Here is a 219,081-nt window from a genome sequence, read left to right as displayed (position 1 = left end):
TCTCTTACTTCTACCCTGAAAGATCACAGTGACACCTCCTGATGCTCTGGATAGGCAGGTCTATTTAAATATTTTATCCTTGCCCCGTCAATCAGCCATATTTCCTCACAAACAGTTCGGGAGAGGTTAGGGGCGTTATCTGATACTGCATCAGAACACCAATCATATCTCCTCTGAGGATCTCACCATCGTATGGCGATATTATTATTGCCGAATCGACAACTCTGTCCTCCTCGACGAACCTCTGGGCTTCAAGCTCCACATCTATTGTTATCCCGTAAGCGTGCCCCCTTCCGCCCATTGGTTGAATAACTGAACCGGCTGGAATGTCTATCTTTTCGAGCAGAATTCTTTCAGGCCTGTTGGCCCGAATGGTCTTGGTTTCTGCACTTATAATTGGTTTCAGGTACCCTATGCTGCTTCTCCTGAACAGGAACGGTGTGTGTTCGAATTCGATTCTTCTAAGGCCGCTGTTCGCCCTGACCACCACATTGCCCCTGACCTTTTCGTTCAGGAATGGGACGACCTTATCGAACATCTCACCTATGGACACCGTGTACAGGTTCAGGACACCTATGACGTCTCCCTTCCTGATTTCGCCCCCTTCTGCGGGAAGGAAATACACGCCGGTAATGAGCTTTCTCTCCTCAATCCTTCTGGGCCTTCCCGGAGAGTAAACGTCGATTATAGTCCCCAGAGGATGTCGGTGACCGTATAATGGCACGGGGATTGTGTTTTTCGGTATCTCCACCGGCCTGATTTTTATCATCCTGCCGTTGCCGGGTTCAAGCGAGACATCCTCATCTGAGACGAGCATTCTCCATTCCCCGATGTGCCATCTTGAATACCAGGGTTCCTCAATGGTGACTCTCTTCCTGTAAACGAGATCTCCTTCCTTGTACACAACACTGCCCTGAATTTTTTCGAGCTTTGGTCTGGTCTCGGGTGGCTTCAGGTACTCAATTTTTTCCATGCTTCCGACATTAATTGGATAAACCTTTATGACTCCTATGATGTCGCCCGGCTCAATCTCTCCATAATCTATTCCGTAAAAGTATGCGTATCTGATTCTCCTGACTTCCTCAATTTTTCTGATTTCGTCAGTGAGAACATCAATGGTCGTTCCGTAAGCATGTCTGAAAATTGACAGTGGCGCAATGGTGCTTTTCTGAGGAAGCTCTATTTCTTTAATCCTGATGACTTCGAGCCTGTCCTTTCTCACGATTTTTGATTCATCTGCAATGATCGTTTTCCAGTAAGCGTGACCTGCGCTTTTAAAAATGGCGTTTTTGAAAGAGATTTCCTTCCGCCCAATCTCTCTGCTTTCGGGGTTTTTCAGAGTGGCGACTGAGGCTCTCATGAGAATTTCTTAACAATTAAACATTAAAAATTTTTCGTTAATGCCCCGGTAAAAGTTAATAAAGTGCAGCAGCCTGAGATGTTCCGGCAATGATGAAAGGGCCCCGCTGAATGGTGATGAGGGTCTTGAGTGCTGAGCCGCAATGAACCATAATTAACAATTTATCCGGATGGAAAAAGTTTTTAATTTGCCCGATCAGAGAATTATCATGGTCAAATCGAACCAGATAAGGCTCATGATTGGAATTTCGCTGATAGGTTTTTCCATCCTCGTGGTTTTTGCGTTCAACCAGGGCATAAGTCCGTACCTGACCGTCAGCGAAGTTGTCAGCAGAGGAACTGCTGAGAACGTGCAGGTAAATGGAACGGTAGTCCAGTACTCCCTTGTGGAGTACGAGAACGGAACAAAAACATTCAGACTGACGGATGGAAAGAATGAGATTCTGGTTGTGTACAATGGCTCGCTTCAGTATTTCCCGGGTGAGGATGTTATCCAGGCGGTTGTGAAGGGCGATTACAGGAACGGGGTCTTTTATGCAGAGGACGTCCTGATGAAATGTCCGAGCAAATATGAGGTGGATGACAGCAAACTGAAGAGGTGACGAGTCTGGATCCGGGCTACCTGCTTCTCATTCTCGCTTTTTTTGTTAGTCTCTATTCGACATACACATTTATTCTTGCGGTACGAGCAAAAGGTAAGAAGGCTGCCAGTATTGCAAGAAAAGGAGAGCAGGCAACTTATCTGTACACGTTCATTATTGTTCTTGCGTACCTGCTTTTAACATACTATTTTCTGGTAAGAGATTTCGATGTCCAGTATGTTTACTATTACTCCGACAGCCATCTGAATCTCACCTACACGATAAGTGCAGTATGGGCAGGCAGAGAAGGCTCTCTCCTCCTGTGGGCTTTTTTCCTGTCAATTCTGAATGTTGTGTTCCTGAGGGTTGAGAAAAAAGATGCCCTCTCTGCACTGGCTCTTTCAATTTCCTCTGCAACCGTATCATTTTTCGTTCTGGTTATGCTGACATTCTCCAACCCCTTCCAGAGGTTCGGTGTCAATCCGGGTGAGGGTTACGGATTGAATCCATTGCTGAGAACTCCTGAAATGGCACTTCACCCGCCCACAGTATTTCTCGGCTATGCTGCTGCAACTCTGCCATTTGCTCTTGCCGTCAGCTCTGTTTACCTCAAACAGGAAGGCTGGCACCTGAGAGCGAGATTGTGGGCTCTGGTATCCTGGATCTTTCTTTCAGTCGGGATATTCCTTGGTGCGTGGTGGGCTTACAAGACCCTCAGATGGGGTGGGTTCTGGGCATGGGACCCGGTTGAAAATGCATCTCTGCTACCGTGGCTAACAATCACTGCCCTTCTTCATGGAATAATGAGAAACAGAAGTTTCAAAAGCTGGAATTACTGGCTGGCGTACGTTTCCTTCGCCCTCGTAGTATTTGCCACATTCATCACGAGGAGCGGTATCATCGAAAGTGTGCATGCCTTTGGCGAGAATCCTGAAGGCTGGCTATACCTGATCCTGATAGCAATTGCAGGGATGGTCTCGGCGTACCTGTTTTCCACAAGAAAAGATGTTTTTCGCTCAGAACAGTATTCGACATTTTCAAGAGATTTTGCGATTTTTCTGAACATGCTCATACTAATCCTGTCCACCGCGACAGTACTGATTGGAACCGTGGCTCCAACTCTTGTTTCAGGAATCTCTGTCGGGAGAGGTTACTATGACAGGGTTGAGACCCCTCTCGCCATTCTGCTGACAGTTCTCCTCGGTGTGTGCATTTCCATAGGCTGGCGTGCCAGCAGAGAAAATACTCTCAGGCTGCTGAAGATTTCAGCCCCAGCTGGAGTGATTGTATTTGCCCTGACACAAATACTTGCGGGCATGTTTTACGTCTCTCTTGCTGCAGGTATAGGTGCATTCTCGCTCGTGAACCACCTCATGACCTTCAAACCCTCAGACCTCAGAAATGCAAGGAAGGCCGGAGGCTACATCGTCCACATAGGAATCATACTCATCGCCATCGGAGTTGCAGGGGCGTGGATGTATGATGAGGTGCATCAGAATGTGAGGGTGGGTATCCAGGATAAGGCAAAAATTGACACCAGGTTTGGAGACATCACCCTTGAGATCACGGATGCGAAGCAAATGGACTACCAAGACAGGTCCGAACTCATAATAACGCTGAACGTGTATGAAAACGGTGTTCTGAAGGGAACTGTAACCCCAACTATTACCCAGTACAACCTTCTCAGACAGGACAGGGTGATATATTCGGTGTCGATACTCTCTGACTACTTCAAGGACATCTATATTGCCATCGGGGGCATTTCCATGGACTCTGCGTTTTTTGAGGTGCATGTAATCCCGCTCGTATCTCTGGTCTGGCTGGGTTCGGTTCTCGTTATAGCGGGAGGAGTGGTTTCAGTGGTAATGAACCCGCCGAGGAGAGAATGACAAATTATTTAGGAAATTTTTTATATATTTTTATATCCAATCTCCGCCAAAAATTATATTAACGCCCCGCCCGTGCTTCAGAACATGGTAAAGGACGATTTGCTGATGATTCCGGGACCGGTCAAACTCCACGAAAGGATTATAAAGGCAATGTCCAGCCAGATGATTAGCCACAGAAGCCGGGATTTTGAGGAGGTTTTTGAATACTGCAAAAATGCAATAAAACCTCTTTTTGGAACTTCAGGCGATATTGCGATCATCAGCGGTAGCGGAACCGCCGGAATGGAGGCTGCTGTCGCATCGTTCTCGAAGGTGAGGAAAATCACCGTTGTGGATAATGGAAAGTTTGGAGAGAGATTTGCAAAGATCGGTGCAAAATACACGGAAGTTGATCACCTGAGGTTTGAGTGGGGAAATAGCATTGACCTCGAAAAGGTTGAAGAGAGCCTCGCAAACGGAAGTGAGGCCATAGCCTTTGTTCACAACGAGACCTCAACAGGTATACTCAATCCAGCGAGTGAGATAGCAAGAATAGCCAGAAAGTACAATGCTCTTGTTATCATGGATGGAATTACAAGCGTTGGTGGGGATGAGGTTAAAATGGATGAGTGGGAAATTGACGTTGCAGTGGTGGGGTCACAGAAATGCATAGGCGCACCACCTGGTCTTGCGGCAGTGGCAATAAATGAGAGGGCGTGGGAGTTCTACAGCGAATCCGTGCCATACTATCTCGACCTCAAGGCTTATGTCAAAAAGGCTGAGAGCAACCAGACACCGTACACTCCAGCCGTGCCTCTGTTCCTTGCCTTTGCTGAGGCTCTCAGAATAATTGAGGAGGAAGGGATTGAAAACAGAGTAGAAAGACACAGAAAATTTGCAAGGGCAACAAGAGTCTGGGCTGAAAGTGCTGGGCTCGAGCTTTTCCCTGCTCTGAACGAACACTCCAGCTACTCAAACACCGTGACAGCAATAAAAATGCCAGACGGTGTTGCGGACAAGGATCTGAGAGGGACTCTGAGAGAAGAGTATGGGATAACGATCTCTGGCGGACAGGAGCATCTGAAGGGCAAGATATTCAGAATCGGTCACATGGGTAATGTTACGAAAAGGGATCTGGTTGCCACGCTTTCAGCAATAGAAGACATACTTTCGAGAAAGAACGTGGTAAAGCCAGCATTGCATGCAGCAATGGAGGAACTGGGATGAAGATAGGTATTGTGGATACAACGTTTTCCAGAATAGACATGGGCAGAATAGCAATCGACGAGCTGAAAAATTACGCTGGTGTAAAATACGTACGCAGAACGGTTCCCGGGATAAAGGACATTCCGGTCGAGGCGAAAAAGCTGATCGAAGAGGAGAACTGCGACATAGTCGTAACTCTCGGCTGGGTTGGTAGGGCTGAAAAAGATGCTCTGAGCTACATTGCTCTCTCTGTGGGGAAAATTATTGCTGAGCTGATGACGAACAAACACATAATCGATGTTACAATCCACGAGGATGAGGCGGAGGACGAGAAAACTCTGTTGAGGGTGGCTGAAAACAGAGTCAGGGAACATGTGAGGAATGCTATCGACCTTGTGAGGAATCCAGAAAGGCTCACGAAGCATGCAGGGACAGGTCAGAGGCAGGGTTACGAAGATATTGGACCTATTCTGAAGTAAATCTGTGCTAAACATTTTTTATATTCTCGTTCCAGTTATCTTACAGTAATGAACGAGTGCATAATCTGCGGGAAACCCCGGCCTTCTCAAACAATCCCTGTCTGTCCCAAATGTGCGAAAAGCCATGGTGAGGTTGCTGGATCGATCCATGAAAGACTGGAAATTATCGGTGGCGGGGATTGCGAACTTTGCTCCAACCGATGCAGAATTGAGGATTCAGGCCTGTGCAACATTCGCTTTGTAAGGAATGGCAGGATAGTTTCGAGATCCACATCAATCAAAGCGGTGCTTCACGCCTATCAAGACCCACTACCCACGAACTGCTGCAACTCCTGGTTTTGCAGGGGGAGCGGGATGCGAGGTTACAACCTTGCCATCTTTTACTATGGCTGCAACTTCGACTGTCTCTATTGCCAGAACTGGCAGCACAGGTTTGTTGATGACGCTCCGGTGATATCCATTGACAAACTGCTCGAAAAGGTCATGAAAAAAGAAATAAGGTGCATCTGTCATTTCGGAGGTTCGCCTGAACCGCAGATGTCTTTTGCCCTCAAATTCAGCGAACTCGCCATAGAAAAGAGAGGCAACATCGCAATCTGCTGGGAGTGGAACGGCTCGGGAAACACAAACCTCTGCATAAGGGCGGGAGAACTCAGCAGTAAGAGCGGTGGAACGGTAAAATTCGATATTAAAGCCTGGAATGAGTCACTCCACAAGATACTAACGGGCAGGGGGAACAGACAGACTCTCAAAAACTTAGAAAGGATGTTTGAACGATATCCAGACGTCGTATCTGCAACAACATTGCTCGTGCCATATTATGTTGATTCAGAGGAGGTGGAAAGGATTGCGGAGTTCATATCGGGTCTCAGCCCGAACATACCCTACTCCCTGCTCGTGTTTCATCCGGATTACAGGCTGAATGACCTTCCCATAACTCCGAAAAATCAGGTTTTGGAATGTTACAGGGCTGCAAGGAGACATTTGAAGAACGTGAACGTTGGGAATATGCACCTGATCGACAGAGTTTGATTGTTCGGATGGAATTCCTGTCACATCTTGAGGCGTTCCAGATATACTGTGGCTGTTTCGGGTGTCTTCCCCTTCATTTTGTAGTGGTACTCCGCATACGTGAGCGGCTCGCCCTCTTTTAGGATTTCAGCCTCAACGACTTCACCGAAAAACAGGGTGTGTGTTTTGACCTCCATCATGTCTCTGACCTCCGCCTCAATGTATGCTATGCTGTGATCCCTCACAATGGGGGCTCCGGTTTTACCCCAGAAGAAGTCGATATCCTCGAATTTGTTTGAATTTCGTCCTGTATTGAACCCGAACTTCCCTATGAATTTCAGAGGCGTGTTTCTGTCAAGAACTGATACAGAGAATACCCCTGATTCCCTGACATATTCGTTTGTGAGGTTCCTGTTATTCAGGCATACTGCAACCATCACGGGTTCGGAAGTTACCTGAAATACTGTATTGGCTATCTGACCGTTTGGCACACCGTTTTTATGGCTTGAAACGATATAGAGTCCATAGCTGATTCTATATAATGCTTCAGGATTCATAAAAATAAATGGTTCTGAAAATATTAAAAATTAATCAATCAGTATGGAAGAGAGTCAATAAACGTCAATCTCTTAGATATGGGCGGGTGCGTTGAGAGGAACTCCTCAACGGGTGAGACTTTGGTTTTCTTCAGCATCTCAATGTCTCTCATTGACACGTATGGGCTTGCAACCGCATTCGTGAATGCATAGATGAACAGGGCCTTGAAACTGCTGTCACGAATTTCATCAAGTGCTCTCGGGACTCTGTGGTAGAAGGCATGTATCTTTGCAAGAGACGCCTGCATGGGCAGTTTTCCAGCAACCCTGACTCCTTCCGTGTCGGCGTAGTACTCCCTCAGCCTGCTGAATGCCAGAACGAGGATCTGAACGATGAAGCTTGCAACGACTGCAGCAATGCCTATAAGCGCTGAACCCCTGTTCCTGTCATCCCTCAGTCCCGTATGCACGAGAGCGTAGCCGAGGTAAAAGATCACGGAGGGAAGAAGTCCGAAGAGGAGCATCACTGCCGAATCCCTGTGTCTGTGGTGTCCTATTTCATGTCCCACCACTGCCATGAGTTCCTCTTTTTCGAGCATGCTGACAAGTGCATCAGACACAGCCACGAATTTCCCGGTGAGGAAGTTTCCGTAGGCAAATGCGTTGGGGGGTGATTTGACGATCATGGCCCTGTACTTTCTCCTATCCCCCAGCCTCATTGCTATCTCATCGACAAGTGCCTGAAGCTCTGGACTGGGTTTTGCCCCGTACATTGCGTTAATTATGTACGGGGAGAGAAGATACATTGCGAGATTTGCCAGCACTATGAATGCTATCAGCCCGTAAAATCCGATATAAATGCCGGAGTATACGAGAACGTAGTATATGACGGAACCACTCACTGCAAGAATGAGCACTGCCACCAGCAGCATGGACGTGTAAAGCGAGAACCTTCCAGCAAGTCTTCCTGCGAGTTTCGGGGCTATGAATGCTGCCATGAAGAACATTATCATGTAGCCCACGGTCGCCAGTATCAGGTACACCGGATCAAATATCAGGAACATGTGTATAAATGGATGTAATGAGTTTAAAATCCTTATCCCTGAGAAATCTGCCTTTTGAGTGGAGTTTCAGAGCATTTTTAAGCAAAAAATAACCGGTGCAATATGTTATGAGGATTGCCGGTGTTGATGTTGGTCTGAGAAACTCCGTATCGGCAGTCATTGAGGGTAAGAAAGCAGCGGTCTTTGGAGATTACAGAGAACTGCTCGGTATGAGCATATATGCTGTGGGTATAGATGCGCCGCTCTCGTTTCCAGAAAAAGGAAGCTTCAGAGAGTGTGAGCGGGAACTTCTGAAAATGGGCATACGCCTTTTTCCCTCAGGTGCAGATTTTTTCAGGAAGGTTGGCGAAAGAGGAATTGAAATTGCGCGAGAGTTCAGAAGGAGAGGCATTGAGGTTTACGAGGTTTACCCATACGCAACACGCATGATCCTCGATATCGCACCGGGGGCAAACAAAAGATCTAAGAACGGGCTGGATGCGATAAAAAATCGTCTGCATGACTTTCTGACATTCGATACAGATATTGCAGACCACAATCAGGCTGATGCGTTAATCTCTGCGCTGACCGTGAAACTGTATCTGGAGGGCAGGGGAAGGTTTGTGGAAGGTATTGATGGAGCAATCCTCATTCCAGAAATTAAAAAATAAAAACAGTATTTCAGATGTCAAAGCTCAGGTTGTTAAGCTCCTGAGTGGTTTTTTCAAGCTCCTGAAGTTCTGTAAGTTCTTTCAGCACGTCATCGATTGTCGTTTCAACATTACTGACGTTCGTGGCAGAGGGTGTTGCAGTTTCTGCTGGAGTGGTGGTCTTTTTCACGACCTCCTCAACACCCTTCTGGGTGCATCCGAAGATGGCTATTACAGCAACCACTGAAAGTATGATTAGCAGTCTTGCATTCATTTCGACCACCTCATGAGCTTTCATTTAAAGCCGTGCTGTTCTGCCTGAGTTCTCTAACGCTCTCGGCATATTCTTTGAACACGTCTCTGAGTTCCATCATGGAGTCTCTGAATTTTCCAATGGCCTCATGGTAAAGTTCCTTACCTTCTTTAAGCTCCTTGAATGCAGTTTCGTAGTTGTCTGAATTTATTGCGTTATCAAAGTGCTGGAGTGCAAGATTCATGCTATCCTTTGCCTCTGAAAGGGCATCGAGATATTCCTGGTAGGCCTTCTCAACCTCACCGGTGTTTGCTCCGAGCTCTTCAAGTTTGGCTATCTTGTCCTCGATTATCTGTGTTCTGTTTTCAGCCTTCTCGACAACCTCAAGGAACTTGAGTGCCACGACCTTTGAAGTAACTGCGTTAATCTTCACTCTCAGGAGCGACCACTCCTCCCTGAAAGCAAGGACGTTGTCTCTGAATTCCTGTGGAGTTGTCGAGTTGTTGAAGACCTGTTCCCATCCGTAGAGGTTTTCTTTTATCGCCTCAATGTCTCCAAGAAGTTCGGCCGTTGTGTTGTCGCTCAGATTCATTGCTATCACTCTGTTTTCAAGCTCATCAAGGTGAGCTATTGCAAATCCAACACCGTTCACCACAAACCCCTTTGCGGTGTTGAATACCTCAGGATCCTCGAGACCTCTGTGCTTCATTTTCTCGTATCTCTCCTTCTCCTCCATGTATTTCATTCTGTGTTCTTCCTTGACTTCCCTGACGTGCTCCATTCTTTCCTTCATTCTCTCTCTGTATTCTTTAATTTTCTCCATTCTCTCTTTCCATCTTTCTCTCATTTCATGCCTTTTTTCAGTCACATTTTTGTCGTGGTCGTCCTCATCATCGTGACCCATTCCCATTGCCGGACCCATTCCCATGCCGTATGTATTATTCATGTACGTTTCATTCAATGTTGGGTTCATGCTGTCGTTTGCATACGGATGCTCGTCATCGTCTTCCATCATGCCATGTGCCATGACGAAGGCCGGCATCAGTGCAACAATAAGCACCGCACCTATTGCGATATACCACCTCATACCAATCACCATACTTATGTTTCGTCTCAAAAAATATATCGATTGTTTCAGGCGTCACGGGTGAAAAGGCACCGGATATTTTACTGACCTTTACAAATCTTTACGGTACTTTATATCAATTAAATGGAAGCGCAGAATGGAGATAATGTCGGAATATTGTCATTCATCTTTTTTCGGTTTGAACTTCCCTCCGAACCCCTTGCCTATGAAATATATTTCCGAACTTCTCTTTCTCGATGCTGGAGGGGAGTGAAGTTTTTTGAATCTGAAGTGTTTTTTAAACTCTGCATAGAGCTTCGGAGTCTCCTCGCCCTGAAACATTTTGACGACAAAATTTCCACCCGGCTTGAGAAACCTCCTGGCGATGCTGAATGCAGCCTCAACAAGCTCAACAGATCTGTAATGGTCTATGTCCCAGTGTCCCGTGATCTTGGGTGATGCGTCGCTGATAACAACGTCAAATCTGTCCCTGATTTCTCTAATTTTTTCCCACGTTTCTTCGGATGTCATGTCGCCCTGGATGAATGTAACCCCCTCAATGTCTTTCATTGGACTCAGGTCAATGGCTATCACACTGGCTCCAAGTTCAGCGGCAACCTGGCTCCAGCCTCCCGGAGACGCCCCAAGGTCGAGAACCCAGTAACCGGGTTTTATCAATCCAAATTTCGCATTCATCTGCTTGAGCTTGTACGCTGCCCTGCTCCTGTAGCCCTCCTTTTTGGCTCTCCAGTAATAGTGGTCCTGGCGGTCTTCAACCCTTCTTGGCTTCATAGGTCATCACATAGACTCTCCTTTCTCTCGGCCCGTCTAACTCAACAAAAAGTATTCTCTGCCAGGTACCGAGCAAAAGCTCACCACGCACGACCGGAACTGTTATGGAGTTTCCGAGAATACCTGCCTTGATATGCGCATCTGCGTTGCTGTCTATCCGGTCATGGGAGTATCCTGCCATGTAAGGCACAAGCTCGGAGAGCTTTTTTATAAAATCGTCAAGCAGACCTCTTTCAGCCTCGTTCACGATGACTGCAGTGGTTGTGTGGGGAGTATAGACGACAACAAACCCATTTTCAAGCTGAACAGCTTTTCTCACATCATCCGTTATGTCGATGATTTCCTCCCTTTTCTGAGTGGTGATATCTATTATCATGGTACCCTCACCAGTATCTCCTTCAGGTCTTCATCGAGCCTGAAGCTTCCAAACTCAACAGTGTCTATATCCTTACGCCCAAGGATTTTAATTTTCCTCTCTTCGAAGTCGATGCCCTTTAGAATTCCAGGGGAAAGATATCTATTTCCTCTGAAAAGTCCCAGGAACAGGCCACTGAGGTCAGACGGCTTTATAATGTTTACCTCTGCAACACCGTAGAACTCCCTCAGCATCGATATGGCCTCCCTGCCAGCATCGAAGTTTTCGGAGTAAATGTTTAGAAAATCGAAACCCTTCTCGGCATATACAACATCCCCAAACGAACTCAGGAGATCGTCCTCCAGTCTGCACCCCTGAAGCATGGATGTGTTTCTGGTCATCACATCATCCACGCAAACTTCGACCTCTTCAAGATCGTTTAGCCAGTGTTCATACCTTCTCCCTCTGATTGATGCTCTCAGATCTCTGTCCCTCTTCCTGACAACAAAACTTTCGAGTGTAATAACTTCGTAACCATCTAAATAGTACGGTGGTTCGCCAAAGCAGGCAACGACATCGGGTTCGAACGTCTCTATTTTGGACAGCTTGTACTCTCTTGCCCTCCACCCCCTGACCCACCCGGTGGTATCGACAACGGCCCTACCTCTAACCTTTTTGACAAGGTGTGTGAACGCCCTCAGACACCTCGATTCAAAACCGGAAGGTGAAATCACACCCACAAAGGCTACCTCGGAAACCTCAAGGTGCTGAAGAGTGTAGATGTCCGATTTTTTAACGCCCATTCCCATTGCACCGGGATGTGCAATGTCGTTCTGTCCAACATCGGCATCTATTGCAGTTTCAATGCCCATTGTGTTCATCACGTATGCTGCGAAGCTACTTTTTCCCGAGTCTGATTCTCCGAAGAGGAAGATTCTGCCGTAATCTTTATCTGAAAATTTTTTCCAGCTTTCCGGTATCGTGCTGCCATTGACTGCAACAAAGTCTCCGGTAATTTTTACTTCAGTGTCCTCCGGAAAGTATACTGGAAGGACCTTCCCGCGCTCTACTCTGGCTTCCCTGAATTTTCCACCGAAGATGCTGGCAGAGGAAGTGCTCCTGAATTCTCCCGGTCCAAATAAAAGAATGGTGGTGTTGCCCTCAACTCTCATTTCCAGACGTTTCGACTGGTTTTATGAACACTGCTCTCATTTCCGGTTTTGCTTCGAGAATCCTCGTGAAGTTTGTATCGTGCATGAAAGCTATGTTCAAGTCTCCGTACCTGGTTACGTTGTAGTATTCCGTGACGTTGCTCTGAACGAAGAAGATGTTCTGCTTGAAGTTTATCGCCACGACCTTGTCATATCCGCCCGAATCATTCAGGGCTATGCCCTCGAAGTAGAAGTCAGCCACCTCGCCCTCGGAGCCGTTCATTCTTATGCTCCTGTTAGCAAGGTCCCCAAACAGCACCAGAGCGAATTTGTAATTCAAATCAGGAATTTTCTCAATATATGCGGTATAATTGTCCTCGACTTTCGCAACACCGGAAATTCTGTCGATGTACTTGTAAACGGCGTCGGATGTTCCCACAGCAACTGGATTTACATTCTCAGCCATCGCATACCCCCTAACGAGCTTAACTGTAACACCCATGTATTCATCCTTGCTCTCATGCCTGAAGAATACCTTGTAGTTTCCGGAATCGAGGAGATAAACGTACGGGTTGTTTCCTGGCAGAGTCTGGGGATACTCCACATAGTACATAGAATTGAGAGAGACGAGACCAATGTAATTGTATCTGAACAGAGGGTCATAGGACACCAGACTCTTGTAATAAGCATCCACCAGCTGTACGAGTCCCGGGTCTGTCAAATTGAAGTTCAGATAGATGACTCTCGATGAATCTGAAACGAGATCCAGTATCTCCTTAAATCCATTTACTTCATATTTGATTTCTCTCTCGGGCAGAGTTTTAGAGCCTTTGAAAGCATACACCAGTACAGAGCCGAGCATGATGAGTGCGAGCATCAGGGCAAGCAGTTTTGCACCTCTCGTCTCAAGCGGTTTAGCCATGCCCAAACAATCAAGAAATTGTTTTTAAAATTTTGTCTGTTGTTTTCAGAGAATGGTGTGCAGAATTCTGAATCAAGGAGTAACCGGACATCCAGTTATGCTCTGGCTTGTGCCGGTTAACAGGTTAACAAAAGGTATATTAGTTTGCAAATTAAACAATCAATCATGAATGAGGCCTATAACTACCAGCTTTTGATAAAGCATATTCTGGAGAGCGGTGTGAATTACGCGCCGAAGCAGGAGATAGTTTACAGGGATAAGGTGCGATACACCTACACTGAATTTTACGAGAGGGTTCACAGACTTGCCAGCGCACTTGAGGAGCTTGGAGTTAAAAAAGGCACTAAGGTGGCGGTTCTTGACTGGGACAGCCATCGATATCTCGAATGCTACTTCGCGATTCCAATGATGGGTGCGGTTCTTCACACGGTAAACGTGAGGCTGAGTCCTGAAGACATCCTCTACACGATGCAGCACGCAGATGATGAGGTCGTTCTCGTTTTCAAAGACTTCGTCCCCCTGATGGAGAAGCTCAGGGACAAGCTGCCGAACGTGAAGAACTACGTGATAATGACCGATGATACTGTGCCTGAAAACACCCTTACCGACATTGAGTATGAAGAAATGCTGAAAAATGCAAGCAGCGATTACGATTTCCCCGATTTTGATGAGAACACCATGGCCACTCTCAGCTACACAACCGGCACAACAGGGAGGCCAAAGGGGGTGTGGTTCACACACAGGAAGCTCGTTCTGCACACCCTTTCTGGAAGTGTGGCACTCGCTGCCTACAGATCCCCCCTGAGGCTTGTGCTGGAAAGAGAAGTATACATGCCCCTCACGCCAATGTTCCATGTGCACGCCTGGGGAGTCCCTTACATGATGTTCCTCCTCGGACACAAGCATGTGTATCCGGGAAGGTATGAGCCGGAAATGATTGTAAAGCTCGTCCTCTCAGAGGGTGTTACAATCACGCACTGCGTTCCGACCATACTCCAGATGATTGTCGACAACATCCCCGAAGGATTGAAGTTCAACGGTTGGAAGATTCTGATTGGCGGTGCGAAGCTCCCCGAGGGCCTTGCGATAAAGGCGAGGGAGAAGGGCATCATAACCATGTCAGCCTATGGCATGTCTGAAACCTGTCCTGCCTTAACCGGAGCGTTTCTGAAGCCCCACCTTCTTGACCTGCCTGAAGAGGAGAAAACGAAGATTTCCGTGAAAACCGGAATACCTTTCCCGCTTGTGTACATCAGGGTTGTTGATGAGGACATGACTGATGTGCCTGCCGACGGAAAAACGATGGGTGAGGTTGTCACCAGGGCGCCGTGGCTTACAGACACCTATCTCAAAGACGAGGAGAAAACGAAAGAACTGTGGAGGGGCGGCTGGCTACATACTGGAGACATAGCGGTGGTGGATGATGAAGGATACATAACAATCGTTGACAGACTTAAAGATGTGGTCAAGAGCGGTGGTGAGTGGATCTCCACCCTGACACTTGAGAACATTCTCAGCCTGCACCCGAAGGTTAAGGAGGCGGCGGTGATCGGCATTCCGGATGAAAAATGGGGCGAAAGGCCGCTTGCAATTGTCGTCCCCGCCGAAGGCGTAAGCGAGGAGGAGATCAAGCAATACCTAATGGAGTATGTCGAGAAGGGGACGATCACGAAGTGGGCAGTTCCTGACAGAGTTGTGTTCATGAACGAACTGCCAAAAACGAGTGTTGGCAAAATAGACAAGAAGGTCCTCAGAAAACAGTTTTCAGAAGGGGTGCAGTGAAAAGGTCTCCTGCCACTTTTATTTTTTGATTAAAATTAAATAGGGGGTAGAAAAAATTACTCTTTAACAAGCTCAATTTCGATAGTTGAAACGTTGACGATCCTTCCCTGTTCGCTCTCAAGCTCCTCAGTGTCAATTCTGATGTCGCTAACCTTCACATTGGGCATGAATCTGTTCTTGACAATCTCTGCAACATCGACAGCCCTGCTGATTGCCTTTCCTCTTGCCTTTATCACAACCTTGCTTGCGCCCTCATTGAGTTGCGTAAGGGTTGCGAGAACGTAGTTCATTACCGGCTTTGAACCCACAAACACTACTGCTTCCTCTGCCATGGCTATCACCTGGCCAGCTAAAAAGGACTCGATATTTAAAACTTATTAAGTGCAGGGGTTTCCAATACTCAACTTTCACTTTTGCAATTACAAAATGTAAATTTCATTGATAAAAAAAGAATATTTATATTTTTGCTTTTCAAGAGTGATTGTAATTGTGAGGTGGTGAGCTGTGAGTTGGAAAAAGTTAAGGAAAAACGAAAAGGGATTTACAGGGCTCGAAGCAGCAATTGTTTTAATAGCTTTTGTTACAGTGGCTGCAGTGTTCAGCTACGTTATGCTTGGAGCCGGTTTCTATACGACCCAGAAAGGAAAGCAGAGCGTTGACACGGGAGTTAAGCAAGCATCTTCAAGCATGGAGCTTGACGGCCAGTACGTTTACCTTGTGGCAAATACAACAGGCAGCAGTGGTGATGTCAAGGAGATATACTACTATATTACACTATCTGCTGGAGCAACCCCGATCGACCTTAACAACACTGTTGTTGCACTCAGGTATCAGGACTACTACCTTCAGCTGCCATACAATGCGACCACCAAATACTGGACATATCAGGGCATAGTTGATGTGGACGGAGGTACGCCAGACAACCTGCTTGAGAAGAATGAGAAATACAAGATAACGATAAACATTACAGCTTTGCAGAGTGCTGGTATGGTGACCAACCTGCCTGCAACAAACGACTACGTTACCATCGAAATGAAGCCACCAATCGGTGCACCGCTCATAGTCAACAAGCAGATTCCGCCAAGCCTGACGAGTCTTACATGGGTGTGAGGTGATCGGAATGAAGGGTAGGTTTGTTAAGGACATAAAGGGTTTTACGGGTCTTGAGGCTGCAATAACCCTGATAGCGTTCATCACAGTTGCAGCAGTGTTCAGCTACGTACTGCTTGGAGCCGGTTTCTTCTCGACCCAGAAGGGTCAGGAGGTTGTCCACACAGGTGTTCAGCAGGTATCTTCAAGTATGGAAATCGTTGGATCTGTCATAGGATATGGCAACACTACAAGTAATGAGCTTAAAGGAACTGTGTTCACAATCCAGCTTACCGCTGGTGGTCAGCCAATTGACCTGAGCAAGACAGTCATAACGATTGTCAACCCGAAGGACGGCCAGAGTGTGGAACTCAAGTATAACGCCAGCACAACATCCTCCCAGGCTGCAGCTACAGGAACACAGTACGGAGTTTACTGGGTTACAACTGTGAACACTGGTGGAGCAGACAGCTACCTTGAAGAATTTGAGAAGGCCGAAATATACATCGACCTTGAAGCTGCTGGATTCACTCTCAACCCCAACGAAGTGTTCCTGATTGAAATCAAACCACCAATGGGTGCAACGTATCCGCTCGAGCTTAAAGTACCGCCATCCATCGATCCGACAATGGTCCTGCTGCAGTGACCTACTCAAAGCTTTTATTTTTTATTTTTTGGGTTTCTTCTAAGAGGTGATAGAGAATGCAGGAAGGGATAGACGAAAGTGTGGTAGACGACATCCTAAAAACCGCAGAAGCAGACACCCCAGAGGGAAAGCTTGAGAAGCTGGAAAAAGAGGTGGACTTGATAAAAGGTTCAATCAAAAAGCTGCTTATTGATATTAGGGAGACTTTGAACAACATAGAAAATCCGTTTCAAAACCTTCAGAGCCTCGCTGAAGGTTTGGGGTATGCCGCATCTCAAGCCCCACCCCCTCAGCAAATACAGATAATACCTGGAAAACCTCTTGAGGAGCAGATGGAAGAAGAAACACAGGAAGGTGAAAAACCTGCAGAAGAAGAGGTATCTGTTGATCATGCAGGAGGTGTTAATGAGGGTATGGGGTTTAACAAATCAGTTCAGAACGGGTTCACATCTCAGGATAAACCAGAATCAGAAGAAAATATAAAAGGAGGTGAATTTATTGGAATGGAGGTAGTTCAGCCAGAGTTTGGAGCACTGGAAGGTGCAGGCAAGGATACAATCTTTGCTGACAAGAAACTTCTGAAGTACGATATTGAAGTGCTTTTTGAGATAATGGGTTGGGTAAGAGGAATGCTTGAAAAATACAACATCGAATCCCTCAAGCTCATGCTGAGGATATTTGAATCAGCAGGATATATAAAAGAAGAGACGGCAGAGTTCGTGTCGCAGATTGCGGATCTGATAGTCATGAACGATAACTTCGAAGAGATCGTCTTTGAGCTGTACAGGCTTTACAAGATTCTGTACCCTGATGACAGAACGATTGACTCCAAAGTGCTGAGCCTGATACTGGATAGAAAAATAGTGATGTAAATATGCCAAACGGGGAGGTAACCTATGAGGGAGGTGATAGAAACATACATCCTTGTAATTGCAACGGTTGTGGCTGTATCTTCCGTTAGCTTAGCAATGCTTCCAACTGTGAATGATTTAGCTCATTCTTATGTTTCTTTGAGTAACAATTTAAACGATAAAGTCAAAACCGATTTCGAAATCATATTTTCTTCAGCAAATGATACACAGGTGACAATATGGGCTAAAAACACCGGAGATGTGCCGCTGTCTTTGGATGTCATAAACATGAGTGACATATTTATAACGTCCAACACAGACAACTACCATTATTCTGTGAGCTCACAAGATGTGCAGACGAGCATAGTCAATGGAGATGGAGATTCTTACTGGGACAAAGGCGAGACACTGATGGTTACAATAAATGCTACCCTCCCTCAAAACGAATATTCGGTGGTAATGATACTGTATAATGGTGTAAAGGCCAGTGACGTTTTCTCGAGGTGATATGAGTGGGATTCCATACCATTATAGCCACATTGATAATTACTGTGTTTCTAATCTCACTTGCATACACTCTTATAGCTGGAAACACCAACTTAGCAGATACGACTCTTGAAGGCTATAAGGGAGGTGTTAAATCCGAGATTGAAAGGCTTAAAACAGATATAACGTTGATAAATGTCTCTTACGATCCTATTATCGGAGAACTGACCACTTATGTGAAGAATACCGGTACTGAAAAATTCATCAACTTCAACAAATTCGACATGTTCATTTATGGCACAACAACGAGCGGAGCCACGATTACAAGATATCTGACCGCAAATTACACAATAGTCAACGAACTGATCAACCCGAACATATTTGACCCCGGTGAAATTGCCTCTGCAAATGCGACTGTATCGCTTGATAATGGCACATACGTCTTACAGGTATGCACTCCAAATGCGATCTGTAATGTTCTGGATTTTGTTGTTGGTTGATAGGGGGTGGTGATGGATGGATATCTTTGAAGATGAAGAAAACAAGAATATTTTGACCAGTGGGAACACCGAAATAGACAAAAGGCTGGGTGGTGGGATCCCCTTAGGCTCATTGACATTAATCGAAGGTGAGAACGATACAGGTAAAAGTGTTTTATGCCAGCAATTCGCGTATGGTGGCCTCCTCAATGGACTGGAAATTGCATACTATACAACAGAAAATACCATAAAAAGCCTGCTGAGACAGATGGAATCACTCAGTCTTGACATATCGGACTTTTACGCGTTTGGATATGTCAGGATATTCCCTGTTCATATTGAAGGTATTGACTGGAGTACTGAACAGATGAGAAGGATACTCAATCTCGTAGCCAACCACATGAAAGTCATCAAAGAGAATGTCATTATTGTTGATTCATTAACGATGTTCACAACATATTCGACTGAAGATGACGTGCTTGAATTCCTGACGCGACTGAAAAACCTTGCAGACAACGGTAAAACGATATTGATCACACTACACCAGCATGCTTTTAAAGAAGATACTCTTGTTAGAATCAGGTCAGCATGTGATTGTCATCTGTTCCTCAGGAAGGAACAGGTCGGTGAAAGGTATGTGAGCGTCCTTGAAGTTGCAAAAATAAGAGGGGCTAAGAAAACTACAGGAAATATTGTAAGCTTTGAGGTTCATCCCGGATTCGGCCTTAAGATCATACCTGTGTCTGAGGCGAGGACATAAGAAAAATATATCGAGAAAACATTGTGTATTGGTTGCGAATATGACAGACAGCAAACTTGAATTCAGTTACAAGCCCAGGGAACTCAAGCAGGGTGTTGTGGCTAATTTTCCGTTTAAACCCAAGCAACTCGAAGATACACATAGCCACGAGAATCTTCAGAGCTGTGGAATCTACAGATTGCTGCCTGAAAGGATGAAAAGAGAGGTGGAGAAGAATCTCCACCTGCTGGAATACATACATATACTCCCGATAGATAAGATTGGAATACCGAGATTTGCTCCAAAACTCGACAGGAAAAAACACGGAGATATGGACAATCCAAACCTAATCTATCCAGCCGACGAGCAGATTTATATTCACATTTATCCGGATAAGAATGACGTCAGGAACTACTACATTCCAATAGAGCCGACACTGCTAACTGGTGTTGAAGACCTACTGAAACAGGTAGAGCTGAAACTTGTTGATTACATAACCGATATTGAATTTGATCCTGAAGATGAAGCTGTAAAAACCAGAATTCTGAAAGACGCTCTCAAAGAGATATGTGAGATTGTTGATAAAACTGAGCTTGCTGAATATAGTATTGCAAACGATATTCAGGGCAAGTTAAGTTTCGCACCGTCGCCAAAGATAAAACTTGGCTTCTTATCCAAACTATTCAGCAAAAATGGGTCCTCCAGAATTGACAAGATCTATGTAACAGAACAGCAATACAAGGCACTGGAATATGCACTGATAAGGGATAAAATAGGTCTCGGCGTTCTGGAGCCATACATAAGAGACAAATACATCGAAGATATCTCCTGCAGTGGCCTTGGTCCAATATTTATTGAACACAAGATCTTCAAAGGATTAAAAAGCGTAATTGAGTTTAGAGAAGAAGAGACCCTCAACAAATTTATAATAAAGCTTGCAGAGAGAATTGGCAAACCTGTTACTTACAAGGACCCAATAGTTGATGCTACACTTCCAGATGGAAGCAGAATTAACATTGTGTATGGTAATGATATCAGCAAAAATGGCAGTAACTTCACAATAAGAAAGTTTAATGAGACCCCATTCAGCGTTCTTCAGCTGATAGAGTTCGGTTCTCTTGACTACATGATTGCTGGTTACCTCTGGCTTCTAATAGGTGAAGGTATGAGTGGATTTATCTGTGGAGAAACTGCAAGTGGTAAAACCACACTACTCAATGCAATAACTGCATTTATTAGACCTGATGCCAAGGTTGTTACCATTGAGGATACCCCTGAACTGCAGGTACCTCACAGAAACTGGACGAGAGAGGTCACCAGAGGCAGTACGAGAGGTGGCACACTTGGCGAGGGAAGCGGCTCAGATGTCACAATGTTCGATTTGCTCAAAGCGGCATTAAGGCAGAGGCCAAATTACATACTCGTTGGTGAGATTAGAGGTGTTGAGGGCAACATTGCATTTCAGGCCATGCAGACTGGCCATCCTGTCATGTCCACGTTTCATGCTGCTACCGTAGAAAAACTCATCCAGAGACTTACGACTGAGCCTATAAGCGTTCCGAAAACATTTATAGATAATTTAAACTTCGTAGTTATACAGAGTGCCGTAAGAAGACCTGACGGGAAACTCGTAAGAAGGGTGCTGAGCGTAAGCGAGATAATTGGGTACAACCCACAAAAAGGTGGAGTCTCATTTATCGAAGTTTTTCAGTGGGATCCAGTAACAGACACTCATGTTTTTACCGGATTTGGTAGCTCGTATCTTTTGGAGCAGAAGATAGCCACTCGACTCGGCATTCCGCCCAATAAAAAGAAAGTGATTTATCAGGAAGTCGAAAAAAGAGCAAAAATACTGAAAAAATTGCACGAAGAAGGAGTAGTGGACTTCTACGAGTTTTTCAGAACACTGTCAAAGATACAGAAGAGCGGTTTGCTGAACATCAAGGTGTGAGGTGGATATGTATGGAATTCAAGACATCGAAGATATTCAAAACTAAAAAAAGTTTCTGGCAGAGGGAGATAAACATACCTCTGTTTGCAAATATAGCCAGGAAACTAAAGGAGATGAGTGAAGAGAAATTAATGGATAACGATCTACTTTTCACACTCACATACATGGCATCGCTATCAACTGCCAACCTGAGCAGAGACAAAATATTTGAACTTGTTGCTGAAAAGAAGGAATATAGCCCCAGCAAATATTTCAAACAAATTCGTGATCTGACTCAAAAATGGCATTACGATTATGCCACGGCTTGTGAGCTTATAGCAGAAAAAGTAAAACATAAAAGGTTGAAAGAGCTGCTTAACAGATTTTCGAATGCCATAGCATCTGGAGAACCAGATGAAGAATTTATTGAGCGAGAATGGAGGACATTCAAAACCGTGAGAAAGGACGAATACCAGAGAAGTCTTGAAAGCCTGAGAAAGTGGACCGATGCCTACGTATCTATCCTTGTGTCCACTACATTGATATCAGTTGTTATCCTGCTCTCTATCGTAATCTACAGCGTTAGCGATCCTCTATCAATGATACTCACAGCAATATTCTCAAGCCTAGCATTTTCACTTTTCGGAGTTTTTATGCTATATAAGGCGACGCCTAAAGACGCAAAAACACATAGTATGCCCATAAAATCTAAGGAACAAATGACAATCTCAAGGCTGCAAGTACTGCTCTTGCCAATTTTTCTTGCAGCGTTACTGATTTTTTCAGTCTTGCCTGCCGTATTTAATCCCGAAATGGAAATACTGGGAATTGACGCAAAAGGAATTGGCCTGATAATTTCAGGTTTCGTTTTGTTACCGCTGGGAATAATAGGCTACAGAGATGACAGGAAAATTAGTAAAAGAGATGAAGCATTCACAAGCGTAATCCGAGGCCTTGGTGCAACAATCTCTGGTGCTGGAGTTGGAATGGCTGAAGCCCTTTCAAGGCTGGACAAAAAGAATCTGGGTGAACTGAAAGACCTCGTCATGCCATTACATAAAAGATTGAGTCTCGGACTGGATCCAAAGATAAGCTGGGACAAATTTACGGGTGAGAGCGGAAGTTATCTGATAAGCAAACTTACACCAATATTCATCGATGCAACCGATATGGGTGGGGATGCGAATCTTGTTGGAGAGATTGTGGGCTCTTCAAACTTGGAAATGGTGCTCTTAAGACTTAAAAGAGACCTAATCTCTAACGGTTTTATAAACTTAGTAATCCCCCTACACGTTTCGATGGTTGGGTTGATACTCTTTATCACAAAAATACTCGAGAAATTCACAAGTCTGATTTCAAAAATGTTTGAATCTCAACTCTCGACCTTTGGAAGTGCCTCGGATATTATGAGCAAGACTGGACTGGCTGGTATGAACTTCGGACTTTTCAGTGCTGTACCCGTTGGCCTTTTTGAAATGTATGCACTCTTTGTCAGCCTCATTCTGATTCTTTCAAATGCCCTGTCAATGAAAATAGTAAAAGGAAGTGCTAATTACATGATGTACTTTTACATCAGCATTCTGATGATACTTTCGGGGATAATATTCATATTTGTACCAATAGGTGTGGACTGGGCGTTTTCGTTCCCGTCGTTGGCGGAGGCGGGTTAAAATGGTCAAAATGGTAGTGCTGGGAGGTGGGAGAATATGTGGGAAATAATTGTCGGAGTTGTATTCGCAGTTGTGGCGATCATTGTGCCACAGCTGCTATCTAAAAATAACCTGAGCTTGAGACTGCCAAATATAAAAATAAAGAAAAATATGGATGAAGAGATCAAAAAGATTGATCAGGTGTTAGAGAAAGTTGCCTCGGAAGGGATAAAGAAAGATGCGGAGTCAAATTCAGGTAGTATGGATGAGACAAATCCCATTGATGAACTCGTCGTGAAAAATGTCGAAGTGCAGGAAAATCTGCTCGAAGAAATGGAAACTGCGAGTCAGATAAACTCTCCTGAAGCGGTTTCCGATGAAGCTGAAGACCTTCCTGGATTGCCAGAGCTTGGACAGTTGGATGACCTGTCTATGGAAGATGTTGAAGAGGAGATATCCATCGTTCCTCTTGAAGAGACTGACGGAGAAGACGATGAGGAAGAAGAAGGTGAAACGAAAATAGAATTCGATGAAGAGGACGATCTAATCTCCAGTCTTGCGAAAGAAGTTCAGGTAGAAGAAGAGGAGGAGATAGATCTACTCCGAGACCTTAAAGGGAAAAAATTTGCCGCTGAGGAACTCGAATCTGAGTTGAACGAAATATTGATGAGATTAAAGTCCCTTCAGGGAGTGTCATGATGGGCAGCGATTCAGCAAGGATCAATGAACTACTTTTCAAAGCGTTTGAAATAGCAATTAATGTGTGGTTCCTCAAAGATAGAAGGGACATTTTCAAATACTTTACAAGCAAAATTTCTGAACTCGACATCTGCACGGCCGTTATTATTCTGGACGGTTCAGAAAAATATACTATGCTAAAAGAGGATGTGAGCACATGCAGATATTTAAACTTCCAGCCAAAATTCGTCAACATTGTTCCGTGTAGGAAGTGCAATGGGGATACAATGCATGATTTTTTGTTTACAATGCCCCTTTCCGAAGATACGTCAATATACATATTTATAAAAGAAGACGGAAACTTTGAAGAAGCTGTTCAAGTTTTCAGCGATCTCACGAATTTCTTGATCAAGGTTATTGAATCAATTGAGGCAAGGGAAAAGCTGGAAGGTGCTTTGAATCAGTTAAATGCCAATCTTGAATATTTTCAGTATCTTGCGGACAGGTTGAGGAACGCTCTCGCTGTCATTCTTGGTGTTGCTGAACTTGAAGATGAGATAGAATATAAACAAGCCATACGATTTATCAAGGAAAGCAGTCTAAAAATGAAAAAAGTTCTTGACGAAATGCACGAATATGAATCAAAAACTAAAAAGAATTTTGATGAGGTCTTATCTTCTTTTGAGGATTAAAAGTACAAGCGAAGCGGTTAGAAGAGCAGAGTAGAAGTTTATAACTGGATCAAATTTGTCGTAAAGGCTTAGCCATCGATAAGTGAGCATAATTGAGGAGAACACGGCTATTGCTGAGAAACTTATATCCAACGGGCTTATTTTTTGTGCATCCATTACTTTGATCAAACATAGAGCCGGATATATAATTTACTTTCCACTGTGTGCTTAGATTTTTGCAATTGCATTTTTGAAATTTCACAATGTTACTTTCGGATTTTGGATTCGCTTTCTCAAAGCAAGCTTTATTATTATCTTAAGAATTTTATCTGCCAGAGGTGGTGAGCGTGGATGATTTAGAGAAACTTCTCTCTGTTCTAAATGATGAGGAGACAGTTTCGAGACTTAAATCAATTATAGAATCCGGAACATTTGCCAAAAGGGAGAATGATTGCAACAAGGAGAAAACCGAGATTAAGAAACTGAAAAGCGAGCTTTCAGAGAAAAACAAAGAAATAGAGTCCTTAAAGAAGCAACTCTCAAGTAAAAAGGATGGCTCGGCCGTATTGATGAAAGAGATTTTCAAAAATCTTCCTGGAACAGTAATTTTTGTGGATAGAGACGGCAGAATCGCGTACGCTAACGATAATGCTGCAAGACTTGCAGGATATGAGACTGGAGAACAGTTAATCGGAAAGAAGCCGTCGGATTTTGCAGTTATCCATCCTGACTACGAGGAAGTTGGTAGGGAGATGGTCAATAAAATAAAGAACGGCGAATCAGTCGAAATTGAAGCAAAAATCATAACCAAGAATGGATTCGAGTTTTTTGCAGAGATAAAAGCTTATCCGGTATATCTCGACGGCAAATACGTGGGCTACGTTAAGTCATTCTATGACATTACTGAACTCAAACAGAAAGAAAATGAGCTTAACGACAAGAGAGAATTCGTTAAAAGGGTCTTTTTCAACCTACCTCGACCTATTTATGCCGTATTTGTAGATTCAGATGGTAAAATCAGATATGTGAATAACGAACTTGTCAGACTGGCAGGATACAATGATGCAGGTGAAATAACTGGAAAGAATATCAACGAAGTGATTGTATCAAAAGCAGAAGAGAACATTGCTGAGCGGGTGCTAAGAACAGGCAAACCTGTTTTCGAATTTGAGGATGAAATTAAAGTGGGAAATTCAAGTTTCCCAGCAGTAATCTCCTGTGTACCTGTTTTCAATCAGGACGATAAACTTGATGGTGTACTTTATACGTTCATTGACGTCACTGAAACTAAGGAGAAAGAGGAAGAAATTAAAGAGATTCTCGACAGTATACCTGTCGCTGCGTTCATGGTTGACAAGGATCACAAGCTGAGATACTGGAACAAGGCAGCGGAGAAGCTCACAGGTGTTAAAGCTGAAGAAATCGTTGGTACGGATAAACAGTGGATGCCATTTTACAAGGAGAAGCGCCCAATTCTCGCAGACCTGATTATTGACAATCCCAAGGATGCTGAGAAACACTACGACATTGTCGACAGGTCTGATATAGCAGATGAGGCCTACGTTGTTGAAACGTGGATTGATGTCAAAAATGGCGAAAGGCGCTATGTAAAGGCCACTGCAGCGCCTATCTATGACATAAACGGCAACCTTACTGCAGTCGTGGAAACTGTCGAAGATTTAACTGAAATTAAACAAACATTGTCATTCATAGAGGAGTTTGTGAAAAACATACCCTATCCCGCATATCTTCTGTTTGTAGATGAAGGGGGAATCATAAGGTACTGTAACGATGAGGTGGCAAAGCTTGCAGGATTTGAAAAAGCCGACGAAATTATTGGAAAGCACCCCAACGAGATATTCCACACTGTCGGAGGTAAGACTGTAGCAGACAAAGTAATAGAAACAAAAGAACCAATAATAAATCTCAGAGCAACCACAAGAGCAATTAACGGTGAAGAAATACCTGTGCTGGTTTCATGTGTTCCAATGTATATTGATGGCAAATTTGTCGGAGCAATAGATGTATTCATGGACGTCTCAGAGGTCAAACAGAAGGAGGAAGAGGTTAAAACGATACTCAATGCAGTTGATACTCCTGTTATAAAAGTGGACAAAGACTTTACAATCATTACTGCCAATAATGCCACTGCGAAAGTTCTTGGAACTAAGTTAGAGGATATCATTGGTAAGAAATGTTACGAGCTTTTCAAAACGGATGACTGCAACACCGAAAAATGTGCAGTACATAGAGCAATGATTACAGGGCAGTCTGTAACTGAAGAAACGATAGCAAGGCCCAATGGAAAAGAGACACCCATTATGTACACTGGTTCGCCCGTAAGAAATGAGAAGGGAGAAATAATTGGAGCTGTGGAATATGTTGTAGATCTGAGTGAAATTAAGCAGAAAGAAAAAGAAATAGAAGACATGCTCAAATACGTTAGGTCAAACCTCGAAAAACTTAGCTACGGTATCAAGGAGCTACAGTCAGGAAATCTCGACGTGAGACTTGAAAAAGAGAAGGATGATGAGTTTGGAGATGTCGTTGACACATTCAATACTCTTGCCGAAAAGATGGAAAATATAGTTGTAAAACTTGTATACGGTATGAGAAATGTCAATGAGAGACTTAACGAGACCGACGAGGCACTCACCCAGATGAATTCAGGAATGGAACAGATCAGCTCTGCCTCTCAGCAGATTGCAACCGGAAGTGAAAATCTATCCAGACTCGCAAACGAGTCGATGGTGCATCTAAAGGAATCGGAGAAAATGTTCAAGGATCTCACAGAAAAAGCTGTGGAGTTCACACACACGTCTAAGGTCGCATCGGAAAATGCACAGAAAGCGGCAGAGGTTGGTGAAAAGGCACTAAGTGCAATTGAGCAGATTGTTGCAGAAGTGGATGTTGCAGCCAATGTTGTGCAGGCTCTTGAGGAGGCAGTCATTAAAATAGGGAAAGTTACGGAGAAAATCAAGACGATTGCAGATCAGACCAACCTTCTCGCATTAAATGCAGCTATCGAGGCAGCAAGGGCCGGAGAACACGGTAGGGGATTTGCAGTCGTTGCTGATGAGGTCAGAAAATTAGCTGAGGAGAGCCGGAAGAGCACCGAAGAGATAAATGAGATCGTCTCAAAGGTCCAGGAGGAAACCAAGAAAGTCATCAATGCAACAAACGCTGTGAAAGAAGCGAGTATGGAAGGTAGCGCCAACATTACTGAAGCATTAAATAAAGCGAGGGACATAGGTAATTCCGTGATTGAGATCAGTAAAATGCTCGAAACTGTGGCAGATGCTGCTCAGAAGGGGCTGGAAAAGATAGAGCAGGTAGCTAAGAACTTCGAGGAAGTCGCTTCAACAGCTGAAGAAAATGCTGCAAGCAGTGAAGAGACCTCTGCAGCGATTGAAGAGCAGACTGCAGCAATCCAGCAGATCAACCTTGCCATGGCCAAGATAAAAGACATTGCTAATGAAACGCTGAACACGATGATTGAAACATTTAAGTCAAGCAAGGTCGCTCAGTCCAATAGCCTGTCAGATGAGAAATAGTATCTAACACCACCTAAATTTTTTATGGGTGATTGAGATGCAGGAAGTTATTAGAAGCAATGATAATGTTCAAGTAATCGTGTTCACACTCGGAGAGGAGAGATACGGTGTAGATATCTCGCAGGTCAGAGAAATCATCAAACCTTCAGAGATTACGAGGATACCAAACGCCCCCGATTTTGTAGAGGGGGTGATAAACCTACGAGGGCAGATTACAACAATAATTAACCTCAGAAAGCGTTTTAACATGGAACCGAAACCAATCGACAACAATACAAGAATTATTGTCGTAGAATACGATAATGCAGTAATTGGCATGATGGTCGACAATGTGACCGAAGTCAAGTACCTTCCAGTCTCGGAAATTGAGGAGCTTCCCCAGGTCATCACTTCCCGGAGTGAAGCAAGATTCCTGAAAGGCGTTGGAAAGCTACCAGACGGTCTTCTGATATTGATTGATCTGAATAAAGTCCTGAGCGATGAAGAATACGAGAAGTTGAAGTGACTATGCCAGGAAAAGTTCTACTCAAAACACCTGTGGAGTTGTATGAAAATGGATGGGTTCAAAAGGAGGCCGTACTATATAACGATGCGATAATGATTGATGGATTAAACATCCTATTCAGAGAGATAAAAGATGTTGAATTAACAAAATACAACGGCAAAGTTGCCATAAGGCTACAGACAAATAATAGCGAATTTTTTTTAAATTTTGGGAGTAAACAAGGCCAGATTTTTAGATTTCTCACCTTCAACTTGAAGGCGGATCGTTTTGCAGTATATTTTATTTCGCCTGCAATTCGTGGTGGGGTGATCGTGAGCGATGCAAAGTGGGAGAAAGGTTATCTTGCCATCACTGAAAATGCAATATGGTTCCTATCACCTAACAAGCAGATAAGAATTCCTTGGGATAACTTAGGGTCGGTAGGTAAAGAACTTAAGACAGTAAATAAAAAGCAACGTGCTGTGTTAAAGGTAACTCATGTGGAGAAAAATGAAGTAATTACAAGTTACGTCCTGTGTCCCGAAACCACACTGGAGTTACTTGACCAATACATTAACCAACTACTGGACAGGCAAAAGCCAAGAGAAAAGCTCTCGGAAATAGAAGAACAGATACTCACAATGGTTTATTCCGGTGTGGATTCAGCAGGTATAGAGTCAATATTGGGGATACCTACGGATGAACTGAACAGATATTATGACCGGCTAATAGAATTAGGTTTGGCAAAAGTTGTTAAAATACGAAAAGAAATAGAATTGACCCCCAAAGGGGTAAATCTCGTAAATGATGCTATGAAAAAAGTGGTGGGGTGATCTAAATGCCAAAAGTTTTGATAGTGGACGACGCAGCATTTATGAGAAAATTGCTGAGAAATATACTGTTTACGGGAGGATTTGACATAGCTGGAGAGGCCGAGAACGGAAAACAGGCTGTGGAGATGTATAGACAGTTGAAACCTGACGTAGTAACAATGGATATTGTTATGCCAGAAATGAATGGGATCGAGGCACTCAAAGAGATAAAGAGAATGGATCCAAGCGCTAAGATCGTCATGTGTACTGCAGTGGGTCAGGAACAGATGGTCAAAACAGCAATCAAACTTGGTGCTAAGGGTTATATCGTAAAGCCTTTCCAGGCTCCGAAAGTTATTGAGGAACTCAAAAGAGTGGCTGGAATATGAAAGTTTTAGTAGTCGATGATTCGGCACTGATACGGAGATCAGTTTCCGAATTGCTATCCAAAGAAAACATAGACACAATCACAGCCAAAAATGGTCTTGAAGCGGTTGAAAAAACGATCCAGCTAAAACCAGACATCATAATTTTGGATATCAACATGCCCGTTATGGATGGTTTATCAGCTTTAAAACTCATAATGGAAAAAAAGCCCACTCCCGTGATAATGTTTAGCTCATACACTAAGGAAGGCGCCAAAGAAACAATTGAAGCTCTTAAACTGGGTGCAACGGATTTTGTACCCAAGCCGGATGGGGTGGCAATAGATATATCGGAAGTGAAAGACGAACTTCTGGCCAAAGTACATGCAATTACTAAGACGCCGCCCAATTTAATAAGACTTCAAAAGCTTAAGAAAATTCGAGAGGGTGCAGTAAAGGGGAACTGGAAGGAGAAGGACAGGGACGTCGCGATTCTTATAGGATCATCAACGGGTGGGCCCAGTGCCCTTGAAATGGTTATCCCAAGGTTGCCGGATGATCTGCCAGCTCCGGTATTCGTTGTCCAGCACATGCCACCGCAATTTACAAAACAACTTGCAGACAGGCTGAACAATATATCGGATATAAGTGTAAAAGAGGCTGAAAATAACGAACGAGTGAAAGACGGAGTGGTATATGTTGCCCCCGGCGGGTACCACATGGGAGTCAAAAAGATCATGAATGTGACCAGAATAAAAATTATCGACGGTATGTTGGTAAATGCAGTAAAACCCTCAGTAGATGTGACCGCTGAATACCTTGCCGAGGTTTATGGTGAGAATACTATTGGCGTAATACTGACAGGAATGGGAGAGGACGGGGCAAGGGGGCTAAAAAGAATCAGGGAACTCGGTGGATATACTATCGCCAGCAGTGAGGACACATGTGTCGTTTTTGGAATGCCAAAAGCAGCAATCGAGATTGGTGCAATAAATGTCGTGAGACCAGTTTACGAGATTGCTGAAGAGATTGTCAGGCGTCTTGAGGTGATGGTCAATGGATGAAATAGAGCAGTTCAAGGAAGAATTCATACAGGAGACGAGAGAATACATAGATGCCATGAATCAGCAGTTCATTGAACTTGAAAAAGGAGACCTCCAGGCAGTAAACGAGATTTTCAGGCTTGCCCATACAATTAAAGGCATGGCAGGTTTTATGGGGTACAAAAGAGTTGAAGAGCTATGTCACAAGCTTGAGAACGTAATGGGGGCAGTAAGAGACGGTAAAATTGAAATAAATAGCGATATTGTAGATGTTCTTCTCTCTGCTATCGATTTGCTTGAAGTCCTCGTCGACAAAATCGAAGAGGAGGGTAACGACCACCATGACATTTCGCAGGTGGCTACTGAACTCCAGAAAATACTGAAAGAGGATGCAAAAATTGAAACCGAAAGAAACCAGAAACCTGAAATAATACACGAAGACGAAGCTAATATCCGCGTAAACATAACTTTGGCAGAAGACTGTATCATGAAGTCTGTAAGGGCCCTTTTGATTATTGAATCCCTTAAAGAGGTTGGAGAGGTCGTCGGAACAGTTCCTGACGAAGATATAATGGACAGTGAGGGATTTGATGGCAAATTTACAGTACTGATGAAGACGGACAGGATACATGATATAAATGATGTTCTCTCAAAAATCGGGGAGATTGACAAATTCGAGGTTGAGGAGATTATATCTCAAACCTCCAGATTCGAGTCGAAAAAACAAGAAGATATTTCTAATAAAACAGAAAAGAGTGATTCGTCTGTTCAAACAAAAGCAGACGTTACCCCTCATCCGAAAAAAGAAAAGAAAATAGAATTTATACGAGTAAGCATTTCTCAGCTGGACACTATCATGAACTTAGTTGGTGAACTGGTAATAAACAAGGGAAGATTGATACAGATATCCTCAGATTACGATATACCTGAGCTCAAGGAGGCAGTCTCTATTATGGACAAAATAATTTCGAACCTGCAGGACGAAGTTATGGAAATGAGAATGGAAAAAGTGGAAAGAGTTTTCAGCAAATTCCCAAGAATTGTGAGGGACCTGGCTAAAAAACTGGGTAAAAAAGTGGAGCTTATTATGGATGGGCTTGACACAGAACTCGACAGAACAGTCCTTGATCAAATTAATGATCCTCTAATACACATAGTCAGAAATTGTGTGGATCACGGCATTGAGTATCCCGACGAAAGAAAAGCATCTGGAAAAAGTGAAGTTGGAAAAATAAGGCTTTCTGCTTGGAGAGATAAGAACTATATAATTATTGAAATTGAAGACGATGGTAAGGGACTGGATACAGAAAAAATTAAGAAAAAGGCTATAGAAAAAGGCCTAATTTCACCAGATGAAGCAGAAAGGATGAGTGAAGACGACATAAAAATGCTGATATTCATGCCGGGCTTTTCTACAAAAGAAAGGGCAAGCGAAATCTCAGGAAGGGGCGTTGGCATGGACGTTGTGAAAACCACTGTAGAAAAACTTGGTGGATCTGTAAAGCTGTTTTCCGAAAAAGGCAAAGGTACAAAAATCCGAATACAGCTTCCACCTACAGTTGCCATTATAAAATCTCTCCTCATACGGGTTGGAAATGAGACATACGCGATCCCAATATCAAACGTTGTTGAAGCAATTTACGTAACGAGCGACTCGGTCAAAAATATTCACGGTTCGGAGTTTCTACTGGTAAGGGGGAAACTCGTTCCAGTATTTAGACTGAGAGACCTTTTTAAGATAAATGGTTCAAAATCTGAAAAAGAGGTTGGTATCATTGTGGAAAAAGAAAATGAGAGATATGTTTTAATCGCAGATGCCATAACAGATCAACAGGAAATAGTAATTAAGCCACTCTATGGACATTTAGCCAAGATTAGAGGATTTAACGGGGTTACAATACTGGGAGACGGAAAAGTCGTCCCAATTCTTGATGTGTCAACGCTGATTGGGGGGTGAAAATGTGTCCAAGTTTGAAAATCTGACAAATGAAGAACTTGACATTTTAAGAGAGATGGGCAATATCGGTGTTGGGAACGCATCTACTGCCTTGGCCACGATGCTTGGCAGACCGATAAACATAACGGTACCAGAGGTATATTTATTGAAGTTTTCAAATTTGGATAAAGTCATAAAACCAGATGAGATAGTGGTTGGAACTGTCGTGGGGCTTAGCACGATGGATAACGATAATTCTGGGTTTCTGTACATGATATTTCCTCAGGATTCTCCAAACAAGCTCGCCGAACTGTTGATAGGAGATTCAAGTGATGAAAGCATGGTCGAATCCACAATAATGGAAATCTCAAACATTCTCGCATCTCATTTCTGTGATGGGATTGCGAACATGCTCGATACTGTGTTAATCCCCACACCACCCAGCTATGCCAAAGATTATTCTGTTGCTGTCATTGATGCTCTCCTTGCACAGATTGCTGATAAAACTGATAACCTAATAATTTTCGAAACTGACTTGGTTGATCAGGACAATACTGTAAACATTTTCTTAATGTTGATTCCAACTGAAAAATTCTTTGAATACATAATGCAGCTATTAGAGATGGTAAAATGATCCACGAACACCTAATAGGCATAGGCGAGTTCAGAGTTGTAAAAGGGCTGGCAGTACTGAAAACCATAGGGTTAGGCTCCTGTATCGGTCTTGCACTGTACGACCCGTACAACAAGGTTGGAGGTCTGGCACATGTTATGCTTCCGAGCTCCAAAAATGGAACCGTCAAAAGCGCAAAATATGCAGACCATGCAGTGGAGATGATGCTCAGTGCAATGAAGCGACTTGGTAGCAAAGAACGCAATATTGTCGCAAAACTGGCCGGAGGAGCACAAATATTCAAACACATGAACATGAATTTGCTCAAAATAGGTGATAGAAACGTTGATGCAATAAAAAATATTCTTGAGAGTCAAGGTATAAAGATCGTTTCTGAAGACGTTGGTGGTGATGTTGGAAGATCTGTCTACTTTTATACAGATAGTGGGAAAATGCTCGTTAAATACAGCAACGGTGTAGAATTATGGATATAGCATTCAAGATGTTAATAAACTATATCTCAAAACAATCAGGCATAGACTTAAATCAGTACAGAGAGAGTTACTTAAAAAGGCGTATTGAGCTGAGAATGAAAGCTACGGGAAACAAAACGTTTGAAGAATACCTCAGTTTTCTCAGAAAAAACGGTAAAAAAGAGATTGAAGAGTTGATTAATACTATTGCCATAAATGTAACAGAATTCATGCGAGACGTAACTCCATTCAAGTTTTTCATGGATATGGTGTTGCCAGATATTGCTAACAGAAAACTCAAGGTTAAAAGTAACATGCTACGTTTTTGGAGCGCTGGATGCTCAAATGGTGAGGAGCCATACAGCATTGCAATATGCATCTATGAAGCTCTCGGCAGCGACTGGTTGTTCACAATATATGCAACAGATATTGATTTGGATTCTTTAGAAAAGGCAAAAGAAGGATATTATGACGCATCACAATTGAAAAATCTGAATAAGGCGCTCCTTTACAAATATTTCGAAAAGGAAGACGATGGATATCGGGTGAAAAGTTTTCTGAAGAAACATATCAGGTTCAAAAGACATGACCTGACCACTGATACCCCTGTGTCCAGATATCTTGATGGAATTTTTTGCCGGAATGTAATCATATATTTCAATGATTCGCAAAAATCCAAGATATTCAATGACTTCTACAACGCTCTTGTAAGCAGAGGTTACCTGATCATTGGTAAAAGTGAAACTCTACCTTCAGAGTTCAATAATAAATTTAAATGTATCAATCTAAAGGACAAAGTGTATCAGAAAATATAATACCTGCTGAAGGGCGATACCTCGAGAATACAAAAATTGTTAGTAAATTCCTTTGTTGTTGAAAAAAGGTCCATATTTCTTGTCGGAGTTGAGGATGTGATTTGTTAACCAGCTTTTCAAAAAACTGAGGACTTCCATAGTTAATGCCAGCTGTCCCTTTTCATACTTTTCCTTGAACTCACCAACTTTTGATACAAAAAGTTCATGTTCCGCCTTGTGCTTAACATACCCTGGATAGTTATGTTGTTTCATAAGTTTTTCTTCTGTTGAAAAATGAGTTATCGTGTATTCAACCATATCGTTCAGCAATTCACCCATAATTTCCTTTCCCTTTCCTTCAAGCATTGCGTCATGCAGTCTATTTATCATGGAAACAAGCTTCTTATGCTGTTCATCTATCTCCCTAATGTTGACACTGAAACTTTCATTCCACGTGATCAACGCCATGCTCGTTACCCCCGATACTTACACTATTCTGGCTCAAGTTCGAGGTCTTAAATTTTACTTTCAGACCTGAAAGTTAATTAAAATAACTTGTGTGTTACATAGTTTGCACACAATTCAGGTTCTGAACAGTAAACTTATGGCAACCACAATTAGAAGAATCATAAGGACTATCAAGATGAACACTTTTGCCATACTTTTCAAAATATGGTTCGTTTCTTTCAAGGATGCAGGCATACTTGCGTCATCTTCCGAAAGAATCTGATGATACATTATAAAAACGATACTGATTACGATGAGCGAGATAATACCCAATGTGGCCATACTTTTCATATTCTATCAGAGTTAATAACATCACACTATCCTACTTAAATTTTGCTCATGGATGAAGGCAATTGCAATATACAAAAAAACGGCACCACCACATGATTCCGCGATGTTGTGGTTGGGCACCGTACCAAAATTTGTTAAAAAGAACAATTCAATTCCCGATTAATGCCGCTAATCTCTTCAAATCTTCCAAGATTTCAATAGCACCAATTCCTACATCTGTAAGGAAGTAGTAATCACCATCCTTATCGACCATATTCAAGGACTTCAATTCCTTTAGATGTCTGCCAAGAACGCCGGGGTTTAGACGGGTTTCAAACATAATCTGCGAAAATTTTTTCTCCCCTCGTTTTAGACAGAATAGTATTTCTGGAACTCCTCTTTTTGAGATTGTTTTCAGAATCCCCTTGAAAATTTCAAGTTCTTTACTCTCAAACTGGCTTAATACCATCATTTCTTGAGGCGATATCACTGCACCAACACCCCACATCCTCATCATTATTGTTAGTCTGATATAACATAGGAAATCCTGGTATATTTACTTTTCGAAAGAAATCGAGAGATAATATATGCTCTAATGTAGATTACTTCAACTAAATGATATGACAACAAGATTCAAAGCACCAGATTAATTATCTCATAGAAGATATAAAACAATTAAAAATTAAAATATAACAAACAAAAAACAGTTCGGATAAAGCAACCATATCTATAAACACTATAGGGGGGTGCCAATAAAACTTATCGGTGGCGGCGGCATCGTTGATAAAACGATTATTCCGGCACCCCCAATTTAAATTTATGGTCGGGAGTAATAGATAAACTTTTTGGTGATTTTTCGAAAGATGGTGGGTTTGCAGAAAACCTGGACGCCGGACAGACAGTATTTATAAGTTTTAGTCATGATATGTTCTGCGTGGAGCTGAATCAACCTGTAATTGGAAAATCAGGTAATTGCGAGATTCAGGTTGATAATTCAGGCCTCTTCAGTGCTGGAGCGATTCTGAAAACCCAGGACGAATACCCACGTTTTATGAGATAAAGTAATATATCCTTCGCTCCTCTCACGATCATGAAACTCAGAGTTGCTCATACACCAGATGCAGACGATGCATTCATGTTCTATGCAATGATGGAGGGCAGGATTCCACTCGATTTCGAGGTCGAACACATTATCGAGGACATAGAGAGTCTGAACAAACGGGCGTTTCAGGAGAACATAGAGGTTACCGCTCTCTCAGTTCACGCTTACGCATACCTGAGCGACAGATACAGAATCCTTTCAGCCGGTGCAAGTGTTGGAGATGGATACGGTCCGATTGTTGTTGCAGGAGATGGCATCGAGCTTGAAGGCAGAAGGATAGCCATTCCGGGTAAATACACCTCGGCAAGTCTTTATCTGAAGCTGGCTGTAAGCGATTACGAACCGGTCGAAATGAGGTTCGACAGGATAATCGACGCCGTAAAGTCTGGAGAGGTTGATGCGGGCCTGCTGATACACGAGGGCCAGATCACCTACGAGAGACATGGCCTCGTAAAGGTGCTTGACCTGTGGGAGTGGTGGAAGGAGAAGACCTCTCTTCCAATGCCACTTGGCGTTAACGTCATCTCGAGGAAGGTTCCTGAAGAGCTGCAGAAGAAATTTCTCAAAGCGATGCAGGACAGCATAGAGTATGCCCTCAAAAACCCTGACGAGGCCACGGACTACGCCATGAAGTACTCGAGAGGGATGGACTTCGAGACCACAAAGAGGTTTGCGATGATGTACGTGAATGAGTACACGTACAAGATGCCCGAAAACGTCGTCAAGGCCATTGAGACCCTCTTCGACATGGCTGAAGAAAGAGGGATTCTGAAAAAACCACCTCTTGATATCCTCTTTTAATTTTATTTCAAATCCCTGCCGCTGAATACCGGGCCATCTGCGCAGACCCTCAATCCATTTTCGAGAACGCACGAACCGCATACCCCAATTCCGCATTTCATGTATCTTTCAAGCGAGATTTCGGCTTTATGGAGGCTATTGTTCTCATCAAGGATTTTAACCACGGCGTCAATCATCCCTTCTGGACCGCACACGTAAATTCTCTCGTACCTTTCAAAATCCTCTCCTGCCAGTGCGTCAGTTACAGTGCCCTTTTCTCCGAGAGACCCGTCCTCAGTGAGGATAACAGAATCATCGAACCTGTCCGGAAATATCATGTCTTCAGCCGTTTTACCACCGTATATCACCCTGATTTTTGCATCACATGTTCTGAGATATTCATACAGATACAGCATCGGGGCAATTCCTATCCCTCCGGCAACGATCAGGGCTTTCTTCGAAGGTGTGAACGGTCTGCCAAACGGACCCCTTATGCCCACAAGCTCACCGCCGCTGAACTCCACAAGCTTCCGTGTCGTCTCACCAACGGCCTTGACGGTTACACTGCTGCTGGAGGAAAGACTGAGGGGAATCTCCTCCATATCAAAAACGTTCAGCATTATGAACTGACCAGGATACGAGTTTAGTGGTGAAGAGAAGTAAAGCGTTGCCACTCTTCCGGAGTGGTGAACAACCTTTCGGATTCTGAGCGTGAACATAGCCTGAGGTTATGTTTCAAATTTATAAAGGCATCGTAAGTATTATCTTCCAGCAACCTGAAATTGATTCGATGCTCAAACCAACGATTGCATCTGCGTTCAGGTCGAAGGGCAAGAAAAAAATGGACAGGAAGGAACTGACATACACGCTCTCGTTCGATCTCAAGTATTTCTCGCATGAAACAAGCAAAAAGGTCGTTGATCTTGCAGAGAAAAAGGGGCTGCTCGGCGAAGAGGACGGTCTGCTGACTCCCTCTTTCAGCATCGATGACATTGACGTACCTCCCGGATTCAAACCGGATGTGAACAGAATATTCAGAAGTGAGGATGTATTTGAGAGACTGCTGGACGAAATATCCCTCAGGCTTGGAAGGGATAGGGCTGATGTGATCAGAGAAATAAACACGAGGCAGATGGAGCTTGGAAATATTCTCGATGGGGAGGTTGTTGCAGTACTCTACGCTCTGGAAAATGGTATTGACGTGAGAAACTATATAGATGAAGTGGAGGAAGAAATATTCAAAAAATGAAGGTCTCTGAAAGCGGAGCGATAAAACTGGGGAAAACACTGGTCATTGCAGACATACATCTGGGAATTCTGGGTTTTCCTGACTTCAGCATCAAAGACAAAATACTTGAAGTTGTTTTCTCGAGCAAATCCGAGAGGCTCGTTATCAATGGTGATTTCAAGCACAGCCTCGGAAAGTACGAGCTCAAACATGTGGATAAAATAATAGGCGAGATCGAAGAACACGTTTCCGAATTGTTGCTCCTCAGAGGAAATCACGATGGTCTGCTTCACGAGATTCACGAGGTCCACGATTCTGTTGAGGTCGGGAATGCCACCATCACACACGGACACAAGGAGTTTGAAGAGATGCGGGATGCGGAAACATTAATTCTCGGACATTCGCACCCTGCGGTGCTTATCAGGGACTACATCTCCGGACACAAGGAGAGAGCCTGGCTCTTCGGTGAATTAGATGGTAAAAGAATTATTGTAATGCCGGCCTTCAATGAACTGTGCAGCTCAACAGCAGTGAATGTTGAAAAGCCTGCAGGTTTCATCTTTGGTTACGTGAGGGAGTTCGATGTTTTCACGATCAGCGGGTTTTACTTCGGGAGAGTGAAAGTTTAGCCAGTCTTTCAAGCAGCGACCTTTTTTCAAAGTCGGAAAGTTCCGCCTGCCTAACTGCATCCTCCATGAACTCAATCACAGAATCGTAATCTCTTCTGTTAACCGGAAATGGTACCCCATCCTTCCCTCCGAGGGCGAAGCTGAACTTTGCCGGGTCTTTCTTGCTGTATTCTGTGTCGTAAACAAGCTCGGCTATGAGTGCAAGCGCTCTGATTGCACCTTTTCCAACGCCCTTTACCAGCAACAGGTCCTCAAACCTGTCGGGCTGGAGGCTGTATGCCTTTTCAAGAGCCTTCCAGTCCACTCTCTTTGGGACAAGCGATTCCCGGTATTTCACCATTGAGAGCATTTTCGAAAAATCAAACCTGTATGTTCCGTCATTGACGATGTCGAGGATTGTTTTTCTTGCTTCCTCGCTATTTTCGGCGGTCAAGTCCATAACGCTGTTTTCGAACCTCTGGGTAATTATTCCGGAATGCGGTTCAATGATGCTGGCATCTTTAAGGTGATATCTTCTCGCCATTCTCAGGCTCTCATTCATCCCCTGCTGGATTACAACGAAGTGTTTTCTGGTGAAGACAATGGTGTGGTGGTACAGGTCGTACCCGTCCTGCAGAGCAGCGCTGTCAAGCTTTGCTGAAAGCCTGCTCGCCCGTATAAGCTCGAATTTTTTTCTCTCACCAATTCCAAGCTCGCTGGCAAACTTTTCTATCTCCTCAACAGTTTTCAGGGCATTGCCGCCCTTTCCACCGGCGATCCTCAAATCGAATTCGTCTGTGTTGAGGACGCTTTTCAGAACACCTGTCAGGACTGTGGTTGAACCGGAGGAATTCCAGTCAAAGCCAAGCACGTTTGAAAAGCTCTGGAAGAATATTGGATCGGAAAGCCTGTTGATAACCTCCCTCTCACCATACTCCTGAATTATCAGCGTTAAAATTGGCTTTGCGAGTTTTTTCATTCTGTTCAGCAGCCAGTATGGAGCCTTCCCGTAGTGGAGAGGAAGATATATGCTGTTCACGGATTATGTTTTAAAAAAAGAGATAAAAAAGTTATTCATTGAAATATCTTTCAAGTATGCCCTTCAGAGCCATTGCGTGTCTGTGTTCGTCTCTTGATGCTTCATCCCAGATGTCGTGCACCTCGTCAAGCCCCTTTTCCTTGGCCTCAAGGGCAACCTTCCTCTTGTGGACGTTCGCCTTCATCTCTCCGTTGAGCATGTATTCCAGGCTTTCCTTCAGGGTCTCCTTTATCTTTCCATTGAGTTCAGCAAATCTGCTTGCGTGATAAGCTTCATCCATTGCGATTCTCTGAAGTATGGCTGCGATTTCAGGATATCCTTCTCTCTCGGCCTGTCTGGCCATGGCAAGATAAAGTCCAACCTCCATGCACTCTCCCATAAACTCTCTCTCAACGAACTCCTCAAAATCGGTTCCCTTTGCAATTCCAATTTTGTTTTTATTTTCACCAAACTCTACCATGTTTTATACTATATCGGTTCGATATTTAAACGTTTCGATTGAGTTAAGCAACTAACTGGATAGCCATGCCATACAATTGAGTAATAATAAGTTTAGAGATTGTTCCTGAAACTTTAAAAAACGGAATTCACCCACAGGAGAATAACGCTAAAAATCCCTAAGAGCTTCATGGACGAAACCAGCACAATTGCAACGAGGAGTCTGTGGACCCACACAGCAGCACCTTTCTTTGACGCAAACTTCACTCCGAAATACGCCCCGGCCATGCTACCCAGAGCGAGAATTGCTCCTACCGTCCATACCACCTGACCGTTGAACATGAAAACTGCAAGAGCAGGTAATGTAAGGAGCAGAGTTACAAAAACCTTGATGGCATTTGCCCTGAGAATATCCATTCCTGAAATCAGAACGAGTGCCGATATGAGGAATATCCCGACTCCGGCCTGAATGAAGCCCCCGTAAATGCCGGTCAGGAAATACACCACCGGTTCGAGAAAAGCGATTCTGTGTCTTTCTTTACCACCCTCGACCCATCTTTTGGGGTTCAGGAGCATTATGACAAGCATCAGGACCATTATCGCCCCAATTACTCTCCTCATCAGTTCTTCGTTCAGATCAACCGCAATCTGTGCGCCGAGAACAGCCCCAATCATGGCAGGAACAGCGAAGCGAACAGATGACTTTGGATCAAGAAAACCGTGGGACTGAAAACCTCTCATTCCCACAAGGCTCTGGAGGAGTATTGCGACCCTGTTTGTTCCGTTGGCAACATTTGCGGGAAGTCCAAGGAAAATCAGCAGTGGAAGGGTTATGAGCGAACCGCTACCGGCAAGCGTGTTTATGAACCCTGACAGGATTCCTGCCAGAATTGTGAGAATGTAGAAATACCACTCCAGAGTATCACCTCAGTTCAAATCATTCAGCACCGGTTTTTAGTTTTTTGAGCATCGCAACTGATAAATTCACTCAATTTCTATAAAGAACATGCATGAAACAATCGACTCCAGACACATGAACGCTCTTGACTTAAACTGCGAGTTCTTTGGGCTTTCAAGACTTCAGCTGATGGAAAATGCGGGAAAAGGCATTGCCGAGGAAATTCTCAGCAGATTCAACCATGGCAGGGTTGTTATTTTCGCCGGAACGGGAAACAACGGCGGAGATGCATTCGTTGCTGCAAGATTTCTTAAAGGCTTTGATGTCGAAATCGTCCTGGCGGGAGATGTCAAAAGCGAACTTGCAAGGAGAAATCTGTCCATTCTCGAAAAGGCTGGCATGCCCGTTAGCAGGTGGGGCAGTTATGAGTTCGAGGGTGGAGACATAATCATAGATGCCCTCCTTGGGACAGGTTTCAGGGGTAAACTGAGAGGGCCGTACAGAGCTATTATTCATAAGATAAACGAATCTGATGGGTTCAAAGTTTCTGTTGATGTTCCAAGCGGACTTGATGCAGATACCGGTGAATATGAGACAGCCGTTAGGGCGGACCTCACCGTAACATTCCACAGGGCCAAACCCGGGCTTCTCAGGGCGGGAGAACTTGCAGGAGAAGTCGTGGTTAAGGACATTGGAATCCCGGAGCTTTTCGAGAAGCTTTCAGGACCGGGAGACTTCAAACTGGCTTACAGGCGATTTGAGCATGCTCACAAGGGCATGCACGGCAGAGTTCTCGTCGTCGGTGGTTCTCCATACATCGGCGCTCCGGTTCTCTCTGCCCTTGCAGCCCTGAAGGCTGGAGCGGACATCGTAACACTCGCCGTCCCTGAAAGCATATACCCTCAGGCGGGATCATTCTCTCCGGAACTCATCGTAAGGTCAATTCCCGGAGATGAACTGTCCACAGAAAACGTTTCAGAGATTGCCAGGCTCGCTGAAAAACATGATGTTGTTGTTTTCGGCATGGGAACAGTCGATAAAGGAGATGTGGCTGAGGAGATATCGGAAAGGGTTGAAAGAATGGTGATTGACGCCGGAGGGCTGTCGCCCAGCATCCACTGCAATGCGATTCTGACGCCTCACGCCGGAGAGTTCAGAAGGGTATTTGGCAAGGAGGCCAGCGAGGTTAACGTCATTGATGCTGCTGAGAAAAGTGGCACATGCATAATTCTCAAGGGTAAAAGGGACATAATATCTGACGGAGAGAGAACGAAGTACAACGATACCGGAAATGCTGGCATGACTGTCGGAGGCACCGGCGATGTGCTTGCAGGGATAGCGGGGGCGCTTTATGCAATAAACGATGATGCCTTCACCGCTGCATGTGCCTCAGCATTTATTGCAGGCTATGCCGGAGATCTGTGCTTTGAGGAAAAGGGCTACAACTTCACGGCCCTCGACGTTATTGAAAAACTGCCTCACGCCGTAAAAAAGATAATGGAACTAAAATAGTGGCTCAAGGTCTTCTTCATCGAACAGAGAAATTGTCTTTTCTATTCTTACCTTTTCTGCCTCCTCAACCTCTTCCCTGGCCTCTGCTGCAAGTTTCTGGAGCTGTTTGACTCTCGGTATCTCAGTCACGTTCGCAAGAACAACCAGCGCTGCAACATGCTTTGTCCTCCTGGTTGGATAATCTCCTGCTCTGACTTCCACTCCGGCAATCTGCTCCTCAAGCCAGAGCTTGGCTTTTTCGAGTCCCTTTCTGTCCAGGTATTCTGGCGGACCGGCCACAAGAACCAAGGCTCTTTCTGCACTCGATATGTTGCATGGTATTGTCAATCTTCCAAGAGCAGCCTTCCTGACGAGCGTGGCGATTTTCGTCGATTTGTCCTCTTCAGCCGTGACCAGTTCGGTCTCCTTTTTCTTGAAAAGCCCGAACAATCCCGTTTTTTTCTTCTCCTGCACTGGCAGTGTTGCATAGCCTATCGAGGATATTCCCCCACCCCTGAGCGTGTTGATAACCTCAGAGCTATCAACGACCATTTCGCCAACGAGATTTTCCTCAACTGGCTCTCCTGCTCTGGCAAGAATGGCAAGCCTTCTGACGATCTCTTCATTTATCTTGGCGTAGCTTTCCTTGAGACTCAGACCCTCAAACTTCCAGGCACCATTATCGACAAGAATCAGGTTATCAACATATTTCAGGAGGGTGATCATGCTCCTTGCGGCGTTGAGTGAGTAAAGCTTACCTTCTTCAGGCGCAGGAAGCACGCCAACACAGTATACTGGCTCGGAATACATTTCAGAAAGGTATTTTGCAAGAACCGGGCTGCCACCACTACCGGTCCCACCTCCAAGTCCGGCTATGATGAGAAAAGCATCAACTTCATGCGTCCCCATCTCGTCAATCGCATTGAGGATTGTCTCGATTTCTTCCTGGGCCACTTTTGCACCAAGTTTGTTGTCTGTCCCGACACCGTGACCCTTTACTGTCGTCTGTCCTATCAGAATTCTGTTTTTCGGGGGAATATGCTTCAACCCCATCAGGTCTGTTCGTGCAGTATTTACTGCAAGAGCTTTGAGTGTATTCGTCCCTCTGAGCTTCTCGTTCTCCATGAATAGATCGAGTATTTTTCCACCAGCCTGACCAAATCCTATTGCGAAGAACCTCATGTTTAATGCACCTTCTTATCTTTTTTCTTTTCTTTAAAGACTCCCCACTGAAATATAATCTTTTTCTACTGCTCCGCATTCCTGCAGTCATTAATTATATTTTAAAAAATACATGTTAAAAATTGCATTCTCTTCAATATTTATTTTTTGGCTTCTATTATAATTTCGTCAAAAATTATATATACTAATAATGACAAATTATATACTGTACAAGAGGGGATGAATATGTCAGGAGAGTTGTTTGTTTATGTTCTGTTCGCTGGAGGATTGATTTCAGCAGGAATTCTGGTCGTTGTATCAGTGGGTGGAATAATAAAGGCGATTTCCACCATGCTTGGTGGAAAGAAAGAAACATCTAAATCTTACACAACCTCAGGGGTCTGACTGAAGTCCTCATGGTCTCATATCCTTTTAACAACTTTTTTGGGCACTTTCAGTGAGCTGAGGAGGGTCTCCTCAAACGTCTGTTTTTCTGTTCTGAACAGCAATCCTGTTGCCATCTCATCACTGACAAGTTTTACTGCTTCATCAAAACTTTCTGCCGGTTCAGCAACGTAAACGTTTTCCCGGTAGTGGTCCCAGGTGTTGTTGAACGTGATGCATGGCTGCAGGATTTCAACAAAAGCGAATCCCCTGTGCCTTATGGCGCCATACATCAGATCAGATAGCTGGCTGACATTTCCGGCAAAGCCCCTGGCAATGAATGTTGCTCCCGATACAAGGGCTATAAGTGCCGGGTTTATTGGCCATTCCGGGTTTCCGGCTGGAGTTGTTCTCGTTTTCTTTCCTCTGGGCGTTGTCGCTGTGAACTGACCGGTTGTAAGTCCGAAAACTTGGTTGTTGTGAAGAAACAGAGCAACATCAGTATTTCTCTTAGCAGCATGCACAAAATGCTCCATACCCTCGTTCAGAGCATCACCATCACCTGAAAATCCGGAAACCAGAAGTTCAGGGTTTGCCAGCTTTATGCCGGTCATCAGAGGAAGAACTCTTCCGTGAATTGTGTGGAATGTGGGTATATCGAGATAATCCGGCATTCTACCATGACAGCCTATCCCGGCAACAGAAACAATCCTGCCCCTTTCTACCCCATCACTCTCAAGTCTTTCTATAACCCTTCTGAAAGCCTTGAGGACTCCAAAATTGCCGCATCCCGGACACCATTCTATCTTGCTCTTCATACCTATCCCCCCAGAAGTTCCCTGAGTTCGTCAGGTGTGAACGGTCTTCCATCCCATTTGTTCACTTTTCTAACCTCAACACCGTGCATCTCAAGAAGTTTCGCAAGCTGTCCGGTATAGTTCTGCTCCACCACGATGGCTTGATCAAGACCGGGTTTAATGAACGGTCTGAGGTATCTCGGCACCGCTACACTGTATCCAAGTTCCTCGGCAACCTCGTAAACTGGACCAAATGTAGACCCCCATGTTACAACCGTGTCTTTACCCCTTAAAAAGAACTTCCAGGCCCTGTCACGTATGTCCTCTCTCAGCAGATTTTCTTTCAGCATCCTCTTCTCGTGCATCTGAGTTCTAACCGACGCATCGTCGGTGGTTATACCGAATTCGTCGTGTTCGTTGGAGTTTGCCTTTACAATGGCAGGAGGTATTGCGTATTTCGAGATTCCGTTTTCTGTTATTTCATACCGCCTGTATTCTCCTTCACTGCTATCCACAATTTCAATCTCTTCGATCAGATTAGTTCTCTCGATTTCAGCCGTTTTATAGCTTTCAACGAGGTTTTTATCGGTGAGCAGAATGGCTGGAATCTGGTACTTCCATGCGATGTTCATGAGCTCTGCAGACAGGTAAAAGGCATCCTCCACACTGTACGGGCATCCCACAGCCATCGGAAACTCTCCGTGAGCCGGGTGCATCGCAAAATAAAGGTCTTCCTGACCGTGGTATGTTGCCATACCGGTGGATGGTGAGGTTCTCTGCGCCTCGATCACAAGCAGGGGAATCTCTGCCATCCCGGCAAGACTTATCGATTCGGCCATGAGTGCAAAACCCCCACCACTCGTTCCGGTAGCGCTTCTTTTTCCAGCATAAGCACTTCCAATCGCCATGCCCACAGCAGCAATCTCGCTTTCAGGCTGATATGCCACGATTTCTCTCTTTTTTATGAGGTGGTGCAGAATTGGAGATGCCGGGGTCATAGGGTAGGCATAGAAATGGGTCAAACCTGCCGAAATCAACCCCTCTGCTATTGCCACCGCTCCAGACACAAGCTTTTTTCTTCTGCCTATTTTTTTGAGCTTCATTTTCGGATCGTATCTGCTTCTGTAATACTCATACGCGGCTTTTGCTATGGTGATGTCGTCCTTGGCTCTTTCTCCAAACCTGTCCGAAAATATTCCTGCAAGAATTTCGAATTCAATGTCGAGATAAGCGGTGAGGGCACCGAGCGATGCCGCATTCCTGAAAATGTTGGGTTCCTGTTCTTCTTTGATGATTTCAGTCATCGGAATGCCGATGCCCCCGCATTTGAACTTGGTATCGTAGATCAGATCTCCCCTGAGATGGGGCTTGTACAGTTCATACGCGTAATCTTCGAGACAGATCAGCAGGTCGAAGTATTTTCTGTGAGAATTTATCTCTCTGTCCGACATCCTCACAATGCTGGCGTTGTGCCCACCCCGAATTATGGACTGGTATTCCTGATACACAAAAACGCTGTAGCCAAAATGGGCAAAGAGCTCCGCCGCAAGCTCTCCTGCCTCTTTAACACCATCACCCGCAGCACCGACTATGCAAACATTCAAATCCATCGATTTAAAAAGAATTTAAACCCCAATAAAAACTTATTGGTTTTATCTACCCGGTTACCTGTCCTGTTCGGTGAGCACGGTTTCCACAATTCTTTTACCCGCCACAACCTCATCGACGCTGTGAATCACACCCCCGAGACTCTCAATCGTTTTCTTAATTTCATCAAAATCCATATCATCGCCCACTATTGTAATTTTGACGTTCTCTGTATTCTGGTCTATTTCGTAGAGGCTGAGGTTTACTCCGTCAACGAACTCAAGCTCACTGAGTATCTTTGCAAGGAGCAGATTGCTCGGTTCATGGGGTTTTAAAACATCCAGGACAAGCCTTCTTATTCCTGCCACGGAAAAATTATTATCCCGGCATTATTTAACCCTTGTGTATGATTGACCTTCATATCCATTCAACTTTCAGTGATGGTGAGCTGATACCCTCGGAAATATGCAGAAGGCTTTCGGCATTGAACTATGAGGCTTTTGCAATCACCGACCACGTTGATTTCTCGAACATGGATCATGTCGTATCCTCACTTCTGAAACTGAGAGATTTTATGGAGGATTATGAGATTAAGATGATTCCCGGAGTTGAGCTGACCCACATCCCGCCCGGACTCATTGGCAGGGCAGCCAGAATGGCCCGCGAGCTTGGAGCAGAAATCGTCATTGTGCATGGTGAAACGGTTGCAGAACCGGTAAAGGAAGGCACAAATCTTAGCGCTGTAAACGAAGAGATAGACATACTTGCCCATCCGGGACTGGTAGACGAGAGAACGTGCGAAATTGCTTCGGACAATGGAATTTATTTTGAGATTACTTCGAGAAGAGGACACAGCCTGACAAATGGTCATGTGGCAAAAATGGCGCAGAGGTATGGGGTCAAACTCGTACTGAACACGGATTCCCACTCTCCGTTCGATTTCATAACAGGGGAACAGGCGGTGAAGGTTCTAAGAGGTGCGGGAATAGAAGATATTGAAGGAGTTTTCAGAAATTCCTCAGATATTGTGCGCCTCAAGAAGTGAGATTATCTCCCTGTTTTTTGTGACATAGTTCCTTATCATGTTGACGGTCATGTAGTCCACAAGCTGAAGGAGCTTTTCCTTCGCATCACAGCTCGGGAAGGTTTTGAGCGCCTCCTTGCTCATCCCGGTAAATTTCCTGATCAGTTCCAGCACCTCGTCCACAGCATTTCTGAAGCCGACCCTCGCCTCAAGTATGACCGGAAGTGTCATGGACTCAAATTCGCTCTTCTTCTCTTCAAATATTTCCAGAAATTCGAGAAGGTCATCAACAAGCTGATAAGCGATTCCAAGATTCAGTCCGTACTGGAAGAGCCTATCTGCACCTTCAGAATCGCCTGAAACGAATTTATAAGCATTTCTTGCTGAAAAAGCAAAAAGGGATGCAGTTTTTGATTCAATACACCTGAAATAATCATCTCTGCTGAAATCACCAGTGAGACTGTAAACGTCGAGGATTTCCCCCTCGCTCATCACCATACCGGTTCTTGCAAAATTCCTGACAATTTCATGACCATACCTTGATGTAAGCTCAACAGATTTTGAAATGAGCCAGTCTCCAACGAGCATTGCCAGAGACGGGTCGTACTTAACATTCAGAGTTTCCACATTTCTCCTGACCACACCCCTATCTATGATATCATCATGGGCAAGACTTGCGGTGTGAATCAGCTCAACAGCCATTGCCATGTCAATGACATCCTCGTACTTTCCCCCCGCAAGCTTTGCACTGAGCAAAACCACAAGAGGTCTCGTCCTTTTGCCTCCTGCCCTGATAAGATGCTCTATAGCCTTTTTTACCTTGGGCAGGGTTTCGAGATTGTTTACCAACCTGTTCAGCGCGTCATTTATTACTCTGTATTCCTCCCAGCTTTCAATCATCTAACCTTCCCTCGTACTTGGATTTTATATAACTTTTCTCAGGATTTATCCCCAAGCTCATCAACAAGATATGCATAAATCAACGGCAGAGCTATCGTCGCATCCACGTATGCTGTTACAGATTTCGCATTTTCCTTCAGCTTGCACCAGCTCTTCGCCTCATCAAGTGTGGCTCCGCTAAGCCCACCCCACTGGGGCGAATCTGTGGTGATCTGGACAGCATAATCGTAGCCGTGTGCAAGCAGCATTGCCTGGAGTGTGAAATTCTTGGGTACGCCTCCTCCAACGATGACCACTCCGTATCTCTCATGCTGAAAACAGAGATCAACCATTTTCTCAACGTCTTTGATTGGATCATACACCAGCTTTCTGCCGTAAATATAGATGTGCAGACCGAGAATCGAGTCATGGAGTGTTGGGGCGAATACAGGAATTTTTTTCTCGTAAGCAACCCTCAAAAACGAATCCTTCGGAAGGTGGCTTCCGATCTCCCACAAAAGCTCATAGCTTGTGTATCTTCCATCCATCCCGGACAGTATCTGAGAAATAAATTCCTCGACTCCTTCGAATGCTTCATTCGATATGAAGACATCATAAATTCTGTTTATGTTCTCCCTGCTCAGTTCAACATCGTCAACCTCGTCGCTCCCTCTTTCATGCCTGAAACCGAGAGCCTCAGCTATTTCATGGGTAACGTTGGCTCCGGTCGTTACAAGAACGCTTGTAAAATCTTTTTCAAGGATCCCCCTGATTATTCCCCTCATTCCTGCAGGGATCATCGCTCCGGCAAGAGTGAAAAAAATGAAGCTGTTGTTTTCAATCATCTCTCTGTAGATTTCTGCAGCTTCGCCAAGTCTTCTTGCATTGTATGCAGTGTCCTTCATCTGCTTGATCAAATCCGAGGCCCTAATGCCTTCTGAAATGCTGATTTCCCTTATCATCCCTTTGCAACTCCCAGCGGTCTCAGTCTTGCTACGATTTTCGAGATACCTGCCCGATCAACGACATTCACAACATCGTCGCTGCTCTTGTATGCCTGAGGTGCCTCTTCAGCAAGCAATGCTCCGTGCGTGGCCCTGACGTAAATACCCTCCTTCATGAGGTCCGCCTTTATTCTGTCTCCTCTCAGCTTTCTTTTCGCTGCCGCTCTGCTCATGACCCTGCCACTGCCATGGCAGGTCGAGCCGAAAGTTTCATCCATGGCCTTCTCTGTCCCGACGAGAACGTAACTCGGAGTTCCCATGCTTCCGGGAATTATCACGGGCTGACCAACATCTCTGTATATTGCCGGGACTTCCTTACTGCCAGGTCCAAAGGCTCTGGTCGCACCCTTTCTGTGGACGACGACCCTGAATTTCTCCCCCTCGACCACATGGGTTTCAAACTTGGCGATGTTGTGAGCAACATCATAAACAAGGTCCATTCCGAGGTCTTCCTCACTCATGCCAAATACCTTCTGGAACGTTTCTCTCACCCAGTGGGTTATGATCTGCCTGTTTGTCCATGCGAAGTTGGCCGAAGAAGCCATACCGCCAAAGTAGTCCTCTCCCTCTCTGCTGCTTATTGGGGCACAGGCGAGCTGCCTGTCTGGCAGCTTTATCCGGTATTTCTTAACGGCCTTGTCAAGCACGGTCAGAAAATCGGTACATACCTGGTGTCCGAGGCCTCTGCTGCCTGTGTGGATCATCACGGTAACCATTCCTTCCTCCAGCCCAAACGCTCTGGCAGTTTCGTGGTCGTATATCTTGTCCACATACTGGATTTCGAGGAAATGATTACCGCTGCCGAGTGTGCCGAGCTGGCCCCTTCCTCGGTTTCTTGCTCTTTTGCTCACAACCTCTGGTTTGGCTCCATCAAGCGCTCCGTTCTCCTCACACCTGTCTGCATCCTCCTTTCTACCATACCCGTTCTCGATTGCCCATTTAACACCGTCAACAAATATCTCATCAAGCTCTCTGTCGGTAACCCTGAGCCTCCCCTCACTCCCAACTCCTGAGGGAACAGCAACAAAGAGTTCGTCAACAAGGGTCTTTATTTTCGGTTTGACGTCATCAACCTTCAGACTGGTTGTTAAAAGCCTGACACCGCAGTTTATGTCGAAACCCACTCCACCGGGGCTTACAACACCGTCTTCGGCATCAAACGCCGCAACACCACCGATTGGAAAACCATACCCCACATGAACGTCAGGCATAACCAGGGATGCGACCTGTATTCCAGGCATTGTTGCAACATTGGCCGCCTGAACCATCGCATCTCGTTCCAGCATCTCCATGAGCTTTCTGTTGATATAGAAATAAGCCGGCACCCTCATGCCAGTTTTGTATGATTTTGGCAGTTCCCACTTGTAATCCGTAATCTTTTTCAGAATGTTCTCCATGAAGAAAATGGGTCGGTGGGGGTATTAATTTATTATGCTCACCTCTCCTGCCCGACCATCTCCCTCTGCAGGAAAAACCTGAATGGAGCGGGCGCATGTGACTTTATGAGAAAACACGCAAACTGATGGGCGCCTGTCAGGCAAAAATTTTCATAAAAACCAAAAAGGAGTTAAGGCTCAGCCTTCTCTTTTGGAATTGCCTTTCTTATCTCCTCGAGGAGTTCGTCATCGCTTTTACCTTCGGGATCGATTTTCAGCGCTCTTGCCATTTCCTCAAGCTTTTCTCTTTTCTCCTTTTCCCTGTTTTCGTATTTTCCTTCCCTGAGGCTTTTCTCGAACTCCACGAGCTCAAGCTCTGCCTCTCTCTGGGCCTTCTTGAACTCGCCTGAGGCTTTACCTATGCTTCTTGCCAGCTCAGGGAGCTTATTTGCCCCGAACAGCAGCACAGCAATCAGAAGAATCAGCAACAGTTCGTTGGGTCCGACTCCACCAATCATTGTTTCACCTCACTTTCAGAACTACTCGATTCACGATTATTTATATCTTTAGGTTGCTCGAATTCAACAATATTTTTCCTGACAGACTCGGTAATGGACTTCTCTCTGACCTCATTCACCTTCTGAAGAATGGATTCATCCGGGGGGCTGAACCCGTACAGTATTTCGAGTTCAAGCCTTCTACGGGCTTTTTTGTACTCTGCATAAAGCCTGCCCATTTTCCTTGCCGCATCGACCATGTTGTCGGGGCCCAGCAGGAGCAGTGCGAGGATTATCACGAGCCCCATCTCTCCCCAGCCAAACATTCAACAAAAACTAAAAATGAAAGGCTATTAAATCTTTTTATTGATGCTCACTTTCTAAGTGCTCAAGAATCCTGTATTTCTCTTCAATCTCCAATGCGATTCTCTTAAGGCTGCTGTCAGAGAAGGTTTTGAATCTCCCCTGTATTCTGAAATACTCTTCAAGATCTCTTCTGTTAATGGCTGCCCTTTTGCTAAGCTCCGATATCCTGAGCCTTCCGTCATACTCCCAGAGAATCCATGCAAGTGTTTCAACAGCCATTCTCGCAACGTCCACAGTCATGCTGGCGTCAAATCTCCAGCCGGGAGGGCATGGCGCGTGAACATGTATAAACCGGAATCCTTCAAGTCTACCCGCCCTCCTGAATTTCCTTCTGAGGTCATTCACGTAACCCACGCTCGCAGTCGCCACGCAGCTCATGCAGAGAATGCATCGCTCATTGCCGAATTGACGACGGGCCATCCTGCCACAACCAGACCAAAATTCAGAGCTATGGAGCTCGCATTTATGGCAATCGTTCCGGGATTATTGAGTTCCTTGTCGGTGTTCACGACAACAAGCTCTGAGGCACTCACTTCAAAATCCAGCCTGTCATCAAAAACCACGAGTATGTCTGGCCGGGATATCTTTGACCTTTTTCTTATGGGCGTTTCTGACACACGCAGATGAGCCATGACCTTCGCCCCCCTTCTCTCAGCACCGAACTGGGGCATGGCCTGGGTGTAGTAGCCTTCATAAAGTCCGGCCCTCGCAAGTATTCTTGCAAAGGTTATGCCACCCTGTCCGCCCCTGCATATTACGGAAACTTCCCTCATCCAGACCCCAGTCTGACAGGATTGTTATAAATTTTACTTAATTTCACATCAGGACACAAAAATTGTTTTAAACTTATGGAAATAAATTCGGAATAGAACAATGAAATTGATTATAGTTATCGACAGGGACGATGACATTGGAAGGAAAACGGAGTTCAAAACGCCCATAGTGGGAAGAAAGGCCAGCATGGATGCGGCAATCCAGCTCGGGATTACTGACCCTGAAGACAGTGACCTGAACACGATATTCGGAGCAATAAAGATCTACGACAGGATGAAAACGGAGGGCGAGGACGTCGAGATAGCGATCATTTCTGGGGACGAGAATGTGGGCGTCATATCTGACTCGAGAATAGCGGAGCAGGTGGATTATCTCAAAAAGAAGTTCAACGCCAGCAATGTCATCCTCGTTACTGATGGAAGCGAGGACGAATTTGTAATTCCGATAATATCCTCAAGATTCAAGGTTGATGCCGTGAACAGAATAGTTGTCAAGCAGAGCAAGAGTCTCGAAAGCACGTATTACCTGATCAAAAAAATGTTTGAAGACCCAAAAATCGCAAAGGCCACGCTGTCACCACTTGGCATAATACTGCTGATATTCTCAATATTCTCTCTGCTCGGATTGAGAGATATTGGGTACGGGACTATCGTGTTCTTCATAGGGTCATACCTGCTGCTTAAGGCGTACGGTATGGATTACGCAATTGAAGACTACTTCTCGACCATAAAGAACTCCCTGCTCGAGGGGAGATTCTCATTCATCACATACATAGTTTCGCTCATACTCGTCATTGTCGGTATTATTCAGGGCCTCAACAGCGTCTGGAAGCTTCTAAACAGCCCTGTTGCGGCAGGGGCCGTTTACCTCATAACCACGTTCATCTATGGCAGTCTGTGGTGGACGATTGCAGGAGGGGTCAGCATAATAGTCGGAAGGATATTCGATGCATTCATTGAGAAGAAACCCATGAGAAGATACATATCCATGATGTTTCTCCTGTTTTCAGCCGGTCTGATTTTCTGGGGAGGTTCGGTATACATAATCTCGTCAACGGAGGCCTATGCACATCTGAGGGAGAACGCACTTTACTACTTCATGATGGCACTTTTCGGAGCTTTTGTATCCGGAATAATAGGGGTTCTGCCCATCAGGTACTATAGCTCAAAAGATTCAAATTAGACCAAGCTCTCTCTTCAGCTCACATGCCTGACATATTCTTCTGGGGGTTGGTTCTCCGCAAAGCTCGCAGCTATTCAGATCAATCTGGGGATACATCTCCCACAGACACGGGAGGAGTGTCTCAAAACTCCTCATAATCGAGAACTTCCTGCCAGGATATTTGTTTTCAAATTCGTATAGAAAATCCCTTACTGCAGCCCTCACAGGCTCTCTGCTGTACGGACATTCCTCAAGCGAGACGGGAAGATTGTGCAGCAGAGCATACACCACAATTTCCCGCTCGTAAATCTCCCTCAGGGGCTTAATTCTCATCACAAGCCCCTTCTGAACTCTGGAGGGAACAAGTCTCGCCATTCTCTCGATGTCAGATTGGAGAAAATTGAGCAGAATTGTCTGAGTCTCATCGTCAAGATTGTGGCCTGTGGCAAGTTTCGTGGCTCCAATTTCCTTCGCTTTTTTGTTCAAAAGGTACTTCCTGAAAACCCCGCAGTATGAGCATGCGTTTCTGTTCCCCTTTTTAACTATCTCATCCAGCTCAAGTCCTATTTCATCCCTGAATGATACGACATGATGCTCGATATCAAGCTCCCTGCAGAGTCTCTCGGAAATCTCAACTGTTGGGGGGCGGTAGCCCTCGATACCCTCATCAACCGTTATCGCATGAAGCTCAATGTCCCTTCTCTCACCGTAGAGAGTTTTTAAAACCTGTGCCAGCACCACACTATCCTTTCCACCGCTCAGTGCCACCGCAATTCTCTCGTTTCTTCGAACCATTCTGTATTTCCTGATGCTTCTCTTTACACGTTTCAGAAAATTTTCAACAAAGTGCTTTCTGCACAGGTGTTTTCCTGAGTGTCTCTGAAAGTACACGGCCTTCCTGTTACAGTAGGAACAGTTCACGAAAGTTGTTTATACTGGGTCTGGTTTAAATAATATGTGCAGGACCTGATTGAGCTTTACAGGGGACTTGATAGAAAGGATGAATGCATCCTCAACGCCATTTTTGACAACATGTGGGATTTTGAGTATGTCCCCGTTCATGCCATCGCCAGAGAATGTGGAATTAGCGAGGAAAAGATAGAACTCGCGTTGAAAAAACTCGGTGGGATGAGAATAACTGAAAACAAATATACTGAATACCTCGGAGCGAGCTTTACGTTCAAGGGTCTTTCGGTTTTCTCACTCAAACGGCTGGTGAATAAAAACGCAGTATCGATGCTGGGCAACATCATGGGAGAGGGAAAGGAGAGCGTTGTGTACAATGCAATGTCGGAGAGATACGGCGAGGTCGTCGTGAAGTTCCACAGAGTCGGATATCCGAGCTTCAAAAAGGTCAAGGAAAAGAGGGATTACGGAAGCCTCCATTACACAGTTCTTACAGTGAGGTCTGCAAAAAGAGAATATAATGCCCTGAAAAAGCTTTATGGATATGCCAGCGTTCCCCAGCCGGTTGCATGGGAGGGGAATGCCGTTGTTACAAGACTCATAGATGCCAAGGAACTTTTCAGGGTGAAAATATCGAATCCGGGAGATGTACTTGACATGATTCTGGAAGAGATCAAAAAAATGTATGCCCGTGGCATAATCCACGGAGATTTGAGTCAGTTCAACATTCTCGTTAATAGCGATGGTGTCTGGATAATCGATTTTCCGCAATCTGTTGACACCAAGGACCCGATGGCCCAGGAATATCTCGAACGAGACGTGAAAAACGTTCTCGATTACTTTGAGAGAACATACAGATTGAAAAAAGATTTAAAAGAGGTCATGAAATATATTAAAGACGAAACATGAAAATTATCGGGGTTGACATAATAAAAGGTTCTGCAACAGCAAAATCGAGATATGCTGCATATTTCATAAGTGATGGCTCGGAATGGAGCAAGGAGGTTTCAAAACACCGGCTTTTGAAATACATAAAGGAAATAAGGCCCGATATTGTAGCTGTCGACAACATCTTCGAACTGTTTGAGAGCAGGAGGGAGCTTGTGTCTTTCCTCAAATCCATCCCTCCATCCACTGACATCGTTCAAACTGCAGGCAAGCAGTCTCTTCCAGCTTTGGCAAAGAGATACGGGATAAGAATGGATCCGAAAAATCCGTTTGATGAGGCAAAAGCATCGGCTCTTCTTGCAAAATACGGTGTCGGAGAGATAGTTTCGGTTTTCACGGACAAGACCGTGATAAAGGTTTCGAGAAATAGGAGCCTGGGGAAAGGAGGATGGAGGCAGAACAAATACAGGAGGAAAGTTCACGACAGTGTAAGGGCTGTCTTCAGAGAGATAAAAAAGATTCTGGATGAAAAGGGGCTTGAGTATGTTGAAGAAATTAGGAGAGGATATGGGGGCATAAGCAGGGGAATTCTCATCGTCAACAGTCCCAGAGAAAACGTTCCAATCAACTCGTTCAGGCTGAGAGATGTCCAGGTCAATGTCAGTGCCGTTGAAAAGGAAAAAATCGAATTCATTCCAATGAAAAAGCACACCAGGTACACGATTGTCGGAATCGATCCCGGCACCACAGTTGGTGTTGCAGTTCTCGACCTGAACGGCCATGTCATATCTGTAAAAAGCAAAAAAGGCTGGAGCTATTCAGAGGTTACAGAGTTCATACTGTCTCACGGAAAGCCCGTCATAATCGCCACGGATAAAAAAAATGCCCCGGAATACGTTCAGAAAATGAGGGCCTCCTTTAACTGCACCCTGTACACACCAAAAGAGGACCTGCCTGTGGAAAAGAAGGTTCTCACCTCATCTTACCAGCCATTCAACGACCACGAAAGAGACGCTCTTGCCTCCGCAATCGATGCATTCAATGCATACAGAAACAAGTTCAGAAATATAGAAAAACGCATTCCTGAAGGATTCGATTTTGAAGAGATAAAGGCCGGGATCATCAAGGGAATGAGCCTTAAATCCCTTATTGAAAAGAGTGAATTCCATGAACCGTCTAAGGAGAAAACTGAACCCCGGTTTGATCTGGAAGAGATAAAGAGGAGAGACAGGCTCATTGCTGAACTTAAAGAGGAAAACAGAAGACTCAGCACTCAAATCAGAGAATTGAAAAAGGAAATTGAGAGGTTACAGGATAAAATCCACAAAATCGCCAGTGAAGAGTACAGAAAGGTAAGAGAGCTGAACCACATCAAATCGCTCGAGGGTGAAATAAAAACCCTGAAAAAGGTTATCGCCGACAAGGACAGAACAATCAGGGAGCTTGAAAGTAAAATAGAAGAGCTCAGAAGCATAAAGTATCTCGAGTTCAGAGGATGGAAGGCGATAAAAACACTGAGGAAGTTCACAAAGGAGGAGATAGAGAGGCTGATATCCACCATAGGCCTTGATGAGGGCGAGGTTGTGTACATTTCCGACGCCGGTGGTGGAGGAAAAAGTGCCGCCGAACTGCTGGTAAACAGAAGGATAAAGGCAGTGCTGTTCTCAGGCGAGATGTCCCATTACGCAAAAGAAGTTTTTGAAAGGAGCAAGATCCCAATAATTGACCTCGAGAGGCTCGAAACAAAGCAGTTTGAGGATTTCATTCTTGTGAGAGCCGACAGGCTTGATGCAGAAATCCAGAGAGCCATAGAAGAGATTGAAAAGAGGACACTGAACAGGCTTGAGGAAATGATACTCGATTACAGAAACAGGAGAAAAATGTTTTAATATTGCCAAATATAAATCCACGCCAATGGACATCACCACGATAGCCATCCTGTCTTACGCACCCGCTCTGTTCCTCCTGTGGTACGTTTACAGCAAGGATAGGATAGAGTCGGAGCCAAAAAGATATGTGGTGGCAGTTTTCCTGGCATCCTCAACAGTCTCAACGACACTCGCTCTTCTGCTGGAACAGATTACTCCCGCTATCCTCACATTCTACCTCGCACCGTTTATCGAGGAATTCACGAAGTTTCTCGCATTGCTCATCCCGTACTGGAAAAAGCAGATGGATGGAGTCATGGATGGTGTTGTATACGGTGTGGCGGCAGGACTTGGTTTTGCATCATTCGAAAACCTCATGTACGGGCTGTCCTTTGGGCAGGACGTCGCTCTCACAAGGGCTTTTCTCACACCGGTTGCACATTCAACATTCACCGCAATAACCGGAGTGGGGCTTGGACTCAAGGCTGAAGGGAAAACCTCAAGTGTTCTCCCCTATCTGATCACCGGAAGCTTTTTCCACCTGTGGTGGAATTTCTCAGCCCTCAACGGATTGTGGGTTATCCCGATGCTGATAACGAACGCCTTTGTTCTTTACAGTCTCATAAAGCTTGGAATGAAAGAAGATATCGAAAAAATCGAATATTACCTCCTGCGAAAGATTTAATATGTTTCTCAGACCTTATTTTAATTATGGCTATTGGCTTTGTCCTGATAAAGGTGATGCCGAGAAAGGAGAGAAAAGTCTATGACAGACTCCTGAAACTCCAGGAAGTCGAGGAGATATACCCTCTTTTCGGAGAATACGACCTGATTGCAAAAATCAATGTTAAGGACTTTGAGGAACTCAGCGAGGTTGTTGTGAACAACATAAGGTCGATAGAGGGTGTTATAGAGACAAAAACACTGACCGGAGCGAAGTTCTGATATGATCAGGGGATTGCAGATTATTGCGGAAAACAGGGTTGGTGTGCTTAGGGATGTTACTGCCAAGGTAGCCGAGCATGGAGGAAACATCACCTATGCCCAGAGCTTCATCATAGAATACGGAGAGTACAGAAACAAGGCTATGATCTACCTCGAAATTGAAGGAGGGGATTTTGACAGGATAATTAACGAAATCCGGGAATTTCCCACAACAGTTGAGGTTACCGAGGAGAAACCCTTTGAAAAGGTATTTGGCAAAAGGATTCTGATTTTTGGTGGGGGAGCACTGGTTTCTCAGGTAGCCCTCGGTGCGGTTACCGAGGCTGACAGACACAACCTGAGGGGTGAGCGGATCAGCGTTGATACGATGCCTCTCGTTGGCGAGGATGAGCTTGTCGATGCGGTCAGGGCTGTTTCAAGGCTCCATAGGGCAGAGGTGCTTGTGCTTGCCGGAGGACTCATGGGCGGAAGGATTGCGGACGAGGTAAAGAAGCTGAGAAAAACGGGAATCCCTGTGATCAGTCTCAACATGTTCGGTTCTGTGCCAAAAGTGAGCGACATTGTTGTGACGGACCCGGTAATGGCGGGAACGCTTGCAGTCATGCACGCATCCGAGAAAGCCCAGTTCGATATAACGAAGGTGAAGGGTAGAAAAATCTGATACATGATTTCATCAATAATTTTAAATCTGCATTTCTTCAAATACATGCTTAATGAAAAAAGGCATCTTTATCTGCCACTGCGGCACAAACATTTCTGAACGTGTCAATGTCGAACACCTCAAATCCGTTCTCGAATCTGAGGGATATCTTGTGAGAGACCACCTTTTTCTGTGCTCTCAGGATGCAAAACAGCTTATATTAAACTTCCAGGATGAGGTTGACGGATTTGTTATTGCGGCCTGCTCATCCGAAAACCATGAGAATTACTTTTCCAGTTTCATCAGAAAGCCCTTTGTGATCATCAACCTGAGAGAACAGTGTTCATGGCCACACGCAGACAGAAAACATGCCACAAAAAAGGCGGAAGACCTTATCAGAGCGGGCATAAACAAGCTACCTTACATAAAAAAACCGAAAACAGTGAAAACCAAGATGGAGGAGAGTGTAGCGGTTATCGGTGGAGGAATTGCGGGAATCACAGCATCTATCGAGCTCGCCAAACTGGGATACAGGGTGTACATAATCGAAAAGTCTCCATCCATAGGAGGAAAACTCCTGAAATTTGATAAGATATATCCTCTCAACGACTGTGCGTCATGTGTCATCTCATCCCTGATCTCTGAGGTGTCGGCAGCGGAAAACATTCAGATTCATGTTTACACCGAGGTTGAAGAGGTTAGCGGATACCCCGGCAATTTCAGGCTCAGACTGAGAAGAAAGCAGACTTATGTGGACTGGGAAAAATGCACAGGCTGCGGGAAATGCATCGACGCATGCCCGGACAGGGCAAAGGTTCCCAGCGAATTTGACGACGGTCTGACTTTCAGAAAGGCCATGTACATCTATTCTCCATTTGCATATCCAAAAAAGGCCGTTCACGATCCAGAAGCCTGTGTTAACTGCGGCAAGAAAAAGATAGGCACCAGAAGGATGCTCAGGAGTGGCAAGGAGTATCAGACACCATGCGAGAAGGCATGTCCCACTGGAGCAATAGACAGGAGTAAAAACTGGAATCCCGAAGGGGAGATTTTCGAAATCAGGGCAGGTTCCATACTGCTCGCAATGGGTTATGAGGTCATGAGCAAGAATTCATTCCCGGAGTTTCCCTCCCACCTCCCAAACGTTGTCACGGGGATACAGATGGAGAGAATCCTGTCCCCGACTGGCCCCACAGGTGGGGAACTCCTCGTTCCTGAAACCCTCAGAAAGCCCGAAGCGATCTCATTCATTTCGTGTGTTGGAAGCAGGGATGAAAGGTACCACACCTACTGCTCAAAGGTATGCTGCATGTACATGCTCAAGCAGGCAAGGCTGATAAAGGAAAGAAATCCCGAAATTGATGTGTTCATACACTACATTGATATAAGGGCTCCCGGAAGGGACCTTGAGGAATACTACACGCTCGCACGCAAGCTCGGAATAAAAATTCTCAGGGGCAGAGTTGGTAATGTGGAACCTCTGAACAACGGGAAGCTAAGAATACTCGGATTCGATTCAGACACAGGAGACCCTGTGGAATACACCGCAGATATGGTCGTTCTTGCAACGGCTGTTGAGCTTCGCGAATCCGAAAGGGATGTTGCAAGAAAAATGAAACTGGATATCGACTCCTCTGGGTTTGTGAAGGAAAAACACCCCAAGCTGCAGACATTCGAGACATCAATAGACGGAATATATCTGGCTGGGTGTGTTCAGGGACCGAAGGATGTTACCGAGACGGTCCTTCAGGCCAAATCTGCAGCCCTCTCCGTCTCCAGTTTTCTCGGCAAGGGAGAGCGAGAGATAAACATCGAGACATTCATTGATGTGGAAAAGTGTACTGGCTGTGGTATGTGCATCATTTCCTGCCCGTTCAGGGCAATAACCGCAGAGAACGACATTCCGGAGATCAATCCGATTTCCTGCAGAAACTGCGGGATCTGCTACTCAGTATGTCCGGTGAAGGCAGTGGATATGGCAACTCACGGCAAGGCAATTGAAAAGGAACTTGAGGGGTTGAAAGCATGAGAACTCTCAACCTGGATATGAAAAATCCAGGCCTCAAGGAGGAGATTGAAAATGACGGTGGATACATAACGGGCTGCATACAGTGCGGTGCCTGCATGAGCATCTGTCCTGTGGCAATTTCGGGATTCGAGTTTCCGAATAAGAGGTTGTTCAAGCTGATAATACTCGAGCTGGAAAGAGAAGTTCTCGAACACAGGTCTCCCTGGATATGCATCTCCTGTCAGAGGTGTGTCCATGTATGCCCGAGGAATGTTAATCCCCATTCCATCTATTTCGCACTCAGAAGATACCAGTCAAAGCAGTTCAGGCATCCGAGGATTTTCGAGGACATAGTGAGGAGCATCTATCAGTATGGATTCGTGATAGAACCTGATAACAGCAAAAGGAGAGAACTGAACCTGCCAGATATAAAACTCGGCAAGGAGGAACTGGACGAAATAAGAATGCTGATGGAAGATAGCAGATTGAGGATTCTTGGAATAATATGACGGGCTATGCTTTCTTTCCCGGATGCAAAGTAGCGTTCGAGATGCCGGAGCTTGAAAGAAAAATCAGAGATACGCTGAGGTATCTCAGCGTCGATGTGGTTGATGTTGGAGGTCTCTCCTGCTGTCCGGGATACGATTCAGTAATGTCCTTTGATTCCACAACGTCCCTCGCAATAACCGCCAGAAATCTGTCCATTGTGGAGGAGCAGAACCTGGACATCCTCACACCATGCAGTGAGTGCTTTTCCGTCTTCAAATATGCGATTTCAAGGCTTGAAGATGAGAAGTTGTTTTTGGACGTGAACTCAAAGCTGGCAAAAATCGGGAGGATTTATCGGGGAAAGATCAGGGTGCTTCACATCACTGACGTTTATTATGACGAAATAGTCAAGAAAAACCCGAAGACCGCAAAGCTCGGGCTTAAAGCCGGAATACACACAGGATGCCATTTGCTGTACACTGAAAAAAGTAGCGAATACCTCGAAAAAATAAAAAGGATTCTGAACAAGATCGGAGTATCTACAGAGAAGTACAGCAGAGAGGACTATTACTGTGGTAAAGGCTCTATAAGGCTTTTGAGTCCTGAATCATCTGCTGAATTCACGGAAAGACTGATTGAGAGCCTTGATGCCGAAACTGATGTCCAAGCAATCGTTGCGGCATGTCCCCACTGTTACGATCAGATTAAAACCGCCCAAGAGTCTCTTCTGGGCAGGGGAAAGATTTCGAAAAGGTACGACGTCTACCACATATCTGAACTGGTGTGGCTGGCCATGGGACCGGGTGAAAGGACATGACTGAAATAGTCGGATTTGCATGCAAATGGTGCGCTTACCGAGCAATAGACCTTGCCGGAAGACTCAAGCTGAAGTATCCTGAGTCCATAAAAATAATCCGGGTTCCCTGTTCAGGAAGAGTTGATGCGGAAACAGTAATGAAGGCATTCAGGCTGGGATTTGACGGCGTTTTTATTGCGGGGTGCCCTGAAAACGAGTGTCATTACATCAGTGGTAACTCAATAGCAAAGAGGAGGGTTAAACTGCTCAAAAAATTGCTGCACAGCCTCAACATAGAACCCGCGAGGCTGGAATTTGTTGAAATCTCCTCAACGGATGCCGTCAAATTCGCTGATTTCGCAGCTGAGTTTCACAGAAGAATTGAGGGACTCACGAGGAGGTGAAACCATCAGAGTGGCTTTTTACCTTGCATCAGGGTGCATGGGATGCGAGATGGCTGTGGTTGACTCACTGCACAGGATTTTTGACGGGTTTGAGAGCTTCGAGATTGTCTGGAGCGTCCCCATGTTCACATCGTCAAGGTACGATGAGCTTGACAGCATACCTGATGGCCACATCGATGTGACGATAATAGAAGGAGGTGTGGGAACCGGGGAAGTGAAGGACATTGTGACCAAACTGAGAAAGAAGAGCAAGAAAATCATTGCGCTTGGAACCTGTGCGGTGTTTGGTGGAGTCCCTGCTCTGGCAGCATTCCACACCGTGGATGAGATTACGGGAGAGGTTTTCAGCAAAACCCGACCGGAAAAGCAGGTTGTGCATGATGGGAAGTACATTCTGAAGCTTCCGGAGATGGAGATTCAGAAGCCGCTTGATGAGGTTGTGGGGGTGGATCACTATCTTCCGGGATGCCCACCAAAGCCTGAGGTCATTGTGGACCTTTTCAGCAATCTGAAAAATCTGAAAGAAAAGTGGATAATTTCTGGAAAATCGGTGTGTTCTTTCTGTCCCAGATCTCCTGTGAACAGTGGTGAAACACAGGCTTCTGCAAGCGATGTCGAAAGGGTTGTTTCAGAAAGTGAGGAGAATGCATGCCTGCTCTATGAGGGGGTGCTGTGCTCCGGATTCATCACCATCGGCGACTGCGGAGCAGACTGTTTGAAAATAGACGTGCCGTGCAGGGGTTGCTACGGACCTCTCCCAGATGTAGAGGATGCGGGAGGAAAAATGATTGATGTCCTGTCCATCGTGCTGACGGACGAGGCTGCTGAAGCACTCCTTTCTGAATACCGTGAGTTTGGCAAAATTTTCTACATCTACAGGCGATCGCTGCTGAAAGGTGGTGAACCATGAAAACAATCCGGATAAACCCCGTTTCCCGAATTGAGGGTCATGCCAGGATTACCGTTTTCGCTGATCGATCCAGCAGGATCGAGAAAATTTTCTTTCAGTCAACTGAATTCAGGGGATACGAGAAAATTCTCACCGGACTTCCTGCAGAAGATGCCCCGAGGATTTCATCAACAATATGCGGAATATGCCGGGCAGTTCATTTCATTGCATCACTGAAGGCCGTGGACAGCATTTACGGGGTTTCTCCTCCCGAGCTTGCTGAAAAAATAAGACAGGTGGTGCTGTATGCAAATATAATAGAGGATCACGCCGCATCACTACTGCTGCTCGCCCTTCCGGACCTCGTTAACGAAGGGGATGTGTTTGCTTCCTTCAGAAAAGTGGGAACGAGAAAAATCAAAGGCCTTCTGAACAAGAGGAGCAGTGCCGTGAAAATAATCGAGATCCTTGCAGGGAGATTTCTCCACCCTGTGGCTGCTGTACCGGGAGGGTGGGCGAAAAAACCGGATAAACACGAACTGGATGTCCTGAGCAGATACTCCACGGATCTTTTAACGCTCGGTATAGAGCTGTATGAATTATTCTCCGATTTGCTTGAACATGCTGGCAGTTTTGAGCAATTTCCGAGCAAACACATGCACTTCATGACTCTTTGCGGGGAAAAAACTGACTTTTACGGGGGAGATATCTGTGTTTTAAACAGCTCGAAAAAGGAAGTGTTCAGAGTCGAGCCGTCAAACTATGAGGATGTCGTGGCGGAGGACGAAAGAGAGTATTCCTACTCGAAAGATGCATATCTGATTTACAGAGGGGACAGGGTTGATGTGATAACAGGCGTTCTCGGCAGATTTTCTGCCGGATTTCATGAATACGACCACAGCTCAGAATTATATTCTCAGATCGAGGGAGAAATTGACCTTAACACCCTACTCCCGGAAAAGGCATACCTGCTGAGGGCCCTTGAAATTGTTTACTGTGCGGAGGCAATGAAGGACATAACTGAGAACATCGACCTTTCTGGAGAGATCGTGAACAGAGACTACAGAATCCGGAGAGAGGGCATTGGTGCCGTTGAAGCCCCCAGAGGTACGCTGATACACCACTACACAACAGATGCCAGAGGATTCATAAGAAGAGTGAACATAATCACACCAACTCAGTTCAACATCAATTCTCTCAACGTTATCCTGAACCAGCATTTCAGGGGAAGAAGAGCTGGAAAGGGGCTGGCAGAAAGCATAGAGAAGATAGTCAGAACATTTGACCCGTGCATAGCCTGTTCAACGCACTCCATAAATGGAAAGTCAGATCTCGATATTCGGATTGTAAGGCGATGACGACCGTGGTTATAGGTGTCGGCAATCCTTACGATGAAATCGATTCAATGGGGCCGAAAATAGCCGAAAGACTTGCGAAAGTTCTAAAGTCAGAATGCAGGCTCTGCCCTGCCCCAGGCTTGGAACTTGCTGAACTGATGAGGGGGTGCAGCGTTGCAATAATTGTGGATTCAACCTGCGAACTTGATTTCGGCGAAGTCAGGCTGTACGAGCCGAAAATTCCGGGCCTGAAAAAATTGATCCACAGCCTCGACATCCTTGAAACTCTGCACATCACACAGTTCATTCTTGAGGAAGCACCTCAAAAAGTAATCGTCATAGGGGTCGGCGTGAAAGATTTAAAATCTGAAGTGGATAAGGTTGATGAACTGGTCATGAAAATTGTTGACCTGCTTGAAACCGGTGGTCTACATGAAGGATGAGCCTGCAGACAAACCAGGACTTCTGTTCAAGGAAAGAGTCCTCGAAATTCTTCTGACGATTTACAGTGGTGAGAACGAGGGAAAGGAGATATACATACAGTATATCGCCAACAAAATCAACAGTCCACACAGCTACGTCTGGCTTGTCATAAAAAAACTTGAAGATGTCGGTCTTGTGGAATCCGTTCAGTCGGGAAGGGTCAGAATAATTCACCTGACCGACAAGGGGTATGAGGTTTGCAGTCACATAAAAAAGATTATTGAGCTCCTTGACAGGGGCTGAATTTTTCTGAAGCTGTTCTGCCCAAATTGTCCATTGCTCGACAATTAATTATATCGTAATATATGCATTTTTCGAAATACTTGAGAAAAATTACAGTTTTTTCAATGTAATATTTAGCGCAAAAATAGTTTTATAATTATCATTTTTCAGGCAATACAGCAATTTAAAAAGGTGATGAATGTGAGTGGGCTGAGCAGAAGAGATTTTATCAAATCAGCGGGTTTAATGGGTGCAAGTGCTGTTCTTCTTGCGAACAAGGCAGAGATCGTGCAGGCTTTTGAGACGGCAAAGAACAACGGAGTCAAACTTGTATGGATACAGGGGCAGAGCTGTACTGCATGTACGATTTCACTTCTACAGGCTGATAACCCCGACCTGTACGATGCAATCGAGGAACTTAAGGTGAACGTGGCATTCCACCAGACGGTCATGCAGCCGTTTGGCGATGAGGCAATAAAAATCCTGGAAGAAGTGGAGCCGGACATTCTCGTTCTTGAAGGAGCCATTCCCATTGGCATGAAGGAGGCCTGCCTTCTTGGAGAGAAGAACGGTCAGCCGATATACTTCGAGGACTGGGTAAAACAGCTTGTTTCAAAGACAAAGGTTGCAGTGGTTGGATTCGGTGTCTGTGCAACGTATGGTGGCATCCCAGCTGCAAAGGATGGTCTCGGTTCTTCTTACGAAAACGGAAGCGTAACCGGTGCAGTTGGATTTTATGACTTCTTCAAGAAATATGGAAAGCCATCTGTGCCTGTCGTGTTTATTCCGGGCTGTCCGGGTCATCCTGACTGGCTTATGATCGTTCTTGCAAGCATCCTTCTTGGAATTGTGCCTGAAGTTGACGAGTATTACAGGCCGAAAGCCATGTTCTCAAGGATTATCCACGACAACTGTCCGAGGAGAGGTTATTACGGAAAGGGCCAGTTCGCTGCAGACCTTACAGAAACGGATGCAAAGTATGAAACATGCCTTTACAAGGTTGGATGCAAGGCGCCGTTTGTATACGCTGCATGCGCCGAGACGAGGTGGAACAGCGGGCTTAACGTTTGCATGAACGCCGGAGCCCCGTGCATCGGGTGCATGGACCCCGGATTCCCCGACAAGATGTCCCCGTTCTACGAGGCAAGAGAAAGCACTGAAATCATGTTTGGAGTGAATCCTACCACGCTTGGTAAGGTTGCCGTGGGAGCCGCAGTGCTCGGTGTTGCCGCTCATGCTGTGAGAAGGGGAAGGAAGCATCCTGAAATCAAGGATGACGAAATTGAAAAGACTGAAAAGAAATAAGGAGGTGATTTAAGTGGAGATCACGATTGATCCGGTTACAAGACTTGAAGGTCATCATGGTGTGAAGATCAATGTTGAGGATGGTGTTGTTACCGATGCAAAAGCTCTGGCTCTGATGTTCAGAGGTTTTGAGAGAATTCTCGTCGGCAGAGACATAAGAGATGCGCCCATCATAACCCAGAGAATCTGCGGTGTCTGTCACAACGATCACAGGCTCGCAAGCCTTTTTGCAATTGAAAATGCAGCGGGTATGGCAGATGAATGGAACGTCGGAATGCCTCCAGCCGCAACTGCATTCAGAAACCTTGTCACGACCCTTCAGTATGTTTATGACCACCCAGTCTGGGTTTATGTTCTTGTCGGTCCCGATTTCAGCGATTCACCGCACAAAACCGGATTGACGAGGCTCAACCCCATCGTTGGCAAAGGTGTTAAGGAGGCTGTCTGGGCCCAGAAGGAACTTCACAAGGCAATGGCAATCATTGGAGGCAAGGTTCCGCACATGATGACTCCCGCTCCGGGTGGAATGACCCTCGAGATCGACGAAAAGATCATCACCCAGCTCGTTGGAATTGTGGCAGATGTGAAGAAGTGGGCAGTTGGTGTGGGCATAGGACAGCCTGCAGCCACAAACGCAGAATACGTCCTTGATGAGGTTCTCAAGCAGATGGAAGAGATTAAAGCAGGAAAGAGAGATGCATTTGAGCCAAAGGAGGGTATGGGTAACGCCCTCTTTGACATGGTGGCAATGATTGCTGTAGCACACGATATGGGGCTCAACGAACAGGGAGTCTGGGAAGACTCAAAAATGCTGGCATACGGGTTCCTTCCCGACCCCGAAAGCGGTGAGCTGTACTTCCCATCTGGGTTCTTCAATGGCTCAGAACTCGAAAACATGGATTACAGAAAGATTTCGGAGGATGTTACATACTCATGGTACAAGGACGAGACCCAGACGGGCTATGTTGGAACAGACCTCCCGCCTGAACCATACTACGGCAAATCAGGAGCATACACCTGGGGCAAGGCTCCGAGATACAACGGATTGCCGGCAGAGGTTGGACCCCTTCCAAGGCTCGTGGCGATGTATCTCAAAAAGAGCAAGGAGCTCGGTGATCCTCTCGGACTCAGAAAGACGTTCTGTGGAAGCGCAACCGCCTCAACCGCTCTCAGCAGGATGATCGCAAGAATTCAGGAAGAACTCATAATGATAGACTACCTGGAGAGCCTCCTTCTCCAGCTCAAGGACTATGCAGGAAAGAAGACGGCAATCGAGTATCCTGAGAACATAAGCGGAGAGGGTGTTGGACTCAGAGAGGCACCAAGAGGCGCTCTCGGTCACTGGGTTGTAGCGGAGAATGGCAAGATAAAGAGGTATCAGGCTGTGGTGCCAACAACCTGGAACGTCTCACCAAAGGACAGCAAGGGTCAGCACGGCCCGCTTGAAAGTGCCCTTATAGGCACACCCGTCAGCGACCCAGCCAATCCATGGGAGGTTGTCAGGACAATCCACAGCTTTGACCTCTGTCTGGCGTGCACGGTCCACATATTCACAAAGGAGGGCAGGAAATACAACCTGACACTCGACGCCTGCTCAATTTAATTTTTTATGAGGTGAAAGATATGGCTAAAATTTACAGATATGATGGGCTGACGAGGGCATCACACTGGGTTCACACGACTGCCATGATTCTGCTCATACTCACCGGCCTTCAGGTGTTTACCGGCTTCGGGTTTATGGACTCGTTCACTGTCCCGTTCCACGTTGCGCTGGGATGGATACTTGTTGCGGCACTCGTCATGGAGGTCCTCGGATTCCTCCTGAACCCCAGAGAGGCCCTTCTGGCAATCCCAACACCCAAGGACATTAAGAGATGGATACTCATAGCCCTCAACTTCATGGGCCTCACAGAAAAGTATCCCGCATACCACATCTACAGCAAAAAGGAAAAAGAGTACATCTCCAAGTGGCATCCGGTGCTCAAGTTCATGATCTGGGGTGACATGTTCTTTGTCATAGTCATCGCCCTCTCAGGGTTCGCTCTGTACTATCCGGCATCCAATCCTCTTGCAATAATGGCAAGATACATCGATCTCGGAACCGTGAGACTGATCCACTTCATTTCGTTCATATACTTCCTGCTGGTTCTGATTCCGCACGGATACCTGGCACTCAATCCGGTGAACAGGGGCGTCCTGAAATCCATGATATTCGGCTGGGATGAGGGCGAGGACACCGTAATTGTTGAATAACCCCAACACCCAATTTTTTTATGGTAGTCATAATCGGTGCCGGAAACCTCATTCTCGGAGACGACGGTTTTGGAATCCATGTTATTGAAAGACTGAAGAAGATGAAAGAATTCGAGAATGTGAAAATCGTGGACTCGATGACCAACTCAGCAATAATGCTCGAAGCAATGGATGGTGAGGACAAGGCGATAATAGTAGATGCCATTGATGTCGGCCAGGAAGAGGGTGTTGCAGTTTACAGATTCAATCCGAAGGAGGAGGATTTTCCATCAGACATCATGCTGAGCATGCACGACCTGCACTTCAGGGATGTGATAGCGATGGCGAGGGATGTTTACAACCTGCCCGACGAGATAGTCATTGTGGGGGTTAAACCGGAAAAGGTCGAACTCAGTCTCGACCTGAGCGAAAGCTGTTCGGGGCACATTGACGAAGTTATAGATTTCATTCGGAAAGAGCTTGGCATCAACTCCATGAGCTGAAAGGTTCCATCGTGCTGAATGGCTCGGAATTCCACCAGTCAATTTCGTCGGAACTCAGCTTTTTCCAGCCAGGGTACCTTATTGAGGAAGCGATACCCATCGCCTGTCCGGGATTCTCGAAGATTTTGGGAGGTTTGTAGTAGTATTCGTACCTCTTTAGAAACTCAGAATAGGTGCCATCGAAATCTCCTTTCTCATATTCCTCCCAGGTTACCGAAAAATTTCTGAACTTCCCATCGGGCGAATCTATTATTCCGGGAGGATTGTAGTCACCTGAACACAGAAACATGGGTTCCACAGCAACCCTGGACCCATCATCGAGCTCAACAATCACCCACATTTTATTCATGGCATCAGACCTTGCAATGTATGTTTTGAACCCGTGTCCCTCGAGATACCACTCCAGGTATGCAGACGCCTCACTCCCATCAGCGTCCCTGGTGTTGCATACCGGAAGCACTGTGCTGTTGAGAACCATACTCAGATTCCAGATGTCGTGAACTCCCGGGTCAGAATACATGCTCTCTGCAACGCCGTAATAATCGTCCGGAAGATAGGCAAGACCGCTGTAATAGTGGTAGAAAACAGCAGTAACCAGGTACAGGACCATGGCGAAAGATACATACTTCAGAACCTTTCCGATAATTCCCAGAATATCCATGAACTAATATTTGAAATAAAAGGTTAAGACTTTTACCCTTCCGGGCATTACCTCATAACCCCGGAAAGGATGTGGTCAAGATCGATTTTTTTGTGAACTGTCTCGACGAATTTATCAATGGGATCTTCATACGGCACGTATTTTCTGTTGAGGAACCTGTAGAACTCTTTTCTGACGTTTTCATTGAAAAACAGGCCATGCAGGTACGTTCCCCAGACCAGTCCGCTCTCATTCATCCCACCATCGTCTTCGAAAACAGGTCTGCCTGTCATCGTTCTCCCCATGTGAATTTCGTACCCTCTGACCGTCTCGCCAACAATGCCATCTATGATTGCAACCCTCCCGGTAATTCTCTTTTCAACCTGTCTGGTTATCTTATCATAAGCCACGAATTCTGTTACGGAGTCAATGAGGCCAAGACCCCTTGCCCTCAGGTTCTCAAGCCTGTCGATGATCTCCCTGCCGAGAATCTGGAAACCGCCGCATATACCTATGACAGGTCTGTCCCTTGCGAATTTCAGAATCTTCCTGTCCATGCCCCATCTCTTCAGTTCTCTCAGATCATGGAGAGTCTCCTTTGTTCCGGGAATTACAATGACGCTGTAGTCATCTATCTCATCCCTGAGTGAAACGAAGCTGACAAGGTCTCTAACTGGCTCAAAATCGGTGAAGTTTGACACTCTTGGCAGCCGGATTATCCCGATTTCTCCCCCTTCCTGCCATTCATCTATGCTCAGAGAATCCTCTGAAGGCAGATTGCCATAGAAGTAAGGCACTATGCCCACAACCCCTACCCCTGTAAGTTTTTCAAGCTCATCAATCCCGGAATAAAGCAGGTTTTCATAACCCCTGAACTTGTTGATTATGAACCCTCTGACAAGTGTTCTAACATCATCCGGCAGAAGAGAATACGTGCCATACAGGGATGCAAATGTCCCCCCTCTGTCTATGTCACTCACGATGTAAATATCCGGCCTGGCAATTCTCGCAATGCCGATATTGGCCATGTCTCTGTCATACAGGTTTATCTCCGCCATTCCACCTGCACCCTCAATTATGACGAAATCGTTTTCACTCTCAAGCTCCCTGTAAGCCTGTTCGACTGTTTTCATGAGGTCGGGAATTTCTCTGTAGTACTCAAGAGCGCTGACATCCTTTCTGGCTTTTCCCATGACGACAAGCTGAGATTTGAGATTGCCCTTCGGTTTGAGTAAAACAGGGTTCATTCTGACGTCAGGCTCCTTTCCGCATGCAAAAGCCTGAAACGCCTGAGCATAGGCAATTTCGTGACCATCTCCGGTGATGTAAGAATTGAGACTCATGTTCTGAGCCTTGAAAGGAGCAACCTCATAACCCATTTTTGAGAAAATTCTGCACAGTGCCGCCACGATTACAGACTTTCCGGCACTGCTCGTGGTTCCACCCACCATTATTGACGGCATACAGGTGGAGGAAACAGCAGAAGTTTAAAAAATTAGCTTATTTTGGACAGATATTTTCTCAGCTCAATGGCAATCTTACCGACTCCGTATATGAGAAAGACGTATATGAGAATTGCAAAAAACAGGTAAGAGCGGTAGTTGTACACCCTGCCCAGAAGCAGGAGTCCCATGGAGATGGAGGCGAGAACCGACATCAGATAAAAGATGTGAATCTCAAGCGGGACTATGAACAGGTCCTTGTGGTTATAGTACTTTCCAAGCACCAGGACAAAATAAACTCCTATAATCGAGGCTGTGGTTGAAAGTGTTGTGAGCAGTCCGTAAGAGATGAAGCCCAGGTGACTCGTGAGCAACCACAGGACGATGAAGTAAAGAACGACGTCAAAGAACTCTTTTTGCATCCTTGGCAAGACCCCGCTCTCCATTACAAGAACCTTGATGATGTACAGGTTTGCCGAGACCATCACTGCCCAGAATATGAATGCTGAAAGATCCATAAGAAATCTGGTGGTATTTGTCCACAGCATGTAATAAAGGAATCCTGAAATCCAGGTGAAGAGAAGCGATGCGAAAACAAATATAGACATTATGTATGACAGCCTCACCTTCGAGTCAAGTATATCTCTGGATTCATTCTGAAGCACAAGGTTCAGCGCTACACTTGACACGACCAAAAGTGATAATCCCTGAACTATGTATTCAGAGCCATTCACCACAAATAACTGAAGACTTAAAAAATAAATACCTATCGATTTAACACTGTTAATACAAACTGTCAGTCGTTCTCGATTATCTTTTTACCCCTCTCCGACGGAATAACCCTGAGCCTGGCATCCTCGAACTCTGCATTGAACACATGTCCTTCGAGAACACGGTCAAGAAAGATCGCAAGAGCCGCAACTTCACTGTGTGGCTGGTTGCCTATGGCTATGTTGTAGTCCGAAAGCTCGTAAACCTCCGGCGGCACTTTCTCCGCTCCAACGATTACCAGAATTTTATCTGCATTCCTGATCTCGTGGAGTTTATCCGGAAGGGGCAGGCCGTACATGGTCAGATGGACCTTCACTCCCTCAAAGTTCTTAATCAGGCTTTTCCATGATTCTGCACGCTCGATGAAGAATTCTCCACCCCAGCGGTCAACAACATCCCTCACGCTTTCAAAGAGCCTCGTGTCACTGGTGTCAAAGTAAATGCCTCTCGCTCCAAATGCTCTGGCTGTCAGGGCTACGTGAGTAGAGATTCTCTTATCTCTCTCCGGCCTGTGACCGAGTCTGAGAACATATACCTCCACAGGTGTCAGAATTCAAATAAGGAAAATAAATTTATCTCAGGTGAAACCTGACCGGAAAACTGAAGGTTTTCACTTTGGTGTTCTCAAACTCAACCTCTCTGAGAAAATCGAAGTCTGAAACTGACCTTTCCAGAGGTTCAATTATGCCGTAAGGTATGTCCTCTCCAAAGAGGTCTTCGATTTCCCTTTTGTTCATGTCAGACAGCCTTTCAGCAACCCGCTTTTCAATTTCATCAGCTCTTGCAAGCCTTTCCTCAAACCCAACCTCTGCAAACTCATCGAGACCAAGCCTCCTGCAAAATCTCTCCCAGAACACTGGCTCATCCAGAATCCCTATGGACACGTGGCAGCCCTTCGCCCTGTAAATTCTGTATCCGGGATTGTCGTAGAAGTCCCTGAGGTGGGGCTTGCCATTCGCAGCTCTGAAAGCGTGCAGAGGCACTGAAAACAGAGCCGAATCGTACATGTTAACATCGATATAGGCACCTCTTCCAGTCCTCATCTTCCTGATGTATGCAGACAGAATTGAAATTGCAGCCATCACGGACGAAGTGTAGTCCGAGAACTGGACATTTGGGTCTTTTGGGGTGTTCTCCGCCAGTCCTGACACCTCACAAATCCCTGCCATGGCGAGAACATTGATGTCGTGAACTGGCCTTGTTATTTCTGAGTTCTGACCAAAGCCCGTAATCGAACAGTAAATCAGTCCCTCGTTGATTTTGCTCAGGGTTTCGTAGTCAACGCCAAGCTTTTTTGCAACCCCCGGTCTGAAACCCTCGACCACAACATCGGCACCCTCAACAAGGCGGTAGAATTCGTCTCTGCCCTCTTCCGTTTTCAGGTCAATTCTGAGCAGTTCCTTCCCTGCATTTATCCCTGCAAATATTTCGGGCCGGTATCTCATGGGATCTCCTGATGGTGGTTCTATTTTCACCACCCTCGCACCCAAGTCCGAAAGAATTTTGCAGCAGAACGGACCGGGATAGTAATACGCAAGTTCGATTACGGCCATTCCCCCAAGCATGAGGGTTTCGAGGATCAATGTCCTATAAAAACCTCATTATTTTTTGTTACTCCCGGCAAACCAATCCATTCAATTAATCATCGCCAAAAGGGAAAATATTATTAACTTAACAATTACGTTAATTTTTGGTGATAAAATGACAAGAACGGTTATCGTCAGTGGTGTCAGAACTCCAATAGGGAGATTTGGAGGAGGCTTAAAAGACGTTTCTGCCGTTGAACTCGGTAGCATAGTGATAAGAGAGGCCATTGAAAGGGCCGGAATAAAGCCAGAGGACGTTGACGAGGTCATTATGGGTCATGTGGTTACAGCCGGATGCGGGCAGAACACGGCAAGGCATGCTGCGCTCAGGGCAGGTCTTCCGAATACGGCCCCTGCCTATCAGATCAACAAGGTCTGCACCTCCGGGCTCAAAGCCGTGGCTCTCGGACACCTCATGATTCAGATGGGTGAAGCTGAGATAGTCGTTGCTGGTGGCATGGAGAGCATGAGCAATGTCCCCTATGCCCTTATGAAGGCGAGATGGGGCTACAGGATGTTCAACGATACCCTTGTTGATCTCATGGTGCATGACGGTCTCTGGGACCCGATATACAACCAGCACATGGCAGAAAATACAGAAGATGTCGCAGACGAGTTTGGTGTCAGCAGAGATGAGATGGACGAATGGTCATATCACAGTCACATGAAGGCGATAAAGGCGATTGATGAGGGCAAATTCAAAGAGGAGATTATTCCCGTTACGATTAAGGAGAAAAAAGGCGAAAAAGTTGTTGATACGGACGAGAACCCGAGAAGAGATACAACTCTTGAAAAAATAAAGAGTCTTAAACCAGTTTTCAGACCGGATGGCAAGATTACTGCAGCCAACGCACCCAACACAAGTGATGGTGCAGCTGCTGTCGTTTTAATGAGCGAAGAAAAGGCGAAAGAGCTTGGAATAGAGCCAAAACTTGAGGTTCTTGCACACGGACAGGCTTCAAGAGATCCAAAGTACATCGCAACCGTTCCGGCGTATGCAGCGGAGATTGCCCTTGAGAAAGCTGGAGTTACCAAAGACGATATCGGCCTGTGGGAGATCAACGAGGCTTTTGCGGCAGTAACTCTCATTTCTGCCAAGTATCTGCTGAATATTGACCTTGACAGGGTGAATGTCAATGGTGGAGCTGTAGCTCTCGGTCATCCGATTGGGGCGACGGGGGCAAGACTTGTTGTAACGCTCATGCACGAGATGCTTAGAAGAAATGAAGAATACGGGGTGGTTACGCTCTGTGCAGGGATGGCTCAGGGTGATGCGATAGTCTTCAGGAAGTATTGAGGTGGTCGTATGGACTTCACACTGGATGAAGAACACAAAATGCTTCAGGAAGCAGTGAGAGAGTTTGCTGAAAAGGAAATAATGCCATACGGAAGGGACTACGATGAGAAAAAAGAGTATCCGATGAAGATATACAGAAAGGCCGCAAAGCTCGGCTACATCGGTGCAAGCATACCGGAGGAATACAGCGGTGCCGGAATGGATTGTCTGGCTGAGGCAATAATCAGCATGGAGTTCACAAGGGCTGACAGCAGCATAGGTTCAGCCATAGACCTTGCGGTTCTCGGTGTTCCAATGCTCCTTCACTTTGGCTCGGAGGAGCAGAAGGAAAAGTTCATGGCGAAGGTCCCGAAGGGCGATGGTATTTCGGCCATAGCCATCACCGAGCCTGACTGCGGAACCGATGTTGCCGCAATGAGGACAAGGGCGGTGAAGGATGGAGACGAATGGGTGCTGAACGGAACAAAGCAGTTCATAACCAACGGAAGCGAGGGCATTTACACGATCGTCCTTGCAAAAACCGCTCAGGTCGATCCACCTCACAGAGGCATCTCGGCATTCCTTGTCGAGCAGGACAGAGAGGGATATTCTGCAAAGAAGATAGATAAAATGGGTCTGAACTGCCATGATACTGCCGAAGTCTCGCTCAGCAACGTCAGGGTACCCGAGGAAAATCTTGTAGGCAGGGAAAACAACGGGTTCTACCAGTTAATGGCCTTTTTCAATGAAAGCAGGATTAAAATTGGCGCTCTCCACCTCGGAATGGCAATCGGAGCATACGAAAGAGCATTGCAGTATGCGAAGGAAAGGAAGAGCTTTGGAAAACCCCTGATAGAGCATCAGGCAATAGCATTCAAGCTTGCGGATATGTACAAGGACATAGAGGCTGCAAAGCTTCTCGTCTTCAAGGCTGCATGGCTCGTTGATAACGGCAAGGCTGATCCGGCTTTAAGCTCTGCAGCGAAGTTATTTGCAAGTGAGGTTGCGATAAAGGTCACCTACGAGGCTGTGCAGATCTTTGGAGGATACGGTTTCAGCAAGGAGTATGATGTGGAACGCTATTACAGAGATGCGAGGGTTGGGACGATTTATGAGGGGACGAGCGAGGCTCAGAGAATAGTCATCTCAAGAAGGCTTGCTGGAAAGATAAGAGCATGAGGTGATATTATGAACGTTGGGGATGTTAAAAAGGTTGGAGTTCTCGGCGCTGGAACCATGGGTGGGGGAATAGCCCAGGTCTGTGCGATGGCTGGTTATGAGGTGGTGCTGAGGGACATAGAAGACAGATTCCTCGAAAGGGGACTTGCAAACATAAGAAAAAGCCTTGAGAAGTTTGCAGAGAAAGGCAGGCTGAACGAGGACGTTGAAACAATAATGGGCAGGATAAAACCCACCACGAAGCTTGAGGACCTCGCAGATGTGGATGTTGTAATTGAGGCAATAATAGAGAACATGGATTTGAAAAAGGAGACGTTCAAAAAGCTTAACGAAATTGTGAAGAGAGAGGATGCGATTTTTGCATCAAACACATCCACGCTCAGCATCACAGAAATGGCGGCGGTGACGAGGAGGCCGGAGAACTTCGTGGGAATCCACTTCATGAACCCCGTTCCTGTGATGAAGGGCGTTGAGATCGTCAGGGGGTTGCTTACAAGCGACGAAACGCTTGAATTCGCGGTCGAGTTCACGAAGAAGCTCGGAAAAGAGCCTGTTGTCTGCAAAGACTCGCCCGGTTTCATCTCCAACAGAATCCTGATGCCCTGGATAAACGAGGGTATATGGGTGCTTTACGAAGGAGTTGCAACGAAGGAGGAGATAGACAGGGGAATGAGGCTGTTCACCAACGTTCCCATGGGGCCGTTAGAGCTTGCCGACCTGATTGGCCTGGACATCTGTCTTGCAGCAATCGAAACCCTGCACAGAGAGCTTGGAGACAAATACCGCCCATGCCCTCTGCTCAAACAGATGGTTCAGGCTGGGCTGCTCGGTAGAAAGACGGGCAGGGGATTCTACGACTATACCAAGTAATTTTTCTACTCTTTTTTGGCAGAAATCTATTTTTAGATATTTTGTAAGGTATTTCGATCTTTCCGATGGTTTTTTTCGATGATTAACTCCTCGTTTGGCAAGAATCACCTACCTGGGAGAGAATAAAAAAGCTATCGCAGGAACTGACAGGATTGAGATTATTATCAGAGTATACAAAGGCTCCAGAAGAAAGTCAAGATGGGTAAAAAAAACCCCAGCACTGCCAAGGAAGCTAAAAATGTTAGTAAAGTTATTATTTTTTCAGATTTATCTGATGGTAAGCTGTATTCAACTGCCATTCCCTTTAACTCTGAGTATTTCCTCATAAAGCCTCTCAACTCCCGGATGAATTATTACGTAGTATTTTCCGCTTGTGCTGATCACAACAAACCTCTCGCTGTTTTTATGCTTGAAAAGGACAGCATTTATTCCGTTATTGAGAATGTATCTTCCCATCGAGACTTCACCAGCACTCACTCCGAAGGTTCTCACCTTTAGTCTCCAGTGGTCTGAGGAGGTCAGAAACACCGTCGAGTTACTGAGATCGATAATTTCGTCAGCAGCCCAGGCTCTTATGTGGAGTTTGCTGCCTTCAAGCTCATAACCATACCAGTCCCAGCCTTTTAATGTTTCTGTAAGAGTTGGTGTAGCGTAGGCGAAAGGAAGGATCAGAGCAAAGGTCAGAATTATCATTCTGCTCCTCATAGATTTCGCCTTTACGAAGCAGAAAGCCAAGATTATGTAGAGAATAATGTTTACTGCCAGTAACAGTGGGTCAGTAAAGGTATTCAGCAAAATGTCTGCAGATGTCAGCTTATACTCTAACATCCTCCTGCAACCCCCCACTCTCCAGTAGAATATGTGTTGAGATGGAAGATTACAAATTTCCTGCTTTTTTCTCTGCCAGTAAGCATGCAATTAAAATCAACCCTTCTAAGCTCACCAGGACATCGAGTGTAAAAGCAGGTGTCATCAAGGCCATCACACATTATCCTTCAGTGCTGCGTGCTTTAATTTTTCGAAAAGCAGGATCAGAAATATCATCATGTATCCTCCTGCGAGAACTGTCCTGGGGGACATGTTCATGCTGGCTAAAAACGCAATCAACAACGCTGTTAGCCAGATTGAAAATCCGATTGATGAAAATTTCATCAGCTTTACGTCTTCCTGCTCTCCTGAAATGAGATAATGTCCGAGAACCAAAAGAAATGGGAGAGGACCGGCCATAATCCAGATGAAGATTTGGTTGAATGTGCTGATTCTTGCGATTTCTGTTCCGTTGACAGTTTCCTTTTCTGCCAAGAAAGATGTAGCGATTATGAACAGAAAGGAAATCCATAACAAGAACAGTAACAGTCCCAGAAACACTCCCAGAATATGATCTGCCCGTCTGACCATACCATCCACCACTAAAAAATTAATAAAAATTTAAGGGTTTCCAATACCAAGAGCATCCCACAAAGTGTATGCTGCGATTCTGAAATACATCGGGAGGTACTGAATGTATGGAGGCACTGGAATTACTGTCCATCCCCACTTTTTGGCATACCAGAACCAGATACTTCCCTTTTCATCAAGGAGAACATAACTCGTAGCACCGCTGAGAATTACTCCCAACACCGCTCCGGCAACAGCTCCTACCACTCCTCCCACATATGCACCAATAGCCGCTCCAGCTGCAGCAGGAGCAAGCTGCGCTATTACCTGCGATGCGGCATCTGATATATGATAATGTATCAACTGATTACCATCTATGTAAACCGTTTCCCAGGGCTCTATCTGGTAGTACGCATAGTCTGGATGAGAATACTTGACCCCGTACCCCTTTACGAATTTCACACCGTCCCACCAGTAGGAATAGGAGAGCATCCCGATGTTCGCAATGTTTTTGCTATTTTCAGACAGCAATTTCTTCGTAACGTTTGAATCCAGTGGGTTATACTTGGACTCGTACTTGTTCACGAGTCTTCCTTTGCTGTACACTTCGATAGTGTATTTACCATTGTTTTCACTCACCCTGTATTCGAATATGTATGTCCTGCCAGTTTTGAGATCCTTAATTTCTAAGTTGGCTTTTGTTAAGTTTTTGTTGCTTTTCAGACTTATTAACACATTATTTACTTCCACAATTGTTGACGTCCTTGACTTCTCTCGGAGGATCAGTTTGACATGTGTTCTCGTGACTTCTGTATTTGCCATTGCCGGACTCGCCATGCTGCTCAGTATCACCAAAACCAGCAGCAAAGCCAGTGCTCTTTTCATTTCATCACCTCAAAATCAAGTGAGAATATCGTATATTTATTAATTTCTAATCTAAAAACTTTAATTACCAACAAAACTGTTTAATCGTCAGCTAAACTTTTTAGAGACAGATTGAAAATTTTAATTCCGAAATAAAAATATACTTGGTCGACTAAAGAGAGAGTGTCAAGTTTCCTGCCCTTTTTTACCTCACTGGCTTATTGATTTACACATTTGAGGGAATGACTATCGTCCCTGCTGTTTTATTTCTAACCGGTTACCTCTATGCGTCTGGAGTCAAGGTTGGAAAACGGAAACCCAGGCTCAAGGCAGGCTATGGAATCAAAAACATCGTGGTTGGATTTTCCTGGGGCTTTGCCGTTGCTTTCTCGCTGGATGAATTTGTTTTCGGTGCCTTTGCATTCTTCCTTCTGAAACTGTTCGTCAACTCTGCCTACTTCGATTTAAAGGATGTCCGCTATGACAAAATTCTGACACTTCCCAGACTCCTTGGCAAGAGGTTTAGAGCCTTTCTGCATCTCCTGAATCTCCTCAATCATATCGTATCGTTTCTGCTCCTCCCGCATATACTGGTAGTTCTGAGCCTCTTGTTGATCCAGCTCGCATTAATGCTCGAGGAAAAATCCGGAAGAAGAATTATTGATTCTGAAGCAGTTATCTCAGTTTTTGCATATCAATTAATTCTGAATTGTTTCTGACGAATTCAAACAGATCATTTCCCCATCGCACCGCATCATCCCCTCTGCAGAGAAAATCCCGCTTGTAGTCGAAAACTCCCGTTCTGAGGTAAAACGAAATGGAGAGAATGTTCTCTGAAACAGCAAATGCGAAACGAAATTTCTTTTTTGAAACATAAAATCTAACGTTATTCAGACTTAAACCCTTCTGGAACTCCTCCGAGAACTCGGCCAGTATTTTCTTAAATACTTCCTCGCTCACGATGATTTCCAGATCAACACCTTTTTCTGCCAGTTCAAAGAAGAAGTCAACGTATTCCCTGAAAAACACGGAGGTGTAGCCTTTAACTTTAACCGCCTGAGCTAAAGCTGAGAAAAATTCACTGTGAGGTTCAAGAAACTCGCCTTCAACGTCAACAACTTCAATTGAATCAAGCTCGTACAGTCTCGAGATGAGCCAGTCGGGGATGTCGCTGATGTCAAAGTCATTTACGAGATCTCCAAAATTCTGGAGAAATTTGTTGAACCTCTGATTAACACAATACGCTCTGAGGAGAATTTCTCCTTTTGGTAAAATATACACAGTCTCCCCTTCTCGCTTTACGAGGTGCTGTTGCTCGAGTCTTTTCAGAATCTGGGAGAGGTGAGAAATAGATATTTTCAGGGACTTTTTGAGCTCCTGTCGTTTTTTCGGCCCGGCCTGTACGGTTTTTAATAATTCGATTGATCTGGATTGGTTTATTGTTGAATGTGGTAAATTGTTCATACGATTGTAGAGTTATTTAAAGAATTTTTAAAGTTTTTGAGAAAATTCTTGTATGTGTTTTCCTACAAGATATTATTAAAGTTGCGCCATCAAATCATAGTGACTAAAAAATCCGATGCATTCGGAGATCTTTTATCTTTAACAACTCTCCCAACATCTTTCCAGCAATAGGAAGAATTTTAAATTAATTAGACACCAATGCACAACGTGAAAAAACATCTGCTCCCGATAATCCTGCTACTCCTCATCCATGTTGCAAGGGCTGACGTGATTTTCCCGCTCACATTCGTGTTCATCCCCTACATACCCATCATCATTCTCCTCGAGGTGCTGGTATTTCTCGCTCTTAGAGGGAAACTTGGGCTGAAAATTAAGGTTGGCAGAGGCATTCTGGCAGTCGTCATCGCCAACATTGTCAGCTCAGCTGCAGGGCTGGTTGTTCCCGGCCCGTACAAATCTGCAATAGAGATCTGGTTCCTCTCCGCCTACGCCCTTTCCACGCTGATTGAGGGAGTCATTTACAGAGTTGGAATGGAGAGGAGTGCGGTGAAAAGTGTCCTCCTCTCGGCAATTCTTAACGCTGTCTCGTATGCTGCAGTTCTTGTAGCAATAATAACGAATATGCTCTGAAAGAGAAATGCAGAACGGAACAGATAGATCTCATGCTATCAGGTGAGATCCGTCACAGCTCCTCGCCCTGAAAGGTATTCCCTCCCTGCAGAATGCATAGCTCATGCCAAGCTCCTCACACTTTTCAGCAACCCTCGAAAGGAGTTCTTCCCGTCTTTCTCTTCTCAGGTACCAGCTCCCACCTATTTTCTCCCCCTCTGCAAAGTAGAGGTACCTGTATCGCTCCGCAATCTCCGGAAACTCCCTGGATATTCGCGCAAAAGAGTCTCGCCTCAGCTTGAGGGTGGATGCAACAACATGATCGACAAAGTCCGCCCTTTCAAGCACGTCTTCAACGTGATCCTCATTTATTCCGGGCATTACGGGATCGAGCCTTAGAATTACCGGAATTCCTCTCTTTTTCAGCTCCTTGAGGGCTCTGATCCTCTCTCCCGGTTTAGGGGCGTCTGGTTCAATTCTGCCTGCAATTTCATCGTGGATGGTTGTAACCGTTATTGAAACAGCAGAACGCATGTTCGCAAGAATGTCCGCATCCCTCACCACAATATCGCTCTTGGTTATGACAAGAAGCCTCACACCTTTCTCGGCCATGAGCTTCAATGCACCTCTCGTCAGCTCAAGCTCTCTTTCCATCGGCGGATAGGGGTCGGAACTGTTAGACATGGAAATAAGCGCGTTTTCAGGCAGATTCTTCAGTTCCCTCTCAAGCCTCGTAAGCAGGAGCTTTTTCGGCCTGGCGCTGAAAAAATTCGGGATGTATGTGGAGTAACAGTAAAGGCACCGGTGATCACAGCCGGTGTAGGGGTTGAGAGAGTACTTCACGGGACAGGTGCAAATTCTGGACTTCCAGGGGTCGAACGGTGTGATCAGGCGGTTCATTGCCTGTACATCTCCCGGTTAAGCCAGGGAATCAGGGCCATTGTTACTGCAATCTCGCTGAGCATGCTCCTCGTTATGGCATTTTTTGTCAAAAAGCCTATTGCACCCTGTTTTTTCCCGAGATTTTCAATCCCTGTCAGGACCTCCATGACATCCCCTACCTCCCTCCCCCTGAGAACTTCACTTACAACCAGAGGTGGGTACTCAAAACCCGGCCCGAAACCGATGGTGTAGTTTTCGCCATCGTACACGCATGCAACCTGAAAATCGATGTAGCCCGTGAGTGTGAACGGCAGCTCGAAAAGTCCTGCCTCAATTCCCACAGAAAAGTCGAAACCGTCACTGTATGCGTTCTTTGCTCTGTTCACAGCTCCTTCTATCGTTTCAGCCCCAAATGGTTGATCACTGACACCCGAAATGCCTTCTCTGGGAACAATCTCGACATCATTAAAGAATTTCTCAAAAGCCCTACTGACACCCTCTATTTTGGCCGGATTTCTCGTTCCAACTGCAATTTTCATCCAGAAGACCGGGATTCAAACTCAAGATAAACTTTTCTCTCACCCTCTTCACCACGAAAAAACAGAATTACAGCACCTTACTGAGCGTCTTCATAAGGACATGCACCTCATCCCTCAGCTCAGCAAGAACTTTCCTGCCAAGGTTCGTGATCCTGTAATATCTCCTGAATCTTCCTCCAACCTCAGCCTGGAAGTCTTCCACGAGCCCGTATTTCCTGAGGCTCTTCAGGAGGTCGTAGAGTGTTCCCTCACTCGGAACCAGCTTTCCTTCGCTGAGTGTTTCAAGATTCTTCCTTATTGCGTAGCCATGGAGGTCACCCTCTTTTTCAAGAATTGACAGCACCATAAAAGAGTAGAAACCGGATCGCAAATCCTTGCGAAGTTTTTTAATTGCGCTTCTCTCGTTATGCGGGAACACGGGCATCGGCACACCTCTGCAGCACTGGAGATGGCAGCCATAACCATTCACTGCTCAGGTACAGCAACAACTGCGGTGCCATAGGCATAGACTTCCGCAACGTTGGAGCGAACGTTTGAGGTTGCGAATCGGATGTTGACGACTGCATTCGCTCCAAGTTCTTTTGCATGAAGAAACATCCTTTTCAAAGCTTCCTCCCTCGCCTCTGCCATCATCCGGGTGTACTCGTTTATCTCCCCACCCCTGATGTTTCTCAGCAGAGCCATTATGTCCCTTCCGAGGTGCGTGGCTCTAACCACTCCACCACGTGCTATTCCCTTCACCTCCACGATTCTGTAACCCGGTATGCTTTCAGTTGTCACTGCCAGAATGTCGTCCATACATACACCTCCATACATCGGACTTCGATGTATTATTTATTCATTGTCGGATATAAAGATTTTCCCGGAAGAAGACAGGACTCAATCGCGTCACCAACTGTGTGCAGATGGTGAGGCGTATAGATTTTCCAAAATATCATGCTGAGAACATACTCGTTTCAAAGAGTAAATGATGATTAGCTCCTCAAAGAATAACTACTGGATACCTATAAGCGATTTTACGAGATTTTCTCTTGACCACTCCCCTCCGCTAAACTTTTCAAACAACATTGCCCTTTCGCCCGGCTCTCCGAAAACCTCAGCATAGATTTCCATGTACGACTTTCCACTTTCGTAAAGCTCCAGACATCTCTGTCTCAACCCTCTCAGGTAACCCAGATACTCCTCGACCTCTTCTCTGCGGTATATCCCATGCCCTCCAAAGGCAACCTCGAAATCATGGCTGAGCAACCTCTCAAGGGATTCAATGGTCTGAACATACCTCTCGTACCTCAGAGCCACGAAAACTCTCTTCGCTGCAATCAGATCCCCGATAAAGGCATAGTCATCCAGAAGGTAGACAACATGATCCTGAGAATGTCCCGGAGTGTAAACAAACTCTATGTCGGGTTCCCTGAATCTCTCGGCGGGAATATGTTCAACCTCGCCCCATACCAGCTTCCGATAGTCCGGAATCTCAAACCCTGAGGAAAGAATTTCTGCCGTGGCTTTTCCTGAATGGATCACATCAAACAGTCCCGCATTTCCGGAGTGGTCTTCATGGTGGTGGGTCAGATAAACAGCCTGAAAGTCACGCTTCTTCAGCCATTCAGCCACCTCGCCCCTCACATTTGAACATCCCGAATCAAAAACGAGGTCTGAATAAACGTAAAAGGACGTTGTGAATACAACTCTGCCCTCAACTTCTGCCCCTACTTCAATCCTCTCCACGTCCCCAATTCTTTCGGTTGCAAGCATATCAGCCAAAGAATGAGTCAAGGGTTTTTTGTGTATTTCCCTTTATTGTCAGCTCGTTGTATCCAAACCTCTCGAGTATCCTCAAAACACTCGGGATGATCTGGTTATTTATGTAGTATTCTTTATCAATCCTCCTCTTCTCGTTGCCGAGTTTGGTTTTTAGCTCAACAAGCTCTCCATCAAAGCTTTCAATCAGTTCGAGTGGGTAAGCCCTGTCTCCGATGTTGCCGGAACCTTCAACAACCACGAATCCCACCTTCGTGCCTACAGGGTAATGATAACCAAGTTCCATTCCTCTCTTGGCAGCCTTGACGTGTGCCTGAACGCTCTCATACCTAGAGGGCTTTCTTGTCAGTCCCTTGTAAATGATGTACTTTTCAAGGGGATAGTCCCCCGACTTGATTCTGCCTATCACCTCTCTAACATATTTGAGAGCTTTTTCAGGATTCGTTTCCTTCAGGATTATCTCTATAACGCTTCTCTGAGTTTCCTTTGCAAGCTCGCACCAGTCCCCTCTCCTGACCTCAAGACCCTTGACAACGAGCCTCCCGTCCGATGTTAGCCCCGCGTACCTTTTCTTTTCAACGAAGAATATTGTCCGGTAGATTTCATCGACCTCTATGGTGATTGGTATCTCCCTCGAAATGCGCTTTATCAGTTCCTCCACTTCCCCACTATCCGCAGGCCCATCGTCCTTCTTGACAAAAAGCGAATCCGTGTCGCCGTAAAGCACCTCAAACCCCATGCTCCTGGCAATCTCTGCGGATTTTTTGATAAAGTGCCTGCCCCAGGCAGTGGTTGCCTCAGCACATGCTCTGCAGTACCACCTTGCCCCGCTCCATCCGGTGTATCCGTAAAACGAGTTAGTGAGGATCTTGAGCGTCTGCTGCTTTATGTCGAGAAGTCTGTAATCGATGCTGTCTCTGTCTGTTTTGCTCATCGTCGCCTTCACCTCACGCCTCCTTCTGATCAGGTCCTGGAGAATTCTCTTGAAAAAGCCATCCGGCTGTTTTCTGAACCTGTGGTTCACCTCAGGCGCAACAAAACAGTCATCACATGCTCCCGAAACATAGGTGTCGGGTGAGATGTTGTAGGCAATCATTATTGAAGGATACATCGAAGCGAAATCCAGGCAGTAAACGTTCTCATGCAGACCCCTGACCGGTTCAAGAACAAATGCCCCCTCGTAGCCCTCATCCATTTCTCTGGGATTTGGTGCGAGTTCATTCAGCCTGTACGCTTCACTCAGAAGCAACCAGTCAACCTGCTTCCCCCTGCCAATCCTTGTGATGTCGTCCACTGGGAGCCTGACCATCCTGGAAAGCTCGTAATGCATGGGAAGAAGCTCTTCAGCTATGAAATAGGTGTTCAGTATGTCCTGTCTCGAGTATCTGAACACACTCTCCTTATCTCCAGAGGTCCACCTGCGGTAGATGTCCTTCGCCTCTATGTCTGCAATTTCCACCTTCCTGCCCAGAAATTCGGCCACGTTTTCAAGCTTTTTGACCTTAACATCCAGTCTCATCGCCAGATCGTAAAGGTCAACATTCAGTCGTCCGGTAATTTTCGGTCTGCCACCCCTGAATGTCAGTTCACTACCGTCCCTGCCGATCGAAAGTTTAACGGAGAGTTTTTCAGCCCTCTTTTTTAAATACGGCCAGTCAAAGCCGTCCTGATTGTAGCCAACGATAATGTCGGGGTCCAGTTCTCTTATCACCTTTACAAATCTGGCTATTATCTCCCTCTCCTCACCGTGTATGATTTCCTCATAATCGCCCATCTTGACTCCGATGATAATTATCGGGTCCTTCTCGGCATCGGCCATCCCGAATTCGGTGAGCATCTCACAGTCAAATGCGAGAACCTTCAGGCTGGGAAACGTCTTCTTTCTGATTCTCTCAACAGTCTCCGCATCAACAACCCTCAGCCCCTTCTCCTGCCTGACCTCGCCCTCAACCCTTACACCATCCATACAAGCAAGGTCCCTATCTATCAGATACCTGTATGCAAAGGGAATGTCTGCTTCCCTCACATCACCGTAGTCCCTGAAAGCCTCTCTCAGCTTTGGGACATCCTGGGGATGGTGGGCGTAAACCACATAAACCTCGGTTTCCCGGCCAAAAATCTTTTTCCTGGCTTTTTCCACCTTTAGAGGGGCTATCTCCTTCCCTCTGGACTCTACCGAAACATCCATCGGGTCAAAATCCCGGTAAGGGATGACGTAAAAGTAAGGTGTGAAGTTCCGGTCATGCACAACAAATACTCCTTCCTCGTCCCTGCACCACAGTCTTACCACTGCCCTTCCTGCCTCAGTAACATAATCTGCATCAATGAGCCAGCCTTCCATTCAGGGAATTGTTGGCGGGATACTATTTAACCCTTTCATGGCCCTAATGCAATTGAGTATTACAATTGTAATACAAAAAAAACAGTTATAATGCCAGAAATCCTCACAGAATCCATGAGCTACAGGGTTGTTAAGGGAAATGACTTTTCAGATGTGCTGAATGGAAACGTGGGTTTCGTTCTGTGCATCGGCAATACAAGAACTGCGGAAATTCCGGGAATCACTGCTGCAGGAGAAAATCCAGACCTGATTAAGTTCACTCCTCCGGCCGATGCAGAACTCCTGCATTACGGACAGTGCAAGAGTATTCCGTTTCCACCCGCAACTCCAGACGGAAAGCCAACTCCGGCACTGATTACATACACTGCCCTGAGGCTGCTCAAAGTCCCGCTGTTTGTCGTCGATGCGGGACTTATGGTGAAACCAAAAATACCACACTACACCATTAACGCACCTGTGGGAAACAACATTGCAGAACAAAGCGCCTTCAGCATGGATTCGGCAATGGAGGCTTTTGAGTATGCCCGGATTATAGGAAAAGAAATTTCAAAGGCTTTTGACGTGCTGATGATTGGTGAGAGCATCCCTGCCGGAACAACAACGGCAGGAGCTGTTCTGAAGGCACTTGGACTGGATCCTGCCGTTTCGTCCAGCATGCCCCAGAATCCCGTAAACATAAAAAGAGAGGTTATTGAAAAAGCCGTGAGAAGGGTGGAGAGCGATGACCCGATAGAAATTCTCGCAGAGGTCGGTGACCCAGTTCTGCTGGCAGTAGCAGGTATTTCAACAGGCGCAGAAAAACCGGTTGTTCTTGCAGGTGGCACTCAGATGGCTGCAGCCTCCCAGATAATCAGGAGAATAGATGAGAGCAGCGAGATCTATCTCGCAACAACAACATACGTTGCCGACGACGCAACAGCCAGCATTTCTGAGATTTCTGCCGTGGACGTCATAGCAAGTGATCCGGGACTTGGCGAATCCTCGAAACCCGGGCTCAGAGCCTATACTGAGGGGTTCGTGAAGGAAGGAGTTGGAGCGGGAGGTGCCACACTCCTCGCCTACAAGAACGGTTATACCATGAAACAGTTTTTGAGTGAAGTGGAGAGAGATTATGAGATCATAATAGAGCAGGTCAGGAAACAGACCTGAACACTTCATTTTTTAAATCTGCCCGCCTTTCCCATCCAGCAGCTGAACACGAGAACATTTTTATTAGACACTGCACATATCCTGCTGATGCCCCACAGGTTTTCAGGAAAGCCGGAAGATCTGAAGAGTGAAAAAAGAAAGAAAATTCTCCCTGTAGATGTCTTCGAGAGAGAAGTTATCAGAAGAGTGCAGTCCAGAGAGAACGCAGTTGACTATGGTGCAGGGCCTGGATACTTCACCATCCCCCTCGCAAAGCACTTCAAAAGAGTTTATGCAGTAGAGGCAAACAGAGAAATGATCGAGGCACTGAGGGGCGAGCTTGAGATGTTAAAGATAAAAAACGTGGGAATAATACTCTCTGAAACGCCACATGAATTTGATTTTCCTGTAGATTTCGTTTTGTTCTCCAATGTCCTGCATGAGGTGGATGACTGGAAAGGATTCCTGAAGTGGGCTTCAAAGGCAAAAGTCGTCTGCATTATCGAATGGAAAAAAATCGAAATGGATTATGGGCCGCCTGTTGAAGAGAGGATTGACGAAAAAGAGATGGAAAATGCGTTGAGAGAGAATTTCAGGTTCACTGAAAGGCTACCCATTTACAGTCACCATTACACATTAATGGGCTATAATGAAAAAGATGCTCTGAACAAGCCCGATTAAAAACCCCAGGATTGCTCCCGAAATCTCTATGAATCTCATCTCGTTTTTCGCCAGCTTTTTGAACACGTATTCAGCTTCCTCCTCACTGAACTCCGCAATTTTCCGCTCGAGGAATTTTCTGAAGTCAATGTTTTCCACTATCACCTTGCTCGCCATAACCTGTGTTTTTGACAGCAGGTCCTCAATCTGGTCCGAAATTCGGTCAACCACTCCGTATCTCTCCAGAATGGCAATAACTGCCGAGTTTGACAGAATCCTGAAAAGTCTCGACTCCCTGATCGTTTTTTCAATCGCCTCCTCAATAAGCTCCCTGAACTCTTCCCTGCCAACGTATTCTTCAAAAACATCGATTATTCTGTGAGCAAATTCCTCACTTTTGGCCGGAATTAAACCCTGTATCCTGAATCCCAGAATCCTTATTGGTTTTTTTGGATGGAAAAGCAGCTTTACAGCGACAACGTTTGTCAGGTAGCCTATGAACGCTCCGAGAAGAGGAGGGATAAAAAATAAATATATGTCCTCCAGAAAACCACCTCAGAATATCTGCGGGGCTCTGTACTCACCAAACGCCTCTCTCAAAGCGTCTGTTATCTCCCCGAGGGTGGCTCTGGCCCTTACCGCCTCGAGAATGTACGGCATCAGGTTCTCGTCGGGATTCTCCGCTGCTTTCTTGAGTTTGGTGAGCGCTTCCTCCATTTTGCTCCTGTCTCTGGTTTCCCTGAACCTTTTAAGCCTGTCGATCTGCTTCTGAACCATCTCCTTGTCTATTCTGAGAATTTCGACGTTCAGCTCCTCATCGATTCTGTACTTGTTAACTCCGACGACTGTAAGCTCGCCCTCGTCAATCGCCTTCTGCTTCTCATAGGCAGACTTCTGTATTTCCCTCTGGATGTATCCACTCTCAATGGCCTTTATGACGCCACCCATCTCGTCAATCTTCTCGATGTACTTCATCGCCTCCTCCTCTATCCTCTCAGTGAGCCACTCGACATAGTATGCCCCACCAAGCGGATCTGCAACATCAGCCACCCCACTCTCCTCAGCTATGATCTGCTGAGTCCTGAGTGCGATTCTCACAGCCTTCTCGGTCGGAAGGCTCAGAGCCTCATCATAGCTGTTGGTATGCAGGCTCTGCGTCCCTCCGAGAACGGCGGCAAGAGCCTGCAGTGTAACCCTGATTATGTTGTTTTCAGGCTGCTGAGCCGTTAAGGTGCACCCGGCAGTCTGGACGTGGAACCTGAGCATCATTGACCTTGGATTTTTCGCCCCAAACCTTTCCCTCATGATTCTTGCCCAGATTCTTCTTGCAGCCCTGAACTTCGCAACCTCTTCAAGCAGGTTGTTTCCTGCTGCGAAGAAGAAGCTGAGTCTCGGAGCAAAGGTGTCAACATCCATACCTCTGTCAATTACTCTCTGAACGTACTCTATTCCGTCTGCAAGCGTGAATGCAACCTCCTGTACAGGTGTGGCCCCAGCCTCCTCCATGTGATATCCCGAAATGCTGATCGAATTCCACTTCGGTACCTCCTTTGCGCAGAACATTATGATATCCGTTGCAAGCCTCAGGCTCGGCTCAGGCGGGAAGATGTAGGTTCCTCTCGCAATGTATTCTTTCAGCATGTCGTTCTGAACGGTTCCTCTCAGAACCTTCCTGTCGACGCCCTGCGACTCGGCAACGCTTATGTACATGCTCAGGAGCTGTGCTGCAGTCGAATTGATCGTCATGGAGGTCGAAACCTTGTCGAGGGGAATTCCATCAAACAGAATCTGCATGTCCTCTATCGTGTCAATGGCAACGCCAACCTTTCCGACCTCTCCAAGAGCCATCGGGCTGTCGCTGTCGTAACCTATCTGGGTGGGAAGGTCGAAGGCAACGCTCAGTCCGGTCTGACCCTGCTCAAGCAGATACTTGTACCTCTTATTCGTCTCCTCTGCCGTTCCAAAACCGGCATACTGTCTCATTGTCCATACTCTTCCACGATACATTGTGGGGTAAATTCCCCTCGTGAACGGGTAAGCTCCGGGATAACCGAGTTTGCTTTCATAATCGATGCTGACATCTTCGGGGGTGTAAACCCTGTCAACCTCAAAACCACTTGCTGTCCTGAATACCTTTTTCCTTTCAGGAGCTTTTTCGAGGAGAGGTTTAACGTATTTCTCCTCCCATTCTCTTTTGTTCATGCAAACACCTCCTCAGGATACAGCGAAAAGTTCAGAACCTGCCTGAACCTTGTCTCCTTCCTTAACAAAGATTTTCGAAAGCCTGCCGTCAGAAGGTGCCACGATCTCGTTTTCCATCTTCATTGCCTCAAGGACGATCACGGGATCTCCCTTCCTGATCTCCTCCCCCTCGTTCTTCAGAATTCGCACAATCGTGCCGGACATCTCGGCCTTTACCTCTCCCCCGGCTGCTTTGACTGGTGAAGCTGAAACCTGAGGTTCCACAGCCTGAAGCTGCCTTCTTTCCTCGACCATTTCGATTACTTCTTCCTTACCGTTTACATTTACCCTGAATTTTCCTGGAGCTATCTCCTCCACATCAACCTCATACTTTCTCCCGTTAACCGTAACTGCATATCTGGCCAAGATTCACCACCCCGGCACTCTTGAAACTATTTTCCAGTAGCTGACATCTCTCCTGATCTCCACGGGCTTTTCGGAGTGATCCTCAATGTATCTGTGAATGGCGGTTATGGCAGCAAGAAACTCCTCAGCATTCATATCGCAACACCTCACAGGGGTATGTTGCCGTGCTTCTTGGGAGGGAGCTTCTCCCTCTTGGTGTCCAGAACTCTCAGGGCCGAGATTATTTTCACCCTCGTGAACTTTGGATCGATCACATCGTCAATATATCCTCTCGCAGCCGCTCGGTAGGGGTTTGCAAATCTGTCTCTGTACTCCTGAACCTTTTCCTGCCTGACCTTCTCAGGATCTTCAGCATTCGCTATTTCCTTTCTGAAAACAATTTCCGCAGCTCCTTCCGGACCCATCACAGCAATTTCAGCAGTAGGATAGGCGTAAACTACGTCCGCACCAAGATGCTTGCTGCCCATAGCGAGATACGCACCTCCATAGGCCTTTCTCAGAATCAGAGTAACGAGCGGAACTGTGGCCTCACTGTAAGCATACAGGATTTTTGCGCCGTGCCTTATAATACCGCCGTACTCCTGCTGAACTCCAGGAAGATAGCCCGGAACGTCAACAAAAGTCAGTATCGGTATGTTGAACGCATCGCAGAATCTGACAAATCTTGCAATCTTATCGCTGCTGTTGACGTCGAGGGTGCCTGCATAGAACTTGGGGTTGTTGGCCACGATACCGACAGTCTTTCCGTCCATCCTGGCAAATCCAACGGTTGCATTCGGAGCGAACATCTCGTGAATTTCGAAGAATTCGCCATTATCCACTACCGCTCTGATAACGTCTCTCACATCATAGGGCTTGTTCGGATCGTCGGGAATGATATCATAGATTTCAGGAGTTGTCCTCGCAGGATTGTCGCCGGTATCAACAACGGGAGGGTCTTCCAGGTTGTTCAGGGGCAGATAACTGATCAGTTTCCTCACAAGCTGTGCTGCGTGCATGTCGTCTTCGGCAACAAGATGTGCATTACCGCTCTTGGCAGCATGGGCCTCCCAGCCACCGAGTTCCTGAGGAGTTACATCCTCTCCCGTTACAGTCTTGATAACCTGCGGCCCGGTGATGAACATGTAGCATGACTTGTTTTTTGTCATGACGATGAAATCTCCGATTGCTGGACTGTAAACGGCACCACCAGCACATGGCCCCATTATGACACTTATCTGAGGTATAACACCACTTGCAAGAGTATTCCTGTAGAATATGTCTCCGTATCCCTTGAGGGCATCCACACCCTCCTGTATCCTCGCTCCACCCGAGTCGTTAAGCCCGATAACCGGTATTCCGACCTTCATCGCAAAGTCTAGGAGATATGCTATCTTAAATCCGTGCATCTCTCCAAGGCTGCCACCCATCACCGTAAAGTCCTGGGCGAAAACTGCAACCGGTCTTCCATCTACTGTTCCATAACCTGTCACGACACCGTCAGCTGGAATCTCGGCCTTATCAAGACCGAAATCAGTATTTCTTTTTTCAACAAACGGGTTTATCTCCACGAAGCTCCCGGGATCGAGAAACGCCTCAATCCTCTCTCTTGCGGTCAGCTTCCCCGCATCGTGCTGCTTCTTTACTCTCTGCTCTCCTCCCATCTGCAGTAACTTTTCCCTCCTCCTGTAGAGTTCCTCAATAAGCTCCCTTCTCAATTTCATCCCTCCACGAATTCCAGCAAAACGCCCTTCGTGCTTTTTGGATGGACAAACGCAACCTTCTTTCCTCCAGCACCGATCCTCGGCTTTTCGTCGATGACCTGAAGGCCATTTCTCTTCGCATTCTCTATTGCTTCCTCAATGTTTGAGACGTTGATCGCTATGTGCTGAATGCCTTCCCCTCTTTTCTCGACATGTTTTGCAATCGCACTCTCCGGAGAGGTTGCCTCGAGAAGTTCTATTTTGCTTTCGCCAGCTGGCAGCATTGCAACCCTTACCTTCTGCTCCGGCACTTCCTCAATATCCTTAACCTCGAAACCGAGCTTTCTGTAAAGCTCTACAGCCTCATCCAGACTTTTTACCGCAATACCGATATGATCAATTTTCCTGATTTCAAAACTCATGCTATCACCTTTTCACCTGCACTCCTCTTAATGAAGTCTATAATCTCATACATCGGCGTGCCGGGTATGAAAACCTCAGCAACGCCCATTTCCTTCAGCTTAGGTATATCTTCCGGAGGGATTATTCCTCCAACGAGAACGACAATATCTCTGTTGGGTTCTATTCCCCTCTTCCTCAGCTCATCCATTATGAGGGGGATCAATTCAAGATGTGCTCCACTCAGGATGCTGAGACCGATAACATCCACGTCTTCCTGCAGAGCTGTCTCGGCAATTTCTTCAGGCGTCCTTCTTATTCCGGTGTATATGACCTCAAAACCGGCATCCCTCAAAGCCCTTGCAATCACTTTTGCACCCCTGTCATGACCATCAAGACCCGGTTTTGCAATAAGAACTCTGATTTTTTTCTCCATACAGACACCTCCGGCAGTTATTTTACATGATATGCCACGAAAATTCCACTTGAAATTCATATATACCTTTCGAAAAATTACGTTCTTGTAAGCTTCTACCCCCCACCCCACCTTTTCCACTGGAATATCTCCGCTCCAGCAGATTTCCGCCCATCCAGGCCTGAAGAATTAAAAAAGTTACAGGATCAGTTTGACATGGAAATATACATCACTGCAGCAGCATCAAATCCCGTGTGCAACCCAAAAGTTTGCAATTCTGAAAAGTCAATTCTGTGTTTTTACACCGGGATAAGTGTGGCAGGTCTTGCAAAAATTAATATACCCGGATTTCAAGATAGCACAGTAAAATGTCCATAGTCATAAGCCCAACCATCCAGAACGGAAAACTGAATGGTCTGGGAGTCGAACAAAGGTATCCAACGAAACAGCGTGGTTTATCCTTCTACGAAGGAGTCGAAAACACCGAAATAAACAGAGATATCGTGAAAAATCACAGGGGGCTGTTTTACGCAGTTTCGTTTAAGTCCGACAGAGTTATCCTAACAAGGGACATTCTCGGCTCCAAACCACTGTACTACAACGATCGCCTTGCAGTTTCAAACTTCAAAAAATTCGTGCCTGAATTCAGAGAGGTCCTGCCGGGTGAATATCTCGAGCTGGGATACGATGGAGAGGTGATATTCCAGGAAATCACTGAATTTTTCGAAGTGATAAAACCCGGTGAATTTGATAAACCCGTTATCGAGGAGAGGATAATTGAATCTCTTGAAAAAAAGAAGTTTGGGAACGCATGCCTGAGTTTTTCGGGCGGAATCGATTCGTCGTTCCTTGCATATTTCTACGATGTGCCGCTTATTGCTGTTACAGCCTCCAAGGCAGAGGAAAAAAGAATTAAAGATGCTGCCAGACTTCTTGGAAAAGATGTGGACATATTCAGGTTCGACTTGGAGACACTAAAGAACACTCTCCCCGCGGTGATAACCGCAATCGAGACTTCCAACCCTCTGCAGGTCTCAATAGCCCTGCCGATATACCTCTCAATGAACTATGCAAAATCCCTCGGATTTACTGAAATTGTATTCGGTCAGGGAGCGGATGAGCTTTTCGGAGGGTACAAGAGGTACGAGAACCTTATTGGAAAAAGCCTGGAAAAGGCTCTGCTAGAGGATATACTCAACATCGGAGACAACAATCTTGTGAGAGATGCAAAGCTGTCCTACATCAACGAGATGAAGCTCCACACACCTTACCTTGATTTCGATATCATAGAATCTGCTCTCTCGATACCTGTTGAATTCAAAATATACAGGGAGAGCGGAAGAGTGATCAGGAAGTATTTCCTGAGGGAACTTGCAAGAAGGTACATTCCGACCGAACTCGCCTATGCAAGTAAAAAGGCGATTCAGTATTCCACGAACACCTATAAAATGCTCGAGAAGGTGGCAAAATCCTACAAAGCTGAACTTGGGGATTTTCTGAGGGGGATGCATGGAGATCAGGCTGAACTGCACTGATAAGGGATGCCACGAATGCTGTGTTGAAACAGAGATGCAGCTCAGCGAAAGAGACCTGAAAAGGATCGAATCTCTCGGTTATGACAGAAATGATTTCAGCGTCGAAGTTGATGGTGTGCGAATTCTCAGGAACATAGATGGAAAGTGTCTCTTTTTGAAAGATGGCCAATGCAGCATATACGATAGCAGACCTCTCGGGTGCAGACTGTATCCGGTCGTTTATGATGTGGATAAAAAAAGAGCAGTGGTTCACGATTTCTGCCCATCAGCAGCAGAAATCCCTGTGTCGAAGATAAAGAGAGTCGAAAGAACGCTCATCAAGCACATAAAAGATATCTACGGGTTCATCCCATAAAAACAAGGACTGCTGAAAAACTCAAAAGGATTGCCAGAAGATACAGGCCGAGAGTTTTAGTTTTGAAGTCAAGAACCTCAGGGATGGCGAGCAGGAAAGTGAACGGAATGAGTCTGTTGTCCACAAGGGCAGAGATCAGAGAAAACACCACAATTCCAGCAATAAGGGTTCTTCTGTCAGAATATATTCTCGAATCTGCGACAAGAACAGATGCAAAGGCAAACGAGATGAACAGAATGATTGTTTTCGGGTTTGCAATGTAAGCTGCGGGCAGGGTCGTCAGAATGGATGCAAAAACAACATACTTCCTGAAATCCCTTCGAAATGCAACAGAAAGGGCAAAAGGAACTGCGTACAGGGCAATATACGGATTGTTCAGCGCTGTAATTCCGGCGAGTGTTGCGAAAATCAGAACCACGGCATAATCGACCCGTGATTTAATACCTTTGAAAACAATATTGTGACCTGAAGCGATGGCAAAGATTAGTGAGACTGAGGCCAAAAATTCAAGCGGCTCCAACTTAAATGCCGAGACCAGGAGAGCCGACAGCCATATTGACGTTGCACCGTGCATTTTTGGGATGAGGGACTTCACAAAATAAAATTGCGGATACTGAATATATCCAGATTTCCCCTAAGAAATTAGGATTGAACGGAATAGTAGCATCTTTTCGGGCTTGCAATCTTACCCTCTTTTTTGAGCTTGCTTATAATCTTCGAAACTTCTTTGCTGTCCATTCCAGCAAGCTCTGCGATTTCTGCAGTTTTCAGTGGCCTGCCGGCATTCTTCAAAACCTCTATAATTTTTTCCTCAGACATTTCTATCACCATTTCTGAATAATTCTTTTCGGAATTTAAACTTTTCCTTACAAAATGCGAATTAGAAATGAGAGTCAGTAACTCACGCTCATATCCCGCAATTTCCAGCTCAACAAATTCTGGTGCCGCCACTACCGCAACAGAACTTTTTAAGACCGTCGCAAATCTTTTAATCCATCATTTTTATAGTAAAACCTTTTAATTTTCACTTCCTTCTTTCCAGAATTCGGGCCAGATTATTTTTATCTCCCTTCTCTCCCCAGACAGAATTAATCAATTTCAGAATAGAACCTTCTAAATAACCCGAATTCAAAAACAAACTCCGGAATAAAAGTCGCATAACGTTATAAATGACCTGCATCACTGGGGGTTCGCTGCAGTATTTAAATGAAAGAAGCGAGAAGAAAGCTTTTTAAAGGAATTTGGGGGAATATTACCGGAGGTTGAAATCAGACCTTTAAGGGATTGAAAGCCTTCAGCCCAGCTTCAACTTCATCCAGTGAAGGCAACCTCAGTGATCTCAGAATAGACTTCCTCGTTGAAATCAGACCTTTAAGGGATTGAAAGGTTGATTCAATCACGAATGATGCAGTTCTGTTCCACGCAGTTGAAATCAGACCTTTAAGGGATTGAAAGGGTCCATCGCCTCCCTCAGACTCACCACCCGGCTCTCCGTTGAAATCAGACCTTTAAGGGATTGAAAGTCGAATTCTTGGGCAACCCTATTTGCGATGCTGAGAAAGTTGAAATCAGACCTTTAAGGGATTGAAAGCCATTTGGGGTGTCGTACCTGACCCTGAATGTAACTGGTTGAAATCAGACCTTTAAGGGATTGAAAGTCGTTATAGACCCGCAGACCTACGTGAACCTCACGCTGTGTTGAAATCAGACCTTTAAGGGATTGAAAGCACCGAGAAGTACGAGCGCAAATGTGTGGGTGCTCCAGCTGGTTGAAATCAGACCTTTAAGGGATTGAAAGCTTCGTCGAGTGTGGCTGGTGAGTTGTGGCCAGCTCGTTGAAATCAGACCTTTAAGGGATTGAAAGCTTCGTCGAGTGTGGCTGGTGAGTTGTGGCCAGCTCGTTGAAATCAGACCTTTAAGGGATTGAAAGTAATTTCTCTTACTGGAATAAGCCGAATTAACCGATATTAATGAAACCACGCAGTCTAACTAAGCCTGCGGATGGTGTAAAAATTTTGCTGAGAAGGTTTGGATTTATTATATCGATTGTCTGATGAGTTGTAGAGTCATCAGTACCTTTTTATCCGGGTTATTTTCAAAGAGACATATATGAAAAATGAGGAAATATTCGAGAAGTATCTTGAGGAGCTGGATAATAGATTCGAAGAACTTAAAAGAGAGCTAAAGTCATCCACAGAAGTTTCAATTGGGATTGGTGCGATGTCTATAGGATTCGGATTTGTTATTTACGCTGTTGGATTGTCGCTGCAACCACCAACTCCGAACTATTGGCTCTGGTCCATCATGTTTGTAATAGTAGGTGCGGCGTACTTATTACATGGAGCTTGGAGGTTCTACAATGCTGAAAAACTTAAAAAAAATAAGTCACCAAATTAATGTCACCAAATTAATACTTCTGAAGCATAGATAGCAGATAAAACAGCAAACATGGTCATCAATGTGATCATAAGCAAAAAGAACTTCACTGGAACTTCTACCACATGACGTAATCATTGAATAGAATTTTGACATATTGGCTCAACTCTCTTCTCTCAATCTCGAGTTATGCACAATTCAAAACATGGCTAAAAATTTGATTTTTAAGAGAGTGAAAGAGGCTGGAAACAGCTAACCTCTCAAATATTAACAGTTCAGGTAATCAACATTTCTCCATCTTCCTCTTCTGAAATACTTATCTCAGGCAGGTTTGATTCAAACTTCCATCTTGGGTCTTCATCCGCAATTCTGCCAGCGTGATAGGAATAAGCATAAAGATCTCTGTCCGATAACGCAGGAACTATAACTGGAACTCCCTTCCTGACACCCTCAAGGATCTTTTCAAGAACAGCTTTTCCGTTCCTCCCCCTAAAGGTTGTTAGGATCTCCTCAGGTTTGTGAGGATCCTCTCCGACACCTGTGATTTCAACCCTGTCAATTCCGTTCTCGTGCTTCAGCACGATCTTCCATCCCACAATCTCCATTCTTTTCCGGTATATTTATTACTTTTCAACCCCCCAGTACACAGGTAAAACCACACAATGTATCAGATGTTTTAAAAATCTCCAGAATCCACAAAAACAAAAAATAAATAGAAAATTTACACCTTCTCGGCTTTCATCGCCCTGTACAGGAAGTAAGCCAGCCCGCCATACAGCACGGCGAATCCAAAAAGGCCCATCGCTATTGCATCAGGAGACATCTCTACCCCTCCATGAGAGCAGTGCCGAGACCAGCATTCCTGCAAGGATTACACCAAAGCCCGCAAGCAGGGCGTTGACGGGATAACCTCCGTAAGGCTCCTTTAAATTGCCGGCTATGTCAAAGCCAAGCAGAACCAGCAGAATTGCGGGCACGGCAAACTTCACTGCAAAGTTCCACCAGGAACCCACCTTTATCTCCGACACTGCGTTTATGTGTTCCCTGATCTTTCCGAGGTCGAAGAACCACGCAACAGCTATGACCTCAAGCAGCCCAACAAGCACGAGGCCGTAGTAGTTCACGAAGTGGTCGACAATGTCGAGCCAGTACAGACCTGCCTTCGTCGTGTAGAGCAGACTGCCCAGGAATCCGATTCCAACGACGAGGTTCACAGCCTTCCTCCTTTCAATGCCGAACCTGTCCATCACCGCTGCAACAACAGCCTCGACGAGGGAAATGGATGACGAGAGTCCGGCAACGACCAGTGCAAGGAAGAACACCACAGCCGTGAACACTTTAAGGGCAGGAAGCATGTTGAGGGCCTGCGGGAAAACAACGAACGCGAGACCTATGGACTGTGCGACAACATCACCAATCTCGCTTCCCGTTGCGTATGCCATGTAGCCGAGGGTGCCGAATATCGCAAAGCCGATGAGGAAGCTGAAGGCACAGTTCGCAAGCGCAACAATGAAGGCGTTGTTAGCAATGTCGCTTTTCTCGGGCAGATAGCTGGCATAAGCAATCATTATACCCATTCCGAGACTGAGGGTGAAGAATATCTGACCAAATGCCGAAAGCCAGATGTTGTAGTCTGCAAGCTTTGAGAAGTCGGGCTTGAGGTACCATTCTATGCCCTCAATCGCCCCGGGCAGGGTCAGTGCTCTGACGACAAGGATTATGGCCAGAATCCACAGGAGTGGCATCAGAACCATGTTAGCCTTTTCGATACCCTTCCTAACTCCCCTGAAGTCTATGAACCAGTTGAGCGCCCAGACAACTGCGGTTGCCACAAGAACCTCGACAGCAAACCCTCCAAAGTTCCAGGGCGAGTCGGTGAGCTGCAGGATCTGTCCAAAGTAGTACGCTTTCGTCTCAGCGCCCCATGCGAGGGTGAATGCCTTGGTGAAGTAAACTAAGGCCCAGGCAATCACCACAGAGTAGTACATCGTGATTATCATTCCACCCACAACGGCCCACCAGCCGATCCACTCGAATTTTTTATTTATTGCTCTCAACGCCTGTGGGGCGCTTGCCCTGAACCTGTGGCCGAGCGCAAACTCAAGAATCATCAGGCTTATTCCCGCAATAAAAAGCGCAACAAAATACGGAATCAGAAACGCCCCACCACCATTCTTGTAAACCAGGTATCCAAATCTCCAGATGTTACCGAGACCTATGGCCGATCCCACTGCAGCGAGAACGAATCCCGCTCTCGTGGCCCAGTGCTCTCTCTGCAAGCAACCACCTCCTTGATATTTTGTCGCAAAAATGCGCAGTTGCTGAAAAAAGTATCTGAAATGATAAATTGTTGCAAACGGCATGTTCAGGACTGCGCTGGCTTTGAGGAATGGATGATCCGGAATGGCTTAAATAGAAGGATATGCAATTTTTTCCATGAAGCTCGTGCAGGTCTCTGACCGTGCCTGCTTCATTCCCGGTCCCACAAACGTTGGAGTTGTCCGAAGTAAGGATACTGCAATCCTCGTCGATACCGGTCTGGACAGGGAGTCAGGCAGGAAAATACTGAAGCTTCTCGAAAAGAACGGTTTAAAGCTTGAGGCAGTGATCAACACCCACTCACATGCGGACCACTTCGGTGGAAACAGTTACCTGGTGAGCAGGACAGACGCAAGAGTCTATGCCCCAGAAGTCGAGGCGGGAATCATTCAATACCCCTACCTCGAACCCCTCTACCTGTTCTCCGCCCATCCCGTGAACGAGATGATGAACCGCTTCCTCATGGCCAGACCATCAAGAGTGGACAATGTTATAAACGCTGACAGCCGGATTGAACTCGACTTTGGAAAGACAAAAGTCACCACAGTTCCGCTTCCCGGGCATTCTCCGGGACAGATTGGTGTTGAAGTTGATGGGGTGCTTTACTGTGCAGACGCTGTGTTTTCCGAAAGAGTTGTGGAAAAGTACAGAATTCCACTGTTCATGGACATAGAAAAACAGAGAGAGACGCTGTCATTCCTTGAAAAAAGCAGCTTTGAACGTTACATACCGTGTCATGCAGAACCGGCAGAAGATATCACTCCTCTTGTCGATTTGAATCTGGACGTCATCGAACGTGTGGAGGAATTCCTTCTCTCCATCAGCAAAGGCACAACAGATGAAATTCTGGCAAAGCTATGTTCAGAGTTTGAAATAAGGCTGAACAACTTCACAGAATACAGCTTAATGCTCGCCACGCTGAAAGCCTACCTCAGCTACCTGTACAACAGGGGAGACATTCGGGCGGAGTTTGACGGCACGGTGTACTGGGTGAGAGTTTCCTGAACATCTGGCATTGCAGGACGAGACAGTGCAAACGTGCATTTGAATACAATCCATGAAACTTCGAAAGCTATGACCTGTGCGCCATCCCAACAATGTCCTCCAGCCTTTCTCCTGTCATTCTCGTGTATGCTATCAGACTCTCTTCAAGGCTGTAGAAAATCCTGTTGGAGTAGTAGAGCGCTGAACCTATCTGTACCGCAGTTGCCCCGGCAAGCATGAATTCTATGACATCCTTCCAGCTTGTAACCCCTCCAGAGCCGATGACAGGTATGCTCAGTTCCTCGTAAAGGTCCCAGACGCATTTTACGGCGATGGGTTTAATCCCCTCTCCACTCACTCCCCCGCTCACGTTGCTCAGAATCGGCCTTTTTGCGAATATGTCTATTTTCATACCTTTCAGGGTGTTGATCGCCACAACACCGTCCGCTTTCCCCTCTTCAGCCGCCTTGCCGATTTCGACGATGTCTCTGACATTCGGAGAGAGCTTGGCAAAAACCGGCTTGGTGGTTCGCTTCTTCACAGCCCTGACAATCTCGTAAACGAGGTCAGGATCACTGCCCACCGCAAGCCCAACATTTTTCGCGTGGGGACAGCTGAGATTTAGCTCGAAGCCATCTGCGAACGGGAAATAGCTCACAAGCTCTGCAAATTCCTCGGGTGTTGAGGCGAAGAGGCTCACCACGAGCGGAGCGTAAAACACGTAATCTTCAAGTTCCTCTGCAAAAGCCCTTGCCCCGGGTGAGGAAAGCCCTACAGCATTTATCAGCCCGTGGGAGTAGTTGATCACGGCAGGATTTCTGTAGCCCTCCACAGGTTCAAGCCCCACGCTTTTCGTAACCACCGCTCCGGCATGCTCGGAGAGCCTGTTCAGAGATGTGGCAAAGCTGCCCATAACCCCGCTCGAAAGCATCAGCGGGTTTCTCATTTCGATTCCCGCCAGATTTATCTTCAATGCCTCTCTCATCTTATCAGCTCAAACGCCTCTTTAAGCTTCAGATTACCGCTCTCAAAAAATTCTATGCTCTCCTTAATCTTCTGTGAAACATCAGGATATTCATCTTCAATCTTTTCTGCCCATTCCAAGTATTTGGAGACATGCTCGTTATTGTGATCAATCCAGTGCTGTAGGAGGTGCTTCAGTTTTTCAATCTCCATCGTTTTCTCACTCCAGATATTTTCTTATAAACTTTTCCGGATTTTTTCTCGTTATCCGGATAACCGTATCCTCATCGAACTCCTCGTTCAGAGTTCTGAGAGTCTCGTCCGGATCCACCCATATTACCGGAATCTCGCTGCCGTACAGAATTCTGTCCGGATACTGCATCACGACCTCCCTGACGTCGTCGCTGTAAAACCTCACCTTCTCGCCCGAGTGAGGGTCTGTGATTTCGACCCTTATGAATGCCAGGGACGTGTCCGAGTATATGTTATTCCTGGCATCGAGAAATCTCGGCAGGTGTTCCGTTTTCCCCACCATCATGTGTGCAAGGATTACGGGGAAGGAATAGCTGTAAGCGAGTGGTTCATAAAATTCGGGAAGTGTGTACTTAAAGCCATTATCAAGGAAGTAGCCCGTGTGGATTACAAGCGGTTTTCCAAGTTCATCCAGAATTTCATAGATCTCAAGCGCTTCTCTGCCATCCGGATAAAGCCTCTGAACAGGGGGATGCAGCTTCAAGCCATCAATTCCCAGTTCGAAAATCCTGTAAAGCTCCTCAGTATCGTTATTCTGATGAAATCCGGTGAATGCATGACAGTCCATCATTCCCTTGAGCTTCACATTCCATTCCGCAAGAATTTCCGTCATTTCAGGAGTTATCGAGTGTGTCAGGTTGAAGAAGTGTTCAACACCCATACTCTGGAGTTTTCCTATCACCGAATCAACATCAAGCTCGACAGTTGCTTTTGATTTGTGTTTCTTCTCTATCCAGGCATACAGTCTCCAGAGGATTTTATCCGGAAAGACGTGAACGTGTGTATCTATCATGGCTATCCCCGACTACAGACTCCATCGTCATGAAGAGGTTTAATATTTTCCTTTTTAGCACGTCTGAAGAATAATTTGAAAAATATTTTTCAACGCACGAAAAAGATTTTGAAATTATCTGGCGGGCTTTATCGCCCTTTCCGGACAGATCTGAGTGCAGACGCCACATCCCGCACAGAGCGTCTCATCGATCCACACATTCTCGCCATCATACACTATCGCCGGACAGGCAAACTGACTGACGCACTTCAGGCATTTCACGCAGTCCTCTGTAACCTCGAACGGCCTTATTCTGACTCCCTTCCTCTTTCTCTCCCTGTTCCACAGAATTGCACAGAGCTGCCTTGCAACGACAACAGCCACGCCATCATGCTCCATTGCCGATTTTATTGCGTTCTCCATTTTCCTGATGTTGTAGGGGTTAACAACCTCCACAAACTCGACCCCGACTGCCCTTGCAACGTCCTCTATTCTGACCCTATGACCCTCTTCACCGCATCCCCTCACATCCATACCGGGGTGAGGTTGATGTCCGGTCATGGCCGTTGTGGAGTTGTCAAGAACGACGAACACAACATTCGCCCTGTTGTAAACTGCATTCACAAGGGCGGGGAGGGATGCGTGGAAAAATGTTGAATCTCCCGCAGTCGCAATCACTTTGTTCTTAACAACCCTGCTGAGCCCGTTTGATATTCCAAAGCCTCCTCCCATGCAGAGTGTGATGTCCACAGCTTCAAAGGGCCTGTTAACGCCGAGGGTGTAGCATCCGATATCGCTCGGCAGAGCCTCCTCACCCGCAACCTCCTTGATTGCATAGTAGCTTGCTGCGTGAGGGCAGCCAGGACAGAAAACCGGTGGTCTGAGTGGAGCCATCTGGTTTGCGGATTTTGCCTTTTCAATCACCTCATCATAGCAAACAGATGCTGACTCGTCCAGCATCATGGCAATTCCCTTCTCGACAGTGTGCACTGTGTATTCATAATGCATCGGGAAGTGCCCGTTTTTCTTGCCGTAAATCTCCACCCCGTATTCTCCCGCGATGGCCCTCACCTGCATCTCAACAAATGGATCGAGCTCTTCGACAATGGCAACACCGTCCAGATTCGATATGAAGTCCTCAACAAGCTTTTCGGGGAGAGGGTTTGTTGTCGATAGCTTGAGGAGAGGCAAATCCTTCTCGAGCCTATTCAGGGCTTCCTTGGTATATCTGTAAGCTATACCGCTCGCTATGACGCCTTTGTCAGAATCTCCGCCTTCTATCCAGTTCAGCTCCGATTTTTCAAAATACTCCCTTACTTTTTCAATTTTTTCAAGAAGAACCAGCTTCTGCCTTCTTGCATTCCCTGGGACTAGGACATCTGTTGGTGGATTTCTCTTCCACTCAGCCTTTTCAAGTTTTTTCTCCGGAATTTTTCCAAGCTCGACGACACCACTTCCGTGGTTTAATCTGGTCACAGTCCTGAATATCACGGGAACTCCAAACTTTTCGGAGATTTCAAACGCCTTCCCGACATAATCCTTTGCTTCCTGTGGAGAAGTTGGCTCAACTACAGGTATTTTCGCGGCAATCCCGTACCACCTGTTGTCCTGTTCGTTCTGGCTTGAGTGCATTGACGGATCGTCAGCAGAGATGCAGACGAAACCGCCTCTCGCACCCATGTACGCAAAGCTGAAAAGAGCATCTGCTGCAACATTAACTCCAACATGCTTCATCCCGCACATTCCCCTTTTTCCGGCAAGTGATGCTCCGACAGCAACCTCAAAAGCAACCTTTTCATTCACAGAATATTCGAGGTAGAAGTCCATTTTTCCCTTAAGCAACCTGCAGGCCTGACTCAGAGTATCAACAATTTCCGAGGATGGTGTACCGGGATATGCAGAATAGATGTCGATTCCCGCCTCAATTGCACCTCTGGCAATGGCTTCGTTCCCGAGCAAAAATACCTTCTCTCCAGGAGCGTCAAGAACAACCTCCTTAAGCATGTAATAACATTGTTCAGTGGACATTTAAATAATTTTTGATGTTGTAAAGAATAAAGGGGTCAAAGAATAACTTCAGTAAAATTAAAATATTAGAAAATTTAAATTTGGAAAGATGAATGTGGTCAACATTCTTCTGGTAGGTGTGGGAGGCCAGGGCATTCTCACGACTTCCGGCATACTTGCCAGATCGGCTCTTAAGGCAGGATTGAACGTTGTTACTGCAGAAACCCACGGAATGGCTCAGCGTGGGGGGAGTGTTGAGGTCCATGTCAGAATTGGAGACGCTGAATCACCCCTCATTCCAATCGGCTCTGCCCACTATCTCATTGCTCTCGAACCGTCTGAGGCTCTGAGATACATCCAGTATGCGAACAGGGACACGACGCTAATTGTGAACGACAGGCCGATTATACCTCCATCAGTCTCCCAGGGAATCTCCAGCTACCCGGACATCAAAAAAACGTACGAAAAACTGAAGGAATATTCGGAACGAATCGAACTTGTTCCGGCATCGAAAATAGCCGAGGAGGTCGCTGGCACGGTTCAGGCAACTAATGTTGTGGTACTGGGGATGCTTTCCAAGCTTGCAGACCTCCCATTCTCCTACGAAATAATAGAGAGAGCCATGAAGGACGTTCTGCCGGAAAGGCTCCATGAGGCAAATGTAAAGGCTCTGAAGGCAGGATATGATTATTTTTCGTGAGGGGTGAGACTGTGGAGGTTAAAAAAATTGCAGTTCTCGGGGCAGGAGCGATGGGCCATGCCATTGCGGAACTCTGTGCGATTTCAGGATACGAGGTCACAATCAGGGATATAAAGGAGGAAATTCTGGAGAGGGCCTATGAAAAAATAAAATCCGGTCTTGAGAGAGATCGGAAGAAGGGCAGACTGAAAGAGGAAGTAGATTCCGTCCTGTCAAGAATAAAAACCACGACTGACGTTGAGTCTGCGGTTAAGGATGCGGATCTGATAATTGAAGCAATTCCCGAAATTATCGAACTCAAGAGCCAGGTATTTCAGGAAGTGGAGAAGTACTGTAGAGATGATGCGATTATCGCAACAAACACCTCTTCCCTCAGCATCACGCAGCTCTCAGAGTTTCTGAACAAAAAAGACAGATTTGTCGGACTTCACTTTTTCAACCCGCCAAAGATAATGAGGCTTGTGGAAATAGTCTATGGAAAATACACCAGCGAAGAAACCATAAAAACCGTCGAAGAGGTTTCAAAGAGGCTCAACAGAGTGATCATTCACGTAAGAAAGGATGTTCCGGGTTTTGTCGTCAACAGGATTTTTGTTACGATGGCAAACGAGGCTGCATGGGCGCTTGAAAACGGAGAAGGAACGGTTGAAGAAATCGATTCTGCCGTCAAGTACAGAATGGGCCTCCCGATGGGTCTCTTTGAGCTCCACGATCTTCTCGGTGGAGGGTGCATTGACGTCAGCTATCACGTTCTCGAATACTACAGAGAAACACTCGGAGAATCATACCGCCCGGCACCTCCGTTCGAAAGGCTGTTCAATGCAGGACATCTGGGTAAAAAGTCAGGAAAGGGCTTTTACGACTGGAGCGAGGGGAAAACCAATGAGGTTCCCCTGAGGGCTGGAAAGGATTTCGATATCCTGAGGCTACTTGCTCCCGCCGTAAACGAGGCTGCATGGCTCATCGAAAAGGGTGTCGCCACTCCAGAGGAGATAGACCTCGGAGTTCTGTATGGCCTAAATTATCCGAGAGGTCTTCTGAGAATGGCAGATGATGCGGGTTTGGACGCCATTCTGAAAAAGCTTGAAGACCTCTATTCCAGATACGGTGAGGAGAGATACAGGCCAAATCCAGTCATTGTGAAGCTCGTTGAGGAGGGTAAAACAGGCAGAAAATCTGGAGAGGGATTCTTCAAATACGGGCCATTCATGTATGAGTTCGTAAAAGTAGACATAGACAGAGAGAGAAAGATAGGATTCATAAAGCTAAACAGACCCCAGAGGGCAAACGCCCTGAATCCGACGTTTCTTGACGAGATATGCTCGGCTCTGGACATTTTGGAAAAGGATAATGATGTGAGGTGCATAGTCATCACCGGCGAGGGTAGAAACTTCTGCGCCGGGGCGGATATGTCAGTATTTGCGAGTGGCAGGGCTGAGGACATGATGGAATTCAGCGAGAAGGGACACAGGACGTTCACAAAAATTGAGACCCTTTCCAAGCCAGTCATAGCTGCAATCAATGGCCCAGCGATGGGCGGAGGTTTCGAGCTTGCACTCGCATGTGATCTCAGGGTTGTGAGCAAAAAAGCCGTGCTTGCGTTGCCTGAGCTTAACCTCGGTCTCTTCCCGGGATGGGGCGGAACACAGAGGCTGGTTTACATCGTGGGGATGTCAAGGGCAAAACAGGCGATACTGATGAAGGAGCCAATCGATGCAGATAGAGCTTACGAGTGGGGGATTGCCAACTACGTTGCCGAGCCTGAGGCGTTCACAGACAAGGTTATGGAGGTTGCCGAAAAAATTGCTGAAGGTCCTCCGCTTGCATACAAACTCGTGAAGAGGGTGATGTACTACGGCAACCAGGATCACCTGAGGACGGGGCTGTATCTGGAGGCAGCCTCCGGTGGAAACGTTGCGGTCAGCGAGGACATAGCCGAGGGTATTCAGGCGTTCATGTACAGAAGGAAACCGAACTTCAGGGGGAGATGATCGGGATGAGAGAAGTCGCCATTGTGGGGGCAGGAATAACCAGATTCGGCGTAAGAGAGGCGAGCTGGAGGGATCTCGTCCAGGAGGCAGGTAAGGCTGTTTTCGACGATGTGCCGAATCTGGACAGAAAAGACATTGATTCGCTGTTCGTCGGTGCGGCACAGCCTGAAAGGTGGGTCTTTCAGACCCATGTGGCACCATACGTCGCCGAACTTCTTGGAATTAACGTTAGCAGGGTGATCTCAAGAACTGAAGTGGCATGCGCAAGCGGTCAGGCCGCCATAAGATACGCATGGCTTGCGGTTGCAACAGGTTTGAGCGACATCGCCATGGTTGTCGGCGTAGAGAAGATGAACTCGAAATTCATGAGCGTTTCACAATCGAGTATGATCAATGTCGGAAACAGGGAGTTCGATGGAGTTAACGGTTTTACCGCACCACCATTTTTCGCAATGGTTGCCCAGAGGCACATGCACGAGTTTGGCACAACGAGCGAGCAGCTGGCAATGATCAGGGTCAAGAATTCATATTATGGGGCAAGAAACCCCTACGCCCAGTTCCAGAAGGAGGTTACGGTAGAGAAGGTCCTCGGGTCCAGAATGGTCGCCCCGCCATTAACACTCTTTGACTGCAGTGCGATAACTGACGGTGCCTGTGCGCTCATTCTTGCCAGTGAGGAAAGGGCAAGAGAGTTCACGGATACTCCGGTGTGGATACTTGGTGGAGTTCAGCACGTTGATTCAGCCCATACAACCAACCAGTTTGGAGACCTGAGTCACTGGGTTGGGTTGAGGAAGGCTGCAAACGACCTCTACTCCATGCTCAAAATATCTCCCGAGGACATAGACATGGCTGAGGTTCATGACTGCTTTACCATAAGCGAAATTCTCGAATATGAGGAGCTTGGTTTCTGCAGGAAAGGAGAGGGCGGAAAGTTCATAGAGGAGGGAGAGAGCTACATTGGAGGCAAGGTTGCTGTAAATCCAGGTGGGGGTCTGCTTTCGAATGGGCACCCTCTCGGAGCCACGGGAGTCAGGCAGGCCTGGGAGATGGTCATGCAGTTCAGGGGAGATGTGCCGAAGGAGAGGTACGTTGACGGTGCAGAGCTTGGAATCGCCCACAACCTGAGCGGGATGGCGCAGCTTCACCACATAATGGCCTACAGCATAAATAAACGAAAAGATCTAAAGTAGGAGGTGGGAAAATGACATCACACACCAGAAGGAAATTGAGGCTCCCCGACCAGATTCCTCTGAACCCCCTTCTCGACCTGTGGGATCAGCAGGAACCGGAAGGGCCGGATGCAACACGCATATATGAATTTTACAGGTCTCTTGCCGATGGAAAGCTCGTAACAACGAAGTGCATGACATGCGGAAGGGTTCACTTCCCCCCACTGATTGTCTGCCCCAACTGCAACGGCGAAGACCTTGAGTGGGTCGAAATTCCAGAAGAGGGAGAGCTTTACGCATTCACCGAGCTCAAACTCGGGGCACCGATTATTGTTGAGGATTACGCACCTTTCGTCATTGCCGTTGCAAGATTCGGAGACTATCCGGAAAACGGTGTGCAGATAAGCGGCATGATGTTCGACATTGGCTACGAGGATCTTGAAATAGGGGAGAGGGTAAGATGGGAGATCATGGAAATAGAAGGTCCGGGAGATAAGAAGAGATACTGGTACTGCTTCACGAAGGTTTAACCCACTTCCATTTTTATACTGCAACGAAATTCATTGAGAGGAATGCAAGATGTATGCTGTGCACCTCAGGACTCTTTTCAACCCGAAAACCGTGGCTGTTGCCGGGGCTACAGACAATGAGGAGAAAATGGGTTATCACGTAATGAAGAGTCTCGTTGAAAGCTTTGATGGCGAGATATACCCTTTAAATCCGGGAAAAAATCAGGTTTTTGGCATGACTGCATACTCCAGAGTTGGAGATCTCCCGGTAACTCCGGATCTTGCTATAATTGTGATTCCGCGAGAAAAAATACGTGATGTTCTGGGGGAATTTCTGGACAGGGGTACAAGGGCCTTTGTAATAATAACCTCAGGATTCAGGGAGGCAGAGATACCGGATGGAGGAAAACTGCATGAGGAACTCAAAAGTCTTGTGGAAAAAGAAAATGCAGTGGTCATAGGCCCGAACACCTTTGGTATTGTAAACGTCAGGAGCAGGCTGAATGCGAGCTTTACGCCTGCCCTGTTTAAAGTAAAAAGCGGAAATATTGCTCTCGTAAGCCAGAGCGGAGGAATATGCCACCTGATCGCACCCTATGCGATGAAAGAAGGCATAGGTTTCAGCAAGATAATTGGTCTTGGAAACCGGCTGAATGTGGACTTTCCCGAAATGCTGGAATACCTTGCCGGAGATGATGACACGGATTGCATTGCCCTTTACATAGAAGGCACGGAAAACCCGAGAAAAATGCTGGAAAAAATCTACGAAATCTGCAGATCAAAACCGGTGGTTGCAATGAAGAGCGGAAGGTTCAGAAAGGCTGACAGAGCATCGAAGTCGCACACGGGATCCATGGCAGGAGACTACAGAATTTTCGTTTCCGCTTTAAAACAGTACGGCGCAGTTGTTGCCGAAACGCTTGAAGAGCTGGTATCGTTCGCCAAAGCTCTGTCAATGCAGAAACCCGTGTTCGGTGATAGAGTTGCAGTTGTATCTCTTGTTGCAGGGCTCGGAATGGTTGCGTGTGATACAGTTGAAAAATGTGGTATGAAGCTGGCCAGATTTTCTGAAGACACGAGACACCAGCTCTTTGAGCTGCTCCCACCTTACACGATACGGGACAACCCCGTCGATCTGGGTTTTGTGGCCAACGATGTGGACCTGTGCGGGAAGGTGATAGAGCTAATCGCAGAGGATGAAAACGTGGATGGTATTGTCCTGAACTACATATACTCCTGGTCTGGAGAATTTCTCAAAGTTCCGGTGAACAGCATCGTCAGAGCGGCAAGGCAAAAGCCAATGACGGTCTGCCTGAATTATCCTCCGGGCACATGGAATGACGTCAGAGAGAGAATAGAAGAGGGTGGTGTGCCGGTGTATTCAACGCCAGAGATTGCCGTGAAAAGCATCTGGGCGCTCAGAAATTACGGCAGAATTTTGCTCAGAGAATGATCCTCGCATCGACCGCCAGAATTTCATCACCGTTTGCAACAAGCGGATTTATGTCTGCCTCCTTCACATCCTCCTCGATAACCAGCCTTTCAAATTTTTTTGCAACGTCATAAAGCTTTTCCCTGCCGAATTCAAAGTTTCTGAAGCCTTCAGATACGGCGGAGAGTTTTGTCTCATCGACCATCTCGTCGAAATCAGATTTTTTTACGGGAATCAGCCTGAAAGATATGTCTTCGAAGAGTCCGGCAAACACACCCCCTGTCCCGAGGGCAAGAACGTGTCCGAAAAGCCCGTCCTTCTTTGCCCCGAGAAAAATCTCAAATCCGCTTACCATTCTCTGAATGCCCACCTCACATCCGAGCTTATCAAGTGCCTGAATGACTTCATCCACAGATTTCAGACCCTTAAACACACCCAGCTCGGTTTTATGCCCACCAGTATTTGGCTTGACCACGCAGGGAAAATACAGGCTGTCAGCAATCCTCAAAACATCCCTTTTCGATGATACGAAAATTGTCTCCACAACCGGAATACCGTATTTCCCGAGCAGGGAAAGAGATTCTTTCAGATCGAGAACTTTCATAGGCTGCAAAAAATTGTGAAAAGTTCCTGATTTAACCCCTCTTTCCGTACATGTACTCAATCGACTTAACAACGTTGGTGATAACCCTGTTTGCCGGGACACTTACACCAAGCCTCTCTCCTTCTGCAACGATTGCTCCGTTAAGCGTGTCGATCTCGGTTTTCCTTTTCGCCTCGACATCCTGCAGCATGGAAACCTTGTTGTCCTTGGTTCCGGCAAAGGCCTGGTAAACAAATTCGGCTATGTTTTCCATCTCCTCAAAGTAAATGCCTCTCGCCTTCGCAACGGCCACGACCTCTTCGGCCAGCATCTTAATCAACTCCTTGCTGTTTTCGCAGGCAAGAGCTTCAACACTCGTCATTCCGGTTATTGCCGCCACGGGATTGCATGCAACGTTCGCAACAAGCTTCTTCCAGATGATTGGCTCAATGTCATCCACAACCAGAATCTCCTCTCCCGTCTTTCTCAGCTCCTCAACCACCCAGTTAAACCTCTCGTCCGGATTCTTGTCGTACTTGCCTATGGTCAGAAGAGGCCCGTAACCTCCAACATACCTGATGACGTTTGGAGAGACCGGCATGCCACTGTGGGCAGTAATTCCCGCAATAACTTTGTCCTTGCCAACGATGTTCGAAATGATGTCATGCACAAGTCCGTTCTGGACTGACAGAACCATTGTGTCCTTTCCGATCATGGGCAGGGCATTCTTTGTTGCCGGTTCGGTCGCATAGCCCTTGACAGATATCTGAACAAGATCAACCTCGCCAACCTCTGCCGGGTCAGATGTCACATGGACGTTATCAACGTGCACCTCTTTCCCATCCGGCATTATTATCGAGTAGCCTTCCTTTCTGTAAAGCTCGACCTTCTCCTTCACCACCTCGATCAGTGTAACCTCGTGCGTCCTGCCAAATATGTACGCAAAAATGCTCCCGATAACTCCGGCCCCCACTATGGCAATCCTCATGTTTAATTGTTATTTTACAAATTTAAAAATTATTCGGTTAAATTTTGACAATGTTTGACACAAAGACACATTGATGTTACAAAGTTAGACAGACATCCCGGACAAAAAAACAGAAAATAGAAGTAGCTCAGCTCTTTCCCCGCACCGTCTCGAGAAACTCTTCGCTCTCCATTACCTGAAAAGCTGGCAGACCCTTAAACCGGTTAACAATGAATTCGTGAACATCCCTTGTGTGGGACGCACAGCAATCACTCAGCAGAATTACTCTGAAGTCGTTGCTTATGGCATCAAAAGCCGTGGAAAGAACGCAGACGTGCGTGTTTATTCCTGCGAGGGCCACAGTATCCACACCCATCTCCCTGAGGGTAATATCAAGGTCCGTTCTGAAAAAAGCACTGAATCTTCGTTTTTCCACGACAATATCTTCATCTCTGACTTCCAGCTCGTCAATTACCTCCACTTCCTTCGTTCCCCTCACCGCATGTTTCTTCATGAAGTTGAAGAGCCAGTCGTTCTCGGGATAGCTGTCGTTTGCAAAAATTATGGGAATTGAAAGACTCCTCAGCTCATCTATCACATGCCTGACTCTGGGAATTATTTGCAGATGTTCTTCATTAAAAAAGGGTTCGTTACCCTTTATCAGATCAATGACCACGAGTGCTGGCTTCAATGCTATCAGACCCTTCTCTTGTCCACAACTCTCTTGGCCTTTCCTTCGAACCTCGGCAGGGTTTCAGGTTCAACAATCTCAACGGCAGGGGTTACATTAAGGTAGCTCCTGAGAGTCTCCTGAACCTTCCGGGCGAGTTCATCGAACGCTATCTTGCCCACATACTCCGGATTTATCTCCACCTGAACCTTCATCAGGTCAAGTCCGTTCTCATCCCTTTCAAGTATGATCATGTAGTGTTCGCTGACCTCCTTAACCTGCATGAGAGCATACTCCACATGGCTCGGGAAGACGTTGACCCCCCTCACGATGAACATGTCGTCTGCCCTTCCGGTAATCCTGTCAATTCTCGGATGCCACCTTCCACAGTTGCATTTCTCATAGATTATGCTGGTTATGTCTCCCGTCCTCCACCTTATCATCGGAAGCCCTTCCTTTCCGAGGACTGTAACTACGAGCTCGCCTTTCTCCCCCTCTCCGAGCTGCTCTCCTGTTTTCGGATCGATGACCTCTATCAGGAAGATATCTCCCCAGAAGTGTATTCCGGCCTTTTCGTGGCATTCACTCACAACAGGTCCGCTTATTTCTGATGTGCCGTAGATGTTTATGGCATCAATTCCCGATTTGTTCTCAATCCTCTTTCTGGTTTCCTCACTCCATGGCTCTGCTCCAAAAACACCCATTCTCAGCTTCGTGTCCTCTTTAAGATCAACGCCCATCTTCAAGGCGTATTCTGTCAGGTAAATCATGTAGCTGGGAGTGCAGCATATCACCGTAGAGCCCAAATCCTTCATAAGTTCAATCTGCCTCTGGGTGTTTCCCGACGATGACGGAATTACAGTTGCCCCAATCTTCTCCCCGGCGTAATGGAATCCAAGGCCTCCTGTGAAGAGCCCATACCCATAGGCGTTCTGAATTATGTCCTCTTTTCTTATGCCTGCAGAGTACAGCCCCCTCGCAAGGCTCTCGCTCCAGAGTTCGAGGTCGTCGGCAGTGTATCCGGTAACGGTGGGTTTTCCGGTTGTCCCGCTCGAGGCATGGATTCTCAGAATTTTCGAGAGCGGTACTGCAAACATGCCATAGGGATAGCTGTCCCTCAAATCCTGCTTTTTAACAAATGGCAGTTTCGTAACGTCATCCACGCTCCTGATATCATCCGGCTTTATCCCGGCGCTGTCATACAGCTCCCTGTAAAACGGAGAATAGCTGTAGGCGTAATGCACCGTGTTTCTCAACAACCTTCCCTGCATCTCCCTGATCTCGTCAGGGCCCATCTTTTCTATAACTGGGTTCCAGTACATCCAACCACCCCAACAATATTAACCATTAACCATGAAAATTACACAGTAAATCGTATAAATAACTTTCTGTTAAGTTTGTAAAGTTAATTGAGGCCAAAATTTTAATTCGTAAATTAACCGGGAATTCTGAAAAATGTCCACCTGAATTCAACGCTTTGTGGAAGATTTTCCAGCCTTTCTTTAACCAGTTTCAGTCGCTCACCGTATTCAATTCCTGGAAAGAGTGCGTTTGACATTGCAGGAACAGAATAAAAATCAATTATCAGACCTTTTCCGGCTCTGTAATCAACCACATCTATTTCCCCGCCAAGTTCCAGAACCGAAGATGCTATCTGGCTGGAGGGATAAACCTCCCTGTGTCTCAGGCCAAGTTCCGCAAGAGCATCACGTCCAGAATGATAGACGCCTGAGAACAGACTGCCGGCGACAGTGCCACCACTCCTCACAACCCGCATAGCCTCCTCAAGCGCTTTGCCTGCATCAGGTATCAGGAAAATCGAAGCGTTGAAAAAAACGGCATCAAAGCTGTTATCCCTGAAGGGCAGATTTGCGCCATCTCCCTGCACTACATGACTCATGAGCGTCCTCGCCTTTTCAAGCATTATTCTCGAAATGTCCAGCCCAACAACATCGCAATCATCCAGAACCCGGGCAATAACTCCGGTTCCGCATCCCACATCAAGGCACGATTCAAAAGCACAATCTGAAAACTCCACCAGATCAGAGGCGAGTCCGGTGAAAAATTCGTGCTTTTCTTCAAAAATGTGGTACGTTTCTCCGCTCAGGTCAAAGTTTCTCATCACCACCCGTTTAACCCTGCCCGCCTTATCTCCTCCAGAGATTGCAGGAATCACAATGATCTCATCCTCGTCCCGGACTTTAATCGAATTCATCTCATCTTTCTTTACGAGAACCCCATTGAGGGAGAAGTTGTACGCCCCGATGTCATCAATCTCTCCTTTAAGCTCTGGATACCTTTCGGAAACAATTTTCAGGGCCTCATTGAGAGTAATCTCCCTGCCCAACCAGATTTCAATGACCTCTCCGTACCTCCTCTTCAGCGGTCCGATCAGCCTGATCTTCATATCACATCTCTCTTTCAATCAGAGCCTTAATGTAGTTTTTCGATGCCAGTCTTAATTCTTCCGAATTTATCTCTTCTGGACTCAAATATCTGACCGCTCCTGTCGAGCAGAACTTAACACACACCGGATCGCCATCACAGAGATCGCACTTGATGGGCTTTCCTGTTTCAGGATTCAGGAAATTTGCACCGAGAGGGCAGACAACTATGCACCTCCTGCACCCTATGCATTTCTCGTAGTCAATTATCTTTGCCCCATTCTCATCCACGTAGATCGCCTCGACCCTGCATGAATTCATGCAGGGGGCATCAATGCACTGCATGCAAACCACCGGAATCTCTATCCCCTCGAATACATCCCTTATTACCCTGATTCTCGACTTCTGGTAGCCAACGACTCCGTCGTGTTTCAGGGAGCATGCGATCTCGCACTCCCTGCATCCGGTGCACAGCTCCGGGAACACCATGAGGTATTTCTCAGAGGTCATCTACAACACCTCCAGCATCGAGTAATCCGGCTCAGCTATGCCGAGCCGTTCGAGCGTTTCCTTCTTTGGAACCCCGTTCTCATCCCATCCGTGCTGTCTGTAGTATTCCTCCAGCATCATCTCGTACTTCTCTCTATCAAGTTTCCTGCCCTTCATGAACGGCAGACCCCTCTTTGTCTCCTCTCTGAAATACCTCTCGGGCGGATAGTCGTCCTTCCTGCTGAATCCGTTCAGAACATTGAACATTCTTTCAGTGGTATAATTTCTCTCGCCGATCTCCATCAGTTCTTCCCTTGTCAACCTGATTCCTGTTGCGTATTCTATCAAAGGCACGTAATCCTCAAACCTCGGAGAATTTGCGGAGTTAAAGACAGTCTGGAACTTGCAGATTCCGAGACTGTCAACAACGTTGTAGAGCAGTTCATGCCACCACACCATTATCCCCTTGGTCTCGTAGGCGGTGAAATCGCTAACAATTCTGTGCCCGTATATCTTCTCGAGAGTTTCCTCAGGAAGCTGGAAGAGGTCGATTCCAGGTCTGCTCCTCAAATGGTCTGCTCCTCTCGTGGACGTTGCTATCCCGAGAGCGAAGCTCGGTATTCCCCTTTCGTCCGTCAGCAGGTTTGGATGCCCTTTCGTCTGGTTGGCATAGTAAAGAGACTCCTTCCCGATTTTTTCAGAAGCTTTGAGCATTCCATCAGCGAGAACGTTCCCTATATTCTGCCTCTCGACGATCATTCTCGCAAGGTCGAGAACTGCATTTTCATTGCCCCACTCAAGTCTCAAACCGCCTGTGTCATTCTCGGTTATAAAGCCCCTCTGGAAAAGCTCAAACGCCCATGCAACCGTCGTTCCGAGAGAGATCAAATCGACTCCCCACCTGTTTGCCATTTCATTGCACTTTATGACAAACTCCCAGTCGTAAACGCCCACTCCCGTTCCGAATGCACCTATGGCAGCGTATTCCGGTCCTTCAGTCACAACCCCTCTGTATCTGCCCTCTCTGATTTTCACCCTGTGCCTGCAGTGAACGCTGCATCCAATGCATGCAACCATTTTAACACTGTATTTTTCGAGATTTTCTGCTTCAAGTGGTTTTCCGTCCTCTCCAGGGGTGTTGTACTGCCAGTTCAGCGTGCCAATAAACCCCGTGGTATAGGACACATCATAAAGCAGAGGAGTGCCGAGACGTCCGAGGGTTTTCGCCCACTTGGTGTTTCTCGCCCGCCTGTCCACCTCAAGAGAGTAGTCAAGAAGTTTTTCGGGATCATGAACCTCCAGATCAATGTCCCCGCTCGCCACGATTGCCTTGAGGTTCTTTGACCCCATGACTGCTCCGGTGCCACTCCTCCCTCCGGCATTCTTTATCCCGTTCATCACGTTGGCGAAAGCAACGAGGTTCTCTCCCGCCCTGCCTATCACCATGCTCTCTGCTCTGTCATCACCCACCTCTTCCCGGATAGCCTTCTGGACCGTGTGCGTATCAAGGCCCCAGAGATGTTCAGCACTCCGGATTTCGATTCCGCCGTCCTTAACGAGAATGTAAGTGGGTTTCTCAGCCTTTCCAACAATGAGAAGGTGATCAAAGCCCGCAAGCCTTAGCTGTGGCCCGAACGCGCCACCCATGTTGGAATCCCCAACACCACCTGTCATGGGGTTTTTTGTGGAAATCTGTGTCCTTCCGGCTCCGAGCGCCGGAAATCCTGTCAGCAAACCTGCACCGATGGCAAGAACATTTTCAGGTGAAAATGGATCAATATCAGGACGGATAGAATTGTAGAGATAGTACCAGTTAAGCCCCCTCCCTCCAAGATGTTTTTTTCTCAGCTCAACGGGGATTTCTCTAACCAGAACCTTATTTTTGTTCAGATCGATGATGCCCAGCTTTCTGTTCAGAACCATAAAAACACCTCATTCTGCCTTACCCTGAACCTTGGGTTGTTCGGGATCCATCCAGCTTATCCTCCATTTAGTCCCGCAGTAGGGACATTCCGCAGTATCTGCACCTCTTTCAACCTCAAACCTGTGTCTGCAGTTCAGGCATCTTGTCGAAGGCGCCATACTACTCCCCTCACAGAAAAATTTTGAAAAAGCCGGTTAAGATTACCCGACTGTTGTGTACCCTCCGCTTATGCTGATCACCTGTCCGGTTATGTATTCTGACTCGTCGAGAGCGAAGAAGATAACACCATTTGCGATGTCCTCGGGCTTTCCGAGTCTCCCTCTGGGATACGCCTTAACGAGCTTTTCCTCTCCGCCGACACTTTTCAGGAAGCCCTCAACCCCCGGAGTTTTCGTCACGCCAGCCGCAACGCAGTTGACCGTTATATTCCGCCTGGCAACCTCTTTCGCGAGGGCCTTGCTGAACCCTATCACCGCTGCCTTCGCTCCGGAGTAAACCGCCAGATAGGGTTCTCCGATCCTCCCTGCATCACTCACGATGTTGATTATCCTGCCGTACCTCTTCTCAAGCATACCTCCCAGAAAGGCGTGGGTGCAGTTCAGCGTACCGTAGTAGCATATTCTGATATCCTTCTCCCAGTCTTCAGGAGTTGTGTCTATGAACTTCTTGATCGTCCAGAACCCCGCATTGTTCACCAGGATGTCAACCGTCCCGAGTTCTCTTTTAACGTATTCCGCCATCTCAGAAACTTCAGAATAGCTCGTGACGTCTGCCCTGTAGCCGAGAGTTTTTACACCATACATCTCGGCCAGTTCCTTGGCTGTTCTATTCGCATCCTCTTCATTTATATCATTGATCACAACATTCGCACCTTCTCTGGCAAATGCCTCGGCTATCGCCCTTCCTATACCTCTACCTGCCCCGGTTACCAGCACAACCCGGTCCTTAAACCTCATTCTATCACCAGATATTACATTGTAAACACACTTTAAAAATTTAATGTTTAATTCGTAAAATAACGCTGGTCAAATTGAGAGCAATGTAACAATTATCTCGGTGAGCGCCTTCAAAATCCTGTGCTCGGTAATAATTCCCACAATCTTTCCATTATCCTCAACATAAAGCTGCTTGACGTTGTCAGAAACAAACTTGATCATCGCATCTCTCAGACTCATGTCCGCCGGAATCGTTTTCAGCGGTGTTGACATTATCTCCCCAACCCTGATCTCTGCAGGATCCTTCCGCTTCATCAGCACCTTTCTGACGACCGTGCCTTCCGTTATCAGGCCAATCTCCTTTCCGCTGTCATCGACCACAACCGCACATTTCACGCCCTTTTCAATCATCTTCTCCATTGCCGAAAGCACATTCTCGTTCTCCCCGACCTTCGTTACCTCTTCATTCATCACATCTCTAACCTTCAGCATAACAGGCAACCCCATCACCCCGTTTTACAGCTCAAAATAATGCTTCTCGAGATCGACCATCTCCTCCGCCTTCCCCTCACTCACTATCTCGCCCTTGACGAGGACGCTGACCCTGTCAGCAAGCTGAAGCGCCAGATGGACGTTCTGCTCAACGAGAAGTATGGATATCTCTGTCTCCTCCCTTATCCTTTTCAGTGCCTCCATAATTTTCCCGAGAATTATCGGTGCAAGCCCCATCGATGGTTCATCAAGCAGAAGGAGCTCGGGATTGGACATCAGCGCCCTGCCGATTGCGACCATCTGCTGCTCCCCACCACTCATGTTTTTAACAACATTATTCTTCAGCTCCTTTATTCTCGGGAATAGATCATAAACGAATTCAAGCTGTTCCTTGGCATTTCCGTTTCCCGCTCCAAGCAGGAGGTTGTCCTCCACCGTCATATCCGGAAAGAGTTTTCTGCCCTCCGGACACACTCCCATGCCAAGCCTGATCCTTCTGTAGGGTTTCAGAGAGGAGATTTCCCTATCCTTGAAGAGTATCTCACCCTCAGTCCTCACCATGCCACATATCGAATTGAGCAGGGTCGTTTTTCCCGCTCCGTTGGGTCCGAGGACTGCAAGTGTCTCGCCCTTATCCACATGCAGCGAGACGTCGTGAAGCACGTGTGCCTTTCCGTAAAATGAATTCAGATTTCTGACCTCAAGCAACCGCATACCCATCACCGAGATATGCTTCAATAACCTTCACGTCGTTCACAACTTCATCCGGCTTACCTTCACAAAGCAGTATGCCATAGTTCAGCACCAGAACTCTTTCCACGTGGCTGAATAGCTCCTTGAGCTTGTGTTCAATAATGACCATCGTTACTCCCCGTTCCTTCAGGTGGTCTATTACCGCATGAAGCTCTGCACACTCTTTCGGACTTAAGCCCGAAAACGGTTCATCGAGAAGCAGAAGTTTGGGTTTTGTTGTCAGTGAAAGACCTATATTCAGCTTTCTCAGATCGCCCTGGGAGAGGTTCTTTGCAACCATGTTCCTCTTGCCCCACAAACCCAGTTCCTTCATGATACCTTCATAGTCTCCACCAACCGCCTGGAAATTCTCCTCCACGGTCATGTTCCTGAATGCCCTTATAATCTGAAACGTCCTTACAAGTCCAAGCTTCACAAGCTCGCTCGGCCTCTTTCCGGTAATGTCCTTCCCGTCAAAGAACACTCTCCCTTCTGTAGGCCTCATATGACCCGAAATAACATTGAAGAGCGTTGTTTTTCCTGCTCCATTTGGGCCAATTATACCCAGACATTCTCTGTCAAACACTTCGAATGAAATATTTTCCAGTGCAACGAGTTCACCGAATTTTTTCTTAACATTTTCAACTTTGAGTAGGGGTTTCATCGAATGTTGTATTTGCCCACGAAATATTTAAGTATTACCTTTTTCAATCACAATAAATGATGAAAAAACTGATATTAGTTCTGGTGTTGGTGGCAGCATTGGCACTCGGATGCGCTCAGGAGCAGAAGCCGGAAGCGACACCTACACCCACACCCCAGGCTACACCCACGCCCACTCCACAGGCCACCGCAACCCCGACACCCAAGTTTGGAGGGAAAACGGAGGTTGTGATCGGAGTCATAGGACCCATGTCTCTGCCTGAAGGAACTGCTGAGAAGAATGCAGCCCAGCTTGCAGTTGATGAGATAAACGCGCAGGGTGGAATTCTCGGTCTTCCAGTGAAACTCGTCGTAGGCGATACGAAACTCAACCCGGATACTGCAACTGCCGAATTCAGAAGGCTCGCCACACAGGAAAATGCAGACATGATCACGGGAGGGTTCAGCAGCGGAGTCATGAGCGCAATGATGGAGGTTATGGCTGAAACAAAGACGATATTCCTTTCGGATGCCTCAAGTCCCGTGCATCCGAAAATGGTCGCCGAAAACTATGACAAGTACAAGTACTGGTTCAGGGTGAGTCAGAACAACGGTTCAACCTTCGCGCTGGACCTTGCAGCCATGATAGACTACCTGAGAAGCAAGGGTGTTGAAATCAACAAGGTGTACATCATAAGAGATGAGCACGTCTGGACCGACCCTGTTGTTGCCGGTCTGACTCCTCTGCTTGAGGAAAGAGGAATAGAAATTGTTGGAGATCAGAAGGTTCCGAGAGGGTTTACCGAATATGAGCAGATCCTTCTTGACGCTCAGGACAAAGGTGCGGATTTGATAATGCCGATACTCGCCATTTCCGGAACGGGAGATGTTCTCGCAAAGCAGTGGGCTGAACTGCAGATACCTGCCATTCTCGGTGGTCATGATCTCGCCGCAATTGATGCCCAGTTCTACGAGAAGACCGGTGGGGCTGCCAATTATGAGCTGTTCCTTGTGGACGGTGGTGTGCTGATAACCTCGCCACCAACCGAGATGGCGGCCAAGTTCATCGAGAATTACAAGAAGAAGTACGGACACTATCCTGAATCCCATCAGGCTTATGGAGCGTACGATGCAGTATATCTCTACAAGATGGCGGTAGAGGCAGCATATAAGGATGGAGAAAAGAATCCGTTTGATCCGGATGTTGTCGTCAAATACCTTGAGAAATACAAGCCCGGAAATCCTGCCAAGCTGACGAGGAACATTGCTTTCTACAGCAATCACGCCCTTGTCTGGGGCGATGAATATGTAAGAAACTTCATAGCCCAGTGGCAGGACGGAAAGCAGTACTATCTGTACCCATCGACCGTCGCGAATGGAGACCTTAAGTTACCACCGTGGATTTGAACTTAAAAAAGTTCCAGAATTTGTAAACTTTGACCGAAATTTTTTTATTTTTTTGTAAACACATTATCAACCATGATAGATATCCTGCTCAGGATACTTGTCTATGGCGCTGTCGTAAGCGGAATATGGGCGCTCGTTGCTTCAGGTTTCTCACTCATTTTCGGTGTTTCGAGAATCCTGAATTTTGCCCACGGCACGTTTTTTATTCTGTCGGCATACATCGGCATCAGCCTGTACAAATACGGGCTCGATCCCTACATAGCATCGTTCGTAGCGGTGTTCCTCGTGGGCATGATAGGTGTTGCGCTGTACACCGGAATACTCGCCAGAATAAAGGAGCACGAGGTCATGATCATAATCGTAACCCTCGCGTTTGCACTCCTCGTGGAACAGATACTCATCCTGCTGTTCGGGGAGCACGGCATTTCGTATCCCTCGCTAATCACCGGAGTTCTCAGGATAGGGAGTGTGCCCATCACATACAAGCGAATCCTCGCGTTCTTCGTCGCAATCATCTGTCTGATTCTGCTTGAGGTGTTCATCAACAAGACGAGAACGGGGAAAAAGGTATCCGCATCCTCGCAGAATGTTGAAGGTGCAATGCTTGTGGGCATCGATGTTGACAGGATTTTCATGCTCACCATGTTCATCTCTGCCGTGCTGGCAGGAATTGGGGGCATACTGTACACTCAGGTTTTCGCAGCCACGCCGATGGTGGCCCTGAAGTCACTCATCTACGCATTTGCTATAGTCATCCTCGGCGGGCTTGGAAGCGTTAGGGGCAGCATAGTTGCCGCATTCATTGTCGGTTATGTGATCACAATCGTGATAACCTTTTTCGGGGCGAGGTGGTCCGAGTTCGTAACACTCCTTCTGATAATTGCCATTCTGGTTTTCAGACCTACAGGACTTTTCGGGGTGGAAGAATGACAGTATCGAAATTGCCGGAGATGGATATCAGGCAGATAATCGCATGGGCAATATTCCTCATAGCGGGGCTTGCTATCCCGTTTGCTGTTTCAGAGGCGTTCTTGTACCTGCTGGGCCTCACCATGATATTTCTGGTCCTGACGATAAGCTGGGACATAATCGTGGGATACACGGGACAGGTCAACCTCGGCCACACGGTTTTTGTTGGTCTCGGGGCATACACTGCCGCTCTGCTCCAGGTTCCGTCCAGATTCTCAGGTTCGGTGGATTTCCTGGCGGGCATGTCCCCCGTACCGGTACCCGTCTCAATCCTCATGGGGGGTATAGTTGCGGCGCTTTTCGGACTTGGCATAGGCATCATTACGCTGAGACTGAAGGGTTACTACTTTTCGCTCGTTACCGCAATACTGCCCCTCGTGTTCATGCAGTCGGTGTACGTCTTCTCAAGCATATTCGGTGGTGAGGAGGGATTCTCAATAGGTCTCGAAAGGGGCCTTGCTGAATCACCCCTGCTCAGATACTACTTCGCATTCGCCGTGTTCATGATCTCGTTCATACTCATCTGGCTGCTCGTGAACAGCGAGATAGGCCTCAAGTTCAGAGCGGTCAGAGATGACGAGGTTCTTGCAGAGGCTCTTGGAATAAACGTTGTCAAATACAAGATCCTCGCCTTCGTTACAAGCTCGTTCTTCGCAGGGATAGGTGGTGCCACACTCGTCCACTACAGAATAACCATCGGGCCCGATGTTTACGACATTCCACTCATGCTGCTGATAATACTGTCTGCAGTCATAGGCGGACTTGGTACACTGTACGGCCCCGTTTTTGGCGGGTTTGTGATATACCTCCTCAAGAACTGGTGGCTGAAAGGTGCGGTTCAGGCTTTTCCGGCATGGGTCCCTGTGAACGATGAGGTTCTGCTGTACATCCTCCTGATAGCTGTGGCTGTTATTGCACCCGAAGGATTATGGAGCAAGATAAAGAGGTTCACCGTAAGGAAGGAAGATGCCGTTCCGGAATAGCACATTCCAAAATTTTTACTGCTGTTACATTGTTTGACAATTATTCACATAATCTTAACTTTGGTTTATTGATTCGCTTTAATACTTTACAGATTAAACAGAATTCCAGCAGACCGAAACAGCAAATAACGTTCTAATCCCTCATTGAACGATAAAAATCAGCTGATGGCTCTGACACATGTAAATCGATAGAAAAAGTTATTAAGGAATTAATGTAAAAATAAATCATGAATGATCAGATCTGGAAAAAATGGTATCCGTACATAGGCTGGCCGGAAGACATCGAAGAGCCGGACACCACTCCTCCCCATGCGCTTGAAAGCGTTTCAGAAGAATTCAGAGACAAGGATGCCATCATCTATTACGGGAACAGGATCAAGTACGGAGAGTTTTTTGACTACGTTTGCAGGTTTGCAGGTGGACTGAGCGAATATCTGGAAAGGGGCGACAGGATTTCATTTTTCATGCCCAACTGCCCTCAGTTCAACATAGGCTATTTCGGTGCGCTGAGCAACGGAATGATTGCGGTCCACACGAACGTGATGTACACGGAAAGGGAGCTTGAGTACCAGCTGAACCACTCAGGAGCCAAGGCGATCGTAACCCTCGACATCCTGTATGAGAGAGTGAAGGCCGTTCTCGACAGAACCGAACTCGAATACGTGATCCTCACAAGTCTGAGGGATTTCATATCCCCCTCAGCGAGAAGATTTATCCCGATGCTTCACGAACAGGAGATCAGGGAAAAGGAGAATGTTCTCTACTTCAACGATCTGCTCAAACACTCACCCAAGAAGCCTGAAAAGGACCTGAAGCCGGAAGACGTCGCCTCATTAACATACACGGGCGGAACAACCGGGAGGTCGAAGGGCGCAGTTTACACCCACCGCAACCTGATGATCGACGCAAAGATATTTTCTGCATGTCTTGACATAAGAAGGGGCGAAGATGTTTTTTCTGGCCTGATGCCCATGTTCCACGGAAACGGAATATGGACATCAAACATGAACGTCTTCATGAACGGCGGGACTGTTGTCCTCTTCCCGTACTTCGATGCGGGTGAATTCATCAGTGCGATTGAAACCTACGGCATAACTCAGATTCACTGCGTGCCAACACATCTTGTCGCCATCGTGAACCATCCGTACTCGAAAACAGCAAACTTCTCATCTGTAAGAGTCATAAGCGTCGGTTCCGCTCCAGTGCCTGTTGAGCTTCTGAAAGAGGTCAAGGCCCTCATGCCAAACGCAACAGTGATAGAGCAGTGGGGGCTGACCGAGGCTGCAATAATAGGCACGAGCAACCCGGTACACGGAGTTATAAAGGTCGGCAGTGCGGGATTGCCCGTTCCAACTGTTGAGATGAGAATAATGGACCCCGGCACAGACAATCCGCTCCCACCCGGTGAGGAGAACATTGGAGAGATCGTTCTCAGGAGCAAGAAAATAATCAGAGAGTACTGGAATGACCCGGAAAAAACGAGGGAGGCCATAAAGGACGGCTGGCTCTACACGGGCGACATGGGCTACATGGACGAGGACGGCTACATCTACATAGTGGACAGAAAAAAGGACATGATAATCGCCGGAGGTTTCAACATCTATCCGTCAGAGGTTGAGGAAGTCCTCTACATGCACCCCAAGGTCAAGGAGTGCGCAGTTATCGGTGTGCCTGATAAGTACAGGGGCGAGACTGTAAAGGCATTCATAGTCCTCAAGGAAGGCGAGACCGCAACAGAAGAGGAAATCGTGGAATTCGCAAGAAAGCACCTTGCAAGCTACAAGGTTCCGAGAATCATAGAGTTCAGAGACGAGCTTCCAAAGTCTCCCGTCGGCAAGATCCTCAGGAGAATCCTGAGAGAGGAAGAAAGGAAGAAATTCGAGGGTAGCTGAACCGGTGGTTTCGTTGAGCGATAGCGTTGAGGGACTGTTTGCTCAGATGAAAAACGCCATCGATAACAGGACAAAGATAAAGGAGTACAGAGAAAAGGGAATGAAGGTTATAGGAACGCTCTGCAACAACGTTCCCGAGGAAGTCATTCATTCCACAGGGGCTGTTCCGGTGAGGGTGTTCGGAAACTACGGAAGCACGCCTAACGCCAGCTCCGTCATGCCCCAGTGGACGTGCTATTATGCAAGAAACGTTATGGAGGCCGGACTGAGGGGTGAGACAGAATTCCTGGACGGAATCGTGAGCACGACCTCCGACGACACCAAAATTCATCTTTTTTCGCTCTACCGTTTTTATTTAAACCCGGAATTCTCCTACATGGTTCAGTATCCGTTCAGCAGAGATGAGAAATCGAGAAGATTCTTCATCAGGGAGCTTGAAAGATTTTCGAGTTTTCTTGCAAGGTTTACAGGTTTTGAGACAGATACCAGCTCACTGAAAAAATCCATAGAAACATACAACAACTTCAGAAAGGTCTGCACAAGACTGGAGAGGTTGAGGAGCGAGGATAGAGTGAAGGTAAGCGCTTCAGAGTGGATGCTGATCATGCTTTCCTCAATGCACATGCTGAAAGAGGACTTTAACAGAATCGCAGAAGAGCTTTACGGACTTCTTTCAGAGAGGGAAGGAAACGGAGACTACATTCTGAGGGTTCATGTTTCCGGCACAGACTTTTACAGCTCTGAACTTCTGAAGATTCTCGAGAATTACGGAATTGCAATCGTTTCGGACGACTTCTGCACCTCCACTGGATACTACAATGGAATTGTAAACAGAGCTAATCTGGAGGGGATTGCAGACAGATACCTGTATTCAACCGCATGCGTGATGACCTCCGCATCTAACGAGCTTTCCGTGCTGGAGAGGGTGAAGTTCATAAGGGACAGGATAAAAGCCAGTAGGGCTGAGGCTGTGATTGTTTTCAAGGACAGGGGTTGCGAGGTTTGCGGACACCAGTGTCCGGCCATTATCGATGAGCTTGACCTGCCGGTTTTAACGATAGACCTTGACTTTCCGCTTTCAAAAGCCCAGATCGAGGGCAGGATTGAGGCGTTTGTTGAATCTCACGGGAGATGATGTTTATGGCAGAGTGGAATCACATCGGTTATAAAACCCTCTACAGGGAGCTTTTCAGGAAGCACCTCGAAAGACAGAGCAGGCTTGCAGAGAAGAACAGACCCGTGGGGTGGTTCTTCTCATTCCATCCTTCCGAACTCATATACGTTTTCGACGTTATTCCAGCATTTCCCGAGCAGTACTCTGCGTACTGCGCCGCCAGAGGCAGCTCATCTGAGCTGATAGACTCGGCAATTTCACATGGATACAGCCATTTCATCTGCGACTACTTCAAGACGACCCTCGGCATGATTCTCGAGCCGGAAAAGGCGACAAAGCCTCTGATGCCCAGGCCAGATTTCATTGTCGGAACGAGGGCTTTGTGCGTCGCACACCACGAGATGGCCGACGTTTTTGCCAAGTATTACGGTGTGCCGAGATATGTGATAAACTACCCGTACTGGACGTCAGACTCCCTGAGAAACCTCGATGAAATCACGAAGGAGGCGGAATGGGCTGAAGAACTTTACATGGAATACACCGTCGAAAGGCTGAAGGATCTCATGGGCTTCATGGAGTCCGTCGCAGGCCCTTACGATGAGGAGAAGTTCAGAGAGGTTTTCGCAATCTCGGAGAAGACATCCAGACTGCTCATCGAAACCCTGAACCTGATGATGTCCACACCCACTCCGGCAAGTCAGAGAGAACTTGGAGACTTCGTTTTCATTGCATTTTTCGTTCTCGGGAGTGATTATGCCTACGAGTTCATGAAAAAGGCTCACGAAATGATGAAAGAAAGGGTGAAGAGACGGGAAGGGGTCTCAGACGAGAAGCACAGGCTCCTGACATTCGGGATAATGCCCTGGCACACTCTCTCGCTGTACGAATACTGTGAGAGCAATGGCGCGAATTTCCCGGTGAACCTGTACGTGAACGCGTCCGTTCACAGGGTCGATGCCTCAAAGCCCTTTGAAAGCATGGTGAGAAGGTCGATGCACGTCACCAACTCGGGCTACGAGATGCTCGACAGTGTTGTGAAAACAGCCAAGAAAGCAGACATCGACGGTGCGCTCCTTCTCGAAAACACGGGATGCAGGATAACGTCAATGATAGTCAGACCGCTTGCAAAGGTCCTGCAGGAAGAGCTTGGCATAAGCAGCCTCATCCTCGAGGCACCCCAGTGCGATCCAAGGCTGATGCCTCTCGAAAGAGCCAAAAACCTTATCGATGCCTATCTCGAGTCAATATCATAGGTCACGCAGGTGGTGGTTCTGTACTTCGCTGGAATAGATATCGGATCGCTGGCAATCAAGGTCTGTGTTGTGGATGAAAATGGAGACATTGCAGGTTACCACATCGCAAAGACGGAGGCAAAGCTGTCGGAAAGTGGCAGAAAAGCATACCTCGACTGTCTCAGAAATGCCGGGCTTGATGAGGAGGACGTGGCGTTCAGAGTCGCTACAGGTTACGGAAGGAATCTCGCATCCCAGCACTTTGCCGATGAGAAGGTTACGGAAATAACATGCCATGCAACGGGCGCAAAGGAAATTTTCAGGAGTGCCAGGACGGTCATAGACATCGGAGGTCAGGACAGCAAGGTGATCGGGCTATCAGAGGAGGGCAAGGTTGTCAGATTCACGATGAATGACAAGTGTGCAGCAGGGACGGGAAAGTTTCTCGAGGTGATGGCAGAGAGGCTGGGGGTGTCCTTAGACGAGATGAGCGAGATGCACTTCAGAAGCAGAAAAAAAATCACCATAACGAGCGTATGCACTGTTTTTGCCGAAAGTGAGGTGATATCCCTGCTTGCACAGGGTGAGGAGGCTGAGGATATCGTGGCTGGACTTCACGAGTCCATAGCAAAGAGAATATACGGTCTCGTGAAGCAGGTCGGCGTTGTGGAGGATGTCGTGATGACCGGCGGTGTGGCAAAGAACAGAGGAGTCGTGAATGCAATAGAGCGAGAACTGGGTGTGAAGATACTCGTACCGGAAGAGCCTCAGATAGCCGGGGCTTACGGGGCAGCGTTAATCGCACGGGATAAATTCAAAAAATTTAAAAAATAAAATAACAACTAAGAAAAACTGGGGAAAGGCCACCCTCTAACATTTTCAAGATTTTGAATCTGCTTTTATTACTTTGTAAACTTTTCTTAACTCAATATCGTAATTCGTAAAATTTATATTTAAGTAATACCAGTATTTATCATGACCGAATATAAGGAGATAATTTACGACAAGGAGTGGTATGACCACACCGCTTTGATAGCCATAAACCGCCCCCACGAACACAACTCCTACACCCTCACGACCCTGCGGGAGATGGTCTCAGCAATTGAGGATGCCATGTGGGACGACGACGTGCAGTTCATAGTTCTGACGGGTGTCGGAAACAAGGCATTCTGCACAGGGGGAAACGTCCACGAGTACGCTGAGGAGTACACTAAAAAATCGTCTGACTTCTGGAAGTGGGGCGAGATTTACGGCAGAGTTTTTGACATGATAATGCACTGCGGGAAGCCCGTAATTGCCAGGGTCAATGGGGTTACGGCAGGAGGAGGCTTCGAGTTTGTTGCTGCCTGTGACCTCGCCATAGCAAGTGAAAACGCCAGATTCATATCTCCCGGTCCACGAGTTGGCATGACCTCGATCGGTGGCCTGTCTCAATGGCTACCGCTCCACATGGGCATCAAGAGAACAGCGGAAATTGTTATGCTGAGCAGCGAGATTGATGCGAAGACGGCATACCAGTGGGGAGTTGTGAACGAGGTTGTCCCACTTGAAAAGCTGGACGAAAAGGTCAGGGAGTACATCGACAGGATGCTCGACCTGTCTGCCTCAAGCCTGTGGTACTTCAAGGTTCACCTGAACTGGTGGAGGGACTTGATCTGGAGGCTCACTTGGGAGCACGGGAAGGCCTGGTTCTCGCTGAACATAGGCAGTGTCGAGCCGTCTGAAGGGCTGTGGGCATTCAAGGAGAAGAGGAAACCGAGAATGAGGGAGATCAGGAAGAAGATCGGCGAGGGAATGGATCCCAGATACCCGTATGGCCCGCTGATGAAAAAATGTGAAAAGTGCGGTGCAGAGTTTCTGCCGGACAGTTCGAAATTCTGCCTTGTCTGCGGGGCGGAACTCGAGTAATTTTTATTTTTCTTACAGCGATTACAGCCCACCCTTCTTTTTGATTGCAGATTTTGAGATGTAGGTTAGAACCACATCCCCAGTTTGCTTGACCACATTGACTTCAAAGGTTACGATGCCGTACTTTTCCCTCTCTTCCCTGTCAACAACCCTCACAACAGCCTTTATCGTATCCCCTATGAAAACGGGTTTGGTAAACCTGAGTCTTTCAATTCCATAGTATGCCACTATGGTCCTCTCCACGAGCCTCATTCTCGTTATCAGACCGCTCGCTATTGCGAGGGTCAAAAGACCGTGGGCTATCCTCTCCCCGAAAACGGTGTTTTTTGCAAACTCCTTATCGGTGTGGATGGGATTCCAGTCCCCGGATATTGCTGCAAAGTTAACTATGTCTGCCTCGGTAACCGTCCTGCCGGCAGTTTCAAACTCCATTCCCACCTCAAAGTCCTCAAAATAAAGGTTCTCCATACACATCACCCGAACGTCAGCTATTTTCTGACGCCGAGCCTTTTTAAAAGTTCGGTTGGCCTTTCCTGACCGAAGTACTCGTATATCCCTCCCCTGCTCTCCATCTTCACCCTCGGGTCTCCTGTGTAGCCCGCATCCACAAGCTGCACGAGAAGCTTCGGAGGCGCCCACTTCGGATCCTTGGTCATCTCGAACAGCGATTCGAGTATTCTGAGCCTCGTGTCCCAGCCAACAAGGTCTCCCGTTTCGAGAGGTCCCATCGGGTATCCGTAACCAAGCATCATCCCGATGTCTATGTCCTGCGGTGTTGCTACACCTTCCTGCACCATCAACAGCGCCTCCCTAGCAAGAGTCAGGCCGAGACGTGTTGTGGCAAATCCGGGAGAGTCGTTGACCATGATTGGAACCTTTCCAAGCTCAGTAAACCACGCCCTGATATCCTCCATCAGGCCCCGGTCAGTCAGCAGACCCCTTACAAGCTCCACGAGCTTCTGGATCTGCGCAGGATTGAAGAAATGTATTCCGAGGAATTTTTCTGGCTGCCTGACCGCTCCGGAGAGTTTGGTTATGCTTATCGAGGATGTGTTCGAGCCTATGATCGCATCATCCGCCACTTCGGCTATTTTCCCGAGAACCTGTTTTTTGAGCTCTATGCTCTCGAAAACAGCCTCTATTATAAGCTGAGCGTCCTTCAAATCCTCATAATCTGTCGTGGTTTTGATCCTTCCCAGAATCTCATCCATTTCGTCCTCGCTCAGCTTTCCCCTTTCAACAAGCCTTCTGAGGCCGAATCTGCCGTCCCTTATTCCTGCCATCCCCTTTTCCAGAGCATCACGACTGACATCCAGAGCAACTACTTTTAGACCCTTCTGAGCGAAAAACTGTGTGATTTGCGTTCCCATCAACCCAAAACCGACAACGCCAACAGTATCAATCTTCATTTCAATTCCCCCTGAATTCGGGCTTCCTCTTCTCAAGAAACGCTCTCATGCCCTCCCTGGCATCGTGTGTGGAGAAGAGCATCGAGAAGAGTGTTAGCTCGTACTTCAAACCATCCGGAAGACTCATTGATCTTGCAGAATTTATCGCCTTCTTGGCAAACTTAACCGCAACTGGCGATTTTTCAGCGATCTTTTCTGCAATTTCTGCTGCCCTGTCCATCAGCCTGTCCTCCTCCACGACCTCCTCCACAAGGCCGATTCTGAGGGCTGTCTCGGCGTCAATGATCTCCCCCGTCAGGATCAGCTTTTTTGCCATCCCGATGCCCACAAGCCTGGGCAGCCTCTGGGTTCCTCCAGCTCCGGGAATCAGAGCGAGATTTATTTCGGGCTGTCCGAACTTTGCCCTCCTGCTTGCGATCCTTATATCGCATGCCATAGCAAGTTCGCATCCTCCGCCAAGAGCGTAACCGTTGATTGCTGCAATGACAGGGATGTCCAGCTCCTCAATCCGGTTGAACAGCTCACTCCCGAGCTTTGCCGCCTCCATACTGTCAAGCGATGTTCGCTGAAGAAGCTCATTTATGTCCGCACCTGCGGCGAACGCCTTTCCCGATCCGGTAATGATGAGGACCCTCGCTTTTTGCTCGACCTCGTCCAGAGCCTGCTTCAGCTCCATCCTGGTTTTTGAATCGAGTGCATTTAGCTTTTCGGGCCTGTTAAGCGTTAAAATTGCCACATCTCCATCATAATCAAGCCTTATTCTTTCAAAGCTTTTTGAGCTCATTCAATCACCTACCCTTTCAAAATAAACCTTCCAGACTCCCGTTTCGTCCCTGCCGGTTATTGCCCTTACTTTCTCACCAACACTCAGTGTTTCATCGCCCTCAAACCACCCCATCACCCTGAAAGCCCCGAACCTCGCAACGGCAATCGTGTAAGGTTCACCCTTAAACTCAAATCCCTGAGGAATGCTGTGTATCTGAGTTAACGCCTCCACAACCCCATCTCCTTCGATCTCAACCCATTCCATGTCGGAAGTGTAGCATGAACTGCAGTCGGTCTGGGGCGGTGAGAAGGCCGCACCGCAGTTCCTGCAGACGGTGGCATAGATTTTTCCTTCCTCCAGCCCTTTCCAGTACCTTTCAGTTTTTGTGGCAGGAATCCTGTGTCTGAGAACGAACTGTCTGCTTTCGATCGTGAACCTCTCATCACCCATCAGTCACACCCCCAGCACGAAAACCCAGCCAAAATGCCCGGTGCCACCAATGTTGTGCGTCAGACCTCTGTGGTTCTTCAGATCTGCCTGCAACCTGCCCGCCTCACCTCTCAGCTGTTTCACGATCTCGTAAAACATCGCAACTCCCGTGGCTCCAAGAGGGTGACCCTTTGCCTTAAGCCCTCCAAACGTGTTAACCGGAAGCTTTCCGCCGAAATCAGAATCGCCGCTCTCAACGAACTTCCCGCCCTCACCCTTCCTGCAGAATCTCAGGTCCTCGTATGCCATAATCTCCGCAATGGTGAAGCAGTCGTGGACCGCTGCAACATCGAGCTGTTTGACAGGCTCATCAATCCCGGCCATCCTGTATGCCATCTCGCCTGCCTTCACCGTGGCTTTAAGCGTGGTGTAGCTCTCCCTCCTGGTCATGTTGGCGGTGTCACTGCTGAAGCCCACGCCTTCAATCCACACAGCATTGTCAATTCCAAGCTCTCTGATTTTCTCCTCACTTGCGAGAATTGCCGCCGAGGAGCCGTCAGTAATCGCACTGCAATCGAAGAGCCTCAGGGGGTAAGCAACGTATCTCAAGCCCAAAGCCTTTTCAAGAGATATCTCCTTCCTGAACATGGCCTTTTTGTTGTGAACAGCATTTCTGTGATTTTTAACTGCAACAAGAGCCATCTGCTCCTCAGTTGTTCCATACTCGGCCATGTGGGCGGAGGCGTGCATCGCATAGTATCCGGGAAATGTTGTCCCGTACTGGTGGAACTCCCAAAGGTAGCTCCCGCTCCTGCCACCAACAGCGAGGGAGGTCGGCGTGTCCACCTCACTCATCTTCTCCACGCCCACAGCTATGGCAACATCCACCATGCCGGATGCTATGCTTGAGTAGGCCGTGTAAACGGCCGCACTTCCCGTTGCGCATGCGGCCTCAACCCTCACCGGGCCTCTTCCGGCGAACCCACAGTACTCGTTTATGGGAACGGCGGGCATCAGCTCATAGCTCCTCGTTCCAGCGATGCCCACAACACTCATTTCGATATCGTCTTTTGTGAGAGAGGCGTCACTGAGGGCCTCGCTCACGGCCTCAAAGGCAAGCTCCTGAAGCGTCACATCATCCCGGATACCGAATTTTGAACAGCCAACGCCTACGATTCCTACCCTCCTTCCAGCAGACATAAAATCACCGCAAAAAGATCAGATGTCGAAAAGGTCATCCTCCTCGTCATTCATGGGCGGCATTGTCCCGTGTTTCTGGAGGTACTCCTGAATCATCTCGCTCTCCTTCATCGTGTACATCTCGTCCTCAACATAATCGAAAAATGCGGCCTTTCCAAGCTCGTTCATAAGTTCTTCTTTCAGGTTCTCCGTCCCCTTTATGTAAACGATTTCCATCGACTCGTTGAAAAGCCTGAAAACTCCGGCCTTTTCCGGGACATCTTCAACGTTTTCTTCACTCAGCGGGATCGCCTCATGCAGGGGTGCAAGCATTTTGGCCGATATGGATTCTCTCCACCTGTTCTTCTGCCTGCCCTTCAGATCCCTGACGGTGCCGGTGGGACACACCTCAACACACACCCCGCAGAACTTGCACCCTGACTGGGTATCGCTCTCAGCGGTTCTGCCCACCAACACTCCACCATCAATGACGGTGAAGCTCAAAGCCCCGGCTTCCCTGATTTCCTGACAGGCCCTCACGCATCTGGTGCAGTTTATGCAGTAGTTCCAGTTCCACCGGTAAAGCTTTTCCTCCACAACGGGCAGGTCCCTGAAAACGTATTTTGGCGTGTGGTCTGCTACTCCCACATACTCGGCGAGGTGTCTCAATTCGCAAACAGGAAACAGATCACAGCACCTCTCCTCAACCGGGTTTCCGAAGCTGCACTGAATCCTGTCGCAGCCGTGCCTGTACTCACAGGTTATGCAGACGTGCGGATGATTGGCAAGAATTTCCGCAAGCCTCCTCTGCCTCTCCTCTCTGAGGGAATCGCTGTCGGTTACAACATCCTCCCCACCCTGAGGAACGTATTCGCACGAATTGACCGGTTTTCCGTTAACCTCCACAACACATATCCCGCAGCCATCGTAGTGGCCCGCATTACCCTCAAAAATCTCACTACCTCTGAAAACCTTTTCAGCACCTTCGAAACGTGTAGCAGGCGAAATGTTGGGATGATAACAGAGGTTTGGGATGTAGATGCCGTTCTCAAGAGCTATCTCGATGAGGTATTTTCCGGATTCGCATGATACCTCTCTGCCGTCAATCCTTATGCGTAGCTCCCCCATCATGCACCTCCCGAAAAAATATTATTTTTTGGATTTGATGTAGAGCGCTCTTGCGAAAAGCGCTGCACCGATTGCTCCTGCGAGCTGAGGATCGACCTTCGGCTCGAGTGCCTTCATGTTCAGCTTGATCTCAATCCTCCTGACAACCCCGACGTTCTTCGAAATTCCGCCTGTGATTGCAAAGTCTGCCTCAACTCCCACTCTCTCAAGAAGCTCCACAACCCTGCTCGACACAGCATTGAAGAACGCAGCGAGTATCATTTCCCTGTTCCAGCCCTTCCTTATAAGTCCCAGGATCTCCGACTTTGCAAAGACGACGCACGTTGTGCTCACAGGCTCGGGCTCCTCTTCAACCTTCAGGGACATGTCACCGACTTCGGTTATGGGAACGGAGAGCAGATCACAGACCACCTCGATGCCCCTTCCCGTTCCGGCTGCACACTTGTCGTTCATCAGGAAGTTTATCACCTTGCCCCTGCTGTCGATCTTTATGGCCTTCAGATCCTGACCGCCCATGTCGAGAACGGTCCTTACGGTGTTGCCGTAGACGTACACCGCACCTCTTCCATGGCATGCGATCTCGGTGATCGTTTTGTTCGCAAAGGGAACGCTCACCCTTCCATAGCCCGTACCGACAATGTAGTGGATATCCTCTCTGCTCATATCCCCGATTTTTTCAAGGACTGCATTGAGTGCCTTTTCAGAGCTGGCACTGCTGCTCGTCCCGGTTCTCATGCTGGCGTAAGCGTAAAGTTCACCATCGGCCATTATCACTGCCTGGGTGCTGACCGAGCCGAGATCAATACCGCAGCTTATCACATCTGCATCCTGCCAGTTCCTTGATTCGTCCACCCAGACGGTTTCTGGCCATCTCCAGTATTCGCTCTCCTGAACGCTAACCATTCATCTCACCCCCTGAACTGCAGAAAGAGCCGCCCCTATTGCGGGAACAAGCTCCGGAGGATAATCCTCGGGAACGTAAACATCCTTTCCAAGCTCCCTCTTCATGGACTCGATGAATCCGATGTCGTTGGCAAGACCGCCTATCAACAGAACATCATCCCTTATATCGAGCCTCCTGGCTATCGCGATGACCCTGTCAGCTATGGCGTCGTGTATTGCCCTCGAAATCTCGGCCTTCGGGACGTTGGAGTGCAGCAGTGAAACCACCTCGGATTCCGCAAAGACCACACACTGAGCGTTCATCGGGATTGCCCTTGTTGCCTTGAGAGCAAGCTGACCGAACTCCTCGGGAGTGACTTCGAGATACCTTATCATCGCATCAACAAATGAACCGGCTCCGGCGGCGCATTTGTCTGCAAGAGCAAAATCCTTGACGTTGCCGTTTTCGTCAAGACTTATTGCCCTGCTCTCTTCAGCACCAACCTCAATCACCGTCCTTGCTGAAGGCCTTACGAAGTAGGCGCCCTTTCCTGCGGCAATCACCTGCGTAACCTCGTCATCCGCAAAGGGCACGGAGATCTTGCCAAAACCTGTGGCAACAATTTTTTCCAGATCCTCTCTCTTCAGTCCTGCCTTCTCAAGTGCCTCATTCAGAACTTCCTCAGAGGTTTTTCCATGGTCTGTGCCGGTTCGCGCCATGACGTAGGAGAGTATGTTCCTATCCCCATCCATAATAACGACTTTTGCCATCTTGCTTCCCACATCGATACCCGCAACAACCATCTTCAACCACCCCTCAAAAATATTTAAGTTAGCTTTTCAATTCCCAGACTCTGCATGAACGAGTCTATGACGTTGAACGTCCTCGCCTCGTCAAATTCTCTCGGATCAGCCATGTTTCCTTCGTATGTCGCAACTGAGACACCATTCCTGACGAGATAATCTCTCACCTCAAGAGTGGACATGTTCCAGAGCTCGCATCCCCTGTTGAGGTGCATTATGATGGCATCCGCCTTCCAGTCCTTCACCATCTGGTACGTCTCCTGTTTCCTTATCCAGTGAGAGTACTCGTGCTGCCACGAGGCTCTGTACTTCAGGTTGAACATCGCCGTCCACCAGAGGGCGCTCCTCCTGTCGTGGATCTCGTAACCGGCCTCTTCGGGCGTTGGAGCCGGCTCCCAGATCCAGTTCTCACCCTTCTCATCCATGCCCAGCCAGGCCGCACCAAGGCCAAACGTGTAGATTGAGCCGACAGAAACAGCGCCGTAATTCTCCTCGAGATACCTGTAAACCTTCAGAAACGGCCAGGGTGGCGGGTTGTCCGTAACAAAGCGGAACTGCTCCTGGGTCAGAGCCCCAATACCTCTTTTAACCCTGCTCTCAACCTCCTTGTAGAGCTTTTCGTACAGCTTCACAATCTTCTCATCGCTCCTCCTGAGCAGAGTCATGACGTAGAACGAGAACATCGACTTCTCTTCCATCGGTGCGGGGGTGTTCTGGTTCAGCTTGCAGATCTTCGACCACAGGGTCATCGATCTCGCCTCATTCTCAACAGCCCTAATCAGGAGTTCGTCATCGTACTCCCTGCCCGTAACCTTCTCCATCCACTGAATCGCATCCTCGAGCTGCCTCACCACGTATTCTATTTTCTTGTCATTCAGCAGGTAGCCCGGCCCAACCGAGATGTCGACAGCGTATGTCGGCACGCCCCCCTCAAGCTCGGCAGCATAGTGGTACCATTTTGCATGAGTGCAACAGATGTGAATCGTGAAGTTGAAGTCCGGTTTCGGGAACGGCTCAATTTCGGCACCGTCGGCAAGCAGATATTTGTCCATCGCCACGCTGCCCCAGTAGTTCCTCATGTACCCGCAGAGGTCTCTTGCAGCACCCTTCCTCTCGATGGTTTCCAAAGCCCTCATGGAGAAGTCCCTGAAAAACGCAGCCGTGGCGCCGTAGGGTTCGCCGGTGAGCGGATAAACGTCCTCTCCCAGCCCCGCCGGAACCGGATCAAACGCCCATGCTGAACCTGCCCACCTGATGCTGCCATTCTCCTTGGCTTCCAGATAATTCCTATAATACTCCATTCTGTACTTCTTGAAATCATCCCAGCATTCAAAAGGCCTAACCTTGACTCCCATACTCACCACCTCTAAATAAACAGGTCCTCCTCACCCATGGCCTCAATCATGGCCTCGACTCTCGTTCTGAACTGCCCAACAGGCTGCGTGAGGTCAAGCTCGAGATGGAGGTGTCTGACACCCATCCTGTCAAGCATGTCTCTGAGAGAGGGTATGTCAAGCTCGTGAGGATCGCAGAACTTCATCTGGGCGATGATCACGGCATCAACGTTCCACTCCTTTATGACGTTCTCAATAAACTGGAACCTCCTCCTTCCAAAGAAGTCGCCCCTTGCCCAGTCCTTTGCAGGACACGGGACCCTGTAAACGTACCTCTCGGCAAGGGCCTTTATCCTGTCTCCACCATTCTCCACAGCCCCCCAGAAATACCTCGAACCCGTGCAGTTTTCCTCGAAGACAAACGTTGCAGGGTAGCTCATCCCGTACTCGATCAGCTCGAAAAGCTCGATATCGTAATCCTCACTGCCTATGAGCATCAGCCTCGTCCCAACCTCCCTGTCAGGTTCAACTTCGGCAACCTCCTCCAGGAAGCTCTCCAGAACCTCGTTGTGTTCCTCCTTGTCAACCACCTGTGAAGACACGACAATCAGCATTGCATGCAGTCCGGTAATGGGGGGATTCTCGGCCTTCCTCAGCTCGAACACCTTTGTCAGAAGTTCCCTGCTCCTGTTGTAAACTTCAATCGCTCTGTCAAGATCAGAATCGGAAATTTTTGCGCCAGTCCATTCCTCGACAGATTCCTTGAATTTCTCAAACTCGTGTTTTGCAAAATCGCCTGCATGAGGGTTGTTCACTCCATGGGGAAACGGCAGATAATAGCTCCATTCAATGTTCGGCACCCTGTCTGCGAAGCTGAAATACGACTGTCTCATGTGGAGGCATGACTGAGCAAGTGTAACACCGTCAAGGTAGTTGTACCTGCCCTGCAATCCCTGGGCGAGAGTGTCATGGCAGAACGGACAGTACATATCGTGAAGATATGGCCTGGTTATGCTCTCCGGCTCATGTGATCCGAGAACTCTCACGGGGAGGATTTCTGCCGCGTACAGTATCTCTTCAGGTACGTAGGTGCAGTAGTAGCCGACGACCCTGCCACCTGTTTTTTCCTTCCACTTCTTCGCATATTCGTGCCTGTTTTCGAACCATTCCCTGAATTTCTTCATCTGGGGCATATCATCGACAGACGTAGTCATCACTCAACCACCTCACCTGTAAGATTATCAACTGCCACAAATTTTAATCCGTAAAATTAGTATAAATACTTTTCTGAAAATTGGACAGTAAAAAAGTGAAATTAGTTTACATTGTCTCAGAGGAAGTTATGAGTTCCTCGAGAAGCTTTTCGTCAAACTTGAATTTCAGGATTCTGTAGATTATTAGAACGTTCAGATCCTGAACAAAGTCGCCGTATTCCTTCAGGAAGCTGTGGACCCATTTTGAGACCTCCTGAAAAGTCCTGAAGACCATTATGAACTTCCACCTGTGGGTGCCGTCGGTTATGAAGAACAGCATCACGTTTGGCGAGTTGATCAGATACTCGTACGCCCTTCTCCAGTTCTCTGAAAAGTTCTGGTTGTTGAAGCTGATCTCCATGAAGCTGAAAATGAAGTAGTTCTCGTTCGGTATGACTGTCTCCCTGAAAATCTCTGTCTCTCTCATCTCCTTGATTATCTCTGCGATTCTGGCATGACTCAGAGATATCCCGTATTTCTTCTTCAGAATTTCGCTGAGCTTTCTCGTCGTTATGTTCGGATCTTCGATCTTCTCCTTCAGAATAACTATTTTGGTCCTGTCAAGCCTTACAATTGGTGTCCTGAGATCGAACTCCATGACAATGTTATGTCTGATTGATATATAAATGCTACGAGTTAAACAAAATCATATTATTAATTAAACAATTTCTGATGCGGTGCAAATCTGAACGGTGATTTCAAAAATATTTCCGGCCAAAGATGCGGTCAGTAGAAATCCTCGTCCCCCATCATTTTCGATTTTCTTATCCAGAGCTCCACGTAATCGCCCTGAAGATAGCACACGCCACAATCCCTTTCGCAGGTATCGACATCCACCACCTTAACATCGTAACCCATGGACCTGTAAAGATCGATGTATTCCTCAACCCGTCTCCTTTCAACGGTGAATGCCTTTTCCCAGCCCTCCTCCATCGGGTTTCACCAGGAGTGATTTATCGCATTCTTGGGACATGAGGAAACACATGCCAGCTTCTCAATCTCCCAGCCCGAAGCGGGTTTGCATGGGGCGCAGCTGAACCTGATCTTGTTTCTGTGATCCTCCCTAACCTTCGCCACAGGTTCATCCCTGAAGGGATCAATCTCATCCTCTCCAACCTCGAAAACTCCGGACGGGCAGACTTCGATGCATTTCGGGGTTTCAAGGTCAGCACAGCCATCGCACAGGTCAGTGTCAATGCTTATGTAGTACGTACCGGAACCGTCCCTATATCCGTACTGCGCAATCATAATACTAAGTTTACATTGTAAAATTTAAAGGTTTCTACACTTGCCATTGTAACAAAAGGTCATGGAACTGATGGGCAAAACACGGAGGTGTTGCGGATTAACCGACAGTGGGGGTCAAAAAAGTAATTGAAAAACAGCATTTTTAAACAAAATTGCTCAGATTAAGGAATCTCAAGCTCAAGGGTTAACATTGTCGATGATGGCCTGAATCCTGAGTTCCTGAAGAAGTCAAACAGCATTTTGTCTCCCCAGTCAACCATTGTGTATATCTTTTTCACTCCTATCGCCCTTGCGTTGGTGACAAACTGATCAAAAAGCTCCCTTCCAATGCCCTTGCCGGAGAACTCCTTGTCAACTCCGATCGTGGTCAGATAGGCAACGCTCTCGGGGATTCCAAACTCACCGGAAAAAACACTCCCAGCCACAAACCCGACCACTCTGCCATCATATTCCGCAGCGAGAGATATCACAACCCCGTATTCTGAGTTCAGAACCTCATCGAAGAGCCTCTTGAAATACTCCTCCCTCCTCTCCCCGGTGTACTGAGAATCTATCCTAACGACGTCATCAAAATCGTCCTTCCTCATGGGCCTTATCACAGGGCCTTCAGATTTCGAACCCATATACTTCACCATTAATAATTATAGATTTCCCTTAAAAATACTTTTCGCATCAGGAAAGCAGCACAGCACGATACGGGAGTCGGTCAGGAACCTTACGCCCTACAGCACTTTACGGCTGCGGTTTTTACACAGTAAACATGATTTATATAGTAACAGTTAAATATGTAAAATTCCAAAGCGGTGTTATGGAGTACAAAAAAATAAAGTACAGCCTTGAAGGAGATACAGCGTGGATACTGCTTGCGAACCCCCCTCTCAACATCGTTGACCTCGAAATGATGAGGGAACTGATATCTGCACTTGATGTGGCGGAAAATGAGGCGGAAATTGTTGTGATATCCCACGAGGGGAAGCACTTCAGTGCTGGAGCTGAAATCAAGGAACACTATCCGGATAAAGCCCCAGATCTGATAGGGACGTTCACGGAACTCATTCTGAAGATCCTGAACAGCGAAAAAATCACGGTTTGTGCTGTCAGGGGTTACGCACTCGGAGGGGGATTCGAGATTCCTCTCGCATGCGATGTGATTCTCGCTTCCAGCAACGCCAAGCTTGGAGTGCCGGAAATCACCCTCGCACATTATCCACCGGTGGCAATAGCGCTTCTCCCCCACATGATAGGATGGAAAAACGCATTCGACCTGATAACAACGGGAGAGGCCGTTGATGCTCACAGAGCGAGAGAGATGGGCATAGTGTCGAGGGTGTTTGAGCAGGAGAGTTTTGACGAGGATGTGAAAAAATACGTGAACGGGCTGCTTGAAAAATCCCCCATTGCGCTGAAACTTGCAAAGAAAGCATTGAAAAAATCCACAGCCGTGGACTTCGGAAAAGTGCTGGGGGAGGTTAACAGAATTTACCTGAACGAGCTTATAAAGACGGAGGATGCCGTTGAAGGCCTCAACGCATTTCTCGAAAAGAGGAAGCCAGAGTGGAAGGGAAGGTGAGGTATTGAAAAACTTGAAAAATTATCCTTTTGATATCACTTTTTGATGAGACTTTCGGGCGATGCCGCACTGATCTACAGGAAAACCCTGGACACCCTTTCTAAGGCCGTCAGGTTTGACGAAGCGCGGAGAGAACTGCAATCATACAGGCCAGTGTCCAGCCTCGAAGAGATCCTTGAAAGACAGAACGAGATCAGGAAAAAGATGGAGATTTCAAGGAAAATACACCCGGACGAGATAGAAAAACTCAGACTGCTCACAATCAGAAAGAGGTTCTTCGAAGACCGGATTTTTCTCGCAAGCGACGATGAAAGCTATGAGTCTGCCGTGAAACTGGGAGTGTGTGAGGTCGTCAGAGACGGATCCCAGATGGTGGATTTTGCAATTACCCTCAACGACTTCGTGAACAGCGTGGATTTGAAGAGCTTTGCCCCCGAACTGTATGTTGAGTCCGTTATCGAAAATCTTGAGTCGTTCAGGGCCTTCGCTGAGATTGAAGCCAGAATTTCGGGAAACACACATTACAAAAATCTTATCCCCGAGATAGAGGAGCTGAGGAGTCTTTACACCAGACTGGGCGAGATCGAGAGAATCAAATCGAGGGCTAAGGAGCTGGAGGTGGAAATAAACAGGGAAATAGAGGAGAGACTTGCAGAAATAAAGGTGACTCTTCCAGCCAGCGAGCTGCTCAGAATCATGAGTGAGGGGAGGCTTTCGGCTGAGATCGAGGAGGAGATAGAAAAGGTTATCTCAAGGTACGAAAAGGAGTTCGAGAGCATAGGAATAGTGGAGTCGCTTTTTTCAAGATCCTTTCCAGTAAGGGTCGATGACGAGGGTGTGGAGAGGGCAATTTCGAGAATTAAGGAGAGAGCCGCACTTGACTACTACCTCAAATGTCTCAGGATAGCTGAAAAGATAGATCTGGAATACATCAACGAGAGAGTGGAATTCTACAGGGCCTTGAGCCTGTACAAACTGCTCGACTCCAGCTCATTCACCATGCCGGAATTCGGAGATGGATTTGCAATCGTCAACGGCAGGAACCTCTTCATCGAGGATCCACAGCCGGTGAGCTACTGCATAGGCAGAAACAGCCTGTTCCCCCACAGCGAAAGCATAATACTGCTAACAGGGGCGAACTCAGGAGGCAAAACCAGTCTCCTCGACCTGATGTGCCAGGTTGCCATTCTCGCTCACTCGGGACTGCCGGTGAACGCAGAAAAGGCTGAAGTCCCCGTATACGACGAAATATTCTACTTCAAGAGAAAGAAGAGTTCCTACGGTTCTGGAGCGTTTGAAAAGGCAGTTAAAAGCCTTGTTAAAGCGGTGTCCGGAAATGGAAGAAAGCTGATACTCATAGACGAGTTCGAGGCTATAACCGAGCCCGGAGCGGGAGCAAAAATCCTGAGCACGATTTTAAAGATTGCCCACGAGAAGGGGCATCACCTCGTGCTTGTGACCCACCTGGGCGAGGAGTTTAGGGGGCTGGAGTTCATTAGAATCGACGGAATTGAGGCAAAGGGCTTAGACGAGAATTTCAGGCTCATTGTGGACAGACAGCCCGTGTTCAACAGAATAGGAAGGAGCACGCCTGAATTGATAGTGGAAAGGCTGATGGAGAAAAGCAGGGGAGAGGAGAAGGAAATACTGAAAAGAGTTCTCGACGAGATGGGGCAATGAATTTTTTAACCCCCGGCAATCTTCACCCATGCACGTTTTCACCGACTGGGAAGGGCCCTGGATTCTGACGGACATAGCATACGAACTGTCCCTGGCGGCGTTCAACAACGGAGAGTTCTTTGAAAGATTGAGTCAGTATGACGATTATCTGGCTTACGTGGAAAAAAAGGAGGGGTATCAGGCCGGGGACACTCTAAAACTTCTTGCGCCATTTCTTGTCGCTGCTGACCTGAGCTTGGAGGAGCTTGAAGTTCTGAGCGAACAGACGGCAAGATTCGTTCCCGATGCTGAAAAAGCGATGGAATACCTGCAGGAGAGGGTAAAGCCGGTGGTCATTTCAACGAGCTATGACATATACCTCACCAAAACGGCCAGAATGATAGGCGTTAGAGGAGACCTGCACGGTACGGTGTTCGATCCGGAGAAATACAGGATTGATGCGGAGTGGAAAAGATGGCTGCTGGTGAAGGTTGACGAGATCGCATCTCTCGAGGACATAGAGATAAGTGAAGGAAAGACTGCATCGGCAGAGTATCTCAACAGCCTCTTCTGGAAGGAGCTGCCGAAAACGCCCTTCTGGCAGATTATGGAGGACGTAAAGGTTGTGGGAAGCAGGCGGAAAAGAGAAATCGCGGAGAGCTACAATGAGAGCAAGGTAATCACAATAGGAGACAGCATTTCCGACATCGAAATGTTCGATTATGCGAGAGAGAACGATGGGCTTGCCATGTCCTTCAACGGAAACGAGTTCGCACTGAGGCATGCAAACCTGGCAGTCATCGCAGACAGTGCAGTGGTTGAGGCAGTAATAGCCATCACGTTCCTCGAGAGGGGCTTTGAAGGTGTCAGAGAGATTGCGGAGAGCGGGCACGACCTTCTCAGCGGCAAATACGAGATCCATTTTGAGATTGATGAAGACACCATCAGGAAATCGTTAAAAATGAGAAGGGCATTGAGAGGAAAGGCAGGTGAGCTTGGATGATTGCTGGATTTGGGGCGCTGAACCTCGACAAGATATACCTGGTTGACAAAATACCCTCAAAGGATGAGGAAGGCTTTGTGATTGACGTGGATCTCCACCCGGGAGGGAGTGCGGCTAACACCATCGCCGGACTTGCCACCTTTGGTGTGAGAACGTCCTTCATAGGCAAGGTCGGGAGTGATGAGGAGGGCAGAATTCTGATAGGTGATTTTGAAAACAGAAGAGTAGACACCTCCGGAATAATCAGGGCCGAGGGCAGAAGTGGCGTTGCGATGATATTCGTCGACAGGGAAGGAGAGAGGGCCATACTGGTCGATCCGGGCGTCAACGACACAATCAGGGAAGATGAGATCAACTGGGATGTTGTTGAAAAATCTGAAATCATCCACATGACCTCCTTCATCTGCAGGATGGGTGATGATTCATTCAGATCCCAGATCAGGGTTGCTAAAAGAGCAGAGAGGGTAAGCCTCGATCCCGGAATGCCCTATGCGGAGAAGGGGCTGAAGGGGCTTGAAAGGCTGCTGAAGGAGACGACAGTCTTTCTGCCCAACCGGAAAGAGCTTGAGATTGTATTCGGAATGGACTGGAGGGATGCAGTTGGAGAGACTCACAGCCTGGGAGTTGAGATTGTTGCGGTGAAACTCGGAAAGGAGGGCTGTTTTGTCTCTGACGGAGGGACAGAGGAATTTGTAAAGGCGTTTCCCTCAAACCCTGTGGATACGACAGGCGCGGGGGATGCGTTCAATGCGGGCTTCCTCTACGGCCTGCAGAGGAACAAGGACATTGTGGAGTCTGCGAAGATTGGCAACTACGTGGCCTCAAAGCTCATTGAGAGGGTGGGCGCGAGGAGTTACGGAGGAATAGATCCAGAGTCTGCTGTGCGGTAAATTTGAGGTGCTTCTCCCACAGACTTTTGCTCACCCTCATTCTTTTTGATGCCTGCTCCACAGCTTCATTCAGGCTCGAGAACCTTTCAGGTCTGGAGTTCATTGCCCTCCTGACTCCCTCCTCCACGACCCATACGCCGAGGGGGGCTGAGTATTCCGGCCTTATCTCTCTCAAAACAATTGCTCCTGCCTGCCTCCTTCTTGAGTGCAGGTACTCAAGAACCGGGAGTCTCGCAGCGTAATACCCTCCAGAAAGTTCAGAGTAGTCCCTCTTCCTCCCAAGACCCTCGCTGTCTGAGCCAATCCAGACGTTTTCAGGGCTCCACAGACTCTTTTCCATCCAGATTTCCACAAGCTGGAAGCAGTATGACGAGGGGTAAAGGATTACCTCAAAGTGATTTCCGTAGTGTTCGTAGCTGAAAAGCAGACAGTCGTTTATCCTCTCAAAATCCGCTATTTCCCTCTTCAGGTTTTCCGCGATGATGTCATGCACGGCGGTGATGCTCCACCTTGTCGGGACGAGCTTTTTCTCCACCCCCAGCAGCCCGACAGAGAACACCCTCTGGATGTAAGACGTCGGAAGATTTTCCTCGTAAAGCTCCATTACTGCATTCACGGCTTTGAGCTCATCGTCACTGACCTTCTCAACCTTGGACGGGATTTTGGGGTTCGAGGTTACCTTCATCCTCCTGAAAAATGCTGAAACTCCCGAAGGCATCAGGATGTCGTCAATGGCAGGTTTTTTTATCACCTTCTCGTATTCTGCCTCGACATCCAGATTTCTGACGCTGCTGGCAATCTCCTGAATCTCCATGAGATTTCTGTCGGGGTTTCCTGCAGACTGAACAGAAAACTGAGAGTAGGTTCTTGCAAGGGACATTCTCAGGGCTATGACGTCTTCAACCCTCTGGGAGTAACCTGCCGGATTTTCATAAACCTCGGGGTTTTCCCCTCCGAGGACTATCATCGGTCCAGCAAAGACCTTCGGATAGCCAATTCTCCCGACAAAAACTGACGGCGGGGTTGGTTTCTCGTCAACATCCCTGAGTTCGAAGCTTGCAGACTTGAAAGCCCGGATGATCGGGCAAAAGCTCTTCCCGCAGAGGAGCTTTCCCTTGCACCTGACACACAGCACGGAAAAAAATGGGCAAAAGAGGTATTAGAATGTTTTGAGTTCCCCGTTGATGACCATATCGGTTATCTTCGTGATGTCGTTGAGCCATTCATCCGCGACGGTTCTCGCCTTGGACTCCATCCTCTCCACATCGTATCCGTTCTCGGGGACTATCTGAATGCTGAGAGCCTTGGGTTCGTCAATTGGCTTTCCGATCTGGGAGAGAATGCGGACGTAGACCTCCTTGATGCCCTCGATGGCCTCGTAGCAGTCCCAGGCAATCCTGTTTGCGAGGAGGTTGTATATCTTTCCGACGTGGTTTATCGGGTTCTTTCCGCTCGATGCCTCCATGGACATGGGTCTGCCCGGAGTTATCAGGCCGTTGCACCTGTTGCCCCTGCCAACACTTCCATCATCTCCGTTCTCGGCAGAGGTCCCCGTGACCGTGAGGTACACGACTTCCTTGTCAATGTTGTCGGCCGTGTTGACGGCAACCTCAACCTCTCTGGAGGTGTACTCTGAAGAGATTCCCCTCACAAAGTCCGTAAGCTCCTCCTTCACCGCAAGGTACTCCTTCACACTGGACACATGTCTGTCAACGAAGGCACAGGCTATTGTGAGCCTGATTTTATCCCCCTCTCTCAGGCCCATTACCTTGACGTCCTCGCCAATGGCCTTCTCCTTCTTTCTGAACTCCTCATATATTCTTCTCTCAACGTTGTAGACCAGATTCTCCGTTTCGGTGAACGGGGCAAAGCCGATGCCAAAACTCGTATCGTTCGAAAGTGGTGCCTTGCCACCCTTCCTCTCAAAGACCTCTTTCAGATCAGTTGAGCCCTCACCAAGCCTCACGTCGAATACTATGTCTGTTTCAGGGTCGAGATTCCTCATGGCACTTCTCACGTAGTCCTTTGCTGCCTTGAGGGCAACCCGGTCAGCTGGAATGTCTATGCCGTCGAAGTACTTCGTTGCCCTGCCAACAAGGAGAATGTATATGGGCTGTATGACCTCTCCTCCACCAAATGCGGTTTTCGCCCTCCCTGCAACGATCTGGGTCTCATCGGTGTTGTGGTGCAGCACTACCCCAACTCTCTTGAGGTACTCCTTGCTCAGTGCCCTGCTCATCGCCTCTGCGATACCATCAGCTATTGAATCAGGATGACCGATACCCTTCCTTTCAACAATTTCGACCTTTTGATTCTCAACAGGAGTGTGAACTAACTCCTCAACAAATATGTTCTTCATGGCCCCCCTTCACAGCCTCGTAATTTAAGAATTGCTGTCAATTACGATTTATAATATTTTAACATCACGGTGTCGCAAGGTTCAGCGTTATCTCGGCTATGTCCTCGCTGTATCCCACAATCCTCTCCAGACCGCTCAACAGGCCGGAAACCAGAACCATGTCCTTCATCTCAGCGGGCTTTATCCTCGGCACACCAAACGAGTCTGCGATCGCAAACACGTCCCTTGCTATTGCCTCGTCCCGCTTGAAAAGGGAGGTTAGGGAAAGCCTGAAGGCAGTTTCAGCCTCTTCTGCGGGCTTTTCAAGCTCCATCAGATTGGTCTCGCACATCCTGAGATTGGAGGTCATCCCGTGGAGGTGGTCTCCAACCCTCTCGATGTTCTTTATAGCGGTCCTCGTTCCCAGGATTTCTATGGGAGATAGATCGAGAACTTCCAGAATGTCAGAGTACCTAAGGGCAGATTTGAGAATCCTCAATATCAGAAAATAAAGCCTGTCAACCTCATTTTCTCTCTGAAGGATTACTTCTATGGATGCGGGGTCGTATTCAACCAGATTCTTTCTGAAGTCCTTCAGCATGGAGATCACGGTGTTGCCCATCCTCTCGAGCAGGTCATCCACCCTGAATCTTCTCTCATCCACAAACACTTCCATCCAGATCTCGTTTCCAGAATCCTCCAGAATTTCAGCACCTATGAGCAGTGCGGTTGCGTTGTATACAGCCCTTCTCGTCCTCTCATTAACGGGAATCCTTATCGTCTCGTAACCCGCAAGATAGTGGGATATTATTTTCCTGAGAAGCATCTTTTCGTCTTCTTCCTCATCAATCCTCGATTCTCTGGGATTGGCCTTGTCGAGCCTCGGCCTTATCGTGAGAGAGTCCTTACCAATGTCACAGAAAACGGTGTCTCCAGCCTTAAGTGAGTTATCCCTTATCCACTCCTTGGGGAGAGAGATTATAAAGCTCGAACCGCTAACAAATATCTTTCTGGCCACACGTTTCATACTCCCAATTTCACATCTGATATATATTTACTTTTCCAAATCAGGATGCGAATATGTGGATAAGCATGGTAATGGTGAAGATATAGCCAAATGTATTGTATATCAATAAGGTAAATATATCTCAGTAAAACAGTACGAACATGCGGAAAAAAGTCAGTCTGGTTCTGGTTATAGCACTGCTCCTGACCCTCATCGCTGCTGGCTGCACACAGCAGAGCACTGAGGAAACGGAGAAGACAGAGGGCATGAAACTTAGCGGAGAAGTTAAGATTGCCGGAAGCTCAACAGTGTACCCCATAACAATAGCAATCGGAGAGGAGTTCAGCAGGCTCCACCCGGACGTTGTCGTATCCGTGCAGTCCACAGGCACAGGTGGAGGATTCAAGAACTTCTTCATTCCGGGGCATGCTGACATAAACGATGCGAGCAGACCGATAAAGCAGGAAGAGCTTGATGCAGCGAAGGAGAACGGTGTCGAGCCGATAGAATTTCTTGTGGGGTATGATGCCCTGTCAGTAATCGTCAATCCGGAAAACGACTGGGTCGGCTGTTTGAGCTTTGAAGACCTGAAGAAGATATGGGGACCTGATGCCACCGGAAACGTGACGAAGTGGAGCGATGTCAATCCGGACTGGCCCGATGAAAACATGAACCTGTACGGGCCGACTTCAGCTTCCGGAACCTTCGACTTCTTCACCGAGCACGTTGTTGGCGAATCAGGAGCCCACAGACAGGATTACCACGGAACAGAGGAGGACAACACGATAATAATGGCGGTTGCAAGGGACAAGTACGCAATGGGATACCTGGGGCTTGCATACTACCTCGAAAACAAGGACAGGGTTAAGGCGGTGGAGATCAAGAACCCCGAGACGGGGGCCTGCGTCGCTCCGTCCATCGAGTCCGGACAGAGCGGAGAATATCCACTCGCCAGACCTCTGTTCATCTACGTGAACAAGGAGGCGCTCAAGAAGCCTGCAGTCAGGGAGTTCGTGAAGTTCTACCTGGAGAACCTTGACAGCGGAATTGTTGAAGAGATAGGATACATTCCGGTTAGCGAAAAAATCAAGGAGGAGAACCTCAAGAAGTTTAACGACGCACTGAAAGAGCTGGGGGTGGAGTAAGGGGAACCAGGTTTTTCCCAAATTTTTTTCAGGAGGTGGATTGATTGAATTCCAGTAAGAAAGTCACGGAAAGTCTGATAAAAACCGTCCTGCTCATCTGCACACTTCTCACGGTATTCGTAACATTCAGCATAATCTACATACTTCTGTCTGAGAGTGCAACTTTTTTCCTCTCGGTCTCACCTGTTGAATTTTTCACGGGCATGAAGTGGACTCCCACGATTAAGCCCTACGCCTACGGGGTCCTGCCACTCGTCTCTGGAACGCTCATGATTACGATCGGCTCAGCCCTCATAGCGATTCCGGCGGGACTTCTTTCAGCAATATATCTGAGCGAGTACGCAAGCGAGAGGGTGAGGAACATCCTCAAACCCATGCTCGAAATCCTTGCGGGCGTACCCACAGTCGTTTACGGGTTCTTCGCTTTCGCATACATAACTCCGTTTCTGAAAAATCTCGTGCCCGACCTGCAGGCGTATAATGCCCTCAGCGCTTCAATAGTCGTCGGGATAATGATAATCCCGATCGTCGCGAGCATAAGCGAGGATGCAATCAGAGCCGTTCCGAGGTCGCTGAGAGAGGCAGGATACGCACTCGGAGCCAGAAAACCGAGGGTCATTTTGACAATCGTGATACCCTCTGCCCTTTCAGGGATCATCGCAAGCTTCATCCTAGGAATCTCGAGAGCGATAGGAGAGACGATGGCGGTCACGATAGCGGCGGGCAGAACGCCGAGACTTGCGAACATACTGAACCCTGCAGACTGGACGAAGTCCATAGAAACAATGACTGCGGCGATGGTTGAGCTCGGCCTAAGTGATGTGAGCGGACACAGCCTGGCCTACAAGAGCCTGTTCGCCATAGGATTCACGCTGTTCCTGATGACCCTCGCCCTGAACACCGTGAGCTACTTTGTTAAGATGAAGTACAGGGAGGTGTACAGATGAAGGGAGATGGATGGAAGGAAAAAATGTTCATGGCTCTTACGCTCGTCGCAACCCTTGCGGGAATAACCATCCTCTCAGCGCTGCTTGCGCTGACGTTTTACGAGGCCGTAAACTGGATCGATGTCCAGTTCCTGACCTCACCGCCCTCAAGGTTCCCGGACAGGGCCGGAATTTACCCCTCAATCGTGGGAACGATTATGTCGATGATTCTGGTCGGAGTCTTTTCGGTTCCCCTTGGAGTCGGCGCAGCCATCTATCTTGAGGAATACGGAAGGAGGAGCAGATTCAAGCAGATTCTGGAGATAAACATCTCAAATCTGGCAGCCGTTCCCTCCATCGTTTACGGTCTTCTCGGACTCGGACTTTTCGTTTCGACACTCCACATCGGAGCGGGCAGCATTCTTGCCGGCTCCCTCACGCTATCCCTGCTCATCCTGCCCACAGTCATAGTCTCATCACAGGAGGCCATCAGGGCTGTTCCCGACTCACTGAGAGAAGCTTCGATAGGTCTCGGAGCCTCAAAGTGGCAGACCATAAGGAACGTCGTTCTCCCATCGTCAATTCCGGGAATACTCACGGGCGTTATACTCTCACTGTCGAGGGCGATAGGCGAAACAGCCCCGCTCATCATGATCGGCGCAGCCACAACTATTTTCACCGCACCAAAAAGCATCTTCAGCACGTATTCACCGTTACCGATGCAGATATTCATGTGGACGGACATGCCCAAGGAGGAGTTTCTCCATGGCCTAGCACCGGCAGCGATAATCGTCCTCCTTGCAATCATGCTGTCCATGAACGCACTGGCAATTTACCTGAGAAACCATTACAGGAAAAAGCTATGGGGGTGAGTGGATGGGGCACATATTCGATATAAAAAATCTCACCGTATATTACGGCGAAAAGCCCGGAATCAGCGATGTGAGCATGAAGATCTACAGAAACAAGGTTACTGCGGTTATCGGGCCGAGTGGATGCGGGAAGTCCACATTTCTGAGGGCGTTGAACAGGCTCGTGGAGCTTGCTGACAACGTCAGGGTTTCCGGAGAGGTGATATTCGACGGAAAGAACATCTACGACAGAGACGTGGACCCGGTAGAGATCAGAAGGAGAATAGGAATGGTTTTCCAGCATCCGAACCCGTTTCCGAAGAGCATATTTGACAACATCGCATATGGACCGAGAATTCACGGAATAAACGACCGGGAAAAGCTGAAGGAGATCGTGGAGAGCAGTCTGAAAAAAGCCGCTCTCTGGGATGAAGTCAGGGACAGGCTCAACGACTCGGCGTTGAGGCTATCAGGAGGTCAGCAGCAGAGGCTCTGCATAGCAAGGGCCATAGCGACCAATCCGGAAGTGATCCTCTTCGATGAGCCGACTTCAGCCCTTGACCCCATCGCATCGGCAAAGATAGAAGAGCTGATGGTCGAGCTGAAGAGAAACTACACGGTGGTGGTCGTGACCCACAACATCCAGCAGGCCGCAAGGATAAGCGACTACACCGCATTCTTCTGGATGGGCAAGCTTGTGGAGTATGACAGAACGAAGAAGATATTCGAAAAGCCGGAAAACGAGCTGACGGAGAGATACATAACGGGGAGAGTCGGATGAAAGTGCTGTTCGTCTGCATAGAGAACACGTGCAGGAGCGTGATGGCAGAAACGGTCTTTAACAGCCTTGCCAAAAGCTGGAAAGCCGAGAGCGCCGGAGTTGAGGCCGGAAAGGAGTACGACGGTAAGGCGGTGGAGATACTGGAAAAGAGGGGCTATAGAGTCAATGAGGGGAGGCCAAAAAGCCTCAAAGATGTTAATTTAGAGAGTTATGAGGTCGTCATAGCTGTGTGCGGGGAAAGTGCATGCGTAAACGTCCCCCACAGAAATGTTGAGAGATGGTATGTCGAGGACCCGAAGGGTAAGGGTGTGGATGAATATTTGAAAACGCTATCCATGATTGAGGATAAGGTTAGGGAGCTTTTACGGAGGTTGGAAGATGAGAGTTCTTGATGAAAGGCTTGAAAAAATTAAGGAGGAGGTTGTCGAGCTTCACGGTATAGCAAAAAACTCGGTTGAGCTCTGCATAGATGCCCTTTTTGGAGATGAAAACAGCGCAGTCAAGATAGACGAGCTTGAAAGGTATTCGGATATTCTGAATACAGATATCGAAAACGAGGCTCTGGGAGCGGTTGCCCTGTTCCAGCCGGTTGCAAGGGATTTGAGGTTCCTCGCAACGATAATGAGAATCTCAGGAAATTACGAGAGGATCGTGGATTACGCCCTGAAAATCTCGAGATGCAGGGCGACCAGATTCAGGGAGGAGCTTGAGGAAATAAGGAAAGTCCTGCTGGAAATGTTCGACATCCTGGAGTCAGCACTGCAGGGAGATGTTGAAAGCATTGCGGACAAACTCATGACGAGAGACGACATGATCGACAGAAAGAGCAGGGACATCATAGACAAGCTGAAAGGGGAAGAGATGACCGACGAAACCCTGTGCCTGATATTCTCAGCAAGATTTCTGGAGAGGATTGGAGACATCCTTGCGAAAACGGGCGCAAGAATGCTGTACATTGAGAAGGGGAGAAGGGTCTGGATAAAGTAGTCCCTTCAACCGCAATTTACCTTTTATTTCATCAATCCGTCAATCCTCTCGCGGATCTCTCTCGCAGTTCTGGCAGGATCCTCGGACTGATATATCGTCCTGCCCACGATGATCCCGTCGGCTCCAGCCTTCAGAACGTCCTCGAGCCTTCCCCCCTGAGCCCCGACTCCCGGGCAGATGACTCTGAGGTTTTCAGCCCTCTTCTTTATCTCCGCAATCCTCTCAGGCCTCGTGGCGGGGGCTATGAGTCCGTCGCAGCCGACCTCCTTGGCAACATCAACAATCTCGAGAGTGTGGCGGGTCATGAACTCTCTCCCTCCCTGGCTGCTTAGCTCTGTTACGGCATAAACCTCCCCTCCATGCCTGTCAGCCACATCCCTCACAGCCCGAAGCATATCACTTCCGGCAAAACCGTGGGCTATAACTGCCCTGACCCCATGCCTGAAGGCAATGTCCGCGATGAGAGATGCGGTATACGGGATGTCCGCTATCTTAAAATCAGCTATAACGGGCCGGATTTCAGAGAGTTCGGAAACAACATCTATTCCCGCAGATAAAACGAGCGGGTAGTTGACCTTGATGAAGTCCACGTACTCACCGCACTTCCGGGCAACGTCGAGTGCCACATCCCTCTCCAGAACGTCAAGAGCAAGTATGAGCATAAACCTTTAACCGTGCATGTGATTTTAAATGTTAGCTCAGCACAATCCAAATCTTTAATATCCCTGAAATGAAAAAACTACCAGGGGGAGCCAGCATGGTGGGAGAACAGATGTTAAAGTTTTTCACGGCGATGGAGAATCAGATCAAGCTCTTGAAGGATTCCGTGAACTCTGAAAATCTCGAGGAGCTTATCAGCGCGATACAGGGTGCAAGGAGCATCTTCGTGATGGGTGCCGGGAGGAGCGGTTTTGTCGCAAAATCGTTTGCAATGCGGTTGATGCACTGCGGTTACAACGTTTACGTTGTTGGCGAGACTGTAACTCCAAGGATAGGGAAGGAGGACGTTCTAATAGCCATATCAGGCTCGGGAGAAACAACATCGGTTGTGAACATAAGCAAAAAGGCCAAGGAGCTGATAGGATCAAAGCTGATAGCAATCACAAGCAACCCCGAATCATCTCTCGGAAAACTTGCGGATGTTGTTGTTCCGATAAAGGGAAAGATAAAGACCGAGCAGGACGAGGAGCTTTCCAAAATTGCCCCTCTTGGCACGATGTTTGAGCTTACCGTGATGATATACCTCGACGCTCTGATAGCTGAACTCATGACCGTGAGAAACCTCACAGAAAAAGATCTCGAGAACAGACATGCGGTTCTTGAATGAGGTGGTCGAATGTACGAGAATGTAGAGGAACTTGTAAAAAAGCTGAGTGATGCCCACGGCATTTCCGGATATGAGGACGAGATAAGGGACATAATAAAGGCCGAGCTTGAGGACCACGTCGACGAGATAAAGGTCGACAGGATGGGGAACATAATCTGTGTGAAAAACGGCAAAGACTACAGCCAGATGATAGCCGCACACATGGATGAGATCGGTTTTATGGTGAAGTACATAGAGGACAGCGGATTTCTGAGGATAACGCCCATAGGAGGGTGGTTCAGTCAAACAGCGCTTAACCAGAGGGTGATACTCCACGGAAAGAAGGGCAGAATCGTCGGTGTGCTGGGGTGCAAGCCTCCGCACTTCATGAGGGATGACGAGAGGAAGAAGATCATAGATATCAAGGACATGTTCATAGACATTGGAGCAGAGAGCAAGGAGGAAGTGAAGGAGATGGGTATCGACATCGGAACTCCGGTAACCATAGACAGGGAATGTGTCAGGCTGGGGAACAGGATTACCGGCAAGGCATTTGACGACAGGGCCGGTGTTGCGATAATGATAGAGGCGCTCAGGAGAACCGAGAGCGATGCAACAATCTATGCAGTCGGAACCGTGCAGGAAGAGGTCGGGCTGAAGGGTGCGAGAACATCGTCATTCGCACTCGAGCCTGATGTTGCCCTCGCAATTGACGTTGCTCCCTCAACAGACTATCCCGGTGCTGAAAGTGTGAAGCTCGACGTTAAGCTCGACTGGGGGCCGGTGATAACCGTTGCCGATGCGCAGGGAAGAGGTCTGATCGCTCCGAAAGTTGTCGTGGACTGGCTTGTTGAGACGGCAGAGAAGCACGAAATAGAGTATCAGCTGGAGGTCGGAGAGGGCGGAACGACAGATGCAACCGCAATCCACCTGACGAAGGCAGGAATACCCACGGGTGTTGTTTCGGTGCCTGCAAGATATATCCACACGCCCGTAGAGGTAATATCGCTGAAGGACGTGGATCTGTCTGCAGAGCTTGTCGCAAGAGCCCTTGAATCCGCTGAAAAATACATAAAAAAGTAAATTTTCAAAATTTTTAAAATTCTACCTGTTTCAGCTTACCCCGCCACAAACACGGCCAGCGGGGCAATTATTCCGAGAGCCAGTATTGCTGAACCGATTATCAGTCCAAGTATGAACCCGAGACTTTTGAGTGGTGCCAGCTCCATTTTCATCCCTCCTCAGCAGTTTACGTACGAATATGTATCAATTAGTGTTTATATAATTTTTTGATTCTATAAATAATTACGTAATTATTTATCAGATAATATCTAAATTAATCGCAATACAATATTATCATGAATATCACAGAACAAAGACTCAAGAAAATATAAAAGCAGACAGGCAAAGTTTCCTGTGAATGACGGTCAGGGACCTCATGCTCGAAATCGAGAAGGCGAGTAAAATTGCCAGGGAAAACAGGCACAGGTATGTTGTTTTCATATGCACGAAAGAGCTGAACGACAGGATAATGAAGCTCGCCAAAAAAGCGTACAAGCAGCACCTGAAATCATCGGAAAATCCTGAGGAGAGCCTTCTCCTTGCAGGGAGGAGTTACTTCAATGAGCTTGCAGGCAAGTACTTCAGCGGAGAGATCGTCCACTACAAGGACAGCTGGAAGGTTCTGGGGCAGACATACGACAGCCTGATCATAGACCTGACGGAAGGATTTCACCCCAACGACCTGGGAATACTGATCGAGACGATCAGGGAAGGCGGGATCATCATCGCCGTATCTCCCCACATCGACAGCTGGTTCAATCTGAAGGGGAAGTGGCATGAGGACCTGGTCAGCGAGCCATACACTGTTGAGGATGTTGTTCCGAGGTTCTACAGGAGATTCATAAACAAGACCCTTACTGCTGAGGGCATAATCATATTTGACGCTGATAAAAGAAAGATTCTGAAAAATTACGAGTTTGAGAAGAGGGTCGACTCAAGAGAGAAGATCGTAATTCCCGAGGAGAAGAAGGAAATAAAGAGAAAGCTCTACAAGCTCTGCGCCACTCAGGATCAGGTTCGCGTTCTTCAGGTTTTCGAATCGTTTTTTGAAAAAGAGAGGGAGAGAAAGGCTGTTGTCATAACGGCCAACAGGGGGAGGGGGAAGACCGCCGTTCTCGGCATCCTCACCCCTTATCTGGTGTCCAGGCTGGAAAGGACCCTGAAAAGGCCCGTCAGGATTCTGCTCGTGGCTCCGAACGTTCAGTCCGTGCAAACATACTTCGAGTTCCTGAAAAAAGCCCTCGTCAGGCAGGGGATGAAGAACTTTTCCGAGAAGAAGAGCGGTGGAAACACCACGGTTATCAACAGCAGGTATGCGAGGATCGAGTATGCCCTTCCTGCAAGGGCCATGAGAGAGGGTGAGTTTGCTGACATCGTCATTGTGGACGAGGCTGCGTCAATCGACGTTCCGGTGCTTTTCAAGATAATTGAGGGTGTCAAGTACGCGATATTCTCCACAACCGTTCACGGTTACGAGGGGACGGGAAGGGGTTTCGCAATCAGATTTCTGAAGAGGCTGGAGCAGGACGAAAATACCGAGATCGTGAAAATCGAGCTGAAGGAGCCAATAAGGTACGGCAGGGGCGACCCAATCGAGGCCTGGCTCTACGACGTTCTGATGCTTGATGCCCAGCCCGTGGAGCTTGATGAGAGCGACATGGAGAAAATACGGAACGGAGAGCTTGAGTTCGAGGAGCTCGACAAGAACATGCTCATCGAAAATGACGACCTCCTCAGAGAGTTCTTCGGCATTTACGTTCTCGCCCACTACAGAAACCGGCCCTCCGACCTCGTGATTCTGCTGGACATGCCGAACCACATTCCGCTCAGGGTCAAGGTGAACGGGAAGACTGTGTGCTCGCTGCACGTTGCAGTCGAAGGTGGGATGGACGAGGAGACTGTCAGAAAGCTCTCCGATGGCTACAAGCCGAAGGGTCAGATAATCCCGGACCTGATCCTGAAGCACTACTGGGAGTATGGCTTTCCCGAGCTTACCGGCATAAGGATCGTGAGAATTGCAACGCACCCATCCGTGATGGACATGGGCATAGGGAGCTTTGCACTGCAGAAGCTCGTCGAGTGGGCCTCAGAGAAAGACATGGACTGGGCGGGGAGTGGCTTTGGCGTCTCTCCAGAGCTTCTGAGGTTCTGGGAGAGGAACGGGTTCGTGCCGGTGCACATCACGCCCCAGAGGAACGAGATTTCCGGAGAGTACACGGTTATAGTCCTGAAGACCCTCAAAATGCACATCCAGTCCAGAATCGACGACATAAACGCCGAGTTCGTCAGGAGAGTGATAGAATATCTCGGAGACGAGCTGAGAGACATAGAGCTTGAGACAGCAATAAGGCTCCTGAAGAGCCTCAGAAAGGAGGCAAAGGCATACGAGCCGGAATTCACGAGGGTTGAAAGGCGGAGAATGAAGAAGTACTTCCAGGGCCACAGCCTGTTCGAGTACGTTTCTGACATAGCAAGACCTCTTGTCAGATACTACTACACCCGGACCGATAAGGCCGGGCTTGACGAGAGGGAGGAGAGGGTTCTGGTTGCGAAATGCCTGATGATGAAAAACTGGAGGGAGATTGAGGATAGCAGGTCATACAAAAGAGTGCTGAAGGCCCTTAAAAAGGTGTGGGAGTGGTACCATGGAGCAGAAGAGGATTAATTTCGATTCGGAGTATGTTGAGGAGATAATGAGCGGGAAAAAGGTAACGACTGTCAGAAAGGGCATAAAGAGGTACCCTGTAGGGAGAATAGTTGACCTGACCGCAGAGAGCAGGCCCTTCGCAAGGGCGAGGGTTGACAAGGTCGTTGTGAAGAGGGTTAGGGAGCTGACAGACAGCGATGCGAGGCTTGACGGGTTTGAGAGCAGGGAGGAGCTCATAGAGGCTCTGAATAGGATATACGGGAAGGTTAAGGACGAGGAGTTCGTCACGGTGGTGCACTTTACGGTTGTCGAGTGAAATTGCTCATAACGGGCCAAATGCCAATTTTTATTCCATCAACCAATTTATCCCAAAGATGCTGCGTCCAAACTGGGAAGAACTGATTAAAAGTCTGATATTGAGAATAGATAAGCTGAGAGATTCTTTGAAAAACGAGGTTTAGATACTATCTCACAAGTCCATCCGGGGAGTCTCAGTAGTCAGTCGCATGCATTGAACAGATATTCCAGAAACTGCTCTCACCAGTGCCATGGCAGCAAGTTTCCCACCCTCTAATACCATCAAAATGTTTAAAAATTGCGAGCGAATAGCCAGTTTAAAGCCGGGGTTGCCGAGTGGTAAGGCGGTGGCCTGCTAAGCCACTGGGCTCTGCCCGCGTGGGTTCGAATCCCACCCCCGGCGTTTGTTATCTTCAACAACATTAGCGTTCAAATCGACAATTTTTCCAGACATTTCAAGGTAGCAACGCAGCGAAAACGAGCTGAGAATCACGTTGCTCAGCCCATCATCCGAAGGCTGCTGATTTTCGGACACAAACATCAGGTCCTCAGGACCACCACCGATATCCAAATACGTTTTTTGCTTGCTCAGAAGTTTCAGAATTTGAATTACGAAATCCAAACATTCTGCAGATGCATAAGAAAAACAGATTCAACATACTTTAATCAATTCCCAGATGGTCTAAAAATGTTTTAACAAGCTGGCAATTATTCAAAATTATTTTAAAATTAATTGAGGTTTTTCCTGATACATCATCGAGAAACCCACAAAAATGCTTTTTCCAGAGTAACTGAAACAAAAATGTTTTTATAGATATACATGTAAGAAGTGAACGGTGATCACTATGAGAACCAGATACATACTTATGCTGCTGTTACTGCCGCTGCTGACACTGCCCGCCTCAGCATCAGTTGTGCCGCTCGTGAAGGTCGAGATCGTCAACACGAGCGCACCAAGCTATGAGAGCCTGTCAATTCTGAATCCCAACAACGGAAACTGGATTAAAATGACCGGAGGAGATGGGGTCTCAATTCCGGCCATAGATTTCGTTTACAGCGGGATCAACAGCACCCAGTACACGAGGGGGAGCAAGATAATAAACATAACAACCAACAATATTTCAGAAAATCAAGACTATGTCGTGAATTATCCGTTTACCACTCAGCCCATGTACCATCCGGGCGACACCGTAACTGCCGAGATACTCGGTGAGAATGGTCTTGCGGGAAAAACCGCGTATGTTTACCTGATAAAGACGTATCCCACCCAGCTTAAGGACGCTCTTGCTTCGGCCGTTGACGGGGATACCCAGTCCTTGAGGAACCTGCTCAATAATGCGAAGCAAAATATCACAGTCATCCTGAACTCCACCGGAGATAACAGCTCAATCTCGTTCGGGCAGCTTGATCCGGGAGATTATGCCGTCGTGGCGCTGCTAAACGCCTCCAGTGAACAGAACGTAACCCTGATTTCAGCCACGGTATTCCAGGTTCTCGAACATGAATCAACCCTCAGCGCGGACACCTCAATCACGAGGTCGTCCGTCAGCGATCAGAAGTATCTGGACGGTAAATTCGAAATCGTTGGGGGAAGCAGCAACGCGAAGTACACGTATGTGGCAGTGTTGATGAAAAAGGACACCGCATTCACGCTCAGGCTCACAAGCGGTGGAACAAAGTCAACGACCAATCTCACCCTGAAGGCCGGCACAGCCTCACAGGAGGCTATGCTCGTGGAAGGGTTTAAGGTCGCTGGAGTCGGGCTGAACAGCGTTAATGCAACCACGGTCGAGGACTGGCTCAATGCATTTCCGTCAAACGCCGTTACTTTCAGCATCAACAGGGGAGCCACCGGGACCACGTACAACCTCAGCATTCTGGTGCAGGGGCTTTCTGACGGCGACTATTACCTTTACGTGGCCGCATGGAATGCCAGCAACTCCTCGCAGAGGGTTGTTGCGTTCAACTGGACTTCCGTAACGATAACAACGGTTGCCCCGCCGCCTCCACCCCCCTCCGGTGGAGGAGGATACATCCCGCTTCCGCCTCCCGCTCCAACACCCACGCCAACCCCCGTACCTGAGGAGGGAGCATATTCCACGGTTGTGGGTGTGGAGAAGGACAAGGAAGTGAAGATCGAAATTCCGCCTGAGACGGCCGAGAAAATAGACGTGGTTTCGCTCACAATCAAGGCCCCGGAAAGCATGAACCTGAAGGTTGAGGTCAGGAAGCTCGAGTCTCCACCTGCTGAGGTTCCCGAACCTCCAGCAAAGAAGGTCTACAGGTTCGTGGAGATAACCTTCAGGAACAACGACACCGGAGAGGAGGTTGAGCCCACAGGCTACATAGACTTCAAGGTTTCCAAGAGCTGGGTTGCTGAGAGCGGACATGATCCTGAGGATATCATCCTCATGAGGTACCACAACGGCTGGGAGGAGCTCAGGACGGAAATGGTCGGAGAGGATGAGAACTATTACTACTACAGGGCTGAAACCGGAGGTTTCAGCGTGTTTGCAATCGCTGTCAAGGAGGTTGCTCCTTCAGTGACCCCCACACCGACCAGGACTCCTGAAATCGTTACGCCCACGCCTGCTGTCACTCCGACAGCTGCAAAGACTGAAACTCCTGGGGAGACTCCGGCTCCCGAGCTGACACCCACCCTGGAGGAGCAGGCAGCATGGTGGAAGAATCCGCTGCTATGGATCACCATAGCCGTACTGATAGTGCTGGCAGTGGCTTACTGGAGGAGATCGTAGAGATGGCAAGAGCACTTCCCTTATTTTTTGTTTTAATTACAATCCTGCTCCAGAACACCGTCAGTGCGGCAGTTCTGGGCCTGACCTTAACCCCGGAAAACCCGGTAAAGGGTGACGTGGTAGTCATATCCGGAACCGCGAGTCCCGGCGAGGAGGTCAGGATAGACATAACGTTTGAGAAGGTTGTCGCCGTGAACAACGGCGAGTACGTGTTTTCCGTCTCGGGCATAAACATACCCAACACCAAAAACAGGTTCACGGTAACGGCATACGGCTGCCTTGACCTCGACGTGAGTGCCAGGAGGCTCCTGATAGGATCTCTGTACCTTCCGGCCTGGGTAACTCTGAACAAAGACGCGACAAACGGCGTGGCCACAATTTCCCAGAGTGTTCCGGCGGGAACGTACGATGTGATAATCCGTGGAAAGTCAGGAGAAAGCACTGTCAGGCTCAAAATCACAGCCACAGGTTACATAACTGCAGACGAGAACGGTAAATTCAGCTACACCTACGATACATCTCCCCTCCCGCCTGGAGAGTTCGTGATATCTGCCGGGGGTGTGAAAAGGGTCATCACATTATCAGAAAAATACAGCAGTCCGGCAACCTCCTCAGGCGGCTCAGGAGGTGGACTGTCAGCCCAGGCTTCCACGCCGACAACCACACCCACGCCAGTACAAACGCCCACTCCGGAGATGACTCCAACCACAACACCTACACTCTCTCCGACACCAGCAAACACTCCAGTATCCACGCCAAAACCTGAAAAAACTCTTGAGCCAAATCGAACCGGCACAGCCACACCCACGCCGATATCCACACCGGAAAATGGCGTAAACAGGACTGAGGAGCCTGACGAGACCAACAATACGGCCAGCGGGCAGGAAAACGCCGCAAGCATCTCAATTCAAATCCCGGGTTTTGAGTTTTTGACCGCTGTGCTGGTTATTGCTGCCCTGCAGGTATGGAGAGGGCGAAAACGCTGATCCAGAATGGTTCCAGGAGGGATGCCAATGGGATGCGACCACGAATCCGGTAAAGGTGACTGGGCTAGGTTGCCCAACGGTGTCATGAAACTGCACCCCTGCTGCAGTAAGTGCGGTACGCTGAAGAACGTGTCCTCAGACAGGGGAGAGAAGATGAGCTACTTCATAATCACACTCTCAAAGCTCAGGAAGGTGCTGAGAGAAAGGGGATACAAGATGTCCGAGGCGCAGATAAGGCTTATAGCGAGGGAACTGAGCGAAACAGAGGGCTTCGAGGACACCTGGTGGATAACGTTTTCAGCGCAAAGAGAGATATTCATTCAAACTGTCAGAAAGTACGTTAGAGTGCCGAGAGACCTCCTTGAAGCGATAGTGTAGATCATGATCCATATCAAAACAGGATAGCAAAATTTAAATTTCCCAGAAATATTTGGCTGAAAACATAAATTTGCAATTATTGATGTGCTGCATCCATCAGACTAAATGAACAACGTAGTGGCGCCTTACCCGGCCAGCAGAGACCGAGCGTCAAGCGATGAGGAGGGCTGGCCGGGGTCAGCTGTTGCTATGGGCGTTTGCACTGTCAATTTTTCATACCCGTTTGGTGATATTATGCGCAGAACTACCGTCTATATCGGTTCCAGAAGGGCCAGCCCCATTCTGCTGAGGGGGCTGGTCAATCTGGAATACAGGGGATATGACTCGGCCGGAATGGCAATCCTGGATTTGAGTGTTGTCTACAAGAACAATTCAGATCTGTATCCTGTTCATACCTCTTCCTCGATTCCGCTACTTCGGAACGCGGTTCACTGAAAGAATGACCGCAGGTTAATGTCGGGCGCCGAAAAGAGAACCGCGCCTCATCACCAATACCAAGATTACGATGAAGCCCGTAACTTCCAAGATGAACACATGGGAAAGAGAGGGTGTGTATTCCGATATTATCCTCTCAACGTATTCGTAAAACCCCACACGTTCTCTGGCGGGAAAGCCGCCCAGCAGGGGCCAGAAGAGCGTTTCCGGCTCGTTCCACATCTCGTCTTCGATCAGGTGGAGGAAGGACGCAAAGGACAGAAACAGAAATCCTCTGTACTTCAAGCCGATCAGGTGGAGAGTCAGGATGAACAGCAGAGTGTGGGCAAAAACCCTGCCATTGTTCAGGAGAAGCAGAAGCATTCCAGCCGGTTTATCGATCATGTCAGGCAGCAGTGAGCCAACAGCAATCAGCCTGTAATCCATTCTAATTCTGAGCCTTGATTCAATCAGCCAAGCGATTCCGAGCGTGATTCCGATGTGTCCGAAGAGCAGCATTGATTCGGGTTAATTATTTTTGTTATAAAAATTTTGTACTTTCTGTGAGGTGCTTTATTATGCAGAATGATGTCGCAGCCGTCATTCCTGCCTACAACGAGGAGATAGCCATTGGGAGTGTGGTTTTGAGGGCCAAGAAATACGTGGACAGAGTCATTGTCGTGGATGACGGCTCCACGGATAAAACGGCCGAGATTGCAGAACTGGCCGGAGCTGAGGTTATACGGCTCGAGGAGAATTGTGGAAAGGCTCACGCCCTCATGGTGGGCTTTGAACGTGCCAAGGAGCTCGGTTACTCTGTCGTGGTTATGCTCGATGGAGGCGGGCAGCACGATCCCGATGAAATCCCCTCACTTGTCGAGCCCATTTTAAAGGGCGAGGCGGATCTGGTAATCGGCTCCAGGTTCTTAGAGAACAACGGGAAAATCCCGAAATACAGGATGCTCGGGCAGAAAATCCTGACCTTCGTGACCAATCTGGGATCTGAGATCACGATCTCTGACTCGCAATCCGGTTTCAGGGCGATGAACAGGAAGGTGCTGGAGAGCATCAACTTCGAGTCGAACGGCTACAGCATAGAGTCTGAGATGATCGCCCGCCTGTCGTCTAAAGGGTTGAGAATCAGGGAGGTGCCCATCTCTGCAATATACGACGTCCCGAACAGGCACAAGAAGAATCCCCTCTCACACGGGATGAGCGTTCTGAACGACATCGTTGGTCTGATCGGCTACAAGCGACCGATGCTGCTGTTCGGCTCTGCGGGTTTTGCTCTGACAGTCATCGGGCTTGCCTTTGGCTTCTGGGCATTTTCAGTGTACTACGACACGAACAAACTGCCGTACGGCCCATCAATCGGAAGTGCCCTGTTTCTGATTCTCGGCCTGCTCATGGTCACCTCCGGGCTGATCCTCAATTCGCTCGTTCAGATAATGAAGGAACACAAGTGACTGTTACGAAAATGATTTTACCGGATTCTGTCAAAACCTGTGCACACGTCCGTAGAATCAAAATGAGTGCCGTAATAAGAGAACGTGGAGAGAAAGAGATAGATTACTTAATAATGCGCACCGGACATACCACTATTGGTGGATAGCGGTTTGTAATCTGGACATTGGCTGAGTCAATCAGTATGGGAGTAATATTTTATGGGAAGTGCACATAACTTTAATCGGGGGGCAGGACTGGAGGGGATGCTTTAGAGCCGGGCGAGAAAATCAGCAAATCGATTGCCGAGAGGTTCAGAAAGCACGTTACTGGTGATTAACGCCAATGTAGTACTTGCCGCCCTTATGGCCAGAGGGGGAACGTTCAGAGTTTTTGTAACAAACAAGATTCCGAGGAAATTTCGTTTCTGGCTAAAGTATCTGTTCATCGAAATTCGTGAGCATTTTGACGAAATACTCGAAAAGATTAAACTTCCTAAAGAGGAGCTGGAGGTCGTCTTGAATTTTCTGGAAGAGCAGATCTGGTCGAACGACAGGAAGCTGAGAGGGCAGGATGCTGTTGAAGTTCACACAGCGGACGGAGATTACAAAATTTTTATAAACTTGGTAGCAGACCACATTAATGGTGATTACTGGTGGTTGTGGAAGTTAAGAAAATTGATAGTCAGGGGAGGATTGTTCTACCTAAGGAGTGGAGGGAAAGGTGGGGTAGTGAAGTAATTCTGATCGAATTTGAGGACAGGATAGAGATTTTGCCGAAGAGGAAACCAAAACTTTCGCAGTTCTTCGACATAATCGAGGCCGAGATCAGGGAAGACGTTGAAAAGGAGCTTCTTGAGGAGATGTTATGAGGTTCATAGATGCCAACGTATTCCTATACTCCGTGGTAAGGCCCAGGGGAAAGGTCAGCAAGGAAATCCTTGAAAGAAAGGAAAAAGCCAAGCAAATTCTGCTCAGGGTTGAGAATGGGGAAGAGGTCGTAACAACTGCAGTTCATCTGAGCGAGGTGGCAAACATCCTCGAAGCGAAGCTTAATCTCTCAACAGCTCTGAAGTTTCTCGAAAACCTGCTGCTTGCTGAGAACGTCAGAATATTAGCAGTTTCGCAGGAAGACTATCTAAGGGCTTTGCTAATTGCCAAGGAGAAAAACGTTAGTGTGAACGACGCTCTCGCTTATTTGAAGATGAAAGAGACCAATGTTGAAGAAATATACACTTTCGACAATCACTTCAGGAACTTGGATGTCAGGATCGTGCAGGGTTGAATGAAAGGATAGCAATAATTCTCGGCACACGCCCTGAGATAATCAGGATGAGCCCTGTGATAAGGGAGTGCGAGAGAAAAGGGATGGATTATTTCGTACTGCACACTGGACAGCATTATTCATACGAGATGGATAATATAAACCACACACAGGCAAAATGTATTTCAAGGTTAGTTCTGAGTGAATGATATGAAAAAGGTGGAGTGCATTTACGAAAAAGGTGTTTTGATACCGATAGAAGCATTGGATATTCCAGAACGATCCCGAGTGGTTTTGAGAATAGAAGAGGTTAAAGCAATTGATGACCTTAAATTGTACGGATACTTAAAGCTTCTGAGGGAGAGCGAAGATGCAGAAGAACTCTTCGAGTTATGAGGAAGGGGATATAGTAATTCTTGAGCTACCCTTTACAAACATGGTGGGTAAGAAACTCAGACCGGTGGTTGTTCTGAGTTCTTCTGAACTCAACCTTGTGTCAGCAGATTTGATCGTTGCCAAAATTAGCTCCTCCGAGCATTTACCGGATTTTGAAATCAAAATAACTTCGAGCGACGTCAAAGAGGGAAAACTCAAGAAAACAAGCTATATTCACTGTCATTCAATCTTCACTGTGGAGAAAAATCTAATTCTCAAAAAAGCTGGAAAATTGAAGCCTGAAAAGTTAATTGAGGTTAAAAACATCATTAGGAAAGTATTCAACATCTAACGCCAGTTTTACATATGTTGTGTCGGGTTGGAGCTGAGAGGTTACGAATCTGAAACACATATCCAGGAGACGTTCTGGTTGCCGTTTAGCATCCCGCCATTTTTAGAGTGTCAGAGAGGATTTTTAGTATGTTTTTGCCCTCAAAAAAATCATAGCGAGTTACATCGAGTTATGATCGTGAAGGACAACCGATTATGATGAAGTCGTATTGCATAGTATCTTGGAAGGTGAAGAGATGATTGCAATAATCCTTGGCACAAGGCCGGAAATAATCAAAATGAGCCCTGTGATAAGAGAATGCGAAAAAAGGGACTGGACTACTTCATCCTGCACACGGGACAGCATTATTCATACGAGATGGATAAAGTGTTCTTTGAGGAGTTAGAATTGCCTCAGCTCAGTTCTCGCGAGCGATCCGCTGGAGGTAATGGTTGTTGACAATGGATCGACGGACGGGACTGCTTGATTTGTCGGGGAGAAGAGAAATTCCAGATGTGAAGGTGTGAGAGGCAATATTTATACTGCCATAGACATAACATATACAGGTGATTGAAATGGGAGGGAACGTGGAATCAATTCTGGAGGATCTCAGGTATAAGGTAGAGAGAATAGAAAAAATGGTTGAAACACTTATTGACATTTACGCTGACACGCTTTACGAGGTTAGGGAAGAATACCTTGAAAAACTGGAAAAAATAAGAAAAGAGGATTTTGAGGAATTCTCAGACATAAATGAGCTGAGAAGGCTAATTGAAGAGGGCTGATGAATGTACAGATATTTCATAAGTAAAAATTTAGAATCAAAGCTGAAAAAGATACACAAGAAAAACAGGAAATTCTACGAAACTGTAATCAAAAAAATTGAGGAAATTATAAAAAATCCACAGCACTACAAGCCTTTAAGATACGATCTGAAGGGTTTGAGAAGGGTTCACGTTGAGAGGTCGTTTGTTCTGATTTTTGAAATCGATGAAGAAAATGGGGTGGTTAGATTCCTCGATTTAGACCATCACGACAAAATTTACAAGAGAAGATGACGTTTATGGGGATGGCGATAATTCTGGGAACGAGGCCAGAGATGATATTGAAAGCAAACGGACAGTGATTGAAATGCTGTCAAAGAGGGCGAGCGTGATCACCGTCACGTACAGCCACAGGAAGTACGTGGATGGTTGTTCGAGCTCAGTTATTCGGATGATCCGCTAGATTGTCTTTTGCAGGAAATAAAAATATAAAAGATTGCGACAAGGCAGTTATCATGGAATTACCGCAAATTTCAGATAACAAGCAGAGAGCCCTGGAATCGTTTGTAAGGATTTTGAAGGAAAAATACGGTGATAGAATACGCAAGATCATTCTGTTTGGCTCAGCTGCGAGAGGTGAAGCTGGAGAAGAGAGCGACATAGATGTTTTAATTGTGGCCAGCGGAGTCAGTCAGAGGGAGGTCTCCAGAATAGCGTTTCAGGTCCTCATGGAACAGGGGGGGGTAATATCCTCAATCGTTGAAGAGGAGGAGCAGTTCGAGAAAAATAAAAACTATTCATTCCACCGGATCGTTTTGAGAGAGGGTGTTGAAATTGGGTGAAGGAAGTGGAAGGGCTGAAGAAATAAGAGATCACTTAGCTCTGGCTGGGGAGTGTCTTGAGGAAGCTGAAAATCTCCTGTCAGGCGGTTTGTACAGGGGAGCGGTTTCAAGAGCATATTACTCGATGTACCACGCAGCGAGAGCACTCCTGCTGACAAAGAACATCGCGCCTAAGAAGCATGCTGGCGTATTGAAGATGCTCGGGCTGGAATCGTCAGTAAAGGATATCTGGAAGAGGTTCATGCGGAGTCGTATAAATTCGCACTTGATATAAGGCAAAAAGCAGATTATGGTGTCGAATTTAAAATAGATAAGGAAACAGCTGAAGAAATAGTGAATAGCGCCGAAGTTTTTCTCAGGAGAGTTGTAAAAGCAATAGATGAAATTGAAAGTCGCAACGAATAAATTATAGCCAAGTTTTAACGGAAACAATTTTTCCCTCAATCCATTAACACTCCGACACTATATCTTTCTGGGTGGTAGCATGAATCTTTCAGACTGGGCGAGCGTTGTTATTGTCACCTACAGTCACAGGAGGTACATGGAGGACTGTTTGAGCTCGGTTATTGCGAATGATCCGTTAGAGGTAATAGTTGTTGACAGTGGATCGGTGGACGGGACTGCTGAATTTGTTGAAGAAAATTTTCCAGAGGTTAAGCTGATTAAAAGTCCAAGAAATCTGGGCTACGGTGGGGGGGAATAACCTCGGAGTCAGGCATGCTAAGGGAGAATACGTGGTCATTCTGAACCCGGACACGAAGGTTAAAAAACAGGCTTTAGGAATTATTAAATCCAGTGGAAAAAGAAGAAAACTTGTTCAGGTTATCATCCAATGAATGTAGAATGGTGCGGATGTTATGAAGGTTGCAGTAATTCCCTGGAATGATGAATGGAGACCGGGAATAATTTTCAGTGCGAGAGATTACGCTGATAGGGTTCTGGTTATAACGAGCAACGAGATCGTGGAGGAGTTAGCCAGAACTGCTGAGGCCGAAATCATAAAGCTTAAGGATTATGATAAAATTAACGCAGTTTACCTGGGATTGAAAAAAGCTAAGGAGATGGGATGCAAACCCGTGTTCATACTTGAGGAGCTGAGCAAAGAAGAGTTCGCTTCAATCACCCCACTGCTGAAGGATGCTGAATTTATTGTTGGATCGAAATATATAAGTGAAAATGGCGTTAGAAAGTGTGAAATATTCGATTTCAAAGATAGCAACTACAGAAGGATACTTAAGGGATATGAGCCGAAAGATCCCAATTTGCTTGAGAAAGTGTTTTACGTTATCTGGTGCTTGATCACTGGATTAAGAATTGCAATCAAGCGCTTGTTGAGAAAAGTTAGGCATTAAGCTTTGCTCGCATTTTCTTCTTCAAGAAGAATACTAAGATAATGATGAAGCCTATAACCTCTGAGATGAACGTGTAGGACAGGGACGGCTCATACTGTTTTAACAGTTCCATGATGTATTCCTGAAAACTTATGTTTTCGCCGGTACGAAAGTTGCCAAATAGTGGCCAGAATGAAGTTGCTGGGTAATTCCACATTTCATCTTCAAGCAGATGTACAAACGATGCCAGCGGAAGAGGTAGCAGATTTTTCCTCCTTACACTTATTAGAGTCAAAATTAGGATAAACAGCAGCGTATGTCCGATCAGTCTTCCAGTTCCTATTGGGAGTATTACTCTCCCTATCAGCTTGTCAATAATGTCGGGCAGCAGTGATGCAAATACCACCAGCCTGTAATCAAATCTGAAACCGAATTTTTCTTCTGCAAACCAGAATATTCCGAGCGTGATTCCGATGTGTCCGAAGAGCAGCACAACTTAAGGTATACATGCTGGTGTTATTATATTCTGTGTAATGTTTTTGAGATTGTTGAATTGGTGAGAGAGGGGTTATGGATGAGGCTTGTCATAACAATTCCGGCACATGACGAGGAGATGACCATTGGCAATGTTATAAAAGGGATAAAGGAGCTCAAACCGGTAGATTTTGGAGACAGGATTGACGATATCAAAATCGTCGTTGTCAATGATGGTTCTACAGACAACACTGTTAAAGTTGCCAAAGAAGCCGGAGCCGACGTGGTAGTTAGCTTTAGAAAAAATAGAGGGCTGGCAAGGGCATTCAGGCAGGGTATGGAAACAGCTTTAGAAATGGGTGCTGATATAATAGTCAACATAGATGCTGACGGGCAGTACAACCCCAGGGAAATACCGAAGCTGATTAAGCCAATACTGGATGGGAAGGCAGACATAGTTCTGGGTTCGAGATTCAAGGGCTGGATCGAGGACATGCCCATTCAAAAGCGGATTGGTAACAGGATTGCAACATGGGTAACCCGTTTTGCGAGTGGATTGCCTGTTTCAGATGCACAGACCGGATTCAGGGCGTTTACGAGAGAGGCTGCTTTACGCATAAACGTGCTCGCAGACTACACTTACGTTCAGGAGACCATTATACAGGCTGCAAAGATGGGGTTGAAGATTGAGGAAGTGCCAATAGAATTCAGGAAAAGACCGGGTAAGTCGCGTTTGATATCGAATATATTCAGCTATGCAGTGAGAGCGGGTCTGACGATAGTGAGAAGCTACAGAGATTACCATCCGCTAAGGACGTTCATATTCATCGGACTATTTTTGCTTGTAATTGGTGTCGCTGTTGGTTTGAGGGTGCTTTACTATTATCTGCAGACTGGAATGGTCGGGTTTTACCTGCCGTCAGCGATACTTTCAGTTGCGCTGATAATTATTGGCTTTCAGACGATAGTTCTTGGATTGCTGGCGGATATGCTCAGGACACAGAGGCAGATTATGGATGATGTGCTGTACAGGTTGAAGAAAATGGAGTGTGAAAAGAGAGAAAAAGAATAGATCGGTGAGCTTTAATGAAAATCCTTTTTGTAGCTAGGAACTATCCACCACATGTAGGAGGGGCTGAGAGACTTAACTATGAATTGGCAAAAAATATGAGAAAAATAATGAGTTTTGAGGTTATACCGAATAGATTTGGAAAGTACTCTCCAGTTTTCTATATCTACAGTTTATTTAGAATTTTACTGAATAAGGGATTTGATGCGATTCTGTTAAGTGATTCTCTTCTTTCACCCTTAATACCCATTTTGAAAATCATTAAAAAAAAGCCGGTAGTTATTAAAGTTCACGGTTTGGACATTACCTATAAAAACAAGTTATATCAGTTTTTTATACCTATGTTCGTAAATGTGGCTGACAAAATCATTTGTATAAGTAAAGAAACAAAGGAAGAGTGTGTAAAACGTGGAGTCTCTCCAGATAAATGCATTGTAATCCCAGTTGGAATAAACCCTCCAGCATCTTCGGATGGAAATAAAGAAGTACTAAAAAAGAGAATTTCAAAAATGCTACATGCAGATCTGGAAGATAAGTTTGTTCTTTTGTCTGTTGGTCGTTTGGTTGAGCGAAAAGGGTTTCATTGGTTTGTAGAGAACGTTATTCCAAAACTTTTAGAAGCCAGAGATGATTTTGTGTATCTTATTGTCGGTGACGGGCCATACAGAGAGAAAATTAAAAGAATAGTTGAAGAGAAAGATTTGAGGAAGTATGTTGTGCTACTTGGTAAAATTGATGACAGAACATTAGAGTTGCTTTATAAAATATCAGACATTTTTATTATGCCGAATATACCTGTGGATGGTGACATAGAGGGTTTTGGCATCGTTGTGCTGGAAGCTACCGTTCGTGGAGTACCAGTTGTGGCTTCAAACTTGGAAGGTATAAAAGATGCAGTTATAGATGGAAAAACTGGAATTCTGGTAACTCCATTAAATGCAGAGATGTTTGTTGAGAATATTTTGAGAATAATGGAAACTACTGGGAAAAATAGAAAAATAGAGAAAAAAATAAGGCAGATTGTTTTAGAGAAGTATAGTTGGAATAAAATTTCTAGAAAATATAAATCAGTATTTGTATTTCTAACAAAAATGGTTATAGGTAGGTGTAAATCTTGAAGATTTTTATGATAAGTAGTTATCCAACAGAGGGATGTGGAGTTTCCAAGTATACGGAACGTTTTATCAAAGAATCTGTAAATGTAAAACTTTGTCTATATACTCAAAGAATATATGCATATGAAAGCTATTTTCGTTCAATATTTAGATGGATAAATGCAGCAAAGGATATACTACATCTGAAGCCAGATATTGTACATGTCCAATATACACCAACTATTTGTGGTTTGTTTTTTCCATTTTTCCTAATATTAATTCATATATTTAGAAAAATTAAAAAAATAAAAACTAAAATCGTGATAACCGCACACGAAAAGCCAAGCACGTATATAGTTAATATAAGAGTTAAATTTCTTATTAACTTATTTATGTTTTATGAGAAAATAATTTACACACTTTCCGATCTGATTTTAGTTCATACCCGAGAACATCTCCAGGAGATATGCAGCATATATACTGTGGCGAGAGAAAAATGTAGGACTATTGAGTATGGAATTTCTACTACTGACAACACTATAGCAAAATCATTAAAAAATAAATTTTCTATTAAAAGAGATATCAAATTAACGTTTTTCGGGATTGTTCGTCCTAGTAGGGGCATAGATACACTAATTAAGGCATTTAGTGTAGCCTTACGCTATAATCCAAATCTAAAACTAAATATTGCTGGTAAAGTTCCAGATAAATTTATGAAATACTACATGTATTTACAAAGTCTTGTGAAACAATTGGGCGTTGAAAATAAAGTAATATTTAAAGGTTTTATTCCAGATGAAGATGTGTCATTATTATTTGAGGAATCTGATATAATTATATTACCATACCGCAAAAGTACACAAAGTGAGGTACTACATCAGGCGATTATACATATGAAACCCGTAATTGTTAGTGATATCGGAGGGATAGGGGAAACAGTAAAAAGATTTAAAATAGGGATTACTTGCCCGGTTGACGATATTAGGTGTTTTTCTTCTGCGATCTTGATGCTGTCCGAAAATAAAAAATTGCTAACGAAATATAAATATAATACAAAAAAAGCTATAATGGTTAAGTCTTGGAAAAAGCTGCTAAAACGATATATGGAGACATACAAAGAGTTGGTAAGAGATACTACGGAGGTATAAGATGAAAATCGGAATTATTGCAAATTCAATTGATGACATAAAAACAGGTGTAGCATCTTACCCATATAATTTAATAAAATACTTGCCATACTATCGAGACAACGAATATTATATTATACATTATAAAAAAAACGAATTAATTAATAACATGATAAAGACATATGATTTTATAAATGATTTTATAATTCCGATACCCAAAAAAACTCCATTTGGTCATGAAATACAAAAAATGATACTAATACCTACCAAGTTAAATAAAATGGATTTTGATATTATACATGATACTTACCATTTTGGACCATTTTTATTTTTAAAAAAGTCAAAAAAAATACTGACGGTTTATGATCTAACTCCATTATTATTTCCTGAGACCCATAGAAAAAGTCGAGTTTTGATGCATAAATATATATTTCCACTTATTTTAAAATCGTCTGATAAAATAATAACTGATTCATACAGCACTAAAAGTGATTTAATAAAATATTTCAAAATTCCCGAAAATAAAATAAAAGTTATTTATTTAGCAGCAGATGAGAGATTTAAACCTTTAAAAGAAGATGAAATAAACAAAATCAGACAAAAATATAAATTGAAAAACCCATTTATACTATATGTTGGAACAGTAGAGCCAAGAAAGAATATCCAAACTTTACTAAAAGCATATTACAAACTCAAAAAACAAGGAATTAAGCATAAACTAGTAATTGCAGGAAAAATTGGTTGGAAGTATAAGCCCATCTTCGAAACCATAGATAAGCTAGATCTCAAAAAAGATGTTATATTTACGGGTTATGTTCCAGATGAGGATTTGCCAGCTCTCTATAATGCAGCAGACATATTTATATACCCCTCACTCTATGAAGGTTTTGGATTACCACCTCTAGAGGCTATGGCTTGTGGAACACCAGTTATAACTTCTAATACTTCGTCTTTGCCAGAAGTTGTTGGAAATGCAGGGATAATGGTTGATCCTTATGACATTGATGGTTTGGCTAAAGCAATGTATGAGGTTTTAACTAACGAGGGATTAAAAGAAGAAATGAGAAAGAAAGGACTGGAGAGAGCTAAAATGTTTAACTGGAGAAAAACCGCTGAGGAAACTTTGAATGTTTATGAGGAAGTATATAACATGAGATAAAGGGAGGATAAAGATAAATTAAGACTTAAAGTGGTATATTGTGGCACTCCCACTATAAATTCTGTCCTCATTTATAGACATAAGTTTATATAACTTATTAGTTTTATCAGGATCAAGGTACACCATTAATCCACCATTTAAACCATAGTGTATCTCCTTATTGGCAATAATGAAATAGTCAAGTTCCTTATTCATTAGATTGTAAACAGTCGTAATACCATTGATTGTATATGGTGAAGGCGCAATATATACTTGAACCATTGCAGGTATAATTTCCTTACTTTTTTCCAGAGGACAATATGAAAGGTACTCATAAAGTCCACTACTGACTTGTATCGAACCACCAATGATGCTAGTTGAATCTGGTAAATGATACACCAAAAATCCAAAAGCTCCGATTCCTTCCTCTTTTGGACCATAATAGTATGCAGAGCTAGGATTTGAGATAGAATATGCATAAAGAAGGCTTTTACCAAAAATTAACATTGAAGAAACTAGTAACATTGCCAGCATAATGGTTCCGACCTTTTTGAATTTTTGACGTATGATCTTGGTAGAGATTACCAAAAATAAGGCAATAAGTTCAGGATTCGTTAGCCCATATTTTGCAAAATTTAGATATATAGATGAATATGATAAAAATCGCACTATTGATCCTCCAAATAGAATTACATATAAATAAAAAATATAATAGTCAACATTTAATTTTGACAACATATTTTTCTTCTTGACTGTTCCCAACAATAAAACTATTGGCGATCCCATTGAGATAATTAATATAATAGCTGTATATAATAAAGACATCATTAAACCCATTTTACTTCCTGAAGTTTCAGGTGAAGAAATAGGAGAATAGCTTAAAGTGAATGTCCTCAAAAGATAATCTTTTAAAAATACAATCGCGGATAGGATATCTACTTTAGCACCACTTCTAAAGTACACCTCATTTAGACTAATAACCACCCACATAAAAATGTTAAGATATAAAAATGTCTGGAGTGTGCTTATGTTGAATTTTTGAACTCCAGCTATAGAGATAGTAAGGTATATTATAAAGACATACAAAGTAATACCTCCGGCAATCATCAGAGGATATCTATAGTGAGTAATTATCATAGCACAAAAGGTCAAAACAATTAAGATTATCCATTCTGGCTTTTTTTCATTGAAAGTTATTCTTAGAAGTATATAATAAATAGTCAAATACTGTACTACATATATACCATGATATACCAATGTGTGTATCTTCCCAATAAAATTAAAAGATATAAAAGAATACATGACGCTTCCAAGGAATACAATATTGAATATAGTTGCTATATTTTTTTTATTTTGATTTACTCTGTTTGTATACTCATATATCCTACAGAACATCGAGAATAATATTAAAATACTGACTATGAAGGGTACAGGAAGATATGCAATAGTTCTAACTTCAATTCCACTAATAATTGACATAATAGCAAGAAATATCCCAGAACCAGGCTCAAATCGTACAAAATAAGATGTGTGTTTCTGCCAAAAAGGAGTAGTTAAATGAATTGAATTGACAATATCGCTATAAAAATTTCTTGTGATGTCAAGCGACCCATACGATTTGATGGCTTTCCCCATATTAATTGTTGTTGATATGAAAGGATCTGTTTGATAGTGTAATACATTGAGGTTGATATATAACGGAATCAAAGCTGATATTAAAGTAATCCATAGTAACAATAATTTTCGTATTATCCTCCCCATTATACCCCACCTTTCACTTCATAACCTCTTTGTAGAGGATTCTTTAAAAACTTAATAATACACCCCAGATATATTCCAAACCCAATACCCTCTGTTATTAATGTGGCGTAAGCCGCCCCAACGTAGCTGTATTTGGGAATTAAAACTAAATTCAAAATAACATTCAAAGTCGCTCCAAGTCCAGTTCCCATAGCAACTATATTTTGTTTATTGACAGAATTTAACAATGTACTCGATATTGTGCTTATGCAGATTATAAAGAACGCCCATATCAGAATTCTCAACGCTAATATCGAATTCAAATACTCTTGTCCGTAAAGGATCAATATTATTTTATCTGCAAAAATAGTCACAAGAACCGAAATCGTTAGTCCAGCACTAAATAATAGCAGAAAAGCCCTAAAATATACTTTCTTTAACATCTCCTTTGAAGATTTAGCATACCTTGACATTACAGGAAAGAAAGCAAATGATATTGATCCCGCCACTAAAGCTGTCAATCCATCAATTATACTATATGCTGCGTTATACCAGCCAACAACAGCATCTCCCTTCATTACTGAGAGCATAACAGTATCAATTTTGAAATAAATCACAACAAAAACTGCTGTGAGACCAAATGGCAATGCCTCTTTTATAGCATGTTTTAGAAAAGAAACATCGACTTTAAACTCTGGCATAGCAAATTTCCTAAGCACGATCAAACCGCCGATTAGAAAGCTGAAAATTCCAGAAACCAGATATGCTAACATGATCTCTATTAGACCATAACCAAGATAGATTAAACACACAACCAGAATGAATGCAATAATTTTCTCAAAAACCCTTACAAGCGTTTCGTATTCCATTCTTTCAAAAGCTCTAAAAAAAGAAATGAAAAACTGAGTAAAAGAAGATACGACAACATAAGCACCAGCAATATAAACTGCCAATTTGGTATCGTATGGATAATCCATAAGATTGATAATAACGACCAAAAGCAAAAACGATACAACTGACAAGACTAGTTTGACTAACGATAAGTTTCCAAGATACTTTCCAGCCAGCTCTTTTTCTCTCGCTACCTCTCTTATAGTTAACGTGCTCAAACCCAAATCTGAGAGAATTAAGAAAAAGGACGTAAAAGCCATCGCAAAGGAGTATTTACCGTAGCCTACATCTCCCAGATACCTTGCAATTAAGACTATTAAAATAAACATGAGAAACTTTGTTATGAGTTCAGCAGATGCTAAAGCTATTATGTTTTTCGCAACTCGTCTTACTGTGGTCACCGTATTCACCCTTAGAGTCACGTTTGCTGTCTATTTGCACTTCTCATAAAAATAGTTCAATTGGTCTTTTATTATCTCTTCCAGCGTGTATTTAGTCTTAAACCCTATTCTCTGAACCTTACTCGTATCTGAAAGCAGTATAGGAGCTTCCGCAGGTCTGAACTTTTTAGCATCAAATTCTATCGGAATTTTGTCCTCATCCGTGTGGACCCATATACCCTTATTTTTGATCGTGAACTCAATATCTCCTTCAAGCATCATTTTGTCAACTTTGGTTTTCTCGAAATTCACTCCAAAGATCTTCGAGTAGTCCCTCTCTGTTGGATTATCCACAGTCTTTCCGCCATTCATAGTTTCAATTTTTTCAATCTTCCACCCAGCTTGCTCTAAACTAAGCAGTATGTAGCTCAGAACAGAATTTGTTCTCATTGATCCAAGATTGTAAACATCTCCATGCTTCCCCTTCTCAGCAAGCAGGCAGTAGCCCTCTACTATGTCCATCACATGGCTCCAGTCTCTGAAAGCGTTTACGTTCCCTATAACAATCCTGTCAGATTCACCAGACTTCAGCTTAACCACCTGGCTCGTTATTACCGATGTCACGAACATTGCTCCTCTGCCCGCTCCCTCGTGGTTGAAACTTCTCGAAACCACTGTTTTAAGCCCGTATGCGTAATAGTAGTTCCTCATTAGGTATTCGCCGTGAACTTTACTCATGGCGTATGGCGACATAGGCCTCAATGGATTACTCTCTCTGACTGGCAGTTCTGGAATTTTTTCAGGTTCGGGAAACATTGTGCCGTATTTCTTCTTCACTCTGTTGTATTGCTCTTCTGAACTTATAACCAAACCGTATTCGTCACTTGAGCCAGCAAATACGATTACTGGATCTACCTCTTTTAGTCTCACTGCCTCAAGCAAATTTGCCGTACCGATCGTGTTTGTGTTCAGAGTATCCAGCGGATATTCAAAGCTCTTGGGAACGAAAGATTGGGCTGCGAGATGAAATACAACATCTGGCTCGGATTTATTCAAGGCTAGTGTGATACTATATATATTGGTTATATCTCCTTCAACAATTTTAATCTTCTCACCAAATTTTTGTTTTCCTCCATCCACTTTTTTCCTCACAAGACCATAAACTTCGGCGCCCTTTTCAAGGAGATATTTGGCTAAATACGAGCCGACAAAACCACTCACTCCTGTTACCAGCACCCTCTTACCGCCCCAGTCCATTTAAAGCACCATCCCATATATTTTAATGTCTGAGTTATTGCATTGTGTCCATTACTACGCCCGCCTCTCTCAGATCTTTTTCAAGTTCTTTTAAAAATGTCTTCATAAGGTCAAATCTTCTCTGTGCCATTCTTCTTGCCTTTTCAGTCCACATCATATTTATCCATTGCATTTGCCTGCCAATTATCTCCTCGATCAGATATTTATCGACCCTCAAATTTCTATTTGGAATCTGTCTTATGTTTTCATCAATCCACTCCTCGAGATCTGTGCATCCAACACCAAATGGATTCTGTGTATCATATTCCAGCTTAGAATTAAATGCTGACGCTTCTGCAGCTCGGATTATGCCTATTGCACCCATTCCATCAAGTTTATCGGCATCCTGCAGTATCTTCCCTTCTAAATAAGTAGGCTCATACAACCTCTCGTGTTCTTCAATGCTTTTAACAACAACATCCACAAATTCTACTTCAAGATCGAAGTTCTTTAAAAAATCCATTGCAATTTCTGCCGACGCTATAGCGTGGTTTTTATCACTTCTAACTCTGCCAACATCGTGAAATAATGCCGCAATTTCCAAAGCTTCTTTGTTTATGTCGCAACCATCTGCAATTGTCAATGCCAGATTTCTTACCCTGCATGTATGCAGCCAGTCATGGCCGGGGATATACTTATTAGAATAAACATGCCGAACAAATTTTTCTGCCTTCTTGATAATGTCGCTGTTCATGTTCTCAGAGTCCTTGTTAGTATTTTTACCTCACTTGGATAATTCGGAGCGTCCCACGGGAAATTCTCGCCATTAAGCCATCTTTCCCATCTATTCAAGTCTTCTTTGACCATTATTTCAACTAGCTTCTTGAACTTCGTTCTTGGTTCCCAGCCAAGCTTGTTCTTAGCCTTTGAATAATCACCGCACAGATACTTGACATCCAATGGTCGCATAAACCTTTTATCAACGCTGACATATTCCTGCCAGTCTAAACCAACAATGTCAAAAGCAGTCTCACAGAATTTCCTGATACTGTGAGCCTCCCCAGTGGCGATTACGTAATCGTCAGGCTCATCCTGCTGGAGCATGAGCCACATACATTCAACGTACTCTGGAGCATATCCCCAGTCTCGTTTTGCTTCTAAATTGCCTAGCCTCAATTCTTTCTCAAGCCCTAAAGCTATTTTCGCTACAGCATTCGATATCTTCCTTGTTACAAATTCTAAACCTCTTAAAGGGGATTCGTGATTGAACAGGATGCCATTCACTGCAAATATTCCATAGGCATCCCTGTATATCCTTGTAGTCCAGTAGCCATATAATTTTGCTGCAGCGTAAGGTGAGGCGGGTCTAAAGGGCGTCTCTTCATTTAATATGCCCTCTTCTCTTGAATTGCCATACAATTCAGATGTAGATGCCTGATAAAATTTTATTTCAGGGTTTACCTGCCTTACTACCTCTAAAATTCTCGTTACAGCTAAGCCAGAGATATCTCCAGTTGCAATTGGCTGTTCAAATGAGGCTCCAACAAAACTCTGCGCTGCCAAGTGGTAGATCTCATCTGGTTCGGAAGTCTTTATAGCTTCAAAAATCGAACTTGTATCTGAGAGATCAACTGGTATCAGATTCACTTTATCGAAAATGCCAAGATACTGCAATCTCCAGAAATTCGGCGAAGAAAGTCTTCTATAAGTTCCATATACTTCATACCCTTTTTCCAAGAGAAACTTTGCAAGGTATGCCCCATCTTGTCCCGTCACACCGGTTATCAAAGCCCTTTTCATTTTTCAGCCCCCCATTAATTTACTTTTTCAAGACACTCTTATCTTACAAGTTTTTGCGATATACATCCTTTAATTATGTACTATATCTCTATTTTCACTCTTCCGAGGTACCTCATGTCTGAAATATAAGTTTTCATGCTGTACCCTCTACGTAAACTTTTTTCTGGCGTATTCTATTATCGCTTCTTTTAAATCCGCTCTCTCTAAAGCGAAATCTAGTATCGCCCTAACGTATTCCAATTTATCCCCAATGTCGTACCTCTCTCCCCTAATTTCATATGCGTAAATCTTCTGTTTTTGAAGTAAAAGCTTCAAAGCATCGGTTAACTGTATTTCTCCTCCAACCCCTGGCTTTGTCTCTCTAACGCAATCGAAAATATCTGGAGTAAGGATATACCTGCCAGCTATTCCTAAGTTACTTGGTGCTTCTTCAGGTCTGGGTTTTTCAACCAGATTCCTTACCTCATAAAGCTCTCCGTTCTTAACTCCGTCTATGATCCCATATTTGTAAACTCTATCAAATGGAACTCTTTCAACTCCTATAACCGTGCTGTTTACCTTACTGAATACTTCAATTAACTGCTTTGTTGCTGGAATATCATTTATGAGGATATCATCACCCAAAAGAACGGCAAATGGCTCATCACCAACGTGCTTTTCAGCCTTCAGTATGGCATCTCCTAAGCCCCTAGGTTCCTTTTGTCTTATGTAGTGAATATCTGCAAGAGACGAGATTTCCCTCACAACCTTTTCTAGCTCTTTTTTATTATTCCTCTTCAGGTGCAATTCCAGTTCAGGAGAGGTGTCAAAATAATCCTCTATGGCCCTTTTACCTCGCCCGGTGATTATGAGGATGTCTTCTATTCCCGATCGAATCGCTTCTTCAACCACATAGTGTATAACAGGTTTGTCAATAATAGGGAGCATTTCTTTTGGCATGGATTTTGTCACTGGTAAAAAACGAGTCCCTAAACCAGCAGCCGGGATCACTGCTTTCTTTATATCCATATTATCCCCTCACCATTTTGATCCTAATCGATTCTAAAATAAATTTTTCTGTTGTGAAACTCATATCTGCTCATTTAATCATAAAATCCAAAATCGATTGGGGTTACCAGCACACTCCCTCATATATTCCGGCTTCTTTCATTGCTTTTTCAACCCTTCTGCCGTCTATTACGATCTTTCCCTTATAGTTTAGTTCATTGAACTCACCCCATTCCGTGACAATTAACACAGCATCAGATTTAGTAATTACTTTTTCAGCTGAAGAAGCGTATTCAATCTGTGGAAACATTCTGGCAAAAGCATCCATCGCTTCTGGATCGTAAGCGATAATGTTAGCTCCCTCCTCAATCAATTTTTGCACTATTGGAATTGCTCTGCTTTCCCTTATATCGTCTGTATCCGGCTTAAACGCTAAACCCAGTATTCCGATTCTTTTCCCTTTTAAATCAGGAATATGCTCCTTTAACAGCTCTATCATCTTCAGTGGCTGTTCTTCGTTTACTTCTATAACAGCCTTGAGAATCTTTGGATTCACTCCGAGCTCTTCTGCTTTTGCTATCAACGCCTTTATGTCTTTGGGGAAACAAGAACCTCCGAAACCAATTCCAGCCCTGAAAAATGCTGGATTTATTCTGTGATCCAGCCCAACTCCCTTGAAAACTTCGTACGCATCAATCCCAAGTTTTTTGCATATATTGCCAATCTCGTTCGCAAACGATATTTTCGTTGCTAAAAATGCATTTGAGGCGTATTTGATCATTTCAGCAGTTTTGATATCTGTAATCAGTTTCGAGCAACTGAACGGCTTATACAACGTTTCCAGCACTTCTTTTGTCTTTTTGTCCCTAACCCCTATCACTATCCTGTCTGGATTGAAGAAATCGTGGACAGCATTCCCCTCTCTGAGAAACTCGGGATTTACTGCAAGTCCGAAATCCTTAAAAGCTTCTTTACCAGATTCCCTTTCAATAATTGGTTTAATGACTTTTTCTGTTGTGCCCGGAATTACAGTACTCTTTACAACGACAGCATGGAACATGTCCTTACTGGCTAAGACTTTTCCAATTTCCGCAGCAGCAGATTTGACAAACGTTAAGTCAATCGATCCATCCTCTCTTGAGGGAGTTCCAACGCATATGAATGTGATATCCGTATCAGCAATGATGTTGTATTCTTTTGTTGCTTTGTATTTATTTCTATTCCTCTGTATGAGCTCATCAAGCTCTTTTTCGAATATCGGTGCTTTTCCAGAATTTATAGTATCAACTTTCTTTTCGTCAATGTCAACAAAAATCACTTCGTTACCGAGTTCAGCGAAACCAATGCCGGTAACCATCCCAACATAGCCAGAACCTATTACTGAAATATTCATTGGAATCACCTTATTTTTGATGTGAGTTACTTTTGTTTAAGGTTTCGTACCCAATATCTGCAGCAGTCATCCGGAAGAAGAACCCAAAACCAGCATTCGATATTGAAGACAGCATTATAAAGAACGAGTTCCTGTAAAGTGGGTCTCCTGCCTGACCGAGAATTCTTTTAAACATCCTTTTCTGCCATTCAACTGCAGTTTTAAAAATATTGCTCAACCATGTGGAAGAAGTAAGGGAAATGCGGCCTCTCCTGGCCAATAAAAATACCTTCGAAGTCGTGAAGACAAAAATTTAGGGGGCGACATGCTCATTAAATTGGCGCTCAGAATCACAACCTATTTATGCAACCAAACAAATAGCCAATTGGTGGTAAAATTGGCAAAAGTCAAAATAGATAAATTTGGCAGAATCTTAATTCCAAAGGAGATCCGGAGAAGTCTGGGGATAAAGGAAGAAACAGAGCTTGAGATAGAGGTAAAGGATGAAAAAATTCTGATAACGCTTAGGAATCACGGTCTTGAAAAAAAAGTTGAGGAGCTCATGAGCTTCCTCAGAAGCAGCGCTCCAAAACCTTTTGTTGGCGATGAGGAGGCTGGAGAAAAGTGGTATTCGGCGGAGTTCAGCATGAGAAAGATAGGATTGAAGGAGTAGTCGACGTTGGCCTGATAGTGGTATCACATTTTGAGAATCCTGCACAGGATCATGCTCTCGAATTTTTAAAGGAGGTCCTGCTCTGGAAAAAAAGATGTCTGATTCCCGTAACGGCTTTCCTCGGTGCATACCACATACTCGCCAACTATCTCAGGGTTGAGAGGGTTTCTGCTTACGAAGCTTTAAAAAAGACTCTTGAAACGAAATCTCCAGCATTCTATGCAGATCTGGATGTGGAGGCTGTCATCGAGTCTCTGACAAATGCAATGGGTTACAGGATAGAATCCTGGGATGGTTATGTTGTTGCCATTGCCAGAGCCCATTCGGCCCCTATAATCTACACGGTGGATAAGAAGATGAAGAAAAGAGTAAAGGACCTTCATGTGATTAACCCAATTCCCGAGGATGTTTTTGAGAAATATAACGAGTGGTTGAGGAAAAATCTTGGCTAAAAAAGTTTCTTGTTTCAGTTTTTGTTTCATTTCTTTCTACTTACAGGACTTTTGTAAACGCGATCTCTCCTAGCATCTTTGCCGTTACAACTGCAACACTTAAAATCGTCAAAGCCAGATTGAAAACGCCGTATTCTGCTCTGGAGAAAAACCTCGCTATGACTGCGACGCTTAAAAAGCTGAAGAACATCGAAATGATTGTACCAGTGAATCCTATTCCAGTTCCCCTTGCAATCCCTTGCAGGACCTTATTAACCTCGTCCAAAACCGCTCAACCTCTTTTTTTAGAGTGAAGTTTTTGCACTTGAAAGCATGAGAAAGACAGAATTCTTGTAAAGAGGGCCTCTGAATCTCTGAGCCTCTGGATAAGTCCATGCATGATTAATCCAGTTCAGGAGACATTTAATAAAACTGTCGTATTTAATCCAAACATAGCTGAAATAGAACCCTAATCCTTCAGGTATCTTAACTCTTTAGCCTTTCTCAAAACTTTAATACTCCTTCTCCAACCCTAAGAATATCCGTATCCAAAAACTCAAGATTTCCGGGTTCTTCATAAATCCTATCGTAACCGGTTAAACTCCCGATCTCCCCCTCTTAATTTTGATTCTAACTTCAAGCTTAAGTAAACTTCAACAAACCTTCCTATTTCTTTTCTTGTACACGCCCTAATGTCTTTTTAAGGGGAAATAATAGATATTGCAACTGCTTTATTCTTCTATTCCAGCCAGTTTTCAGTTTCAAGCCCCTTTATTCTTCTGAAGTGTTTTTCGTTATCCGTTATCAAAACAAAGCCCCTTACAAGACATGTTGCCGCTATTAGTATGTCCGCATCCTCTATCATCTTCCCTTCTCTCTTTAGCTCCGCATAGATCTCAGATCCTTTCCGGATGATTTTTCTATCAAGCGTAATTATCTCGCTTTCATCCATTAACTCATCGAATTCCTTTAGTTTCCTCTCGTTTCCCAGATATTTCAGCCCTCTGAGTATTTCATAGTAGGTTATTATGCTCAGACTCAGCTTATCGAATTCTTCTAAGTATCCTCCCACTTTAGAAACAACACTCTGCTCTCCCCTTAGAAATGCAATGAGTATGCTCGTATCTATGAGAGATCTCTTCATAACCTTGCCTCTTTAAAAAGACTCCTCCTCTTTGCAGCCTCCATGAACATTCCAATTTCCTCTCTGCTTAAATCTTTTAGAATTCCTGCATACTTCAGAATGTCTGCCTTTTTTCTCCTGATTTCTATTTCTACTTCTTCACCTTCTTTCAGGTTTAATTCTTCAAGAGGTTTTAAAACTCCCTTCTCGTACTTCGCTTTTATTCCCATGAAATTAATTTGGTATCTAATAGGTTAAAAAAGTAATGTTAAAACTTTAACTGAACTTCAATCCTTCAAGTATCTCGACTCTCCAGATTTTTCTCTGATGCTAATTTCACAAGCTTCTATGCACAAACAGAACAATCTGGAGGCAGGCAGGATGAACACCTTACAGAACCTAACAACATTATGTTGATCTCGTAGTAAGTAACTGGTCAGCAGAAATTATGGCAAGCTGAAAAAGAGCTAAAAAAGGCAATCGAGACCCGGCTTGGGAGATGCGCTCAAAGGTGGGAGACTCATCAAACGATCCTGTATCTCACCTGCGGTCCCCTCCCCTCTCTCCTGACCAGTCCCAGGCTCTCAAGCTTTTTTAAGCGCGTTATAACAGTTGGCTTCGAAACTCCGAGCTCACCTGCTATCTCGCCACTTCTCTTCGGCGTGCTGAGAATTCTCAGAATGCTCCTGTCCAGCTCATCCAGAATATCTCCAGCCTCCTTTCTGAATACCACCTCGAATTTACTCGCCGTGGCTTTGAACTCCACTCTTACCATGGGGTGCTTTTCACACTCCTCACGAATCATCACTATCCCGTAACCGTACTTCTCTATGAATCCCGTATCGTACAGTAGCTGGCACAGCGCTGGATTCCTCGGAACATGCTCTGGGTCGTTTAAGTCAACTCCGGGCATCAGATTTCCGGGATTCCTTACGACTATTCTGCCGGGGTGAACGAATATTCTCACGTCAGATGGTATTGCGTAGTTTCTGTGGGCGAAGGCGTTGATTATTGCCTCCCTCAGAGCTCTCACGGGATACTCCTCAATCCTCACTCTCCTCGTCGCAACCACAACTTCCGGTCTTCTGAGTTCCCTGGTGATGTCGGTAAAGACTTCTTCAATTATCTTCCATACCGGCCCCTCGTATTCCTTGCTTTTCTCCGGCTCTCCATCAACGAATATGACCCTGCATCTGCACTGGCTCAAAAACTCTGATGCGTCTGTAAAGAAGAGAACGCCCGCGTTTGTCAATCTGTCACCTTTTATTGCCTTGACGCTCCTCAGATACTTCATCCACATGTCTTCCGGCACTCTCTTCCCCCTCGCTTTTTCCATGGTGTCAAAGAACCACCTTACGTAATCCATGTTGATGTGGTCAGCACTCAGGCTTGGCATCTCGTCCCAGTTTATTGCTCCCAGTTCGGCTGACAGCGTGACGATTTCCTGAATTGACAGCGGTCTTATTCCGGTTCCGATTCGTATGTATGCCACACCACTTACAGAACATAGAGTACTGGATTTTTCGACCTCCACCACAAGCACATCCCTGTCTCCAAGTGTAAACCTGCGTGTCCTGATCTTGGGCGGGGGGATGATGGACTGAACAGAATTTGTGAGAACATCAAGGGATTTTTCACGTTACATCCGACAATATTGCCATCATCATCGACTCCTATCAGTATGTATCCGCCTTCTGCATTTGCAAATGCGCAAATCTCTCTGTTAATGTCACCTGTGGCACTTCTCTTGAATTCAATTTTTTCGGACTCCCCTTCCCTTATAAGTTTCAGGATAAAACCCAGATCCATACTTAGTGTTAAATAATGTAAAGTCTAAAAGGTTTACAGTAACTTACTTATCGTTAAGCTTTTTTGTTTAATGTTATTTAATGATGTGGCTTCAGAAACTGAAGGATGAAAAGCTCAAAAAAGGCAATTAAAAACCTGGAAGCTGAAAGGCAGGTTACAGTAAACGAGAGCCGGGATGTGGCCAGCAATTTTCCACAAGGAATGTATTTATACATCCACCAGGTGAATAATTCAGTAAGTGGATATGATGCGCTTCATTCTGACTGGAGTTCGTGAAATCCTACAGGACAGGAAAATATACATTCCATACCGGAACAGTAGCAAAGAAAACCCATACTATTCCACCTCTTCTGTTTCATCAAGCTTGACCCAAAACCTTTTACGATTCTTCTTTGATTCCAGATACTCCTCACCAGATAGCATGAAGTTTCTGGCGTTCTCCATCATGCTGTTGATCAGCATCGCCTGCTGCTTGCTCCACACTTCGTTTGGCATGGACTTGACCCATCCTGCATAGAAACGAACGAACTCCAGCCGCTGAAGGAGATTCTCTTTTCTATCCAATACCATACTTGCTACCCTCCACATCCATTTTCCTCATAAAGTAGTAAAGTCTGTTTTTATTTATGTGATTTTTGAATATCTCCCACAAATAAACCGCATCATCTATATCTTTATCACTGCCGAGGTAGAGCTTATACGCTATTTGAAGCTCTATTGGAGATATGAATACATGATTATCCCCCAAAACCACCCTCAGCCGATTGTCAAGAGAATACCTATCTATCTCATTTTTTACAAACTTTATTTCAATGTTTGGGATTACTGTATCTTTCTTTGCAACTCGCACAGCCAGCCCTTTGATTAGCATTTCGTAAATAGTATCTAGATTTGTTGAATTCATAAAGTAAAAATCCTTTTTCTCAGCCCTACCATATAATTCAAAAAATCTGCCGTAGCTGATCGGTTCAATCAAAATGTCTACATCTCCAGTTCCCCTTGACCTACCGAACAGTATTGCCACGTATCCACTCACTATAACCTAACGAACATCAAGCAGACCCGCATATTCAAAAACTTCCTCAAATCTCTCTTACAACAAGATTCAGATTTAAACTCTGAATTCTCCCCTCCACAGCATCCAAAATCCTCCTCTCTGCTTCAGTACCAGCGTAATCCTTCATCTTCTCAGCCTTTGATGGCAGTGGGGGAACCTCACCTTTGAAAAGCAGGAACCACATCTTGTACCTGCCGGGTTTGTCAATCGAAAACGTGTACCTCATCTCCCACTGGGGTGTCCAGTTGCCCTCGATGTTCACGGGCGTGTGGTTGAGCGTAACGTTGAACCTGTCGAAGAAGTACATGTGGTGGATGACTGTGGTGTTGTTCTGAAATGTTGCATTGACAAGCCACACCTCTACGGTGTAGTTGACGGTCCTGTACTCGTGGTTCACTATGCCGATTATCACCGTCCCGTTCTGCCCGACCCACAGCTTTGTCGGATAGTCGGCAGCCTTGCCCTCTGGACCGAGAATGTAGAACTCGGTGAACTTCTCGCCCGGTTTAGGTGTTGTGATGACATAGATGAGCGTCGCAATGGATGCGAAAATCGCGATAAGCAAAACGACCGTTAAGGCTTTGTCAAGCCTGCTCATCTCGTCCCATTCGAGCAGGTCCCTCATATCCATTCTGGGTATGAACGGATCCCTCGCGCTGAACCTGCGGTATATTGCCAAAGACGAAAACAGGATGTTGAATGCAGAGAGGCTCAGCAGAATCGGCGTGAGCCTTATCCCGAAGGGAGTGTAGTTCAGAGCAAGGCCTATGAGGGGGGTTATGGCAATGCTCAGGCCGAAGGACAGCGCGACCCTTTCGATGGTGTCGAGCTCCTTCCTCTCGGGAAACAGAAACGTTATGAACGAATAGCCCGGAAAGAACAGAATGAACGCCAGCCCGATCACCTTCCTGAGGATGCTCTCGGGAAAGAGATAGATTATCAGAATTAAGAGTGCTGATAAAACAGCTATCGCAATGAGGTCCCAGACACTTCTCCAGCCTCTCGCCTCCATGACTTCACCTCTCGCTCTAGGTCAGGACAGGACCTCCATGACCTTCCTGACCACTATTATGAGAAACACGAAGAGCAGGAAGTAGATTGCCGAATTCAACCCCTTCTTTGTATCCGGATTTATAAAATAACCACCAACCTCGGCAACAACAAGAAGGCCTATCAGCAGCAGTGTAACGTAGACGTCCACAGTCTTGACGAGAACCGTGACTATGAAGACCCACACAGCGATGACGAGCACTATTGCATCATCTACATCCATGAATCAACCCCTCCGAGTTTCCTTGCAGATATCTCGACAAACCTGTCGTTGAAGTCGATCTCCTCAACCACGATCAGCTCGTTCAGGGCCTTGGAGATGGAAAGCATGATCGAGCTGCATACCGGACAGGCTATCCGCTCGCACTCCCTAGAGCAGAATTCCCTGACCTTCACTCCACCCACGTAAACCCTGATCTCGTCGCCCTCCTCCTCAACATCCACAGATTTTGCCAAGCCCAAAGATCTGAGAACCGCAGAAACACTTTCCACAGCACCGAGACCCGCACCTGCAAGGTCCATGCCCGAATACTCCTCGTACATCCTCACCAGATCCCTTCCGAGGGGGACGAGAAGCAGCCCCATCTCCCTCTCCCTGCCCGAATCAGTGAGAAACACCGTTCTGTCGTCAAATCTCGCAAGGTCCAGATCGAAGTCATCGTGCAGGGGGACAAAAACGCCCCCATCAGGCATGTTGTCGTAAGGTGGGATGTAAACCGATTTCCCCCCCAGCCCGAGCGAGTTCGTGAGGTTTCTGGTCAGAACCACGTAGGGGTTGAAGACTGTCCTGAAGGCATCGTACTTTATGTGGTCTGAGGTGGAGAACGAGAGAACGACCACTCCGAGAAAAACACCCCCTATTCCCGCGTTCACCAGACTCTGATTTGCCTCCATCGCCCCTTTGAACGCGATCACCACTCCAGCGACAATCAAAGCTACACCCGCAGGGTACTTGGCCTTCATCTGATTTTCTGATGAAATTCAAAACTTTATATATCATTTGCTTGGTCAGAACTAACAATGCGAAAGTTTCTGCCGATCATCCTGATCATCTCGCTGATAAGCCCTGTCATCGCCGTGGAAACCAGACACGAACTCTACTCCAATGCAGTTCCGAGTGATGATGCCATTTACGATTACTTTTCCGACATCCTGGGACAGGCTGAAAAATGCCTGGAGAAGTTTCTGGACGAGGATGCGAGTGCGGTAAACATCTCAGCATCGCTCAATGAAAGAGTGATGCTCACTGCAATGGAAGCGAGGTACTACAGCCTGAAGGGTGTGAGGAGCAACGTCTCGACAGTCATACCGCCGTTCATAACGCTCTCCTCTGAGCTGGAGAAGCTGGCAGATTCCCAGGCAGAGTTTCTGGACAGTATGAAAGCTCTGACAAAAGGTGGGGATTATGCAACGTACGTCAGGGCCAGGAGCGCCCTTCTCAGCATGGAGCTCTCTGTCGAGAGGATTAACGGGTCTCTCAACGACATCGAACAGCTATCCCTCTGGAACGGGTCTTCGGAGCTGCATTTTGACGTCTCAGGCATCAGAGACACGCTGAAAGACGTCAAGGGCCTCATCAGGCAGTACAGCTACCTGCTGGACAGATATGAAAGGAAGACAATCGGCGAGGGTATCACGGTAACGGTTTCCGACTACACCCCGTTCCTCCACCAGGAGGTCGAGATCCGGGTTCATGCGGTGAACGTGACTCCGACGGCAATCTTCATAGACGGTGTGAGGTTCAGCCTGACCGGCACGACCATGCGTTACAGCTTCGACACGCTCGGCAGGCACGAAATTTATGCGGAAGGCCTGAAGGACGGCACCACCATCAGGTCAAACGTGGTTGAGGTACTCGTGAGCAGAATTCCCACACACATCCTTCTCCTCAGCAAACCATCCGCATTAATCGGGGAGAACGTGGAGATTTCCGGTTTTCTGTCGGATTTCTACGGCAGCCCAGTAAATTCGACCGTTACCGTGAGCGTAGATGGTGCAGAGAGAGTCGTGGAGACCTCAAACGGCCTCTTCAGCCTCAACGTCACAAGAGATTCCGAAGGATACGTGAACATCTCTGCGAGCTACGCAGGAAATGAAACGTACGAAGCATCCTCCGCAAACGCATCAATTTTCTTCTCCAGACTCCCGGTCACGATATACCTGGAGGCCAACAGCACAGAGATAAAACCAAACGAAACCGTGGGGTTCAGCGGGAGAATCACCGGCGTTGAATACGCTGTTCCCGTTACGGTGTTAATCGACTCCAGCAAAATCCTGAAACTCAACACATCAAACGAGTTCAACTTCACGCTGATGTTCACAAAACCGGGAGTGTACAGGATATCCGTGCATTATCCGGGAGATGCCCTGCACAGGCCTGCCACATCCAGCACGGTCGAGATAAGGGTTGTGGCAACTCACGTTAATCTCCTGCTCGCATTAGTCATCTCAGCCATCCTCCTGATCCTTTACGCGATGTCTCGCAGGAAAAGGTCCGGGCAAAAGCCTGAGCCAGAGAAGCAGCATGAGGCCGAACATGTGAAGGCAGCAGAACAGGAAGAGCGAAAAATTGAAGAGGTTACAGGCAGCATAGAGGATGTATACAGGGCGCTGTTCAACAGACTGGTGGACAGGTACAGGCTCAGAAGGAGCCAGACACCCAGAGAGCTGCTCAAATCGCTGAAAGGCGAGCCATTTGCCGATAAGCTGAGGATAATCACCGACCTCCACGAGAGGGCAGTCTACGGAGAAATCGAACTGGACGAAAGGGAAAGGGAGATGTACTTCAGGCTGGTAACAGGGTTGCTGGAGGAACTTGAATGAGGATAATCTATCCGTTACTGGTGTTCATAGGACTGACGCTTTTAATTCTGCCCGTAGCTGTCCCGATCATAAAGACCTCCGCGGAGTTCAGCATGTTCAGCCCCAGGTGGGACGGATGCACGGAGTTCGCAAGGCTGGTAGCCGAGAACGGCAGGGTTGTACCGTTAATGTACCCCTACAACTCCGTCAGGCTTGGCGAGCTCGACGGTGTTCTGATGATCATCGGTCCTGACGTTGAATTTTCGGCGTTAGAGGCCAGCGAGGTCAGGGCGTTTCTCGACAATGGTGGGACGCTCTTCATAGCGGACGACTTCGGCACGGCAAACGGCCTGCTCAGCATGCTCGGGGTGAAGGCCAGATTTTCAAAGCAGCCCCTCAAAGACCTGTTTTACAGCAAGAGGAGCGAATTTCCGGTTGTGGTCAGAATAAACGACCCCTCACTTGCAGAGGGCGTTGAGAGAATCACCCTGAACATCCCCTCTGCGATAACGGGGAGTGAAGGAGTGATCCTCACAAGCAAGGTAAGCGCGGTGGGGAAAGCACACAAATCCTACCCCATCATGACCGAGCTTAAGTACGGGAACGGAAGAATCATACTGCTCTCCGACCCGGACATTCTGACAAACGACATGTTCGGTGAAAACAGGAAGTTCATCGAGAATCTCGTGAGGTACCTGGGGACGGGGACGTTCTATTTCGATGAGGCCCACCACTCTGACTTCAACCCGTACTCCCTGACAACAGTTTACATTCACAGAGAGTTGGATAGGGCGCGGGCGTTTCAGGTCTTCCTGGCAGTTGCTGCTCTTGCTGTTGTCGTGGAAAGCGGTGTGATCAGCAGAATTATAAACGTCATGATGGGACTTTTCCCCAGAAGAGAAGAGAACATTCTCGATGATCTGCCGGAATGGGTCGATGCGGATTTGCTCGAGAGGATGATTAACGAGATAAAAACGGGATCAAAGCTTGGTGATACGTATGGACGGGAAGGAGTTTATGGAAAAGCTGAAAGGAGAGATTAACAAGGCAGTAGTTGGAAAGGAAGAGGTGATTGAGCTTCTCGCCATGGCTTTACTATCAAGGGGCCATGTTCTGCTTGAAGGTCTCCCGGGAGTTGCAAAAACGACGATAGCAAAGACGTTCGCAGGCGCCATAGGGCTGTCGTTCTCAAGAATCCAGCTCACCCCGGACCTGATGCCGGCAGATATCACCGGCAGCCTGGTGTACGACCAGAAAACCTCGGAATTCAGATTCAGAAAGGGTCCGGTTTTCGCCAACGTGGTTCTGGCAGACGAGATCAACCGTGCCACCCCGAAAACACAGTCAGCTCTGCTTGAGGCGATGCAGGAAAGACAGGTTACTGTTGAGGGGAACACCCACCCCCTGCCGGAGCCGTTTCTGGTGATAGCCACCATGAATCCAGTGGAGTATGAGGGCGTATACAGTCTGCCCGAGGCGCAGCTGGACAGATTCATGATGAGGATACAGATAGGTTACCCCGACAGGGAGGAGGAACTGCTCCTGCTTAAAAGAAAGGAGAGCGGGGAGTTCGATGACGTCGAAAGAATTGTGGACATCCGCGAAATCCTCGCACTTTCTGAAGAGGTGAAGAAGGTCAGGGCAAGCGAACAGATACTGAACTACATCTACGAGATCTCGCTGAAAACCAGGACTGACGAGAGGTTTCTCCTCGGTGCAAGCCCCAGGGCCTCCGAGCACCTGCTGTTCGCATCCAAGGCATTCGCATTTCTGAACGGTAGGGAGTACGTCATTCCGGACGACGTGAAGAAAGTCGTCAGGCCAGTCCTGGCCCACAGAATAAAACTGAAGGCGGAGTACGAGATGGACGGTCTGAAACCCGAGAATGTGCTGGCGGACATTCTGGAAGAGATAGAGGTTCCGAAATGAGAAGAGAGGAGATACTCTCAACCCTGGCAGTCCTGCTTTTCGTCCAGGCGTATCTCCTTGAAAACGTGTTTCCGGCCCTTCTCGGATTTTCAGTCTTACTTTACCTCACGTACATCCGAACCGAGTTCTCTCCGAGGATAGATGCTGGATGGGAGATCAGTCCAAGGCTGGTTGAGGGAAAGAAACACAGATCAATGGTCAGACTGAGAAACTTCACGGACAGGAAGCTGAAGGTTACCGTTCTGAAGGAGTTCCTGCCACCGGGTTTTGAAGCTGAAAAAACAGAGATCGTGCTGAACGGAAAAGAGGAAAAGGTCGTAGAGTTTACGATCACCCCAGCGAGGGGAGTTTACAGGATCAGGGGCCCCCGGGTAATGGTATCCGACATGCGGGGGCTCTACTGCAGCAGCATAACTGGGGACTCCGAAGTTGAGGTCGAGGTTTATCCTTCCCTTGAGAAAATAAAGGAGGACGTTAGAGAAGAGGAGAACCTCCGGCTGGCCACCACGTACATGAAGGTCCTTCTTGGCCTCCAGACGATGGAGATCGACTCTCTGAGAAAGTTCCAGAGCGGAGACGACATAAAGCATGTGGAGTGGAAAGCAACTGCAAGGCTCGGAGAGCTTGTGGTTAAAGAGTTCCTCAGGGAGCTTGAGGGAGATGTGTACATAATACTCGACGCTGGCAGGGAGATGAGAAAGGCGGTGAGCAGATCCAGGATTGACTACGCAACGACCCTCACGCTGCAGATTTCGTACAGCCTCATGAAAAACTACCGGGTCGGACTGATAGTCTACGACGACTACGGGGTCAGGTTCAGGGTGGATGCATCCAGATCCCCGGAACAGATAGAGAGGTTCATCAGGTCGCTCAAAATAGGCTCGATACGCTCAAACCTTCTCGGGGTCAAGCTGCCGGAGATCAACCTCAGGGTTTCGGACGACAGCAGAAGGTTCCTCAGAAAAGTCATGCCCGCGCTCAAGAGGAGAGGTGGTTTCTCCACGGGACTGGTTGAGGCTGTGAGCAGCCTTCCGTCATCGGCCTTCCTGATATTCATTGCCGACATTGCATCCAACACGGGCGAGCTTGTGAGGATCCTGTCGGAACTCAGGGACAGAAACAGGATCCTGCTCCTCACCCCAAATCCGGTACTGTTCTACGACGAGTCCAGGCTGAACAGGGACACGATTCTCTGGCTCTACAGGAGGTATATTGAGAGGGAAAAACTCCTGAGAAAGCTCGGCAGAATCGTTCCGACCATCGACCTCGGCCCGTCGGATCTGTTAGAAGTCATACGGGGTGCTCTGAGATGATAGGACTGGTAGCCGCACTGGTTGGAGGAATCATTGCGGGCGTGAAGACCCCGTTTGTCGCTCCGGCGATATACCTGCTGTCCAGATACAGGAAAAACCCGTTCCTGATATCGTTTGGAGTTTACTGCATCTCCCTCAGCTATGAATTCAGGGTCACAAATGTGTTCGACCTCGACCCGATCACAGTCCTGTCCGTGCTCTTACCTACAATCCTCCTGCTCGAAGACGGTCTGAATGAAGACAGAAGCGGGAGTTTTCCAGAATACCTGCTCGCTGCATTCATGCTGTCAGGTCTTATCTTCAGGGAGATTTTCGTTTTCAGCACCCTGCTTGCCCTGATGAACATGGTTGCTGAAGACAGGGCGAAGAGAGGTGCCGCCATCCTGGCTGCAGGAGCCCTCATCCTTGCGGCCGGTCTTTTTGTCATCAGGAGCTTTCTGGACGTTCCGGGCGGAGCGTCGACGCAGGCGGCAGTGGTCACATCCATCACGGCATTTGCGGTCCTGCTTTTCTGGAGGAGGGCAGACTTTGAAAAAATATGAGTACAGGAAAAATTTTAATTACCATCTTTCCACCCAGGAATACAGCATTCAGGGTGATTAGATGAGGATACAGATTTACGGGGCCGGAATGGCTGGAAGCTACCTTTACATGCTCCTCAGGAATAACGGGGATTATGAGCTCGGCATCAGGGATGAAAGAAACTCTCCCGACTGCAGATGTGCGTGGGGTATAGCATACAGGCAGGCCAAGAACCTCTACAGAGATATCGGGCTCGATCTTGACGATTACATAATCTCAAGGCCCAGATATGCCTACGCCAACGGTATCAGGTTCAGGGTCAAAAACATTGTGATGTTCGACAGAAAGAGGCTCCTTCAGGATTTATGGAAAGAGCTGGAGTTCAGAGAGATTGAAAACCCGGACATAGTCGTGGATGCCACCGGGAGCAAAAGGGCATTCCTGCCCGAGGTTGGTGAGGACGACGTCCACATGAGGTACCACACAGTTCAGTACATAGAGGAACACGAGAAAGACGAGGACATCTACGCCTACGCCAGGAGGACAGGATACGCATGGGCATTTCCTCTGGGAGAGGGTAGATGGCACATAGGGGCAGGAGACAAGAGTGTCGAGAGGGCAGAGGAGATGGTCAAAAAGCTCCGAGAAAAGTACGGGTTCGAGGAGAGGGAGAAATCCTGTGGGTGCAGAGGTTTCGTCAGGATGTATCCCCCTTCAAAATCCCTTCCCTTCAGGGACGGAAACGTTTACGGTGTCGGGGAGGCAATAGGGTGCATAAGCGGTTTCGGGGAGGGGAACGCCCCCGCGCTGCACTCTGCGAAGGTCTTCTACGACTGTCTGACCAGTGACTGCCTTGACAAGTATGAAACCAGAATTCTCGAGGAGTTCAGGTGGGTTGAAGATGAGTTCGGCTTTCTGGAGGCGGTGCAGAGAGGAGACATGGTCTCTGCCCTGAGACTGACCAGAAAGGTGATCAGAATTGAGAGTGAGAGGAGTGCAGAGCTGACGTTCAGGGATATCCTGAAGGTCATAACCAATCTGAAACCCTGATATCACCTCACAAAAATTTACACCCAAAGCATCACTAAAAACCCAAATTCAATATTTGCAGCATCACCAAAAGTTAGATATATGTAACGGGTTAACAACACACAAACAAGAGGGGTGAAAAGTCTTGATGAAACTTGTACTGGTGGTTGAAGACGACGATGCCGTGCTTGAAGTTATTAAAGCGATGCTGGGAGACAGGTACGCAATACTCGAGGCGAGAGACGGCAAGGAGGCAGTGGAAAAGTACAGGGTGTTCAAGCCGAACATCGTCCTCATGGATGTGGTCATGCCTGAGATGGACGGTGTGGAAGCCACGAGAGAGATCAAAAGAATGGACCCGAATGCGAAGATCATAGGGGTTACTGCGTACGCAAAGCAGAGGGCAAGTGATCTGCTCGAGGCTGGAGCCCTGGAGGTCGTTGAAAAGCCATTCTCAAAAAGCACCCTGGTGAGCACGATAGAAAAGTACATCAACAGTCCTGAATAACGAAACTGCGATCCCGCAACCCAGTGTGGGCTTTACCTCTCAAATTTTCTGAGAAACATCCTGACGTTCTCTGATTCCATCCAGCCGTCTTCAAGCTGATTCACGAGTTTGACAATCCTGGCAATCTGTTCGAAAATTTTCTCCCTCAAGGTTTCATCCTCCACGTACTCCTCAACGTAGCCGTGTATTGCCGCAAGAGGATTTCTGATCTTGTCGACGAGTATTGCGAATTTCTCGATGTTTTCCTCTATCTGCCCTATCGCAAGCATGAGGTCGGTAATGTCAATAACAGACACGATGAACTTGCTGCTTTCCGGCACTTTGGCGACGATGGCAACACCGCTCCGCATGTTTCCTGCCGAGTCAACGTAGTTCAGCCTGTAGCTCTGAGGGACCGAATCCGGATTTTCAAGCCTCATCCTGTGCATTCTCATGACCTTCTCCCTGTCCTTTTCGCAGACGAGTTCGATGAACGGTTTTCCGATCAGCTGCTCCTTAGAGTAACCGGAAAGCTCCTCCGCCCTTCTGTTTGCGAACACCACTCTGCCATCCTCGATCAGCAGAATTGCAGTCCCGGTGTTGTCAACGAGCAACCTGTAAAGCTGGTCAATTTTCTTCTTCTCCGCCTCGGTCCTTATCTTGGAGATCGCATACGATATGTTCTCCGCCAGTTTGGTGAGCAGATCCACCTCCTGATCGTCAAAAACATCGCTTTCAGGGGCGTAAATGTTCAGAACGCCGTAAATATCGCCGTCATACTTCAGAGGCAGTGCGATCGATGATGCAAAGCCCTCCCTCTCGGCCATTTTTATACACGGACTGCAGTCATCATCCGCACTCAAGTCTGCAGAAGGTTCTGTGTCCTCCGAACCTGTCAGGCTGTTTCGCTGCTTTTCAGGCTCTTCACGGCTGTAGCCGTACTTCGCAGCAAGCCTGATCACCCTGCCGTTCTCGGCATACCCGATCCACGCATGCTTGTACCCTCCAACCTCCACGATGACCCTGCAGACGTCCTCGAGCATTTTTTTCTCTCCCTCTGCCTTTATGATAACCTCATTTACCGCATTGAGAACTCTGTATGCTCTTTCAGCCCTCTTTCTCGCCAGAACCTCCCCGGCCGTTATCCTGCTGTAGACTCTCAGAACCTTTTCGAGGGCCTTCATCTGGAGCTCACATATTACTGGAAGCAGTTCCTGCTGCTGTGCCCTGTCATGCTTCCGAACAATCTCAACCAGAAGCTCAATTCTCTTCAGAAAGTCCTCGGGACCCTGTCCCCTTCTTATCAATTCCTCGATAAGAGACTCATCCACCTCGCCTACCAGGTCATCCACAGTTCTCTTTCCGGACAGCACTTCAACGATACTTCTCGCTATGAACCCAACCATGTTCTGCAAATCTGATGGGATCCCGGGGGCAATCTTTTCAATCCACTCCTCCGCCACCCTTTCCAGATCCTCAGGATTCATAAACTATGTAATGGATTCTCCGGGATAGATATATAGTTTTTCAAAATCCGTGAAGACAGGCGATGTAATGAAAAATTCCGGCCATCCACAATCAGTACGTGATAATTAAATTTAAATAGCCTTAAAACCAGTTATACCTTTATGAGCCTGAATGAAATAATACCGAGCCAGTCATCAGAATTCGTTGAACTCCTCGTGTCCTCGAATCTCAACTTCATCGTATTTTATGAGAACATATACCCTGCAAAGGCAATTCTGGGGAAGGTTATGGAAAAATCAGACGACCAGATCACCATTCTTGCAATTTCGAATCCCACGCTCAGGGCTTTGAAGTTCAACATGGACTTCCTCAACATGCAGGAAGACAGGGTGAGGATAATCTGCCTGAACTCAACGGGGATGAGCGATGCCCACCTGACATACAGGTATGACCAGCTCGACGATCTGACGGAATACATCAAGAAACTGAAGGGTACGCTAATCGTTCTTGGCAGAGGGCTTCTCGATGTGGCAACGAACGAGAGCTCCAAGAGGTTCATGCTCAAATTAACTGACGAAGCTCCGGAAGGGCTGAGAATAATCGCATTCACGTCATACAACGCATACACGAAGACCGACATAGCCCAGTTTTCCGGAATGTTCGACGTCGCGCTTCACGTCAAAAAGCAGGAGGACATATTCACGTTCGGTGAGGAAATATACGAGCTTCACGTGATACAGAGCGTCGTTCCGAGCATAAAGCCCGGAACCTCTACGTTCAAGGTTGGCGAGGAAATGAAGATTATGAACGAAAAATGATGCTTCATATTATTTTTCCAAAAATCTGTCCCTCAATTCTGCCAGATAAGGCTACTAACAACACTGTCCAGTCTCAGCATTACCACAAACTTCATAAGTACTTCACAGGTCTAGGCTATTGACCTTCAGCGCACACGCGCAAGCCAATACAGCTGAAAACTGCAAATCAGCCGGGAGCTCCATTGATCGGCAATTGGTCGCCATTTCCGCTGCGGGGGTTGCCGAGCCAGGAAAAGGCGCAGGGCTTAAGACCCTGTCCCGGAGGGGTCCGCGGGTTCAAATCCCGCCCCCCGCATAGCTTTTCGTTATTTGAGCCGTTTGATGAGTTTGTGAAGAGACTGGAACTGTCGCACATTTCCACACAGGAATTGAAAGCATACAAATCCGATATTCTGAGCTTTTTAGAGGCCTGTTCTTACGATTTAAACGATGATGACATAATTATTTATATAAATAGATTAAAAAACAGTTACAGCCCGAAGAGTGTCAGAAACAAGCTTATCCGCATTAGGAAATTCCTGAAATTCATAAATCACTCCTTAGCTGACGATATCAAGCTTCCGAGGATACCTAAGCGAAGAAAGCATGTGATCAAGCCCAAAGACATAAGACAGATACTCACCGAGGCGGACAGTAAGCTTAGAGAGAGGTATGCCTTGAAAGTGAAGTCTGCCACGCTTTTATCTGCCACGTCCGGAATAAGGGCTGAGGAGCTGTACAATCTCATGTGGAAGGATATTGATGCTGAAAACAGAACTATATATGTCAGGGCAGAATTTGCCAAGGACTATGAAGACAGGGTAACTTTTTTCTCCAGAGAGGCCCAAGAAGTTCTGCAGGAATATCTATCCGTAGTTAAACCTGACAAGCCTCTCTTCTCCAAGAAGTCTCTACTGTACCACTTCGGGAAATTAAACACGAGTTTGAGAATGAAGCACATGAGGAAGTTCTTCAGCCAGCAGAGCGACAGGCTGGGGATGCCAACTGCAGTGAAGAAGATTCTGATGGGACACTCAACAGCTGGAGATGTTGATTTATCACACTACGACTTCCAGGACGAAGAAGAGCTGAAAAAAATTTACGACAAATATTGGAAAGATTTTAGGATTTTGGACTGTTAAGAGTGGGAATATTTATCGATCAATCTTCAAGCTTCAAGTCATCAAAAAGCGGTGTTGGAAGTCTCGGGAACTTGAAATCAAGGCTCTTTATCAACTCTTCAGAGGTGTTCGGAGGTGCATTATTCGCTGGAACGAAATAACCAGCAACTTTCTTTCCAGAGAAGTCTTTAACCACCCTTATTGCATCGAGAAAATCCTGATCTCCTGCAACCAGAACCGCTACATCATAATGATCGAGAAACGCTTTGGTGACCATATCCACAGATAACAATACATCAACACCCTTCTGTCTCTTCTCTCGCCTATCTTTTCCAGCCCTGATAAGTCTTCCGAATTTCATTTCGAATGGATAATTTATATATCCTCGAATTTCTTCAAAATAATTGTTCTGGTCTTTGAACTCATCATCCTCAGGAGAGAACTTTGCGTCATAATAGTATGACCTGATCAACTCAGGCTTGGAGTTTGGGGCAAAACTACTGTTGCGCAATATATCTGAGATCAGATGGTTCAAAGTTCTGGACATTACCTCCGGATCCTTGCTTTTTCCATCGCCAAAGTGTCTGTCAACGACTCTCTTAAAATACCCTCCATCTATGAAAATCATTACCCTCCTTAAATGGGAATATGCTGATGAACCGAAAGTAATCGTCATGAATTCTACTGAGTAATTGATTCATAAAAATTTTAATGTCAAAATGTGTTTTGAATCGGAAGGGCATCTGGTTTTAGGTCATGTCCTCTCTCTTTTGTATTTCTCCTCAATCAGAAGCTCATCAATTGTCTTGCCAAACACCGCAATTTCGAGAAGTCTTACCCTCTCCTCCAAGCTCAGCTGCTTGTTTGTAATGAGTTTTCTCTTTGCTTCTTCCCTGATTTTCAGTTTTTTCTTCTTTTCAAGCTTCTCCTTATTTTCAATTCTCATTATATCTCCTCCCAGAGAATTGCAAAGTTGTCCAGAGATTCAAACCACTGATTTGCGTTTCTGATGTTTGTTTTATCAAATTCAATTTTAACATCCATTTTTGATAGGTTTACAGCAACTGCAGTTTTGTTCTGTGTGATTTCTGTTGTATTCACTCCATCTGTAACATAAACTCTTATAGTATTCCCAAGTTTGCTTGCATCTGTGTCTGGTATTATTATCAACACATTGTTTACAGCGTTCTGAGTTAGATTGTGCTGAAGGTAGCTTGTTCTGATTAATGCAATGTTATCAACTAAAGATCTTACCCATTGACCACTCCCACCCCAACCACCTGATACTGTAAAATCAAATCGAAGCTCATGGGTACCAGTGTAAGAGGTAACATCTACAAATACATTACCAGTTGATTCAGCATAATTAATAGAAGATTTGGTGACTAAGGTTGTGCCATCAATTTTGAAATAAAGATATCCGTCATCAGCTTTGATGTTATAATCAAAATAAATATAATCAACATCTGTCAAATCGAAATTTTGGACGATGGATCCGCTGTCACTTGATGCATAGATATACTTATTAATTCCAGCAGAATAAGTGCCACTTGATGCCCACCCAAAATATGAACCGCTTGATATTCTTGCTGCACTGCCTGATGCTGTCCATCCATCCCAGCCCGTTTCAAAATCACCGATGACATTCTTGTTGTGAAGTTGCTTGTTTGCGGAGTCTACAGTTACATTATTGAGGACGTCAAATGTTTCAGATCCATCAAAGAACCACACTTCTGCAAAATCAAGTCTCTCTTTATTCAAAAAATATTCAGTATCATGTATGAACACAAGATCAATTAGCTGAGCTTTGATGGAGAACAGATCATCATTAACGCTGCTCAGCCAGTTCCTCAGATTATCAATTCCAATTCTGAGGTCTGTTATATCCTCAGCCACTATCGCAGTTGCCCCTCCCTGCACTCTAACCTGAGCGAGAGCAACCTGAGTGTCGCTTATTGCAGGAGCCTGTGGTGGAGAGACTGATGGGTCTGAAGGAGTTCCTTCAAGGACTGTTATAATAGGGCTGCCATTGTTGTAGTCCCATACAATCACATCGATTCTCTCATTCGGAGCTGTCGGAGCTGCTGAGAGGGTTACCTGGGTTGCGCTCACGCTGTATTCGGTCGTACCGTAAAGAACGCTGCCGGCACTCACATCGAGTGTCATGCCGGAATACGGAGTAACCTGGCAGCCAGAAACGACTCCCTTCCAGTTGATACCCTGCACTATGTTTTTCAGATGCAGGGAATACAGAATTTCTCCATCCTGAACATTAAATCCCATTCTACCACCTCACAGCCTCGTTAAATACAGGTAGTAATCTATACGGACCTCCATTGTGTTAGACTTATAAAAAGAAGCGAATGCGATGTGATTCATCATGTTTCCAGCTGATGCAGCATCAAAAAGCCCGAACTCGCTGATGTTACCTGTGTACTCTGTCGTGGTTATGTAGCACTCCCACTTATAGTAAAAGTCACTCTGGGTCTCTTTTATCGTGCTTGAGACAGCTTTTCTGAATGTTTCGTTGAAGAGAGCCGTATCACTCCCGCTTGGAGTTCCGGAGCCATCTCCAACTGCAAAATATCCGTATGCTGAAGGTGTCTGGGTGTCCATGATCTTTGAGAGGAAGTCGTCAGTCAGGATGTTTGGGACTCTCCTTATCAGCTTCCATTCTCCCCCCGCCTCTCTCACATATATCTCAGCAATTCCCTTCAATCCCAACTTATTTGCAATCTGCATTGATCATACCTCCCTTGTCAAAACCCAGTAATTAGCACCCTCCCCGAGCTTGTTTTTACCGAGCTTCGCCTGACCGAGGACGAATGAGGAAGAGTAATCACGGTAGTACATCTTCATGGCCTCTTTCAGCCCAAGATCTTCTGAAAGAATCGTGAGCTTGACGAAAGTGTCTGCGAGGTCAACCTGCTGCTGTTCAAGCTTCGCAACCCTCTCGTCCATGGATTCAAGAATGGTGACTGCATCCTTCCTGAAGGATTCGAAAACAGCTCTCTGAATAATTCTGTTGTGATATATGGTTTCATCGAGCTGCTTTATGAGGAGCTGTCTGCTGAAGTTCTCCTTCGTGATGTTCAGAGTTACGATCTCTCCGACGTCGACATCCTGATCCCTGAACGAAGCTTCGACGCTGGTTACTGGCTGTGCGTTCTCGGTGAGGATGGCCGAGCCGATGAGCTTAGCCTGATCCTGAGATGTAATCTCGTAGTCGAAGATGACTTTCTCGAAGGCACCATAAGTTGCGATTGAGTTCGGATCCTCCATCTGGACTGCAACCCTGACATTGTTGCTGTCAAGCCCCCCGTAGATGTAAACTCTGTTTATTATGTCTGCACTCTCCTGAATGTCGTATTCCTCAACTGAATCTATTGTTTTGGATGTTGAGGTTTTCAGGTTGTTTGCGTAGTCGAAGTAGAGGTTGTTGTTCTCATCAACGAACCACATGCAGCCCGAAAGCTCTGCGAGGCGGTTCAGACAGTCCTTGAGGGATTTGTAGCGGAAGTCTATGGTGAGGGTTACACCTGTCGTGGCGATGTAAGTTGCGTTGACTATGTCGGATGCGTATTTTGTGATTAAATCACTGACAATTGCCTCTATCGTCTGATTGGCATAGCTTTCAGCAACAAAACGCCTTGCGAAGATTGAGGAGATGTCAGCACAGCTGATTTCGAGAGCTGGTTTGTTATCGACATAGGTGTTTTTCTTGGAGATGACCACGCCTGAGAACTTGCGCTCAATCGCAATTTTTATTACTTTAGGAATGCCGAAAGTTATAGGATCTTCAAGATTGTACAGGCGAACACAATCCTGGTATAGTCCGGGACCACTGACAGACCATACACTCAGGATGCTTATCGCATTTAGCATCCCTACATTTGTCGTTGATGCAATATATGTATCGTCTATATACACTTTTGTTTCTGTCCCTGTAAAAATCAATTTGATCGAATGCCACCCAGTCGAGCGAGGTACTCCCGTATCATACCATTTACTGCCCACCCTCCAAAAATAATTGTTGCCAGAGGTAGTTATCCCTACAAAAACCGAATCTTCACCTACTGCATGAGTACCTGTTATGTCGATATCGTCATAGAACATCCATTCTAAGACGCCTGTTCTATACGTTCCTATATAGTGCTTTAGTGCTGTGTCTCCATCGTCAACTGTTTGATAAACTTCTACAGATTTTGAACCAGTATAATATTTATTGCTGGTTATTCGCACTACTGAGGTACTTGATGTAGCAGCAATTGACCATTTGCTTAAATCTGTTTCAAAATCGTCAAAGAAGTCGAATACTCGTTCGCCATCATGGTATCCACTTATTGTAGCGAATGCATTTCCATACGCTATATTTAACTCTGATGTGTTTGCATCTATTCTTACCCATATCACTGCAGTTCGGTTTATGTAATCGAATTTTTCAAGCCAGAAATAAAGTTGATAATCGCTGTAATTCTTACTCGTCCTGTGTGTTTGATTAAAAAGTCTTATATCGCTACCATCCGACTTTACTTTTTCCCAGAAGTCAGTGATACCACCCCATTGTATTTTTTGAGCACCGTCAGCTGAATAAATTGTAAGATTGTTCGAACTAATTACTATTTTGTATTGTGCGTATTTGGAAGCTGCTGAAGAAAATGGAATATTGATATATCTTGACCAGACACCCCCTCCATTGTTGTCAAATTCTAATTGTGTTAATGGCATTTTGAATTCAGCAGTAATCCTCTTCCCAACATTAATCGAATTAGAAACCCCATCGTCCCGGAGCAGCAGTCTGAGAGTGTCTGAGTCCTCTGCAAACTTCCTGCTGAGTTCCGAAGGATAAATGAGGATGTCGTTTGAAGGGTCTGCGATCACCTGCCCATCAACAGTTATCGTGTAGCTCAAATCATCCCCCTCCTGACAGTGTATGCATCTGCAAGTTTTCTCAGAACAACTCTGCCGACTCTATCAGCAATAACATCCGGATCTGCATCCGTCTGAACGTTCACATTCACTGTAACGCTGTTGTTTATCTCGGTCCCCTTGAGTCCGAGAATCCTTGCCTCTATCGCCGGTCCGAGGTCTATCCTGATGTTTGGGATCTTAAGGGTTGGGATTGATACGTCCTTGAGTTTTTCGCCAATATAAGGGACAGTACTCATAAAAGCTATAAACTTGTTAACACTACCAATAACAGTATTAATCGCATTGATGAAGCCTTCAACAAACTTTGCCACGATATTATTATAGATCAAACTTAGTGCATTACCGAATATTTTGCCAAGAGTTGCTAAGGTGTTGATGCTGCCCTCTTTAATCCGTTTCCATCCTCCACTCCATGCATTCACAAACCACTTCCAGAAGCCGGATATGGATTTAGAGAGTTTTTCTACCAGTTCTTTAGTCTTGTCTCTGATTCCAAACCAATTATTTACCCAAGCAGCATAGAGTACAGCTGCTGCAGCCGCAAGAGCTAGTAATGCAACTCCCACTGGCCCTAATAAAGCAACAAGAGTGGCTAGTATTCCACCCCCACCAATCAAGCCACTTATTGCTGAGCCAATTGAGATCATAGCTCCTACTACTTGCATAGCTCCTCCTAAAACCATCAACATCGGTCCGCCAACAGCCATGAAAACGACAGCTAAAGCAGAAAACCTAGCTACTGACTCTTTTACTGGAGCCGGTAACTTGTTGAACGTTTTCATTAAATCTAAGAGTATTTCTCCGAATGTTTTTGCAGCAGGCACCATATTTTCTGTAAATTCTTTAGTAAATTCTTTAATAGCAGGCATATTTTCTTTAATCGTATTGATGAGTGCATCTATCTCGTCTTTGAGTTCTTCAAAAATTGTAATTTGAATGTCTTCTATTTTTGATTTTAGCTCCTTCAAAGCTCCAGCTGTTGATTTTAGCTGAATTTCAGCCATTTCTTTAGCAGCACCACTTGCATTCTTGATTTTCTCTTCAAGCATATCAAGAGCCTCAGTCCCATATTGGCTAATCAAAGCCATCATTCCTGGTCCTGCTTCTTGTCCAAAGATCTTTACAGCATCTGCTGCTGTCATTGATGTTTTCCTGAATTCTTCCATCAATATTTTGAATTGCTTGAGTTTCTTAGGGCTCTTCGCAAATTTCTCAGCAAGAGCTTCGACTGCAGATTCTAAAGATTTAATCTGGGCAATCTGTTCCTCTTTAGTTCTTGATAGTTCTTTATATTTTAGTCTCAACTCATCTTGCCTGATGCTTAACTCATCTATTGCAAGTTCAAGCTCTTTAATCTGCTTTTTCTCATCTTCTGTTAATTCTCTTCCCTCTTTGGCTGCTTTATATCTTATTTTCTTTATCTCAAGTCTCAGTCTTGCTTCCTTGTCGGCAAGTTTGCTCATTTCATCGTTCATCTCAGACATTGCGTTTATTGTCTTTTCATATTCTTCTCTAAGCTCTCTCAGAGCTTCACTCTGTTTGTCGAACTGTCTTTTTATTTCCAATGCTGCTGGAGTAAGCTCATATATCTCCAAACCCAACCTACTGATTGTCTCTAAAACTTCTTTAGTAGGGTCAATAAGCCTCGATAAAGCGCCTCTCAAGATTGTTCCAGCTTGCTCTCCTCTATAACCTGCATTATAAAGTCCTCCAAGAGCTACGAGTAATTCATCTATAGTATATCCTAAGCTCTTAAAAAGAGGAGCAACATATCTCATCGAATATGCCAATTTTTCCATGGTTGCTTGTGATCCTGAAATCGTTGCAGCAAACTTGTCAGAGATTTTTGTTGCTTCTTTAGCTTCCATGCCAAATGAATTTAAGACTGAAAGAACTGTTTCAGTTGCGAAAGCCAGATCTGTTTGAGTTGCTGCTGCAAGATCTAGTATACCTTCCAAGCTTTCCATAATTCTGGAAGCATCATAACCTGCTGAAGCAAGGTAATACATTGCTTGGGCTGCTTCCGAAGCCGAGAAAATTGTTTGTTCTCCCATTTTTCGTGCAAATTCTGAAAGTTTGATGAAATCTTCTTGAGATGCTTGAGCAACAGATTGGACATTTTTCATTTGTTGCTCAAACTCAACTCCTGTTCTAATAGCCAAACCGAATGCTCCAACTATTGGGAGCACCGCAGCAGACATCATCATGCCTGCCCTTGTAAATGCCGCACCTGCTGAGCCAATAGTTTGACCTAAACTACCAATTCGGTTTTGAATTTCTTTAAGCGGTTTGGTTGCTTTGTCTATTGCTTGGATAACAATCTCAATTTTCTCCATTATACCCCCATCCTGCTAAAGAACTCTCTCTTCCTCCGTTCTTTTTCAACTTCTCTCTGTATATCTTCTTGTACCTCACTATATGCTGCCATCAATGTCAAGAACTGTGGGATCTTCATTGAAAGTACTGTTTCAAGATCCATTTTGAGCTCTGATAAGCAGACTACTATAAGTTTCACTAGGTCTCGCTCTGTAAGCTCTGTAAAACTTTCTGAAAAACCTCTTCATCAACCTCCAAGCCGTTCGCTTTTAGAATGTAAACCATGAATTCAAGCAAGATACTGGCTGGCAGGCTCAAAATTTCCTCTCTGCTCTTATCGGGATAGATCTTCTGCATTGTTTTGAGGAAAATCTCTTTCATTACTTCCGCAACCTTGTTCGGGTCTTGTTCGGACATTCGTAGAAACAGATTGAAATCTCTAACCTCTAACGGTGGAATTCTCACTCGTTTACCCCTTATGATGAACTCTTTAGGTTGCCCCTTAAGATCCTCAAAGCTCAGTTCCTCAACCATATCTGCTTGATTTCAAATAGACTTTAAAAATCAAAAACTTCAGATGATTTACCTTACTCATTTGGCTCTAATAGTATTATCTTAACTTTCTTCCCAACCCAAGACTTTGGAACATAGACTCTACCTGAATCCCCACTCCGTTTTACGACCTTCTCGATTACTTCATATCCCTTAACTTTTACCTCAATCGGATCTGCCATATAGCTATATTATAGCGAAAAGTTTAAATAGTTTATGTTCTAAATATATTATAGCTAAAATCTAACTAAGAGGTGTTAAAAATGCCCGTGAAATGTGTCCGATGTGGGTATGAAGGTTCTGGGAGCAATGGTCTGTGCCCGCTGTGTGGTGGAGAACTGCATAAAGTGGACTTCTCTAAGAGCTTCCCGGTTAAGAAGGGCTGGCTGGTTTTTGAGGGTGGAATGGAGAGGGTTGTGATAAGGCAGACTGTCCTCGAAGCTTTTTCCTAAAATTTTCGGAGGTGATTGAGATGGAAGAGGAGCAGACTGTGATAATTGAGGGGGAGGAGTTCGTCAGGGTGTCAATACCCCTGCCTAAGAGGTTTGTTGAGTTCTTGAGAGAATATGGGAAGTGGGTAGGCTATGATGAGGAGAAATTAGATGGATTTATCGGAGAGGTTATCACTGAGTCTGTTGAGTCCTACATTTATGGCAGATTGGATGATATGATACACATGGCTCCGCTGAGAGCTCAGAAGTTCAAGAGAAAGTACAATTTATGATTTTTTGGTGATAGAATGCCTGTAACTGTCAAATGCTTGAATTGTAGGAAGGAGTTTCAAGTGCCACCATCTAAAATTGAGAAGAGAAGATTTTGTTCAAAACGATGTTTTTACGAATTTAGACGTAAGAGAGTTAATAAAATCTGTCAGAACTGTGGTAAAGAGTTTGAAGTCTGGCAAAGCAGGAGAGATAAAGCAAAATTCTGTTCACACGAGTGTCGGTTGGACTATGATAGAAAAACAAGTGTCAAGATCAAAAGAATCTGCCAAGGATGTGGTAAAGAATTCTACATTTTTCCATATAGGGTTAAGCGGGGAGAAGGAAAATTCTGTTCAAAGAAGTGTGCCAGTGTTAATATCTCCCAAGATCTGCTATTTACTGCCTACTGGGACTTAGAGTTGTCAGTTAGAGATTGTGCCAAAATATTCAGGTGTAGTGCTACAACAATTAGACAATACCTTAAAAAATATCACATCCCCCTTCGTGAGCTTGGTGGAGTTGCAGATGTAAATCTTAAACCTTCTAAAGAGTTAGCATATATTTTAGGAGTCATATTCGGTGATGGTTATGTGGGACACACGAAGAAGTACGGAGATAGGTTTATCCAATTAAAAGTGATTGATAAACAATTTGCAGATGAATTTGTAGTTAATTTGAGAAGAATTGGTCTTAAACCATATATGAAGACAATTAAGCCTAAAAAACCTAATTGGAAGAAGATCTATTATGTAAGGGCTCGGTCAAAACAATTTTACGAGTGGTATAAGAGTTTAGACTTAAAGACAATCGAAACTGAGTACCTCATAAACGATGATTTTCGCAAAGAATTCATTCGAGGCTTTTATGAATCTGAAGGGCATCGTGCCCATTCTAACATTCAAATGTACAATACTAACTTAAAGCTGCTAAAACTTATTAAAGCTCAACTGGAAAAATTAGGCTTTAAAGTGTCAATCAAGACTTATACGAGAAGAAATAGAAAACCAGAGCATGTATTAACGGTGCTTGGTGGAAAAAAAGAAGTATTACGTTTCATCCAAATAATAAACCCCATCACTAAAAATTAATTATCTCTGTCAGTAGTACGTGGCGTTTGCAGATGTAACTCTCACCTTGATGCAGTTCTTGTTCGTTGGATCGGCCTGACTCATGAAAGCAAGCTCAAGCTCTTTCTGTGCTTCAGCCTCGGTTACATCATTCAGAGCCTCAAATGTCGCATTCTCTATCGTGAACTCAACCTCGTCGTTCGTTCCCCTGATCAGCTTGATGACTATGTCTCCCTCAGACTCGTTCAGCACGTAGTCGGCTATTGTATAGTCGAATTTGAATGTCAGGGTTCCAGTCACTTCTCTCAGTCCCTCGTCAATCGCCCTCGGAGTTCCATCACTGCCATAATCTGGCTCAAGGTTGTTGTTGATGTTGATCTCAAAGCTCTTTATCTGTCCGCTTACATCTGAGCCTCCGAAGGTTGCAGTTGCGAGGTTCGTCATTCTGAATGGTAGCGTTGGAGAATAGCTTGGAATTGCAAGTCCTGATGTTATCTTCGACATGCTCTTGCCGAGGATCTCAAGCTCAAATTCGACAGCTTTTCCAACTTCCCCTCTGATTCTCGCTGAGTTTACTTTACAGCCGACTGCAACGTAAGCTGTGTTTGATCCCCACTGCCTCTCCAGCGTGAAGCTCGGAAGCGTCTCAGCTTCCTCAAAATCATGATAGTATGGAGCCTGAGTTGCTGAAGTTACGTTCTCTGTCAGACTGCCGAGAACATGTTTAAGCATCTTCCAGTCGCTTGTGTTGAGTGCGATCCTTCCCTCAACGTGCTTCTCCTGACTGTAAACCTTGGGAACGTTCCTGACCCCCCAGAGAGCTTTGACTCTCTCAAGGTTTCTGTTCCAGTTCAGCTCCACGCTTGCTGCATCTGCCGTTTTGCTTCCAGTTCCTGGATCTGTTCCGTATGTGCTTTCATCTCTCCAGAGCAGATAGCCTGTCGCCCCTATCGGCATTATTCACTCACCTCCTTCTGTCTCTTCATCTCATCTTTCACGACCTCCAACACTCCTCTCTTCACCAGGCGGGAGATGTCGGTCGTGGGTTCGACGTCATACACCTCTCCCGCCTCGAACACGAAGCTCCCAACGTGGAGCTTCTCTCCCCTCTTCAGCCTGACCTTCATACCATCACACTCCTGACTGTTTCAAGTAATAGAACGTGAATTCCAGCGGTTTCCTGAGAATCCCGGTGTTCTGTTCTTCTATTACTATGGAACCTCCCCCAACGCACTTTGCAACGACGACATTCGTCATTGAGAACGCATTGGACTCTATGACATTGATCACCTGATCCGCAAGGTAATCGAGCAAGGCTCCTCCTCCAAGTTCCTCGTTGCCCACCGTGAATGTCTCTCCTCTCCTCACCCAGACCGAGATCTCGTATCTCAGCGGGTAGAGCAGGGCCGTCCCCCCATTGACACCATAGAAATCAGGCTCTGAATGTCCGATGTAAACAACGCTGATCCTCGGCATCGTTGCCTTCTCATGGGGAAAATCCGGATAGATCCAGTTCTTGCCAGCGTTAGCCCTTGCTGTGTTCGGATCGGGTATGTTGTTCCTCAACAGCGTGATTATCTCATTGACAAGCTCCCTGAACATATCGCACCCTTGCCAATCGGTTTTCCCAAAATGGAGCTTACAATCGGACTTTAAAAAAGAGAACAATTCTGTTAACTTTAGTGTATAAAATTTTGAGAATTTGAACACTTTAAAGTTTCAATTTTCTTTTCAATCGCCCCTTCCACCTCTCGATTATTCCTCTAACATCATGCTTCACGGGCATCCTCGATGTGCCATAAATCAAGTATTTGGCGTACTCAACATTGTTGCTGATCACGTACTTCAGCTTTCCAAGCCTGCTTGATGCCCATGCAGCTCTGTATCTTCCAGTTCTCACAGGAGCAGTCTGTTTTATCTCACCCTCAAGTTCGAGAACTGCTTCGTGTAATTTCTTATCGATCTCTGAGAGATCGAGCTTCTCAAGCTCTTTCTTTGTTTTATTCAATCCCTTGACTGTTATTCTGATGCTCATTTCTATTCCTCTATTCTCTTCAGAAACAGTTTCAGATAGATCACATTCCCCTGGAAAATCGCCTTATCAACTCTGACAACTTCATAAGTCGTGTTGTCATAAACAATCTTATCAAACTGCTTTGCCTGAGATGTCGGTGAGACATAGCAGACAGAATCAACTTCTGAGGTGCCTGATATCGTCTTTCCGTCACCCGTGTATCCCTGAACCTTAAGCTCATCTCTTTCAGTTTTCATTGAGAAAATTGCTTTGATTGTCGTGTCTGTGTATGCTGTTTTCTCCACCCCATAGACGTCATCAACCACTGTTTTCGTTGCTGATCTCAGTGTTACACTCACTCCGTGCTTTTCTAAGATCTTGTCGAAGTTCATCTTCTCCTCCCGACCAGAGTTTCGGTCAGGTATGTGTAGTACCCGATCTGCCAGAACCAGTCGTGGGGTCTGGCTTTTTCCTCGAAGGCTGCTCTGACTTCCCCGGGAAGCCAGTCACGGAACCCTCTGTTGGTCATCATCCCGTCAGCATCGAGTTTCTCCGTGTGCAGAAGCTCATGCCAGATCCTCAACGCAATAATAAGCTCACTTTCCCGGCCAAAAACGGCCACTCCGACCCTCTTCCCGACAGTCCCCCCAGCGTATCTGACCCCTCTCGATTTGCCATCGAAAACTACCACCGTGTTGTCCTGAGTTGGGAGCAGGAAGCCTGCCCATTCCCCTCCAAGAGATGTGAGCTGTGATTCGTCCCACTCCGCCACGCTGAATTTCCAGTACCCCGGTATAAGCTTGAGTGCAGACCTGACCAAACTCTCATCAACGGCCGGATCGATGTAGACAGTTATATCTCTCCTGTCCAGTTCCTTCTTCGGGGGATCTATCCTCTTTCTCGCCCTCCATCCGAACAGCCAGTCCCACCAGCTCACGCCATCATCCCCCACGCAAGGGCAGCCGCTCCGAGACCAAACAGAAACTCGACAAAATCCCCAAGGAAATTCGCTTCCTTCTCCCTTCCAGCGAGATAGATATGCTCAACGACCTCATAGAACACAAAGACAACGAAGAACACCTGGTAGAAGAAACTCAGCGCTCCTACTACGATGTGCATCAGGCTGAGCCTGTCGTCAAAAACGTCCAGCATCATCGTCTCTCCCCCATCTTCGAGCCAAAGTAGAACCCGAGTACGAACATGACAAGTTCCTTGTCCACGGTTCTGTTGATCGCAATGTATCCAATGACGATTGCAAGCGCAATTATCGCTCTGACACTCCCAGGAGGCATCCAGAGTGGCTGATTCTCGTTCAACCGAATCATAATCGCAAGGCAGAAGCAGACTTTATTAAATAAAATTCCAGATGATTCCACTTTTATTCATTTGGCTCCAGCAAGATTATTTTAACCCTCTTTCCAACCCAAGACTTTGGAACATAGACTCTACCTGAATTCCCAGCATCTTTTACGACCTTCTCAATTACTTCATACCCTTCTACAGTTATTTTTGCGGGCTTCATTGTATCTACAATGTAGCGAAAAGTTTAAATAACTTTTGATGTAATTACAATGTAGCTACAAAGTAGAGGTGTCCAAAATGTCCGAGTTGGTGTGTCCAAAATGCGGATATGAAGGTTGGGGAGTTAACGGCGGTCTTTGTCCACTTTGCGGAACAAAAATGACCCGACTTGACTTCTCTAAGAGCTTCCCGGTTAAGAAGGGCTGGCTGGTTTTTGAGGGTGGAATGGAGAGGGTTGTAATAAGACAAACTGTCCTCGAGGCTTTTTCCTAAAATTTTCGGAGGTGATTGAGATGAAAGAGGAGCAGACTGTGATAATTGAGGGGGAGGAGTTCGTCAGGGTGTCAATACCCCTGCCTAAGAGGTTTGTTGAGTTCTTGAGAGAATATGGGAAGTGGGTAGGCTATGATGAGGAGAAATTAGATGGATTTATCGGAGAGGTTATCACTGAGTCTGTTGAGTCCTACATTTATGGCAGATTGGATGATATGATACACATGGCTCCGCTGAGAGCTCAGAAGTTCAAGAGAAAGTACAATTTATGATTTTTTGGTGTAAAAGATGCTGATTAGCTACAAATTCCGCATCTATCCTTTGAAGACATCTGAAGCAAAACTAAATGAACAGCTTGAGATATGTCGCTGGTTATACAATAAGCTGCTTGAAGAAGTAAACAAGGCAAGAAAAGAGGGTAGAAAGATATGTTGGAAAGATACCCAAGCCCTTATCGTGAGGCTTAAGCAAGAAAAACCAGAGCTAAAGAACGTTTACTCAAAAGTTTTGCAGATGGTGAATTATCAGCTCTGGTCAAACATCAAAGCGTTAAACGAGCTGAGAAAGAAGGGGAAGAAAGTTGGGTGGCTTCGCTATAAGACTTCTCCCAATTCTTTCAAAACCCTAAACTTCAACCAGTCAGGTTTCAAGATTGACTTTGAGAGAAAGAAGCTTGTTCTATCCAAGATTGGTGAAATTCCGATAAAGCTTCATCGTCCGATTGAAGGTAGAATCAAGGGTGTAATCGTCAAGAAAACTAAAACCGAAAAGTGGTTCGCCATAGTTCAAACAGAAGTAGAATCGAAATCACTGCCAAAAACGGGAAGAGTAGTTGGTTTAGACATGGGAGTGAATCACTTCTGCGTAGATTCAGATGGTATAGCTTTCGAGAATCCGAAATTCATTGACAAAACTCTTGAGAAGATAAAGAGGGTTCAAAAAGAGTTGTCGAGAAAGCAGAAGGGGTCGAAGAGGCGAGAGAAAGCCAGACTCAAGCTGGCAAAACTCTACGAGAAGCTGAACAACCAGCGGCTGGATTTCTTGCACAAGTTGTCTCGTTATTATGTCAACAACTATGACATAATCTGCGTTGAAGATCTGAATGTGAAAGATTTGGTTGAAAATGGAAACTCTCCAACACTGAACAGGCACATTCACGATTCCGCATGGACTAAATTCCATACACTGCTCGTCTACAAGGCTGAAAGAGCTGGTAGGCGAGTGGTGAGAGTTAATCCTACAAATACGTCAAAAAGATGTGCCAACTGTGGCTACATTGTTAAAAACATATCCCTGAAAGATAGATCGTTCGCCTGTCCTAATTGTGGATGGGAGGCTGACAGAGATTACAACGCCTCCCTGAACATACTGGATGTGGGGCTGGGACGGTCCCGAACGCCCGTGGAGAGAGAGTCTCTATCCCTCGTGATTCCATATCGGAAGGTGATCGAGGGGCAAGTTCTCTCGATGAAGCGGGAAGCTCCGTCCGTAAGGGCGGAGTAGTTCACAAAACGGTCAAGTTTAGCTGAGTTTTAGGCTGTCTAAAAGACTCAGTTTAATGCTGATGTCAGCATTGAAAATTACTGTAGAGCTTTTCGTAGTACAGGTTGATTATGTCATTCAGCGTGTCAGGTGTGAAATAGAGCGTTACCGTCCCCGTGTGCCATTCGATGACCATGTTTTTTTCGAGAAGAGATTTGAGGTACTTGCTGAAAGTCTTATCATCCCATCCGAGGGCCACTCTCAGCTGCCACTTCGTCAGTATCTTTCTCTCTCTGAGAACCTTCAAGAGTTTGCGCTCCATGCACGCATTGATCCTGATCGACCCTGCAGGCCTTCCACGGGATTCAAATTCGAGCAGATCCGGATCTGCAATGAAGAAAGTCTCATTCCCTATTCTCAGTCTGTAGATCAGCTTTTTGTTTTCAAGACTTCTCAAACGCTGAGGAAGCCAAGAAGAGCCAGACTTGCCTATCCCGAACCTCTCTTTGAGCTGCTTGAACGATACCGCCCCATTGTTCTCAACAATAGCCTGCAGAACCTCTTCCTGAGTCGCCATTTTTGACCCTTATCAGGATAGAATCTCTCGAATACTCGACCTCAAGCTCGGGGAAATGGTCTTCAATAAGGTGTTTCAGTTGCCGTATCAGCTTTCTTCCCCTGTCCACGCAGGGATTTCTGTAGATATGATAACTTATGTCTTTCTACAGTTTGACCGCTTTGTAACTTCGTGTTTTGAGAAAGTAAGTGTTCAATGCAAGTTCTGCAGATTCCTTGAAAGTTTCAAACCATGCGAGCTTCAGCTTTACATTCTGGCTCTTGCTTTCCTTGAGATCACCTATGCTGTATTCGAGAACATCTGCTGAGTCCACTCCGAGCAGATCATTTGCAAGAACATCGCAGCAGACTTTGTTGAGCAGCCACCTCTTCAGAAGGCTCTGGTAAGATGCAGAAGCTGGATCTGTTCCTATCAGGTCCTGTAACTCCTCTTTTCTTCGATCGATGAAGTTCTGTATTGTTGGGTCGTCAGGTTTGGTCGAGTAAGCATCTCCGAGCAGGGTTCTGACCTCGGCAACCGTGATCATGGCTCACTCTTCTTTTTCTGTGCTTTCTTCTCCCTCTTCTTCTCTTCAGTTTTCTCTTCAACGATCTCAAGCTCTCCACTCTCGATGAGGGCCTTGACACCGGACATTGCCATTTCTTCCTTGCTAAGCTCTGCAGTCTTGCCTGGCTCGATAGTCTTGTCGGCTACATACACAACAGAGTTCGACACGTTTCTGACTTTCATGTCAAGGGCTGAAAAAACGGACTTTAAAAATCAGGATTTGAAGAATGAGACTATCGCTCCGAGAGCAGCAACGATGATCGACACGACGAAGCCTACGACTCTGAAATATGTGCTGTGCCGCTCGATCACCCTGTCGTGGTTATCGAGCCTATCTTCGTGATCTTTCTGCTTGTCGCTGATTTTCTGGAGTTCGCACAGTATTCTGTCCACTTTACCGTTAAGCTCTCCGAGTAACTGCACAGCATCTCTGTCAAACGCTGTCATTTCTGACCCCTGATAAAAAATAATGGGGTTAGATTCCCGTCAGCTTGCAGACTGCATCCGGATACCTGACCACGGGAACGATTCTCTCGAAGACGTTGACGAGGTAGCTCTGGTTCTCCTGCCTGTATTCTGGCCCCTCAATCGTTATGTCCTCGGCAATCACAAGAACCCCGGCTCTCTTGCTGTCGAGGAGCAGACCTGTGCCGGTCGAAAGCTTTGGAGTTGCGATGACCTTAAGCCCAAGACCCTCGATGAGCTGAGCGTAGGACATTTTGGCGTTGGCATCGATTTTTCTGAGGTCCGCCACCTCGTACGGGTGCAGCACGAGCATGTCGGGCTTCACGTTGACCTCTTCAAGCTTGGCAAGTGCGGCAGAAACATCGTCGTAGGGGTTACCAGTAGAACTCCATGCTGCAGCCGCAGCCTGGGTCTTGCCTGCGTTGTTCACGAACTCGTTGATGATCATTTCGTCCTCCTTGAGGGCAACGACCTCTGCAGCATCTCTCGCAAGCTGTCCGATGCTGTGAATCTTGTTTCCGAGGTACTCCTCCCTGGTTATGAAGAACCCCTTACCGATCTTCTTGATCGATGCGGTTGCTTCAGTGTATGTCACGCCCTCGAGCGGGAACTCCGCACCCTCGGGGATCTCCTGGACATCGCTGAATCCCGTGAACTTCCTGTACTTGTAGACCTGCGTTCCCCTGTCGACTTTCTCGGTCTGCACAAGGTTCCTTCCAACTCTCGTCGCTCTTGCCTGCACAACAACGACATCGCTTATCGCCTGCAGAAGCTCGGCCGGCAGAACGTCCGAAGTTATGACCGTCATCTCATCACACCTCCAGCTTTATTTTTATGCTATCTCCTGCCGCAGCCGCAGAGGTGATTGCGAGTCCGACGATCTTCGCTGAATCTCCAGCCGCAGCCGCACTCCACGCATCCACCTGACCGTTTGCAGCGGCCTGAACTCTCGCACCTGCTGTTATTGCTCCTGCAGCGGTCACCTCAACAACGCCCTCAGTGATGACAGTAACAAGCTCACCCGCAGCAGCATCCTTCATCGCAACTCCGAGTACCTTGGTCGATCCGGCCGAAGCCGGAGAAACCGTCTCGTCGCCAGTGAGTTCGACGAGCTGTC

Annotated in this window: 263 protein-coding genes, 2 tRNA genes, 3 pseudogenes and 1 CRISPR repeat array (2 of these 269 only partly in view); of the genes and pseudogenes, 132 read left to right on the top strand and 136 right to left on the bottom strand. The window is 46.3% G+C overall.

Annotation, left to right across the window (positions count from 1 at the left end; translation table 11 throughout):
- Positions 1-27, bottom strand: partial view of a 30S ribosomal protein S8e gene (locus LPQ35_RS11020; protein ID WP_048091109.1) — the start only. The gene continues 354 nt to the left of window position 1, outside the view; 27 of the gene's 381 nt are visible here — the first part of the coding sequence; its start codon is at positions 25-27; the stop codon falls past the left edge of the window.
- Between the two features lie 64 nt (positions 28-91).
- Entirely contained in the window at positions 92-1,360 is a 1,269-nt protein-coding gene (locus tag LPQ35_RS11015; protein WP_193806945.1) for a DUF22 domain-containing protein, read from the bottom strand.
- A 208-nt stretch (positions 1,361-1,568) separates the two neighbouring features.
- Here LPQ35_RS11015 and LPQ35_RS11010 point away from each other — a divergent pair, with 208 nt between their 5' ends.
- The 5 genes from LPQ35_RS11010 to LPQ35_RS10990 all read left to right on the top strand — a co-directional run bounded on the left by LPQ35_RS11010 (position 1,569) and on the right by LPQ35_RS10990 (position 6,525).
- The gene (locus LPQ35_RS11010) at positions 1,569-1,961 is read left to right on the top strand and encodes a cytochrome c maturation protein CcmE (RefSeq protein ID WP_193806946.1); all 393 of its coding nucleotides are present in this window, start codon (positions 1,569-1,571) and stop codon (positions 1,959-1,961) included.
- Positions 1,958-3,829, top strand: coding sequence for a cytochrome c biogenesis protein CcsA (locus LPQ35_RS11005; RefSeq protein WP_193806947.1), 1,872 nt, complete (start codon positions 1,958-1,960; stop codon positions 3,827-3,829). The genes LPQ35_RS11010 and LPQ35_RS11005 overlap by 4 nt, the downstream gene beginning before the upstream one ends.
- An 84-nt stretch (positions 3,830-3,913) precedes the next feature.
- Positions 3,914-5,035, top strand: a complete 1,122-nt coding sequence (locus LPQ35_RS11000; protein ID WP_193806949.1) for an aminotransferase class V-fold PLP-dependent enzyme — start codon at positions 3,914-3,916, stop codon at positions 5,033-5,035.
- Entirely contained in the window at positions 5,032-5,493 is a 462-nt protein-coding gene (gene ribC / locus LPQ35_RS10995; RefSeq protein ID WP_193806952.1) for a riboflavin synthase, read from the top strand. Before LPQ35_RS11000 ends, ribC begins: the two co-directional genes overlap by 4 nt.
- A 48-nt stretch (positions 5,494-5,541) precedes the next feature.
- Positions 5,542-6,525, top strand: a complete 984-nt coding sequence (locus LPQ35_RS10990) for a radical SAM protein (protein WP_193806954.1) — start codon at positions 5,542-5,544, stop codon at positions 6,523-6,525.
- A gap of 20 nt (positions 6,526-6,545) precedes the next feature.
- Here the strand turns inward: LPQ35_RS10990 and LPQ35_RS10985 are convergent, their stop codons facing one another.
- Positions 6,546-7,061 carry a flavin reductase gene (locus LPQ35_RS10985; RefSeq protein ID WP_193806956.1) on the bottom strand — a complete coding sequence of 172 codons (516 nt, stop codon included), beginning with the start codon at positions 7,059-7,061 and terminating at the stop codon, positions 6,546-6,548.
- 38 nt (positions 7,062-7,099) lie between these two features.
- The gene (locus LPQ35_RS10980) at positions 7,100-8,104 is read right to left on the bottom strand and encodes a M48 family metalloprotease (RefSeq protein ID WP_193806958.1); all 1,005 of its coding nucleotides are present in this window, start codon (positions 8,102-8,104) and stop codon (positions 7,100-7,102) included.
- Between the two features lie 107 nt (positions 8,105-8,211).
- Here LPQ35_RS10980 and LPQ35_RS10975 point away from each other — a divergent pair, with 107 nt between their 5' ends.
- Positions 8,212-8,754, top strand: coding sequence for a DUF429 domain-containing protein (locus LPQ35_RS10975; protein WP_193806961.1), 543 nt, complete (start codon positions 8,212-8,214; stop codon positions 8,752-8,754).
- Positions 8,755-8,764: 10 nt separating this feature from the next.
- On the opposite strand, the gene LPQ35_RS10970 is transcribed toward LPQ35_RS10975, so the two are convergent.
- From LPQ35_RS10970 to LPQ35_RS10945, 6 genes are all read right to left on the bottom strand, one after another.
- Positions 8,765-9,007, bottom strand: a complete 243-nt coding sequence (locus tag LPQ35_RS10970; protein ID WP_193806963.1) for a hypothetical protein — start codon at positions 9,005-9,007, stop codon at positions 8,765-8,767.
- 10 nt (positions 9,008-9,017) lie between these two features.
- Positions 9,018-10,073, bottom strand: a complete 1,056-nt coding sequence (locus LPQ35_RS10965) for a hypothetical protein (protein ID WP_193806965.1) — start codon at positions 10,071-10,073, stop codon at positions 9,018-9,020.
- 159 nt (positions 10,074-10,232) lie between these two features.
- On the bottom strand, positions 10,233-10,844 hold the full coding sequence (locus LPQ35_RS10960) for an SAM-dependent methyltransferase (protein WP_193806967.1): 612 nt from the start codon (positions 10,842-10,844) through the stop codon (positions 10,233-10,235).
- Complete coding sequence (locus LPQ35_RS10955; protein WP_193806969.1) at positions 10,825-11,220, bottom strand: secondary thiamine-phosphate synthase enzyme YjbQ; 396 nt, start codon at positions 11,218-11,220, stop codon at positions 10,825-10,827. Before LPQ35_RS10955 ends, LPQ35_RS10960 begins: the two co-directional genes overlap by 20 nt.
- Positions 11,217-12,371, bottom strand: a complete 1,155-nt coding sequence (locus LPQ35_RS10950; protein ID WP_193806971.1) for a Clp1/GlmU family protein — start codon at positions 12,369-12,371, stop codon at positions 11,217-11,219. The genes LPQ35_RS10955 and LPQ35_RS10950 overlap by 4 nt, the downstream gene beginning before the upstream one ends.
- On the bottom strand, positions 12,361-13,272 hold the full coding sequence (locus tag LPQ35_RS10945) for a hypothetical protein (protein WP_193806973.1): 912 nt from the start codon (positions 13,270-13,272) through the stop codon (positions 12,361-12,363). Before LPQ35_RS10945 ends, LPQ35_RS10950 begins: the two co-directional genes overlap by 11 nt.
- Positions 13,273-13,437: 165 nt before the next feature.
- On the opposite strand from LPQ35_RS10945, the gene LPQ35_RS10940 reads away from it, so the two are divergent.
- Complete coding sequence (locus LPQ35_RS10940; protein ID WP_193806975.1) at positions 13,438-15,054, top strand: long-chain-fatty-acid--CoA ligase; 1,617 nt, start codon at positions 13,438-13,440, stop codon at positions 15,052-15,054.
- A gap of 56 nt (positions 15,055-15,110) precedes the next feature.
- Here the strand turns inward: LPQ35_RS10940 and albA are convergent, their stop codons facing one another.
- Positions 15,111-15,386 (bottom strand): DNA-binding protein Alba, encoded by a 276-nt coding sequence (gene albA, locus LPQ35_RS10935; protein ID WP_048093581.1) that lies wholly within the window; start codon positions 15,384-15,386, stop codon positions 15,111-15,113.
- Positions 15,387-15,558: 172 nt separating this feature from the next.
- Between albA and LPQ35_RS10930 the strand changes: the two genes are divergently transcribed.
- The 19 genes from LPQ35_RS10930 to LPQ35_RS10840 all read left to right on the top strand — a co-directional run bounded on the left by LPQ35_RS10930 (position 15,559) and on the right by LPQ35_RS10840 (position 34,367).
- Positions 15,559-16,164 carry an archaellin/type IV pilin N-terminal domain-containing protein gene (locus LPQ35_RS10930; RefSeq protein WP_193806977.1) on the top strand — a complete coding sequence of 202 codons (606 nt, stop codon included), beginning with the start codon at positions 15,559-15,561 and terminating at the stop codon, positions 16,162-16,164.
- Positions 16,165-16,174: 10 nt separating this feature from the next.
- On the top strand, positions 16,175-16,789 hold the full coding sequence (locus LPQ35_RS10925) for a flagellin (RefSeq protein ID WP_193806978.1): 615 nt from the start codon (positions 16,175-16,177) through the stop codon (positions 16,787-16,789).
- A gap of 56 nt (positions 16,790-16,845) precedes the next feature.
- Positions 16,846-17,661: a hypothetical protein gene (locus LPQ35_RS10920; RefSeq protein WP_193806979.1), complete on the top strand. Its 816-nt coding sequence runs from the start codon at positions 16,846-16,848 to the stop codon at positions 17,659-17,661.
- Positions 17,662-17,685: 24 nt separating this feature from the next.
- The gene (locus LPQ35_RS10915; RefSeq protein WP_193806980.1) at positions 17,686-18,147 is read left to right on the top strand and encodes a hypothetical protein; all 462 of its coding nucleotides are present in this window, start codon (positions 17,686-17,688) and stop codon (positions 18,145-18,147) included.
- A 5-nt stretch (positions 18,148-18,152) separates the two neighbouring features.
- Positions 18,153-18,626, top strand: coding sequence for a hypothetical protein (locus LPQ35_RS10910; protein ID WP_193806981.1), 474 nt, complete (start codon positions 18,153-18,155; stop codon positions 18,624-18,626).
- A gap of 16 nt (positions 18,627-18,642) precedes the next feature.
- Positions 18,643-19,365: an ATPase domain-containing protein gene (locus tag LPQ35_RS10905; RefSeq protein ID WP_048091148.1), complete on the top strand. Its 723-nt coding sequence runs from the start codon at positions 18,643-18,645 to the stop codon at positions 19,363-19,365.
- A 40-nt stretch (positions 19,366-19,405) separates the two neighbouring features.
- Positions 19,406-21,295 carry an ATPase, T2SS/T4P/T4SS family gene (locus LPQ35_RS10900; RefSeq protein WP_193806982.1) on the top strand — a complete coding sequence of 630 codons (1,890 nt, stop codon included), beginning with the start codon at positions 19,406-19,408 and terminating at the stop codon, positions 21,293-21,295.
- An 11-nt stretch (positions 21,296-21,306) separates the two neighbouring features.
- Positions 21,307-22,944, top strand: coding sequence for an archaellar assembly protein FlaJ (gene flaJ / locus LPQ35_RS10895; RefSeq protein WP_193806983.1), 1,638 nt, complete (start codon positions 21,307-21,309; stop codon positions 22,942-22,944).
- 36 nt (positions 22,945-22,980) lie between these two features.
- Positions 22,981-23,622: a hypothetical protein gene (locus tag LPQ35_RS10890; protein ID WP_193806986.1), complete on the top strand. Its 642-nt coding sequence runs from the start codon at positions 22,981-22,983 to the stop codon at positions 23,620-23,622.
- The gene (locus LPQ35_RS10885) at positions 23,619-24,293 is read left to right on the top strand and encodes a histidine kinase dimerization/phospho-acceptor domain-containing protein (RefSeq protein WP_193806988.1); all 675 of its coding nucleotides are present in this window, start codon (positions 23,619-23,621) and stop codon (positions 24,291-24,293) included. The genes LPQ35_RS10890 and LPQ35_RS10885 overlap by 4 nt, the downstream gene beginning before the upstream one ends.
- 326 nt (positions 24,294-24,619) lie before the next feature.
- Positions 24,620-27,826: a PAS domain-containing protein gene (locus tag LPQ35_RS10880; RefSeq protein ID WP_193806991.1), complete on the top strand. Its 3,207-nt coding sequence runs from the start codon at positions 24,620-24,622 to the stop codon at positions 27,824-27,826.
- A 37-nt stretch (positions 27,827-27,863) separates the two neighbouring features.
- Positions 27,864-28,331: a chemotaxis protein CheW gene (locus tag LPQ35_RS10875; protein WP_048091156.1), complete on the top strand. Its 468-nt coding sequence runs from the start codon at positions 27,864-27,866 to the stop codon at positions 28,329-28,331.
- Between the two features lie 2 nt (positions 28,332-28,333).
- Positions 28,334-29,143, top strand: a complete 810-nt coding sequence (locus LPQ35_RS10870; RefSeq protein WP_193806993.1) for a CheF family chemotaxis protein — start codon at positions 28,334-28,336, stop codon at positions 29,141-29,143.
- A 5-nt stretch (positions 29,144-29,148) separates the two neighbouring features.
- Complete coding sequence (locus tag LPQ35_RS10865; protein WP_193806995.1) at positions 29,149-29,511, top strand: response regulator; 363 nt, start codon at positions 29,149-29,151, stop codon at positions 29,509-29,511.
- Positions 29,508-30,551 carry a chemotaxis-specific protein-glutamate methyltransferase CheB gene (locus LPQ35_RS10860; RefSeq protein WP_193806997.1) on the top strand — a complete coding sequence of 348 codons (1,044 nt, stop codon included), beginning with the start codon at positions 29,508-29,510 and terminating at the stop codon, positions 30,549-30,551. Before LPQ35_RS10865 ends, LPQ35_RS10860 begins: the two co-directional genes overlap by 4 nt.
- Positions 30,544-32,487 (top strand): chemotaxis protein CheW, encoded by a 1,944-nt coding sequence (locus LPQ35_RS10855; protein ID WP_193806999.1) that lies wholly within the window; start codon positions 30,544-30,546, stop codon positions 32,485-32,487. Before LPQ35_RS10860 ends, LPQ35_RS10855 begins: the two co-directional genes overlap by 8 nt.
- Before the next feature lie 4 nt (positions 32,488-32,491).
- Positions 32,492-33,100, top strand: coding sequence for a chemotaxis protein CheC (locus tag LPQ35_RS10850; protein WP_193807001.1), 609 nt, complete (start codon positions 32,492-32,494; stop codon positions 33,098-33,100).
- Positions 33,097-33,573: a chemotaxis protein CheD gene (locus LPQ35_RS10845; protein ID WP_193807003.1), complete on the top strand. Its 477-nt coding sequence runs from the start codon at positions 33,097-33,099 to the stop codon at positions 33,571-33,573. The genes LPQ35_RS10850 and LPQ35_RS10845 overlap by 4 nt, the downstream gene beginning before the upstream one ends.
- Positions 33,564-34,367 carry a CheR family methyltransferase gene (locus LPQ35_RS10840; RefSeq protein ID WP_193807005.1) on the top strand — a complete coding sequence of 268 codons (804 nt, stop codon included), beginning with the start codon at positions 33,564-33,566 and terminating at the stop codon, positions 34,365-34,367. Before LPQ35_RS10845 ends, LPQ35_RS10840 begins: the two co-directional genes overlap by 10 nt.
- A 39-nt stretch (positions 34,368-34,406) precedes the next feature.
- Here LPQ35_RS10840 and LPQ35_RS10835 read toward each other — a convergent pair whose 3' ends face one another.
- On the bottom strand, positions 34,407-34,814 hold the full coding sequence (locus LPQ35_RS10835; protein WP_193807007.1) for a bacteriohemerythrin: 408 nt from the start codon (positions 34,812-34,814) through the stop codon (positions 34,407-34,409).
- A 136-nt stretch (positions 34,815-34,950) separates the two neighbouring features.
- On the opposite strand from LPQ35_RS10835, the gene LPQ35_RS10830 reads away from it, so the two are divergent.
- Positions 34,951-35,076: a hypothetical protein gene (locus LPQ35_RS10830; protein ID WP_346297646.1), complete on the top strand. Its 126-nt coding sequence runs from the start codon at positions 34,951-34,953 to the stop codon at positions 35,074-35,076.
- 216 nt (positions 35,077-35,292) lie between these two features.
- On the opposite strand, the gene LPQ35_RS10825 is transcribed toward LPQ35_RS10830, so the two are convergent.
- A complete protein-coding gene (locus tag LPQ35_RS10825; protein WP_346297645.1) occupies positions 35,293-35,631 on the bottom strand; it encodes an ArsR family transcriptional regulator in 339 nt (112 codons plus the stop codon).
- A gap of 582 nt (positions 35,632-36,213) precedes the next feature.
- Here LPQ35_RS10825 and LPQ35_RS10820 point away from each other — a divergent pair.
- On the top strand, positions 36,214-37,026 hold the full coding sequence (locus LPQ35_RS10820) for an MqnA/MqnD/SBP family protein (protein WP_193807011.1): 813 nt from the start codon (positions 36,214-36,216) through the stop codon (positions 37,024-37,026).
- A gap of 2 nt (positions 37,027-37,028) precedes the next feature.
- Here LPQ35_RS10820 and LPQ35_RS10815 read toward each other — a convergent pair whose 3' ends face one another.
- Complete coding sequence (locus LPQ35_RS10815) at positions 37,029-37,724, bottom strand: dihydroorotate dehydrogenase electron transfer subunit (protein WP_193807013.1); 696 nt, start codon at positions 37,722-37,724, stop codon at positions 37,029-37,031.
- A gap of 71 nt (positions 37,725-37,795) precedes the next feature.
- On the opposite strand from LPQ35_RS10815, the gene LPQ35_RS10810 reads away from it, so the two are divergent.
- Positions 37,796-38,254, top strand: a complete 459-nt coding sequence (locus LPQ35_RS10810) for a DUF2240 family protein (protein ID WP_193807015.1) — start codon at positions 37,796-37,798, stop codon at positions 38,252-38,254.
- A complete protein-coding gene (locus LPQ35_RS10805) occupies positions 38,251-38,862 on the top strand; it encodes a metallophosphoesterase (protein WP_193807018.1) in 612 nt (203 codons plus the stop codon). The genes LPQ35_RS10810 and LPQ35_RS10805 overlap by 4 nt, the downstream gene beginning before the upstream one ends.
- On the opposite strand, the gene LPQ35_RS10800 is transcribed toward LPQ35_RS10805, so the two are convergent.
- The 3 genes from LPQ35_RS10800 to LPQ35_RS10790 all read right to left on the bottom strand — a co-directional run bounded on the left by LPQ35_RS10800 (position 38,828) and on the right by LPQ35_RS10790 (position 41,152).
- Positions 38,828-39,880 carry a DUF763 domain-containing protein gene (locus LPQ35_RS10800; RefSeq protein WP_193807020.1) on the bottom strand — a complete coding sequence of 351 codons (1,053 nt, stop codon included), beginning with the start codon at positions 39,878-39,880 and terminating at the stop codon, positions 38,828-38,830. The two genes, LPQ35_RS10805 and LPQ35_RS10800, sit on opposite strands and share 35 nt — an antisense overlap.
- A gap of 31 nt (positions 39,881-39,911) precedes the next feature.
- A complete protein-coding gene (locus LPQ35_RS10795; protein WP_193807022.1) occupies positions 39,912-40,340 on the bottom strand; it encodes a ferritin family protein in 429 nt (142 codons plus the stop codon).
- 113 nt (positions 40,341-40,453) lie between these two features.
- Positions 40,454-41,152, bottom strand: a complete 699-nt coding sequence (locus tag LPQ35_RS10790) for a sulfite exporter TauE/SafE family protein (protein ID WP_346297731.1) — start codon at positions 41,150-41,152, stop codon at positions 40,454-40,456.
- A 172-nt stretch (positions 41,153-41,324) separates the two neighbouring features.
- On the opposite strand from LPQ35_RS10790, the gene LPQ35_RS10785 reads away from it, so the two are divergent.
- Positions 41,325-42,728, top strand: coding sequence for an NAD(P)H-hydrate dehydratase (locus LPQ35_RS10785; protein WP_193807024.1), 1,404 nt, complete (start codon positions 41,325-41,327; stop codon positions 42,726-42,728).
- On the opposite strand, the gene LPQ35_RS10780 is transcribed toward LPQ35_RS10785, so the two are convergent.
- Positions 42,720-43,889, bottom strand: a complete 1,170-nt coding sequence (locus LPQ35_RS10780) for a tubulin/FtsZ family protein (protein WP_048091179.1) — start codon at positions 43,887-43,889, stop codon at positions 42,720-42,722. The two genes, LPQ35_RS10785 and LPQ35_RS10780, sit on opposite strands and share 9 nt — an antisense overlap.
- Positions 43,890-44,114: 225 nt before the next feature.
- Here LPQ35_RS10780 and LPQ35_RS10775 point away from each other — a divergent pair, with 225 nt between their 5' ends.
- Positions 44,115-44,273 (top strand): hypothetical protein, encoded by a 159-nt coding sequence (locus LPQ35_RS10775; protein ID WP_193807026.1) that lies wholly within the window; start codon positions 44,115-44,117, stop codon positions 44,271-44,273.
- A 17-nt stretch (positions 44,274-44,290) separates the two neighbouring features.
- Here the strand turns inward: LPQ35_RS10775 and LPQ35_RS10770 are convergent, their stop codons facing one another.
- The 3 genes from LPQ35_RS10770 to LPQ35_RS10760 are packed head-to-tail and all read right to left on the bottom strand — an operon-like array spanning position 44,291 to position 47,004.
- Complete coding sequence (locus tag LPQ35_RS10770; protein ID WP_193807027.1) at positions 44,291-45,070, bottom strand: thiamine pyrophosphate-dependent enzyme; 780 nt, start codon at positions 45,068-45,070, stop codon at positions 44,291-44,293.
- Positions 45,071-45,072: 2 nt separating this feature from the next.
- The gene (locus LPQ35_RS10765; RefSeq protein WP_193807028.1) at positions 45,073-46,659 is read right to left on the bottom strand and encodes a 2-oxoacid:acceptor oxidoreductase subunit alpha; all 1,587 of its coding nucleotides are present in this window, start codon (positions 46,657-46,659) and stop codon (positions 45,073-45,075) included.
- A gap of 54 nt (positions 46,660-46,713) precedes the next feature.
- Positions 46,714-47,004: a DUF211 domain-containing protein gene (locus tag LPQ35_RS10760; protein WP_048091183.1), complete on the bottom strand. Its 291-nt coding sequence runs from the start codon at positions 47,002-47,004 to the stop codon at positions 46,714-46,716.
- Between the two features lie 38 nt (positions 47,005-47,042).
- On the opposite strand from LPQ35_RS10760, the gene LPQ35_RS10755 reads away from it, so the two are divergent.
- Entirely contained in the window at positions 47,043-47,681 is a 639-nt protein-coding gene (locus LPQ35_RS10755) for a histidinol phosphate phosphatase domain-containing protein (protein WP_193807029.1), read from the top strand.
- On the opposite strand, the gene LPQ35_RS10750 is transcribed toward LPQ35_RS10755, so the two are convergent.
- From LPQ35_RS10750 to LPQ35_RS10720, 7 genes are all read right to left on the bottom strand, one after another.
- Entirely contained in the window at positions 47,655-48,560 is a 906-nt protein-coding gene (locus tag LPQ35_RS10750) for a polyprenyl synthetase family protein (RefSeq protein WP_193807030.1), read from the bottom strand. The genes LPQ35_RS10755 and LPQ35_RS10750 overlap by 27 nt on opposite strands.
- A 38-nt stretch (positions 48,561-48,598) precedes the next feature.
- Positions 48,599-49,501: a deoxyhypusine synthase gene (locus tag LPQ35_RS10745; RefSeq protein WP_193807031.1), complete on the bottom strand. Its 903-nt coding sequence runs from the start codon at positions 49,499-49,501 to the stop codon at positions 48,599-48,601.
- Complete coding sequence (locus LPQ35_RS10740; RefSeq protein ID WP_193807032.1) at positions 49,498-50,940, bottom strand: RtcB family protein; 1,443 nt, start codon at positions 50,938-50,940, stop codon at positions 49,498-49,500. The genes LPQ35_RS10745 and LPQ35_RS10740 overlap by 4 nt, the downstream gene beginning before the upstream one ends.
- A gap of 170 nt (positions 50,941-51,110) precedes the next feature.
- Entirely contained in the window at positions 51,111-51,437 is a 327-nt protein-coding gene (locus LPQ35_RS10735; RefSeq protein ID WP_193807033.1) for a twin-arginine translocase TatA/TatE family subunit, read from the bottom strand.
- Positions 51,434-51,742, bottom strand: coding sequence for a twin-arginine translocase TatA/TatE family subunit (locus LPQ35_RS10730; protein WP_193807034.1), 309 nt, complete (start codon positions 51,740-51,742; stop codon positions 51,434-51,436). Before LPQ35_RS10730 ends, LPQ35_RS10735 begins: the two co-directional genes overlap by 4 nt.
- A 37-nt stretch (positions 51,743-51,779) precedes the next feature.
- Positions 51,780-52,151 carry a hypothetical protein gene (locus LPQ35_RS10725; RefSeq protein WP_193807036.1) on the bottom strand — a complete coding sequence of 124 codons (372 nt, stop codon included), beginning with the start codon at positions 52,149-52,151 and terminating at the stop codon, positions 51,780-51,782.
- A 5-nt stretch (positions 52,152-52,156) separates the two neighbouring features.
- Positions 52,157-52,555: a 2-oxoacid:acceptor oxidoreductase family protein gene (locus LPQ35_RS10720; RefSeq protein WP_193807038.1), complete on the bottom strand. Its 399-nt coding sequence runs from the start codon at positions 52,553-52,555 to the stop codon at positions 52,157-52,159.
- Between the two features lie 100 nt (positions 52,556-52,655).
- Between LPQ35_RS10720 and LPQ35_RS10715 the strand changes: the two genes are divergently transcribed.
- Entirely contained in the window at positions 52,656-53,738 is a 1,083-nt protein-coding gene (locus tag LPQ35_RS10715) for a DUF373 family protein (protein ID WP_193807040.1), read from the top strand.
- Here the strand turns inward: LPQ35_RS10715 and LPQ35_RS10710 are convergent.
- Positions 53,730-54,638: a TIGR00269 family protein gene (locus LPQ35_RS10710; RefSeq protein WP_193807042.1), complete on the bottom strand. Its 909-nt coding sequence runs from the start codon at positions 54,636-54,638 to the stop codon at positions 53,730-53,732. The two genes, LPQ35_RS10715 and LPQ35_RS10710, sit on opposite strands and share 9 nt — an antisense overlap.
- A 36-nt stretch (positions 54,639-54,674) precedes the next feature.
- Here LPQ35_RS10710 and LPQ35_RS10705 point away from each other — a divergent pair, with 36 nt between their 5' ends.
- The 17 genes from LPQ35_RS10705 (at position 54,675) to LPQ35_RS10625 (ending at position 69,632) form a co-directional block, all read left to right on the top strand.
- A complete protein-coding gene (locus LPQ35_RS10705) occupies positions 54,675-55,532 on the top strand; it encodes an RIO1 family regulatory kinase/ATPase (RefSeq protein WP_193807044.1) in 858 nt (285 codons plus the stop codon).
- On the top strand, positions 55,529-57,400 hold the full coding sequence (locus LPQ35_RS10700; RefSeq protein ID WP_346297644.1) for a DUF460 domain-containing protein: 1,872 nt from the start codon (positions 55,529-55,531) through the stop codon (positions 57,398-57,400). The genes LPQ35_RS10705 and LPQ35_RS10700 overlap by 4 nt, the downstream gene beginning before the upstream one ends.
- Positions 57,401-57,425: 25 nt before the next feature.
- Positions 57,426-58,064: a PrsW family glutamic-type intramembrane protease gene (locus LPQ35_RS10695; RefSeq protein WP_193807048.1), complete on the top strand. Its 639-nt coding sequence runs from the start codon at positions 57,426-57,428 to the stop codon at positions 58,062-58,064.
- A 26-nt stretch (positions 58,065-58,090) separates the two neighbouring features.
- Positions 58,091-58,324, top strand: a complete 234-nt coding sequence (locus LPQ35_RS10690) for an Lrp/AsnC ligand binding domain-containing protein (protein WP_048091211.1) — start codon at positions 58,091-58,093, stop codon at positions 58,322-58,324.
- 1 nt (position 58,325) lies between these two features.
- Positions 58,326-58,985, top strand: coding sequence for a DUF5612 domain-containing protein (locus LPQ35_RS10685; RefSeq protein WP_193807050.1), 660 nt, complete (start codon positions 58,326-58,328; stop codon positions 58,983-58,985).
- Positions 58,986-59,037: 52 nt separating this feature from the next.
- Positions 59,038-60,993: a 4Fe-4S binding protein gene (locus LPQ35_RS10680; protein ID WP_193807052.1), complete on the top strand. Its 1,956-nt coding sequence runs from the start codon at positions 59,038-59,040 to the stop codon at positions 60,991-60,993.
- The gene (locus LPQ35_RS10675) at positions 60,990-61,481 is read left to right on the top strand and encodes a 4Fe-4S dicluster domain-containing protein (protein ID WP_193807054.1); all 492 of its coding nucleotides are present in this window, start codon (positions 60,990-60,992) and stop codon (positions 61,479-61,481) included. Before LPQ35_RS10680 ends, LPQ35_RS10675 begins: the two co-directional genes overlap by 4 nt.
- Positions 61,478-62,278, top strand: a complete 801-nt coding sequence (locus LPQ35_RS10670; protein ID WP_193807056.1) for a heterodisulfide reductase-related iron-sulfur binding cluster — start codon at positions 61,478-61,480, stop codon at positions 62,276-62,278. Before LPQ35_RS10675 ends, LPQ35_RS10670 begins: the two co-directional genes overlap by 4 nt.
- Positions 62,275-62,661: a hydrogenase iron-sulfur subunit gene (locus LPQ35_RS10665; RefSeq protein ID WP_193807058.1), complete on the top strand. Its 387-nt coding sequence runs from the start codon at positions 62,275-62,277 to the stop codon at positions 62,659-62,661. Before LPQ35_RS10670 ends, LPQ35_RS10665 begins: the two co-directional genes overlap by 4 nt.
- Before the next feature lie 10 nt (positions 62,662-62,671).
- Complete coding sequence (locus LPQ35_RS10660) at positions 62,672-63,571, top strand: hypothetical protein (RefSeq protein ID WP_193807060.1); 900 nt, start codon at positions 62,672-62,674, stop codon at positions 63,569-63,571.
- A complete protein-coding gene (locus LPQ35_RS10655; RefSeq protein WP_193807061.1) occupies positions 63,568-64,908 on the top strand; it encodes a nickel-dependent hydrogenase large subunit in 1,341 nt (446 codons plus the stop codon). Before LPQ35_RS10660 ends, LPQ35_RS10655 begins: the two co-directional genes overlap by 4 nt.
- Positions 64,905-65,330, top strand: a complete 426-nt coding sequence (locus LPQ35_RS10650) for a hypothetical protein (RefSeq protein ID WP_193807062.1) — start codon at positions 64,905-64,907, stop codon at positions 65,328-65,330. Before LPQ35_RS10655 ends, LPQ35_RS10650 begins: the two co-directional genes overlap by 4 nt.
- A complete protein-coding gene (locus LPQ35_RS10645) occupies positions 65,320-65,613 on the top strand; it encodes a hypothetical protein (RefSeq protein ID WP_193807063.1) in 294 nt (97 codons plus the stop codon). The genes LPQ35_RS10650 and LPQ35_RS10645 overlap by 11 nt, the downstream gene beginning before the upstream one ends.
- Positions 65,614-65,793: 180 nt before the next feature.
- A complete protein-coding gene (locus LPQ35_RS10640) occupies positions 65,794-66,897 on the top strand; it encodes a hydrogenase small subunit (RefSeq protein ID WP_193807064.1) in 1,104 nt (367 codons plus the stop codon).
- 13 nt (positions 66,898-66,910) lie between these two features.
- On the top strand, positions 66,911-68,500 hold the full coding sequence (locus LPQ35_RS10635; protein WP_193807065.1) for a nickel-dependent hydrogenase large subunit: 1,590 nt from the start codon (positions 66,911-66,913) through the stop codon (positions 68,498-68,500).
- 20 nt (positions 68,501-68,520) lie between these two features.
- Complete coding sequence (locus LPQ35_RS10630; protein WP_193807066.1) at positions 68,521-69,150, top strand: cytochrome b/b6 domain-containing protein; 630 nt, start codon at positions 68,521-68,523, stop codon at positions 69,148-69,150.
- Between the two features lie 20 nt (positions 69,151-69,170).
- Entirely contained in the window at positions 69,171-69,632 is a 462-nt protein-coding gene (locus LPQ35_RS10625; RefSeq protein ID WP_193807068.1) for a hydrogenase maturation protease, read from the top strand.
- On the opposite strand, the gene LPQ35_RS10620 is transcribed toward LPQ35_RS10625, so the two are convergent.
- The 5 genes from LPQ35_RS10620 to LPQ35_RS10600 form a co-directional block, all read right to left on the bottom strand.
- Positions 69,616-70,293 carry a hypothetical protein gene (locus LPQ35_RS10620; RefSeq protein WP_193807070.1) on the bottom strand — a complete coding sequence of 226 codons (678 nt, stop codon included), beginning with the start codon at positions 70,291-70,293 and terminating at the stop codon, positions 69,616-69,618. The genes LPQ35_RS10625 and LPQ35_RS10620 overlap by 17 nt on opposite strands.
- A gap of 47 nt (positions 70,294-70,340) precedes the next feature.
- Positions 70,341-71,735 (bottom strand): cobyric acid synthase CobQ, encoded by a 1,395-nt coding sequence (gene cobQ, locus LPQ35_RS10615; protein ID WP_193807072.1) that lies wholly within the window; start codon positions 71,733-71,735, stop codon positions 70,341-70,343.
- 32 nt (positions 71,736-71,767) lie between these two features.
- Positions 71,768-72,448 carry a hypothetical protein gene (locus LPQ35_RS10610; protein ID WP_193807074.1) on the bottom strand — a complete coding sequence of 227 codons (681 nt, stop codon included), beginning with the start codon at positions 72,446-72,448 and terminating at the stop codon, positions 71,768-71,770.
- Between the two features lie 62 nt (positions 72,449-72,510).
- On the bottom strand, positions 72,511-73,026 hold the full coding sequence (locus LPQ35_RS10605) for a tRNA (cytidine(56)-2'-O)-methyltransferase (RefSeq protein ID WP_193807077.1): 516 nt from the start codon (positions 73,024-73,026) through the stop codon (positions 72,511-72,513).
- A 31-nt stretch (positions 73,027-73,057) separates the two neighbouring features.
- Positions 73,058-74,068 (bottom strand): CoA transferase, encoded by a 1,011-nt coding sequence (locus LPQ35_RS10600; protein ID WP_193807079.1) that lies wholly within the window; start codon positions 74,066-74,068, stop codon positions 73,058-73,060.
- A gap of 118 nt (positions 74,069-74,186) precedes the next feature.
- Between LPQ35_RS10600 and LPQ35_RS10595 the strand changes: the two genes are divergently transcribed.
- From LPQ35_RS10595 to LPQ35_RS10585, 3 genes are read left to right on the top strand one after another with little or no spacing between them, the layout of a single operon-like run.
- Positions 74,187-75,368, top strand: coding sequence for an acetyl-CoA C-acyltransferase (locus LPQ35_RS10595; protein WP_193807081.1), 1,182 nt, complete (start codon positions 74,187-74,189; stop codon positions 75,366-75,368).
- A gap of 9 nt (positions 75,369-75,377) precedes the next feature.
- Positions 75,378-76,526, top strand: a complete 1,149-nt coding sequence (locus LPQ35_RS10590; RefSeq protein ID WP_193807083.1) for an acyl-CoA dehydrogenase family protein — start codon at positions 75,378-75,380, stop codon at positions 76,524-76,526.
- A gap of 9 nt (positions 76,527-76,535) precedes the next feature.
- Positions 76,536-77,396, top strand: a complete 861-nt coding sequence (locus LPQ35_RS10585; protein ID WP_193807085.1) for a 3-hydroxybutyryl-CoA dehydrogenase — start codon at positions 76,536-76,538, stop codon at positions 77,394-77,396.
- Positions 77,397-77,684: 288 nt separating this feature from the next.
- Here the strand turns inward: LPQ35_RS10585 and LPQ35_RS10580 are convergent, their stop codons facing one another.
- From LPQ35_RS10580 to LPQ35_RS10570, 3 genes are all read right to left on the bottom strand, one after another.
- Positions 77,685-78,224, bottom strand: a complete 540-nt coding sequence (locus LPQ35_RS10580; protein ID WP_193807086.1) for a PH domain-containing protein — start codon at positions 78,222-78,224, stop codon at positions 77,685-77,687.
- 153 nt (positions 78,225-78,377) lie between these two features.
- Positions 78,378-78,794, bottom strand: coding sequence for a hypothetical protein (locus LPQ35_RS10575; protein WP_193807087.1), 417 nt, complete (start codon positions 78,792-78,794; stop codon positions 78,378-78,380).
- A gap of 30 nt (positions 78,795-78,824) precedes the next feature.
- Positions 78,825-79,658, bottom strand: a complete 834-nt coding sequence (locus LPQ35_RS10570) for a hypothetical protein (RefSeq protein WP_193807088.1) — start codon at positions 79,656-79,658, stop codon at positions 78,825-78,827.
- Between the two features lie 221 nt (positions 79,659-79,879).
- Between LPQ35_RS10570 and LPQ35_RS10565 the strand changes: the two genes are divergently transcribed.
- Positions 79,880-80,356: a hypothetical protein gene (locus LPQ35_RS10565; RefSeq protein WP_193807089.1), complete on the top strand. Its 477-nt coding sequence runs from the start codon at positions 79,880-79,882 to the stop codon at positions 80,354-80,356.
- Here the strand turns inward: LPQ35_RS10565 and LPQ35_RS10560 are convergent.
- Positions 80,313-80,918, bottom strand: a complete 606-nt coding sequence (locus tag LPQ35_RS10560; protein ID WP_193807090.1) for a transcriptional regulator FilR1 domain-containing protein — start codon at positions 80,916-80,918, stop codon at positions 80,313-80,315. The two genes, LPQ35_RS10565 and LPQ35_RS10560, sit on opposite strands and share 44 nt — an antisense overlap.
- Positions 80,919-81,308: 390 nt before the next feature.
- Here LPQ35_RS10560 and LPQ35_RS10555 point away from each other — a divergent pair, with 390 nt between their 5' ends.
- Entirely contained in the window at positions 81,309-81,731 is a 423-nt protein-coding gene (locus LPQ35_RS10555) for a hypothetical protein (protein WP_193807091.1), read from the top strand.
- 30 nt (positions 81,732-81,761) lie between these two features.
- On the opposite strand, the gene LPQ35_RS10550 is transcribed toward LPQ35_RS10555, so the two are convergent.
- From LPQ35_RS10550 to LPQ35_RS10525, 6 genes are all read right to left on the bottom strand, one after another.
- The gene (locus LPQ35_RS10550) at positions 81,762-82,610 is read right to left on the bottom strand and encodes a radical SAM protein (RefSeq protein WP_193807092.1); all 849 of its coding nucleotides are present in this window, start codon (positions 82,608-82,610) and stop codon (positions 81,762-81,764) included.
- The gene (gene yjjX, locus LPQ35_RS10545) at positions 82,607-83,131 is read right to left on the bottom strand and encodes an inosine/xanthosine triphosphatase (protein WP_193807093.1); all 525 of its coding nucleotides are present in this window, start codon (positions 83,129-83,131) and stop codon (positions 82,607-82,609) included. Before yjjX ends, LPQ35_RS10550 begins: the two co-directional genes overlap by 4 nt.
- Positions 83,132-83,198: 67 nt before the next feature.
- Positions 83,199-83,555, bottom strand: coding sequence for a helix-turn-helix transcriptional regulator (locus LPQ35_RS10540; RefSeq protein WP_193807095.1), 357 nt, complete (start codon positions 83,553-83,555; stop codon positions 83,199-83,201).
- 41 nt (positions 83,556-83,596) lie between these two features.
- Complete coding sequence (locus tag LPQ35_RS10535; RefSeq protein ID WP_193807097.1) at positions 83,597-83,929, bottom strand: heavy metal-binding domain-containing protein; 333 nt, start codon at positions 83,927-83,929, stop codon at positions 83,597-83,599.
- A gap of 195 nt (positions 83,930-84,124) precedes the next feature.
- Positions 84,125-84,886, bottom strand: a complete 762-nt coding sequence (locus tag LPQ35_RS10530; protein WP_193807099.1) for an MBL fold metallo-hydrolase — start codon at positions 84,884-84,886, stop codon at positions 84,125-84,127.
- Between the two features lies 1 nt (position 84,887).
- Entirely contained in the window at positions 84,888-87,233 is a 2,346-nt protein-coding gene (locus tag LPQ35_RS10525) for a DNA polymerase domain-containing protein (RefSeq protein ID WP_193807101.1), read from the bottom strand.
- A gap of 114 nt (positions 87,234-87,347) precedes the next feature.
- Between LPQ35_RS10525 and cobT the strand changes: the two genes are divergently transcribed.
- Together cobT and LPQ35_RS10515 are read left to right on the top strand one after the other, a co-directional pair.
- Positions 87,348-88,382, top strand: coding sequence for a nicotinate mononucleotide-dependent phosphoribosyltransferase CobT (gene cobT, locus LPQ35_RS10520; RefSeq protein ID WP_193807103.1), 1,035 nt, complete (start codon positions 87,348-87,350; stop codon positions 88,380-88,382).
- An 87-nt stretch (positions 88,383-88,469) separates the two neighbouring features.
- Complete coding sequence (locus LPQ35_RS10515) at positions 88,470-89,042, top strand: methyltransferase domain-containing protein (RefSeq protein ID WP_193807106.1); 573 nt, start codon at positions 88,470-88,472, stop codon at positions 89,040-89,042.
- Here LPQ35_RS10515 and LPQ35_RS10510 read toward each other — a convergent pair.
- From LPQ35_RS10510 to LPQ35_RS10475, 8 genes and pseudogenes are all read right to left on the bottom strand, one after another.
- The gene (locus LPQ35_RS10510; RefSeq protein WP_052400206.1) at positions 88,998-89,252 is read right to left on the bottom strand and encodes a DUF445 family protein; all 255 of its coding nucleotides are present in this window, start codon (positions 89,250-89,252) and stop codon (positions 88,998-89,000) included. The two genes, LPQ35_RS10515 and LPQ35_RS10510, sit on opposite strands and share 45 nt — an antisense overlap.
- Before the next feature lie 72 nt (positions 89,253-89,324).
- Positions 89,325-89,486, bottom strand: a pseudogene (locus LPQ35_RS11210) (DUF445 domain-containing protein); the annotation flags it as partial.
- 90 nt (positions 89,487-89,576) lie between these two features.
- On the bottom strand, positions 89,577-91,223 hold the full coding sequence (locus LPQ35_RS10500; protein WP_193807108.1) for a methylmalonyl-CoA mutase family protein: 1,647 nt from the start codon (positions 91,221-91,223) through the stop codon (positions 89,577-89,579).
- A gap of 12 nt (positions 91,224-91,235) precedes the next feature.
- Positions 91,236-91,628 (bottom strand): biotin/lipoyl-containing protein, encoded by a 393-nt coding sequence (locus LPQ35_RS10495; protein WP_193807110.1) that lies wholly within the window; start codon positions 91,626-91,628, stop codon positions 91,236-91,238.
- Between the two features lie 3 nt (positions 91,629-91,631).
- A complete protein-coding gene (locus LPQ35_RS10490) occupies positions 91,632-91,763 on the bottom strand; it encodes a hypothetical protein (RefSeq protein WP_346297642.1) in 132 nt (43 codons plus the stop codon).
- 11 nt (positions 91,764-91,774) lie between these two features.
- Entirely contained in the window at positions 91,775-93,331 is a 1,557-nt protein-coding gene (locus tag LPQ35_RS10485; protein WP_193807113.1) for a carboxyl transferase domain-containing protein, read from the bottom strand.
- On the bottom strand, positions 93,328-93,732 hold the full coding sequence (gene mce, locus LPQ35_RS10480) for a methylmalonyl-CoA epimerase (protein WP_193807115.1): 405 nt from the start codon (positions 93,730-93,732) through the stop codon (positions 93,328-93,330). Before mce ends, LPQ35_RS10485 begins: the two co-directional genes overlap by 4 nt.
- The gene (locus tag LPQ35_RS10475) at positions 93,729-94,145 is read right to left on the bottom strand and encodes a cobalamin-dependent protein (protein ID WP_193807117.1); all 417 of its coding nucleotides are present in this window, start codon (positions 94,143-94,145) and stop codon (positions 93,729-93,731) included. Before LPQ35_RS10475 ends, mce begins: the two co-directional genes overlap by 4 nt.
- A 195-nt stretch (positions 94,146-94,340) precedes the next feature.
- On the opposite strand from LPQ35_RS10475, the gene LPQ35_RS10470 reads away from it, so the two are divergent.
- Genes LPQ35_RS10470 through LPQ35_RS10460 form a run of 3 tightly spaced genes read left to right on the top strand, consistent with a single transcriptional unit; the run spans position 94,341 to position 96,014 of the window.
- Positions 94,341-94,502, top strand: a complete 162-nt coding sequence (locus tag LPQ35_RS10470) for a hypothetical protein (RefSeq protein WP_193807119.1) — start codon at positions 94,341-94,343, stop codon at positions 94,500-94,502.
- Positions 94,493-95,659 (top strand): asparagine synthase-related protein, encoded by a 1,167-nt coding sequence (locus tag LPQ35_RS10465; protein ID WP_193807121.1) that lies wholly within the window; start codon positions 94,493-94,495, stop codon positions 95,657-95,659. The genes LPQ35_RS10470 and LPQ35_RS10465 overlap by 10 nt, the downstream gene beginning before the upstream one ends.
- Positions 95,634-96,014, top strand: a complete 381-nt coding sequence (locus LPQ35_RS10460) for a YkgJ family cysteine cluster protein (protein WP_193807123.1) — start codon at positions 95,634-95,636, stop codon at positions 96,012-96,014. The genes LPQ35_RS10465 and LPQ35_RS10460 overlap by 26 nt, the downstream gene beginning before the upstream one ends.
- Here LPQ35_RS10460 and LPQ35_RS10455 read toward each other — a convergent pair.
- Together LPQ35_RS10455 and LPQ35_RS10450 are read right to left on the bottom strand one after the other, a co-directional pair.
- On the bottom strand, positions 96,004-96,609 hold the full coding sequence (locus LPQ35_RS10455) for a hypothetical protein (RefSeq protein WP_193807125.1): 606 nt from the start codon (positions 96,607-96,609) through the stop codon (positions 96,004-96,006). The two genes, LPQ35_RS10460 and LPQ35_RS10455, sit on opposite strands and share 11 nt — an antisense overlap.
- Before the next feature lie 47 nt (positions 96,610-96,656).
- Positions 96,657-96,833 (bottom strand): winged helix-turn-helix transcriptional regulator, encoded by a 177-nt coding sequence (locus tag LPQ35_RS10450; protein WP_193807552.1) that lies wholly within the window; start codon positions 96,831-96,833, stop codon positions 96,657-96,659.
- 442 nt (positions 96,834-97,275) lie between these two features.
- Positions 97,276-97,944: a CRISPR direct-repeat array (repeat unit 30 nt; unit sequence GTTGAAATCAGACCTTTAAGGGATTGAAAG).
- A gap of 179 nt (positions 97,945-98,123) precedes the next feature.
- Between LPQ35_RS10450 and LPQ35_RS10445 the strand changes: the two genes are divergently transcribed.
- Positions 98,124-98,411, top strand: a complete 288-nt coding sequence (locus LPQ35_RS10445; RefSeq protein WP_193807127.1) for a hypothetical protein — start codon at positions 98,124-98,126, stop codon at positions 98,409-98,411.
- Positions 98,412-98,665: 254 nt separating this feature from the next.
- On the opposite strand, the gene LPQ35_RS10440 is transcribed toward LPQ35_RS10445, so the two are convergent.
- The 3 genes from LPQ35_RS10440 to LPQ35_RS10430 form a co-directional block, all read right to left on the bottom strand.
- Positions 98,666-98,995, bottom strand: a complete 330-nt coding sequence (locus LPQ35_RS10440) for a hypothetical protein (protein WP_193807129.1) — start codon at positions 98,993-98,995, stop codon at positions 98,666-98,668.
- 116 nt (positions 98,996-99,111) lie between these two features.
- Positions 99,112-99,213 carry a MetS family NSS transporter small subunit gene (locus tag LPQ35_RS10435; RefSeq protein WP_148305912.1) on the bottom strand — a complete coding sequence of 34 codons (102 nt, stop codon included), beginning with the start codon at positions 99,211-99,213 and terminating at the stop codon, positions 99,112-99,114.
- Positions 99,203-100,669, bottom strand: coding sequence for a sodium-dependent transporter (locus LPQ35_RS10430; protein ID WP_346297641.1), 1,467 nt, complete (start codon positions 100,667-100,669; stop codon positions 99,203-99,205). The genes LPQ35_RS10435 and LPQ35_RS10430 overlap by 11 nt, the downstream gene beginning before the upstream one ends.
- A 157-nt stretch (positions 100,670-100,826) precedes the next feature.
- Between LPQ35_RS10430 and LPQ35_RS10425 the strand changes: the two genes are divergently transcribed.
- The gene (locus LPQ35_RS10425; protein ID WP_193807131.1) at positions 100,827-101,714 is read left to right on the top strand and encodes an MBL fold metallo-hydrolase; all 888 of its coding nucleotides are present in this window, start codon (positions 100,827-100,829) and stop codon (positions 101,712-101,714) included.
- A gap of 67 nt (positions 101,715-101,781) precedes the next feature.
- On the opposite strand, the gene LPQ35_RS10420 is transcribed toward LPQ35_RS10425, so the two are convergent.
- The 4 genes from LPQ35_RS10420 to iorA form a co-directional block, all read right to left on the bottom strand.
- Positions 101,782-102,678 carry a dihydroorotate dehydrogenase gene (locus LPQ35_RS10420; protein WP_193807132.1) on the bottom strand — a complete coding sequence of 299 codons (897 nt, stop codon included), beginning with the start codon at positions 102,676-102,678 and terminating at the stop codon, positions 101,782-101,784.
- Positions 102,675-102,869 (bottom strand): hypothetical protein, encoded by a 195-nt coding sequence (locus LPQ35_RS10415; protein WP_193807133.1) that lies wholly within the window; start codon positions 102,867-102,869, stop codon positions 102,675-102,677. Before LPQ35_RS10415 ends, LPQ35_RS10420 begins: the two co-directional genes overlap by 4 nt.
- A 7-nt stretch (positions 102,870-102,876) precedes the next feature.
- Entirely contained in the window at positions 102,877-103,701 is an 825-nt protein-coding gene (locus LPQ35_RS10410) for an amidohydrolase family protein (RefSeq protein ID WP_193807134.1), read from the bottom strand.
- 114 nt (positions 103,702-103,815) lie between these two features.
- On the bottom strand, positions 103,816-105,684 hold the full coding sequence (gene iorA, locus LPQ35_RS10405) for an indolepyruvate ferredoxin oxidoreductase subunit alpha (RefSeq protein WP_193807135.1): 1,869 nt from the start codon (positions 105,682-105,684) through the stop codon (positions 103,816-103,818).
- A 112-nt stretch (positions 105,685-105,796) separates the two neighbouring features.
- Here iorA and LPQ35_RS10400 point away from each other — a divergent pair, with 112 nt between their 5' ends.
- From LPQ35_RS10400 to LPQ35_RS10380, 5 genes are read left to right on the top strand one after another with little or no spacing between them, the layout of a single operon-like run.
- Positions 105,797-106,387 (top strand): 2-oxoacid:acceptor oxidoreductase family protein, encoded by a 591-nt coding sequence (locus LPQ35_RS10400; protein ID WP_193807136.1) that lies wholly within the window; start codon positions 105,797-105,799, stop codon positions 106,385-106,387.
- An 11-nt stretch (positions 106,388-106,398) separates the two neighbouring features.
- Positions 106,399-108,378 (top strand): 3-hydroxyacyl-CoA dehydrogenase NAD-binding domain-containing protein, encoded by a 1,980-nt coding sequence (locus tag LPQ35_RS10395; RefSeq protein ID WP_193807138.1) that lies wholly within the window; start codon positions 106,399-106,401, stop codon positions 108,376-108,378.
- Positions 108,375-109,571 (top strand): thiolase domain-containing protein, encoded by a 1,197-nt coding sequence (locus LPQ35_RS10390; RefSeq protein ID WP_193807140.1) that lies wholly within the window; start codon positions 108,375-108,377, stop codon positions 109,569-109,571. Before LPQ35_RS10395 ends, LPQ35_RS10390 begins: the two co-directional genes overlap by 4 nt.
- 11 nt (positions 109,572-109,582) lie before the next feature.
- On the top strand, positions 109,583-110,080 hold the full coding sequence (locus LPQ35_RS10385) for a zinc ribbon domain-containing protein (protein WP_193807142.1): 498 nt from the start codon (positions 109,583-109,585) through the stop codon (positions 110,078-110,080).
- A gap of 49 nt (positions 110,081-110,129) precedes the next feature.
- Entirely contained in the window at positions 110,130-111,512 is a 1,383-nt protein-coding gene (locus LPQ35_RS10380) for a CoA-binding protein (protein WP_193807144.1), read from the top strand.
- On the opposite strand, the gene LPQ35_RS10375 is transcribed toward LPQ35_RS10380, so the two are convergent.
- The 12 genes from LPQ35_RS10375 to LPQ35_RS10320 form a co-directional block, all read right to left on the bottom strand.
- Positions 111,502-112,095 (bottom strand): acetate--CoA ligase family protein, encoded by a 594-nt coding sequence (locus LPQ35_RS10375; protein ID WP_193807147.1) that lies wholly within the window; start codon positions 112,093-112,095, stop codon positions 111,502-111,504. The two genes, LPQ35_RS10380 and LPQ35_RS10375, sit on opposite strands and share 11 nt — an antisense overlap.
- A gap of 31 nt (positions 112,096-112,126) precedes the next feature.
- A complete protein-coding gene (locus tag LPQ35_RS10370; RefSeq protein ID WP_193807149.1) occupies positions 112,127-113,062 on the bottom strand; it encodes a 2-dehydropantoate 2-reductase in 936 nt (311 codons plus the stop codon).
- 127 nt (positions 113,063-113,189) lie between these two features.
- Entirely contained in the window at positions 113,190-113,732 is a 543-nt protein-coding gene (locus LPQ35_RS10365) for an isochorismatase family protein (RefSeq protein WP_193807151.1), read from the bottom strand.
- Positions 113,733-113,737: 5 nt separating this feature from the next.
- Positions 113,738-115,033 (bottom strand): AMP-binding protein, encoded by a 1,296-nt coding sequence (locus tag LPQ35_RS10360; RefSeq protein ID WP_193807153.1) that lies wholly within the window; start codon positions 115,031-115,033, stop codon positions 113,738-113,740.
- A 113-nt stretch (positions 115,034-115,146) separates the two neighbouring features.
- Entirely contained in the window at positions 115,147-116,118 is a 972-nt protein-coding gene (locus LPQ35_RS10355) for a methyltransferase domain-containing protein (protein WP_193807155.1), read from the bottom strand.
- Between the two features lies 1 nt (position 116,119).
- Positions 116,120-116,605, bottom strand: a complete 486-nt coding sequence (locus tag LPQ35_RS10350; RefSeq protein ID WP_193807156.1) for a 4Fe-4S dicluster domain-containing protein — start codon at positions 116,603-116,605, stop codon at positions 116,120-116,122.
- On the bottom strand, positions 116,606-118,507 hold the full coding sequence (locus LPQ35_RS10345; RefSeq protein WP_193807157.1) for an aldehyde ferredoxin oxidoreductase C-terminal domain-containing protein: 1,902 nt from the start codon (positions 118,505-118,507) through the stop codon (positions 116,606-116,608).
- 9 nt (positions 118,508-118,516) lie between these two features.
- Entirely contained in the window at positions 118,517-118,666 is a 150-nt protein-coding gene (locus LPQ35_RS10340; RefSeq protein ID WP_193807158.1) for a hypothetical protein, read from the bottom strand.
- 42 nt (positions 118,667-118,708) lie between these two features.
- Positions 118,709-119,464: a glucose 1-dehydrogenase gene (locus LPQ35_RS10335; RefSeq protein WP_193807159.1), complete on the bottom strand. Its 756-nt coding sequence runs from the start codon at positions 119,462-119,464 to the stop codon at positions 118,709-118,711.
- Between the two features lie 69 nt (positions 119,465-119,533).
- On the bottom strand, positions 119,534-119,935 hold the full coding sequence (locus tag LPQ35_RS10330) for a CBS domain-containing protein (RefSeq protein WP_193807160.1): 402 nt from the start codon (positions 119,933-119,935) through the stop codon (positions 119,534-119,536).
- A gap of 24 nt (positions 119,936-119,959) precedes the next feature.
- Complete coding sequence (locus LPQ35_RS10325; RefSeq protein WP_193807161.1) at positions 119,960-120,649, bottom strand: ATP-binding cassette domain-containing protein; 690 nt, start codon at positions 120,647-120,649, stop codon at positions 119,960-119,962.
- Entirely contained in the window at positions 120,636-121,331 is a 696-nt protein-coding gene (locus LPQ35_RS10320) for an ATP-binding cassette domain-containing protein (RefSeq protein WP_193807163.1), read from the bottom strand. The genes LPQ35_RS10325 and LPQ35_RS10320 overlap by 14 nt, the downstream gene beginning before the upstream one ends.
- A gap of 56 nt (positions 121,332-121,387) precedes the next feature.
- Between LPQ35_RS10320 and LPQ35_RS10315 the strand changes: the two genes are divergently transcribed.
- From LPQ35_RS10315 to LPQ35_RS10280, 8 genes are all read left to right on the top strand, one after another.
- Positions 121,388-122,716, top strand: a complete 1,329-nt coding sequence (locus LPQ35_RS10315; protein ID WP_193807165.1) for an ABC transporter substrate-binding protein — start codon at positions 121,388-121,390, stop codon at positions 122,714-122,716.
- Between the two features lie 72 nt (positions 122,717-122,788).
- Positions 122,789-123,646, top strand: coding sequence for an ABC transporter permease subunit (locus tag LPQ35_RS10310; RefSeq protein WP_193807167.1), 858 nt, complete (start codon positions 122,789-122,791; stop codon positions 123,644-123,646).
- Positions 123,643-124,668, top strand: coding sequence for an ABC transporter permease subunit (locus tag LPQ35_RS10305; RefSeq protein WP_193807169.1), 1,026 nt, complete (start codon positions 123,643-123,645; stop codon positions 124,666-124,668). Before LPQ35_RS10310 ends, LPQ35_RS10305 begins: the two co-directional genes overlap by 4 nt.
- 227 nt (positions 124,669-124,895) lie before the next feature.
- Entirely contained in the window at positions 124,896-126,560 is a 1,665-nt protein-coding gene (locus tag LPQ35_RS10300; RefSeq protein WP_193807171.1) for an AMP-binding protein, read from the top strand.
- Positions 126,561-126,564: 4 nt separating this feature from the next.
- Entirely contained in the window at positions 126,565-127,695 is a 1,131-nt protein-coding gene (locus LPQ35_RS10295) for a 2-hydroxyacyl-CoA dehydratase (RefSeq protein ID WP_193807174.1), read from the top strand.
- Between the two features lie 5 nt (positions 127,696-127,700).
- Positions 127,701-128,927: a 2-hydroxyacyl-CoA dehydratase gene (locus LPQ35_RS10290; protein WP_193807176.1), complete on the top strand. Its 1,227-nt coding sequence runs from the start codon at positions 127,701-127,703 to the stop codon at positions 128,925-128,927.
- Between the two features lie 9 nt (positions 128,928-128,936).
- Entirely contained in the window at positions 128,937-129,740 is an 804-nt protein-coding gene (locus LPQ35_RS10285) for an acyl-CoA dehydratase activase (RefSeq protein WP_346297640.1), read from the top strand.
- Positions 129,741-129,881: 141 nt separating this feature from the next.
- Positions 129,882-130,814, top strand: coding sequence for an enoyl-CoA hydratase-related protein (locus tag LPQ35_RS10280; RefSeq protein WP_193807178.1), 933 nt, complete (start codon positions 129,882-129,884; stop codon positions 130,812-130,814).
- A gap of 21 nt (positions 130,815-130,835) precedes the next feature.
- Here LPQ35_RS10280 and LPQ35_RS10275 read toward each other — a convergent pair whose 3' ends face one another.
- From LPQ35_RS10275 to LPQ35_RS10210, 14 genes are all read right to left on the bottom strand, one after another.
- On the bottom strand, positions 130,836-131,282 hold the full coding sequence (locus tag LPQ35_RS10275; protein WP_193807180.1) for a MaoC/PaaZ C-terminal domain-containing protein: 447 nt from the start codon (positions 131,280-131,282) through the stop codon (positions 130,836-130,838).
- A gap of 20 nt (positions 131,283-131,302) precedes the next feature.
- Entirely contained in the window at positions 131,303-132,223 is a 921-nt protein-coding gene (locus LPQ35_RS10270; protein WP_193807182.1) for a 3-hydroxyacyl-CoA dehydrogenase NAD-binding domain-containing protein, read from the bottom strand.
- A gap of 1 nt (position 132,224) precedes the next feature.
- Positions 132,225-133,007: an enoyl-CoA hydratase-related protein gene (locus LPQ35_RS10265; RefSeq protein WP_193807184.1), complete on the bottom strand. Its 783-nt coding sequence runs from the start codon at positions 133,005-133,007 to the stop codon at positions 132,225-132,227.
- Positions 133,008-133,439, bottom strand: coding sequence for a zinc ribbon domain-containing protein (locus LPQ35_RS10260; RefSeq protein WP_193807187.1), 432 nt, complete (start codon positions 133,437-133,439; stop codon positions 133,008-133,010). It lies immediately after the preceding gene.
- A 3-nt stretch (positions 133,440-133,442) separates the two neighbouring features.
- On the bottom strand, positions 133,443-134,618 hold the full coding sequence (locus LPQ35_RS10255; protein ID WP_193807189.1) for a thiolase domain-containing protein: 1,176 nt from the start codon (positions 134,616-134,618) through the stop codon (positions 133,443-133,445).
- 18 nt (positions 134,619-134,636) lie between these two features.
- Complete coding sequence (locus LPQ35_RS10250; RefSeq protein WP_193807191.1) at positions 134,637-135,725, bottom strand: 2Fe-2S iron-sulfur cluster-binding protein; 1,089 nt, start codon at positions 135,723-135,725, stop codon at positions 134,637-134,639.
- Between the two features lie 21 nt (positions 135,726-135,746).
- Entirely contained in the window at positions 135,747-136,628 is an 882-nt protein-coding gene (gene bzdQ, locus LPQ35_RS10245; protein WP_193807195.1) for a benzoyl-CoA reductase, bzd-type, subunit Q, read from the bottom strand.
- A complete protein-coding gene (locus tag LPQ35_RS10240; protein WP_193807197.1) occupies positions 136,629-137,411 on the bottom strand; it encodes an acyl-CoA dehydratase activase in 783 nt (260 codons plus the stop codon).
- 23 nt (positions 137,412-137,434) lie between these two features.
- Positions 137,435-138,766 (bottom strand): benzoyl-CoA reductase, bzd-type, subunit O, encoded by a 1,332-nt coding sequence (gene bzdO / locus LPQ35_RS10235; RefSeq protein WP_193807199.1) that lies wholly within the window; start codon positions 138,764-138,766, stop codon positions 137,435-137,437.
- 11 nt (positions 138,767-138,777) lie between these two features.
- Positions 138,778-139,959, bottom strand: a complete 1,182-nt coding sequence (locus tag LPQ35_RS10230) for a 2-hydroxyacyl-CoA dehydratase (RefSeq protein ID WP_193807201.1) — start codon at positions 139,957-139,959, stop codon at positions 138,778-138,780.
- 106 nt (positions 139,960-140,065) lie between these two features.
- On the bottom strand, positions 140,066-140,596 hold the full coding sequence (locus LPQ35_RS10225) for an AsnC family transcriptional regulator (protein ID WP_193807203.1): 531 nt from the start codon (positions 140,594-140,596) through the stop codon (positions 140,066-140,068).
- A 128-nt stretch (positions 140,597-140,724) separates the two neighbouring features.
- Entirely contained in the window at positions 140,725-140,931 is a 207-nt protein-coding gene (locus LPQ35_RS10220; RefSeq protein ID WP_193807205.1) for a hypothetical protein, read from the bottom strand.
- Positions 140,932-140,937: 6 nt separating this feature from the next.
- Entirely contained in the window at positions 140,938-141,246 is a 309-nt protein-coding gene (locus LPQ35_RS10215; protein ID WP_193807207.1) for a ferredoxin, read from the bottom strand.
- Between the two features lie 161 nt (positions 141,247-141,407).
- Entirely contained in the window at positions 141,408-141,869 is a 462-nt protein-coding gene (locus LPQ35_RS10210; RefSeq protein WP_346297730.1) for a GNAT family N-acetyltransferase, read from the bottom strand.
- A 185-nt stretch (positions 141,870-142,054) separates the two neighbouring features.
- On the opposite strand from LPQ35_RS10210, the gene LPQ35_RS10205 reads away from it, so the two are divergent.
- The 4 genes from LPQ35_RS10205 to LPQ35_RS10190 are packed head-to-tail and all read left to right on the top strand — an operon-like array spanning position 142,055 to position 146,368.
- A complete protein-coding gene (locus tag LPQ35_RS10205; RefSeq protein ID WP_193807211.1) occupies positions 142,055-142,816 on the top strand; it encodes an enoyl-CoA hydratase-related protein in 762 nt (253 codons plus the stop codon).
- Between the two features lie 45 nt (positions 142,817-142,861).
- Positions 142,862-144,496, top strand: a complete 1,635-nt coding sequence (locus LPQ35_RS10200; RefSeq protein WP_193807215.1) for a MutS-related protein — start codon at positions 142,862-142,864, stop codon at positions 144,494-144,496.
- 28 nt (positions 144,497-144,524) lie between these two features.
- Positions 144,525-145,478: a hypothetical protein gene (locus LPQ35_RS10195; protein ID WP_193807217.1), complete on the top strand. Its 954-nt coding sequence runs from the start codon at positions 144,525-144,527 to the stop codon at positions 145,476-145,478.
- Positions 145,475-146,368 carry a PfkB family carbohydrate kinase gene (locus tag LPQ35_RS10190; protein WP_193807219.1) on the top strand — a complete coding sequence of 298 codons (894 nt, stop codon included), beginning with the start codon at positions 145,475-145,477 and terminating at the stop codon, positions 146,366-146,368. Before LPQ35_RS10195 ends, LPQ35_RS10190 begins: the two co-directional genes overlap by 4 nt.
- On the opposite strand, the gene LPQ35_RS10185 is transcribed toward LPQ35_RS10190, so the two are convergent.
- The 3 genes from LPQ35_RS10185 to LPQ35_RS10175 form a co-directional block, all read right to left on the bottom strand.
- Positions 146,307-147,503 (bottom strand): hypothetical protein, encoded by a 1,197-nt coding sequence (locus LPQ35_RS10185; protein WP_193807221.1) that lies wholly within the window; start codon positions 147,501-147,503, stop codon positions 146,307-146,309. The two genes, LPQ35_RS10190 and LPQ35_RS10185, sit on opposite strands and share 62 nt — an antisense overlap.
- Positions 147,504-147,527: 24 nt before the next feature.
- On the bottom strand, positions 147,528-148,727 hold the full coding sequence (locus tag LPQ35_RS10180) for a methionine adenosyltransferase (RefSeq protein ID WP_193807224.1): 1,200 nt from the start codon (positions 148,725-148,727) through the stop codon (positions 147,528-147,530).
- A 64-nt stretch (positions 148,728-148,791) separates the two neighbouring features.
- Complete coding sequence (locus LPQ35_RS10175) at positions 148,792-149,733, bottom strand: PhoU domain-containing protein (protein ID WP_193807226.1); 942 nt, start codon at positions 149,731-149,733, stop codon at positions 148,792-148,794.
- Positions 149,734-149,873: 140 nt separating this feature from the next.
- On the opposite strand from LPQ35_RS10175, the gene LPQ35_RS10170 reads away from it, so the two are divergent.
- The 6 genes from LPQ35_RS10170 to LPQ35_RS10145 are packed head-to-tail and all read left to right on the top strand — an operon-like array spanning position 149,874 to position 154,402.
- Positions 149,874-150,857: a phosphate ABC transporter substrate-binding protein PstS family protein gene (locus LPQ35_RS10170; protein WP_193807228.1), complete on the top strand. Its 984-nt coding sequence runs from the start codon at positions 149,874-149,876 to the stop codon at positions 150,855-150,857.
- A gap of 44 nt (positions 150,858-150,901) precedes the next feature.
- Entirely contained in the window at positions 150,902-151,804 is a 903-nt protein-coding gene (pstC, locus tag LPQ35_RS10165) for a phosphate ABC transporter permease subunit PstC (RefSeq protein ID WP_193807230.1), read from the top strand.
- Positions 151,801-152,655, top strand: coding sequence for a phosphate ABC transporter permease PstA (gene pstA, locus LPQ35_RS10160; protein ID WP_193807233.1), 855 nt, complete (start codon positions 151,801-151,803; stop codon positions 152,653-152,655). Before pstC ends, pstA begins: the two co-directional genes overlap by 4 nt.
- Positions 152,656-152,659: 4 nt before the next feature.
- On the top strand, positions 152,660-153,415 hold the full coding sequence (gene pstB / locus LPQ35_RS10155; RefSeq protein ID WP_193807235.1) for a phosphate ABC transporter ATP-binding protein PstB: 756 nt from the start codon (positions 152,660-152,662) through the stop codon (positions 153,413-153,415).
- Complete coding sequence (locus LPQ35_RS10150; protein WP_193807237.1) at positions 153,412-153,807, top strand: low molecular weight phosphatase family protein; 396 nt, start codon at positions 153,412-153,414, stop codon at positions 153,805-153,807. The genes pstB and LPQ35_RS10150 overlap by 4 nt, the downstream gene beginning before the upstream one ends.
- Positions 153,794-154,402 carry a PhoU domain-containing protein gene (locus LPQ35_RS10145; protein WP_193807238.1) on the top strand — a complete coding sequence of 203 codons (609 nt, stop codon included), beginning with the start codon at positions 153,794-153,796 and terminating at the stop codon, positions 154,400-154,402. The genes LPQ35_RS10150 and LPQ35_RS10145 overlap by 14 nt, the downstream gene beginning before the upstream one ends.
- A gap of 23 nt (positions 154,403-154,425) precedes the next feature.
- Here the strand turns inward: LPQ35_RS10145 and pyrF are convergent, their stop codons facing one another.
- Complete coding sequence (gene pyrF / locus LPQ35_RS10140) at positions 154,426-155,064, bottom strand: orotidine-5'-phosphate decarboxylase (RefSeq protein ID WP_193807239.1); 639 nt, start codon at positions 155,062-155,064, stop codon at positions 154,426-154,428.
- Positions 155,065-155,159: 95 nt separating this feature from the next.
- Here pyrF and hxlB point away from each other — a divergent pair, with 95 nt between their 5' ends.
- The 9 genes from hxlB to LPQ35_RS10095 all read left to right on the top strand — a co-directional run bounded on the left by hxlB (position 155,160) and on the right by LPQ35_RS10095 (position 164,269).
- Complete coding sequence (gene hxlB / locus LPQ35_RS10135; protein ID WP_346297639.1) at positions 155,160-155,729, top strand: 6-phospho-3-hexuloisomerase; 570 nt, start codon at positions 155,160-155,162, stop codon at positions 155,727-155,729.
- A 9-nt stretch (positions 155,730-155,738) separates the two neighbouring features.
- Complete coding sequence (locus LPQ35_RS10130; RefSeq protein WP_193807240.1) at positions 155,739-156,791, top strand: M20/M25/M40 family metallo-hydrolase; 1,053 nt, start codon at positions 155,739-155,741, stop codon at positions 156,789-156,791.
- Between the two features lie 337 nt (positions 156,792-157,128).
- Positions 157,129-159,435: a GNAT family N-acetyltransferase gene (locus tag LPQ35_RS10125; protein WP_193807241.1), complete on the top strand. Its 2,307-nt coding sequence runs from the start codon at positions 157,129-157,131 to the stop codon at positions 159,433-159,435.
- Positions 159,416-159,733, top strand: a complete 318-nt coding sequence (locus LPQ35_RS10120) for an ASCH domain-containing protein (RefSeq protein WP_193807242.1) — start codon at positions 159,416-159,418, stop codon at positions 159,731-159,733. The genes LPQ35_RS10125 and LPQ35_RS10120 overlap by 20 nt, the downstream gene beginning before the upstream one ends.
- Before the next feature lie 303 nt (positions 159,734-160,036).
- Positions 160,037-160,117 (top strand) — tRNA-Ser (locus LPQ35_RS10115).
- A 442-nt stretch (positions 160,118-160,559) separates the two neighbouring features.
- The gene (locus LPQ35_RS10110) at positions 160,560-162,470 is read left to right on the top strand and encodes a TIGR04279 domain-containing protein (protein WP_346297729.1); all 1,911 of its coding nucleotides are present in this window, start codon (positions 160,560-160,562) and stop codon (positions 162,468-162,470) included.
- 2 nt (positions 162,471-162,472) lie between these two features.
- Positions 162,473-163,456 carry a hypothetical protein gene (locus tag LPQ35_RS10105; protein ID WP_193807245.1) on the top strand — a complete coding sequence of 328 codons (984 nt, stop codon included), beginning with the start codon at positions 162,473-162,475 and terminating at the stop codon, positions 163,454-163,456.
- Positions 163,457-163,477: 21 nt separating this feature from the next.
- A complete protein-coding gene (locus LPQ35_RS10100) occupies positions 163,478-163,834 on the top strand; it encodes a hypothetical protein (protein WP_193807247.1) in 357 nt (118 codons plus the stop codon).
- Between the two features lie 234 nt (positions 163,835-164,068).
- The gene (locus LPQ35_RS10095) at positions 164,069-164,269 is read left to right on the top strand and encodes a hypothetical protein (RefSeq protein WP_193807568.1); all 201 of its coding nucleotides are present in this window, start codon (positions 164,069-164,071) and stop codon (positions 164,267-164,269) included.
- 15 nt (positions 164,270-164,284) lie between these two features.
- Here the strand turns inward: LPQ35_RS10095 and LPQ35_RS10090 are convergent, their stop codons facing one another.
- The gene (locus LPQ35_RS10090) at positions 164,285-164,767 is read right to left on the bottom strand and encodes a metal-dependent hydrolase (protein ID WP_193807249.1); all 483 of its coding nucleotides are present in this window, start codon (positions 164,765-164,767) and stop codon (positions 164,285-164,287) included.
- 59 nt (positions 164,768-164,826) lie between these two features.
- Here LPQ35_RS10090 and LPQ35_RS10085 point away from each other — a divergent pair, with 59 nt between their 5' ends.
- From LPQ35_RS10085 to LPQ35_RS10025, 14 genes and pseudogenes are all read left to right on the top strand, one after another.
- Positions 164,827-165,714, top strand: coding sequence for a glycosyltransferase (locus tag LPQ35_RS10085; protein WP_193807251.1), 888 nt, complete (start codon positions 164,827-164,829; stop codon positions 165,712-165,714).
- Positions 165,715-166,056: 342 nt separating this feature from the next.
- Positions 166,057-166,431, top strand: a complete 375-nt coding sequence (locus tag LPQ35_RS11205) for a hypothetical protein (RefSeq protein WP_428832257.1) — start codon at positions 166,057-166,059, stop codon at positions 166,429-166,431.
- Positions 166,347-166,562: an AbrB/MazE/SpoVT family DNA-binding domain-containing protein gene (locus LPQ35_RS10075; protein ID WP_193807254.1), complete on the top strand. Its 216-nt coding sequence runs from the start codon at positions 166,347-166,349 to the stop codon at positions 166,560-166,562. The genes LPQ35_RS11205 and LPQ35_RS10075 overlap by 85 nt, the downstream gene beginning before the upstream one ends.
- Positions 166,559-166,975: a PIN domain-containing protein gene (locus LPQ35_RS10070; protein ID WP_193807255.1), complete on the top strand. Its 417-nt coding sequence runs from the start codon at positions 166,559-166,561 to the stop codon at positions 166,973-166,975. The genes LPQ35_RS10075 and LPQ35_RS10070 overlap by 4 nt, the downstream gene beginning before the upstream one ends.
- A 47-nt stretch (positions 166,976-167,022) precedes the next feature.
- A pseudogene (locus tag LPQ35_RS11200) lies at positions 167,023-167,115 on the top strand (UDP-N-acetylglucosamine 2-epimerase); the annotation flags it as partial.
- 49 nt (positions 167,116-167,164) lie between these two features.
- A complete protein-coding gene (locus LPQ35_RS10065) occupies positions 167,165-167,350 on the top strand; it encodes an antitoxin AF2212-like protein (protein WP_193807256.1) in 186 nt (61 codons plus the stop codon).
- A complete protein-coding gene (locus tag LPQ35_RS10060; protein WP_193807257.1) occupies positions 167,325-167,681 on the top strand; it encodes a type II toxin-antitoxin system PemK/MazF family toxin in 357 nt (118 codons plus the stop codon). The genes LPQ35_RS10065 and LPQ35_RS10060 overlap by 26 nt, the downstream gene beginning before the upstream one ends.
- A gap of 235 nt (positions 167,682-167,916) precedes the next feature.
- Positions 167,917-168,074: pseudogene (locus LPQ35_RS10055) on the top strand (non-hydrolyzing UDP-N-acetylglucosamine 2-epimerase); the annotation flags it as partial.
- A gap of 152 nt (positions 168,075-168,226) precedes the next feature.
- Positions 168,227-168,445, top strand: a complete 219-nt coding sequence (locus LPQ35_RS10050; protein ID WP_193807258.1) for a hypothetical protein — start codon at positions 168,227-168,229, stop codon at positions 168,443-168,445.
- Between the two features lie 3 nt (positions 168,446-168,448).
- Entirely contained in the window at positions 168,449-168,718 is a 270-nt protein-coding gene (locus LPQ35_RS10045) for a type II toxin-antitoxin system mRNA interferase toxin, RelE/StbE family (protein ID WP_193807259.1), read from the top strand.
- Positions 168,719-168,939: 221 nt separating this feature from the next.
- Positions 168,940-169,266 carry a nucleotidyltransferase domain-containing protein gene (locus LPQ35_RS10040; RefSeq protein ID WP_193807261.1) on the top strand — a complete coding sequence of 109 codons (327 nt, stop codon included), beginning with the start codon at positions 168,940-168,942 and terminating at the stop codon, positions 169,264-169,266.
- Positions 169,259-169,540, top strand: coding sequence for a HEPN domain-containing protein (locus LPQ35_RS10035; RefSeq protein WP_203218960.1), 282 nt, complete (start codon positions 169,259-169,261; stop codon positions 169,538-169,540). Before LPQ35_RS10040 ends, LPQ35_RS10035 begins: the two co-directional genes overlap by 8 nt.
- A gap of 210 nt (positions 169,541-169,750) precedes the next feature.
- Positions 169,751-169,969, top strand: a complete 219-nt coding sequence (locus LPQ35_RS10030; protein WP_203218961.1) for a glycosyltransferase — start codon at positions 169,751-169,753, stop codon at positions 169,967-169,969.
- 154 nt (positions 169,970-170,123) lie between these two features.
- The gene (locus tag LPQ35_RS10025; protein WP_193807263.1) at positions 170,124-170,618 is read left to right on the top strand and encodes a hypothetical protein; all 495 of its coding nucleotides are present in this window, start codon (positions 170,124-170,126) and stop codon (positions 170,616-170,618) included.
- On the opposite strand, the gene LPQ35_RS10020 is transcribed toward LPQ35_RS10025, so the two are convergent.
- The gene (locus LPQ35_RS10020) at positions 170,608-171,090 is read right to left on the bottom strand and encodes a metal-dependent hydrolase (protein ID WP_193807266.1); all 483 of its coding nucleotides are present in this window, start codon (positions 171,088-171,090) and stop codon (positions 170,608-170,610) included. The two genes, LPQ35_RS10025 and LPQ35_RS10020, sit on opposite strands and share 11 nt — an antisense overlap.
- Positions 171,091-171,171: 81 nt before the next feature.
- On the opposite strand from LPQ35_RS10020, the gene LPQ35_RS10015 reads away from it, so the two are divergent.
- From LPQ35_RS10015 to LPQ35_RS10000, 4 genes are read left to right on the top strand one after another with little or no spacing between them, the layout of a single operon-like run.
- Complete coding sequence (locus LPQ35_RS10015; protein ID WP_193807268.1) at positions 171,172-172,143, top strand: glycosyltransferase; 972 nt, start codon at positions 171,172-171,174, stop codon at positions 172,141-172,143.
- Positions 172,144-172,157: 14 nt separating this feature from the next.
- Positions 172,158-173,258 (top strand): glycosyltransferase, encoded by a 1,101-nt coding sequence (locus tag LPQ35_RS10010; RefSeq protein WP_193807270.1) that lies wholly within the window; start codon positions 172,158-172,160, stop codon positions 173,256-173,258.
- An 8-nt stretch (positions 173,259-173,266) separates the two neighbouring features.
- On the top strand, positions 173,267-174,382 hold the full coding sequence (locus LPQ35_RS10005; RefSeq protein ID WP_193807272.1) for a glycosyltransferase: 1,116 nt from the start codon (positions 173,267-173,269) through the stop codon (positions 174,380-174,382).
- Position 174,383: 1 nt separating this feature from the next.
- Positions 174,384-175,520: a glycosyltransferase gene (locus LPQ35_RS10000; protein WP_193807275.1), complete on the top strand. Its 1,137-nt coding sequence runs from the start codon at positions 174,384-174,386 to the stop codon at positions 175,518-175,520.
- 18 nt (positions 175,521-175,538) lie between these two features.
- Here LPQ35_RS10000 and LPQ35_RS09995 read toward each other — a convergent pair whose 3' ends face one another.
- From LPQ35_RS09995 to LPQ35_RS09965, 7 genes are all read right to left on the bottom strand, one after another.
- Positions 175,539-177,260: a hypothetical protein gene (locus tag LPQ35_RS09995; protein WP_193807277.1), complete on the bottom strand. Its 1,722-nt coding sequence runs from the start codon at positions 177,258-177,260 to the stop codon at positions 175,539-175,541.
- Positions 177,260-178,531 carry an oligosaccharide flippase family protein gene (locus LPQ35_RS09990; protein ID WP_193807279.1) on the bottom strand — a complete coding sequence of 424 codons (1,272 nt, stop codon included), beginning with the start codon at positions 178,529-178,531 and terminating at the stop codon, positions 177,260-177,262. The genes LPQ35_RS09995 and LPQ35_RS09990 overlap by 1 nt, the downstream gene beginning before the upstream one ends.
- Before the next feature lie 30 nt (positions 178,532-178,561).
- Positions 178,562-179,767 carry a GDP-mannose 4,6-dehydratase gene (locus tag LPQ35_RS09985; RefSeq protein ID WP_193807282.1) on the bottom strand — a complete coding sequence of 402 codons (1,206 nt, stop codon included), beginning with the start codon at positions 179,765-179,767 and terminating at the stop codon, positions 178,562-178,564.
- A gap of 34 nt (positions 179,768-179,801) precedes the next feature.
- Entirely contained in the window at positions 179,802-180,500 is a 699-nt protein-coding gene (locus LPQ35_RS09980; RefSeq protein ID WP_193807284.1) for an HD domain-containing protein, read from the bottom strand.
- The gene (locus tag LPQ35_RS09975) at positions 180,497-181,546 is read right to left on the bottom strand and encodes a GDP-mannose 4,6-dehydratase (RefSeq protein WP_193807286.1); all 1,050 of its coding nucleotides are present in this window, start codon (positions 181,544-181,546) and stop codon (positions 180,497-180,499) included. The genes LPQ35_RS09980 and LPQ35_RS09975 overlap by 4 nt, the downstream gene beginning before the upstream one ends.
- Positions 181,547-181,693: 147 nt before the next feature.
- Positions 181,694-182,554, bottom strand: coding sequence for a UTP--glucose-1-phosphate uridylyltransferase GalU (gene galU / locus LPQ35_RS09970; RefSeq protein WP_193807288.1), 861 nt, complete (start codon positions 182,552-182,554; stop codon positions 181,694-181,696).
- A 103-nt stretch (positions 182,555-182,657) separates the two neighbouring features.
- Positions 182,658-183,926: a nucleotide sugar dehydrogenase gene (locus LPQ35_RS09965; RefSeq protein ID WP_193807290.1), complete on the bottom strand. Its 1,269-nt coding sequence runs from the start codon at positions 183,924-183,926 to the stop codon at positions 182,658-182,660.
- A 367-nt stretch (positions 183,927-184,293) separates the two neighbouring features.
- On the opposite strand from LPQ35_RS09965, the gene LPQ35_RS09960 reads away from it, so the two are divergent.
- Together LPQ35_RS09960 and LPQ35_RS09955 are read left to right on the top strand one after the other, a co-directional pair.
- Entirely contained in the window at positions 184,294-184,578 is a 285-nt protein-coding gene (locus tag LPQ35_RS09960) for an AbrB/MazE/SpoVT family DNA-binding domain-containing protein (RefSeq protein WP_203218962.1), read from the top strand.
- A complete protein-coding gene (locus LPQ35_RS09955; RefSeq protein ID WP_193807302.1) occupies positions 184,530-185,030 on the top strand; it encodes a PIN domain-containing protein in 501 nt (166 codons plus the stop codon). The genes LPQ35_RS09960 and LPQ35_RS09955 overlap by 49 nt, the downstream gene beginning before the upstream one ends.
- A gap of 40 nt (positions 185,031-185,070) precedes the next feature.
- Here LPQ35_RS09955 and LPQ35_RS09950 read toward each other — a convergent pair whose 3' ends face one another.
- The 5 genes from LPQ35_RS09950 to LPQ35_RS09930 all read right to left on the bottom strand — a co-directional run bounded on the left by LPQ35_RS09950 (position 185,071) and on the right by LPQ35_RS09930 (position 187,941).
- Entirely contained in the window at positions 185,071-185,295 is a 225-nt protein-coding gene (locus LPQ35_RS09950; protein ID WP_193807305.1) for a polysaccharide biosynthesis-like protein, read from the bottom strand.
- Positions 185,296-185,748: 453 nt separating this feature from the next.
- On the bottom strand, positions 185,749-186,153 hold the full coding sequence (locus tag LPQ35_RS09945; protein ID WP_193807307.1) for a PIN domain-containing protein: 405 nt from the start codon (positions 186,151-186,153) through the stop codon (positions 185,749-185,751).
- Complete coding sequence (locus LPQ35_RS09940; protein ID WP_193807309.1) at positions 186,150-186,362, bottom strand: antitoxin AF2212-like protein; 213 nt, start codon at positions 186,360-186,362, stop codon at positions 186,150-186,152. The genes LPQ35_RS09945 and LPQ35_RS09940 overlap by 4 nt, the downstream gene beginning before the upstream one ends.
- A 293-nt stretch (positions 186,363-186,655) precedes the next feature.
- Positions 186,656-187,666 carry an ATP-binding protein gene (locus LPQ35_RS09935; protein ID WP_203218963.1) on the bottom strand — a complete coding sequence of 337 codons (1,011 nt, stop codon included), beginning with the start codon at positions 187,664-187,666 and terminating at the stop codon, positions 186,656-186,658.
- Complete coding sequence (locus LPQ35_RS09930) at positions 187,630-187,941, bottom strand: RNA-binding domain-containing protein (protein WP_203218964.1); 312 nt, start codon at positions 187,939-187,941, stop codon at positions 187,630-187,632. The genes LPQ35_RS09935 and LPQ35_RS09930 overlap by 37 nt, the downstream gene beginning before the upstream one ends.
- A 105-nt stretch (positions 187,942-188,046) precedes the next feature.
- Between LPQ35_RS09930 and LPQ35_RS09925 the strand changes: the two genes are divergently transcribed.
- Positions 188,047-188,217 carry a hypothetical protein gene (locus tag LPQ35_RS09925; protein ID WP_193807311.1) on the top strand — a complete coding sequence of 57 codons (171 nt, stop codon included), beginning with the start codon at positions 188,047-188,049 and terminating at the stop codon, positions 188,215-188,217.
- Between the two features lie 60 nt (positions 188,218-188,277).
- Here the strand turns inward: LPQ35_RS09925 and LPQ35_RS09920 are convergent, their stop codons facing one another.
- From LPQ35_RS09920 to LPQ35_RS09900, 5 genes are read right to left on the bottom strand one after another with little or no spacing between them, the layout of a single operon-like run.
- Complete coding sequence (locus LPQ35_RS09920; RefSeq protein WP_193807313.1) at positions 188,278-188,511, bottom strand: hypothetical protein; 234 nt, start codon at positions 188,509-188,511, stop codon at positions 188,278-188,280.
- The gene (locus LPQ35_RS09915) at positions 188,498-188,965 is read right to left on the bottom strand and encodes a hypothetical protein (RefSeq protein ID WP_193807316.1); all 468 of its coding nucleotides are present in this window, start codon (positions 188,963-188,965) and stop codon (positions 188,498-188,500) included. Before LPQ35_RS09915 ends, LPQ35_RS09920 begins: the two co-directional genes overlap by 14 nt.
- A gap of 58 nt (positions 188,966-189,023) precedes the next feature.
- Positions 189,024-190,010 (bottom strand): DUF1616 domain-containing protein, encoded by a 987-nt coding sequence (locus LPQ35_RS09910; protein ID WP_193807318.1) that lies wholly within the window; start codon positions 190,008-190,010, stop codon positions 189,024-189,026.
- A gap of 21 nt (positions 190,011-190,031) precedes the next feature.
- Complete coding sequence (locus tag LPQ35_RS09905) at positions 190,032-190,271, bottom strand: hypothetical protein (protein WP_193807319.1); 240 nt, start codon at positions 190,269-190,271, stop codon at positions 190,032-190,034.
- A complete protein-coding gene (locus tag LPQ35_RS09900) occupies positions 190,262-191,011 on the bottom strand; it encodes a hypothetical protein (protein WP_193807320.1) in 750 nt (249 codons plus the stop codon). The genes LPQ35_RS09905 and LPQ35_RS09900 overlap by 10 nt, the downstream gene beginning before the upstream one ends.
- 57 nt (positions 191,012-191,068) lie before the next feature.
- Here LPQ35_RS09900 and LPQ35_RS09895 point away from each other — a divergent pair, with 57 nt between their 5' ends.
- The 7 genes from LPQ35_RS09895 to LPQ35_RS09865 all read left to right on the top strand — a co-directional run bounded on the left by LPQ35_RS09895 (position 191,069) and on the right by LPQ35_RS09865 (position 198,151).
- Complete coding sequence (locus LPQ35_RS09895; protein ID WP_193807321.1) at positions 191,069-192,871, top strand: DUF4129 domain-containing protein; 1,803 nt, start codon at positions 191,069-191,071, stop codon at positions 192,869-192,871.
- Positions 192,868-193,893: a DUF4350 domain-containing protein gene (locus LPQ35_RS09890; protein WP_193807322.1), complete on the top strand. Its 1,026-nt coding sequence runs from the start codon at positions 192,868-192,870 to the stop codon at positions 193,891-193,893. The genes LPQ35_RS09895 and LPQ35_RS09890 overlap by 4 nt, the downstream gene beginning before the upstream one ends.
- On the top strand, positions 193,850-194,779 hold the full coding sequence (locus tag LPQ35_RS09885; protein ID WP_193807344.1) for an AAA family ATPase: 930 nt from the start codon (positions 193,850-193,852) through the stop codon (positions 194,777-194,779). The genes LPQ35_RS09890 and LPQ35_RS09885 overlap by 44 nt, the downstream gene beginning before the upstream one ends.
- Entirely contained in the window at positions 194,776-196,092 is a 1,317-nt protein-coding gene (locus tag LPQ35_RS09880; RefSeq protein WP_193807346.1) for a DUF58 domain-containing protein, read from the top strand. The genes LPQ35_RS09885 and LPQ35_RS09880 overlap by 4 nt, the downstream gene beginning before the upstream one ends.
- Positions 196,089-196,634 carry a hypothetical protein gene (locus LPQ35_RS09875; RefSeq protein ID WP_193807347.1) on the top strand — a complete coding sequence of 182 codons (546 nt, stop codon included), beginning with the start codon at positions 196,089-196,091 and terminating at the stop codon, positions 196,632-196,634. The genes LPQ35_RS09880 and LPQ35_RS09875 overlap by 4 nt, the downstream gene beginning before the upstream one ends.
- 61 nt (positions 196,635-196,695) lie before the next feature.
- Positions 196,696-197,664, top strand: a complete 969-nt coding sequence (locus tag LPQ35_RS09870; RefSeq protein ID WP_193807348.1) for an NAD(P)/FAD-dependent oxidoreductase — start codon at positions 196,696-196,698, stop codon at positions 197,662-197,664.
- Positions 197,665-197,791: 127 nt separating this feature from the next.
- A complete protein-coding gene (locus LPQ35_RS09865) occupies positions 197,792-198,151 on the top strand; it encodes a response regulator (RefSeq protein ID WP_193807349.1) in 360 nt (119 codons plus the stop codon).
- 32 nt (positions 198,152-198,183) lie between these two features.
- Here the strand turns inward: LPQ35_RS09865 and LPQ35_RS09860 are convergent, their stop codons facing one another.
- Positions 198,184-199,617: a PAS domain S-box protein gene (locus LPQ35_RS09860; protein WP_193807350.1), complete on the bottom strand. Its 1,434-nt coding sequence runs from the start codon at positions 199,615-199,617 to the stop codon at positions 198,184-198,186.
- Between the two features lie 141 nt (positions 199,618-199,758).
- On the opposite strand from LPQ35_RS09860, the gene LPQ35_RS09855 reads away from it, so the two are divergent.
- The 3 genes from LPQ35_RS09855 to LPQ35_RS09845 all read left to right on the top strand — a co-directional run bounded on the left by LPQ35_RS09855 (position 199,759) and on the right by LPQ35_RS09845 (position 201,536).
- Positions 199,759-200,415 carry a hypothetical protein gene (locus tag LPQ35_RS09855; protein WP_193807351.1) on the top strand — a complete coding sequence of 219 codons (657 nt, stop codon included), beginning with the start codon at positions 199,759-199,761 and terminating at the stop codon, positions 200,413-200,415.
- A gap of 211 nt (positions 200,416-200,626) precedes the next feature.
- A tRNA-Leu gene (locus tag LPQ35_RS09850) sits at positions 200,627-200,710 on the top strand.
- 34 nt (positions 200,711-200,744) lie between these two features.
- Positions 200,745-201,536, top strand: coding sequence for a tyrosine-type recombinase/integrase (locus LPQ35_RS09845; RefSeq protein WP_346297637.1), 792 nt, complete (start codon positions 200,745-200,747; stop codon positions 201,534-201,536).
- A gap of 19 nt (positions 201,537-201,555) precedes the next feature.
- On the opposite strand, the gene LPQ35_RS09840 is transcribed toward LPQ35_RS09845, so the two are convergent.
- From LPQ35_RS09840 to LPQ35_RS09800, 9 genes are all read right to left on the bottom strand, one after another.
- Positions 201,556-202,191 (bottom strand): NYN domain-containing protein, encoded by a 636-nt coding sequence (locus tag LPQ35_RS09840; RefSeq protein ID WP_193807352.1) that lies wholly within the window; start codon positions 202,189-202,191, stop codon positions 201,556-201,558.
- Positions 202,192-202,269: 78 nt separating this feature from the next.
- Complete coding sequence (locus LPQ35_RS09835; RefSeq protein WP_193807354.1) at positions 202,270-202,461, bottom strand: hypothetical protein; 192 nt, start codon at positions 202,459-202,461, stop codon at positions 202,270-202,272.
- Positions 202,461-203,798 carry a hypothetical protein gene (locus tag LPQ35_RS09830; protein WP_193807356.1) on the bottom strand — a complete coding sequence of 446 codons (1,338 nt, stop codon included), beginning with the start codon at positions 203,796-203,798 and terminating at the stop codon, positions 202,461-202,463. Before LPQ35_RS09830 ends, LPQ35_RS09835 begins: the two co-directional genes overlap by 1 nt.
- A 9-nt stretch (positions 203,799-203,807) precedes the next feature.
- Positions 203,808-204,257 (bottom strand): phage tail protein, encoded by a 450-nt coding sequence (locus tag LPQ35_RS09825; protein ID WP_193807358.1) that lies wholly within the window; start codon positions 204,255-204,257, stop codon positions 203,808-203,810.
- A 3-nt stretch (positions 204,258-204,260) separates the two neighbouring features.
- Entirely contained in the window at positions 204,261-206,426 is a 2,166-nt protein-coding gene (locus tag LPQ35_RS09820; protein ID WP_193807360.1) for a DUF2341 domain-containing protein, read from the bottom strand.
- Positions 206,423-208,783 carry a phage tail tape measure protein gene (locus LPQ35_RS09815; RefSeq protein WP_193807362.1) on the bottom strand — a complete coding sequence of 787 codons (2,361 nt, stop codon included), beginning with the start codon at positions 208,781-208,783 and terminating at the stop codon, positions 206,423-206,425. The genes LPQ35_RS09820 and LPQ35_RS09815 overlap by 4 nt, the downstream gene beginning before the upstream one ends.
- Complete coding sequence (locus tag LPQ35_RS09810; protein ID WP_193807363.1) at positions 208,783-208,926, bottom strand: hypothetical protein; 144 nt, start codon at positions 208,924-208,926, stop codon at positions 208,783-208,785. Before LPQ35_RS09810 ends, LPQ35_RS09815 begins: the two co-directional genes overlap by 1 nt.
- A 35-nt stretch (positions 208,927-208,961) precedes the next feature.
- Positions 208,962-209,297, bottom strand: coding sequence for a hypothetical protein (locus tag LPQ35_RS09805; protein WP_193807364.1), 336 nt, complete (start codon positions 209,295-209,297; stop codon positions 208,962-208,964).
- 53 nt (positions 209,298-209,350) lie between these two features.
- Positions 209,351-209,497: a DUF2080 family transposase-associated protein gene (locus LPQ35_RS09800; protein ID WP_193807365.1), complete on the bottom strand. Its 147-nt coding sequence runs from the start codon at positions 209,495-209,497 to the stop codon at positions 209,351-209,353.
- An 81-nt stretch (positions 209,498-209,578) separates the two neighbouring features.
- On the opposite strand from LPQ35_RS09800, the gene LPQ35_RS09795 reads away from it, so the two are divergent.
- The 3 genes from LPQ35_RS09795 to LPQ35_RS09785 are packed head-to-tail and all read left to right on the top strand — an operon-like array spanning position 209,579 to position 211,107.
- A complete protein-coding gene (locus tag LPQ35_RS09795; RefSeq protein ID WP_193807366.1) occupies positions 209,579-209,767 on the top strand; it encodes a hypothetical protein in 189 nt (62 codons plus the stop codon).
- A gap of 20 nt (positions 209,768-209,787) precedes the next feature.
- Positions 209,788-210,039 (top strand): hypothetical protein, encoded by a 252-nt coding sequence (locus LPQ35_RS09790; RefSeq protein ID WP_193807367.1) that lies wholly within the window; start codon positions 209,788-209,790, stop codon positions 210,037-210,039.
- Between the two features lie 15 nt (positions 210,040-210,054).
- Positions 210,055-211,107 carry an LAGLIDADG family homing endonuclease gene (locus LPQ35_RS09785; RefSeq protein WP_193807368.1) on the top strand — a complete coding sequence of 351 codons (1,053 nt, stop codon included), beginning with the start codon at positions 210,055-210,057 and terminating at the stop codon, positions 211,105-211,107.
- 9 nt (positions 211,108-211,116) lie between these two features.
- Here the strand turns inward: LPQ35_RS09785 and LPQ35_RS09780 are convergent, their stop codons facing one another.
- From LPQ35_RS09780 to LPQ35_RS09740, 9 genes are all read right to left on the bottom strand, one after another.
- Positions 211,117-212,043 carry a phage tail tube protein gene (locus tag LPQ35_RS09780; RefSeq protein WP_193807370.1) on the bottom strand — a complete coding sequence of 309 codons (927 nt, stop codon included), beginning with the start codon at positions 212,041-212,043 and terminating at the stop codon, positions 211,117-211,119.
- Positions 212,043-212,213 carry a hypothetical protein gene (locus LPQ35_RS09775; protein ID WP_193807372.1) on the bottom strand — a complete coding sequence of 57 codons (171 nt, stop codon included), beginning with the start codon at positions 212,211-212,213 and terminating at the stop codon, positions 212,043-212,045. The genes LPQ35_RS09780 and LPQ35_RS09775 overlap by 1 nt, the downstream gene beginning before the upstream one ends.
- Positions 212,214-212,217: 4 nt before the next feature.
- Entirely contained in the window at positions 212,218-212,688 is a 471-nt protein-coding gene (locus tag LPQ35_RS09770; RefSeq protein WP_193807374.1) for a hypothetical protein, read from the bottom strand.
- Positions 212,689-212,797: 109 nt separating this feature from the next.
- Positions 212,798-213,121 (bottom strand): HK97 gp10 family phage protein, encoded by a 324-nt coding sequence (locus LPQ35_RS09765; protein WP_193807375.1) that lies wholly within the window; start codon positions 213,119-213,121, stop codon positions 212,798-212,800.
- A 2-nt stretch (positions 213,122-213,123) separates the two neighbouring features.
- The gene (locus LPQ35_RS09760) at positions 213,124-213,492 is read right to left on the bottom strand and encodes a hypothetical protein (protein ID WP_193807376.1); all 369 of its coding nucleotides are present in this window, start codon (positions 213,490-213,492) and stop codon (positions 213,124-213,126) included.
- Entirely contained in the window at positions 213,489-214,052 is a 564-nt protein-coding gene (locus LPQ35_RS09755) for a hypothetical protein (protein WP_193807377.1), read from the bottom strand. Before LPQ35_RS09755 ends, LPQ35_RS09760 begins: the two co-directional genes overlap by 4 nt.
- Positions 214,034-214,255, bottom strand: coding sequence for a hypothetical protein (locus LPQ35_RS09750; protein ID WP_193807378.1), 222 nt, complete (start codon positions 214,253-214,255; stop codon positions 214,034-214,036). Before LPQ35_RS09750 ends, LPQ35_RS09755 begins: the two co-directional genes overlap by 19 nt.
- Entirely contained in the window at positions 214,252-214,425 is a 174-nt protein-coding gene (locus LPQ35_RS09745) for a hypothetical protein (RefSeq protein ID WP_193807379.1), read from the bottom strand. The genes LPQ35_RS09750 and LPQ35_RS09745 overlap by 4 nt, the downstream gene beginning before the upstream one ends.
- A 53-nt stretch (positions 214,426-214,478) precedes the next feature.
- Positions 214,479-214,622: a DUF2080 family transposase-associated protein gene (locus LPQ35_RS09740; RefSeq protein ID WP_193807380.1), complete on the bottom strand. Its 144-nt coding sequence runs from the start codon at positions 214,620-214,622 to the stop codon at positions 214,479-214,481.
- Positions 214,623-214,699: 77 nt separating this feature from the next.
- Here LPQ35_RS09740 and LPQ35_RS09735 point away from each other — a divergent pair, with 77 nt between their 5' ends.
- The 3 genes from LPQ35_RS09735 to LPQ35_RS09725 are packed head-to-tail and all read left to right on the top strand — an operon-like array spanning position 214,700 to position 216,397.
- Complete coding sequence (locus LPQ35_RS09735) at positions 214,700-214,894, top strand: hypothetical protein (protein ID WP_193807381.1); 195 nt, start codon at positions 214,700-214,702, stop codon at positions 214,892-214,894.
- Positions 214,895-214,914: 20 nt separating this feature from the next.
- Positions 214,915-215,166: a hypothetical protein gene (locus tag LPQ35_RS09730; protein ID WP_193807382.1), complete on the top strand. Its 252-nt coding sequence runs from the start codon at positions 214,915-214,917 to the stop codon at positions 215,164-215,166.
- Between the two features lie 16 nt (positions 215,167-215,182).
- Positions 215,183-216,397, top strand: coding sequence for an RNA-guided endonuclease TnpB family protein (locus tag LPQ35_RS09725; RefSeq protein WP_193807383.1), 1,215 nt, complete (start codon positions 215,183-215,185; stop codon positions 216,395-216,397).
- 64 nt (positions 216,398-216,461) lie between these two features.
- Here LPQ35_RS09725 and LPQ35_RS09720 read toward each other — a convergent pair whose 3' ends face one another.
- The 7 genes in view from LPQ35_RS09720 to LPQ35_RS09690 are tightly spaced (at most 36 nt apart) and all read right to left on the bottom strand, a layout consistent with a single transcriptional unit that may run on beyond the window.
- Positions 216,462-216,953, bottom strand: a complete 492-nt coding sequence (locus LPQ35_RS09720; RefSeq protein WP_193807384.1) for a helix-turn-helix domain-containing protein — start codon at positions 216,951-216,953, stop codon at positions 216,462-216,464.
- Positions 216,916-217,062 (bottom strand): hypothetical protein, encoded by a 147-nt coding sequence (locus tag LPQ35_RS09715; protein WP_193807385.1) that lies wholly within the window; start codon positions 217,060-217,062, stop codon positions 216,916-216,918. The genes LPQ35_RS09720 and LPQ35_RS09715 overlap by 38 nt, the downstream gene beginning before the upstream one ends.
- Before the next feature lie 36 nt (positions 217,063-217,098).
- On the bottom strand, positions 217,099-217,479 hold the full coding sequence (locus LPQ35_RS09710; RefSeq protein WP_193807386.1) for a hypothetical protein: 381 nt from the start codon (positions 217,477-217,479) through the stop codon (positions 217,099-217,101).
- On the bottom strand, positions 217,476-217,682 hold the full coding sequence (locus LPQ35_RS09705) for a DUF7444 family protein (RefSeq protein WP_193807387.1): 207 nt from the start codon (positions 217,680-217,682) through the stop codon (positions 217,476-217,478). Before LPQ35_RS09705 ends, LPQ35_RS09710 begins: the two co-directional genes overlap by 4 nt.
- Before the next feature lie 30 nt (positions 217,683-217,712).
- Positions 217,713-217,946: a hypothetical protein gene (locus LPQ35_RS09700; RefSeq protein WP_193807389.1), complete on the bottom strand. Its 234-nt coding sequence runs from the start codon at positions 217,944-217,946 to the stop codon at positions 217,713-217,715.
- 28 nt (positions 217,947-217,974) lie between these two features.
- Positions 217,975-218,772 carry an encapsulin gene (locus LPQ35_RS09695; RefSeq protein WP_193807391.1) on the bottom strand — a complete coding sequence of 266 codons (798 nt, stop codon included), beginning with the start codon at positions 218,770-218,772 and terminating at the stop codon, positions 217,975-217,977.
- A gap of 4 nt (positions 218,773-218,776) precedes the next feature.
- Positions 218,777-219,081 carry the 3' portion of a structural cement protein Gp24 gene (locus LPQ35_RS09690; protein WP_193807393.1) on the bottom strand. It continues 64 nt past the right edge of the window, so 305 of the gene's 369 nt are visible here — the last part of the coding sequence; its start codon lies beyond the right edge, outside the window; the stop codon is at positions 218,777-218,779.

This window comes from Geoglobus acetivorans (assembly GCF_039641995.1).
Lineage (GTDB): Archaea > Halobacteriota > Archaeoglobi > Archaeoglobales > Archaeoglobaceae > Geoglobus > Geoglobus acetivorans.
This window is presented reverse-complemented; position numbering and strand designations above follow the sequence as displayed.

What these genes read in the sequence shown, in the direction of transcription:
- LPQ35_RS10210 (WP_346297730.1), bottom strand. Translation starts at nt 141,869, where the DNA reads ATGGGTTCGAAATCTGAAGGCCCTGTGATAAGGCCCATGAGGAAGGAC.
- LPQ35_RS10435 (WP_148305912.1), bottom strand. Translation starts at nt 99,213, where the DNA reads ATGTCTCCTGATGCAATAGCGATGGGCCTTTTTGGATTCGCCGTGCTG.
- LPQ35_RS10415 (WP_193807133.1), bottom strand. Translation starts at nt 102,869, where the DNA reads ATGGAGATTGAAAAACTGAAGCACCTCCTACAGCACTGGATTGATCAC.
- LPQ35_RS09975 (WP_193807286.1), bottom strand. Translation starts at nt 181,546, where the DNA reads ATGAAAAGGGCTTTGATAACCGGTGTGACGGGACAAGATGGGGCATAC.
- LPQ35_RS10515 (WP_193807106.1), top strand. Translation starts at nt 88,470, where the DNA reads ATGCCCCACAGGTTTTCAGGAAAGCCGGAAGATCTGAAGAGTGAAAAA.
- LPQ35_RS10795 (WP_193807022.1), bottom strand. Translation starts at nt 40,340, where the DNA reads ATGGTAGAGTTTGGTGAAAATAAAAACAAAATTGGAATTGCAAAGGGA.
- LPQ35_RS11205 (WP_428832257.1), top strand. Translation starts at nt 166,057, where the DNA reads ATGGCCAGAGGGGGAACGTTCAGAGTTTTTGTAACAAACAAGATTCCG.
- LPQ35_RS10390 (WP_193807140.1), top strand. Translation starts at nt 108,375, where the DNA reads ATGATCGGGATGAGAGAAGTCGCCATTGTGGGGGCAGGAATAACCAGA.
- LPQ35_RS10765 (WP_193807028.1), bottom strand. Translation starts at nt 46,659, where the DNA reads ATGGATTTGAATGTTTGCATAGTCGGTGCTGCGGGTGATGGTGTTAAA.
- LPQ35_RS09795 (WP_193807366.1), top strand. Translation starts at nt 209,579, where the DNA reads ATGCCCGTGAAATGTGTCCGATGTGGGTATGAAGGTTCTGGGAGCAAT.
- LPQ35_RS10110 (WP_346297729.1), top strand. Translation starts at nt 160,560, where the DNA reads ATGAGAACCAGATACATACTTATGCTGCTGTTACTGCCGCTGCTGACA.
- LPQ35_RS10440 (WP_193807129.1), bottom strand. Translation starts at nt 98,995, where the DNA reads ATGGAGATTGTGGGATGGAAGATCGTGCTGAAGCACGAGAACGGAATT.
- LPQ35_RS10695 (WP_193807048.1), top strand. Translation starts at nt 57,426, where the DNA reads ATGGACATCACCACGATAGCCATCCTGTCTTACGCACCCGCTCTGTTC.
- LPQ35_RS10675 (WP_193807054.1), top strand. Translation starts at nt 60,990, where the DNA reads ATGAGAACTCTCAACCTGGATATGAAAAATCCAGGCCTCAAGGAGGAG.
- mce (WP_193807115.1), bottom strand. Translation starts at nt 93,732, where the DNA reads ATGAGTTTTGAAATCAGGAAAATTGATCATATCGGTATTGCGGTAAAA.
- LPQ35_RS09930 (WP_203218964.1), bottom strand. Translation starts at nt 187,941, where the DNA reads ATGGATCTGGGTTTTATCCTGAAACTTATAAGGGAAGGGGAGTCCGAA.
- LPQ35_RS10300 (WP_193807171.1), top strand. Translation starts at nt 124,896, where the DNA reads ATGAATGATCAGATCTGGAAAAAATGGTATCCGTACATAGGCTGGCCG.
- LPQ35_RS10005 (WP_193807272.1), top strand. Translation starts at nt 173,267, where the DNA reads ATGATAAGTAGTTATCCAACAGAGGGATGTGGAGTTTCCAAGTATACG.
- LPQ35_RS09835 (WP_193807354.1), bottom strand. Translation starts at nt 202,461, where the DNA reads ATGAGAATTGAAAATAAGGAGAAGCTTGAAAAGAAGAAAAAACTGAAA.
- LPQ35_RS10315 (WP_193807165.1), top strand. Translation starts at nt 121,388, where the DNA reads ATGATGAAAAAACTGATATTAGTTCTGGTGTTGGTGGCAGCATTGGCA.
- LPQ35_RS10715 (WP_193807040.1), top strand. Translation starts at nt 52,656, where the DNA reads ATGAAATTGATTATAGTTATCGACAGGGACGATGACATTGGAAGGAAA.
- LPQ35_RS10870 (WP_193806993.1), top strand. Translation starts at nt 28,334, where the DNA reads ATGCCAGGAAAAGTTCTACTCAAAACACCTGTGGAGTTGTATGAAAAT.
- LPQ35_RS10220 (WP_193807205.1), bottom strand. Translation starts at nt 140,931, where the DNA reads ATGGAGGAGGGCTGGGAAAAGGCATTCACCGTTGAAAGGAGACGGGTT.
- LPQ35_RS10380 (WP_193807144.1), top strand. Translation starts at nt 110,130, where the DNA reads ATGTATGCTGTGCACCTCAGGACTCTTTTCAACCCGAAAACCGTGGCT.
- LPQ35_RS10215 (WP_193807207.1), bottom strand. Translation starts at nt 141,246, where the DNA reads ATGATTGCGCAGTACGGATATAGGGACGGTTCCGGTACGTACTACATA.
- LPQ35_RS10275 (WP_193807180.1), bottom strand. Translation starts at nt 131,282, where the DNA reads ATGGAGAACCTTTATTTTGAGGACTTTGAGGTGGGAATGGAGTTTGAA.
- LPQ35_RS10820 (WP_193807011.1), top strand. Translation starts at nt 36,214, where the DNA reads ATGAAACTCAGAGTTGCTCATACACCAGATGCAGACGATGCATTCATG.
- LPQ35_RS10865 (WP_193806995.1), top strand. Translation starts at nt 29,149, where the DNA reads ATGCCAAAAGTTTTGATAGTGGACGACGCAGCATTTATGAGAAAATTG.
- LPQ35_RS09920 (WP_193807313.1), bottom strand. Translation starts at nt 188,511, where the DNA reads ATGGTATTGGATAGAAAAGAGAATCTCCTTCAGCGGCTGGAGTTCGTT.
- LPQ35_RS09765 (WP_193807375.1), bottom strand. Translation starts at nt 213,121, where the DNA reads ATGAGCATCAGAATAACAGTCAAGGGATTGAATAAAACAAAGAAAGAG.
- LPQ35_RS10420 (WP_193807132.1), bottom strand. Translation starts at nt 102,678, where the DNA reads ATGAGAGAGGCATTGAAGATAAATCTGGCGGGAATCGAAATGAGAAAC.
- LPQ35_RS10200 (WP_193807215.1), top strand. Translation starts at nt 142,862, where the DNA reads ATGAGACTTTCGGGCGATGCCGCACTGATCTACAGGAAAACCCTGGAC.
- LPQ35_RS09780 (WP_193807370.1), bottom strand. Translation starts at nt 212,043, where the DNA reads ATGCCGATAGGGGCGACAGGCTATCTGCTCTGGAGAGATGAAAGCACA.
- LPQ35_RS10320 (WP_193807163.1), bottom strand. Translation starts at nt 121,331, where the DNA reads ATGAAACCCCTACTCAAAGTTGAAAATGTTAAGAAAAAATTCGGTGAA.
- LPQ35_RS10360 (WP_193807153.1), bottom strand. Translation starts at nt 115,033, where the DNA reads ATGTACTGGAACCCAGTTATAGAAAAGATGGGCCCTGACGAGATCAGG.
- LPQ35_RS10100 (WP_193807247.1), top strand. Translation starts at nt 163,478, where the DNA reads ATGCCAATGGGATGCGACCACGAATCCGGTAAAGGTGACTGGGCTAGG.
- bzdO (WP_193807199.1), bottom strand. Translation starts at nt 138,766, where the DNA reads ATGGGAGTCAAGGTTAGGCCTTTTGAATGCTGGGATGATTTCAAGAAG.
- LPQ35_RS10270 (WP_193807182.1), bottom strand. Translation starts at nt 132,223, where the DNA reads ATGAAGATTGATACTGTTGGCGTTGTCGGTTTTGGGTTGATGGGAACG.
- LPQ35_RS10410 (WP_193807134.1), bottom strand. Translation starts at nt 103,701, where the DNA reads ATGATAGATACACACGTTCACGTCTTTCCGGATAAAATCCTCTGGAGA.
- LPQ35_RS10835 (WP_193807007.1), bottom strand. Translation starts at nt 34,814, where the DNA reads ATGGCGTTGATCACGTGGAATGAAAGTTTCAGTGTCAACATTAGGGAG.
- LPQ35_RS10750 (WP_193807030.1), bottom strand. Translation starts at nt 48,560, where the DNA reads ATGATTGAAAGCTGGGAGGAATACAGAGTAATAAATGACGCGCTGAAC.
- bzdQ (WP_193807195.1), bottom strand. Translation starts at nt 136,628, where the DNA reads ATGGTTAGCGTTCAGGAGAGCGAATACTGGAGATGGCCAGAAACCGTC.
- LPQ35_RS10540 (WP_193807095.1), bottom strand. Translation starts at nt 83,555, where the DNA reads ATGCCCGTGTTCCCGCATAACGAGAGAAGCGCAATTAAAAAACTTCGC.
- LPQ35_RS10425 (WP_193807131.1), top strand. Translation starts at nt 100,827, where the DNA reads ATGAAGCTCGTGCAGGTCTCTGACCGTGCCTGCTTCATTCCCGGTCCC.
- LPQ35_RS09815 (WP_193807362.1), bottom strand. Translation starts at nt 208,783, where the DNA reads ATGGAGAAAATTGAGATTGTTATCCAAGCAATAGACAAAGCAACCAAA.
- LPQ35_RS10915 (WP_193806980.1), top strand. Translation starts at nt 17,686, where the DNA reads ATGAGGGAGGTGATAGAAACATACATCCTTGTAATTGCAACGGTTGTG.
- LPQ35_RS10625 (WP_193807068.1), top strand. Translation starts at nt 69,171, where the DNA reads ATGGTAGTCATAATCGGTGCCGGAAACCTCATTCTCGGAGACGACGGT.
- LPQ35_RS10780 (WP_048091179.1), bottom strand. Translation starts at nt 43,889, where the DNA reads ATGAGGTTCTTCGCAATAGGATTTGGTCAGGCTGGTGGAAAAATACTC.
- LPQ35_RS09940 (WP_193807309.1), bottom strand. Translation starts at nt 186,362, where the DNA reads ATGGGAATAAAAGCGAAGTACGAGAAGGGAGTTTTAAAACCTCTTGAA.
- LPQ35_RS09865 (WP_193807349.1), top strand. Translation starts at nt 197,792, where the DNA reads ATGAAACTTGTACTGGTGGTTGAAGACGACGATGCCGTGCTTGAAGTT.
- LPQ35_RS10325 (WP_193807161.1), bottom strand. Translation starts at nt 120,649, where the DNA reads ATGCGGTTGCTTGAGGTCAGAAATCTGAATTCATTTTACGGAAAGGCA.
- LPQ35_RS10085 (WP_193807251.1), top strand. Translation starts at nt 164,827, where the DNA reads ATGCAGAATGATGTCGCAGCCGTCATTCCTGCCTACAACGAGGAGATA.
- LPQ35_RS10230 (WP_193807201.1), bottom strand. Translation starts at nt 139,959, where the DNA reads ATGACTACGTCTGTCGATGATATGCCCCAGATGAAGAAATTCAGGGAA.
- LPQ35_RS10945 (WP_193806973.1), bottom strand. Translation starts at nt 13,272, where the DNA reads ATGGCTAAACCGCTTGAGACGAGAGGTGCAAAACTGCTTGCCCTGATG.
- pyrF (WP_193807239.1), bottom strand. Translation starts at nt 155,064, where the DNA reads ATGCTCATACTTGCTCTTGACGTTCTGGAGAGGGATGTGGCACTCGAC.
- LPQ35_RS10685 (WP_193807050.1), top strand. Translation starts at nt 58,326, where the DNA reads ATGATCAGGGGATTGCAGATTATTGCGGAAAACAGGGTTGGTGTGCTT.
- LPQ35_RS10240 (WP_193807197.1), bottom strand. Translation starts at nt 137,411, where the DNA reads ATGGTTGTTGCGGGTATCGATGTGGGAAGCAAGATGGCAAAAGTCGTT.
- LPQ35_RS10500 (WP_193807108.1), bottom strand. Translation starts at nt 91,223, where the DNA reads ATGAACAAAAGAGAATGGGAGGAGAAATACGTTAAACCTCTCCTCGAA.
- LPQ35_RS09945 (WP_193807307.1), bottom strand. Translation starts at nt 186,153, where the DNA reads ATGAAGAGATCTCTCATAGATACGAGCATACTCATTGCATTTCTAAGG.
- LPQ35_RS10670 (WP_193807056.1), top strand. Translation starts at nt 61,478, where the DNA reads ATGACGGGCTATGCTTTCTTTCCCGGATGCAAAGTAGCGTTCGAGATG.
- LPQ35_RS10175 (WP_193807226.1), bottom strand. Translation starts at nt 149,733, where the DNA reads ATGAAACGTGTGGCCAGAAAGATATTTGTTAGCGGTTCGAGCTTTATA.
- LPQ35_RS10400 (WP_193807136.1), top strand. Translation starts at nt 105,797, where the DNA reads ATGAATGTGGTCAACATTCTTCTGGTAGGTGTGGGAGGCCAGGGCATT.
- LPQ35_RS09855 (WP_193807351.1), top strand. Translation starts at nt 199,759, where the DNA reads ATGAGCCTGAATGAAATAATACCGAGCCAGTCATCAGAATTCGTTGAA.
- LPQ35_RS10355 (WP_193807155.1), bottom strand. Translation starts at nt 116,118, where the DNA reads ATGAAGATCAGGCTGATCGGACCGCTGAAGAGGAGGTACGGAGAGGTC.
- LPQ35_RS10190 (WP_193807219.1), top strand. Translation starts at nt 145,475, where the DNA reads ATGATTGCTGGATTTGGGGCGCTGAACCTCGACAAGATATACCTGGTT.
- LPQ35_RS10805 (WP_193807018.1), top strand. Translation starts at nt 38,251, where the DNA reads ATGAAGGTCTCTGAAAGCGGAGCGATAAAACTGGGGAAAACACTGGTC.
- LPQ35_RS10740 (WP_193807032.1), bottom strand. Translation starts at nt 50,940, where the DNA reads ATGGAGAACATTCTGAAAAAGATTACGGATTACAAGTGGGAACTGCCA.
- LPQ35_RS09705 (WP_193807387.1), bottom strand. Translation starts at nt 217,682, where the DNA reads ATGAAAGTCAGAAACGTGTCGAACTCTGTTGTGTATGTAGCCGACAAG.
- LPQ35_RS10040 (WP_193807261.1), top strand. Translation starts at nt 168,940, where the DNA reads ATGGAATTACCGCAAATTTCAGATAACAAGCAGAGAGCCCTGGAATCG.
- LPQ35_RS10060 (WP_193807257.1), top strand. Translation starts at nt 167,325, where the DNA reads ATGCAGAAGAACTCTTCGAGTTATGAGGAAGGGGATATAGTAATTCTT.
- LPQ35_RS10490 (WP_346297642.1), bottom strand. Translation starts at nt 91,763, where the DNA reads ATGAATGCTGAGGAGTTTCTTGCTGCCATAACCGCCATTCACAGATAC.
- LPQ35_RS09770 (WP_193807374.1), bottom strand. Translation starts at nt 212,688, where the DNA reads ATGTTCAGGGAGCTTGTCAATGAGATAATCACGCTGTTGAGGAACAAC.
- LPQ35_RS10565 (WP_193807089.1), top strand. Translation starts at nt 79,880, where the DNA reads ATGACTATCGTCCCTGCTGTTTTATTTCTAACCGGTTACCTCTATGCG.
- flaJ (WP_193806983.1), top strand. Translation starts at nt 21,307, where the DNA reads ATGGAATTCAAGACATCGAAGATATTCAAAACTAAAAAAAGTTTCTGG.
- LPQ35_RS10720 (WP_193807038.1), bottom strand. Translation starts at nt 52,555, where the DNA reads ATGAGGGAAGTTTCCGTAATATGCAGGGGCGGACAGGGTGGCATAACC.
- LPQ35_RS09890 (WP_193807322.1), top strand. Translation starts at nt 192,868, where the DNA reads ATGAGGATAATCTATCCGTTACTGGTGTTCATAGGACTGACGCTTTTA.
- LPQ35_RS10595 (WP_193807081.1), top strand. Translation starts at nt 74,187, where the DNA reads ATGACAAGAACGGTTATCGTCAGTGGTGTCAGAACTCCAATAGGGAGA.
- LPQ35_RS10095 (WP_193807568.1), top strand. Translation starts at nt 164,069, where the DNA reads ATGCGCAGAACTACCGTCTATATCGGTTCCAGAAGGGCCAGCCCCATT.
- LPQ35_RS09710 (WP_193807386.1), bottom strand. Translation starts at nt 217,479, where the DNA reads ATGATCACGGTTGCCGAGGTCAGAACCCTGCTCGGAGATGCTTACTCG.
- LPQ35_RS10525 (WP_193807101.1), bottom strand. Translation starts at nt 87,233, where the DNA reads ATGGAAGGCTGGCTCATTGATGCAGATTATGTTACTGAGGCAGGAAGG.
- LPQ35_RS10280 (WP_193807178.1), top strand. Translation starts at nt 129,882, where the DNA reads ATGACCGAATATAAGGAGATAATTTACGACAAGGAGTGGTATGACCAC.
- LPQ35_RS10000 (WP_193807275.1), top strand. Translation starts at nt 174,384, where the DNA reads ATGAAAATCGGAATTATTGCAAATTCAATTGATGACATAAAAACAGGT.
- LPQ35_RS10755 (WP_193807029.1), top strand. Translation starts at nt 47,043, where the DNA reads ATGATTGACCTTCATATCCATTCAACTTTCAGTGATGGTGAGCTGATA.
- LPQ35_RS09840 (WP_193807352.1), bottom strand. Translation starts at nt 202,191, where the DNA reads ATGACGATTACTTTCGGTTCATCAGCATATTCCCATTTAAGGAGGGTA.
- LPQ35_RS09760 (WP_193807376.1), bottom strand. Translation starts at nt 213,492, where the DNA reads ATGAACTTCGACAAGATCTTAGAAAAGCACGGAGTGAGTGTAACACTG.
- LPQ35_RS10580 (WP_193807086.1), bottom strand. Translation starts at nt 78,224, where the DNA reads ATGTTAGAGTATAAGCTGACATCTGCAGACATTTTGCTGAATACCTTT.
- LPQ35_RS09800 (WP_193807365.1), bottom strand. Translation starts at nt 209,497, where the DNA reads ATGGCAGATCCGATTGAGGTAAAAGTTAAGGGATATGAAGTAATCGAG.
- LPQ35_RS09740 (WP_193807380.1), bottom strand. Translation starts at nt 214,622, where the DNA reads ATGAAGCCCGCAAAAATAACTGTAGAAGGGTATGAAGTAATTGAGAAG.
- LPQ35_RS10975 (WP_193806961.1), top strand. Translation starts at nt 8,212, where the DNA reads ATGAGGATTGCCGGTGTTGATGTTGGTCTGAGAAACTCCGTATCGGCA.
- LPQ35_RS10290 (WP_193807176.1), top strand. Translation starts at nt 127,701, where the DNA reads ATGGCAGAGTGGAATCACATCGGTTATAAAACCCTCTACAGGGAGCTT.
- LPQ35_RS10730 (WP_193807034.1), bottom strand. Translation starts at nt 51,742, where the DNA reads ATGTTTGGCTGGGGAGAGATGGGGCTCGTGATAATCCTCGCACTGCTC.
- LPQ35_RS09925 (WP_193807311.1), top strand. Translation starts at nt 188,047, where the DNA reads ATGAAAAGCTCAAAAAAGGCAATTAAAAACCTGGAAGCTGAAAGGCAG.
- LPQ35_RS10620 (WP_193807070.1), bottom strand. Translation starts at nt 70,293, where the DNA reads ATGGATATTCTGGGAATTATCGGAAAGGTTCTGAAGTATGTATCTTTC.
- LPQ35_RS10450 (WP_193807552.1), bottom strand. Translation starts at nt 96,833, where the DNA reads ATGTCTGAGGAAAAAATTATAGAGGTTTTGAAGAATGCCGGCAGGCCA.
- LPQ35_RS10970 (WP_193806963.1), bottom strand. Translation starts at nt 9,007, where the DNA reads ATGAATGCAAGACTGCTAATCATACTTTCAGTGGTTGCTGTAATAGCC.
- LPQ35_RS10650 (WP_193807062.1), top strand. Translation starts at nt 64,905, where the DNA reads ATGACGACCGTGGTTATAGGTGTCGGCAATCCTTACGATGAAATCGAT.
- LPQ35_RS10485 (WP_193807113.1), bottom strand. Translation starts at nt 93,331, where the DNA reads ATGAAATTGAGAAGGGAGCTTATTGAGGAACTCTACAGGAGGAGGGAA.
- LPQ35_RS10940 (WP_193806975.1), top strand. Translation starts at nt 13,438, where the DNA reads ATGAATGAGGCCTATAACTACCAGCTTTTGATAAAGCATATTCTGGAG.
- LPQ35_RS09805 (WP_193807364.1), bottom strand. Translation starts at nt 209,297, where the DNA reads ATGGTTGAGGAACTGAGCTTTGAGGATCTTAAGGGGCAACCTAAAGAG.
- yjjX (WP_193807093.1), bottom strand. Translation starts at nt 83,131, where the DNA reads ATGAAAATTGCAGTTGGAACGAGAAATCCGGCCAAAATAGAGGGTGTC.
- LPQ35_RS10205 (WP_193807211.1), top strand. Translation starts at nt 142,055, where the DNA reads ATGGAGTACAAAAAAATAAAGTACAGCCTTGAAGGAGATACAGCGTGG.
- LPQ35_RS10890 (WP_193806986.1), top strand. Translation starts at nt 22,981, where the DNA reads ATGTGGGAAATAATTGTCGGAGTTGTATTCGCAGTTGTGGCGATCATT.
- LPQ35_RS09860 (WP_193807350.1), bottom strand. Translation starts at nt 199,617, where the DNA reads ATGAATCCTGAGGATCTGGAAAGGGTGGCGGAGGAGTGGATTGAAAAG.
- LPQ35_RS09900 (WP_193807320.1), bottom strand. Translation starts at nt 191,011, where the DNA reads ATGAAGGCCAAGTACCCTGCGGGTGTAGCTTTGATTGTCGCTGGAGTG.
- LPQ35_RS09700 (WP_193807389.1), bottom strand. Translation starts at nt 217,946, where the DNA reads ATGACAGCGTTTGACAGAGATGCTGTGCAGTTACTCGGAGAGCTTAAC.
- LPQ35_RS10885 (WP_193806988.1), top strand. Translation starts at nt 23,619, where the DNA reads ATGATGGGCAGCGATTCAGCAAGGATCAATGAACTACTTTTCAAAGCG.
- LPQ35_RS09880 (WP_193807346.1), top strand. Translation starts at nt 194,776, where the DNA reads ATGAGAAGAGAGGAGATACTCTCAACCCTGGCAGTCCTGCTTTTCGTC.
- LPQ35_RS10825 (WP_346297645.1), bottom strand. Translation starts at nt 35,631, where the DNA reads ATGTGGGGTGTTGGTGCAGTGATATCGCCTCAAGAAATGATGGTATTA.
- LPQ35_RS10645 (WP_193807063.1), top strand. Translation starts at nt 65,320, where the DNA reads ATGAAGGATGAGCCTGCAGACAAACCAGGACTTCTGTTCAAGGAAAGA.
- LPQ35_RS09905 (WP_193807319.1), bottom strand. Translation starts at nt 190,271, where the DNA reads ATGGATGTAGATGATGCAATAGTGCTCGTCATCGCTGTGTGGGTCTTC.
- LPQ35_RS10585 (WP_193807085.1), top strand. Translation starts at nt 76,536, where the DNA reads ATGAACGTTGGGGATGTTAAAAAGGTTGGAGTTCTCGGCGCTGGAACC.
- LPQ35_RS10330 (WP_193807160.1), bottom strand. Translation starts at nt 119,935, where the DNA reads ATGCTGAAGGTTAGAGATGTGATGAATGAAGAGGTAACGAAGGTCGGG.
- LPQ35_RS09735 (WP_193807381.1), top strand. Translation starts at nt 214,700, where the DNA reads ATGTCCGAGTTGGTGTGTCCAAAATGCGGATATGAAGGTTGGGGAGTT.
- LPQ35_RS10375 (WP_193807147.1), bottom strand. Translation starts at nt 112,095, where the DNA reads ATGAAAGTTCTCGATCTGAAAGAATCTCTTTCCCTGCTCGGGAAATAC.
- cobT (WP_193807103.1), top strand. Translation starts at nt 87,348, where the DNA reads ATGAGCTACAGGGTTGTTAAGGGAAATGACTTTTCAGATGTGCTGAAT.
- LPQ35_RS10900 (WP_193806982.1), top strand. Translation starts at nt 19,406, where the DNA reads ATGACAGACAGCAAACTTGAATTCAGTTACAAGCCCAGGGAACTCAAG.
- LPQ35_RS10305 (WP_193807169.1), top strand. Translation starts at nt 123,643, where the DNA reads ATGACAGTATCGAAATTGCCGGAGATGGATATCAGGCAGATAATCGCA.
- LPQ35_RS10965 (WP_193806965.1), bottom strand. Translation starts at nt 10,073, where the DNA reads ATGAGGTGGTATATCGCAATAGGTGCGGTGCTTATTGTTGCACTGATG.
- LPQ35_RS10025 (WP_193807263.1), top strand. Translation starts at nt 170,124, where the DNA reads ATGAAGGTTGCAGTAATTCCCTGGAATGATGAATGGAGACCGGGAATA.
- LPQ35_RS10855 (WP_193806999.1), top strand. Translation starts at nt 30,544, where the DNA reads ATGGATGAAATAGAGCAGTTCAAGGAAGAATTCATACAGGAGACGAGA.
- LPQ35_RS09885 (WP_193807344.1), top strand. Translation starts at nt 193,850, where the DNA reads ATGGACGGGAAGGAGTTTATGGAAAAGCTGAAAGGAGAGATTAACAAG.
- LPQ35_RS10590 (WP_193807083.1), top strand. Translation starts at nt 75,378, where the DNA reads ATGGACTTCACACTGGATGAAGAACACAAAATGCTTCAGGAAGCAGTG.
- LPQ35_RS10195 (WP_193807217.1), top strand. Translation starts at nt 144,525, where the DNA reads ATGCACGTTTTCACCGACTGGGAAGGGCCCTGGATTCTGACGGACATA.
- LPQ35_RS09695 (WP_193807391.1), bottom strand. Translation starts at nt 218,772, where the DNA reads ATGACGGTCATAACTTCGGACGTTCTGCCGGCCGAGCTTCTGCAGGCG.
- LPQ35_RS09725 (WP_193807383.1), top strand. Translation starts at nt 215,183, where the DNA reads ATGCTGATTAGCTACAAATTCCGCATCTATCCTTTGAAGACATCTGAA.
- LPQ35_RS09980 (WP_193807284.1), bottom strand. Translation starts at nt 180,500, where the DNA reads ATGAACAGCGACATTATCAAGAAGGCAGAAAAATTTGTTCGGCATGTT.
- LPQ35_RS10980 (WP_193806958.1), bottom strand. Translation starts at nt 8,104, where the DNA reads ATGTTCCTGATATTTGATCCGGTGTACCTGATACTGGCGACCGTGGGC.
- LPQ35_RS10070 (WP_193807255.1), top strand. Translation starts at nt 166,559, where the DNA reads ATGAGGTTCATAGATGCCAACGTATTCCTATACTCCGTGGTAAGGCCC.
- LPQ35_RS10920 (WP_193806979.1), top strand. Translation starts at nt 16,846, where the DNA reads ATGCAGGAAGGGATAGACGAAAGTGTGGTAGACGACATCCTAAAAACC.
- LPQ35_RS10255 (WP_193807189.1), bottom strand. Translation starts at nt 134,618, where the DNA reads ATGTCTGCTGGAAGGAGGGTAGGAATCGTAGGCGTTGGCTGTTCAAAA.
- LPQ35_RS09720 (WP_193807384.1), bottom strand. Translation starts at nt 216,953, where the DNA reads ATGGCGACTCAGGAAGAGGTTCTGCAGGCTATTGTTGAGAACAATGGG.
- LPQ35_RS10860 (WP_193806997.1), top strand. Translation starts at nt 29,508, where the DNA reads ATGAAAGTTTTAGTAGTCGATGATTCGGCACTGATACGGAGATCAGTT.
- LPQ35_RS10735 (WP_193807033.1), bottom strand. Translation starts at nt 51,437, where the DNA reads ATGATTGGTGGAGTCGGACCCAACGAACTGTTGCTGATTCTTCTGATT.
- LPQ35_RS10700 (WP_346297644.1), top strand. Translation starts at nt 55,529, where the DNA reads ATGAAAATTATCGGGGTTGACATAATAAAAGGTTCTGCAACAGCAAAA.
- LPQ35_RS09785 (WP_193807368.1), top strand. Translation starts at nt 210,055, where the DNA reads ATGCCTGTAACTGTCAAATGCTTGAATTGTAGGAAGGAGTTTCAAGTG.
- LPQ35_RS10955 (WP_193806969.1), bottom strand. Translation starts at nt 11,220, where the DNA reads ATGATAATAGATATCACCACTCAGAAAAGGGAGGAAATCATCGACATA.
- LPQ35_RS10065 (WP_193807256.1), top strand. Translation starts at nt 167,165, where the DNA reads ATGAAAAAGGTGGAGTGCATTTACGAAAAAGGTGTTTTGATACCGATA.
- iorA (WP_193807135.1), bottom strand. Translation starts at nt 105,684, where the DNA reads ATGCTTAAGGAGGTTGTTCTTGACGCTCCTGGAGAGAAGGTATTTTTG.
- LPQ35_RS10465 (WP_193807121.1), top strand. Translation starts at nt 94,493, where the DNA reads ATGTCCATAGTCATAAGCCCAACCATCCAGAACGGAAAACTGAATGGT.
- LPQ35_RS09870 (WP_193807348.1), top strand. Translation starts at nt 196,696, where the DNA reads ATGAGGATACAGATTTACGGGGCCGGAATGGCTGGAAGCTACCTTTAC.
- LPQ35_RS10550 (WP_193807092.1), bottom strand. Translation starts at nt 82,610, where the DNA reads ATGAACCGCCTGATCACACCGTTCGACCCCTGGAAGTCCAGAATTTGC.
- LPQ35_RS09830 (WP_193807356.1), bottom strand. Translation starts at nt 203,798, where the DNA reads ATGGGATTTAATGTTCAGGATGGAGAAATTCTGTATTCCCTGCATCTG.
- LPQ35_RS10990 (WP_193806954.1), top strand. Translation starts at nt 5,542, where the DNA reads ATGAACGAGTGCATAATCTGCGGGAAACCCCGGCCTTCTCAAACAATC.
- LPQ35_RS10810 (WP_193807015.1), top strand. Translation starts at nt 37,796, where the DNA reads ATGCTCAAACCAACGATTGCATCTGCGTTCAGGTCGAAGGGCAAGAAA.
- LPQ35_RS10045 (WP_193807259.1), top strand. Translation starts at nt 168,449, where the DNA reads ATGTACAGATATTTCATAAGTAAAAATTTAGAATCAAAGCTGAAAAAG.
- LPQ35_RS10570 (WP_193807088.1), bottom strand. Translation starts at nt 79,658, where the DNA reads ATGAAAAGAGCACTGGCTTTGCTGCTGGTTTTGGTGATACTGAGCAGC.
- LPQ35_RS10120 (WP_193807242.1), top strand. Translation starts at nt 159,416, where the DNA reads ATGGAGCAGAAGAGGATTAATTTCGATTCGGAGTATGTTGAGGAGATA.
- LPQ35_RS10090 (WP_193807249.1), bottom strand. Translation starts at nt 164,767, where the DNA reads ATGCTGCTCTTCGGACACATCGGAATCACGCTCGGAATCGCTTGGCTG.
- LPQ35_RS10535 (WP_193807097.1), bottom strand. Translation starts at nt 83,929, where the DNA reads ATGGACGACATTCTGGCAGTGACAACTGAAAGCATACCGGGTTACAGA.
- LPQ35_RS10445 (WP_193807127.1), top strand. Translation starts at nt 98,124, where the DNA reads ATGAAAAATGAGGAAATATTCGAGAAGTATCTTGAGGAGCTGGATAAT.
- LPQ35_RS10310 (WP_193807167.1), top strand. Translation starts at nt 122,789, where the DNA reads ATGATAGATATCCTGCTCAGGATACTTGTCTATGGCGCTGTCGTAAGC.
- LPQ35_RS10985 (WP_193806956.1), bottom strand. Translation starts at nt 7,061, where the DNA reads ATGAATCCTGAAGCATTATATAGAATCAGCTATGGACTCTATATCGTT.
- LPQ35_RS10250 (WP_193807191.1), bottom strand. Translation starts at nt 135,725, where the DNA reads ATGGGGGAGCTACGCATAAGGATTGACGGCAGAGAGGTATCATGCGAA.
- albA (WP_048093581.1), bottom strand. Translation starts at nt 15,386, where the DNA reads ATGGCAGAGGAAGCAGTAGTGTTTGTGGGTTCAAAGCCGGTAATGAAC.
- ribC (WP_193806952.1), top strand. Translation starts at nt 5,032, where the DNA reads ATGAAGATAGGTATTGTGGATACAACGTTTTCCAGAATAGACATGGGC.
- LPQ35_RS09910 (WP_193807318.1), bottom strand. Translation starts at nt 190,010, where the DNA reads ATGGAGGCGAGAGGCTGGAGAAGTGTCTGGGACCTCATTGCGATAGCT.
- galU (WP_193807288.1), bottom strand. Translation starts at nt 182,554, where the DNA reads ATGGATATAAAGAAAGCAGTGATCCCGGCTGCTGGTTTAGGGACTCGT.
- LPQ35_RS10385 (WP_193807142.1), top strand. Translation starts at nt 109,583, where the DNA reads ATGACATCACACACCAGAAGGAAATTGAGGCTCCCCGACCAGATTCCT.
- LPQ35_RS10630 (WP_193807066.1), top strand. Translation starts at nt 68,521, where the DNA reads ATGGCTAAAATTTACAGATATGATGGGCTGACGAGGGCATCACACTGG.
- LPQ35_RS10840 (WP_193807005.1), top strand. Translation starts at nt 33,564, where the DNA reads ATGGATATAGCATTCAAGATGTTAATAAACTATATCTCAAAACAATCA.
- LPQ35_RS09995 (WP_193807277.1), bottom strand. Translation starts at nt 177,260, where the DNA reads ATGGGGAGGATAATACGAAAATTATTGTTACTATGGATTACTTTAATA.
- LPQ35_RS10260 (WP_193807187.1), bottom strand. Translation starts at nt 133,439, where the DNA reads ATGGGTGATGAGAGGTTCACGATCGAAAGCAGACAGTTCGTTCTCAGA.
- LPQ35_RS10575 (WP_193807087.1), bottom strand. Translation starts at nt 78,794, where the DNA reads ATGGTCAGACGGGCAGATCATATTCTGGGAGTGTTTCTGGGACTGTTA.
- LPQ35_RS10680 (WP_193807052.1), top strand. Translation starts at nt 59,038, where the DNA reads ATGAAAAAAGGCATCTTTATCTGCCACTGCGGCACAAACATTTCTGAA.
- LPQ35_RS10830 (WP_346297646.1), top strand. Translation starts at nt 34,951, where the DNA reads ATGGCAACCACAATTAGAAGAATCATAAGGACTATCAAGATGAACACT.
- LPQ35_RS10340 (WP_193807158.1), bottom strand. Translation starts at nt 118,666, where the DNA reads ATGGCGCCTTCGACAAGATGCCTGAACTGCAGACACAGGTTTGAGGTT.
- LPQ35_RS10180 (WP_193807224.1), bottom strand. Translation starts at nt 148,727, where the DNA reads ATGAAGAACATATTTGTTGAGGAGTTAGTTCACACTCCTGTTGAGAAT.
- LPQ35_RS10845 (WP_193807003.1), top strand. Translation starts at nt 33,097, where the DNA reads ATGATCCACGAACACCTAATAGGCATAGGCGAGTTCAGAGTTGTAAAA.
- LPQ35_RS10770 (WP_193807027.1), bottom strand. Translation starts at nt 45,070, where the DNA reads ATGAAGAGCAAGATAGAATGGTGTCCGGGATGCGGCAATTTTGGAGTC.
- LPQ35_RS10010 (WP_193807270.1), top strand. Translation starts at nt 172,158, where the DNA reads ATGAAAATCCTTTTTGTAGCTAGGAACTATCCACCACATGTAGGAGGG.
- LPQ35_RS10370 (WP_193807149.1), bottom strand. Translation starts at nt 113,062, where the DNA reads ATGAGGATTGCCATAGTGGGGGCCGGAGTTATCGGGAGCATTTTTGCG.
- LPQ35_RS10225 (WP_193807203.1), bottom strand. Translation starts at nt 140,596, where the DNA reads ATGGAGTTCGATCTCAGGACACCAATTGTAAGGCTTGACAGGACCAAA.
- LPQ35_RS10475 (WP_193807117.1), bottom strand. Translation starts at nt 94,145, where the DNA reads ATGGAGAAAAAAATCAGAGTTCTTATTGCAAAACCGGGTCTTGATGGT.
- LPQ35_RS10125 (WP_193807241.1), top strand. Translation starts at nt 157,129, where the DNA reads ATGACGGTCAGGGACCTCATGCTCGAAATCGAGAAGGCGAGTAAAATT.
- LPQ35_RS10030 (WP_203218961.1), top strand. Translation starts at nt 169,751, where the DNA reads ATGAATCTTTCAGACTGGGCGAGCGTTGTTATTGTCACCTACAGTCAC.
- pstA (WP_193807233.1), top strand. Translation starts at nt 151,801, where the DNA reads ATGAAGGGAGATGGATGGAAGGAAAAAATGTTCATGGCTCTTACGCTC.
- LPQ35_RS10460 (WP_193807123.1), top strand. Translation starts at nt 95,634, where the DNA reads ATGGAGATCAGGCTGAACTGCACTGATAAGGGATGCCACGAATGCTGT.
- LPQ35_RS10470 (WP_193807119.1), top strand. Translation starts at nt 94,341, where the DNA reads ATGGAAATATACATCACTGCAGCAGCATCAAATCCCGTGTGCAACCCA.
- LPQ35_RS10145 (WP_193807238.1), top strand. Translation starts at nt 153,794, where the DNA reads ATGAGAGTTCTTGATGAAAGGCTTGAAAAAATTAAGGAGGAGGTTGTC.
- LPQ35_RS11010 (WP_193806946.1), top strand. Translation starts at nt 1,569, where the DNA reads ATGGTCAAATCGAACCAGATAAGGCTCATGATTGGAATTTCGCTGATA.
- LPQ35_RS09750 (WP_193807378.1), bottom strand. Translation starts at nt 214,255, where the DNA reads ATGATGCTGGACGTTTTTGACGACAGGCTCAGCCTGATGCACATCGTA.
- LPQ35_RS10350 (WP_193807156.1), bottom strand. Translation starts at nt 116,605, where the DNA reads ATGACCTCTGAGAAATACCTCATGGTGTTCCCGGAGCTGTGCACCGGA.
- LPQ35_RS11015 (WP_193806945.1), bottom strand. Translation starts at nt 1,360, where the DNA reads ATGAGAGCCTCAGTCGCCACTCTGAAAAACCCCGAAAGCAGAGAGATT.
- LPQ35_RS10105 (WP_193807245.1), top strand. Translation starts at nt 162,473, where the DNA reads ATGGCAAGAGCACTTCCCTTATTTTTTGTTTTAATTACAATCCTGCTC.
- LPQ35_RS11000 (WP_193806949.1), top strand. Translation starts at nt 3,914, where the DNA reads ATGGTAAAGGACGATTTGCTGATGATTCCGGGACCGGTCAAACTCCAC.
- LPQ35_RS10950 (WP_193806971.1), bottom strand. Translation starts at nt 12,371, where the DNA reads ATGAGAGTTGAGGGCAACACCACCATTCTTTTATTTGGACCGGGAGAA.
- LPQ35_RS10875 (WP_048091156.1), top strand. Translation starts at nt 27,864, where the DNA reads ATGCAGGAAGTTATTAGAAGCAATGATAATGTTCAAGTAATCGTGTTC.
- LPQ35_RS09875 (WP_193807347.1), top strand. Translation starts at nt 196,089, where the DNA reads ATGATAGGACTGGTAGCCGCACTGGTTGGAGGAATCATTGCGGGCGTG.
- LPQ35_RS10655 (WP_193807061.1), top strand. Translation starts at nt 63,568, where the DNA reads ATGAAAACAATCCGGATAAACCCCGTTTCCCGAATTGAGGGTCATGCC.
- LPQ35_RS09775 (WP_193807372.1), bottom strand. Translation starts at nt 212,213, where the DNA reads ATGAAGGTCAGGCTGAAGAGGGGAGAGAAGCTCCACGTTGGGAGCTTC.
- LPQ35_RS10905 (WP_048091148.1), top strand. Translation starts at nt 18,643, where the DNA reads ATGGATATCTTTGAAGATGAAGAAAACAAGAATATTTTGACCAGTGGG.
- LPQ35_RS09745 (WP_193807379.1), bottom strand. Translation starts at nt 214,425, where the DNA reads ATGATTCGGTTGAACGAGAATCAGCCACTCTGGATGCCTCCTGGGAGT.
- LPQ35_RS10530 (WP_193807099.1), bottom strand. Translation starts at nt 84,886, where the DNA reads ATGCTTGCAACCGAAAGAATTGGGGACGTGGAGAGGATTGAAGTAGGG.
- LPQ35_RS09810 (WP_193807363.1), bottom strand. Translation starts at nt 208,926, where the DNA reads ATGGATCTTGAAACAGTACTTTCAATGAAGATCCCACAGTTCTTGACA.
- LPQ35_RS09965 (WP_193807290.1), bottom strand. Translation starts at nt 183,926, where the DNA reads ATGAATATTTCAGTAATAGGTTCTGGCTATGTTGGGATGGTTACCGGC.
- LPQ35_RS10335 (WP_193807159.1), bottom strand. Translation starts at nt 119,464, where the DNA reads ATGAGGTTTAAGGACCGGGTTGTGCTGGTAACCGGGGCAGGTAGAGGT.
- LPQ35_RS10690 (WP_048091211.1), top strand. Translation starts at nt 58,091, where the DNA reads ATGGCTATTGGCTTTGTCCTGATAAAGGTGATGCCGAGAAAGGAGAGA.
- hxlB (WP_346297639.1), top strand. Translation starts at nt 155,160, where the DNA reads ATGGTGGGAGAACAGATGTTAAAGTTTTTCACGGCGATGGAGAATCAG.
- LPQ35_RS09825 (WP_193807358.1), bottom strand. Translation starts at nt 204,257, where the DNA reads ATGCAGATTGCAAATAAGTTGGGATTGAAGGGAATTGCTGAGATATAT.
- LPQ35_RS10345 (WP_193807157.1), bottom strand. Translation starts at nt 118,507, where the DNA reads ATGGTTCTGAACAGAAAGCTGGGCATCATCGATCTGAACAAAAATAAG.
- LPQ35_RS09895 (WP_193807321.1), top strand. Translation starts at nt 191,069, where the DNA reads ATGCGAAAGTTTCTGCCGATCATCCTGATCATCTCGCTGATAAGCCCT.
- LPQ35_RS10925 (WP_193806978.1), top strand. Translation starts at nt 16,175, where the DNA reads ATGAAGGGTAGGTTTGTTAAGGACATAAAGGGTTTTACGGGTCTTGAG.
- LPQ35_RS10775 (WP_193807026.1), top strand. Translation starts at nt 44,115, where the DNA reads ATGTCAGGAGAGTTGTTTGTTTATGTTCTGTTCGCTGGAGGATTGATT.
- LPQ35_RS10665 (WP_193807058.1), top strand. Translation starts at nt 62,275, where the DNA reads ATGACTGAAATAGTCGGATTTGCATGCAAATGGTGCGCTTACCGAGCA.
- LPQ35_RS10150 (WP_193807237.1), top strand. Translation starts at nt 153,412, where the DNA reads ATGAAAGTGCTGTTCGTCTGCATAGAGAACACGTGCAGGAGCGTGATG.
- LPQ35_RS09790 (WP_193807367.1), top strand. Translation starts at nt 209,788, where the DNA reads ATGGAAGAGGAGCAGACTGTGATAATTGAGGGGGAGGAGTTCGTCAGG.
- LPQ35_RS10745 (WP_193807031.1), bottom strand. Translation starts at nt 49,501, where the DNA reads ATGATAAGGGAAATCAGCATTTCAGAAGGCATTAGGGCCTCGGATTTG.
- LPQ35_RS10960 (WP_193806967.1), bottom strand. Translation starts at nt 10,844, where the DNA reads ATGAAGCCAAGAAGGGTTGAAGACCGCCAGGACCACTATTACTGGAGA.
- LPQ35_RS10265 (WP_193807184.1), bottom strand. Translation starts at nt 133,007, where the DNA reads ATGAGCTCAAAAAGCTTTGAAAGAATAAGGCTTGATTATGATGGAGAT.
- LPQ35_RS10130 (WP_193807240.1), top strand. Translation starts at nt 155,739, where the DNA reads ATGTACGAGAATGTAGAGGAACTTGTAAAAAAGCTGAGTGATGCCCAC.
- LPQ35_RS09730 (WP_193807382.1), top strand. Translation starts at nt 214,915, where the DNA reads ATGAAAGAGGAGCAGACTGTGATAATTGAGGGGGAGGAGTTCGTCAGG.
- LPQ35_RS10015 (WP_193807268.1), top strand. Translation starts at nt 171,172, where the DNA reads ATGAGGCTTGTCATAACAATTCCGGCACATGACGAGGAGATGACCATT.
- LPQ35_RS10170 (WP_193807228.1), top strand. Translation starts at nt 149,874, where the DNA reads ATGCGGAAAAAAGTCAGTCTGGTTCTGGTTATAGCACTGCTCCTGACC.
- LPQ35_RS10785 (WP_193807024.1), top strand. Translation starts at nt 41,325, where the DNA reads ATGCATGAAACAATCGACTCCAGACACATGAACGCTCTTGACTTAAAC.
- LPQ35_RS10815 (WP_193807013.1), bottom strand. Translation starts at nt 37,724, where the DNA reads ATGTTCACGCTCAGAATCCGAAAGGTTGTTCACCACTCCGGAAGAGTG.
- pstB (WP_193807235.1), top strand. Translation starts at nt 152,660, where the DNA reads ATGGGGCACATATTCGATATAAAAAATCTCACCGTATATTACGGCGAA.
- cobQ (WP_193807072.1), bottom strand. Translation starts at nt 71,735, where the DNA reads ATGCCGTCAATAATGGTGGGTGGAACCACGAGCAGTGCCGGAAAGTCT.
- LPQ35_RS09985 (WP_193807282.1), bottom strand. Translation starts at nt 179,767, where the DNA reads ATGGACTGGGGCGGTAAGAGGGTGCTGGTAACAGGAGTGAGTGGTTTT.